General features: G+C 65.4%; 209 protein-coding genes and 1 riboswitch (2 of these 210 only partly in view). Of the genes, 99 read left to right on the forward strand and 110 right to left on the reverse strand.

The annotated features are described in order from the left end of the window. Window positions 1–371, forward strand: the 3' end of a protein-coding gene (locus HV793_RS08195) for a hypothetical protein (protein WP_175212967.1). It extends 982 nt beyond the left edge of the window; 371 of the gene's 1,353 nt are visible here — the last part of the coding sequence; the start codon falls outside the window, past its left edge; its stop codon occupies window positions 369–371. A gap of 60 nt (window positions 372–431) precedes the next feature. Here the strand turns inward: HV793_RS08195 and lysA are convergent, their stop codons facing one another. Continuing rightward, window positions 432–1,724, reverse strand: coding sequence for a diaminopimelate decarboxylase (lysA, locus tag HV793_RS08200; protein ID WP_054457194.1), 1,293 nt, complete (start codon window positions 1,722–1,724; stop codon window positions 432–434). Next, window positions 1,721–1,882 (reverse strand): LPS translocon maturation chaperone LptM, encoded by a 162-nt coding sequence (lptM, locus tag HV793_RS08205; RefSeq protein WP_225590469.1) that lies wholly within the window; start codon window positions 1,880–1,882, stop codon window positions 1,721–1,723. Before lptM ends, lysA begins: the two co-directional genes overlap by 4 nt. A gap of 54 nt (window positions 1,883–1,936) precedes the next feature. On the opposite strand from lptM, the gene cyaY reads away from it, so the two are divergent. Beyond that, on the forward strand, window positions 1,937–2,266 hold the full coding sequence (gene cyaY / locus HV793_RS08210; RefSeq protein WP_013396958.1) for an iron donor protein CyaY: 330 nt from the start codon (window positions 1,937–1,939) through the stop codon (window positions 2,264–2,266). Between the two features lie 60 nt (window positions 2,267–2,326). Here the strand turns inward: cyaY and HV793_RS08215 are convergent, their stop codons facing one another. After that, window positions 2,327–4,774 carry a penicillin-binding protein 1A gene (locus tag HV793_RS08215; RefSeq protein WP_054457191.1) on the reverse strand — a complete coding sequence of 816 codons (2,448 nt, stop codon included), beginning with the start codon at window positions 4,772–4,774 and terminating at the stop codon, window positions 2,327–2,329. 114 nt (window positions 4,775–4,888) lie between these two features. On the opposite strand from HV793_RS08215, the gene HV793_RS08220 reads away from it, so the two are divergent. Genes HV793_RS08220 through HV793_RS08230 form a run of 3 tightly spaced genes read left to right on the forward strand, consistent with a single transcriptional unit; the run spans window position 4,889 to window position 7,754 of the window. Next, window positions 4,889–5,530, forward strand: coding sequence for a shikimate kinase (locus HV793_RS08220; protein ID WP_054457189.1), 642 nt, complete (start codon window positions 4,889–4,891; stop codon window positions 5,528–5,530). After that, on the forward strand, window positions 5,527–6,603 hold the full coding sequence (gene aroB, locus HV793_RS08225; RefSeq protein WP_175212968.1) for a 3-dehydroquinate synthase: 1,077 nt from the start codon (window positions 5,527–5,529) through the stop codon (window positions 6,601–6,603). The genes HV793_RS08220 and aroB overlap by 4 nt, the downstream gene beginning before the upstream one ends. Window positions 6,604–6,626: 23 nt before the next feature. Continuing rightward, window positions 6,627–7,754 carry a deoxyguanosinetriphosphate triphosphohydrolase gene (locus tag HV793_RS08230; RefSeq protein ID WP_175181583.1) on the forward strand — a complete coding sequence of 376 codons (1,128 nt, stop codon included), beginning with the start codon at window positions 6,627–6,629 and terminating at the stop codon, window positions 7,752–7,754. Window positions 7,755–7,785: 31 nt separating this feature from the next. Here the strand turns inward: HV793_RS08230 and HV793_RS08235 are convergent, their stop codons facing one another. Both HV793_RS08235 and HV793_RS08240 read right to left on the reverse strand, forming a co-directional pair. Next, a complete protein-coding gene (locus tag HV793_RS08235; RefSeq protein WP_054457184.1) occupies window positions 7,786–8,979 on the reverse strand; it encodes a M20 aminoacylase family protein in 1,194 nt (397 codons plus the stop codon). Window positions 8,980–9,002: 23 nt separating this feature from the next. After that, window positions 9,003–10,004 (reverse strand): tripartite tricarboxylate transporter substrate binding protein, encoded by a 1,002-nt coding sequence (locus HV793_RS08240; RefSeq protein WP_175213168.1) that lies wholly within the window; start codon window positions 10,002–10,004, stop codon window positions 9,003–9,005. 127 nt (window positions 10,005–10,131) lie between these two features. Here HV793_RS08240 and HV793_RS08245 point away from each other — a divergent pair, with 127 nt between their 5' ends. Next, the gene (locus HV793_RS08245; protein ID WP_054457181.1) at window positions 10,132–11,034 is read left to right on the forward strand and encodes a LysR family transcriptional regulator; all 903 of its coding nucleotides are present in this window, start codon (window positions 10,132–10,134) and stop codon (window positions 11,032–11,034) included. Window positions 11,035–11,053: 19 nt separating this feature from the next. Here HV793_RS08245 and HV793_RS08250 read toward each other — a convergent pair whose 3' ends face one another. Both HV793_RS08250 and uvrA read right to left on the reverse strand, forming a co-directional pair. Continuing rightward, window positions 11,054–11,716 carry a glutathione S-transferase family protein gene (locus tag HV793_RS08250; protein WP_054457179.1) on the reverse strand — a complete coding sequence of 221 codons (663 nt, stop codon included), beginning with the start codon at window positions 11,714–11,716 and terminating at the stop codon, window positions 11,054–11,056. A 45-nt stretch (window positions 11,717–11,761) separates the two neighbouring features. After that, window positions 11,762–14,611: an excinuclease ABC subunit UvrA gene (gene uvrA / locus HV793_RS08255; RefSeq protein WP_175212969.1), complete on the reverse strand. Its 2,850-nt coding sequence runs from the start codon at window positions 14,609–14,611 to the stop codon at window positions 11,762–11,764. A gap of 181 nt (window positions 14,612–14,792) precedes the next feature. Here uvrA and HV793_RS08260 point away from each other — a divergent pair, with 181 nt between their 5' ends. The 5 genes from HV793_RS08260 (at window position 14,793) to HV793_RS08280 (ending at window position 18,594) form a co-directional block, all read left to right on the forward strand. Beyond that, on the forward strand, window positions 14,793–16,010 hold the full coding sequence (locus tag HV793_RS08260) for an MFS transporter (protein WP_054457175.1): 1,218 nt from the start codon (window positions 14,793–14,795) through the stop codon (window positions 16,008–16,010). Window positions 16,011–16,290: 280 nt separating this feature from the next. Further along, complete coding sequence (gene ssb, locus HV793_RS08265; RefSeq protein WP_119449719.1) at window positions 16,291–16,812, forward strand: single-stranded DNA-binding protein; 522 nt, start codon at window positions 16,291–16,293, stop codon at window positions 16,810–16,812. Between the two features lie 358 nt (window positions 16,813–17,170). Beyond that, entirely contained in the window at window positions 17,171–17,476 is a 306-nt protein-coding gene (locus tag HV793_RS08270; protein WP_042795957.1) for a DUF4148 domain-containing protein, read from the forward strand. Window positions 17,477–17,561: 85 nt separating this feature from the next. Beyond that, window positions 17,562–17,867, forward strand: a complete 306-nt coding sequence (locus HV793_RS08275) for a DUF4148 domain-containing protein (protein ID WP_054457161.1) — start codon at window positions 17,562–17,564, stop codon at window positions 17,865–17,867. A gap of 130 nt (window positions 17,868–17,997) precedes the next feature. Further along, window positions 17,998–18,594, forward strand: a complete 597-nt coding sequence (locus tag HV793_RS08280; protein WP_054457159.1) for a TetR/AcrR family transcriptional regulator — start codon at window positions 17,998–18,000, stop codon at window positions 18,592–18,594. 77 nt (window positions 18,595–18,671) lie between these two features. Here the strand turns inward: HV793_RS08280 and HV793_RS08285 are convergent, their stop codons facing one another. From HV793_RS08285 to HV793_RS08295, 3 genes are all read right to left on the reverse strand, one after another. Further along, window positions 18,672–19,532 carry a cysteine hydrolase family protein gene (locus HV793_RS08285; protein WP_054457305.1) on the reverse strand — a complete coding sequence of 287 codons (861 nt, stop codon included), beginning with the start codon at window positions 19,530–19,532 and terminating at the stop codon, window positions 18,672–18,674. Between the two features lie 249 nt (window positions 19,533–19,781). After that, window positions 19,782–20,399: a TetR/AcrR family transcriptional regulator gene (locus HV793_RS08290; RefSeq protein WP_175181581.1), complete on the reverse strand. Its 618-nt coding sequence runs from the start codon at window positions 20,397–20,399 to the stop codon at window positions 19,782–19,784. Window positions 20,400–20,515: 116 nt separating this feature from the next. Then, window positions 20,516–22,690: a malate synthase G gene (locus tag HV793_RS08295; protein WP_175160014.1), complete on the reverse strand. Its 2,175-nt coding sequence runs from the start codon at window positions 22,688–22,690 to the stop codon at window positions 20,516–20,518. A gap of 237 nt (window positions 22,691–22,927) precedes the next feature. On the opposite strand from HV793_RS08295, the gene glcC reads away from it, so the two are divergent. Continuing rightward, complete coding sequence (gene glcC, locus HV793_RS08300) at window positions 22,928–23,692, forward strand: transcriptional regulator GlcC (RefSeq protein ID WP_013396917.1); 765 nt, start codon at window positions 22,928–22,930, stop codon at window positions 23,690–23,692. A 46-nt stretch (window positions 23,693–23,738) separates the two neighbouring features. Here the strand turns inward: glcC and HV793_RS08305 are convergent, their stop codons facing one another. From HV793_RS08305 to HV793_RS08325, 5 genes are all read right to left on the reverse strand, one after another. Next, window positions 23,739–24,875 (reverse strand): saccharopine dehydrogenase family protein, encoded by a 1,137-nt coding sequence (locus tag HV793_RS08305; RefSeq protein ID WP_175212970.1) that lies wholly within the window; start codon window positions 24,873–24,875, stop codon window positions 23,739–23,741. Between the two features lie 202 nt (window positions 24,876–25,077). Continuing rightward, window positions 25,078–25,470 (reverse strand): DUF4148 domain-containing protein, encoded by a 393-nt coding sequence (locus HV793_RS08310; RefSeq protein ID WP_082401215.1) that lies wholly within the window; start codon window positions 25,468–25,470, stop codon window positions 25,078–25,080. 307 nt (window positions 25,471–25,777) lie between these two features. Then, window positions 25,778–26,182 (reverse strand): DUF1090 domain-containing protein, encoded by a 405-nt coding sequence (locus HV793_RS08315; RefSeq protein ID WP_054457151.1) that lies wholly within the window; start codon window positions 26,180–26,182, stop codon window positions 25,778–25,780. Between the two features lie 137 nt (window positions 26,183–26,319). Then, window positions 26,320–27,246 carry a 4-hydroxybenzoate octaprenyltransferase gene (gene ubiA, locus HV793_RS08320; RefSeq protein WP_054457303.1) on the reverse strand — a complete coding sequence of 309 codons (927 nt, stop codon included), beginning with the start codon at window positions 27,244–27,246 and terminating at the stop codon, window positions 26,320–26,322. Window positions 27,247–27,464: 218 nt separating this feature from the next. Further along, window positions 27,465–28,664 (reverse strand): aminotransferase-like domain-containing protein, encoded by a 1,200-nt coding sequence (locus tag HV793_RS08325; protein WP_119451792.1) that lies wholly within the window; start codon window positions 28,662–28,664, stop codon window positions 27,465–27,467. A 179-nt stretch (window positions 28,665–28,843) separates the two neighbouring features. On the opposite strand from HV793_RS08325, the gene HV793_RS08330 reads away from it, so the two are divergent. The 6 genes from HV793_RS08330 to HV793_RS08355 all read left to right on the forward strand — a co-directional run bounded on the left by HV793_RS08330 (window position 28,844) and on the right by HV793_RS08355 (window position 35,188). Further along, window positions 28,844–29,329, forward strand: coding sequence for a GAF domain-containing protein (locus tag HV793_RS08330; protein WP_054457149.1), 486 nt, complete (start codon window positions 28,844–28,846; stop codon window positions 29,327–29,329). 318 nt (window positions 29,330–29,647) lie between these two features. Next, window positions 29,648–30,544 carry a 4-hydroxy-tetrahydrodipicolinate synthase gene (gene dapA / locus HV793_RS08335; RefSeq protein WP_054457147.1) on the forward strand — a complete coding sequence of 299 codons (897 nt, stop codon included), beginning with the start codon at window positions 29,648–29,650 and terminating at the stop codon, window positions 30,542–30,544. A 123-nt stretch (window positions 30,545–30,667) separates the two neighbouring features. Next, entirely contained in the window at window positions 30,668–31,444 is a 777-nt protein-coding gene (locus HV793_RS08340; RefSeq protein ID WP_054457145.1) for a sterol desaturase family protein, read from the forward strand. Next, window positions 31,404–32,336 carry a fatty acid desaturase family protein gene (locus tag HV793_RS08345; RefSeq protein WP_244300608.1) on the forward strand — a complete coding sequence of 311 codons (933 nt, stop codon included), beginning with the start codon at window positions 31,404–31,406 and terminating at the stop codon, window positions 32,334–32,336. Before HV793_RS08340 ends, HV793_RS08345 begins: the two co-directional genes overlap by 41 nt. 33 nt (window positions 32,337–32,369) lie before the next feature. After that, window positions 32,370–34,292, forward strand: coding sequence for a StlD/DarB family beta-ketosynthase (locus tag HV793_RS08350; protein ID WP_054457141.1), 1,923 nt, complete (start codon window positions 32,370–32,372; stop codon window positions 34,290–34,292). Beyond that, window positions 34,292–35,188 carry a DUF6999 family protein gene (locus tag HV793_RS08355; RefSeq protein ID WP_054457139.1) on the forward strand — a complete coding sequence of 299 codons (897 nt, stop codon included), beginning with the start codon at window positions 34,292–34,294 and terminating at the stop codon, window positions 35,186–35,188. The genes HV793_RS08350 and HV793_RS08355 overlap by 1 nt, the downstream gene beginning before the upstream one ends. Before the next feature lie 4 nt (window positions 35,189–35,192). Here HV793_RS08355 and HV793_RS08360 read toward each other — a convergent pair whose 3' ends face one another. After that, window positions 35,193–36,065: a MurR/RpiR family transcriptional regulator gene (locus HV793_RS08360; protein ID WP_175212971.1), complete on the reverse strand. Its 873-nt coding sequence runs from the start codon at window positions 36,063–36,065 to the stop codon at window positions 35,193–35,195. 26 nt (window positions 36,066–36,091) lie between these two features. Then, window positions 36,092–37,423, reverse strand: coding sequence for an aspartate aminotransferase family protein (locus HV793_RS08365; RefSeq protein ID WP_175212972.1), 1,332 nt, complete (start codon window positions 37,421–37,423; stop codon window positions 36,092–36,094). Between the two features lie 121 nt (window positions 37,424–37,544). Here HV793_RS08365 and HV793_RS08370 point away from each other — a divergent pair, with 121 nt between their 5' ends. From HV793_RS08370 to HV793_RS08430, 13 genes are all read left to right on the forward strand, one after another. Then, on the forward strand, window positions 37,545–38,525 hold the full coding sequence (locus tag HV793_RS08370; RefSeq protein ID WP_054457135.1) for a Bug family tripartite tricarboxylate transporter substrate binding protein: 981 nt from the start codon (window positions 37,545–37,547) through the stop codon (window positions 38,523–38,525). A gap of 12 nt (window positions 38,526–38,537) precedes the next feature. Beyond that, window positions 38,538–40,034: a M81 family metallopeptidase gene (locus HV793_RS08375; protein WP_175212973.1), complete on the forward strand. Its 1,497-nt coding sequence runs from the start codon at window positions 38,538–38,540 to the stop codon at window positions 40,032–40,034. 160 nt (window positions 40,035–40,194) lie between these two features. Continuing rightward, window positions 40,195–41,478 (forward strand): putative Na+/H+ antiporter, encoded by a 1,284-nt coding sequence (locus HV793_RS08380; RefSeq protein WP_054457131.1) that lies wholly within the window; start codon window positions 40,195–40,197, stop codon window positions 41,476–41,478. Window positions 41,479–41,707: 229 nt separating this feature from the next. Next, complete coding sequence (locus HV793_RS08385) at window positions 41,708–42,016, forward strand: FmdB family zinc ribbon protein (RefSeq protein WP_175212974.1); 309 nt, start codon at window positions 41,708–41,710, stop codon at window positions 42,014–42,016. Window positions 42,017–42,032: 16 nt separating this feature from the next. Beyond that, on the forward strand, window positions 42,033–42,698 hold the full coding sequence (locus HV793_RS08390; RefSeq protein ID WP_054457127.1) for a DUF502 domain-containing protein: 666 nt from the start codon (window positions 42,033–42,035) through the stop codon (window positions 42,696–42,698). A gap of 40 nt (window positions 42,699–42,738) precedes the next feature. Further along, window positions 42,739–44,526 (forward strand): aspartate--tRNA ligase, encoded by a 1,788-nt coding sequence (gene aspS / locus HV793_RS08395; RefSeq protein WP_054457125.1) that lies wholly within the window; start codon window positions 42,739–42,741, stop codon window positions 44,524–44,526. Window positions 44,527–44,817: 291 nt separating this feature from the next. Next, a complete protein-coding gene (locus HV793_RS08400; RefSeq protein WP_054457124.1) occupies window positions 44,818–45,684 on the forward strand; it encodes an endonuclease/exonuclease/phosphatase family protein in 867 nt (288 codons plus the stop codon). Continuing rightward, the gene (gene clsB / locus HV793_RS08405; RefSeq protein ID WP_175212975.1) at window positions 45,681–46,892 is read left to right on the forward strand and encodes a cardiolipin synthase ClsB; all 1,212 of its coding nucleotides are present in this window, start codon (window positions 45,681–45,683) and stop codon (window positions 46,890–46,892) included. Before HV793_RS08400 ends, clsB begins: the two co-directional genes overlap by 4 nt. Window positions 46,893–46,981: 89 nt before the next feature. Then, complete coding sequence (locus HV793_RS08410; RefSeq protein WP_279636156.1) at window positions 46,982–47,719, forward strand: WbqC family protein; 738 nt, start codon at window positions 46,982–46,984, stop codon at window positions 47,717–47,719. Further along, window positions 47,716–48,657, forward strand: a complete 942-nt coding sequence (locus HV793_RS08415) for a glycosyltransferase family 2 protein (RefSeq protein WP_125471200.1) — start codon at window positions 47,716–47,718, stop codon at window positions 48,655–48,657. The genes HV793_RS08410 and HV793_RS08415 overlap by 4 nt, the downstream gene beginning before the upstream one ends. Continuing rightward, a complete protein-coding gene (locus HV793_RS08420) occupies window positions 48,623–49,249 on the forward strand; it encodes a class I SAM-dependent methyltransferase (protein ID WP_175212976.1) in 627 nt (208 codons plus the stop codon). The genes HV793_RS08415 and HV793_RS08420 overlap by 35 nt, the downstream gene beginning before the upstream one ends. A 1-nt stretch (window position 49,250) precedes the next feature. After that, a complete protein-coding gene (locus tag HV793_RS08425; RefSeq protein WP_125471199.1) occupies window positions 49,251–49,913 on the forward strand; it encodes an acetyltransferase in 663 nt (220 codons plus the stop codon). A 2-nt stretch (window positions 49,914–49,915) separates the two neighbouring features. After that, complete coding sequence (locus tag HV793_RS08430) at window positions 49,916–50,896, forward strand: glycoside hydrolase family protein (protein WP_125471198.1); 981 nt, start codon at window positions 49,916–49,918, stop codon at window positions 50,894–50,896. 1 nt (window position 50,897) lies between these two features. Here the strand turns inward: HV793_RS08430 and HV793_RS08435 are convergent, their stop codons facing one another. The 7 genes from HV793_RS08435 to HV793_RS08465 form a co-directional block, all read right to left on the reverse strand. After that, entirely contained in the window at window positions 50,898–52,493 is a 1,596-nt protein-coding gene (locus HV793_RS08435; RefSeq protein WP_175212977.1) for a hypothetical protein, read from the reverse strand. Beyond that, complete coding sequence (gene rffA / locus HV793_RS08440; protein WP_125471196.1) at window positions 52,493–53,623, reverse strand: dTDP-4-amino-4,6-dideoxygalactose transaminase; 1,131 nt, start codon at window positions 53,621–53,623, stop codon at window positions 52,493–52,495. Before rffA ends, HV793_RS08435 begins: the two co-directional genes overlap by 1 nt. A gap of 25 nt (window positions 53,624–53,648) precedes the next feature. Then, window positions 53,649–54,026 (reverse strand): DMT family transporter, encoded by a 378-nt coding sequence (locus HV793_RS08445; RefSeq protein WP_125471195.1) that lies wholly within the window; start codon window positions 54,024–54,026, stop codon window positions 53,649–53,651. Beyond that, a complete protein-coding gene (gene rfbA, locus HV793_RS08450) occupies window positions 54,023–54,904 on the reverse strand; it encodes a glucose-1-phosphate thymidylyltransferase RfbA (protein WP_125471194.1) in 882 nt (293 codons plus the stop codon). Before rfbA ends, HV793_RS08445 begins: the two co-directional genes overlap by 4 nt. 119 nt (window positions 54,905–55,023) lie before the next feature. Next, entirely contained in the window at window positions 55,024–55,896 is an 873-nt protein-coding gene (locus tag HV793_RS08455; protein ID WP_125471193.1) for a DMT family transporter, read from the reverse strand. Between the two features lie 22 nt (window positions 55,897–55,918). After that, a complete protein-coding gene (locus HV793_RS08460; protein ID WP_175213169.1) occupies window positions 55,919–57,271 on the reverse strand; it encodes an MFS transporter in 1,353 nt (450 codons plus the stop codon). A 96-nt stretch (window positions 57,272–57,367) separates the two neighbouring features. Beyond that, window positions 57,368–57,937: an SRPBCC family protein gene (locus tag HV793_RS08465; RefSeq protein WP_175212978.1), complete on the reverse strand. Its 570-nt coding sequence runs from the start codon at window positions 57,935–57,937 to the stop codon at window positions 57,368–57,370. Between the two features lie 174 nt (window positions 57,938–58,111). On the opposite strand from HV793_RS08465, the gene rfbB reads away from it, so the two are divergent. Beyond that, on the forward strand, window positions 58,112–59,176 hold the full coding sequence (gene rfbB / locus HV793_RS08470) for a dTDP-glucose 4,6-dehydratase (protein WP_125471190.1): 1,065 nt from the start codon (window positions 58,112–58,114) through the stop codon (window positions 59,174–59,176). 63 nt (window positions 59,177–59,239) lie between these two features. On the opposite strand, the gene HV793_RS08475 is transcribed toward rfbB, so the two are convergent. Then, complete coding sequence (locus tag HV793_RS08475; RefSeq protein WP_175212979.1) at window positions 59,240–60,922, reverse strand: hypothetical protein; 1,683 nt, start codon at window positions 60,920–60,922, stop codon at window positions 59,240–59,242. 205 nt (window positions 60,923–61,127) lie between these two features. Between HV793_RS08475 and HV793_RS08480 the strand changes: the two genes are divergently transcribed. Together HV793_RS08480 and HV793_RS08485 are read left to right on the forward strand one after the other, a co-directional pair. Beyond that, window positions 61,128–62,357 carry a glycosyltransferase family 4 protein gene (locus HV793_RS08480; RefSeq protein WP_125471188.1) on the forward strand — a complete coding sequence of 410 codons (1,230 nt, stop codon included), beginning with the start codon at window positions 61,128–61,130 and terminating at the stop codon, window positions 62,355–62,357. A 126-nt stretch (window positions 62,358–62,483) separates the two neighbouring features. Continuing rightward, window positions 62,484–63,044, forward strand: a complete 561-nt coding sequence (locus HV793_RS08485) for a sugar transferase (protein ID WP_125471205.1) — start codon at window positions 62,484–62,486, stop codon at window positions 63,042–63,044. Here the strand turns inward: HV793_RS08485 and HV793_RS08490 are convergent. The 9 genes from HV793_RS08490 to HV793_RS08530 form a co-directional block, all read right to left on the reverse strand. Next, window positions 63,036–64,379: a hypothetical protein gene (locus HV793_RS08490; RefSeq protein WP_175212980.1), complete on the reverse strand. Its 1,344-nt coding sequence runs from the start codon at window positions 64,377–64,379 to the stop codon at window positions 63,036–63,038. The two genes, HV793_RS08485 and HV793_RS08490, sit on opposite strands and share 9 nt — an antisense overlap. A gap of 373 nt (window positions 64,380–64,752) precedes the next feature. Continuing rightward, a complete protein-coding gene (locus HV793_RS08495) occupies window positions 64,753–66,513 on the reverse strand; it encodes a hypothetical protein (RefSeq protein ID WP_175212981.1) in 1,761 nt (586 codons plus the stop codon). A gap of 48 nt (window positions 66,514–66,561) precedes the next feature. After that, window positions 66,562–67,944 (reverse strand): MATE family efflux transporter, encoded by a 1,383-nt coding sequence (locus HV793_RS08500; protein ID WP_175212982.1) that lies wholly within the window; start codon window positions 67,942–67,944, stop codon window positions 66,562–66,564. 120 nt (window positions 67,945–68,064) lie between these two features. Beyond that, window positions 68,065–69,318, reverse strand: coding sequence for a glycosyltransferase (locus HV793_RS08505; RefSeq protein WP_175212983.1), 1,254 nt, complete (start codon window positions 69,316–69,318; stop codon window positions 68,065–68,067). 22 nt (window positions 69,319–69,340) lie between these two features. After that, entirely contained in the window at window positions 69,341–70,645 is a 1,305-nt protein-coding gene (locus tag HV793_RS08510) for an O-antigen ligase family protein (RefSeq protein ID WP_125471183.1), read from the reverse strand. Between the two features lie 121 nt (window positions 70,646–70,766). Beyond that, the gene (gene wecB, locus HV793_RS08515) at window positions 70,767–71,900 is read right to left on the reverse strand and encodes a non-hydrolyzing UDP-N-acetylglucosamine 2-epimerase (RefSeq protein WP_175212984.1); all 1,134 of its coding nucleotides are present in this window, start codon (window positions 71,898–71,900) and stop codon (window positions 70,767–70,769) included. A 9-nt stretch (window positions 71,901–71,909) separates the two neighbouring features. After that, window positions 71,910–73,016: a UDP-2-acetamido-2,6-beta-L-arabino-hexul-4-ose reductase gene (gene wbjC, locus HV793_RS08520; RefSeq protein ID WP_125471181.1), complete on the reverse strand. Its 1,107-nt coding sequence runs from the start codon at window positions 73,014–73,016 to the stop codon at window positions 71,910–71,912. After that, window positions 73,017–74,063 (reverse strand): polysaccharide biosynthesis protein, encoded by a 1,047-nt coding sequence (locus HV793_RS08525; RefSeq protein ID WP_125471180.1) that lies wholly within the window; start codon window positions 74,061–74,063, stop codon window positions 73,017–73,019. A gap of 44 nt (window positions 74,064–74,107) precedes the next feature. Next, a complete protein-coding gene (locus HV793_RS08530) occupies window positions 74,108–76,021 on the reverse strand; it encodes a polysaccharide biosynthesis protein (RefSeq protein WP_125471179.1) in 1,914 nt (637 codons plus the stop codon). 272 nt (window positions 76,022–76,293) lie between these two features. Here HV793_RS08530 and HV793_RS08535 point away from each other — a divergent pair, with 272 nt between their 5' ends. The 3 genes from HV793_RS08535 (at window position 76,294) to HV793_RS08545 (ending at window position 79,747) form a co-directional block, all read left to right on the forward strand. Further along, window positions 76,294–77,211: an NAD-dependent epimerase/dehydratase family protein gene (locus HV793_RS08535; RefSeq protein WP_175212985.1), complete on the forward strand. Its 918-nt coding sequence runs from the start codon at window positions 76,294–76,296 to the stop codon at window positions 77,209–77,211. Between the two features lie 192 nt (window positions 77,212–77,403). Then, the gene (gene waaC, locus HV793_RS08540; protein WP_175212986.1) at window positions 77,404–78,444 is read left to right on the forward strand and encodes a lipopolysaccharide heptosyltransferase I; all 1,041 of its coding nucleotides are present in this window, start codon (window positions 77,404–77,406) and stop codon (window positions 78,442–78,444) included. A gap of 1 nt (window position 78,445) precedes the next feature. After that, window positions 78,446–79,747: a 3-deoxy-D-manno-octulosonic acid transferase gene (locus HV793_RS08545; RefSeq protein WP_175212987.1), complete on the forward strand. Its 1,302-nt coding sequence runs from the start codon at window positions 78,446–78,448 to the stop codon at window positions 79,745–79,747. A gap of 36 nt (window positions 79,748–79,783) precedes the next feature. Here HV793_RS08545 and HV793_RS08550 read toward each other — a convergent pair whose 3' ends face one another. The 3 genes from HV793_RS08550 to HV793_RS08560 are packed head-to-tail and all read right to left on the reverse strand — an operon-like array spanning window position 79,784 to window position 81,625. Then, window positions 79,784–79,957 carry a hypothetical protein gene (locus tag HV793_RS08550; protein ID WP_175212988.1) on the reverse strand — a complete coding sequence of 58 codons (174 nt, stop codon included), beginning with the start codon at window positions 79,955–79,957 and terminating at the stop codon, window positions 79,784–79,786. A gap of 16 nt (window positions 79,958–79,973) precedes the next feature. Beyond that, a complete protein-coding gene (locus HV793_RS08555; RefSeq protein WP_054457085.1) occupies window positions 79,974–80,780 on the reverse strand; it encodes a type III pantothenate kinase in 807 nt (268 codons plus the stop codon). Beyond that, window positions 80,777–81,625, reverse strand: coding sequence for a biotin--[acetyl-CoA-carboxylase] ligase (locus HV793_RS08560; RefSeq protein ID WP_175212989.1), 849 nt, complete (start codon window positions 81,623–81,625; stop codon window positions 80,777–80,779). Before HV793_RS08560 ends, HV793_RS08555 begins: the two co-directional genes overlap by 4 nt. A 93-nt stretch (window positions 81,626–81,718) precedes the next feature. Here HV793_RS08560 and HV793_RS08565 point away from each other — a divergent pair, with 93 nt between their 5' ends. From HV793_RS08565 to HV793_RS08585, 5 genes are read left to right on the forward strand one after another with little or no spacing between them, the layout of a single operon-like run. Then, window positions 81,719–82,852, forward strand: coding sequence for an MlaE family ABC transporter permease (locus tag HV793_RS08565; protein WP_175212990.1), 1,134 nt, complete (start codon window positions 81,719–81,721; stop codon window positions 82,850–82,852). Continuing rightward, the gene (locus HV793_RS08570; RefSeq protein WP_054457079.1) at window positions 82,852–83,691 is read left to right on the forward strand and encodes an ABC transporter ATP-binding protein; all 840 of its coding nucleotides are present in this window, start codon (window positions 82,852–82,854) and stop codon (window positions 83,689–83,691) included. The genes HV793_RS08565 and HV793_RS08570 overlap by 1 nt, the downstream gene beginning before the upstream one ends. Next, window positions 83,678–84,634, forward strand: a complete 957-nt coding sequence (locus HV793_RS08575) for an MlaD family protein (protein WP_175212991.1) — start codon at window positions 83,678–83,680, stop codon at window positions 84,632–84,634. The genes HV793_RS08570 and HV793_RS08575 overlap by 14 nt, the downstream gene beginning before the upstream one ends. Continuing rightward, complete coding sequence (locus tag HV793_RS08580) at window positions 84,634–85,233, forward strand: ABC-type transport auxiliary lipoprotein family protein (RefSeq protein ID WP_054457293.1); 600 nt, start codon at window positions 84,634–84,636, stop codon at window positions 85,231–85,233. Before HV793_RS08575 ends, HV793_RS08580 begins: the two co-directional genes overlap by 1 nt. Before the next feature lie 33 nt (window positions 85,234–85,266). After that, window positions 85,267–85,920, forward strand: a complete 654-nt coding sequence (locus HV793_RS08585; protein WP_175212992.1) for an alpha/beta hydrolase — start codon at window positions 85,267–85,269, stop codon at window positions 85,918–85,920. Window positions 85,921–85,953: 33 nt separating this feature from the next. Here HV793_RS08585 and HV793_RS08590 read toward each other — a convergent pair whose 3' ends face one another. Beyond that, window positions 85,954–86,595, reverse strand: a complete 642-nt coding sequence (locus HV793_RS08590) for an HD domain-containing protein (RefSeq protein ID WP_175212993.1) — start codon at window positions 86,593–86,595, stop codon at window positions 85,954–85,956. A gap of 132 nt (window positions 86,596–86,727) precedes the next feature. Between HV793_RS08590 and HV793_RS08595 the strand changes: the two genes are divergently transcribed. From HV793_RS08595 to HV793_RS08620, 6 genes are all read left to right on the forward strand, one after another. Beyond that, complete coding sequence (locus HV793_RS08595) at window positions 86,728–87,693, forward strand: GlxA family transcriptional regulator (protein WP_125471171.1); 966 nt, start codon at window positions 86,728–86,730, stop codon at window positions 87,691–87,693. Between the two features lie 158 nt (window positions 87,694–87,851). Next, window positions 87,852–89,117 (forward strand): D-alanyl-D-alanine carboxypeptidase family protein, encoded by a 1,266-nt coding sequence (locus HV793_RS08600; protein ID WP_118933510.1) that lies wholly within the window; start codon window positions 87,852–87,854, stop codon window positions 89,115–89,117. Window positions 89,118–89,246: 129 nt separating this feature from the next. Next, window positions 89,247–90,113, forward strand: a complete 867-nt coding sequence (locus tag HV793_RS08605; protein WP_054457068.1) for a D-amino acid aminotransferase — start codon at window positions 89,247–89,249, stop codon at window positions 90,111–90,113. Window positions 90,114–90,283: 170 nt separating this feature from the next. After that, complete coding sequence (locus HV793_RS08610) at window positions 90,284–90,559, forward strand: YbeD family protein (RefSeq protein WP_054457066.1); 276 nt, start codon at window positions 90,284–90,286, stop codon at window positions 90,557–90,559. A gap of 18 nt (window positions 90,560–90,577) precedes the next feature. Then, a complete protein-coding gene (gene lipB / locus HV793_RS08615; RefSeq protein WP_054457064.1) occupies window positions 90,578–91,216 on the forward strand; it encodes a lipoyl(octanoyl) transferase LipB in 639 nt (212 codons plus the stop codon). After that, window positions 91,213–91,932, forward strand: a complete 720-nt coding sequence (locus HV793_RS08620) for a tetratricopeptide repeat protein (protein ID WP_125471169.1) — start codon at window positions 91,213–91,215, stop codon at window positions 91,930–91,932. Before lipB ends, HV793_RS08620 begins: the two co-directional genes overlap by 4 nt. 52 nt (window positions 91,933–91,984) lie before the next feature. Here the strand turns inward: HV793_RS08620 and HV793_RS08625 are convergent, their stop codons facing one another. Further along, window positions 91,985–92,797: a substrate-binding domain-containing protein gene (locus HV793_RS08625; RefSeq protein ID WP_054457060.1), complete on the reverse strand. Its 813-nt coding sequence runs from the start codon at window positions 92,795–92,797 to the stop codon at window positions 91,985–91,987. Between the two features lie 171 nt (window positions 92,798–92,968). Between HV793_RS08625 and lipA the strand changes: the two genes are divergently transcribed. Continuing rightward, a complete protein-coding gene (gene lipA / locus HV793_RS08630) occupies window positions 92,969–93,973 on the forward strand; it encodes a lipoyl synthase (RefSeq protein WP_054457058.1) in 1,005 nt (334 codons plus the stop codon). A 1-nt stretch (window position 93,974) separates the two neighbouring features. On the opposite strand, the gene rfbC is transcribed toward lipA, so the two are convergent. The 3 genes from rfbC to HV793_RS08645 all read right to left on the reverse strand — a co-directional run bounded on the left by rfbC (window position 93,975) and on the right by HV793_RS08645 (window position 96,037). Beyond that, a complete protein-coding gene (gene rfbC / locus HV793_RS08635) occupies window positions 93,975–94,517 on the reverse strand; it encodes a dTDP-4-dehydrorhamnose 3,5-epimerase (RefSeq protein WP_175212994.1) in 543 nt (180 codons plus the stop codon). Continuing rightward, window positions 94,514–95,416 carry a dTDP-4-dehydrorhamnose reductase gene (gene rfbD / locus HV793_RS08640; protein WP_125471166.1) on the reverse strand — a complete coding sequence of 301 codons (903 nt, stop codon included), beginning with the start codon at window positions 95,414–95,416 and terminating at the stop codon, window positions 94,514–94,516. Before rfbD ends, rfbC begins: the two co-directional genes overlap by 4 nt. 66 nt (window positions 95,417–95,482) lie before the next feature. Next, window positions 95,483–96,037 carry a cob(I)yrinic acid a,c-diamide adenosyltransferase gene (locus HV793_RS08645; RefSeq protein WP_054457048.1) on the reverse strand — a complete coding sequence of 185 codons (555 nt, stop codon included), beginning with the start codon at window positions 96,035–96,037 and terminating at the stop codon, window positions 95,483–95,485. A 201-nt stretch (window positions 96,038–96,238) separates the two neighbouring features. On the opposite strand from HV793_RS08645, the gene HV793_RS08650 reads away from it, so the two are divergent. After that, window positions 96,239–96,544: a copper-binding protein gene (locus tag HV793_RS08650; RefSeq protein ID WP_054457046.1), complete on the forward strand. Its 306-nt coding sequence runs from the start codon at window positions 96,239–96,241 to the stop codon at window positions 96,542–96,544. A 127-nt stretch (window positions 96,545–96,671) separates the two neighbouring features. Here HV793_RS08650 and hslU read toward each other — a convergent pair whose 3' ends face one another. From hslU to HV793_RS08675, 5 genes are all read right to left on the reverse strand, one after another. Next, window positions 96,672–98,006, reverse strand: coding sequence for an ATP-dependent protease ATPase subunit HslU (gene hslU, locus HV793_RS08655; protein ID WP_054457045.1), 1,335 nt, complete (start codon window positions 98,004–98,006; stop codon window positions 96,672–96,674). 73 nt (window positions 98,007–98,079) lie between these two features. Next, a complete protein-coding gene (gene hslV, locus HV793_RS08660; protein WP_013396837.1) occupies window positions 98,080–98,619 on the reverse strand; it encodes an ATP-dependent protease subunit HslV in 540 nt (179 codons plus the stop codon). A gap of 150 nt (window positions 98,620–98,769) precedes the next feature. Further along, a complete protein-coding gene (dksA, locus tag HV793_RS08665; RefSeq protein WP_006389752.1) occupies window positions 98,770–99,234 on the reverse strand; it encodes an RNA polymerase-binding protein DksA in 465 nt (154 codons plus the stop codon). 126 nt (window positions 99,235–99,360) lie between these two features. Then, a complete protein-coding gene (locus HV793_RS08670) occupies window positions 99,361–100,479 on the reverse strand; it encodes a CobW family GTP-binding protein (protein WP_054457043.1) in 1,119 nt (372 codons plus the stop codon). 386 nt (window positions 100,480–100,865) lie between these two features. Next, window positions 100,866–101,372: a Fur family transcriptional regulator gene (locus tag HV793_RS08675; protein WP_013396835.1), complete on the reverse strand. Its 507-nt coding sequence runs from the start codon at window positions 101,370–101,372 to the stop codon at window positions 100,866–100,868. Between the two features lie 163 nt (window positions 101,373–101,535). On the opposite strand from HV793_RS08675, the gene HV793_RS08680 reads away from it, so the two are divergent. The 6 genes from HV793_RS08680 to HV793_RS08705 are packed head-to-tail and all read left to right on the forward strand — an operon-like array spanning window position 101,536 to window position 105,948. Then, window positions 101,536–101,706 carry a hypothetical protein gene (locus HV793_RS08680; RefSeq protein ID WP_175164196.1) on the forward strand — a complete coding sequence of 57 codons (171 nt, stop codon included), beginning with the start codon at window positions 101,536–101,538 and terminating at the stop codon, window positions 101,704–101,706. Further along, window positions 101,703–102,422 (forward strand): metal ABC transporter ATP-binding protein, encoded by a 720-nt coding sequence (locus HV793_RS08685; RefSeq protein ID WP_119450151.1) that lies wholly within the window; start codon window positions 101,703–101,705, stop codon window positions 102,420–102,422. Before HV793_RS08680 ends, HV793_RS08685 begins: the two co-directional genes overlap by 4 nt. Further along, complete coding sequence (locus HV793_RS08690) at window positions 102,419–103,285, forward strand: metal ABC transporter permease (protein ID WP_054457039.1); 867 nt, start codon at window positions 102,419–102,421, stop codon at window positions 103,283–103,285. Before HV793_RS08685 ends, HV793_RS08690 begins: the two co-directional genes overlap by 4 nt. Window positions 103,286–103,307: 22 nt before the next feature. After that, window positions 103,308–104,297 carry a metal ABC transporter substrate-binding protein gene (locus HV793_RS08695; RefSeq protein WP_244958603.1) on the forward strand — a complete coding sequence of 330 codons (990 nt, stop codon included), beginning with the start codon at window positions 103,308–103,310 and terminating at the stop codon, window positions 104,295–104,297. Beyond that, window positions 104,258–104,941 (forward strand): DUF1007 family protein, encoded by a 684-nt coding sequence (locus HV793_RS08700; RefSeq protein ID WP_054457036.1) that lies wholly within the window; start codon window positions 104,258–104,260, stop codon window positions 104,939–104,941. The genes HV793_RS08695 and HV793_RS08700 overlap by 40 nt, the downstream gene beginning before the upstream one ends. Continuing rightward, complete coding sequence (locus tag HV793_RS08705) at window positions 104,941–105,948, forward strand: nickel/cobalt transporter (RefSeq protein ID WP_175212995.1); 1,008 nt, start codon at window positions 104,941–104,943, stop codon at window positions 105,946–105,948. The genes HV793_RS08700 and HV793_RS08705 overlap by 1 nt, the downstream gene beginning before the upstream one ends. Before the next feature lie 58 nt (window positions 105,949–106,006). On the opposite strand, the gene xerC is transcribed toward HV793_RS08705, so the two are convergent. Genes xerC through HV793_RS08730 form a run of 5 tightly spaced genes read right to left on the reverse strand, consistent with a single transcriptional unit; the run spans window position 106,007 to window position 110,428 of the window. Continuing rightward, window positions 106,007–107,002 carry a tyrosine recombinase XerC gene (gene xerC / locus HV793_RS08710; protein WP_054457032.1) on the reverse strand — a complete coding sequence of 332 codons (996 nt, stop codon included), beginning with the start codon at window positions 107,000–107,002 and terminating at the stop codon, window positions 106,007–106,009. Between the two features lie 20 nt (window positions 107,003–107,022). Continuing rightward, complete coding sequence (locus HV793_RS08715) at window positions 107,023–107,700, reverse strand: DUF484 family protein (protein WP_054457030.1); 678 nt, start codon at window positions 107,698–107,700, stop codon at window positions 107,023–107,025. Window positions 107,701–107,703: 3 nt separating this feature from the next. Continuing rightward, on the reverse strand, window positions 107,704–108,615 hold the full coding sequence (gene dapF / locus HV793_RS08720; protein WP_125471156.1) for a diaminopimelate epimerase: 912 nt from the start codon (window positions 108,613–108,615) through the stop codon (window positions 107,704–107,706). Between the two features lie 21 nt (window positions 108,616–108,636). Further along, entirely contained in the window at window positions 108,637–109,527 is an 891-nt protein-coding gene (locus HV793_RS08725) for a lysophospholipid acyltransferase family protein (protein WP_175212996.1), read from the reverse strand. A gap of 34 nt (window positions 109,528–109,561) precedes the next feature. After that, window positions 109,562–110,428: a lysophospholipid acyltransferase family protein gene (locus tag HV793_RS08730; protein WP_054457024.1), complete on the reverse strand. Its 867-nt coding sequence runs from the start codon at window positions 110,426–110,428 to the stop codon at window positions 109,562–109,564. A gap of 278 nt (window positions 110,429–110,706) precedes the next feature. On the opposite strand from HV793_RS08730, the gene metK reads away from it, so the two are divergent. Continuing rightward, a complete protein-coding gene (gene metK / locus HV793_RS08735; protein WP_059374170.1) occupies window positions 110,707–111,870 on the forward strand; it encodes a methionine adenosyltransferase in 1,164 nt (387 codons plus the stop codon). Window positions 111,871–111,940: 70 nt separating this feature from the next. On the opposite strand, the gene HV793_RS08740 is transcribed toward metK, so the two are convergent. Together HV793_RS08740 and HV793_RS08745 are read right to left on the reverse strand one after the other, a co-directional pair. After that, window positions 111,941–113,368 carry an amidase gene (locus tag HV793_RS08740; protein WP_054457019.1) on the reverse strand — a complete coding sequence of 476 codons (1,428 nt, stop codon included), beginning with the start codon at window positions 113,366–113,368 and terminating at the stop codon, window positions 111,941–111,943. Between the two features lie 79 nt (window positions 113,369–113,447). Then, window positions 113,448–114,764, reverse strand: a complete 1,317-nt coding sequence (locus tag HV793_RS08745) for an MFS transporter (protein ID WP_054457017.1) — start codon at window positions 114,762–114,764, stop codon at window positions 113,448–113,450. Between the two features lie 81 nt (window positions 114,765–114,845). Here HV793_RS08745 and HV793_RS08750 point away from each other — a divergent pair, with 81 nt between their 5' ends. Further along, window positions 114,846–115,850: an Lrp/AsnC family transcriptional regulator gene (locus tag HV793_RS08750; protein WP_175162358.1), complete on the forward strand. Its 1,005-nt coding sequence runs from the start codon at window positions 114,846–114,848 to the stop codon at window positions 115,848–115,850. A 39-nt stretch (window positions 115,851–115,889) separates the two neighbouring features. Here HV793_RS08750 and HV793_RS08755 read toward each other — a convergent pair whose 3' ends face one another. Next, the gene (locus tag HV793_RS08755; protein WP_054457013.1) at window positions 115,890–116,813 is read right to left on the reverse strand and encodes a LysR family transcriptional regulator; all 924 of its coding nucleotides are present in this window, start codon (window positions 116,811–116,813) and stop codon (window positions 115,890–115,892) included. A 125-nt stretch (window positions 116,814–116,938) separates the two neighbouring features. Here HV793_RS08755 and HV793_RS08760 point away from each other — a divergent pair, with 125 nt between their 5' ends. From HV793_RS08760 to metF, 9 genes are all read left to right on the forward strand, one after another. Beyond that, on the forward strand, window positions 116,939–117,919 hold the full coding sequence (locus HV793_RS08760; protein WP_054457011.1) for a Bug family tripartite tricarboxylate transporter substrate binding protein: 981 nt from the start codon (window positions 116,939–116,941) through the stop codon (window positions 117,917–117,919). A gap of 36 nt (window positions 117,920–117,955) precedes the next feature. Further along, a complete protein-coding gene (leuC, locus tag HV793_RS08765) occupies window positions 117,956–119,377 on the forward strand; it encodes a 3-isopropylmalate dehydratase large subunit (protein WP_175212997.1) in 1,422 nt (473 codons plus the stop codon). Next, window positions 119,374–120,021, forward strand: coding sequence for a 3-isopropylmalate dehydratase small subunit (gene leuD, locus HV793_RS08770; RefSeq protein ID WP_175212998.1), 648 nt, complete (start codon window positions 119,374–119,376; stop codon window positions 120,019–120,021). Before leuC ends, leuD begins: the two co-directional genes overlap by 4 nt. Then, on the forward strand, window positions 120,018–120,905 hold the full coding sequence (locus HV793_RS08775) for an alpha/beta fold hydrolase (protein WP_175212999.1): 888 nt from the start codon (window positions 120,018–120,020) through the stop codon (window positions 120,903–120,905). Before leuD ends, HV793_RS08775 begins: the two co-directional genes overlap by 4 nt. Before the next feature lie 111 nt (window positions 120,906–121,016). Continuing rightward, window positions 121,017–121,253, forward strand: coding sequence for a DUF1289 domain-containing protein (locus tag HV793_RS08780; protein ID WP_054457003.1), 237 nt, complete (start codon window positions 121,017–121,019; stop codon window positions 121,251–121,253). Window positions 121,254–121,331: 78 nt separating this feature from the next. Then, window positions 121,332–122,438: a glycosyltransferase family 4 protein gene (locus tag HV793_RS08785; protein WP_175213000.1), complete on the forward strand. Its 1,107-nt coding sequence runs from the start codon at window positions 121,332–121,334 to the stop codon at window positions 122,436–122,438. A 35-nt stretch (window positions 122,439–122,473) separates the two neighbouring features. Continuing rightward, a riboswitch (S-adenosyl-L-homocysteine riboswitch) is annotated at window positions 122,474–122,609 on the forward strand. Between the two features lie 100 nt (window positions 122,610–122,709). Then, window positions 122,710–124,128 carry an adenosylhomocysteinase gene (ahcY, locus tag HV793_RS08790; RefSeq protein ID WP_054457001.1) on the forward strand — a complete coding sequence of 473 codons (1,419 nt, stop codon included), beginning with the start codon at window positions 122,710–122,712 and terminating at the stop codon, window positions 124,126–124,128. A gap of 120 nt (window positions 124,129–124,248) precedes the next feature. Further along, on the forward strand, window positions 124,249–124,584 hold the full coding sequence (locus tag HV793_RS08795) for a phage holin family protein (protein ID WP_006389784.1): 336 nt from the start codon (window positions 124,249–124,251) through the stop codon (window positions 124,582–124,584). Then, window positions 124,584–125,432 carry a methylenetetrahydrofolate reductase [NAD(P)H] gene (gene metF, locus HV793_RS08800; protein WP_054456999.1) on the forward strand — a complete coding sequence of 283 codons (849 nt, stop codon included), beginning with the start codon at window positions 124,584–124,586 and terminating at the stop codon, window positions 125,430–125,432. The genes HV793_RS08795 and metF overlap by 1 nt, the downstream gene beginning before the upstream one ends. Before the next feature lie 68 nt (window positions 125,433–125,500). Here the strand turns inward: metF and HV793_RS08805 are convergent, their stop codons facing one another. The 12 genes from HV793_RS08805 to HV793_RS08860 form a co-directional block, all read right to left on the reverse strand. Further along, window positions 125,501–126,475: a Bug family tripartite tricarboxylate transporter substrate binding protein gene (locus HV793_RS08805; RefSeq protein WP_175213001.1), complete on the reverse strand. Its 975-nt coding sequence runs from the start codon at window positions 126,473–126,475 to the stop codon at window positions 125,501–125,503. 25 nt (window positions 126,476–126,500) lie between these two features. Further along, window positions 126,501–127,658 (reverse strand): CaiB/BaiF CoA transferase family protein, encoded by a 1,158-nt coding sequence (locus HV793_RS08810; RefSeq protein ID WP_175213002.1) that lies wholly within the window; start codon window positions 127,656–127,658, stop codon window positions 126,501–126,503. 2 nt (window positions 127,659–127,660) lie between these two features. Continuing rightward, window positions 127,661–128,515 (reverse strand): HpcH/HpaI aldolase/citrate lyase family protein, encoded by an 855-nt coding sequence (locus HV793_RS08815; protein WP_175213003.1) that lies wholly within the window; start codon window positions 128,513–128,515, stop codon window positions 127,661–127,663. Between the two features lie 26 nt (window positions 128,516–128,541). Further along, window positions 128,542–128,994, reverse strand: coding sequence for a MaoC family dehydratase (locus HV793_RS08820; RefSeq protein WP_054456992.1), 453 nt, complete (start codon window positions 128,992–128,994; stop codon window positions 128,542–128,544). A 301-nt stretch (window positions 128,995–129,295) separates the two neighbouring features. After that, window positions 129,296–130,063, reverse strand: a complete 768-nt coding sequence (locus tag HV793_RS08825; RefSeq protein ID WP_175213004.1) for an IclR family transcriptional regulator — start codon at window positions 130,061–130,063, stop codon at window positions 129,296–129,298. Between the two features lie 57 nt (window positions 130,064–130,120). Beyond that, window positions 130,121–131,119 carry a tripartite tricarboxylate transporter substrate-binding protein gene (locus tag HV793_RS08830; RefSeq protein WP_175213005.1) on the reverse strand — a complete coding sequence of 333 codons (999 nt, stop codon included), beginning with the start codon at window positions 131,117–131,119 and terminating at the stop codon, window positions 130,121–130,123. A gap of 131 nt (window positions 131,120–131,250) precedes the next feature. Beyond that, a complete protein-coding gene (locus tag HV793_RS08835) occupies window positions 131,251–132,045 on the reverse strand; it encodes a DUF3800 domain-containing protein (RefSeq protein ID WP_175213006.1) in 795 nt (264 codons plus the stop codon). Between the two features lie 347 nt (window positions 132,046–132,392). Next, on the reverse strand, window positions 132,393–133,256 hold the full coding sequence (locus tag HV793_RS08840) for a proteasome-type protease (RefSeq protein ID WP_175213007.1): 864 nt from the start codon (window positions 133,254–133,256) through the stop codon (window positions 132,393–132,395). 55 nt (window positions 133,257–133,311) lie between these two features. After that, window positions 133,312–134,115, reverse strand: a complete 804-nt coding sequence (locus HV793_RS08845) for a transglutaminase family protein (RefSeq protein WP_054456981.1) — start codon at window positions 134,113–134,115, stop codon at window positions 133,312–133,314. A 13-nt stretch (window positions 134,116–134,128) separates the two neighbouring features. Then, window positions 134,129–135,100: an alpha-E domain-containing protein gene (locus HV793_RS08850; protein ID WP_175162373.1), complete on the reverse strand. Its 972-nt coding sequence runs from the start codon at window positions 135,098–135,100 to the stop codon at window positions 134,129–134,131. A gap of 2 nt (window positions 135,101–135,102) precedes the next feature. Then, window positions 135,103–136,536: a circularly permuted type 2 ATP-grasp protein gene (locus HV793_RS08855; protein WP_119450165.1), complete on the reverse strand. Its 1,434-nt coding sequence runs from the start codon at window positions 136,534–136,536 to the stop codon at window positions 135,103–135,105. A 420-nt stretch (window positions 136,537–136,956) separates the two neighbouring features. Beyond that, window positions 136,957–137,631, reverse strand: coding sequence for a 5-formyltetrahydrofolate cyclo-ligase (locus tag HV793_RS08860; RefSeq protein WP_054456975.1), 675 nt, complete (start codon window positions 137,629–137,631; stop codon window positions 136,957–136,959). Window positions 137,632–137,746: 115 nt separating this feature from the next. Here HV793_RS08860 and HV793_RS08865 point away from each other — a divergent pair, with 115 nt between their 5' ends. Together HV793_RS08865 and HV793_RS08870 are read left to right on the forward strand one after the other, a co-directional pair. After that, a complete protein-coding gene (locus HV793_RS08865) occupies window positions 137,747–139,897 on the forward strand; it encodes a lytic transglycosylase domain-containing protein (RefSeq protein WP_119450166.1) in 2,151 nt (716 codons plus the stop codon). Continuing rightward, entirely contained in the window at window positions 139,894–140,994 is a 1,101-nt protein-coding gene (locus HV793_RS08870; protein WP_119450167.1) for a tRNA nucleotidyltransferase/poly(A) polymerase-related protein, read from the forward strand. Before HV793_RS08865 ends, HV793_RS08870 begins: the two co-directional genes overlap by 4 nt. Before the next feature lie 55 nt (window positions 140,995–141,049). On the opposite strand, the gene HV793_RS08875 is transcribed toward HV793_RS08870, so the two are convergent. From HV793_RS08875 to HV793_RS08885, 3 genes are all read right to left on the reverse strand, one after another. Further along, window positions 141,050–142,237 carry a class I SAM-dependent methyltransferase gene (locus tag HV793_RS08875; RefSeq protein WP_175213008.1) on the reverse strand — a complete coding sequence of 396 codons (1,188 nt, stop codon included), beginning with the start codon at window positions 142,235–142,237 and terminating at the stop codon, window positions 141,050–141,052. An 89-nt stretch (window positions 142,238–142,326) separates the two neighbouring features. Next, window positions 142,327–144,126 carry a DEAD/DEAH box helicase gene (locus HV793_RS08880; RefSeq protein ID WP_054456966.1) on the reverse strand — a complete coding sequence of 600 codons (1,800 nt, stop codon included), beginning with the start codon at window positions 144,124–144,126 and terminating at the stop codon, window positions 142,327–142,329. Window positions 144,127–144,403: 277 nt separating this feature from the next. Continuing rightward, window positions 144,404–145,165, reverse strand: coding sequence for a uracil-DNA glycosylase (locus tag HV793_RS08885; protein ID WP_175213009.1), 762 nt, complete (start codon window positions 145,163–145,165; stop codon window positions 144,404–144,406). Between the two features lie 290 nt (window positions 145,166–145,455). Between HV793_RS08885 and HV793_RS08890 the strand changes: the two genes are divergently transcribed. The 6 genes from HV793_RS08890 (at window position 145,456) to HV793_RS08915 (ending at window position 163,066) form a co-directional block, all read left to right on the forward strand. Next, on the forward strand, window positions 145,456–147,141 hold the full coding sequence (locus tag HV793_RS08890; protein ID WP_175213010.1) for a ShlB/FhaC/HecB family hemolysin secretion/activation protein: 1,686 nt from the start codon (window positions 145,456–145,458) through the stop codon (window positions 147,139–147,141). A gap of 90 nt (window positions 147,142–147,231) precedes the next feature. Continuing rightward, window positions 147,232–159,459, forward strand: a complete 12,228-nt coding sequence (locus tag HV793_RS08895) for a hemagglutinin repeat-containing protein (protein ID WP_175213011.1) — start codon at window positions 147,232–147,234, stop codon at window positions 159,457–159,459. Window positions 159,460–159,461: 2 nt separating this feature from the next. Further along, on the forward strand, window positions 159,462–160,055 hold the full coding sequence (locus tag HV793_RS08900) for an immunity 42 family protein (protein WP_175181663.1): 594 nt from the start codon (window positions 159,462–159,464) through the stop codon (window positions 160,053–160,055). A gap of 348 nt (window positions 160,056–160,403) precedes the next feature. Continuing rightward, window positions 160,404–161,699: a hemagglutinin repeat-containing protein gene (locus HV793_RS08905; protein WP_244958605.1), complete on the forward strand. Its 1,296-nt coding sequence runs from the start codon at window positions 160,404–160,406 to the stop codon at window positions 161,697–161,699. Beyond that, window positions 161,696–162,244, forward strand: a complete 549-nt coding sequence (locus HV793_RS08910) for an immunity 42 family protein (protein ID WP_217481766.1) — start codon at window positions 161,696–161,698, stop codon at window positions 162,242–162,244. Before HV793_RS08905 ends, HV793_RS08910 begins: the two co-directional genes overlap by 4 nt. A gap of 363 nt (window positions 162,245–162,607) precedes the next feature. Beyond that, on the forward strand, window positions 162,608–163,066 hold the full coding sequence (locus tag HV793_RS08915) for a hypothetical protein (RefSeq protein ID WP_175213013.1): 459 nt from the start codon (window positions 162,608–162,610) through the stop codon (window positions 163,064–163,066). Window positions 163,067–163,342: 276 nt separating this feature from the next. Here HV793_RS08915 and tenA read toward each other — a convergent pair whose 3' ends face one another. The 3 genes from tenA to nhaA form a co-directional block, all read right to left on the reverse strand. Further along, window positions 163,343–164,005, reverse strand: coding sequence for a thiaminase II (gene tenA / locus HV793_RS08920; protein WP_175213014.1), 663 nt, complete (start codon window positions 164,003–164,005; stop codon window positions 163,343–163,345). Between the two features lie 82 nt (window positions 164,006–164,087). Beyond that, a complete protein-coding gene (locus HV793_RS08925) occupies window positions 164,088–164,477 on the reverse strand; it encodes a DUF488 domain-containing protein (RefSeq protein ID WP_125471134.1) in 390 nt (129 codons plus the stop codon). Between the two features lie 34 nt (window positions 164,478–164,511). Then, on the reverse strand, window positions 164,512–165,762 hold the full coding sequence (gene nhaA, locus HV793_RS08930; RefSeq protein ID WP_217481767.1) for a Na+/H+ antiporter NhaA: 1,251 nt from the start codon (window positions 165,760–165,762) through the stop codon (window positions 164,512–164,514). A 229-nt stretch (window positions 165,763–165,991) separates the two neighbouring features. On the opposite strand from nhaA, the gene HV793_RS08935 reads away from it, so the two are divergent. Both HV793_RS08935 and HV793_RS08940 read left to right on the forward strand, forming a co-directional pair. Continuing rightward, window positions 165,992–166,369: a hypothetical protein gene (locus HV793_RS08935; protein WP_054456956.1), complete on the forward strand. Its 378-nt coding sequence runs from the start codon at window positions 165,992–165,994 to the stop codon at window positions 166,367–166,369. Between the two features lie 2 nt (window positions 166,370–166,371). Continuing rightward, on the forward strand, window positions 166,372–167,529 hold the full coding sequence (locus HV793_RS08940; RefSeq protein ID WP_175213015.1) for a glycosyltransferase family 4 protein: 1,158 nt from the start codon (window positions 166,372–166,374) through the stop codon (window positions 167,527–167,529). Window positions 167,530–167,542: 13 nt separating this feature from the next. On the opposite strand, the gene HV793_RS08945 is transcribed toward HV793_RS08940, so the two are convergent. From HV793_RS08945 to HV793_RS08960, 4 genes are all read right to left on the reverse strand, one after another. Further along, window positions 167,543–168,007: an HIT family protein gene (locus HV793_RS08945; protein WP_125471131.1), complete on the reverse strand. Its 465-nt coding sequence runs from the start codon at window positions 168,005–168,007 to the stop codon at window positions 167,543–167,545. Continuing rightward, entirely contained in the window at window positions 168,004–168,453 is a 450-nt protein-coding gene (locus HV793_RS08950) for a GNAT family N-acetyltransferase (protein ID WP_175213016.1), read from the reverse strand. Before HV793_RS08950 ends, HV793_RS08945 begins: the two co-directional genes overlap by 4 nt. Before the next feature lie 23 nt (window positions 168,454–168,476). Beyond that, window positions 168,477–169,943: a polyphosphate:AMP phosphotransferase gene (pap, locus tag HV793_RS08955; RefSeq protein ID WP_175213017.1), complete on the reverse strand. Its 1,467-nt coding sequence runs from the start codon at window positions 169,941–169,943 to the stop codon at window positions 168,477–168,479. Between the two features lie 84 nt (window positions 169,944–170,027). Beyond that, the gene (locus tag HV793_RS08960) at window positions 170,028–170,891 is read right to left on the reverse strand and encodes an MBL fold metallo-hydrolase (RefSeq protein ID WP_175213018.1); all 864 of its coding nucleotides are present in this window, start codon (window positions 170,889–170,891) and stop codon (window positions 170,028–170,030) included. A 123-nt stretch (window positions 170,892–171,014) separates the two neighbouring features. On the opposite strand from HV793_RS08960, the gene HV793_RS08965 reads away from it, so the two are divergent. The 5 genes from HV793_RS08965 to HV793_RS08985 are packed head-to-tail and all read left to right on the forward strand — an operon-like array spanning window position 171,015 to window position 174,297. After that, a complete protein-coding gene (locus HV793_RS08965) occupies window positions 171,015–171,359 on the forward strand; it encodes an ArsR/SmtB family transcription factor (RefSeq protein WP_054456945.1) in 345 nt (114 codons plus the stop codon). Continuing rightward, window positions 171,356–171,787 (forward strand): YeeE/YedE family protein, encoded by a 432-nt coding sequence (locus HV793_RS08970; RefSeq protein WP_054456943.1) that lies wholly within the window; start codon window positions 171,356–171,358, stop codon window positions 171,785–171,787. The genes HV793_RS08965 and HV793_RS08970 overlap by 4 nt, the downstream gene beginning before the upstream one ends. Window position 171,788: 1 nt before the next feature. Next, entirely contained in the window at window positions 171,789–172,208 is a 420-nt protein-coding gene (locus HV793_RS08975; protein WP_054456941.1) for a DUF6691 family protein, read from the forward strand. 18 nt (window positions 172,209–172,226) lie between these two features. Then, a complete protein-coding gene (locus tag HV793_RS08980) occupies window positions 172,227–173,462 on the forward strand; it encodes an NAD(P)/FAD-dependent oxidoreductase (protein ID WP_175213019.1) in 1,236 nt (411 codons plus the stop codon). 7 nt (window positions 173,463–173,469) lie between these two features. After that, window positions 173,470–174,297 (forward strand): sulfite exporter TauE/SafE family protein, encoded by an 828-nt coding sequence (locus tag HV793_RS08985; RefSeq protein ID WP_054456937.1) that lies wholly within the window; start codon window positions 173,470–173,472, stop codon window positions 174,295–174,297. An 18-nt stretch (window positions 174,298–174,315) separates the two neighbouring features. On the opposite strand, the gene HV793_RS08990 is transcribed toward HV793_RS08985, so the two are convergent. The 7 genes from HV793_RS08990 to HV793_RS09020 all read right to left on the reverse strand — a co-directional run bounded on the left by HV793_RS08990 (window position 174,316) and on the right by HV793_RS09020 (window position 182,895). Then, window positions 174,316–175,584, reverse strand: coding sequence for a phenylacetate--CoA ligase family protein (locus tag HV793_RS08990; RefSeq protein ID WP_175213020.1), 1,269 nt, complete (start codon window positions 175,582–175,584; stop codon window positions 174,316–174,318). Between the two features lie 28 nt (window positions 175,585–175,612). Beyond that, entirely contained in the window at window positions 175,613–176,455 is an 843-nt protein-coding gene (locus HV793_RS08995; RefSeq protein WP_175162418.1) for an ABC transporter ATP-binding protein, read from the reverse strand. Between the two features lie 60 nt (window positions 176,456–176,515). Continuing rightward, window positions 176,516–177,856: an ABC transporter substrate-binding protein gene (locus HV793_RS09000; RefSeq protein ID WP_175162420.1), complete on the reverse strand. Its 1,341-nt coding sequence runs from the start codon at window positions 177,854–177,856 to the stop codon at window positions 176,516–176,518. A 227-nt stretch (window positions 177,857–178,083) separates the two neighbouring features. Beyond that, window positions 178,084–179,148 carry a branched-chain amino acid ABC transporter permease gene (locus tag HV793_RS09005; RefSeq protein WP_054456932.1) on the reverse strand — a complete coding sequence of 355 codons (1,065 nt, stop codon included), beginning with the start codon at window positions 179,146–179,148 and terminating at the stop codon, window positions 178,084–178,086. Window positions 179,149–179,174: 26 nt separating this feature from the next. Next, window positions 179,175–180,104, reverse strand: a complete 930-nt coding sequence (locus HV793_RS09010) for a branched-chain amino acid ABC transporter permease (RefSeq protein WP_042796065.1) — start codon at window positions 180,102–180,104, stop codon at window positions 179,175–179,177. 11 nt (window positions 180,105–180,115) lie between these two features. Continuing rightward, complete coding sequence (locus tag HV793_RS09015) at window positions 180,116–180,913, reverse strand: ABC transporter ATP-binding protein (RefSeq protein ID WP_054456930.1); 798 nt, start codon at window positions 180,911–180,913, stop codon at window positions 180,116–180,118. Window positions 180,914–180,918: 5 nt separating this feature from the next. Then, entirely contained in the window at window positions 180,919–182,895 is a 1,977-nt protein-coding gene (locus HV793_RS09020; RefSeq protein WP_175181510.1) for an AMP-dependent synthetase/ligase, read from the reverse strand. Between the two features lie 169 nt (window positions 182,896–183,064). On the opposite strand from HV793_RS09020, the gene HV793_RS09025 reads away from it, so the two are divergent. From HV793_RS09025 to HV793_RS09035, 3 genes are all read left to right on the forward strand, one after another. After that, complete coding sequence (locus HV793_RS09025) at window positions 183,065–183,769, forward strand: Crp/Fnr family transcriptional regulator (RefSeq protein WP_054456926.1); 705 nt, start codon at window positions 183,065–183,067, stop codon at window positions 183,767–183,769. 64 nt (window positions 183,770–183,833) lie between these two features. After that, complete coding sequence (locus HV793_RS09030; RefSeq protein WP_054456924.1) at window positions 183,834–184,295, forward strand: MarR family winged helix-turn-helix transcriptional regulator; 462 nt, start codon at window positions 183,834–183,836, stop codon at window positions 184,293–184,295. A gap of 143 nt (window positions 184,296–184,438) precedes the next feature. Further along, on the forward strand, window positions 184,439–184,864 hold the full coding sequence (locus tag HV793_RS09035) for an organic hydroperoxide resistance protein (protein WP_175162424.1): 426 nt from the start codon (window positions 184,439–184,441) through the stop codon (window positions 184,862–184,864). 903 nt (window positions 184,865–185,767) lie between these two features. On the opposite strand, the gene HV793_RS09040 is transcribed toward HV793_RS09035, so the two are convergent. The 7 genes from HV793_RS09040 to HV793_RS09070 form a co-directional block, all read right to left on the reverse strand. Next, on the reverse strand, window positions 185,768–186,490 hold the full coding sequence (locus HV793_RS09040) for an ABC transporter ATP-binding protein (protein ID WP_013396767.1): 723 nt from the start codon (window positions 186,488–186,490) through the stop codon (window positions 185,768–185,770). Between the two features lie 18 nt (window positions 186,491–186,508). Further along, the gene (locus HV793_RS09045) at window positions 186,509–188,431 is read right to left on the reverse strand and encodes a branched-chain amino acid ABC transporter ATP-binding protein/permease (RefSeq protein WP_175213021.1); all 1,923 of its coding nucleotides are present in this window, start codon (window positions 188,429–188,431) and stop codon (window positions 186,509–186,511) included. Window positions 188,432–188,434: 3 nt separating this feature from the next. Continuing rightward, complete coding sequence (locus HV793_RS09050; protein ID WP_054456919.1) at window positions 188,435–189,307, reverse strand: branched-chain amino acid ABC transporter permease; 873 nt, start codon at window positions 189,305–189,307, stop codon at window positions 188,435–188,437. A 143-nt stretch (window positions 189,308–189,450) separates the two neighbouring features. Beyond that, window positions 189,451–190,614, reverse strand: coding sequence for an ABC transporter substrate-binding protein (locus HV793_RS09055; RefSeq protein ID WP_054456918.1), 1,164 nt, complete (start codon window positions 190,612–190,614; stop codon window positions 189,451–189,453). Window positions 190,615–190,944: 330 nt separating this feature from the next. Then, window positions 190,945–191,886 carry a LysR substrate-binding domain-containing protein gene (locus tag HV793_RS09060; RefSeq protein ID WP_054456916.1) on the reverse strand — a complete coding sequence of 314 codons (942 nt, stop codon included), beginning with the start codon at window positions 191,884–191,886 and terminating at the stop codon, window positions 190,945–190,947. A gap of 52 nt (window positions 191,887–191,938) precedes the next feature. Next, window positions 191,939–192,250 (reverse strand): antibiotic biosynthesis monooxygenase, encoded by a 312-nt coding sequence (locus HV793_RS09065; RefSeq protein WP_054456914.1) that lies wholly within the window; start codon window positions 192,248–192,250, stop codon window positions 191,939–191,941. Window positions 192,251–192,352: 102 nt separating this feature from the next. Then, a complete protein-coding gene (locus tag HV793_RS09070) occupies window positions 192,353–192,985 on the reverse strand; it encodes a LysE/ArgO family amino acid transporter (protein ID WP_054457287.1) in 633 nt (210 codons plus the stop codon). 145 nt (window positions 192,986–193,130) lie between these two features. Between HV793_RS09070 and HV793_RS09075 the strand changes: the two genes are divergently transcribed. Then, a complete protein-coding gene (locus HV793_RS09075; protein ID WP_054456912.1) occupies window positions 193,131–194,030 on the forward strand; it encodes a LysR family transcriptional regulator ArgP in 900 nt (299 codons plus the stop codon). Window positions 194,031–194,049: 19 nt separating this feature from the next. Continuing rightward, window positions 194,050–194,550 (forward strand): copper chaperone PCu(A)C, encoded by a 501-nt coding sequence (locus HV793_RS09080; RefSeq protein WP_119450180.1) that lies wholly within the window; start codon window positions 194,050–194,052, stop codon window positions 194,548–194,550. A gap of 233 nt (window positions 194,551–194,783) precedes the next feature. Here the strand turns inward: HV793_RS09080 and gdhA are convergent, their stop codons facing one another. Continuing rightward, on the reverse strand, window positions 194,784–196,130 hold the full coding sequence (gene gdhA / locus HV793_RS09085) for an NADP-specific glutamate dehydrogenase (RefSeq protein WP_054456908.1): 1,347 nt from the start codon (window positions 196,128–196,130) through the stop codon (window positions 194,784–194,786). 429 nt (window positions 196,131–196,559) lie between these two features. Next, window positions 196,560–197,171 (reverse strand): LysE family translocator, encoded by a 612-nt coding sequence (locus HV793_RS09090; protein WP_175213022.1) that lies wholly within the window; start codon window positions 197,169–197,171, stop codon window positions 196,560–196,562. A 110-nt stretch (window positions 197,172–197,281) separates the two neighbouring features. Between HV793_RS09090 and HV793_RS09095 the strand changes: the two genes are divergently transcribed. Beyond that, a complete protein-coding gene (locus HV793_RS09095; protein ID WP_175213023.1) occupies window positions 197,282–198,196 on the forward strand; it encodes a LysR substrate-binding domain-containing protein in 915 nt (304 codons plus the stop codon). Here the strand turns inward: HV793_RS09095 and HV793_RS09100 are convergent. Next, window positions 198,178–198,966 carry an exodeoxyribonuclease III gene (locus HV793_RS09100; RefSeq protein WP_054456902.1) on the reverse strand — a complete coding sequence of 263 codons (789 nt, stop codon included), beginning with the start codon at window positions 198,964–198,966 and terminating at the stop codon, window positions 198,178–198,180. The two genes, HV793_RS09095 and HV793_RS09100, sit on opposite strands and share 19 nt — an antisense overlap. Window positions 198,967–199,098: 132 nt before the next feature. On the opposite strand from HV793_RS09100, the gene pyrE reads away from it, so the two are divergent. Then, the gene (pyrE, locus tag HV793_RS09105; RefSeq protein ID WP_054456901.1) at window positions 199,099–199,782 is read left to right on the forward strand and encodes an orotate phosphoribosyltransferase; all 684 of its coding nucleotides are present in this window, start codon (window positions 199,099–199,101) and stop codon (window positions 199,780–199,782) included. A 48-nt stretch (window positions 199,783–199,830) separates the two neighbouring features. Here the strand turns inward: pyrE and HV793_RS09110 are convergent, their stop codons facing one another. The 5 genes from HV793_RS09110 to gatC form a co-directional block, all read right to left on the reverse strand. Beyond that, complete coding sequence (locus HV793_RS09110) at window positions 199,831–200,298, reverse strand: type II toxin-antitoxin system VapC family toxin (protein WP_175213024.1); 468 nt, start codon at window positions 200,296–200,298, stop codon at window positions 199,831–199,833. Continuing rightward, on the reverse strand, window positions 200,295–200,540 hold the full coding sequence (locus HV793_RS09115) for a type II toxin-antitoxin system Phd/YefM family antitoxin (protein WP_175213025.1): 246 nt from the start codon (window positions 200,538–200,540) through the stop codon (window positions 200,295–200,297). The genes HV793_RS09110 and HV793_RS09115 overlap by 4 nt, the downstream gene beginning before the upstream one ends. A gap of 128 nt (window positions 200,541–200,668) precedes the next feature. Beyond that, window positions 200,669–202,126, reverse strand: a complete 1,458-nt coding sequence (gatB, locus tag HV793_RS09120) for an Asp-tRNA(Asn)/Glu-tRNA(Gln) amidotransferase subunit GatB (RefSeq protein WP_175213026.1) — start codon at window positions 202,124–202,126, stop codon at window positions 200,669–200,671. Window positions 202,127–202,130: 4 nt separating this feature from the next. Next, entirely contained in the window at window positions 202,131–203,666 is a 1,536-nt protein-coding gene (gatA, locus tag HV793_RS09125; RefSeq protein ID WP_175162430.1) for an Asp-tRNA(Asn)/Glu-tRNA(Gln) amidotransferase subunit GatA, read from the reverse strand. Window positions 203,667–203,669: 3 nt separating this feature from the next. Further along, window positions 203,670–203,978 (reverse strand): Asp-tRNA(Asn)/Glu-tRNA(Gln) amidotransferase subunit GatC, encoded by a 309-nt coding sequence (gene gatC / locus HV793_RS09130; RefSeq protein ID WP_054456891.1) that lies wholly within the window; start codon window positions 203,976–203,978, stop codon window positions 203,670–203,672. Between the two features lie 227 nt (window positions 203,979–204,205). On the opposite strand from gatC, the gene HV793_RS09135 reads away from it, so the two are divergent. The 5 genes from HV793_RS09135 (at window position 204,206) to rodA (ending at window position 209,848) form a co-directional block, all read left to right on the forward strand. Next, window positions 204,206–205,249, forward strand: a complete 1,044-nt coding sequence (locus HV793_RS09135) for a rod shape-determining protein (RefSeq protein WP_006216320.1) — start codon at window positions 204,206–204,208, stop codon at window positions 205,247–205,249. Window positions 205,250–205,333: 84 nt separating this feature from the next. After that, window positions 205,334–206,218: a rod shape-determining protein MreC gene (mreC, locus tag HV793_RS09140; protein ID WP_042796087.1), complete on the forward strand. Its 885-nt coding sequence runs from the start codon at window positions 205,334–205,336 to the stop codon at window positions 206,216–206,218. Beyond that, window positions 206,205–206,771 (forward strand): rod shape-determining protein MreD, encoded by a 567-nt coding sequence (gene mreD / locus HV793_RS09145; protein ID WP_054456889.1) that lies wholly within the window; start codon window positions 206,205–206,207, stop codon window positions 206,769–206,771. The genes mreC and mreD overlap by 14 nt, the downstream gene beginning before the upstream one ends. A gap of 15 nt (window positions 206,772–206,786) precedes the next feature. Further along, a complete protein-coding gene (gene mrdA / locus HV793_RS09150) occupies window positions 206,787–208,712 on the forward strand; it encodes a penicillin-binding protein 2 (RefSeq protein ID WP_175213027.1) in 1,926 nt (641 codons plus the stop codon). Next, entirely contained in the window at window positions 208,712–209,848 is a 1,137-nt protein-coding gene (gene rodA / locus HV793_RS09155; protein ID WP_175213028.1) for a rod shape-determining protein RodA, read from the forward strand. The genes mrdA and rodA overlap by 1 nt, the downstream gene beginning before the upstream one ends. Window positions 209,849–210,780: 932 nt before the next feature. Here the strand turns inward: rodA and HV793_RS09160 are convergent. From HV793_RS09160 to argB, 5 genes are all read right to left on the reverse strand, one after another. After that, window positions 210,781–211,833: an Ldh family oxidoreductase gene (locus HV793_RS09160; RefSeq protein WP_054457780.1), complete on the reverse strand. Its 1,053-nt coding sequence runs from the start codon at window positions 211,831–211,833 to the stop codon at window positions 210,781–210,783. A 12-nt stretch (window positions 211,834–211,845) separates the two neighbouring features. Then, window positions 211,846–213,339: a DASS family sodium-coupled anion symporter gene (locus HV793_RS09165; RefSeq protein WP_054457779.1), complete on the reverse strand. Its 1,494-nt coding sequence runs from the start codon at window positions 213,337–213,339 to the stop codon at window positions 211,846–211,848. 314 nt (window positions 213,340–213,653) lie between these two features. Beyond that, the gene (slmA, locus tag HV793_RS09170; RefSeq protein WP_054457778.1) at window positions 213,654–214,229 is read right to left on the reverse strand and encodes a nucleoid occlusion factor SlmA; all 576 of its coding nucleotides are present in this window, start codon (window positions 214,227–214,229) and stop codon (window positions 213,654–213,656) included. Between the two features lie 56 nt (window positions 214,230–214,285). Then, complete coding sequence (locus HV793_RS09175; protein WP_054457777.1) at window positions 214,286–215,032, reverse strand: pyrimidine 5'-nucleotidase; 747 nt, start codon at window positions 215,030–215,032, stop codon at window positions 214,286–214,288. Further along, window positions 215,032–215,934, reverse strand: coding sequence for an acetylglutamate kinase (gene argB / locus HV793_RS09180; protein WP_013396740.1), 903 nt, complete (start codon window positions 215,932–215,934; stop codon window positions 215,032–215,034). The genes HV793_RS09175 and argB overlap by 1 nt, the downstream gene beginning before the upstream one ends. Window positions 215,935–216,199: 265 nt before the next feature. Between argB and HV793_RS09185 the strand changes: the two genes are divergently transcribed. Next, window positions 216,200–216,988, forward strand: coding sequence for a MetQ/NlpA family ABC transporter substrate-binding protein (locus HV793_RS09185; RefSeq protein WP_054457776.1), 789 nt, complete (start codon window positions 216,200–216,202; stop codon window positions 216,986–216,988). 133 nt (window positions 216,989–217,121) lie between these two features. Here the strand turns inward: HV793_RS09185 and HV793_RS09190 are convergent, their stop codons facing one another. The 4 genes from HV793_RS09190 to HV793_RS09205 form a co-directional block, all read right to left on the reverse strand. Continuing rightward, window positions 217,122–217,616, reverse strand: a complete 495-nt coding sequence (locus HV793_RS09190) for a peroxiredoxin family protein (RefSeq protein ID WP_054457775.1) — start codon at window positions 217,614–217,616, stop codon at window positions 217,122–217,124. Further along, window positions 217,613–218,353, reverse strand: coding sequence for a BON domain-containing protein (locus HV793_RS09195; protein WP_119450186.1), 741 nt, complete (start codon window positions 218,351–218,353; stop codon window positions 217,613–217,615). Before HV793_RS09195 ends, HV793_RS09190 begins: the two co-directional genes overlap by 4 nt. Further along, window positions 218,350–218,943, reverse strand: coding sequence for a phosphoheptose isomerase (locus HV793_RS09200; RefSeq protein ID WP_054457773.1), 594 nt, complete (start codon window positions 218,941–218,943; stop codon window positions 218,350–218,352). The genes HV793_RS09195 and HV793_RS09200 overlap by 4 nt, the downstream gene beginning before the upstream one ends. 87 nt (window positions 218,944–219,030) lie before the next feature. Beyond that, a complete protein-coding gene (locus tag HV793_RS09205) occupies window positions 219,031–219,513 on the reverse strand; it encodes a YraN family protein (protein ID WP_175213029.1) in 483 nt (160 codons plus the stop codon). 66 nt (window positions 219,514–219,579) lie between these two features. On the opposite strand from HV793_RS09205, the gene rsmI reads away from it, so the two are divergent. Together rsmI and HV793_RS09215 are read left to right on the forward strand one after the other, a co-directional pair. After that, the gene (rsmI, locus tag HV793_RS09210; protein WP_125471788.1) at window positions 219,580–220,515 is read left to right on the forward strand and encodes a 16S rRNA (cytidine(1402)-2'-O)-methyltransferase; all 936 of its coding nucleotides are present in this window, start codon (window positions 219,580–219,582) and stop codon (window positions 220,513–220,515) included. Between the two features lie 3 nt (window positions 220,516–220,518). Continuing rightward, on the forward strand, window positions 220,519–221,103 hold the full coding sequence (locus HV793_RS09215; protein WP_054457770.1) for a methylated-DNA--[protein]-cysteine S-methyltransferase: 585 nt from the start codon (window positions 220,519–220,521) through the stop codon (window positions 221,101–221,103). A 59-nt stretch (window positions 221,104–221,162) separates the two neighbouring features. Here the strand turns inward: HV793_RS09215 and HV793_RS09220 are convergent, their stop codons facing one another. Both HV793_RS09220 and rapZ read right to left on the reverse strand, forming a co-directional pair. Next, a complete protein-coding gene (locus HV793_RS09220) occupies window positions 221,163–222,125 on the reverse strand; it encodes a septal ring lytic transglycosylase RlpA family protein (RefSeq protein WP_054457769.1) in 963 nt (320 codons plus the stop codon). Then, complete coding sequence (rapZ, locus tag HV793_RS09225) at window positions 222,122–222,994, reverse strand: RNase adapter RapZ (RefSeq protein WP_054457793.1); 873 nt, start codon at window positions 222,992–222,994, stop codon at window positions 222,122–222,124. Before rapZ ends, HV793_RS09220 begins: the two co-directional genes overlap by 4 nt. A 184-nt stretch (window positions 222,995–223,178) precedes the next feature. On the opposite strand from rapZ, the gene HV793_RS09230 reads away from it, so the two are divergent. Further along, window positions 223,179–223,931, forward strand: a complete 753-nt coding sequence (locus HV793_RS09230) for a c-type cytochrome (protein ID WP_175213030.1) — start codon at window positions 223,179–223,181, stop codon at window positions 223,929–223,931. Window positions 223,932–223,943: 12 nt separating this feature from the next. Further along, window positions 223,944–225,048, forward strand: partial view of a c-type cytochrome gene (locus HV793_RS09235; protein WP_175213031.1) — the 5' portion only. 179 nt of this gene lie beyond the right edge of the window; 1,105 of the gene's 1,284 nt are visible here — the first part of the coding sequence; the start codon lies at window positions 223,944–223,946; the stop codon falls past the right edge of the window.

A 225,048-nucleotide genomic window follows, 5' to 3' on the forward strand; every position in this document is an offset into this window, starting at 1 on the left:
CCCCCGCCGCGGCCCTACCAGCCTCGCCGCCGCAGGCCGCAGCCACTGGCTCCACCATGCCGTCCGCCAGCCCGAAGCCAGATAGCGCCCCTGAGCCTGAAGCCGCGGCAGCCCCCGCCGCGTCAGAGCCCGCCGCGCCCGCGACGCCGCCGCCTCAGGCGGCGCCTGTCACGGTGCGCGTGGCCGTGCGTCCGTGGGGAGAGGTGGTGGTCAATGGCCGCTCGCGCGGCGTCAGCCCGCCGCTGCGCGAACTGTCCCTGCCGCCAGGCCGTTACCAGGTGACGGTGCGCAACGCATCAGCGGGCGATTACCGCATGACCCTGACAGTAGCGCCGGGCCGGCCGGCTTCCATCACGCATGAGTTCGAGTGAAATGAGCGGCATCGCGCCCATATGCGGCGTGCGGTCCGCGCCGCGGATGGCGGCAGCCCCTCAGGGCAGCGTGGATTCGCCCTTGAGCAGGTCGTCCAGCGTTTCGCGCTGGCGCACGACGTAGTACTTGTCACCGTCGACCATGGCTTCCGCCGCGCGGGGGCGGGCGTTGTAATTGCTGGCCATGGCCATGCTGTAGGCGCCCGCGGACTCCACCGCCAGCAGGTCGCCCTGTTGGAGAGCAAGCTTGCGCTGCCGGGCCAGCCAGTCGGCGCTTTCGCAGACCGGGCCGACGATGTCGTATAGGGTTTCGTCGCCCGCGCGCGGATGCACGGGGCGCACGCCGTGGAAGGCTTCGTATAGCGCGGGACGCAGCAGGTCGTTCATGGCGGCGTCGACGATGGCGAAGTTGCGCGCTTCCGAGTGCTTCAGGTACTGGACCCGCGTGAGCAGCACGCCGGCGTTGCCCACCAGCGAGCGGCCGGGCTCCAGCACCAGGTGCAGATGGCCGAAGCCGCGCGCGTTCAGGCGTTCGAAGACACGATCCAGCAAGGCCTGGGGCGAGGGCGGGATCTCATCCGTATAGCGGATGCCCAGGCCGCCGCCCAGGTCCAGATGGACGATCCGGATGCCGGCCTGATCCAGCTTTTCGATCAGGTCCAGCAGCTTTTCCAGCGCGTCGAAATAGGGACTGATGTCGGTGAGCTGCGAACCGATGTGGCAGTCCACGCCCACGATTTCCAGGGCCGGCAGCGACTGGGCCAGGCGGTAGACGTCCAGCGCCGATTCGATGGCGATGCCGAACTTGTTTTCCTTCAGGCCGGTGGAGATGTATGGATGCGTCTGCGCATCCACGTCCGGATTCACCCGCAGCGAAACGGGCGCGCGCAGACCCATGTCATGCGCGATTTCCGACAGCCGGCGCAGTTCGGCTTCGGACTCGACGTTGAAGCACTTGACCTTGGCGGCCAGCGCGGCGCGCATTTCCCAGGCCTGCTTGCCCACGCCGGAAAATACGATCCTGGACGGGTCCGCACCGGCCGCCAGGGCGCGCTTGAGCTCGCCGCCGGAAACGATGTCGAAGCCCGCGCCCAGGCGCGCGAATTCCTTCAGGACGGCCAGGTTGGAATTGGCCTTCATGCCGTAGCAGACCAGCACCGGATGCTGGCCGACGGCATTGCGGTAGGATTCCCAGGCAGCCTTGAGTGCGGCGCGCGAGTATACGTACAGCGGCGTGCCCAGCTTTTCGGCCAGGTGATCCAGCGGCACGTCCTCGGCGTACAGGACATTGTTGCGGAACTGGAAGTACGGATGACCGGCCAGTTCAGGCTGCGCGGGGAATCGGGGTGTCATGGAATGGACTGCACCGGCGGGATGGGCGTCGGTTGCGGCTGCGGCTGCGTGCGCGAGGGCGGCTTGCCGTCCGGCGTCGGCATGTACAAGGGGCCCTTATACCCGCAGGCGGCAACCATGCCGGTCGCCAGCAGCGTGGCTACAATGCGAAGGACCATGCGGCGAAATGCCAAGTGGAACACTGGGAACTCCTAAATCTTGCAGGCTCGATTATGACCGAAACCGAATTTCTTGCGTTGATCGACCAGGTGCTGAACAGCATCGAAAGCCAGGCCGATGACTGGGCGGCTTCGCTCGATGTCGACGTCGAAACCAGCCGCAGCGGCAATGTGCTGACGATGGTTTTCGAGGACAACACCCATGTGGTGGTGAACAGCCAGGCTGCCATGCAGGAGCTGTGGGTCGCGGCGCGCAGCGGCGGCTTTCACTACCGCTACGATGGCCAGCACTGGAACGATACCCGAGGCGGCCCGCAGTTGCCGGATGCCCTGTCGCAGATCTGTTCCGCGGCAGCCGGCGTACCCGTGACGATACGCCTGTAAAACGTCAGCTTCAGGCGAAAAAAAGGCCGGCCCCATAGGGCCGGCCTTGTCATTTGCGCGTCAGAACGGAATCTTCTGGGACCAGGGCGTGTTGCCTTGCGTACCTACGCCCGGCGCCACCTTGATCCGGGTTTCCTCGCTGGTGCTGCCGTTCAGGCCGTTGAGGAACTCACCCAGCGTGTCGGCCTCGGGCAAGCCCAGGCGCGCCACCGCTTGTCCGGGCGGGAATTCGGAGAAGTAGAACTCGCCGTTTTCGACCAGCAGGCCATCGGGGCGGGGACGCGGCTTCTCTTCGGGCACGCCCTTGAGGACCGTCTGCATGTAATCGACCCAGATCGGCATGGCGACGCCGCCGCCGGTTTCGCGCGAACCCAGGGACTTGGGCTGGTCAAAGCCCAGCCACGCGGTGGCGACCAGCGACGGGGTGTAGCCGGAGAACCAGGCGTCCACCGATTCGTTGGTGGTGCCGGTCTTGCCTGCGATGTCGTTGCGCTTGAGCAGGACGCGGGCGCGCGCTGCGGTGCCGTAGGTGGCCACGCCGCGCAGGATGTCGTCCATGACCCAGGCCGTGCGCGGATCGATGGCGCGGGCCGCGGCGTCGCCGGCCACGACCGGCTTGGACTGCATGATGACCTTGCCGCTGCTGTCGGTGACGCGGTCGATCAGGTAGGGCGTGACGCGGTAGCCGCCATTGGCGAACACCGAGAAGGCGCCGGCCAGCTGCAAGGGCGTGACCGAGCCCGCGCCCAGCGCCAGCGGCAACACGGCGGGCTGGCGGGCCTTGTCGAAGCCGAAGCGGGTCAGGTAGTCCTGCGCGTACTGCGGGCCGATGGCCTGCAGGATACGGATCGACACCATGTTCTTGGACTTGTACAGGCCCTGGCGCAGGGTCAGCATGGGTTCGTACTGGTTGCCGTAGTTCTTCGGGTTCCAGGCCTTGGAGCCGGTCTGCGCGGCCGTCAGTTCGAAGGGCTGGTCCGAGATCTGCGTGCCCGGGGTCAGGCCGCGTTCCAGCGAAGCGGCGTAGATGAAGGGCTTGATGTTCGAACCCGGCTGGCGCCAGGCTTGCGTCACCCGGTTGAAGTTGCCGCGGTAGAAGTCAAAGCCGCCGACCATGGCGCGGATGGCGCCATCTTGCGGCGACAGCGCCACGAAGGCCGCCTGCACCGAAGGCAGGTTGATGATTTCCCAGTTGTCGCCGAACTTGCGGATGTAGACCACGGAGCCGCGCTTGATGCGCTGCTCGGGCTTGGCCTTGTCGTTCAGCGCGCGCGCCACGACGCCCAGCACCTTCTTGTCGGTGACGGTGATGATCTCGCGCGAGCTGCGCGCCAGCTTCACTTCGGTGGGGCTGGCCGACAGCACCAGCGCCGTCAGCAGGTCACCGCTGTCGCTGAACTTGTCGAACACGCCGTCCAGGAATTCGTCCAGCGCCTGCGGGTTATTCTCGGTGCCCGGCGGCAGGTCGAGCTGTTCCTCGGGGCCGGGGTAGGGCGCGCGGCGCGTGTATTCCAGCACGCCTTCGCGCACGGCGCGGTAGGCCGCTTCCTGGTCCTTGGACTGCACGGTGGTGTAGATATTGATGCCGCGCGAATAGACGTTGTCCTGGTACACGTTGAACAACAGCTGGCGTGCCAGTTCCGCCACGTACTCGCCATGGATGGAATAGCCGCCGGCCGGCGTGCCTTCCGCGGACTTCATGACGATGGGCTGGGCCAGCGCCTGCTGGTATTCCGGTTCGGTCAGGTAGCCCAGCGAGTGCATGCGGCCCAGCACGTAGCGCTGGCGCAGCTCGGCGCGCGGGCGGTTGGCGATAGGGTTGAAACGCGAGGGCGCCTTGGGGATGCCGGCCAGCATGGCGGCTTCCGCAGGCGTGACTTCGGACAGGGGCTTGCCGAAGTAGGTGCGCGAGGCGGCCGCGAAACCATAGGCGCGGTGGCCCAGGTAGATCTGGTTCATGTAGAGCTCGAGGATCTGGTCCTTGGTGAGCTCCGACTCGATCTTGAAGGTCAGCAGCAGTTCATAGAACTTGCGCGAATAAGTCTTTTCCGACGACAGGTAGAAGTTGCGCGCCACCTGCATCGTGATGGTGCTGGCGCCCTGCGACTTCGACATGCTGACCAGGTTGGTCAGGCCGGCGCGCGCCACGCCCATCCAGTCGATCCCGCCGTGCTGGTAGAAGCGGTCGTCCTCGGCCGCCAGCACCGCGGACTTCATGACGTCCGGGATTTCGTTGAAGCGCAGCACGTTGCGGCGCTCTTCGCCGAATTCGCCGATCAGGACGCGGTCCGCCGTAAAGACGCGCAGCGGCACCCGGGGGCGGTAGTCCGTCATGGCGTTCAGGTCGGGCAGGTTGGGCCAGGCCAGCGCCAACGCCATCCCAGCCAGCAGCACGCCGCACAGGAACAGGCCGGCAAAGAAAATGCCGGTTTTTACGAAGAATCGCAGTATCGGGGAACCGCTCTTGGCGGGCTTGTCTTTCTTGGAGGAATTCTGGGGCTTGCTCATCGCGGCGATTTTACGGGTATCTCCGGGTCCGTCTTGGCACGGGGCACCGGTTTCTGTAACAAAATCGTTCAGTGTGGTAGGCGGGCAACTGGCGGCTGATGTGATAATGCCGTCATGAACTTTTCCGCTAACTCATGTCCGGAGGCTGACCCGGACCCGGCGTCCTCCTGCGAGACGCCCGAAAACCAGCCTTGCGCGATCGAGTGCACAGGCAAGGCCGCCACGCTGCCCCATGACCTGCCGGTTTTCCTGGTCGGGATGATGGGCGCGGGCAAGACCACCATAGGGCGTGGCCTGGCGCGTGCCCTGGGGCGCGAGTTTATGGACTTGGATCATGAGCTCGAGGCGCGTTGCGGCGTGCGGGTGCCGGTAATCTTCGAAATCGAGGGCGAAGCCGGTTTTCGTCGCCGGGAATCTGCCGCCTTGGAAGAGTGTACCCAACGGCGCAACATAATTCTTGCCACCGGCGGCGGCGCGATCCTGGCGCCGGAAAACCGTCAGCGCCTGCGCGAGCGCGGCATCGTGGTCTACCTGCGCGCCAGCGTGGACGAACTGTTCCGCCGCACCTGCCGCGACCGCAACCGTCCCCTGTTGGCCACGGCCGACCCGCGCGGCACGCTGCGCGACCTCATGACCCTGCGGGAACCCCTCTATAAGGAAGTAGCCGACCTGGTGGTGGAGACGGGCGCCATGCCCATACACACCCTGGTCAAGGCGCTGCTGCCGCAACTGCAAGCCTTCGAGAAGCGCATATGAACGTAGTACACGTGGACACCCCGGGCGGAGCCTACCCGATCCACATCGGCCCCGGCCGCCTGGACGCCCTGGACCAGTGCATCCCCGCCGACGCCACCGCGATCGCCGTGGTGACCAACCCGACCGTCGCCGCCCTGTACGGCGAGCGCGCCGAAGCCGCGCTGGCCCGGACCGGCAAGCGGGTGCTGCGCATCGAATTGCCCGACGGCGAGGCCTATAAGGACTGGCAGTCGCTGAACCTGATCTTCGACGCGCTGCTGGGCAACCGCCTGGACCGCCGCTGCGTGCTGGTGGCGCTGGGCGGCGGCGTCATCGGCGACATGACCGGTTTCGCGGCCGCGGTCTATATGCGCGGCGTGCGCTTCCTGCAGGTGCCCACGACGCTGCTGTCGCAGGTCGATTCGTCGGTGGGCGGCAAGACCGCCGTCAACCATCCGCTGGGCAAGAACATGATCGGCGCGTTCTACCAGCCGGTCGCAGTCGAAATAGACACCGACGTGCTGAACACGCTGCCGGCGCGCGAGGTGTCCGCGGGCCTGGCGGAAGTGATCAAGTACGGCCTGATCCTGGACCCGGAATTCTGGTCCTGGTGCGAGGACAATGCGCAGAAGCTGCGCGAACTGGACCCCGAGGCGGTCGCCTACGCCATCCGCCGCTCCTGCGAACTCAAGGCGCAAGTGGTGGGCAAGGACGAGCGCGAGTCGGGCCTGCGCGCCATCCTCAACCTGGGCCACACCTTCGGCCACGCCATCGAATCCGGCCTGGGCTACGGCGCCTGGCTGCATGGCGAAGCCGTCGGTTGCGGCATGGTGCAGGCTGCCGAGCTGTCGGCCGACGTCGCCGGCTTTGACCGTGCCGACGTGGAGCGCGTGCGCGCGCTGGTGGTCGCCATCGGCTGTCCCGTCGTGGCCCCCGACCTGGGCGCCGACCGCTGGCTGGACCTGATGCAGGTGGACAAGAAGACCGAAGGCGGCTCGATCCGCTACGTGCTCATGACCCGCATCGGCGAGGCCATGATGCGCGCGGCCCCCGACGACGCCGTGCGCGCCATGCTGGCCCGCACCACCCAATAGCCGTGATGGAGACGGTGTTGCAGATGAAAGAACTGGCTTCCTATGCATCCCACCCGTCTCAATCGCGCGGGCGGACCTATGCCGAGCCGCCACCGGAAAACCGGACGGAGTTCCAGCGCGACCGCGATCGCATCGTCCATTCCAGCGCCTTCCGGCGCCTGGAGTACAAGACCCAGGTCTTCGTGAACCACGAGGGCGACCTGTTCCGCACCCGCCTGACCCACAGCCTGGAAGTGGCCCAGATTGCGCGCACGCTGGCGCGCAGCCTGGGCCTGTCCGAAGACCTGACCGAAGCCATCTCGCTGGCGCACGACCTGGGCCACACGCCGTTCGGTCATGCGGGCCAGGATGAACTCAACGCCTGCATGCGCGAATTGGCGCCGGAGGCGGGCGGCTTCGAGCACAATCTGCAAAGCCTGCGGGTGGTGGACGAACTGGAAGAACGCTACGCGGACTTCAACGGCCTGAACCTGTGCTTCGAAACGCGCGAAGGCATCCTCAAGCATTGTTCGGCCGCGCATGCGCGGCAGCTGGGCGACGTGGGCCAGCGCTTCCTGGACCGCACCCAACCCTCGCTGGAGGCGCAGTTGGCCAACCTGGCGGACGAGGTCGCCTACAACAACCACGACATCGACGACGGCCTGCGCTCGGGCCTGATCACGCTGGAACAGCTGAAGGAAGTGTCGATCTTCGAGCGCCACCACGCCCACGTGCTGGAAAGCTATCCGGGGCTGGCTGCGCGTCGCGCGGTGGCCGAGACCATACGCCGCATGATCAATACGCTGATCGTCGACCTGACGCGGACCTCGTTGGCGCGCATCCGCGAGTTCGCGCCCGCCACTGCCGACGACGTGCGCCGCGCGCCGCCGCTGGCGACCTTTTCGCCCGAGATCCGGAGCGAGGCCGACGCGCTGAAGAAATTCCTGTTCGACAACCTGTACCGCCACTACCGCGTGTTGCGCATGACGACCAAGGCGCGGCGCATCGTGCGCGAGCTGTTCGCGGCTTTCCTGGACGATCCGCGGCTGTTGCCGCCCGACTATCGCCGGCCGGCTTTCAACGAGCAGGCCCGCGCCATCGCCGACTACATCGCGGGCATGACGGACCGCTACGCCATCCGCGAGCACAAGCGCCTGTTCGAGATGGCCTGAGGCCCGCGGGCCTCAGGCTTGCGCCGCGGCCTCAGCCCGCCAGATAGCGCTGCGTCAGCAGCACCCAGTAGGCCGCGCCCACGGGCAGGCTGTGGTCGTTGAAGTCATAGCCCGGGTTGTGCACCATGCAGGCCCCATGCCCGCTGTTGAAGCCTTCCGCCGAGCCATCGCCATTGCCCACCAGCAGGTAGGACCCTGGCACTTCCTCCAGCATGAAGGCGAAGTCCTCGCTGCCGGTCAGCGCGCGGGTCTGGAGTTCCACCTGGTCGGCGCCTACCAGTTCCACCGCCACCTGGCGCGCGAAATCGGTTTCTTCGCGGGTGTTGACCAGCACGGGATAACCGCGGCCGTAGTCGATGGTGGCGCGCACCTGATAGCTGGCCGCCTGGCTGTGGACCAGTTCCGTGATGCGGGCTTGCAGCGTGTCGCGCACGCCGCGGTCCAGCGCGCGCACGCTGAGTTTCAGCGTGGCGGTCTGGGGGATGACGTTGTTGGCTTTGCCCGCGTTGAATGCGCCGACCGTGATCACCGCCATGTGCAGGGGATCGATATTGCGGGCGACGATGCTTTGCAGGCCCAGCACGATGGCCGCGCCAGCCACCACCGGATCGGCGGCGCAATGCGGCATCGCGCCGTGCCCGCCCACGCCTTCCAGCACGATGGTGACGTTGTCGGACGAAGCCATCGCGGCGCCGTCGCGCAGCAGCAGGCGGCCTTGCGGATGGCCCGGCATGTTGTGCATGGCGAAGATGGCGTCGCAGGGATACTTGCTGAACAGTCCGTCTTCCATCATGCGCTTGGCGCCGCCCAGGCCTTCCTCGGCGGGCTGGAAGATCAGGTTGAGCGTGCCGTCGAAGTCGCCATGCCTGGCCAGGTGGTGCGCGGCCGCCAGCAGCATGGCGGTGTGGCCGTCGTGGCCGCAGGCGTGCATGACGCCTTCGTTGCAGCTGGCGTGTTCCAGGCCCGTCGCTTCCTGGATGGGCAGGGCGTCCATGTCGGCGCGCAGGCCCAGGCGCTTGCCGCCGCTGCCGCGGCGCAACTGCCCCACCACGCCGGTGCCGCCCAGCCCGCGTTCCACTTCATAGCCCCATTGCGTCAGGCACTGCGCCACCAGGTCGCTGGTGCGGAATTCCTGGAAGCCGAGTTCGGGGTGGCGGTGGATGTCGCGGCGGATCGAGACGAATTCGTCGGCCTGGGCGGTCATCGCCTGCAGGATGGGATGCATGTCGGAGAGGTCCTGGAATCGGGTCACTGGTTGCCTGCCAGTTTCACGTGGCTGGAGATTTCGCGGAAGCGCTCGGTCTCGGCGCGGTACATGGCGTCGGCCTGTTCCGCGCTCATGGGGGCGGAGACTTCGATGTTCTGGTGCGCCAGGCTGTCCTTCACCGCCGCATCCTGCATGGCGGCGTTGAGCGCTGCGTTCAGGCGCGCCACCACGTCTTGCGGCGTGTCGCGCTTGACGAAGTAGCCAGTCCAGGTGGTGAAGTTGAAGCCCTTGAGCAGTTGGCCTTCGTTGACCGACGGCACGGTCTTGAGCGCGGGCAACTGGCTGCGCTGCGGGTCCAGGCTGGCCAGCAGCTTGATGCGGCCCTGCTCGGCCAGCGCCACCTGCTGCTGCGACAGCGGCAGGATGGCCAGGTCCACCTGGCCGCCGCCGATGTCCTGCATCAACGGCGCGCCGCCCTTGTAGGGCACATGCATCATGTTGGCGCCGATGGTGCGCGCCATGTGTTCGCCCAGCACGTGGTACAGCGAACCCACACCCACGCTGCCGAACGTCAGCGGCTGGGTGGCCGAGCGCGAGCGCGCCAGCGTGACCAGCTCGTCGGCATTGTTGGCGGGCAGGTCGGCGCGCGCCACGATCACCAATGGGGCCATGCCGATCATCTGCACCAGGCGGAAATCCTCGCTCTTGAGCTTGACCGCGGGATTGGCAATGGGGGACAGGATCAGCTCGTTGGGCGAGCCCTGGAACAGGTAATAGCCGTCAGTCTTGGCGCCCAGCACCTTCTGCGCGCCCAGCGCGCCGCTCACGCCGCCCAGGTTCTCCACCAGCACGGGTTGGCCCAGTTGCTTGGAGACGGGCGGGGCCACCACGCGGGCGATGGAATCGGACGCGCCGCCGGCCGGGTAGGGCACCATCATCATGACGGGCCGGTCGGGATAGTCTGCGGCCCGGGCGCCCTGGGCCAGCAGCGCCGCGCCCAGCGCCAGCGCACAGCCGGCCAGGCGCAGGCCATTGGAAAGCATGCTCACGAAATTCCCCTTGGAATGATCTAGTCGTGATCCACATGCTAGGGACAGGCCTCGCTAGTTGTCTAACGAATTGTTATTCTGGAAGCTAGAAAAAAAACTCATACTTAATCGGGACCCGGGCATGAATCTCAAGCAGCTCGAACATCTGCTGGCCGTGGCCGAGGCGGGTTCCTTCAGCCGTGCGGCCGAACGCCTGTACCTGACCCAGTCGGCGCTCAGCCGCAGCATCCGCCTGCTGGAAGAAGACCTGGGCGCGCGCCTGCTGGACCGCATGGGCAAGCGCACCGAGCTGACACCGCTGGGCCTGACCGTCGCCGGCCGCGCGCGGCGCATCCTGTTCGAATCGGGCGAGCTGCGCCGCAGCGCGGAACTGCTGACCCAGGGCGACCGGGGCAGCATCAGCATCGGATTGGGTTCAGGGCCGGGCGTCATGCTCATGACGCCGCTGCTGGCGCACGTGGCGCAGCACTATCCGCAGTTGCGGCTGGACGTGATGCGCGGCTCGCCCGAGGCCCATCTGGCGCTGTTGCGCCAGCGGCGCCTGGACGCGCTGGTGGTCGATACGCGCGGCATCGTGCCGGCGGCCGACCTGCGCATCGAACCCATCTCGGAAATGCGCGCCGGATTCATCTGCCGCCGCGGCCATCCGCTGGCCCAGGCCGGGCGGCCGGCGCGCTTCGCGGAGGTTGCGGCCTATCCGCTGGCGTCCACGTTTCTTGCAGCGGATACCGTGCGCATCGTGGTCGACCATTTCGGCGTCGAGGCGGATCCGCAGACCGCGATGCGCCTGCGCTGCGATGAAATCGGCAGCGTGCTGGAAGCGGTGCGCGTGTCGGACGCGGTATTCCTGGGCATCGTGGGCGCGGCGCGGGTCGGCATCGCCGCGGGCGAGCTGACGGAACTGCCTACCGACCCGCCGCTGCGCAGCCACGCGCTGTTTGCAATGGTGACGCTGACGGGCCGCACCGAGGCGCCGGCGATGGCGCTGGTGCGTGAATTCGTGGCCCAGCGCCTGCGCGATTGAACGCGCCGATTGACGTGCTTCAGCGCTGCTTGCGGTAGGGCTCGTCCTCGGGCACGAAGGTGGCTTCCGCGAGCGCGTCGCGGGTCCATTCCTGCATGGCGGGCAGCGCCAGCACGGCGTCCATGTAGTCGCGCACCGGGCCGGACGCCGCGATGCCATAGGTCGTGAAGCGCGAGACCACCGGCGCGAAGAAGGCGTCGGCGATCGAGAACTCGCCGAACAGGAACGGCCCGCCCTGGCCGAATGCCGCGCGCGTGTCGCGCCAGATCGCTTGCAGGCGCTCGATGTCCTGTTGCGCGGCCGCAGGAAAGTCGATGCCGGGCAGGTGCGCTTCGACGTTCATGGGCAGCGCCTGGCGCATCGCGCCAAAGCCGCTGTGCATCTGCGCGGTGAGCGACCGCGCGCGGGCCCGGGCGCGCGCGTCCTGGGGCCACAGGCGGGCTTCGGGATGGCGTTCGGCCAGGTACTCGCAGATCGCCAGCGTGTCCCAGATCGCGAACTCGCCATCCAGCAGCACCGGAACCAGCCCCGCGGGCGACACCGCGCCCACGCGGCGCGAGAATTCCTCGGTGAAGAAGCCGAGCTTCTGCTCGGTAAAGGGTATGCCTGCGGCGCGCAAGGCGATCCACGGCCGCAGGGACCAGGACGAGTAGTTCTTGTTGCCGATGATCAAGGTGTACATGCCGCGATCCTTCCTAGCCGTTGATGTGATGATTCAGGCGCCGGTTCAGCGGCGCAGCAGCTTGCCCAGGTATTGTCCGGTGTGGCTGGCGGGTGTGCCGGCCACGTCTTCGGGCGTGCCCTGCGCCACCACGCGCCCGCCGCCGTCGCCGCCTTCGGGACCCATGTCGACCACCCAGTCCGCGGTCTTGATGACGTCCAGGTTGTGTTCGATGATCAGCACCGTGTTGCCGCTGTCGACCAGCTGGTTCAGCACCTGCAGCAGCAGCTCGATGTCGCGGAAATGCAGGCCCGTGGTGGGCTCGTCCAGGATGTAGAGCGTGCGGCCGGTGCTGCGCCGCGACAGTTCCTGCGACAGCTTCACGCGCTGCGCTTCGCCGCCCGACAGCGTGGTCGCGCTCTGGCCCAGCCGGATATACGACAGGCCCACGTCGATCAGCGTGTGCAGCTTGCGGGCGATGGCCGGCACGGACTCGAAGTATTCCAGCGCCTGCTCGACCGTCAGGTCCAGCACTTCGCTGATGTTGCGGCCGCGATAGCGGATTTCCAGCGTTTCGCGGTTGTAGCGCTTGCCGTGGCAGACGTCGCAAGGCACGTACATGTCGGGCAGGAAATGCATTTCGACCTTGACCACGCCGTCGCCCTGGCAGGCCTCGCAGCGCCCGCCCTTGACGTTGAAGCTGAAGCGCCCCGGGTCGTAGCCGCGGGTGCGCGCTTCCGGCACGCCCGCGAAGAGTTCGCGGATGGGCGTGAACAGGCCCGTGTAGGTCGCGGGGTTACTGCGCGGCGTGCGGCCGATAGGGCTCTGGTCCACGCTGATGATCTTGTCGAAGTTCTCCAGCCCCTGCATCGACACGTAGGGGGCGGGCTCGCTCTGCGCATGATGCAGCTGGCGCGACACGGCGACCGCCAGCGTGTCGTTGACCAGCGTGGACTTGCCCGAACCGGACACGCCGGTCACGCACACCAGCCGGCCCGCGGGGATGCGCAGGTCCACGTTCTTCAGGTTGTTGCCGCTGGCGCCCGTCAGGGTCAGCCAGGACAGTTCGTCGTTGACGGGGCGTCGCTTCGGGATGGCGATGGCGCGCGCGCCGCTCAGGTACTGGCCGGTCAGCGACTGGGGGTCGCGCTGCACGGTTTCCGGGTCGCCCTGCGCCACCACCTGGCCGCCGTGCTCGCCCGCGCCCGGTCCCATGTCCACGACCCAGTCGGCCATGCGGATCATGTCTTCGTCGTGCTCCACGACGATGACGCTATTGCCTAGGTCGCGCAGGTGCTGCAGGGTGCCGATGAGGCGGTCGTTGTCGCGCTGGTGCAGGCCGATGGAGGGCTCGTCCAGCACGTACATCACGCCGGTCAGGCCCGAGCCGATCTGGCTGGCCAGGCGGATGCGCTGCGCCTCGCCGCCCGAGATGGTATCGGCGCTGCGGTCCAGCGACAGATAGTTCAGGCCGACGTTGTTCAGGAAGCTCAGGCGCGCCTCGATCTCGCGCACGATGCGTTGCGCGATCTCCTGCTTGGCGCCCGTCAGGCTCAGGTCGCGGAACCAGGTAAGGCAGGTCGACAGCGGCATGGCCTCGACCTCGTAGATGGCCTGACCGTGGCGTTCGCCGCCGCGCGGATCCTGGCCGATCAGCACGTTGCGGGCCTCGGGCCGCAGGCGCGAGCCGCCGCAGTCCGGGCAGGTCTTGATGTTGCGGTACTTGCCGAGCTCTTCGCGCACGGTGGCCGAATCGGTTTCGCGCCAGCGGCGCTCCAGGTTCGGGATCACGCCTTCGAATGTATGGCGCTTGACCGTGCTGCGGCCTTTTTCGTTCAGGTAGAGGAACGAGATCTCTTCGTCGCCGGAGCCGTACAGCACCTTGTCGCGCAACGCCTCGGGCAGTTCCTCGAAGGGCGCTTCGATGTCGAATTCATAGTGCGCCGCCAGGCTGGTCAAGAGCGAATGCGTGAAGGCGTTGCGGCGGTCCCAGCCGCGGATGGCGCCGGCCGCCAGGCTCAGCTCCGGGAAGGCGACCACGCGCTTGGGGTCGAAGAAGCCGACCTGGCCGATGCCATCGCAACTGGGGCAGGCGCCCATGGGATTGTTGAAGCTGAACAGGCGCGGCTCCAGCTCGGGCAGGCTGTGGCTGCACACCGGGCAGGCGTAGCGGCTGGAGAAGACCTGTTCGCGGCCGCTGTCCATGTCCAGCGCCAGGGCGCGGCCCTCGGCCAGCTGCAACGCGGTCTCGAAGCTTTCCGCCAGGCGCTGCTTGCTTTCAGGCTTGATGCGCAGCCGGTCGATGACGACGTCGATGTCGTGCTTCTCGGTCTTCTTCAGCGGCGCCATGCCGTCGATTTCGGTCAGCTGGCCGTCCACGCGCAGACGCACGTAGCCCTGCGCCTGCAGGCTGGCGCATTCGTCCTCGAAACTGCCTTTCTTGCCGCGGGCTATGGGCGCCAGTACCGCCAGCCGGGTTTCGGGCGTCCAGGACAGCACCGCGTCCACCATCTGGCTGACGCTTTGCGCCTGTAATGGCAGGCCGTGGTCAGGGCAATAGGGCGTACCGACCCGCGCGTACAGGAGGCGCAGGTAGTCGTGGATCTCGGTGATGGTGCCGACGGTGGAGCGGGGGTTGTGGCCCGCGGCCTTCTGTTCGATGGAGATGGCCGGGGACAGGCCCTCGATCAGGTCCACGTCCGGCTTGTCCATCAGCTGCAGGAACTGGCGGGCGTAGGCGGACAGGCTTTCCACGTAGCGGCGTTGGCCTTCCGCGTACAGCGTGTCGAAGGCCAGCGACGATTTGCCCGAGCCGGACAAGCCGGTGACGACCACCAGCTTGTGGCGTGGCAGGTCGAGCGAGACGTTCTTGAGATTGTGGGTGCGCGCACCCCGAATGCGTATTGTCACGTCCATCGGGCTCTTTTAAGCGGTTTCAAAGGCCAACTTGGTACTATAGCGCGCCGAATCCCCCTGCGTTCGGGGCAGTACTCCAGCCTGGATAGACCCGGGGGGCGGCGCCGCACCGCCAGATCAGACCGTGGGCGTGTGACATCCACGCGCGCGGGCGAGTCCTAGTCATCGTTGAATTTTTCGCATGCAGGCAGATAAAAAACTGAAATTGACCCCGTCCGAACGCCGCGCCAGCGTGGCGCTGGCCGGACTGTTCGCCGCGCGGATGCTGGGGCTGTTCCTGTTGCTGCCCGTCTTCGCCGTGGCCGCCGCCGGCATGCCGGGCGGGGACGATCCGGCCCGCGTCGGCCTGGCGCTGGGCATGTATGGCCTGACCCAGGCCTTCATGCAGATTCCCTTCGGCCTGGCGTCCGACCGCTGGGGCCGGCGTCCCGTGGTGCTGTTCGGCCTGCTGCTGTTCGTGGCGGGCAGCATCGTCTGTGCACAGGCGTCCGACGTGTACTGGATCACCATCGGCCGCGCCATCCAGGGCGCCGGGGCGATTTCCGCGGCCGTCACCGCCTGGCTGGCGGACTCCACCCGCGACGAGGTCCGCACCCGGGCCATGGCCATGGTGGGCGGGTCGATCGGCCTGTCCTTCGCCGTGTCGCTGGTCCTGTCGCCCGTGCTGGTGGGCTGGTGGGGCCTGTCCGGCCTGTTCTGGACCATCGCCTGTCTGGGCGTGATCTGCCTGGCCGTGGCCGGCTGGGTGGTACCCGTGGTGCCGCTGACCCAGGCCCGCACCATGCAGGCCGCCCGGCCGCGCGAAGTCCTGACCCACAGCGACCTGCTGCGCCTGAATTTCGGCGTTTTTGTCCTGCACCTGATCCAGGTGGCGCTGTTTGTCGTGGTGCCCGCCCTGCTGGCGAAGGTGGGCGGCCTGGACGCGCGCGAGCTCTGGAAGGTCTATCTGCCGGTCATCCTGGTTTCCTTCGTGCTGATGGTGCCGGTGGTGTTCGTCGCCGAAAAGCGCCGCGCCCATCGCGGCGCCCTGCGCGCCGCCGTGGCCGGGCTGGTGCTGGTGTGCGCCTTGCTGCCCGCGGCCAGCCATGGTTTCTACACCCTGGCAGCCGCCCTGACGGGCTTCTTCGTGGCCTTCAATGTGTTGGAAGCCCTGCAACCGTCGCTGGTGTCGCGGGTCGCGCCGCAGGCCTACAAGGGCCTGGCGCTGGGCTTCTACAACACCGCCCAGGCCGCCGGCCTGTTCGCGGGTGGCGCGCTGGGCGGCTGGCTGGCCTCGCATTCCGGTTCCAGCGCCGTTTTCATCGCCGCCGCCGCCCTGTCGGCGATCTGGCTGGCGGTGACCTGGGCCCTGCGGCCGTTGCCCGAACCGGACCGCCAGGCATCGGCGCGGGCCGGCTGAAAAGTCGGGATCCCACCCCGAAAAGCGCCCAACAGACGCGAAAATTCCATGGCTGGGGTGGACGGCTTTGTCACATCCTGGTTTGGCGCGGCGGGCGCTTTTCGTCGATAATACGCATCAAATCAGGGCTTCACTCAGGGTTCAACCCGGCGTCGCCGGTCATCGTTGCGGTGACCGGCGTGTTTCATGAAGCCGGTCTTCAACATCATCGCTTTTATGTTGTTGCCGGCGCGTCCGCGGCAACGCACACGCAGGCTGTCAACAACAGAGGGACAACGGCATGGCATCGGTTAACAAAGTCATACTCGTGGGCAATCTGGGACGCGACCCGGAAGTCCGCTACAGCCCCGAAGGGGCGGCAATCTGCAATATGTCCATTGCCACCACCTCCACCTGGAAAGACAAGGCTTCGGGCGAACGCCGCGAAGAAACGGAATGGCACCGCGTAGTCATGTACAACCGCCTGGCTGAAATCGCCGGCGAGTACCTGAAGAAGGGCCGCTCGGTCTACATCGAAGGCCGCCTGAAGACGCGCAAGTGGCAAGACAAGGACACCGGCGCTGACCGCTACAGCACCGAAATCGTCGCCGACCAGATGCAGATGCTGGGCGGCCGCGAAGACGGCGGCGGCGGTGGCGCAAGCTTCGGCGGCGGTGGCGGCTACGACGACGCGCCTTCGCGCCCGCAGCAGCAGCGCGCCCCGGCCCAACGCCCGGCCCCGCAACAGCGCCCGGCTCCCGCCGCGGCTCCGGCCAGCAGCGGCGCTAATCTGGCGGATATGGACGACGATATTCCGTTCTAAGCCACAGCGCGGCATCAGACTTCAACAAGAACCCGGTAAATTCCTGATTTACCGGGTTTTTTGTTGCTCCTGGCGGTAGTGTGGGCCGACGCGTTCGAGAGGCCGACTCGCGGATGGGGCGCCATTCCGGCATAGGTGAGGCGAAGTCCCGGTGTTGCTTGAATTATTTTGTTTCACAAAACCCTCTTGCGCTATCTACCTAGTAGTAGATAAGATTCATCCATCGACGCAGCAAACCAAACACCCGCCGACGTCGAAACCAGAAATACAGTAGGACCGCTTTTTAATTTCCCTTTTTGTCTACCTATAAGTAGATAGTTTTTTGAACCGCTACGCAATCGTTATCTGGAGATCAACCATGAAGACCCTCGTATCCGCCCTGATCCTGTCCGCTTCCTTCATTGGCGCCGCCCAAGCCGGCGAGCTGGACTATCCGCCTGCCCTGAACACCGAAAGCACGGTGACCCGCGCCCAAGTGCAGCAAGAGCTGGCCCAGGCCCGCGCCAATGGCGAACTGGTGTCTGGCGAAGAAGGCTACGCCGCCACGATCTTTGCCGCCTCTGGCGACAAGAGCCGCGCCCAGGTCCAGAAGGAACTGGCCGCCGCCCGCGCCCAAGGCCTGACCGACAGCGCCGAACTGGCTTACCCGCCCGTGCAAGGCTGAGTTTTTTTTCCCTCGATGTCTATCTATAAGTAGATAGCTCCATCGAAACCCTGATGCAGCACCTGATCCTTACTGGAGATCAACCATGAAGACCCTCGTATCCGCCCTGATCCTGTCCGCTTCCTTCATCGGCGCCGCCCAAGCCGGCGAGCTGGACTATCCGCCTCCCCTGAACACCGAAAGCACGGTGACCCGCGCCCAGGTGCAGCAGGAACTGGCCGAAGCGCGCGCCAATGGCGAGCTGGTGTCGGGCGAAGAAGGCTACGCCGCCACGATGTTTGCCTCGGCCGGCGACAAGAGCCGCAAGCAAGTGCAGCAGGAATTGGCCGCCGCCCGCGCGCATGGCCTGACCGACAGCGGTGAGCTGGACTACCCGCCCGTGCAAGGCTGAGTTTCATGCTGGCACATGCGGATCCCGGGGGGCGGGATGATTCCCGGCCGGGGTCCGCAAGGGTTTTGGAGCAGTGGCAACGCTGCCGGAACCGATGACGAATCAACCTATTAGTAGGTAATATTCAGCCATGGACACTCCTACTTCCAACACCACTCGCGAACAGCTTCTGGCCCATGCCGAGAAGCTGATCCGCACGCGCGGATGCAACGGCTTCAGCTACCGCGACCTGGCTGAGCACGTGGGCGTAAAGACGTCCAGCATCCACTATTACTTTCCGGGCAAGGACGACTTGCTCTACGAGGCGGTCGAAGCCTACAGCGCGCGCGCGCTGGCCGCGATGCGCGGGATCGACACGTCGCTGCCGGCGCAAGCGCAGCTCGACCAATATCTGTCGATGATGGAATCGCGCGCCTGCGGGTCGGGCGAGCTCTGTCTGGCCGGCATGCTGGCGGCCGAGGTCAATTCGCTGCCCGAACGCGTGCGTGGCGCATTGCAAGGATTCTTCCGCGCGCACGAAGCCTGGTTGGCACGCGTGCTGGCCGAAGGCGCGGCGCAGGGCACGATGAAGTTCTCTGGCACGCCGGAGGCGGCTGGCCGCGCGGTGTTCGCCACGGTGCAAGGTTGCATACTGGTGGCGCGCCTGTTCCAACAGCCCGCGGCATTGTGCGAGGCCATCGGCGCGCTGTACGTGGAGTGCGACGGCAAGCACGGCGGCGCCGCCTGAGCGTTCCCGCTCCACGCAGCCCATCAACCACGGCCGCCATGCGCAAGCAGGCGGCCGTTGTGTTTTGCGCGGCGGGATCAGGCCGCGAGCAGCGCCCGCGCCATGTCGACGCTGGTGCGCGCCTGGATACCCAGGTCGCGCATGCGTTGCTGGAAGGTCGCCTGTGCGTCTTCGAAGCCCGCGACGGGGCTCATGCAGTCCGTCAGCAACACCAGGCGCGACAGGTCGCGGCCGGGCAGGTGTTCGGCCAGGTGTTCGACAGTGGCCTTGACGCAATGGCTGCCGGCCTGGCCGGCGATCAGGATGAGTTCGGCGCGGTCCAGCGAATCGAGCAGGCTGCGGTTGAGCTGGCTGCGCGGATCGTCGGCATCAGGGACTTCGGCCATCAGCGCGCTGTAGTGTTCGGTCCAGGGGTTCATGCCCTTGGGCACCTTGCGCACGATGAACTGGCGCTCGTCTTCCCAACGGCTGTAGGCCGCGCGCACGTCCGCATGCACGTTATGGCCCCAGGTGCCGATTTCGCAATGCAGCGGCCACACCATCAGCGTGTAGCGGCCGCGCGCCTCGAGTTCGTCCAGGTACGACAGGGTACGCGGCAGGTCGTCGTCGTGGCGCGGCCGGAAATCGCCCGCGCGCAGCTGTGCCGCCGTGATCTGCGTGTACGGCGCCACGGGCTGGCCGTCGCCGGTGGACCAGAAGGTCGGATGGGCGATGTCCAGGCGATGGTGCGAATCCAGCGTCACCGTGATCGAGGTAAGCGCGGGCGCGGTCGTGTCGATGAAGTGCGCGAGCCGCTGCATGTCGGCGTGGGCGCCGGCCACAGGCAGGGCGGGCGCGTGCGCGGCGCCCGTCACGGGATCCGTGGGCAGGTACGACTCGGGCAGGTCGCAGAAGTCATTCTGCGGATCGATGATCAGTAGATGATTGGAGCGCGGCATGACGACGTTCGGGACAGGCGAACTCGAAATATAGAACGGGATGGCCATGTCTTTCTAGAAAAGTACCAGATGCTCGGCGCGGTCTGGTAACTGCTTGAGCAGCTCGCGCCACTGCAGCCAGACGCTGCCCCCGGCTGAAACGGCGATCACTGCGATAACGATCCACATGTCAGGCTCCTGGAAAATTTCGCACGACCGTGCGAAATTGAAGTAAAGAATTGCCGGCACGGGCCGGCGCTGGAAATACGGCTACTCGAGGTACTTGAAACTGCGGTAGGTGGAAATCAATCGTTCATAGGCCGCCCGCACGCGCTGGGGAGCCTTGGGATCCCGCAGGAAGCGGGCATCGTGCATCAGCCCGATCATCAGGCTGTAGACCTCGAATACGAGCTGCTCGGGATCCGTGTCCGGCCTGACGTGGCCGGCTTCGAGCGCCTGGTTGACCGTGCGCAGCATGGCGCTGCGCCAGCGCCGTAGATTGCCCTCCAGCACCGAGCGCAGCGGGGATTCCACGTCGTCGTACTCAAATGCGCCGGCCACGTAGATGCAGCCCGTCAGCGTTTCGACATTGCTGGCGCGCTCGATCCAGAGCGAGACCAGGGCGTTGAGCCGGGGCAGGCCGCGGGGATGGGCCAGGGCCGGGGTGAACACGGCTTCAAGGAAGCGCCGGTCGTATTCGTCCAGCACCGCCTGCTGCAGGGCTTCCAGCGAGCCCACGCGCGAGAACACGCCGCTCTTGCTGATGCCCAGGCGCTTGGCCACCTGGCCGAGCGACAGGCTCTCCATGCCTTGCGCCGCGGCCATGTCCAGGGCCGCGTCCACAATGGCCGCGAAGGTCAGCTCGCTTTTCTCGGTTTTGGCAGTCATGCGGCAAATTTAGCACGACCGTGCGAAATTGGCCTCGCTTTTTTTCAGGGTCGCGCCCCGAAAAAAAAACCGGACAGCCAGGCTGTCCGGTCTTGTCGCGGCAAAGCGCGCCGGGATCAGGCCTGGTTGGCCTTGAACTCCAGGCGGTACTTGTGCAGCAGCGGCTCGGTGTAGCCGTTGGGCTGGGTCAGGCCTTCGAACACCAGCGCGCAGGCAGCCTTGAATGCCAGCGAGGTGTCGAAGTTGCCGGCCATCGGGCGGTAGAGCGTATCGCCCGCGTTTTGGCCGTCGACCACCTTGGCCATGCGCTTGAAGGTTTCCATGACCTGCTCGCGGTTGGTCACGCTGTGGCGCAGCCAGTTGGCGATGTGCTGGCTGGAGATGCGCAGCGTGGCGCGGTCTTCCATCAGGCCGACGTTGTGGATGTCCGGCACCTTGGAGCAGCCCACGCCCTGGTCGATCCAGCGCACCACGTAGCCCAGGATGCCCTGCACGTTGTTGTCGAGCTCCTGCTGGATGTCCTGCGCGGACCACTTGGACGGATCGCCGACCGGCACCGTCAGCAGGCCGCCCAGCAGGTCATCGCGCACGCTGTCGAGCTTGGTGCGTTCCAGCTCCTGCTGCACCGCCTGCACGTCGATCTGGTGGTAGTGCAACGCGTGCAGCGTGGCTGCGGTGGGCGAAGGCACCCAGGCGGTGTTGGCGCCGGCCTTGGGATGGGCGATCTTCTGTTCCAGCATGGCGGCCATCAGGTCCGGCATGGCCCACATGCCCTTGCCGATCTGGGCGCGGCCGCGCAGGCCGGCATCCAGGCCGACCAGCACGTTGTTGCGCTCGTAGGCGGTGATCCAGGCGGTGGACTTCATGTCGCCCTTGCGCAGCATCGGGCCGGCTTCCATGCTGGAGTGCATTTCGTCGCCGGTGCGGTCCAGGAAGCCGGTGTTGATGAAGGCCACGCGCGCGGCGGCGGCCTCGATGCACGCCTTGAGGTTGATGCTGGTGCGGCGCTCTTCGTCCATGATGCCCATTTTCAGGGTGTTGCGCGGCAGCTTGAGCAGGTCTTCGACGCGGTCGAACAGTTCGCTGGCGAAGGCGGCTTCGACGGGGCCGTGCATCTTCGGCTTCACGATGTAGACGGAACCGGTGCGCGAATTCAGCTTGTGCTTGCGGTCCTGCAGCGCGGCCAGGCTGGTGACCACGGCGTCCAGGATGCCTTCGGGGATTTCGCGGCCCTCGCGGTCCAGGATGGCCGGGTTGGTCATCAGGTGGCCGACGTTGCGCACGAACATGAGCGAACGGCCATGCAGGGTCAGCGGTGAACCGTCGGGACGCGTGTAGTCGCGGTCGGCGTTGAGCTTGCGGGTGAAGGTCTTGCCGCCCTTGGTGACCTCTTCGGTCAGGTCGCCCTTCATCAGGCCGAGCCAGTTGCGGTAGATATGGACCTTGTCCTCGGCATCCACGGCGGCGACGGAATCCTCGCAGTCCATGATGGTGGTGAGCGCGGCTTCCACCAGCACGTCCTTGACGCCTGCGGCGTCGGTGGCGCCGATGCTGTGGCTGCGGTCGATCTGGATTTCGAAGTGCAGGCCGTTGTTCTTGAGCAGGATGGCCGTAGGCGCGGAGGCCTCGCCCTGGTAGCCGGCCAATTGCGCGGGATTCTTCAGGCCGGTCGAGCCGTTGGCCAGCGCCACGCGCAGTTGACCGCTTTCCACGGTGTAGCCGCGGGCGTCGGCATGCGAGCCCTGGGCCAGCGGGGCGGCGGTGTCCAGGAAGGCGCGGGCGCGGGCGATGACGGCGGCGCCGCGTTCCGGGTTGTAGCCGCGGCCCGTGTCGCCGGGCGTGGCGGGGATGGCGTCGGTGCCGTAGAGCGCGTCGTACAGGCTGCCCCAGCGCGCGTTGGCGGCGTTCAGCGCGTAGCGCGAGTTGGACATGGGCACGACCAGCTGCGGGCCGGCCTGCTGCGAAATCTCGGTGTCGACGTTGTCGGTGGTGGCGCGCACACTGGCCGGCTGCGGCAGCAGGTAGCCGATGCCTTCCAGGAATTTGCGGTAGGCGGCCGGATCGGCGATGGGGCCGGGGTGGGCGCGGTGCCATGCGTCGAGCTCGGCCTGCAGGCGGTCGCGTTCGGCCAGCAACGCGCGGTTCTTCGGAGCCAGGTCGTCCACCAGGGCCGCGAAGCCTTGCCAGAAGCCTTCGGCATCCAAGCCGGTGCCGGGCAGGGCTTCCTGTTCGATGAATTGATTGAGATTGGCCGCCACTTGCAGGCCGTGATGCTGGATGCGTTGAGTCATGCGGTTCTCTAGCGGTAAGGGACTGGCCGACGCCGTGCGCCGGGCGTATCTGGTCTCGACATCATCGTTCGCGCCTGCCGCAATGTCCATATCAAAACCCGCTGGTCATACCAGTTTGTGCACTGCCGTATGGGCAAAGTCGTAATTTTTATGGTTTTATATCAGCTACTTACGGGGGTGTTATGCAAGAGGTCCGATCGGGGATGCGCTTGGTCATACCACTGGTGCGGAGAGTGCATGTACGCGGAAACTGAAGAAAAGCCTCGCCAGGTGGCGGACGAGGTTGCCGAACGGATCGAACGCCTGATCCTGGACGGCGTGCTGAAGGCCGGCCAGGCGCTGCCTTCCGAACGGCGTCTGACCGAGAAGCTGGGCGTGTCGCGCACGGCCCTACGCGAAGGGCTCAAGCTCTTGCGCGCGCGCGAGATCATCCACACCGCGCAAGGCAAGGGTTCGTATGTGGCGCACATATCCAAGGTGGATGCCGGTCCGCTGATGCACCTGTTCAATTCGCAGCCGCGCACGCTCTACGACCTGCTGGAAGTGCGTTCGCTGCTGGAAGCCGAGTCTGCCCGGCTGGCGGCCATACGCGGCACAGAGGCGGACTTCATCATGATCCGCCGCCGTTATGACGAAATGGTGGCGGCGCAGGGCACGGCCACCGACACGGCGACGCACGCGCATCTGGACCATGCTTTTCACCTGGCCATCTGCGAGGCTTCGCACAATCCGGTGCTGGTGCATACGTTGCAATCGCTGACGGACTTGCTGCTGGGCTCGGTCTTCGCCTGCGTCAACAACCTGTACCACCGCCAACCCGAGAAGCGCCAGATCGACCGGCAGCACACGCGGCTGTTCAACGCCGTGACGGCGCGCCAGCCGGAGCAGGCGCGCAAGGCGGCCGCGGACCACGTGGACAGCGTGCGCCAGAGCCTGGCCGATATCGAGCAGGAAGAGCAGCGCCTGGTGCGCGCGACGCTGCGGCTGGAAGGCTGGAGCTAGCGTCCTGCGCTCTCGCGGGGCAGGACGCATGAGGGCGCGTCGTGGTTCAGCGGTCGGCCATGGCGCCGCTGCCCGCCAGCGCCAGCGCCAGCGCCAGCGGCTTGCCCGCGTACACGCGGCCAAAGCGGTTGTTGATGAACGCATCCAGATCGATGGCTTCCTGCCCGACGAACCCGCGTTGCGGCAATGCGCCCTGCGCCACCAGATCCAGCGCGGCGCAGATGCCGGCGGCGGTGGACAGCTGGATCGCGCTCAGGCGATGGCCGTCGACGTCCGCGCCGAAGATGCGGATGGGGTAGGACTCCTCTTCCAGCCGGCCATGGCGGCGGCCCGATGCCGAAGCCTGGATCACGATTACGTCCTGTTCGGTCGTGGGAATGGCGGCTTCGAAAATTTCCTTGAGCAGGTCGCGGCGGTCCCGCAAGCGCAAGTCGTTGAGCAGCAATTTCATGATGCTGCAGTGGCCCGGGTAGCGCACCGATTTGTAGTCCACGTTGCGGGCGCGGCCGCGCAAGGTGGCGGGCAGGGTGCCCAGTCCGCCGGACGTGTTGAAGGCTTCGTACTCCACGCCGTCCAGCGCGAAGGTCTCGTAGCCTTCCAGCGCGGGCACGCTGGTCAGTTGGCCGTCGACGATGGCCTCGCAGGGATTGCAGTACTCGTTGATCAGTCCCTCGGTGCTCCAGGTCAGGTTGTAGCGCAGGCTGTTGGAGGGATAGCGCGGCAGGGCGCCCACGCGCATGCGCAGATCCAGCAGGGTATCGAAGCGGCGCGCCAGCGCGTTGCCGACCACGCCGATGAAACCCGGGGCCAGGCCGCATTGCGGCATCAGCACGCTGCGGGCGTCTTCCGCCAGCGCCTGGATGGCGTGCGTGCTGGCCACGTCTTCGGTCAGGTCGAAGTAGTGCACCCCCGCCTTGGCGCACAGGCCGGCCACCGCGGCGGCGCGGTGAAAGGGCAGCGCGTTGATGACCGCGTAACGCCCCTCGATGCATTGCGCCACGGAGTCGTCGCCGGAAATCTGACGGGTTTCACAACCCAGTTCGGCCACGATGCGCAGCCGTTCGGGATCCTGGTCGGCTACCAGTACCGAATAGCCGCCGCTGCGTTCCAGCATCAGGGCAATGGCGAAACCGATTTTTCCGGCGCCCAGAAGTACGACGGGCCGGGGAGAGGCGGTGGTCATGGTGCGGCTCCTGCATGGATGGGGGAGAGGGTGAGCTCATCCTATGCGCGGTCGCTGTCGATGTGTAGAGACTAAATAGTCGAATCGGCCATCGGTAACGTCAATTCGACTTAATTAAATATCGAAACGTCAAAAACAAAGCCCTCCGGTTTGGGGCCGGAGGGCTTTGGGGCGCTGCCTGGCCGGGGAGGCCAGGGGGGGATCAGCTGCCCAGGGGCGGGTAGTCCAGGTTGCCGAAGGTGACCAGGCCTTCCGACTTGGCCTGGGCCAGTTCGGTGCGGACTTCGGCGCGGGTCAGCGAGGTGGCTTGTTCAGCCGCGGCGACGGGCGGGTAGTCCAGGTTGCCGAAGGTCACTTCACCGGCGTTCTTGGCTTGTTGCAGTTCAGCTTGCACTTGCTGCGAGGTCAGGGTCGACTTCGGGGCGATGGCGGCGGGGTAGCCTTCTTCGCCGAAGGTGTATTGGCCCGAGGCCTTGGCTTGTTGCAGTTCGGCTTGGACCTGAGCGCGGGTCGGGCCCTGATCAGCCTCGGCGGCTTGGGCGCCGGCAGCCAGAACGGACATGGACAGCATCAAAGCGGTAGCAAGGGTTTTCATAGCAGACCTCCAATGTCTTGAGCTTGGGAGCCGAACCGCTGGCCTGATTGCCTGGGGTTCGCTTGCTGTGTCCCGATAAGATGCATTCTGGGCGCAAATCATCTCCGGATAAACCCTGATTCTCTGAAAACATCTTTCCAAAAAGAAGACTAATAGGTTTCCATTTCACCAAATGGCACCATGGGTGGTGGAATTTCCATTTGATGACACCATAGGAGGTAGTCCACCCGGTAGGGCGGAGGTCTGGCGGCGGGGGGAGTGGGGGGCGCAGCCCCGGAAAAGCCCGGGACCGGCAAGGAGGAGGGAATCAGCGGTTCAGTTCGACCAGCGCGGCGTTGTATTCCGCCTGGGCTTCGTCCAGTTTGCGCTGGGCTTTGTCGATCTTGTCCTGCTTGCCCTTGGCGCGGGCCTGCTTGAGCTCGCTTTCGCGCTCGGCGACCTTGTTCTGCTTCTCGCGCACGTCGGCTTCGCGCTGGGATTGCAGGCGGCTGTCGGTGCAATTCGCTTTGGCTTCGGCCAGGGCCTTGCGCAGGCCGGCTTCGCGGCGGGTATTGTTCTGCGCCTTGGCGGCGGCGATGTCGTTTTCGATTTCGCAGAACTTGGCGGCGCAGCCGCGCTGGGCCGAGCAATCGCTGGCGGCCTGGGCCGGAATGGCCACGAAGGCGGCGGCTGCAGCGGCCGTCAAGGCCAGGGATTTGAGCAATGAGGGCATGCGTGGTCTCCGTAATGCGTTGCGGAGGTTCCATCATGGGCCTTGCGCGCGATGCTCGCAATGCGCGGCATCAACGCAGCCTCAGCGCGGCGCGGACCCCGCCGATCGACCGGGTTCATTGCCGCGCCGGCAGGACGTCAGCGAATCAGCGTGCCGGCCAGTGCGGCGGCGACCAGCAGCGCGCCCAGCCAGAGGTTGGCGCGGAACAGCATGAAGTTGCGGTCGGGGCGCTGGATGTCGAAGACCTTCAACTGCCACGCCAGGTGCACGGCCACCGCCACCATGCCGACCTGATAGGCCCACGACAGGCCGATGGCGTAGCCGCCCCAGGCCCACAGCACGATGGTGGCCAGATAGAAGCCGCCGATCCAGAGCTTGCCCTGGTCGCCAAAGCGCATGGCGGTGGAATGCAGGCCCAGGCTGCGGTCGTCGCGCACGTCCACGTAGGCGTAGATGCTGTCGTAGCCCACCTGCCACAGCACGGCGCCCGCCCACATGGCGATGGCGGCCAGCGGCACGTGGTTCTGCGTGTCCGACCAGGCCATCAGCATGCCCCAGTTGAAGCAGATGCCCAGCACCACTTGCGGCCAGTAGGTGACACGCTTGCACAGCGGGTAGATGAAGACGAAAGGCAGCACGGCCACGGCCAGCCAGCGGCTCATTTCGTTCAGGAAGAACAGCAGCGACCCGCAGACCAGCAATTGCCCGAGCAGGAACCAGACCGCGTTCTTCATCGTCAGCTGGCCGCTGGTCAGAGGGCGGAAACGCGTGCGCTCGACGTGCTTGTCGAAGTTGCGGTCGCACATGTCGTTGACGGTGCAGCCGATGCCGCGCATCAGCAGGGCGCCCAGCGAAAACACGATCAGCCGCTGCAGGTCCGGCAGGCCGCCCGCGGCCTGGATCAGCGCCGCAATGGCCGGCAGCAGGGTCAGCCAGGTGCCGATCGGGCGGTCCAGGCGGCACAGGCGGGCATAGGGCCGCCAGGACTTGGGCAGCCAGCGTTCGACCCAGTCGGTGAAAACGATGTCGCTGAGGTCGACGGGAGATTGTTGGGGGGCGCTCACTGTCACGGCGAAACGGAATGGGAAAACCAAGAGCATAAAACAACGGCGGCCGGACATCGCGCCCGGCCGCCGTTCATGTCCTATCCCCCCCTTCGAGGCACCCGCGTCATATCGTCACTGTCGTGGCGAAAGCGGGGCCGCACGGATCCGGGCTCCGCCGGTCCGTAGCGGCGCCCCCCTGGGGGGGAAGCGCCACAGGCGCTTCGGGGGGGGACCTACTACACCTCGGCTTTTAGCAGCTTGCCGAGGATGGCGATGCCGCGGCGGATCTTGTCTTCCGGCACGGTGGCAAAGCTCAGGCGCAGCGTGTTGGTCTTGCCGGCGCCGCAATAGAACGGCGCGCCGGGCACGAACGCCACGTTTTGCGCGATGGCCTTTTCCAGCAGCTTGGTGCTGTCGATGTGCTCGGGCAACGTCAGCCAGATGAACATGCCGCCTTCCGGCTTGGTCCAGGTGACGGTGTCCGGGAATTCCTGCTTGATGGCATCCAGCATGCAGCTGCCCTGGGCGCGGTAGATCTCGCGGACGTTGGGCAGGTGCTCTTCCAGGAAGCCTTCCTTGACGATCTCGTACACGGCCATCTGCGTCAGCGTGGGCGTGTGCAGGTCGGTGGCCTGCTTGGCTTGCACCAGCTTGTTGATGAGCGGGCGTGCGGCGGCGATGTAGCCCAGGCGCAGGCCGGGGGCCAGCACCTTGGAGAACGTGCCCAGGCGCACGACGTTGGCGCCGTACTCGGCGGCCAGCGCGATCAGGCCCGGCTGCGGTTCGCCTGCGTAGCGCAGTTCGCCGTAGGGATCGTCCTCGACGATGGTCAGGTTCAGTTCCGCGGCGCGTTTGACCAGCGCGATGCGGCGTTCCAGGCTCAGCGTGCGGCCGGTGGGGTTCTGGAAGTTGGGCAGGGCGTACAGGAAGCGGGCGCCTTCGGCCAGTTCAGGCGTGATGGCTTCGGGGATCAGGCCGCCTTCGTCGGTGGGCACCGGCACGAAGTTGGGCTGGTACAGGCTGAACGATTGCAGCGCGCCCAGGTAACTGGGGTCTTCGACCAGCACCTTGCTGTCCTTGTCGATCAGCACCTTGCCCAGCAGGTCCAGCGCTTGCTGCGAACCCGACACGATCAGGATCTGGTCGGCGGCGACGCTGGCGCCGGCCTTGTTCAGGTCGTCAGCAACCCATTGGCGCAGCGGCGCAAAACCTTCGGTGGGGCCGTACTGCAGCGCGGCGCGACCGTTGGTGGACAGTACCTTGTCGAATGCCGCGCGAACTACCTCTACCGGGAAGCCGCCGGGCGCCGGCAGGCCGCCAGCGAACGAGATGACTTCGGGGCGCTCGGTTACCTTGAGGATTTCGCGGATGGCGGAGCTGGTGAGTTGCTGGGCGCGTTCCGAAAAGGAAAACGCAGGTTCGAGAGGCTTGTCCATGGAGTGCTTCTTGATCAAGAAGGGTAGGAAAATACGGGCGGTTGATCCCTTGGGGTGGCCCGGCGGAAAAAACATTCGGCAAAAAACTATTGTCCCACACGGCAGCGGCCCGGCCCCCTTAATGGCGCCAAGCCCTAAAATCACCTGCATCGATAACCGCCTGTACAGTTACATTTCCCATGTTCGAAGCCGCTCCCATCGTCGCCGATTCCAAGGCCGCCCTGTATGCCGGACTGGTCGCCCAGGCCCGCGCCCTGCTCGAAGGCGAGCATGACCGCATCGCCAATGCCGCCAACCTGAGCGCGCTGGCCTATCAGGCCCTGCCCGAACTGAACTGGGCGGGCTTCTATTTCTACGACGGCACGGAACTGGTGCTGGGCCCCTTCCAGGGCAAGCCGGCCTGCGTGCGCATCCCGCTGAACCGCGGCGTGTGCGGCGCGGCCGCCAGCCAGCGCCAGACCCAACTGGTGCCCGACGTGCATGCCTTTCCCGGCCACATCGCCTGCGATGCGGCCTCGCGTTCCGAGATCGTGGTGCCGCTGGTGCATCAGGGCCAGTTGATCGGCGTGTGGGACGTGGACAGCCCCGTGCCCGACCGCTTTGACGAAGACGACCGCCAGGGCATGGAAGCCCTGTGCGCGGTGTTCCTGGCCAGTCTGGGCTGAGACGCGGCGTTGACAGCGTTGCGGGCTCCCGGTAGATTCCCGCATCTGCGCTTGCAGACCACTGCATTCAATCCATACATGATTCATCAGGCCAACCAATCCGCTTTCCCGTTCCGCGCCCAGGGCGTGGTGCTGGTTTGCGCCGGCCTGAAATCCAAAAAACAGCCGCTCATCTGACCGGAGCATGCTGTTCCGTCAGATGGGCGACGGAACAGCGGCCTCCTGGCGGCGCTTGGCGCCGTCCGCGCATCCCCTGACATCCCGAGCACTTCTGTACGGTCCCCAACCACGGTCCGCTTACACCGAAGGAGTGTTCTCATGCAATCTCATCATCAATCTCCGATCCAGGGCGTCTGGGTGCCGCTGGTCACGCCGTTTGCCGGCGGCGCCGTGGATGGCGGGGCCTTGCGCCGGCTGGTGCGCCACTATGCCGCCGCGGGCGTGGACGGGCTGGTCGTGTGCGGCAGCACCGGCGAGGCCGCATCGCTGGATGACGCCGAGCAACTGGCGGTGCTGGACGCCGTGCTGACCGAAGCGGGTCGGCTGCCCGTCATCATGGGCCTGGCGGGCAACCACCACGGACACGTGATGCAGCGCCTGGCCGCCTTCGGCACGCGTCCGCTGGCCGGCATCCTGGCGCCCGCGCCGTATTACGTGCGGCCCGGCCAGGAAGGCGCCGCCGCCTATTTCCGCTGCCTGGCCGATGCCTCGCGCTTCCCCCTGGTGCTCTACGACATTCCCTACCGCACCGGCACGACGCTGGACACAGCGACCCTGCTGGCGCTGGCCGCGCACCCGAACATCGCGGCGATCAAGGACTGCGGCGGTTCGCTGGAAAAGACCATCGCGCTGATCGCCGACGGCAACATGCACGTGCTGGCAGGCGAGGACCTGCAGGCGCTGTCCGTGATGAGCCTGGGGGGTTCGGGCATGATCGCGGCCGCCGCGCATATCCGCCCCGATCTGTTCGTGGCCATGCATCAGGCGGTGAAGGCGCAGCAGCTGGACTTGGCCAGGAAGCTGTTCCACGCGCTGGTCCCCATCATCCAGCTGACGTTCGCCGAGCCCAATCCCGGCCCTCTGAAGGCGCAGCTGGGACGGCAGGGCCTGCTGAGCGAGGAGCTGCGCATGCCCATGCCGTCCGCCAGCGCGGGCTTGGCCGCGCGCATGGACGCCGCCGTGGCGGGGCTGAACCGGCAATATCCCTGCCAGTAGCCCGAACTTGGTGAGCAGTCCGCCAGCTTTGTGGCCTTCGGATTCATTTTGTAATAAATGTCCTACCGGGAAGCTGACGGATTGCTTATCATGCGCCCATTCTTCGGGTGAAACAGAACGTTCATGGCCCAAGCTTTTGTAGCCTTGTCCGCCTGGCAAGTCATGCTGGCGGGCCTGCTTTTCTTCGGCGGCATCTATCTGGTCTTCGGTGCGGCCACCTGGCTGCTGACGCACCACATCCTGCCGGCGCTGGGCATCGGACGCCCGCTGGATCCGCGTCCGCTGGCGCCGGGGCAACTGCGGCGCGAGTTCGCGCAATCCGGCCTGTCCATCCTGCTGTTCGGCACCGGAATGATTTTTCCGTGGGGCCTGTTGCAGCTGGGCTGGGCGCACCTGGATCCGGATGCCAGCTGGCAAAAGATCACTGTCGAAATCCTGGTGCTGGTGGCCTGGAACGACGTGCATTTCTGGATCAACCACCGCCTGCTGCACACCAAGCTGCTGCGCCGCTTCCACTTGCCGCATCACCGTTCGGTCGTGACCACGCCGTTCTCGACCTATAGCTTTCATCCCATCGAGGCGCTGATGCTGGGCAACGTGATCATGCTGCCCATGGTGCTGCATGACTTCAGCTTCTGGTCGCTGGCGTCGGTGCCGCTGTTCAGCCTGTTCTTCAACTGCATCGGCCACGCCAACTACGACTTCTTCCCCAATGTGTCCTACGCGCATTGGTTCGCCGCCAGCCGCCGCCATCATCTGCACCACGCCTGCTACAACGGCAATTACGGCTTCCAGTTCACCTTCATGGACCGCCTGTTCCGCACCCGCCTGAAGGCCGAGGCGGCGCAGTCCCAGCTGAATGCTTTCCGGCAGCGAGAATCGCTTGGCGGGCGCGCTTAAGCGGCAGCGCCGGCTGCCGTCGCTGCGCAACCGGCGCGACTGGCAAAGCCTGGCCTATCTGGGCGCATTGCCCGCGCTGGCGGCCTGGCAATGGGTGCACGGGTTCTGGTGGCCGCTGTACGGCCTGATGCTGTTCCTGACCCTGGGCGTGGGTGTCATCCACCACAACCACACGCATATCCGCATGTGGCGGGGGCGCTGGACCAACCGCGCCACCGATTTCTGGATCACACTGCTGCAGGGGCATCCGACCTTCGTGTTCTATCCGGCGCACGTGGCCAATCACCACCGCTACAAGCACGGCGCGCGCGATGTGGCGCGCACCTACCGCTTCGGTGGCGACACCAACCATCTGTGGGGCTACCTGATCCATCCCTTGCAGGCCGGCTGGGTGCTGTACCCGCTGTTCTTCGCCTGGCTGGGCCGCCTGCGCCGCCACTGGCCGGGCGCCTGGCGCTATTGCATGGCGCAGTACGGCGTGTGGCTGGGCCTGTGGGGCGGACTGCTGGCCGTGAATCCCATGAAAGCGCTGGTGTTCGTCATCGTGCCGCAGCTGCACGGCCTGCACTGGCTGCTGGCCACCAACTATCTGCAGCATGCCCATGCGGACGGCGGCCCCCGGGCCGTCGCGGGCCTGAACTATGCGCGCAATTTCGAAGGGCTGGTCAATCCGCTGCTCTTCAACATCGGCCTGCATACCGCGCACCACGAGCACCCGCGGGCGCACTGGTCCGAACTGGAGCGCCTGCATCGCGAGCAATACCGCAGCCGCGTGAATCCGGCGTTGAATGAGCCCGGGCTCACGCCCTACATGTTCCGCGTGTTCGTGCTGGGCGCCTTCCTGCCGCGCTTTCGCAGCCGTTCATGCATGGCGCCCGAGCACATCCGCTAGCGCCACACACCCTATATCCACCAGAGGCCTCTCATGCCCATCGCGTTTCATCGTGTCTATCTGGAAAGCGCCGGCTATTTCATGCCGGGCGAACCCGTGTCCAACGATGCCATGGACAGCTACATCGCGCCGCTGAACCGCATGTCCAGCCGCATCAAGAGCCGCATCCTGGCCGAGAACGGCATCAAGCAGCGCTACTACGCGATCGACCAGGAAGGCGCCACGGTGTTCAGCAACGCGCAACTGGCGGCCAACGCCATCCGCGATTGCCTGCGGCGCAACGACAGCGACCTGTCCGCCGTGTCGCTGCTGGCCAGCGGCTCGTCGGGCGGGGACGCGCTGATGCCGGGCTTCTCCAACATGATCCAGGGCGAGCTGGCCGCGCATCCGATGGAAACCCTGTCGGTGCACGGCATCTGCGCCGCGGGCGTATCGGCCATCCAGACGGCCGCGCAGGGCGTGGAGCTGGGCGGCCATGCCAGCGCCCTGGCCGTGGCCAGCGAGCTGCCGTCGCGGCTGTTCAAGCGTTCGCGCTTCGCGGCGCGCGGCTACGACGCCGACTTCGACGCGCATTTCCTGCGCTGGATGCTGTCCGACGGCGCGGGAGCGGTGCTGCTGGGCAATAGTGGCCGGCCCCTGCCGGGCGCTTCGCAGGGCGTGCGCCTGCGCTTGAAGTGGGTGCACCAGCGCTCGTTCTCGGGCGACTATCCGGTGTGCATGCAGCTGGGCCTTTCGGCCGACCGCGCTCGCGGCCATCTGGACTATCCGTCCTGGAACGAGGCCGAGGCCGACGGCGCGCTGTCGCTGCGCCAGGACATCCGCCTGCTGCCGCACCTGTTCGACATCGGCATCCATGAATACGCCAAGCTGGTGCGCGACGGCTGGGTGGATCCGGATCAGGTCGACCACTTCCTGTGCCACTACTCATCGGAGAAGTTCATTCCGGTGGTGGAAGACCTGATGGAGAAGGCCGGCCTGGTGATCCCGCGCGAGCGCTGGTTCAGCAACCTGGCGTGGCGCGGCAATACCGGCGCGGCGTCCATCCTGATCATGCTGGCGGAGTTCCTGGAAACGCGCGAAGTGAAACCGGGCGAGCAGATCTTCTGCTACATCCCGGAATCAGGCCGTTTCATGGCCGCCTACATGCTGCTGGAGGCCGAGGCCGTCCACGCCCCGCAGGTCGCCGCGGGCGCGCCGGCCGCGGCTGCGCCGCGCGAGGACGCGAACAGCGATGACGCTGCCGCCATCGCGCCGCCGCATGACCCGGACATGGCGCCCCAGGGCCTGGGCCAGCTGCTGACCGAATTGGCCGCGATCTGGCACGACTACCGCTCGCGCGTGTGGCGCACGCCGGTGGTGCGGCGCCTGCGCAACCGCCAATTCCAGACGGCCGACTATCTGAACTGGATGGAGAACTGGATTCCGCAGGTGCGCGAAGGCAGCAAGTGGATGCGCGAAGGCGCGGCCTCGCTGACCGAGCAATACGCGCCGCTTGCGGCGTTGATCGACACGCATGCGGGCGAGGAGCAGAACGACTTCCAGATCCTGTTCCAGGACTATCGCACCGCGGGCGGCGAGGTCGCCGACATTGACGCCCTGCGCCGCAATCCCGGCGGCGAAGCGCTCAACGCCTATCTGCACGGCCTGGCCGCCACGCGCGACCCCATCGGCCTGCTGGGCGCCATCTACATCATCGAAGGCACGGGCCAGCGCATCGTGCCGGCGCTGCTGCCGCTGCTCAAGGCCAGCCTGAAACTGCCGCCGGACGCCTTCCGCTTCCTGGAGTATCACGGCCACAACGACGAGCATCACCTGGCGCGCTGGCTGTCGGCGGTGGAACTGGCGCTGGATTGCGATGAGGACGGCCGCGCCGAGCAGCGCATCGTCGACACGGCGCGCCGCACGGCCGCGCTTTACCTGATGCAGTTCCACCACGTGATGGAAGGCGAGGCGTGATGAGCAAAGAACCCGAGTTCCTCGCCAAGCCGCACGATCCCGCCGATCCCAGCCCCTGGCTTGCGCTCTACCTGGACCGCAGCACGCCCTTGCCGGACAAGGTGAAGAAGGCCTGGCTGACGGATTCCAGCTGCGCTTCGCGCCAATACCTGCTGCCGTTCCTGCGGCCGTTGGCGCGCGCCTTCATCATCCTGATCCAGGTCATCAAGACCTTCCTGCCGCGCCGCTGGTCGCATTCGAAGCTGCTGCACCGCATCCTGGCGTGGGGCTTGAAGCGCTTCGTGTCGCCGGAGGCCAACTGGCTGATCCTGCGCCACTTCCACCTGGGCGCGCAGATTCTGTCGTTCATCGCCGCCAACTCGCCGGTGCCGGTCACGACCACGCCGCTGGAGCCGCGCGATATCGATGACCTGAAGGACGAACTCTTCGTCAAGCATGACCTGAACCTGTTCAACTTCGTCATCCGCCTGAACCAGGCGCTGCGCGATGCGGGCGTGGAAATGCATGCGCCGCAGCGGGTCGATTTTTCGATGATCCGTGATCCCGATCTGCGGCTCGAAGACATGCCGCAGGGCAAGCTGAATTTCCTGGACCTGCAAAGCGCCATCGAGCTTTTCACGCCGCTATATCAGCTGATGCTGACCGACAATGACTTCTGGCGCGCGGCCAATTCGCTGCAGCTGGACGAGACCATCGGCATCTATGCGGCCAAGCTGCTGGGCGCGCCGCAGCACCTGATCCTGGTCAACAACAACCATCCGCTGGTGCCGATGTCGACCCTGCGCGCGGGCTACCGGCTGGTGCTGCACGGGCTGTCCACCGAGATGCTGCACAGCCTGCTGATGGAAATGAAAGAGGCGCAGCAAGGCGGGGAGCCGCCCGCGCCGATCGCCTGAGTCCTTACCGCTTTTCGGCGTATACGCCGAAGCGTTGCAGCTGGGCTTCGCTGTTGCCGATTTCGCGCAGGCTCTCCTCGCCGCTGTGCGCCACCAGCATGGCGGCCAGCGTTTGCGCGATGGACAGCGCAGGCACCACCGAGGGGAACAGCGAGGGCGTGTCGTTGGCCACCAGCAGCAGCGCCTTGGCGCCCGGGGCGATCGGCGACACTGCGCTGTCCGTGACCGCCACCACGCCGGCGCCGCGCTCACGCGCGAATTCCACGGCCGTGACTGCCGCCTGCGCGTAAGGCGCCTGGCTGAAGGCGACCAGCGCGTCATCCGGTCCGATGCGGCGCAACTCATCGGCCAAGGTGCCGCCGACGCCGCTGAGCAAGGTCACCTTGTCCAGGAACATGCCGCAGGCATAGCTGAAGTGATAGGCGGCTGGATACAGGCTGCGCAGACCGATGACATAGATGCGGCGCGCGCCCGCCAGCAGGCCATGCGCGGCCTTCAGCGCGGGCAGGGCGGCGGGACCCAGGCTGCTGCCCAGGTTGCGCACTTCGGCGTCGAGGATGTCGGCGACCAGCCCCGCGTCTGCGTCGTGCTGCGGCCGCTTGCGCAGCGCGGTGGCGCGGCCCGCGAAGCTGGACCCGCCTTCGGCCAGCCAGTCGCGGTAGGGCTGGCGGAACCCTTCGTAGGTATCGAAACCCAGCTGCCGCGCCAGGCGTAGCATGACGCCGGCCTGCACGCCGGCATGGCCGGCCGCGGCGCGCATCGACTCCAGGGCGATGTCCTTGGGATGATCGATCGCATAGCGGGCCGCCTGCCGCAGCTTGGGCGGCAGGGCGGAAAACTGGGCTTCGATCAGTTTGTCGATGGCGGCTTTATCCATCTGCGCTCCGGGTAAGGTGCCGCGTATTATGGCGCATCGTCCGCCAGCGCCAGGTCGATGGCGCTGGCCAGCGCGTCCACCGCGAAGGCCAGTTCATCGGCCGTGCTGAGGTAGGGCGGCGCCAGCAGCACGTGGTCGCCAAGCTTGCCGTCTATGGTGCCGCCGCCCGGATAGCACAGCAGGCCCAGTTCGCGCGCCTGCGTCTTGATGCGCGCATGCAGGCGGCGCTGCGGCGCGAACGCGCGCAGGCTGCCGGGATCCTCGGCCAGCTCCACGCTCCAGAACAGGCCCCGGCCGCGGATGTCGGCGACGTGCGGGTGTCGTTCCAGGCGCGCTGCCAGCATGGCGCCGAATTGCGCGCCCATGTCGGCGACGCGCGCCACCAGCTTGTCGCGCAGCACGATGCGCTGCACTGCCAGCGCCGCGGCGCAAGCCACCGGATGGCCGACGTAGGTGTAGCCGTGCTGGAACGAGCCCGAGCCCGCGTTGATGGCGCCGATGACGCGGTCGTGCGCCAGCACGGCGCCGATAGGCACATAACCGCCGCCCAGACCCTTGGCCAGCGTCAGCAGATCCGGCACCACGCCTTCCTGCTCGAAGGCGTGATAACTGCCGGTGCGGCCCAGCCCGCACATGACCTCGTCCAGGATCAAGAGCACGCCATGGCGGTCGCATACCTGGCGGATCTTGCGAAAGTAGCCCGGTAGCGGCGCGACCGTTCCCGCAGTGGCGCCGACCACGGTTTCCGCGATGAACGCGGACACCGTGGTCGGACCCAGCCGCAGGATCTCTGCGTCCAGTTCCGCCGCCAGGCGGTCGGTGTATTGCTCGTCGCTTTCCCCGGCTTCGCGATAGTGCAGGGCAAAGCAGGGCGAGACGTGATGGCTTTCGATCAACACGGGCTGGTACAGCGCGCGGCGGCCGGCGTTGCCGCCCACCGACAAGGCCGCCAACGTGTTGCCGTGATAGCTCTGGCGCCGTGCGATGTAGCGGTAGCGCCCGGGCTCGCCGCGCTCGACGTGGTACTGGCGCGCCATCTTCAGGGCGGTCTCGACCGCTTCCGAACCGCCCGAAACGAAGTAGGCGTTGCCCAGGCCCGCCGGGCTGTTGGCCGCCAGGAGATCGGCCAGTTCTTCGGCGGCCGGGGTGGTGAAGAAGCTGGTGTGCGCGTACTCCAGCGCGTCTAGCTGCGCGACGGCCGCGGCGCGCACTTCGGGGTGAGCGTGTCCCAGGCACGAGACCGCCGCGCCGCCCGAGGCGTCGAAGTAGCGTCGGCCTTCCTGGTCGACGATGAAGCTGCCTTCGCCCTTGATGGCGATGGGCAGGGGGCTGGAGTTGCGATGGATGATGCGGCTCATGGCGTCGTGAGTGGTGTGGTTTGTCAAATAAAACACATGGTATATTTGTTGTGAAAATAAACCAAACGGTTTTATTGCCACGTAGGCCGTTGCATCGTCATCATTCGCTCAAGGGGGCGTCATGAAGTTTTCCCATCTGTTGCGTCGTTGGACTTTCGGGATTGCGGCGGCTGCCGCGTTGGGCGCGGCTGCTCCGGCCAGCGCCGCCTGGCCGGAGCAGCCGGTGCGCCTGGTGGTGCCGTTCGCCGCTGGCGGCACGACCGACTTGCTGGGCCGCCTGATGGCCGAAGGCCTCGGCGCGGAGCTCGGCCAGTCCGTGGTGGTGGTCAACAAGGCCGGCGCGGGCGGCAGCCTGGGCGCGTCCGAGGTGGCGCATGCACAGCCGGACGGCTACACCTTGCTGCTGGGCACGCCCGGCACGCAGATCATCAACGCCTACGTCTACAAGAAGATCGGCTACGACCCGGCCAAGGACTTCGCGCCGGTTGCCTACGTGGCGCAGGTGCCCAACGTGGTGCTGACGCATCCCGGCTCTGGCCTGAAGAACATGGATGACCTGCTGCGTACCGCGCGCGCCGAGCCCGGCCGCCTGAACTGGGGATCGCCCGGCGTGGGCAGCTCGGGCCATCTGGCGCTGGAGATGATCAAGCGCATGGGCAAGGTGGACATCCGCCATGTGCCGTACAAGGGCGCCAGCCAGGCCAACAATGACCTGCTGGGGGGCCAGATCGACCTGTCGGCCGACAACCTGCCCACCGCCTTGCCGCTGATCAAGGCGGGCAAGCTGGTGGCGCTGGGCGTGACCTCGGCCCAACCAGTGGCCGCCGCGCCGGGCGTGGCCGCCATTGCGCAGTCCGTGCCGGGATTCGAGCTGACCTCGTGGTTCGTGGTGATGGCGCCGGCCGGCACGCCGCAGCCCGTCATCGACAAACTGAACGCCGCCGCCCAGCGGGTGCTGGATGCGCCCGCCACGCGCGAACGGTTGGCCGCCTTGGCCGCGCAGCCCATGGGCGGCACGCCGCAAGCCTTGGCGCAGCATCTGCAGACGGAACGCGAGAAGTACCGCGTCCTGATCGAAGGCACCGACATCCGTCCGGAATAAGCGGGGAAAAGCATGGGCAAGCGCACGAAGAAAAGGCTGGCGGTGGCGCGCTTCTGGTACGAAGGCAACGCCTTCTGTCCGGCGCCCTGCACCATGGCGGATTTCGAACGACGCGAGTGGCGCAAGGGCGGCGACGCCCTGGCCGCCGCCGCCGGCACGGCCACCGAACTGGGCGAAGTGGCCGAGTTCGCCCGCGCGCATCCGGACTGGGAGGTCGTGGCCTTGCGCTGCGCGTCCGCTCTGCCTGGCGGGCCGATAGACGACGCCGTGCACCGTGCCTTTACCGAAGAGGTGCTGGCCGGACTGGCCGCGGACGAGGATGGCTGGGACGCCGTCTACCTGTCGCTGCATGGCGCCGCCATCACCGACCTGCGCCAGACACCCGATCTGGATTTCGTGCGGGCCGTGCGGGCCTTGTTGCCCGACGTGCCCCTGGGCGCGAGCTTCGACCTGCACGCCAACCTGGCCCCTGAGCTGGGCGGCCTGCTGGACTGCGCCAGCGGCTACAAGACCTATCCCCACATAGACATGCGCGAGGCGGCGAGCCGGGTGCTCGACATGTTGCTGCGCACGCAGGCCGGCACGCTGTCGCCGCGGGTGCTGGTGGCCAAGCCGGACCTGCTGTTGTCCAGCTTCAACATGCGCACCGATGCTGGGCCCATGCGCGAATTGCAGGATCTCGCGGCAGTCCAGTGCGGCGAGGGCGTGGTCGAAGTCTCGGTGTTTGGCGGCTTTCCGTATGCGGACACCGTCGATACCGGGGCATCGGTGCTGGTGGTGGCCGACATGACTCGCGATGCCGCCGGCGCGCGGGCGCAGGCCGTGGCCGAAACCATGAAGGCGGCGATGCGGCGTCTGGAGCCCGCGTTTGCGGTCACCTTGCCGACGCCGCAACAGGGATTGGCGCAAGCCGTGGAAGCGGCGCGCGCGGGCGGCCTGGTGGCCGTCACCGACCCGGGTGACAACCCCTTGTCGGGAGGCGTGTGCGACACGCCGGCGCTGTTCCGCGCCTTGCTGGATGCGTCGATCGACCTGCCTTGCGTGTTCGCCAGTTTCGCGGATCCGGAGGCAGTGCAGCGCGCGCACGAAGCGGGCTTGGGCGGCCACTGCGAACTGGAACTGGGCGGCCGCGTGAGCCGCGATTTCGGCGCGCCGGTGCGTGCGGCGTTCCGGGTCGAACGCTACACCGATGGCGAATTCAGCAATACGGGTCCGATGGAAACGGGCGTGCGCACGAGCTGCGGCCGCACCGCGCTGCTGTCGCTGCGCGACAGGCCCAATGTGCAGGTCATCGTCACCGAGCTGGTGGCGCCGGCCAACGATCCGGGCTTCTTCACCTTGCATGGCCTCGATCTCGATCAGGTGCGGCTGCTGTGCGTGAAGGCCAAGAACCACTTCCGAGCGGCCTTCCTGCCGCTGTGCGCTGCGATCATCGACGTCGACGCGCCCGGCCCCGCGGCGCTGGACCTGCGGCTGCTGCCGTTCCGGCATGCGCGCAGGACGCATTGACCAGCGCGCAATACCTGCGGGAATAGCGGCGCGGACATGCGCGCCTTGGTGTTGACCCTGCGTTACACGGCAAGGGCCTTGCGCTATATTGCGACCCTTGTCCCGCAGGCCCGCCGGGCGGCGTCCGCGCTGTCGTATCCCTCTTCCGGAAGTCGTTTACATGCCCCAGACACTTGAAGTCATCGCCACCCTCCTGTTCGCCGTGGCGGTTCTTCATACCTTCTCGGTTCCGTTCTTCGCGCGGCTCGCGCACCGTGGCGGACCGCATGCGGGCTTCTGGCATCTGTTCTCCGAAGTCGAGGCCGTGTTCGGCGTCTGGGCCTTCGTGCTGATCGTGGCGATGGCGGCGCTGGCCGGCCCCTCGCATGCCATCGAGTACATGGACACGCGCAACTTCACCGAGCCGCTGTTCGTCTTCGTGATCATGGTGGTGGCGGCCAGCCGGCCTATATTGGAACTGGTGGGGACGCTGGTGCGCCTGGTGGCGCGCGTGCTGCCGCTGCCGCGCGAACTCGCCACTTTCTTTGTCGTGATGTCGCTGGTGCCGTTGGGCGGCTCCTTCATCACCGAACCCGCCGCGATGACGCTGGCTGCCATTCTGTTGCGCGACGCCTATTTCCGCAGCAGCGGGCGCGCGGGCTTCAAATACCTGACGCTGGGCGTGCTGTTCGTCAACGTCTCCATCGGCGGCGTGCTGACTTCCTATGCCGCGCCGCCCGTGCTGATGGTGGCCTCCACCTTCGGCTGGGACTCCACCTTCATGGTGCAGCATTTCGGCTGGCGTGCCGCGATTGCCGTCTGCCTGAATGCGGCGCTGTTGACCTTCATCTGCCGCAAGGCGCTGCTGGAGCGGTCGGTGGGCACGGGCGGCGGCGTCGACGCGCCCGAAGGCGGCGATGCGCGCGGGCCAGTGCCGCTGCTGGTCATGCTGGTGCACCTGGTCTTCCTGGTCGCCGTGGTGCTCAGCGCGCATCATCCGGCCATCTTCCTGGGCCTGTTGATGATGTTCATCGGCTTTGCCGAAGCCTACAAGCGCCACCAGAGCCGCCTGATGATCAAGGAAGGCCTGATGGTCGGCTTCTTCCTGGCCGGGCTGGTGGTGCTGGGCGGCCTGCAGAAGTGGTGGCTGCAGGACCTGCTGGGCGGGCTTGAACCTTTCGTGCTGTTCTGGGGCGCTACCGCGCTCACCGCCATCACCGACAACGCCGCGCTGACCTACCTGGGTTCGCTGGTCGAAGGCACCAGCGAGGCCTGGCGCTACATGCTGGTGGCCGGCGCGGTCACGGGCGGCGGGCTGACGGTGATCGCCAATGCGCCCAACCCGGCTGGCTTCGCCATCCTGAAGAACCACTTCCCGGACGGCAGCATTTCGTCGGGGCGGCTGTTCCTGTCGGCCCTGGCGCCGACCCTGGTGGCGGCGGTCATGTTCCTGCTTCCTGTCTAGGGAGACGGCCCTCGGGATGCCCCTGAGGCGCCGCCCAAGGCGGGCCGCCGGGGCCGGACACCGGCCGTTCACGAAAAACCGCTAAAATTCAAGACTTTCCCGTATTTTTTCCGGCCTCGCCCACCCGCCGCTTCCGTTCGGAGCAGGTCTTGCGACCCGATCCGGCCCCGGACATTGCGTCCGGCGACAGCGGCTCTTGATATGCCGGGCCCGCGCCTGGGAGCCCTAGATGCCCATTTACGCTTACAAGTGCAGCGCCTGCGGCCATGCCAAAGACGTCTTGCAGAAGATTTCCGATGCGCCGCTTTCGGTTTGCCCCGAATGTGGCGAAAGCACGTTCTCCAAGCAGGTGACCGCGGCTGGGTTCCAGCTCAAGGGCTCCGGCTGGTATGTCACGGACTTCCGCGGCAACGGCAGCGGCGGTTCGGCCTCGGCCAGCACGCCGGCCCCGGCTGAAAGCGCCGCGCCCGCGCCCGCAGCCGCGCCCGCAGCTCCGGCCGCCCCGGCGACGCCTGCAGCCGGTAGCGCCGCCTCCTAGAGCACACGCGATGCGTATGCGCGTCATCAAGAAGTACTTCATCACCGGCCTGCTGATCTGGGTTCCCCTGGTCATCACGGTGTGGGTGCTGGGCTTGCTGGTCGCGACCCTCGAAGGGTTCGTGCCCGGCTTCCTGTCGTCCGAATCGCTGTTCGGCATCGACATCCCCGGCTTCCGCTTCGTCCTGGTCATCGTGGTGGTGCTTCTGACGGGCGTATTCGCCGCCAACCTGATCGGCCGCACCATGGTGGACCAGTGGGAAAACCTGCTGGGACGCATACCGCTGGTGCGTTCGATCTACAACTCGGTCAAGCAGGTCAGCGATACCGTGCTTGCTCCGAATGGTCAGGCGTTCCGCCGCGCGGTGCTGGTGCAGTATCCGCGCGCCGGCAGCTGGACCATCGCTTTCGTTACCGGCACGCCCAGCGGCGAAGTGGCCGACCGGCTTCCCGGCGATCACATCAGCGTGTACGTGCCGACCACGCCGAATCCCACGTCCGGCTTTTTCCTGATGGTTCCGCGCGCTGACGTCATGGATCTTCAGATGAGCGTGGACGCGGCATTGAAGTACATCGTTTCCATGGGCGTGGTCGCCCCGGTCCAGGCGGCGACGCCCGCGGACCGGCCGGCCGCGCCCGTCCCGGCTCCCGGCGTGCAAGACACGCCTCGCGCCGATTCGTAACCCTTACGCTATAACCAAGCACATAAACGGAGTCCCCCGCATGCGTACCTGCTACACCGGCCAGGTTTGCCGTGACCATCTCGGCCAGACCGTCACCCTGTACGGCTGGGTGAACCGCCGCCGCGACCACGGCGGGGTCATCTTCATCGACCTGCGCGACCGCGCGGGCCTGGCGCAGATCGTGTTCGATCCGGACAATGCCGCCTTCGCCACCGCGGAGCGCCTGCGCAACGAATTCTGCATCCGCGTCACCGGCCTGGTGCGCGAGCGTCCGGCGGGCACTGCCAACGCCGAGCTGGCTTCGGGCGAAATCGAAGTGCTCTGCAAGGAAGTCGAGATCCTGAACGCGTCGGTCACGCCGCCGTTCCAACTGGACGACGACAACCTCTCGGAAACGACGCGCCTCACGCACCGCGTGCTGGACCTGCGCCGTCCGCAGATGCAGCGCAACCTGATGCTGCGCTACCGCGTGTCCATCGAAGTGCGCAAGTTCCTGGACCAGCTGGGCTTCATCGACATCGAAACCCCGATGCTGACCAAGAGCACGCCCGAAGGCGCGCGCGACTACCTGGTGCCTTCGCGCGTCAACGCCGGCCACTTCTTCGCGCTGCCGCAATCGCCGCAGCTGTTCAAGCAGATGCTGATGGTGTCCGGTTTCGACCGCTACTACCAGATCACCAAGTGCTTCCGCGACGAAGACCTGCGCGCCGACCGCCAGCCCGAATTCACCCAGATCGACTGCGAAACCTCGTTCCTGAACGAGTTCGAGATCCGTGAAATCTTCGAGAACATGATTCGCCACGTGTTCAAGGTGGTGCAGGACGTCGATCTGCCGACGCCGTTCCCGATCATGACCTGGACCGAAGCCATGCGCCGCTACGGCTCGGACAAGCCGGACCTGCGCGTGAACCTCGAATTCACCGACATGACCGACGTCATGCGCGACGTGGACTTCAAGGTGTTCGCCGCCGCCGCCACGGCGCCCGGCAGCCGCGTGGTCGCCTTGCGCGTGCCGGGCGGCGCCGAGATGTCGCGCAGCGAGATCGACGGCTACACCCAGTTCGTCGGCATCTACGGCGCCAAGGGCCTGGCCTACATCAAGGTCAACGAAGTGGCCAAGGGCCGCGACGGCCTGCAATCGCCCATCGTCAAGAACCTGCATGACGCTGCCCTGGCCGAACTGGTCAAGCGCACCGGCGCGCAGGACGGCGACATCATTTTCTTCGGCGCTGACCGTGAAAAGGTCGTCAACGACGCCATCGGCGCGCTGCGCGTGAAGATCGGCCACAGCGAATTCGGCAAGAAGACCGGCCTGTCCACCGCCGGCTGGAAGCCGCTGTGGGTTGTCGACTTCCCGATGTTCGAATACGACGAGGAAGACGGCCGCTACACCGCCGCCCACCACCCCTTCACCAGCCCGAAGGACGGCCACGAGGACTTCCTGGAATCCGATCCCAGCAAGGCTTTCGCCAAGGCCTACGACATGGTGCTGAACGGTTGGGAAATCGGCGGCGGCTCGGTCCGTATCCACCGCGAGGAAGTGCAGAGCAAGGTGTTCCGCGCGCTCAAGATCGGCGCCGAGGAAGCCCGCGAGAAGTTCGGCTTCCTGCTCGACGCGCTGCAATACGGCGCGCCTCCGCATGGTGGCATCGCTTTCGGCCTGGATCGCATCGTCACGATGATGACTGGCGCCGAATCGATCCGCGACGTGATCGCCTTCCCGAAGACCCAGCGCGCCCAGTGTCTGCTGACGCAAGCGCCGTCCGAGGTCGACGAGAAGCAATTGCGCGAACTGCACATCCGTCTGCGCAACGTAGAAACGAAGTGATCCCCCCCGAAGCGCCGTAGGCGCTTCCCCCCAGGGGGGCGCCGCTACGGACCGGCGGAGCCGGATCCGTGCGGCCCGGCTTGGGGGGCGTTGTTTGCTTGCGGGGTTCGCGCCTCGATTGAGCAGTGAAAGTTGTTGTTCCTGGAGGGCAGGGGCGTGCGCCGCAAGCGCAGGAACTGTCTTCTGAATTGGAGTAATCTGGCAAACGCCGCCTGCTTGTGGGCGGTGCTGGCCGGGCTGCTTTTTTTGCTGCGGCCGGTGGTTCCCCAGTTTTGAAAGGCGCCATTTTCCATGTCGCTCATCCGCGTCGTCAGCTACAACATACATAAGGGCCGCTCGGCATTGGGCCGGCGCGACTCCCTGAACGAATTGCGTCTGGGCCTGTATGGCCTGCGTCCGGATCTGGTCTTCCTACAGGAAGTCCAGGGCCGCAATGAGCAGAAATCCCTGCTCGACGCTCAGCACGAATCGCTTGCCGCCGCCTTGCGGCTGGACGTGGCCTACGGCCGCAATGCCATCCGCCATGAGACGGACCACGGCAACGCGCTGTTGTCGCGTTTCCCTATCCTCGACCACGAAAACCAGGACATCTCCGACCATCGGCTGGAGCAGCGCGGACTGCTGCACGCGCGCATCGAACTCGACGGGCGCGCGGTGCATTGCTTCGTCGTGCACCTGGGCTTGTTCGCCGGCAGCCGCAGCCGCCAGATCCTGGCGCTGACCGAGCGCATCCGCCGCATGGTGCCGGACGGTGAGCCGATCCTCATCGCGGGTGATTTCAACGATTGGGGCGACCGTCTGGCGCCCCTGTTCGTGCAGCAGCTGGGCCTGTATGAAGTGTTCTCGCATGCCCCGCGCAGCCATGGCGGCGAATTGCCGCGCCTGCGCGACTCCGTCAAACGGCTGAGCAACGCGCTGCGCGGGCTGCCCAATAGCGGCGTGTCCGTCATGGAACGCACCAATCAACTCGGCATGGATGGCAATTCGCGCCTGTTGCTGCCGCCGCCCCGCACCTTCCCCGCGGTGTTCCCCTGGTTCCGTCTGGACCGCATCTACCAGCGCGGCTTTGCCGTGCGCAGCGCGCGCGTGCTGCGCGGCCGCGAATGGGCCAGGCTTTCCGATCATTCCCCCTTGCTGGCCGAGCTGGAACTGCCGTGAGGGCAGAGCAGTCCAAGCTGGACTGGACGGTGGGCAACGATATCCGGTTGCTCCAGAACGGCTCCGACTTCTTTCCGGCGCTGTGCGCGGCCATCGACGCCGCCCAGGTCAGCGTGCACCTGGAAACCTACATCTTCACCCCGGACCGCACCGGTTCCCAGGTGTTGGACTGCCTGGAGGCGGCCGTGCGGCGCGGAGTCAAGGTGCGCGTGGTGCTCGACGGCTTCGGCAGCGCTGAGTTCGTCGATCCCTTGCGTACGCGCCTGACCAACGCCGGCGCGCAGTGCCGCATCTTCCGTCCCGAGCCGCGCTGGTTCGCGCGCTACATTCCGTCGCGCAGCCGGCTGCGCCGCCTGCACCGCAAGGTCACTGTGGTCGACGGGCGCATCGCCTTCATCGGCGGCATCAACATCATCGACGACTACGATGACCGCGATCCGACGGACGGCATCACCGGGCCGCGCTTCGATTTCGCCGTGCAGGTGCAGGGGCCGCTGGTCACCGAGGCCGCCTATGCCCAGGAACTGCTGTGGGTGCGGCTGAACTGGGCGCGCCTGCGCCGTCATCCGCGCGACTGGAACCGCATGCGGCTGCTCAAGCCGCGCCACGCTTCCGTGGCGCCCCGTGGCGACCTGCGCGCCGCGCTGGTGCTGCGCGACAACCTGCGCTTTCGCCAGACCTTCGAGCGCGCCTACCTGTACGGCATCGCGCATGCGCGCCGCGACATCCTGATCGCCAACGCCTACTTCTTCCCCGGCCGCCAGTTCCGCCGTGCGCTGGCCAAGGCTGCGGCGCGCGGCGTGCGCGTGCGCCTCTTGCTGCAGGGCAAGATCGAGTACCGCATGCAGTACCACGCCACGCGCTCGCTGTACGACCAGCTGCTGCGCGACGGCATCGAGATCTACGAATACATGCCGAGCTACCTGCACGCCAAGGTGGCGGTCATCGACAACGTGGCGACGGTGGGCTCGTCCAATCTCGACCCCTTCAGCCTGCTGCTGGCGCGCGAAGCCAATGTGGTCGTGGACGACCAGCCATTCTCGTGGGACCTGCAGGAACGGCTGGAGACCGCCATCCGGGAAGGCGGGCGCTTCATCCGGCCACTGGAGTATCAGCGCCGGGGATGGCTGCGGCGCTGGGTCGACGCGGTGTCCTACACGTTGCTGCGCATAGGGGTGGCGCTGACGGGGACGTCGGACAAGTACTGACTGCAGAACTTGGGCGTTCCGCGCATTGTTTTTATGGTCCCGACAATTGAATACAATGATCGGCTGACTCCGGATGGATCTCCATTATTGTGAATAGTGCTCAGAAGCGCGTAGCCATCATTCAGTCGAATTACATTCCCTGGAAGGGCTATTTCGACATGATGGGCGCCGTGGATACATTCGTTTTCCTGGACGACGTGCAATCGACACGGCGCGATTGGCGCACACGCAACCGGATCAAGACGGCAAACGGCGAAGCCTGGCTGACGATTCCGGTTCACCACGACAGGGATCTGCGCATCTGCGAGGTAGAAGTGGCCGACAGGAAATGGGCCGCCAAGCATTGGCGCGCCCTGGAGCTGGCCTATGCCCGCGCGCCGTTCATGAACGAGCTCAGGCCCTGGCTCGCGGATTTGTATGACCGCGCTGGTAGCCAGGAGAACCTCTCCGCGATCAATCGGATGTTCATCGGCGAGATTTGCGCCTTTCTCGGCATCGACACCGAACTGAAGGCTTCCTATGAAGTCCTACCGTTCGAGGCGCTAGACCGGTTCGATCCGACTACCCGCCTGGCCGAACTGTGCCAGGCGGTAGGCGGCACGCACTACTTGTCCGGCCCCGCTGCCCAAGCCTATCTGGATGAGTCCATTTTCAATGAACGCGGCATCGGGGTGGAATGGATGTCGTATGCCGGGTATCCCGAATATCCCCAACTGCACGGCGAGTTTCGCCATGACGTGACCGTGCTGGACCTGCTTTTCATGAAGGGGCGCGATGCCGCGCGTTTCATTGCCCGTGACGTCGCCGCAGGCAAGGAGATCGCATGAAGCTGTCAGTGGTGGCGACCCTGTATCGCTCCGCTCCGTATATCCGCGAATTCCATCAGCGCGCCAGCGCCGCGGCGCAAGCCCTCACGGATGACTACGAAATCGTGCTAGTCAACGACGGCTCTCCCGACGAATCGCTGGAGATCGCGGAGGCGCTGGTGGCTGAGGATCCCAGAGTGGTGGTGGTGGATTTGTCCCGAAACTTCGGTCACCACAAAGCCATCATGACCGGGTTGACGCATGCCCGTGGCGAACGGGTATTTTTGATCGACGTTGATCTGGAGGAATCCCCCGAATGGCTGGAGAGTTTCGATCAGGCCATGCGTGAGGAAGGCGCCGACGTGGTGTATGGCGTGCAGGCGCGCCGCAAGGGTGGCCTGTTCGAGCGTTGGAGCGGCGTGCTGTACTACAAGGTCTTGAGGTGGCTGACTGGCTTCGCCCTGCCCGAAAACCTGATCACCGCGCGCCTCATGACGCGCCGCTATGTCGATGCGTTGCTGCAATTTCGTGAGCGCGAGGTGTTTTTGGCTGGCCTTTGGTACATCACCGGTTTTCGCCAAATCGCGCGCGTCGTCACCAAGCTCAGTACCAGTCCGACGAGCTATACGTTCAGGCAAAAGTTGTCGCTGTTGGTCAATTCAGTGACCTCGGTAAGCAATCGGCCGCTGATCTTCATTTTCTATGTCGGGGCGCTCATATCGGTTGTGGCACTCATTTACGGGGGCTATCTGGTCGCAAACTGGCTGCTGTTCTCCAACCCGCCCAGCGGCTGGACCTCGGTGATGATTTCGATCTGGCTGATGGGAGGCTTGGTGATCTCATTCATTGGGATCATCGGGATCTATCTTTCCAAGATCTTCACCGAAACCAAGCAGCGTCCCTACACTATCGTGAGAAAAATACATGGCCGAACGGAATCGAGACACATTGCTGAATGAGGTCGCCGATTACTATTCGGCGAAGCTCAAGGACCACGGCACCACCGCGAAGGGCGTGGACTGGAGCAGTGCAGACAGCCAGATCCTGCGCTTTGAGCAACTGTTGCGGATCCTGCGGGAGAATGAGGATTTTTCGCTCAACGACCTGGGCTGCGGCTATGGCGCGCTGCTGCACCACCTGCAGTCGAGTTATCCGCGGTTTTCATACATGGGCGTGGACGTCAGCGAGGCGATGATAGAGGCTGCAAGCCGCGATGCGCCTGCGCATGCCGCATTTCATCTGGGTTCGGAGCCTCCGTCCGTGGCAGATTACAGCGTGGCCAGCGGGATCTTCAACGTGCGCCTGAGCCAGTCGGAGTCTGATTGGGCGGCTTATATGCATGCAACGGTGGACGTGCTGGACCGCAGCAGCAGCAAGGGCTTCGCGTTCAATTGCCTTACGTCCTACTCGGATAGCGACAAGATGCGCCCGGACCTGCACTATGCCGATCCCTGCTACTGGTTTGATCTATGCAAGCGCAAGTATTCCCGTAGCGTCGCGCTCCTGCACGACTACGGACTCTATGAGTTCACCCTTCTGGTGAGAAAGTGACATGAAGCCCATCGTGATCTTCGGGGCAGGCGACATCGCCCAACTGGCGCATTTCTATTTCACGCGCGACGGCGGACGCGAAGTGGCCGCCTTCACCGTGGACCCTGCCTATTTGACGACGGACTCGTTCCAGGGCCGGCCGGTGGTAGCGTTTGACCAGGTGGCGCAAGCCTATCCTCCGGCGAGCCACGATATGTTCATCGCGCTGAGCTATGCCGGCATCAACCGGCTGAGGCGCGAGAAGTTCCTTGCGGCCAAGGCTTTGGGCTACACGCTGGCAAGTTATGTCAGTTCGCGCTGCACCTACCTCCCCGATGAGCCGCCCGGAGAGAACTGCTTCATCCTCGAAGACAATACAGTCCAGCCTTTCGTGAGCATCGGCGACAACGTGACGCTCTGGAGTGGCAACCACATCGGCCATCATTCGACCATCGGCGCCCATACGTTCATTGCGTCGCACGTGGTGGTTTCGGGCGGCGTGCGCATCGGCGAGAGCTGTTTCATTGGCGTGAATGCCACGCTGCGGGATCACATCAGCATTGGCGATCGATGCGTCATCGGAGCCGGGGCCGCGCTGTTTGCGGATGCGGACCCCGAGGGTGTCTACACGGCGGTGGCCGCCGAGCGTTCGCGGGTGCCTAGTTCGCGCCTGAAGAGAATCTGAGCATGGCGACGCATGGCGCCATCGTCTCCGGGCCGGCCGCACAGGTCTGGCGTCCGCTGGGCCAGGTGCTGGGGGCGCCTCTGGCCGTGGATTGGGCTGCAAGCCACGCCAGCTATCCCACGGCGGTGCCCTTGGAGGGCGGCCGGGTGCGGGTCTACTTTTCGCCGCGCGATGCCGCGGGGCGGTCTTGCCTGGCCAGCATCGAATTGTCGATCCAAGGCTCGAGTTGGCAGATCATCGAACCGGCCCGCGGACCGCTGTTGCAGGCAGGTAGCCGGGGCGCCTTCGATGCGGATGGCGTGACGGTAGGCTGCGTCGTGCCGCAGCCCGGTCGCTGGCTTGCGTACTACCTGGGATGGACGTTGGGTTTGCGGGTGCCGTTTACCAACTTTATCGGTCTGGCCGTCTCGCACGATGAGGGTCGCAGCTTCGTCAGGCATTCCATTGCTCCCGTCGTGGGGCGCAGCGAGGCGAATCCCTACAGCTTGGGCTATCCCTGGGTTCTGAAGGAAGGTGCGCAATGGACCATGTGGTTCGGAACCCATCTTGAATGGGGCAAAGAAGGCCTGGAAATGCAGCACGTGGTGAAGTCCGCCAATTCGAGAGACGGGCTAGCATGGCTGTCTTCGCCCGACGTCGAGGTCGGGCTGGCCGGGTCGCTGGACCCCCGGGAGTTCGCGGTTTCGCGGCCCTGCGTGGTCCCCTGGGGGCAGGGGCGGTTGATGTGGTACGCCAAACGCCATCCAGGCTATCGGCTTGGCTTCGCCTACGCGGGACCAGATGGCGTCTGGCGCCGGCACGATGACTGCGTGACCTTCGCTGGCGAGCCCGCAGCCTGGGAGGCGAGCGAGCGGACCTATCCCTGCGTGTTCCGGGTGGGGGACGATTGGTACATGCTGTATAACGGCGATGGCTACGGACGCACGGGCTTTGGCCTGGCCCGCCTGGAAAATCCGCAGGCCCTGCCCGCGATTCCGGCCTGACTCATCTGCACTGTTGCCGCGACAGGGTCAGCGGCCCGAAGTGCTGGACAGCCAAGGCTCGCAGTTGGCCATGGCGACGTTCGGCGCAGTAGGCGGCGAGCCGGGCGATGTACGCGTCATTGGCCAGTATCGGGATGCCTTCGGGGGATTGCAGGCGTTCCGGAAATCCCCGCCCTGTCAACTGCTCGGCGCGAGATACCGCGAAGGGCGCCAAGGTGAAGACGCCCAGCCCGTAAAACCGTTGGCCTTGTGCCGATGGCTGAATGCTCAGCACGCCGTACATGGCTTCAAACGGATAGTTCGCGCCCCAGATCGCGACCGTCTCTTGAGGGAAGCCCGCGAGAGCGGTGCGCAATTCCCGCGCTCCGGCGGCCATGGCGCTGGCCTGGGACAGCACGACGCCCAGGTTCAGCGCGCAGGCTGCTCCGATCGCTGCCGTCAGCAACGGCCCCGCGCGTTGCGCGGGTCGGGATGCCAGCAGCGGCGCCATCAGCAGGGTGGCGATCAGTGGATAGTAGACATGCAAGGTGCCGGGGCGTCCGGCCAGCCCCAGGCAGAATACGGCCAGGACGCAAAGCGCCCATGAAATGGCGGCGCGGCGGCTCCGGTATGCGATCGCCAAGAGCGCGGCGAGCGCAAGCAGCGGCACAAAATCGGAATACCAGAGCATTTGCACGCCGAGCAGCGCTTTAACCAGGGAGCCATTCTGGGCCGGTAACGGCCCTAAGTCCCGGAGCATGGCGTTGAGCTTGTCTGGATCCGCAATGTCCGCATCGACGAAGAACCAGTGCTTCAGCAGGTCCAGGTCGTTATGCGTATAACCGTAGCGCGCCAGGATGTCCGGACGCTGCTCCAGACTGTCGAGGGCGCCAAAGTCGGTGAAGGCGGCGCGCGGCAGATTGAGCGCATTGAATGAATCCCACTCGGCGCCTTCATAAGATAGCCTGTCAAACCAGGTTGCGCTGACGAGGATGGTGGCGAGCAGGACCAGCGCAAGCCGGCAGGGCCGGAGACCGGCAAGTGTGCGCCATGGCAGCAGAGGCAAGCCCACGATCAGCACGATGAGCGCTTCGTGGTTGCGTTCGAGAAAGCCGGCGAGGAACAGCGCGCACCCCGCCGCCAAGACTCGCCATGAGCGGTCGCGGGCATATAGGCACCAGCATGCGATGGCTGCCAGGCTGAGCAGACCTGCGTTGATCGTGAACTGCGGAAACAGGGCAGGGCGGACCAGGACAAGCGCGCAGACCAGCAGGCCGATCCAGAAGCTCGTCCCCAGACGCCACAGGGCGTACAGGAGGGTGCCGCTGGCGATGAGCAGCGAGGCCAGGCTTGCGATCGAGTAACCCAGCACGCCATGGACCGTGGGTATGGCTCGAACCAGATAGCCCCAAAGGATGTTGGAGAAGAACAGGTTCGGCGACCCGTGGTCAGCCAAGCCATAGCCATGCGCAACCATCGACATGGCGATATCGTCGTTGGTCATCCAGCGCGGGTCGGCATATTGGTACAGCAATGCCATCATCAGTACCGGGGCCAGCAGGGCTGCTGCCAGGGCCGGAATGCAACGCAGGCGCGCGGCGCCTAGCACGCCTTGCATCAGGCCTCGGCCAAGACGATGCGGATGACACGGTCCTGGTCCGATTCCGAGAGGTCGGCATACATCGGCAGTCGCAGCAGCGCGCGCGTAACGTGGTCAGTGACGGGCAAGGCTCCGCTGGCACGGGCATACTGCTTGCCAGCGGGCGAGTCGTGCAAGGACACGTAGTGGCTGGCCGCCTGGATGCCGGCTTGCGCCAGGGCCCGATGCATGCGCGTCTTTGCCTGCTCGTCGTTGAAGACCAGGTAGTAGATGTGTCCGTTGTGGGTCGCCGCATCAGGGATGAACGGCCGGCGCAGCTTGCCGGCGGCTTCGAGGCCGGCGAAAGCAGCGTGATAGCGCGACCAGGCGGCGACGCGGCGCGCGTTGATGCTGGCGCTGTGTTCAAACTGGGCCAGCAGGAAGGCGGCCGTCAAATCGCTGGGCAGGTACGAGGATCCGAGTTCCTGCCAGGTGTATTTGTCGACTTCGCCGCGCAGAAAGCGCGAGCGGTCCGTGCCTTTTTCGCGCGTCACTTCGGCGCGTTCCCCTTCTTGCTTCGAACGCGTCAGCAAGGCGCCGGCTTCCCCCGCCACGATGTTCTTGGTACCGTGGAAACTGAGAGTGCCGTAGTCGCCCAGTGTGCCCAGAGCCTGGCCGCGCCAGGTGGAGCCGAAGCCCTGCGCGGCATCTTCAATGATCTTCAGTCCGCGTTCGGCGGCGATGGCGCAGATGGCATCCATGTCGCAGCCCACGCCGGCGTAGTGCACCGGGACGACTGCGCGGGTACGAGGGGTAATAGCGGCGTCGATCCGGCTTTCATCCAGGTTGAGTGTGTCTTCGCGGATGTCTACGAATACCGGCACCGCGCCACGCAACGCGAACGCGTTGGCAGTGCTGACAAAGGTGAATGAAGGCATGATGACTTCATCACCCGGCCGCAAGCCACAAAGCAGGGCCGCCATTTCCAGCGCGCCCGTGCAGGAATGCGTCAGCAGCGCCTTGGCCGTGCCCAGGTTCTGTTCGAGCCAGGCATGGCATCGCCGGGTGTATGCGCCGTCGCCGGTCAGATGGCCGCTTTCGATCACCTGGGCAATGTATTGGAGTTCGAGGCCGGTGTTCGGGGGGCGGTTGAAGGGAATGGGTTCCATGGGCGCGGCGGATCGATGCGAGGGATCAGGGGTTCATGTTGCTGACGGTGAGGCCGACCATGATTATGGCGATGCCTGCCATACGCTGCCAGCCAAGGGCTTCGCCGAAAAGAAAATGGGCGCTCACCACGATAACAGGGTATATCAGGCTGGTCAGGGGATAGGCAATGTTCAAGGGCAGCTTCGTGCTCGCCAGCGTCCAGCACACGAACGAGATGCCGAAGCACATCATCGCGAAGACAGCCAACGGTGACAGCAAGGCATGGACCACGAACATCAGCTTGCCCCACAGATCCGCAGGCAAGGCGCCCATGCGGTTTATCTGCATGCGGAAAGCGAGTACTGAGGCCGCGGACGCCAGGATCATGGCGCCTAGCAGCAGGAAGGCGGCAAGTCGGCTCATCGTGTGTCGCGGACCAGTCGGCGCAGGTAGTCGGAATAGGCGTTGTTGCCATAGCCGTCGGCCAAGGCCAGCAGCGCGGCGGTATCGATCCAGTGCTGGCGCCAGGCGATCTCTTCCGGACAGGCGATTTTCATGCCTTGCCGACGTTCGACTGTTGCCACCAGGTTTGCGGCATCGAGCAGCCCGTCGGCGGTGCCGGTGTCCAGCCAGGCGAAGCCGCGGCCGAGCCGTTCGACATAGAGCTCGCCCAGTTCAAGGTAGATCCGGTTCAGGTCGGTGATCTCGATCTCGTTGCGTTGCGAAGGCTTGAGCGAACGGGCGAACTCGATGACCCGGTTGTCGTAGAAGTACAGCCCCGTCACGGCATGGTTCGATTTCGGAACGGCGGGCTTTTCCTCGATGCTGATGGCCTTGTCGTTCTTGTCGAATTCGACCACCCCGAAAGGCCGGGGGTCCAGCACGTCGTAACTGAACACCGTTGCACCTTGCGTGCGCCGGCTTGCGTGGCTGAGCGCGGTCGACAGACCGACCCCATAGAAGATGTTGTCGCCCAGGATCAACGAGACCTCGTCGCTGCCGATGAATTCTTCTCCAATCAGAAAGGCATCGGCCAGTCCACGGGGATGGTCCTGTTCCTCGTAGGAAAGATTCATGCCGATGGGCGAGCCGTCGCCCAGCAGCTCGCGAAAGCGCGGCAGGTCCTCGGGCGTGGAGATGATGAGCACGTCCCTGATGCCCGCCAGCATGAGCACGGACAAGGGGTAATACACCATGGGTTTGTCGAACACCGGCAACAGTTGCTTGCTGATGCTGCGCGTTATCGGATAGAGACGGGTGCCTCTGCCGCCTGCGAGAATAATGCCCTTCCGCACGGTCATGCTCCTGGTTGCAATGCGTTAGCCGGCATGGAGTCGGGAGAAAGCCGCGAGTGTTCGGAGGCGCCGGTCAAAGCGCAAAATTTTACCCCGATAAGGTACCTGGCGGCGCGCATCGCCTATTAGCGTCCGGCGCGAGGCAGCAGCCCCAACGCTAGGGCAGTGCCTGCGAGAATGATGGCGGCGCCAGCGAGGATTGAAGGCGTCAACGCTTCTCCTAGGAACCAGACGCCCCACAATAGTCCAAAAATGGGGACAAGAAACGTAACACTGACGGCACCGGTCGGCCCTACATTGGCGATCAGGCGAAAAAAAATGATGTAGGCCATTCCCGTGCAGACGACGGCTAGCACGGCGATTGCCAGCCAGGCTCGAAGGGAGACTGGCTGTTCGGGCCAAGCCAGGATGGCCAGAGGCAACAACAGCAGGGATGCTGCCAGCATGCTGCCGGTCGCGTTCACCAACGCGTCCACTCCGGTCAGATAACGTTTGGTCCAATTGGCGGCCAAACCGTAGAAGACTGGCGCGGAAATCGCGGCTAATACGGGTAGTCCGGAACCGCCGTCGCTGAAATCAAGTTTGTCCCATACCAGCACCACGATGCCCCCCACGCTGATAAGCAAGCCGAGAGCTCGCATGCGAGGTAGCCGGTCTTTCAGCCAGAGCCAGCCTATCACCGCGCCCCAGACAGGGGTTACGGCATTGGCGACAGACAGGAAGCCGGCGCCTAGAGATTGTGCGGCGTATGCAAACAGCAGGAAGGGCAGTGCCGCGTTGAATGCACCTACGACCAGGATTGCCCGCCAATGACGCGCTATTAGGGGCAGCCTGCCGCGCCATATGGCGGCAGGTAACAGAAAAAGGGCAGCAAGGCCCACCCGCAGCTCGATCAGCGCAATGGGCCCGAACTCGGGCACAGCTACGCGCATGAATAGAAAGGAGCCGCCCCAGACGGCCGCCAGCAGGAGCAGGTCCAACAGGTCGCGGTGACGCATGCTTGATTGTTCCCGTGAAGTGCTATTTCCGCGAACTGGCCAGGTTCCTCATTTTGATGCGATGGGCCAGCAAGGCGCAGGTCAGGGAGAGGACAATACACAGCACCAGACCCGCGCGCACTCCGTTTAGTACTGTGCTATGGGAAATGATGATGCCGACCACGGCAGTCCCCAGCGCGCTGCCGATGGCGCGCGTGGTCTGGACCAGGGCGGAGGCCACGCCCACGTCGCGCCGCTCGCTCAGCATCTGCATGAACAGAGTCAGGTTCGGAAGCAGGAAGCCCAGCGCACAGCCGTTGACAAAGAAGGCGGCCAGGATCCACCAGGCCGAGGTCCCCGGCGAGATCAGCAGCACCATCAGCGAACCAGCTGCCAGCAGGCAGCCGCCGAACACCATCAGGCGCTGCGGTTCGGTCTGCTTGGGGAACAGGCGGCCGTTGATGATGCTGCCCACCGAAATCGCGGCAACCAGCGGCGTGAGCAGCAGCCCAGCCTCGCTGGGGGTGTAGTTCAGTACCTGTTGCAAGAGCAGCGGGCTGTAGAAGATCAGCACGAACATGACCGCGCCCACCATCATCGCCGCCAGGTTCAGCAGGCGGGATTCCGCGCCGCCGAGCACGCGCAGCGGAAAGATGGGTGAGCTTACGCGCCGTTCCGTGGGAATCAGGATGGCGATAGCCGCCACACCCACCACCGCCAGGCCCAAGCCCAGCATGGGGTGGGCATGGTCGCCGCTGGCAAACGCCAGTTCCAGCGCGGCCAGCGGCGCGCCCACCGCCAGCACCAGCAGGATGGCGCCCAGCCAGTCGATCTTGCGGCTGCCGTCGTGGATGGGGCGGATGCGGGGAAAGTAGCGGGCCAGCAGGAAAAACGCGCCCGCGGCCGCGATCGGCGCAATGAAGAAGGCCGCGCGCCAGCCCAGCGCCTGCGTCGCGGCCCCGCCCAGAACCGGCCCGATGCCGCTGGCCATGGCGAACGCCGCTGACACCAGCGCCATCCAGCGCACCCGCTGCTTGGCATCGGGGAACAGGTCAGCCGGCGCGGCGAATGCGGTCGCGATCATCATCCCGCCGCCTATGCCCTGTAGCGACCGGAAAATGATCAGCTGCATCATGCTTTGCGACAGGCCACAGGCGATAGAGCCCAGTGCCACGATCAGCACCGACAGCAACATCAGGGGCTTGCGGCCAAACATGTCGCCCAGCCGCCCGAAAATCAGGATGGACGCCGCGGTGGCCAGCAGATAGCCCGTTCCCACCCAGGCGTACAGCGCCATGCCGTTCAGCGCCTCGGCCACGCGCGGCAGCGTGGTGCTGATGATGGTGGAGTCCAGCGCGGCCAGGACTACTGTCGCCGAAACCCCCGCCATGCCCATCAGCAGGTCGCGTCGTGTATGGGCGGGGGCGGCGGGGGGCGGTGATTCGGGCGGCGGCGTCATGCCGCAAAGCATATCACCCGCGCGTCAGGGATTTCACTTATAGAAGGTGTGATAACCCCAGAAAACCGCGATGACCAGCACCACCATGATCCAAGACCAACGCGAATTGGACAGTCCGCGCGGCTCTGGTTCGGGGGGAGGGGGCGGCGGCGCGAGGCGGGGCTGGGCGGCCATGTAGTCGATGAAGGTGGCGAAGAACTTCTGGATGATCTTGTCGCCGGCCTTGAGCAACATCCCCTCACCGTATTCCGCCAGCTTGCCGCCGGTCATGCAGGCGACGGTATAGGCGACCCGCGTGCCTTGGTCCTTGGTGCTGAGATTGATCTGCGCGGTTCCGATGGCCAGGCAGGCGGCGCGGCCCTTGCCTTCGAAGACCAGCGTGCAGCTGTTGTGCGGGTCGACGTCGGACATCAGGATTTCGCCATCGTAGTCCGTGTCGATGCCGGCAACCTTGGCGTGCAGTTTGACGGCGTACTCGGTCGGACTGAGTTGGGCGACCTCCACGCAGCCCGGAATACATCGCTGCAATACGGCGGGGTCGGTCAGAGCATCCCAAGTCTGGTGCTGGGTCGAAGGAATCCACTGGGCATCTGCAATGCGCATGGCTGTCTCCTTGCTTGGTACAGTCCCGTCTTCATTGTGGACCCAATCCGCGCAAAACGCCAATATCGGCCTGATTGGATCCGAAGTCTCCAATCGAACAGGCAGGATGCACGGAGTAAAATCATGGCCTCTCCACCGTCCTCGGCCGGTGCTCTTATTTTGCGCATATAGCCTATGACTATCCTCGTTACTGGAGGCGCCGGTTTCATCGGAGCCAATTTCGTCCTCGATTGGCTGGCGCGCAGCGACGAGTCCGTCGTCAATCTGGACAAGCTGACCTATGCGGGCAACCCACAGAGCCTCCAGGAGCTGGATGGCGATAAACGGCATGAATTGGTTGTTGGCGACATAGGCGATGTCTTGCTCGTCAACGATTTGTTGAAGCGCCATCGGCCGCGGGCGGTCATCAATCTGGCGGCGGAGTCTCACGTGGATCGTTCCATATATGGGCCGGAAGCGTTCATCCAGACCAATATCGTTGGCACGTTTCGGTTGCTGGAGGCGGTAAGGGCCTATTGGAGTGAACAGGATCCTGCGGCGCGCGCCAGTTTTCGTTTTCTGCACGTGTCGACGGACGAGGTCTATGGCTCATTGTCCGCGGATGGCGATGCGTTTACTGAAACGCACCGGTATGAACCCAACAGCCCATATTCGGCGAGCAAGGCTGCCAGCGACCATCTTGTGCGCGCGTATCACCATACCTATGGCTTGCCGTTACTGACGACGAATTGCTCCAACAACTATGGCCCCCTCCAGTTTCCGGAGAAGCTGATTCCCTTGGTGATCGCCAACGCCCTGGCCGGCAAGCCTTTGCCGTTGTATGGCGATGGCCTGCAAGTGAGGGACTGGCTGTACGTGAAGGACCATTGCAGTGGTTTGCGCCGAGTGTTGGAGGCAGGTCGCGTGGGTGAGACCTATAACATCGGCGGTTGGAACGAGCGTCCGAACCTGGACGTGGTTCAGGCAATCTGTAACTCGCTGGACGAGCTGCGGCCTCGGGCAGACGGCGTTTCATATAAGCAACAGATCGCGTTCGTCAAGGATCGGCCCGGCCATGACCGCCGTTATGCCATCGATGCATCGAAGATCAGCGATGAGCTGAATTGGCGCCCAGCGGAAACATTCGCCACTGGTCTGAGCAAGACCGTGCGGTGGTATCTCGACAATGGTGACTGGGTGGAGGACATCGTCAATGGCGCCTACCACCGGAATTGGGTGGACACACATTACTCCGAGTAGCTTTCCCGCGGACTGTCCGGCCCGAAGTGCTGTTCATCGGGCAGACCTTGGGGGGGCGCAGGATCAGTTTGCGGGTGGTATCGCAACGCAGCAGTACCCGCCCTTGCGGAGGACGTTAAGGCCGGAAAGCGCTGCCGGCAGGTAGTTGCACTGAGTGATTGCGCCTGGCGATCCGAGCGCCTGCAAAAAGCGTATGAGCTTATCGCCGGGCAGATCGCCGCCATATGCCAGTTCCGATACATAGAGCGCGTGTATCGGCCGACGCAGGTAGCTGAACGCATAGTAGGTCAAATGGTCCACGACTAGATGCGCCGCGCCGTCGCCGCGTATGCCGCATTGGTTCGTCAGCTCCCGGATGGTTTCGCGCCGCTTGTCGAAGTCCAGCGCGGGGACCGACAGCCATTGGTCGGGCACCGTGGCGGCGGGAGGATCGGAACGCTTCCACACTTCTGGTGCGAGGTGCGCGCTGAAGATCGACATGCTGGCCAGCGCGAACAACAAGCATGCGCAACGTGCAAATTGCAGGCCAGGCCACACCAACCATCTGGGCGCGTGGGCGGGCAAGGCGAGCAAGAGCATCATGAGGACTAGCGGCAAAACCTGTGCGGCGCCGTAGAAAAACCAATATTTGTAGAAAAACAGGTTGGCGCAAAGTCCCACGGCCAAGGCAGTGGCGAGTAACGCCCGCGGTGTCGCCATTTTCTGGCGCAGCCATGTTGCCGGCAGCCATAGCAAACTGGCGGCCAAAATGCCAAAAATGGCGACCTCGATCAGGAGTCGGATGATAGGGTTCATCCAAGTCGCCATGGGTGGCACAATCATGGGCGGCAGCCAACCCGATTGGAAGGTCGCGGCAAACATGACATGTTCCGCGATCTTGCCGGGCGCGCTCAACAGATTGCCGATTCCTTCCCGCAGGAAGGCCTCCGGGGCGTGGAACAGTAGCGAGGGATTCAGGAAGTTACCGGCCAGGGTGGCTTGTACTCCAGGCGCTTCCGGACAACTGGATAGCGTCGATCCCCAGCGGTATGTGGTGTAGGCGGCCCACAACACGAAGGTGATGAGCGGCCAGCGAATAGCCGAAGAACGGTGTCGGGTCACGAACCAGGCCGCGAGCAGCACCGCAGGAGTGAAGAAGATGCTCTTCGGATGTACAAAAAAGAAGGCGGAGGCTACGGGAAAGTACAGCATGGGCCATACCCATGAGATTTTTCCATCGTTCTGCTGGTTCGCGGTAGCCGTCATGCAGAAGAACATCAGGCCCAGGGTGATCCATTGTTCGGGTCGGGCCATCACCCAGAGGAAGGGAAGTATGCCCAGGGCGGGCAACACCATGAGCGCGGACAGCAGACTCAATGTGGCGCGTGCGTTGCGAGCGCTGCGCCGCGCCCAAAGGCCGAAGCAAGCCACTATCGCCAGAGCTGTGGCGACTCCCGCCAGCCGTAGGCCCAGGGGGGAAAGGTTGCCGTACAGAACGGAAAAAAATGCGGCGCCCGGGTAGAACGCCCAAGGCAGAGGGGAATTGAACACCGCCCGGCATTGAGGGAAGAAGGAGACCAGTACGCCATCAGGTTCGAAGAACCTGGCTTGGCCCCATTTGGTGACAACTTCATCCGAGTACAGGGGCAGGCCCGAACCCGCGATCAGAAGGGCGGCGAAGACGCCAAGAACCAGGAGGGAAAGCAGATCCCCCGCCGCGACCAGGCGGTCTGCAGGCCGAGGCGCCGTACTGTTATTGGCTATCATATGCGCGGAGGGAATGGAGTCACTGGCCTGGCGCGATTATACCGGCGAGGCGAGGGCGCTTCGCGCCTACATGCGTGGTGGCTTTCGCAGTACGATGCGTCCGCTGCGCAGAAGCTGAAAATGCCCCGAATTTTGTATCCTTGATGAACATCGACATGAATATTGGACGACCCGATTGCCCCATTTCCCTCGCGGGAGGTGCAGTTTGCGCACGTTGATTGTCAGTCAGTATTTTTGGCCGGAGGGTTTCCGGATCAATGAGATCAGCAGCACCTTGGCCGAGCGCGGGATGGAAATCGATGTTCTGACGGGGAAGCCGAACTATCCGGAAGGAAAGATCTATTCAGGGTACCGGATGTTCGGAGTGCAGCGTGAGCAGTTCCACAACGTGAATATCACGCGGGTGCCCTTGATTCCCCGCGGCAAGGGGGCGGTGCGCCTGACGCTGAATTACCTGTCGTTCATTTTTTCAGGGTTGTTGTTCGGGCCGTGGCTCATGCGCCGCAAGTCCTACGATGCGGTTTTCATCTGCGCCTTGTCGCCGTTGTTGCTGGCCATACCTGGCCTGTTGTTAGCGAAGCTCAAACGCGCGCCGGTGGTGATCTGGGTATTGGATCTTTGGCCGCAGAGCCTGTCGGCGACGGGCCATGTCAAGAACCGTTTCGTCTTGGGTGTAGTCGAGCGGATCGTGCGTTTCATTTATAGCCGGGCCGACTTGATACTTGTCCAGTCGGAAGCGTTTGTTGATCCGATACGCAAGCTCGCGCCGGGCAAACCCATTGAGTACTATCCCAATTCGGTCGACGACAGTTTTTCGCGGGTGCCTACGGAAGCGCCGCCCGACGTGCCGGGGCTGGACGGCGAATTTGTCGTCATGTTCGCGGGTAATATCGGCGCGGCGCAGGCTGTGGAAGTGATAGTCGCTGCCGCCGCGCTGTTGCGCGAGCATCAGGGCATCCAGTTCGTTGTTCTGGGGGGAGGCAGCCGCAGGGAGTGGATGCAGCAACAGGTGGCGGTGCTGGGCCTGGAGAACTTGCACTTGCCAGGCCGCTTTCCGGTGGAAACCATGCCTGCCTTCATGCAGCGTGCGTCGGCACTGCTGGTGACGCTGGCCGACCAGGAGATCTTCGCCGCTACCGTTCCCAACAAGGTGCAGGCCTATATGGCGTCGGGCAAGCCTATCCTGGCGTGCCTCAATGGCGAAGGCGGGCGGCTGGTGGAAAAGGCACAGGCAGGCATCGCGGTGCCCGCCGAGGATGCACAGGCTTTGGCTGCGGCCATCCGGCGCCTTGCCGATATGCCGCAAGAGGCGCGGGTGCGCATGGGTGAAAATGGGCGGCGCTACTACGAAGAGCATTTCAACCATGATCGGCTGGTGGATCAATTGGCCGAGGTGCTTGAAACGGTATCGCGTGAAAAGTCAAAATCGGCGTGAGCCCCAGCGTCTGATGCTGTCAGGCAGGGGACGCGACGGCCACACCTCTGTGGCGCCGAAACTTGAATGACAAAGGCGCTCGGGTACGACCGCACCCGGGCAATATCGAATCTGCTAGAGAAAATTGTGAAGAGAGTCTTTGATTTGTTGCTCAGCCTGTTTGCCGCACTTGTGCTGCTGATACCGGTGATTATTGTTGCGCTCTCGGTCAGGCTGACTTCGCCCGGCCCCGTGCTGTACTGGAGCGACCGGGTGGGCCGTAACAACCGAATTTTCAAGATGCCCAAATTCCGCAGCATGAAAGTGGATACGCCAGCCGTCGCGACACATTTGCTGCCCGATCCCGCAGCATGTTTGACTCCTGTCGGTGGCTTCTTGCGCAAAAGCAGCCTGGACGAACTGCCGCAGCTGTGGAGCATTATCGTCGGCGACATGAGTTTTGTCGGTCCGCGCCCAGCACTGTTCAATCAGGATGATCTGATCGCTCTGCGAACCGAGGCCGGCGTGGATGCGCTCACGCCCGGATTGACGGGATGGGCCCAGGTCAATGGCCGCGATGAATTGCCGATCCCCGACAAGGTCCGCCTCGATATCGAATACATGGAAAGGCAGTCCGTATCGTTCGATATCCGCATTCTCTGGATGACTTTCGTCAAGGTGCTGCGCCGGGACGGCGTTTCACATTGATTCGGGCAAGTCTCTTTTTTCCGAGCGTTTGTCCCTGAACATCCATCGCAAGATTGAGTAGATAACCACGGGAATCAAGGTCCAGATCAACCCGTGGTCATAAAAAATGGGCCCCTCGCCGGGCACCTGAGAAAAATGATATCCGGCAACGGCGCCCATGATGCCAAAGGCGCCCACGGTTGCGCTTGCGGTAATCGGCAGGCACGTGATCAGCGCCATGACTATGGACGCACAAACCATGGCGAAGAGTGCAATCGGCCACCCTCCAAGTGAGTAACCCGAGATGTGGACGGCTGCGGGTGCGGTGCCACGCCCTTCGAAGCCATCGCGGCCGAAGACCCGGGTATAGATGTAGGTGCTGGGGCGACAAGCCGGTCCCACACGGGCCTGAGCCAGTATGCCGCCGCACACGTAGCCTTCTTCAGTAAACACCTGGAAGTAGAAAGGGTACAGGATCGCCATGCGGGTCAAACCGGAGAATATCGTTTCCGGAGCTCGGGTGAAGGCCAGCTTGGGCGTGTCCAGAGCTTCGCTCAATGCCCCTTTGTCGGGGCGTCCTTCTGGCTGCGCCGGGGGAGTTGCCCGCTGGTGTGAGGATATTTCGGGAACATGCGGGTCACTGGAGGTGTCCGCATAGCGGAACACATGGCTGGAAATCAGCAGATAAGTCGCGAACAACGCCACGGTGCCGATTGCTGCCTTGAAATATGGCCGTCTTTGGCTATGAGCGAAAACAGTCAGGATAAGACCGGCCGCAAATACCAGAAAAGGCCATTTCATGTTTAGCAGGACCATGTACAGGGCGACGAGACCCGCCACGACTATGGTCGTAACCCTCCAGAACATTGTCGGCGAGCGTATCCATCGGATCTGCGCGTAAACGGCGAGAAATGGCAGTATGGACATCAGGACCGCCATAGTCCAGAAACGCATTCCACTCAGTATTTGAAATCGAATCTCGACAGACGATACGGCATCGGTGCCCGTGCCGTACAGTGAAAATGCCTTGGCCTGCCACAAATGGTAGCCCACATGAGCTAGCGCGAGACCGGTCACAACCAGATAGTCAATGCGGCGTATTTCGGGGATTCGGTCACAAAGTCGCTGTACCGGCATTTCCAGAAAGCGCCGTATCAGGATAACGATAATCGGCGTCATCAAAAATGGCAAAAATAATAGCAGCCAGTACAGTGGCGTAAAGAGAGTTGGAAAATCGTAAATGACCGCGTAGCTCGGGATTTTCTGCAGTTGGTGGCGACCGAACGGCGTGGCAAAAAGTATATTTCCAAGGACTACAGTAAGAAAAAACGCCGCCAAAAAAATAATCGGCGACATATTTCGGATAATCCAGGGTCGTAGCGTATTTTTTTTCAATCTCTAGTCCATGGCTTGCTTGCTATTTGCGGAGTATAGGCAAACGTCGCCCTGTCGCGTACTGTCCGTAAGTCCTAAACTGTAGCGAAGTGTTAGGGCAAGGATGCGCTTCTTGTTCGCCAAAGGCAAGTGGGCGTCAGGAGTAGAAGGCTGGGGTATGGTGCCGTGGGAGGGGGCAGTAGCGCGCGGAGCCGCGGCGTAGATGATATTTTTTGAGACGAGCGGCCGGATGGACCGGGTGCTCGAAGTCTCATGAATGCTTGGCTGCCCGCGGCCGTCGGGCAGCATCATTCTTTTGGTCCGCTTTTTTAGAGAAGTCTTCAGCCCGGAAGAGCTAAACCTTAGGGCGGGCGTACAGCGTGCGCCAGGCAATATAAATCGCCATCGGAATCAGAGTCCATACTAAGCCATGGTCATAGAACAATGGCCCTTCTCCCGGTACCTGAGAGAAATGATAGCCCGCGACTGCCCCCATGATGCCAAGGGCTCCGACCATGGCGCTGGCGCCAGTGGGTAGGCAAGTGATCAAACCGAGAATGACCGAGGCGCAAACCATGGCAAAAAGCGCGACCGGCCATCCTCCGAGGGAATAGCCAGAAATATGTACAGCAGTTGGTGCAGTGCCTCGACCTTCGAAGCCATCGAGTCCGAAGACTCGGGTGTAGATATATGTGCTGGGACGGCACACGGGGCCACGACGGGCTTGTTCGAGAATGCCGCCGCAGACGTTACCTTCCTCAGTGAAAATTTGATAGTAGAAGGGGTAGAGAATTGCCATCCGCGTGAGTCCGGAGAAAAGGATCTCTGGCGCGCGACGCAAGGCGGTTTTGGGTAAATCAATTGCTTCATTAAGAAGCTGGGTCCCGCTCTTTGTCGATGATTGCGGCTCTGGCGTGGAGGTTTGGACAGGCCCTACAGGAGTTTCAGTGGGCGACGTCTCGCTTTGTTCAGGCTGTATTGAGGCGTTGGCGTCAGGCTCGATCTCCTGGCGGGTCTGCGCGACCTGTTCCTGAGCGATCGGGGCCTCCTGTTGGGGCGCAGCCGCTTTTTTGGCGCTATCTCGGGAGATGGCGTTAGTTTTTGGCGGGAGAGTCTTATGGGAATGGCTGCCTACAGCGGGGGCTGCGTTAGCTTGAGTAGCAGCAACGGGCGTGGATACGGCAGGTTCCGGCTGAGGGTCGCTCTCGGGTTGAGCGCTGGTTTCGTTGACAGGCGCAAGCTCGGGCGAGTTCTCGCCAACCGTTGATGAATCGACTTCGGCCACAACCGTAGGCGGGACTGGATCGGCCAGTCGGAATACGTGGGTGGAAATTATCAAATAGGTGGCGAATAGGACCACCGTTCCGGCGGAAACCTTTATGTATGGATAGGTCTTGCTATATGCAAAAATGGTCAGGATGAGGGCTGCCGCGAATACGAGAAAAGGCCACTTCATATTCAGCAGAATCATGTATACCGAGACGATGCTGACAACGGTGATCGTGGCAAATACCCAAAAAATTCCGGAGCGGCGAATCCAACGAATCAGGGCATACACCGCCAGATACGGCAAGATAGACATCAGAACCGCCATGGTCCAGAAGCGAAGCCCCGAAAGAATCTGAAAGCGGATCTCGACTGACGAAACTGGATCGACACCCGTGCCATACAGCGAGAACGCATTCGCTTGCGACAGACTGTAACCTACATGGCAAAGAGCGATGACGGTGAAAACGGTGTAGTCGAGCGGTCGGATTTCCGGGATTTTCGCGCACCACCGGTGAATTGGCGATTCCAAGGTGCGCCGCACCAGAATGATAATGGGTGGCGCTATGAAAAATGGCAGTAACAAAAGCAGCCAGTAAAGCGGTGTGAAAATGGTCGGAAAATCATAGATCACCGCATAGTGCGGAATTCTCGCCAACTGTTCATGACCGAAATCCGTTGCGAACAACAAATTGCCCATGACGATTGTCAAAAAGAATGCCGCCAGGAAGATGATCGGCGCCATGTTCTTAATTATCCAGTGGTGCAGAACATCCGGCTTGGACCGGGAATTCAATGTTGGCTCTTGCACGACAGACGATGGCATTGTTTCAAGCGAAGTGGATTTCATGTTGCACGATATCTTCAATAGCAGGTCTTGATAAGCAACCCAACCAACTCAACTGTGGATGAGATTGGATCCTAATGACCGGTACAGCCTCAGTAGGCAGGCCATGAGCACTGCCGCGAGCGTGGCAAGCCAAGCGGCGGCCCATCCGGCTGCAGTCCAGTTTATCTGTCCGTTGTAGATGGACGGAGGAGCCAGGAAATGCATGGCCACCAGCACAATCAAGACGAAGACGATCATTCTATAGTTGATTGTGAATCGTATGGCGTTTGATCCGGTCAAAAGCGTCAAGAAAAAGTACAACAGCGTACTTGCGGCATATGAAATTGCAAAATAGTCGAGCGAGTGCGCGCTCGAAGAGTACATGTAGGCCAGAAAAGCGACGCTATTGCTGATAGCCGCCAGCACGACCAATTGCTTCAGATGCCCGAGTACCTCGAATTTCTTCTGGGAATAGAGCGCCAGGGTGCTTAACATGATACCTAGCCCAATGAGAACCGCCCGGAAAAATGATACGTGCTGCAGATCAGGCGAAAAGTGCGTCAATTGTATTTTTGCGAATGACGCATAGACGAATATCGCGAACAGAAACAACACGACCAGAAGCGTGGTCGAGAACCTGATCAACTGGGAAAGCTCCTCTTCCTTTTTCTCACGGAACAGCCGGAAAATCATGGAATGGGCGATCAGCATGATCGGCATGGAAATGAATCCTGAAATGCCGATCAAGAGGTCTTTCGTGAACGCATAGCCCGCCACCCCCGGCCCTTCCACGCGGCCAAGGAAGAAGCGGTCGGTGTAGCTGTTGACCAGCATCAGCGAAAACCAGATGAACATGGGGCCGCCATAGGCCAGCAGCTTGGAATTCTCAAGCGCAGGTTCCTTCGCCGCCAGGCGGCGCTGGCGCTTGCGCAATACACTGGTAAACCAGGTCCAGTGAATATACAGAAGCAGGGTAATGAGGCCGGCCAGGAACCCCGCGCCATAACCTGCGACGGACACTGCGAGCGAATGGGTGTTGGACAGAATCGCGTAGGCGGCGAAGAGCAATTGGGTAATGCTGAGGGTGATCGCGCTGATGACCTGACTGCGCATCCGTCGCTCCGGCTGGAATAGGGCGACGGCTACATAGAAGAGCCCTTGCGCAGCAGTCAGAAACAAGACGCTCGCGCTTAGCGCCCGATCATGAAACAGCGATAGAAAGATGCCGGAAGTGATCAGGGCCGTCAGCGAGGCCGAAACAATGGCTATCCGCAACACCTGCGTGACGAATGCCGCTTTCCCTTTGCGCAGGGGGAAGTAAAAGATGATCGCGCTGGCAATCCAGCTTGAAGCTATCTGCGCGCCGATCACGCCCGCGGCAATCGCGGCGGAATAAGTTACATAATCGTTGGGCGGAAAGTTCATGTACATGGCGACCATGTACACGATCATGGACAGAGCCGGGAAAACTTTCACTGCGAGGTATAGGAAGAGGCCCCGTATCATGCCAAAACTTTTTAATGAAAAGGAAGGGTCGATGGTTGTCGCGGCTCCCGCATCTCACGGGCGGTCCTACTGCTCCGAATCCTGAAAAATAGTTCGGACCAGTTTTTTTCCTTGTTGCAGGGCGGTCTTGTGCTGCCGACAGAAGGCGGCTGCGCCCTGCGCGGATAGCTGGGCGGCACTGTAATTCACGCCTGCGTTGCTTCGCAGGCATTCGGCCAAGCCTTCCGCGGTGACGTCATCCAGAACGAGCAGGTGTGCATAGTACTCCTGTGGGATGCCAGGTAGGCGGGAAGAGACCACGGGAACGCCCGTGGCCATGTATTCCAGCAGCTTGGATGGAAAGGAATATTGCAGATAGGCGTCGCCCGGGATGCGCGCGTTGACCAGAAAGCTGGCGTTGCGCGACAGCGCCTTGACGTCTTCAGGCGGAATGCTGCCCAGGTAGTGTATGTGGGGGTGTTCGCTCGCGGCCCGGCGCACGGCTGCGTTCATGGAGCCCGCCCCGCATAGGACCAGATGGACCTCGCCGCCCAGTTGCTTGACGGCCTCGATGAGAATGCCTACTCCATAGGGCTCAGCCAGGCCACCAGCGTAGAAGACAAAGCCCTTGGTCAGCCCGTATTTGTTCAGAATCTCGGCATCTTGCTGGTTCTGTGCTTCATCAGGCACATCGCTGGCCTCCGCCACGCCCTCCAGGACTGCCGTTCGTTTGCCGCTCCAGGGGGGGCGCGATTGGACCAGTTCGGAGGTGATTCCTATGATGCCCGTCGCCCGGTCGCTCAGGCTCAACACCAGCGATGTGTCGATCCGCTTCAGGAAATTGAACAGGCGGCTGCGTTTGACGCCGACATTCATGTACTGCGGCAGGTCGGGAACATAGATATAGAAGGGGATCCGGAACCACTTGGAGAGGACCGCCGCAGAAAGCACCAGAGGAGTGTGCAGTGAGTACACCAGGATGGCCGAGGGACGCTCACGCTTTTGGCGCAGGCACCGCCAGCCAGCCCTCAGGATGGAGATGGTGCGCGACATGTGGCTGAGAAAGGGCATGTTGATGTAGCCGACAGCCTGGGCTTGCTGTCCGTGGGCGTCGACGCCTTTGAATGCCTTCAGCAAGACGGTACGGTTGCGCGGAAAGATCCGCGCAGGGTATAGGCCAATCGTTTCGACCTCGACGTCGTTTTGCCGCAGACCGTCTACGATCCGTGATTCGAGCTTCCGCGCGGCGTACTGATGGTTCTTCTCCGCCTTGTCGTGTAGGTCGAAATACGCCTGGGGGCAAAAGAAACCCAGGTGCAGCAATCGCTTTTTTTCAGACACGATTTTTTTCCCGTTATCGCATTCAGGGTATGGATTTGTGCGCGGAATGCGCGGAGAAACCACCTGGCGCAGACATGGCCAGCAATAACGCGGTCAATGTCGCATAGAGGCCTATGGTGCGCATGCCCCGGAACATCAGTTCGGTGAGGCCGAATGCTGCAAACCCCAGGCAGACGACGAGCCCCATGGCGGTTGCGGACTTTCCGTCCGGGCTGCCTTGGCGTAAGCGTCTGAGGAAATAGGCGCTAGGCGCAAGATATATGGCAAGCAACGCTGCAAGCCCTGGCAGGCCGTAGTTGGCCATGGCATACAGCAGGTCGTTGTGAGGCTCGCCAAAGTTTGCCGCAACCGTCGGCGAAACCTTGCCGTGCGCGGCCTGTTCCTGCAATTTTTCAGGGAACAGGCTGCCGCTGCCATTGCCGGTAAGCGGAGCGGCGCGGAACATTCTCCAGGCTGCGGACCATAACTGAAGCCGCGTGCATATGGAGGTGTCAGCCAATTTGTCGTTGCGGCATTGAACGACTTCGTTGGCCGCCAGTTCTACGCGGCTGCGCAAATCGTGATTGGCGTAGAGGACAGCCGCGCAGCCAGCAATGACCGCGACGAATATGCCCGCCTTCAAGACCCAGCGTCGTTGCCCGGCCAGCGCGAGCGCCACCAGGGAAAAGACGGGGACCGCCAGCCAACCGCCGCGGGTCAACGTCAGCGCGAAGGCATAGATCGCCACACCGCCCGTGACAAGTTTTGCGGCGGCTTCAAGCCTGGGCCAGCGTGTGGTGCGCGATCCGAGCGCGAACAGCATGAGCACGCCCAGAAGCAAGGTCAGGTTGCCGTAGGAGACAGCGTTGTACTCCTCGGGCTCTGGACGCTCGCCAGTGATCCAGGCTAGATGGATGATGGTGATGCTGGCGACCCAGGCGGCTGCCGCGAGGCCCCACAACGTGAGTTTGAGCCTTTCGCGGTCGATTTGCGCCAGGCTGGCGACGATCAATGCTATCGCCCAGAACCGGAGGCCGCGTTCAAGATCCGACCCATGCAACCTCGCATCCAACAAGGCAGAACTGAGGAGCGGCGTCAGCGGAGCCAGCGCCAGCGATACAACCAGCGGCCAGTAGCTATGCCAGTACGGAGTGCGGGATGGTTCGGATTGGCGGGCCTCCAGGCACAGGCCGACTAGGCTGAAGACGCAGGCCGCGTAGAACGCAACGCTGCCCCCGCGGCTAGTGCTGACAGTCAGGACCGGCAGCAAGCCGATACAAAGCAGCAGGGCTACATCGCATGCGTTCTTGACTGCCCGGGGGGACTGAGGAGGCGTGGCGACGTCCATGGAAACAATCCTGGGGCAAATACTGATTGGTAGTGGCGTCGTGCTTGGAAGGACAAACTAACCAGGTGCCGGGGCATTCGGGGCAGGTTGCCCCGATGCCGTTTGCTCGCCAGCGGGTCGATCAGTATTTTTTCCACACGGTACGGTTCACGTAGTCCGTATAGCTATGGATGATCCGCACCACTTTTTCCGCCACGTTGGGCATGCTGTAGTCGGCCACCTGACGCAGGCTGCGCTCGGCTCCCCGGCCCTGCTTCTCCAGGATGGAGAGTCCTTGCAGCACACGGTCCAGCTCGAGGCCGACCATCATGACGGAAGCTTCCTCGAAGCCTTCAGGGCGTTCGTGGGCTTCGCGAATATTAAGCGCGGGAAAATTGAGAATGGAAGATTCTTCCGTGATGGTGCCGCTGTCGGAAAGCACCGCGCGGGCGTCTTTCTGCAGTTTGACATAATCGTGGAAGCCAAGAGGCTTGAGCAGACGCACCAGCGGATCAAACTGCAGCTGTTGCGCGTCAATACGCTTCTGTGTGCGCGGATGCGTGGAAACGATCACGGGCTTGCCGTAAGTCGTGGCCAGACCGTTGAAGATATCCGCGAGCTTGCGCAGATTGATCTCGGAATCGACGTTCTCTTCGCGGTGAGCGCTGATGACAAAGTACTCGCCCTCGGTCAGACCCAGCCGCGAGAGCGCATCCGAGGCGTTGATCGACGGTGCGTAGTGCGTCAGCACCTCGAACATCGGGCTGCCGGTCTTGATGACGCGGTCCGGAGGGCACCCTTCGGCCAGCAGATATTCGCGGGCAATGCTGCTGTAAGTGAGGTTGATGTCGGAAGTGTGGTCGACAATACGCCGGTTGGTTTCTTCCGGCACACGCTGATCGAAACAGCGGTTTCCGGCTTCCATGTGGAAAATGGGAATCTTGCGGCGCTTGGCAGGAATGGCGGCCAGGCAGCTATTGGTATCGCCCAAGATGAGGACGGCTTCGGGCTGCATTTCGGCCAGAACCTTGTCGACGGCAATGATGACGTTGCCGATGGTCTCGGCGGCGCTGCCCCCCGCTGCGTTGAGGAAATGGTCCGGGCGGCGGACGCCGAGATCACTGAAGAAGATCTCATTCAGTTCGTAGTCGTAGTTCTGGCCGGTATGGACGATGATGTGGTCACAGTGCTCGTCCAGCTTGGCCATGACGCGCGACAAGCGGATGATTTCGGGGCGCGTACCAAGGACGGTAACGACTTTAAGTTTCTTGGTCATCTTGGATAATTAAACTTTGTGGCCGATGGTGTCGGGATTCTGCCGGTCGAAGATCTCGTTCGCCCATAGCATGACGACCATGTCGCCCTCGCCGATATTGGTGATGTCGTGCGCCCAGCCCGGAATGGTCTCGACGATGGTGGGCTCGTCGCCGTTGGTGAGGATTTCGAACGTCTCGTCGGTGACGATATGGCGGAAACCGAAACGAGCCGAACCCTTGATGACCAGAAATTTCTCGGTCTTGGTGTGGTGGTAGTGGCCGCCGCGTGTGATGCCGGGGAGCGCAGTGAAAAACGAAAACTGGCCAGCGTCGGGCGTCTTCAGCATCTCGACGAAAACGCCGCGCTGGTCACCGTACTTGGGTACGGTGTACGCGAATTGCGCCGGCTCCAGATAGCTCATGTAGGTCGAATACAGGGCACGCGTGAACCCGGTACCCACGCGAGGCGTAATGAGCGTCTGGCGGCTTTCCTTGAAACCGCGGATCTCCTCGGCCATGTCGCCGACGGTGGTGGAATAGATCGGGTCGACTTCCACGTACCCGTTAAGGCCGGGCTCTTCGGCGAGCAAGGCGATGAGTGCCTTACAGACATCGTCCACGTACACCAGGCGCACCTTGGCCGCGGGATCATTGATGGTGATCGGCAGATTGTGCGCGATGTTATGGCAGAAGGTTGCCACTGCAGAGTTGTAGTTCGGGCGGCACCATTTGCCGAACACATTGGGAAGCCGGAACAGGCGCACCGACGAGCCAGTCTGGCGCCCATAGGCCAGCAGCGCTTCTTCGGCGGCCAGCTTGCTGGCGCCGTAGGGATTTTCCAGCTCAGCCTGGATCGATGAGGTGTAGGCGATCGGCAAGGGGCGCTGACGCTTGGCGGCGAAATCGATCAGCGACTGCGTCAATTCCAGGTTGATTTCCTTGAACTCGGCAGGATCCTTGGGACGATTCGAACCGGCCAGATGAAAGACATAATCCGCTTCCTGGACCATGGCTTCCAGTTGCGCCAGCGTATGCTCGCGCGTGAATGCGAGCACTTCGAAATCCTTGCGTTCACCCAGCAATACACGCAGGTTTTTGCCGACAAATCCGTTGGCGCCGGTGATAAGCAGCTTCATTTAACCCTCGACTTCGGGAATGTCGTTGCGCTCAACGGCCTGGATGAAATCGAGCTTGCGCAGCAAGGCCACCATGCCGGCCACGTCCAGGCGTTCAGTATTGTGCGAGTTGTAGTCCTCGTATTGCGAAATCTTCGGTTCGCCTTGTTCGACGAACTTGCCGTAATTGAGATCGCGCAGATCGGGCGGCACGCGGTAGTAACCGCCCAAGTCCTCGGCGGCAGCCATTTCTTCGCGGCTCAACAGCGTTTCATAGAGTTTCTCGCCATGCCGAGTACCGATGACGTTGATCGGATGCCCTGGCTTCTTGAGGATGGCGAGCAGGGCTTCGGCCAGGGTTTCGATCGTGGCGGCGGGGGCCTTCTGCACAAAGATATCGCCGTTCGTGCCATGCTCAAACGCATACAGCACCAGATCCACCGCATCTTCCAGCGTCATCATGAAGCGGGTCATGTCGGGATCGGTGATCGTGAACGGCGTGCCGGCGCGGAACTGGTCGAAGAAGAGGGGAATGACCGATCCGCGCGACGCCATGACGTTGCCATAGCGGGTTCCACAGATGACGGTGCCCTTGCCGTCTAGGTTGCGCGACTTGGCAACCATCACTTTTTCCATCATTGCCTTGGAGATGCCCATGGCATTGATCGGATAAACGGCCTTGTCGGTGCTCAAGCACACGACGCGGCTTACATTATTGACAATGGCTGCTTCGAGTACGTTCTCGGTGCCCAGAACGTTGGTCCGCACGGCCTCCATCGGGTGGAATTCGCACGAAGGGACTTGCTTGAGCGCTGCCGCATGAAAAATGAAATCGACGCCGCGAGTAGCGTTCAGGATGCTTGTGTAGTCGCGCACATCGCCGATGTAGAACTTCAACTTCGGATTGTTGAAGCGCTTCCGCATATCGTCCTGCTTTTTTTCGTCGCGACTGAAAATGCGGATTTCGCCGATATCGGAATTAATGAATTGCTTCAGAACGGCATTGCCGAAAGAACCCGTGCCTCCGGTTATTAGCAAGGTCTTGTCGCGGAAAGTTTTATTGCTCATGGCTTATATATACTAATTATGGCAGCGAGTTTGTCTAATTGAATTCAGGACGGAGTATATTCAATCACGAGCTTTTTGAGCATCGCCTTGGAGGCGATCTCATCACCGGTAGTGAAAGAATGTTCCATGCTTTCGAGTTCTTTCATCAATTCGTCATAAGGAATGCTATGTTCCTTCGACTGCATGATGCGAGGGTGTTGCGTAGGCGAGACATCTCCACCGATTAGGAGTTCTTCGTAGAGTTTCTCTCCGGGGCGTAGGCCCGTGATCCGGATTTCGATGTCGCCGTCGGGGAATTCCGGCGTACGGACGGTCAGGCCATGCAGTTGAATCATGCGTTTGGCCAGGTCGTATATCCGGACCGGTTCCCCCATGTCCAGGACGAAGACCGAGCCCGAGGCGCCCATGGCTCCTGCTTGGAGCACCAATTGTGCTGCTTCCGGGATGGTCATGAAGTAGCGGGTAATGTCCGAATGTGTCAATGTCACCGGTCCGCCGTTCTGGATCTGCCGATTGAACAGAGGGACGACACTGCCCGAGCTGCCCAGCACATTGCCGAACCGTACCATCGAGAAGCGGGTGCCGGTCTGGATGTCCGCCAGCGCCTGCAGCACCAATTCGGCCAGGCGCTTGGTTGCCCCCATGACATTGGTGGGCCGAACGGCCTTATCGGTGGAAATCAGCACGAAATCCTTGACGCCGGATTCGATGGCGGCACGGGCGAAGGACAGCGTTCCGAAGGCATTGGTGCGTATGCCCTCGCGGATATTGTGCTCGACCAGGGGAACATGCTTATAGGCAGCTGCGTGATAGATGGTCTCGACACCATACTTGCGCATGTGTTCTGCGCAATTCCGCTGATCACCCGCAGAACCCAGCAGCAACACGATTTCCACATTCTGCGCGTTGATCCCGGCGAGGTCCTGGCCGATGGAGTACAGAGCGGGTTCAGAGATTTCCAGCAAGACCAGGCGGCGGGGCTGCAGCGCCAGGATTTGGCGGCACAATTCGGAGCCGATGGAACCGCCTGCGCCGGACACCATGACCACATGCCCAGTTACATATCGGCCCAGCAGTGCGGGCAGCGGCGCCACGGCATCGCGGCCCAGCAGGTCTTCGATCTGAAGGTCGCGAGCTTTCAGCCCGCCGGCCTGATCGACCATTTCGTGCAGATTTGGCACAATCCGGACCCGGATACTGTGCTGCGAACCGATCTCCACCATGTTATTGATTTGTTCGCGCGAAGCCGTGGGCTTGGCAATCAAGATCTGACCGATATTGTGGCTTTCCACGAGTTCGCCTACGTCGCTCGTCGGGTAGGTGCGGAGGCCAGCGGCCATCAGACCGGTCTTATCGCGGTCGTCGTCGACCAGCGCGATCGGGCGGTAGTGCGAACTGTTGCGCAATGCTAGCGCCAATTGGCTGCCAGCCGGGCCTGCGCCATAGATAAGCACGCGCACGACGCTGTCCCGCGGGACATCACCAAGTCGGTGGCGCGGAAACAAGATCTTGATGGCCGCCAACCGTACGCCCAGCAGCAGCACCAGGGACACGACGCCGTAAATGGTCAACACGCCGCGCGAAAGCCCGGAGGACATCTGCAGAAAGAGGCTGCAGGCGGTGACCGTCATGATTGAAACCAGAACGCCACCTACAATGACAAGGGCTACGCGGTCTGTCATGTACCGCAGCACATATTGATACGTGCCGAATACGACGAGCGCGAAGATGCCGCTGGCGCACGCGGCAAATGACAGCAAAAGATAGTCTGGTGTCGTAAAAAATAGCTCGAAACGAAGCCATAATGCCAACTGGAATGCGCCAAACAGAATCAGCGCGTCCAGCGAAATGGCAAGGGCTCTTTTGGCCGATCTCGGAAGGTCAACGAGGGCTTGCCGAACTGCACCGATTGATGTACGCAAAGTCACACCGACTGATAGAGAGAGTTGGGGGTGCATGATTGTATCAACACGCCGTCGGGGTAGAGTAACCGCGCCCGCGCCCCAAGGCGGGCGTGGGCGCCGGCAACGGCTTGCACGACGTGGGCATCCGAGGTGCTGCAATATGCGGCGCTCGAGGGGATTAGGATGCGGAAACTAAATGGGGGCGCATCACTCGCTCCTGGACTTGCTGCCTGGCGGAGATCCGGCGACACGGTCCTGAAAGTTCGAATGTCTTGTTGGCAATGCGCGAGGCGTGCCTTTTTTGAACAACAACTTACGAAAATATGATGAGCAAAATATTAGTCACGGGCGGCACGGGATTTGTCGGGCAACGGGTGGTGCGGGATCTGTTGGCGCAAGGCCACTCGTTGCGGCTGTTGACACGCCGGCCTCTGAACGATGAGCGGGTCGAAGTGCGCAATATTCCGGATATGGAGGATGAGGCGGCGCTGCTGGAGGCCATGTCGGGGATGGAGGCTGTCTGCCATCTTGCGGGGCGAGCCCACGTGCTGGGCGCTCCGCCTGCCGACCACGAGCTTCTGTTTGAGCAGGTGAACGTGGAATGGACTTGCAGACTGGCCGACACCGCTTTTCGTTCCGGAGTGAAGCGCTTCGTGTTCGTCAGTTCTATTGGCGCGGTGGGAACGTCCAGCGAGGCGGGGGCTCCGTTGACCGAGCAGACGGAATGCCGCCCGACTACGCCTTACGGCAAGTCCAAATTGAAGGCGGAGCGGAAGCTGGCCGAGCTGGCGCAGCGCTACGGCGCCGAACTGGTGATCGTCCGGCCTCCGTTGGTTTACGGCAAGGGCGCGCCGGGCAATATGGCGCGGATGGCCCGTTGGGTTCGGGCCGGCGTGCCGCTGCCATTGCGTAACGTGCACAACCAACGCAGCTTGGTGCATGTGGATAACCTGTCGGCCGCGCTATTGGCTTGCTTGCAGCATGCTGATGCGCCTGGTCATGTATTTCATGTACGGGACCTGCAGGACTATTCGACGCCGGATATCTTGCGTGGCGTGGCCAAGGACGTCGGTCGGCCAGTGCGTTTGATTCCTTTCCCGTCTTTCATGTTGCGTATGTTGGCGCAGGCTGCCGGCCAACGTGGCGCCTATGAGCAGCTCACGGGGACCTTGCAGGTCGACGACGCTGCCATCCGCAAAACGCTGCAATTCATGCCTAGATCCTTGCCGTTCGAAGTTGTCTGAGCCGGCACGGAAATAGATATTCGGCATTTTTTCCAGGCGTTCCTACCTGGAGGGCGGCTCTTGGCCTGATGAAACGCGGCCGCATGACTGGTGCAGTTTGTTGTAAATTGCCGAAATTCTTCGCTGCGGATGCCGCCCTGCATCGGCGGATGATTTCGACTCCGCGTCATGCGGTCTTTTGTGCTTTTGTCAATGCCAACACGCATCCTCATTGTTCGCACTTCTTCACTAGGCGATCTGGTGCACATGCTGCCCGCCATATCCGACATCGCCCGGCATGTGCCGGACGCGGAGATCGACTGGATTGCAGAAGAAGCTTTTGCGGACATCCCGGCTTGGCATCCAGCAGTCAATGAAGTCATCAAGGTAGCCCATAGGCGCTGGCGCAAGGCCTGGTGGTCTACGCAGGTACGGGCCGAGCGCCGGGCGCTGAAGGAACGCCTGCGGTCCAAACAGTACGACATCGTCCTGGACATGCAGGCGCTCTTGAAATCCGCCTGGCTGGTGCGCCAGACCCGTGGCGTACGGCACGGGCTGGACTGGCGCTCGGCGCGCGAGCCGTTGGCGTCGCTGTTCTACAACGTGCGGCACAGGGTGGAATTCTGGCAGCCGGCGGTGATCCGCCAGCGCAAGCTGGCTGCCCTGACGTTCGGCTACCAATACGCCGGTGCGCCCGATTTCGGTCTGCAGGCTTTTGCGCGGCAGGCGACGCAGCCTGCGGCGGACCTGGTGCTGGAAGTCGGCAGCGAGGGTATGAACGTCGGCGAACTGCCGCGCTTGCACCATCTGGATACGGACCGCGGCTACGCCGTGATCATGCCGTCGGCCAGCCGCGACGACAAACTCTGGCCGGAAGAAGACTGGCGCGTCGTGTTCCGCCGCCTGCGCGAGGCCGGCTGCACCCTGAAATTGTTGGCGGGGAACGAGCAGGAGGCCGAGCGGGCCCGCTTGCTGATCGCCGGCATGGATGGGGCTGAGGTGATGCCCCGCATGGACCTGACGGCGGTGGCGCGTTTGCTGGCTGGGTCCCGCCTGATGGTGGGGCTGGACAGCGGTCTGACCCACCTGTCGGCCGCCCTGGGCCGTCCCACCATCGGCATTTACCGTGCCTCCACGCCGGTGCGCACGCCGCTGGTCGGTTCCAGCTACACCGCCAGCCTGGGCGACCGCGGGGCTTCGCCGTCGCGCGAGGCCGTGATGGCGGCGGTGGAGCAGGCCTTGGCCGCCCAGTGACATGAATCGCGGCGTTTACTCGCTGGCGCTCAGGGCTCTATCACCGCTGGTCTGGCTGTGGATGGGCCACCGCGCCCGGCGCGCGGGCGGACAATGGGAAATCTTCTCTTCTGAACGCTTCGGCCACGCCGCGCCTGCCACGGCTACAGCCGCTGCCGCGTCCTGGACCGCACCGGTCTGGGTGCATGCCGTCAGCCTGGGCGAGACGCGCGCCGCACAGCCTCTGCTGCAAGCCTTGCTGGACCGCGGCCTGCCGGTGTTGCTGACGCACATGACAGCCACCGGCCGGGCCGAGGGCGCACGCCAGTACGCGGATGCGATCGCCCGCGGCCAGTTGCGCCAGGCATGGCTGCCTTATGACTTTCCCGGCGCAACCCGCCGTTTCATGGCGGCGTATCGGCCGCGTTGCGGCCTGCTCATCGAACGCGAGATCTGGCCGAACCTGCTGGCGGCCGCGCGCGGCGCTGGCGTGCCCATGGCGTTGGTGAGCGCCCGGTTTTCGGCGTCGTCGCTGCGCCAGGCGGGCAGGATGGGCGGCGTGATGCGTGAAGCGCTGGGCGGGCTTGATTCGGTGCTGGCGCAGACCGCGGAGGACGCGGACCGGCTGGTGCAGGCAGGGGCGCCGCAGCCCGTCGTGACGGGCAATCTGAAATTCGATCTGGTCTTGCCGGCGCCGCAGGTTGCCGCTGGGCAAGCCTGGCGCGAACAGCTGGGCCGGCGTGTGGTGGCGGTGGCCAGCACGCGGGAGGGCGAGGATAGCGGTTTCATCGAGGCCATCAAGCGTCACGCCGCGATGCCGGGCGCGCCCTTGTTCCTGTTGATTCCGCGTCATCCGCAGCGCTTTGACGAGGCTGCGCGTCTGTTGTCGGAGGCCGGGCTGCCGTATGTCCGGCGTTCCGAAGGCGTAGCGCCGGGGCCGGGTACGGCGGTGCTGCTGGGCGACACGTTGGGCGAGATGGCGTTCCACTATGCCGCTTCGGATGTGGCGATCGTGGCGGGCAGTTTCGCGCCGCTGGGCGGGCAGAATCTGATCGAGGCCTGTGCGGCGGGCGTGCCGGTCATCGTCGGTCCGCACATCTTCAATTTCAAGCAGGCGGCGGAAGACGCCATCGCGGCGGGCGCGGTGCTGCGCGCGGCCGACGCCGGCCAGGCGGTGGAAGCGGCCATGGCATTGCTGACGGACGAACCGCGCCGCCAGCGCACGGCTGAGGCGGCGCTGGCATGGTTCCGCATGCATTCGGGAGCCACGGGGCGCACGCTGGACGCGCTGGCGCCTTGGTTGGAGGCAGGAAAGGGGGGCTAGCGCCCGGGTTCACCGGCGTATGCGCCGGACGGGGCTTCAGGGGGCGGCAGGCGGGATCTTGGGAACCAGGGTCACCGCGCCCGGATTCAGTTCCTGATTGAAGCGGCGCGGGTCGCGGCCTTCGTCCTCGGGACGCACGCCCAGCCAGCCCTGGCCCAGCGCATAAACCCCCAGATTCGCCAGCAGGAGGAGGATGAAGAGCACGCGCATGGCCGGGGTCTCCCGTTCAGGCTTGGTCGTCCAGGGTGGCGCGGGCGACCGCGGCCAGGCCGTCCAGGACGGGGTGATCCAGATAGATGGGCACGGGGGCCGCACCTTCGGTGCCGCCCGCGTCCGCCAGCAGGCGTTCGATTTCCTGATGCACTTCAGGCCAACCGCCGCCCGCCGCGTAGATCTGCGGCGTCTGGCCGTAGCGCTGGCGTCCCGCCAGCCATTGGCGCACGACGGCGCCGGCCTGCGCGGCGGCGATGCCGGAGGCAATGGCTTCGTGCGTGTCCGTGGGATAGGCCACGACCTGGCCGTTGGCGATGGGCAGGTTGGCGGTGCCGTGGGCCAGCGCGCTGCGCATCATGGCCGGGCCTGGCAGGATCAGGCCGCCGGCAAAGACGTTGTCGGGGCCGACGGTGTCGATGGTGGTGGCGGTGCCGAAGCTGGCCAGCACGAAGGGCGGGTGCGCGCCAGGCAGGCGCGACAGCACGCCCAGCAGTGAGGCCCAGCGGTCGGCGCCCAGCTGCGTGGGCGTCTTGTAGCTGTTGACCAACCCCAGCGTGGTTGCTTGCGACGGCGACCAGGTCACCGTGCAGCCATGTTTTTGCAGGATGGCGGCGATGGCCGCGCCGCGGGCCTCGCCGGCGACGTTCACGCCCAGCGCGCGCAAGGGGCGGCGCGGCAAGGCGGACAGCCAGCGGTCCAGGGCGTCCAGGTCCAGCCCGTCGAAGGCGACCGCCGCGGGTTCGCGCGGCGTGTCGGGGTTGCTGGCATCCAGCCAACCCACCTTGAGACGGCTGTTGCCGGAGTCGATGAGAATAATCATGCTTGGCGTCGAATCGAGATTTCACCGACCAGGATCGGTTGGGTGCCCTCGGGGGTTTGCACCAGCAGGCGGCCTTGTTCGTCCACGCCGCAGGCGGTGCCGCCTAGAAGAATAGCGCCCTTGTCCAGCACGTTGACCTTGCGGCCGGCCAAAGCGTCCACCTGGTCGAAACGCGGCCTGAAGGCGCCAAATCCTTCGCGCTCCAGGGTCTGGACCGCTTCCAGCCAGGCCATGGCGCTGGCGCAGACCAGGTCGGCGGCGGAGGCCTGGCGGGCGGCGGCTGCCTGCACCTGGCTCCAGTCGGCGATTTCGCGTTCCAGCGCGAGCGACAGCCGGGCGGCGTCGGTCAGGTTCACGCCCATGCCGATGACGACCGTATGGCCCGCCTCGCTGCCGCCGGGGTTGCGGGTGGTCTCGACCAGTACGCCTGCCAGCTTGGCGTCGTGCCACTGCACGTCGTTGGGCCACTTCATGCACAGCCCGGCGGCTTGCGGGCCGGCGACGGTGCGCAGAGCTTCGCAGGCGGCGATGCCGGCCAGCGGCGACAGGGCGGGCAGTTGCGCGGGCGGCAGGTGCACGTCGAAGGCACAGGAGAACATCAGCGTGGAGCCCGTGCGGTTCTGCCACGGACGGCCGGCGCGGCCGCGGCCGGTTTCCTGCAGGTGCGTGCCCAGCAGCCAGGGTTTGCCGCCGCTGCCTGCGCGAGCGCGGGCCAGGAGGTCGGCATTGGTCGATCCGGTGCTACCGATCCAGGAGATGTCCTGGAAGGCGGGCAGGCGCGTGCTGAGCGTGCGGGCCAGGGTTTCCGGCGCGGGCAGGTCGATGGGGCTGGCTTGAGCGGACATGGCGGCGATTGTAGGGCACGCGGCCCGCGCTCGCGGTCTGCCGGCGCCAGCGTTTATGATTGGCGATACATTTTGCATCGGTATTCTGTCTTCATGCCGCATTCCGCTTCGTCCGCACCTGCCGCCGCCGCGCCCTTCCGTTTCGAAGGAGGCGTGTGCCATGTGGCCGGCGACTGGAGCGTGCTGGCGCTGGCAGAGCCTGGAGAGGTCCAACGCCGCCGCGAGGCGCTGGCCTGCGCCACCGATGGCGGCGCGCGCTGGGACCTGCACGGCATCGGCCGGCTGGACACGATAGGCGCGCTGCTGATCTGGGAAGCCTGGGGCCACAGGCTGCCCGAGCGCGTGCGCTGGTCCGCCGGCCAGCAGGACGTTTTCAACGCGCTGGCCCTGAACAAGGGCGAGACCCCGGCCGCCGCGCCCAAGCGCGACCCATTGAGCTGGCTGCGTGCGATGGGCGAGGCGATCTTCCAGGCTATCGACAATGGCCGCGCCTTGCTCATCATGTTGGGGCAACTGGTCCTGGACCTGGGTGGCATGCTGCTGCGCCCGCGGCTGGGGCCGTGGCGCGAAATTTCGGCGCAGGTGTACCGCACCGGCGCTCAGGCGCTGGGCATCACGGCGCTGGTCGGGTTCCTGATTGGCGTGGTGCTGTCCTACCTGTCGGCGCAGCAGCTGCAGATGTTCGGCGCCGACCGTTTCATCGTGCGCCTGCTGGGCGTATCCATCGTGCGCGAACTGGGGCCGGTGCTGGCCGCCATCCTGGTGGCGGGCCGTTCGGGCTCGGCCATCACGGCGCAGATCGGCGTGATGCGGGTGACGCAGGAACTCGATGCGATGCAGGTCATGGGCATTTCGCATGGGCAACGCCTGATCCTGCCGCGAGTGGTGGCGCTGGCTGTGACCATGCCGTTATTGGTGCTGTGGACGGACGCCATGGCGCTGTTGGGCGGCATGCTCGCCGCGCAGATGCAGCTGGGCGTGTCGGCGCAATGGTTCCTGCAGTCGCTGCCGGACGCGATTTCGCTGACCAACTACTGGATCGGCATCCTCAAGGGCGTGACCTTCGGCATGCTGATCGCGCTGATCGCCTGCCATTTCGGGCTGCGCATCCAGCCCAACACGGAAAGCCTGGGTCGCGGCACCACCACATCGGTGGTCACCTCGATTACCGGCGTGATCCTGCTGGACGCGCTGTATGCCGTGATTTTCAGCTCGGTGGGCATCTGATGAACAGCGCCGCCCAGCACAAGCTTTTCACCGAGGATGGCGTTACGGTAGAACCCGTCATCACCGTGCGCGGGCTGCGCACGGCGTTTGGCGACCACGTGGTGCACGACAATTTGGACCTGACCGTCTTCCCCGGCGAGATCCTGGTGCTGGTGGGCGGCTCGGGCACGGGCAAGACGGTGCTGCTGCGGCAGATCATCGGGTTGGACCGGCCGGCCGCGGGCACGGTGCGGGTGCTGGGTCATTCGCTGTTCGAACTGACGGCGGCTGAACGCCGGCGGCTGTCCTATCGCTGGGGCATGCTGTTCCAGGCGGGGGCGTTGTTCTCCGCGCTGTCGGTGTTCGACAATGTGGCCTTGCCGCTGCGCGAACTGCGCACCGTGCCGGAAGACCTGGTGCGCGATGTCGTCATGTGCCGGCTGGCGATGGTGGGCCTGTCGGCGCGCGATGCCGACAAGCGGCCGTCGGACCTGTCCGGCGGCATGGTCAAGCGCGTGGCGCTGGCGCGTGCGCTGTCGCTGGATCCGGAGCTGCTGTTCCTGGACGAACCCACGGCTGGCCTGGACCCCCTGCGCTCCGATGAGTTCGTGGACCTGGTGCGCAGCCTGCACCGGCAATTGGGATTCACCGTCGTCATGGTGACGCACGACCTGGACACGCTGCTGGCGCTGGCCACGCGCGTCGCCGTGCTGGCGGACAAACGGGTGATCGTGTGCGACACGGTGCCGGAAGTATTGAAGGTCGATCACCCGTTCATTCACACGTTCTTCCTGGGCGAGCGCGGCCTGCGCGCGCTGGGGGATCTGGCGCCGAAGGGATTGCATCATGGAAAACCGTAGTCATGCGCTCATGGCCGGCATCTTCACGCTGGCCTTGCTGGCCGCAGCCGCCTTGGTGGCCATCTGGATCGGACGCGACCGGACTCAGCTGCAGCCATACGAAATCATCTCCGCGACCGCCGTCAGCGGCCTGAACCCGCAGTCCACGGTGCGCTATCAGGGCGTGCCGGTGGGCAAGGTGCAGTCCCTGGCCCTGAACCCGGACAAGCCCGGGCAGGTACGCATCCGCATCGGCGTGGCGCCCAACACGCCGATCACCGAGTCCACCTGGGCCGAACTGGGCGTGCAGGGCGTGACCGGCATTTCCAACGTGGAGCTGCGCGATGACGGCACCTCGATGAAGCGGCTGGCGTCGTCGGCCGCGCATCCGGCAGCCATTCCGCTGCGCCCCGGTTTTCTCGACCGCATCGAGCAGCGTGGCGGCAAGCTGATCTCCAACGTCGAGGAGGTCACCGAGCAGCTGCGGCGCGTGCTCAGCGAGCAGAACGTGCAAGCGCTCACCGCCAGCCTGCAGAACGCCAACGACATCACCCAGTCGCTCAGGGGGGCCAGCCAGGATCTGGCGCCTACGCTGGCCAAGCTCGGTCCCCTGATCGATTCGCTGGACAAGACCTCGCGCCAGGCCGACCGCGCCGCGCGGGAAGTCGGCGACCTGGCGGCGCAGGCCCGCCAGTCGCTGGCGCGCCTGAACGCGCCGGATGGTCCCCTGTCCGCCGCCACCAGCAGCCTCAACGACATCGCCCTGGCCGCCGCGCGGCTGGATGGCGAGACCCTGCCGGCCATCACCAGCATGGCCACCAACGTCAGCGCGGCCGCGCGCGGCGCCGCCGTTACTCTGCGCCGTGTGGACAACACGCCGCAATCGTTCCTGTTCGGCCCGGCGCCCCGCGAGCCCGGGCCCGGCGAGGCCGGTTTTGCAGGCTTCGGGAGATCGCCCAAATGATGAAGATGCGTAGCGCCGTTCTAATCCTGACGCTGGCCCTGGCCGGTTGCGGCATCGGCCGCGTGGCAGCCCCGCCTTCGGTATTCGACCTGGGCCTGGACTCCCGGCCCACGCCGGCCTTGCCCGCGCGCGCGCCGCTTGCGCTGGTCTTCCAGGCCGTGCCCAGCCTGTCCGACACGGGGGTGATCTGGCGCGTGGGAGACAGCGCCGCGCCCAAGGCCTATGCCAGTTACCGCTGGGCCTCGCCGCCGGCGGACCTGGTGCGTCAGCGTCTCACGGAGCGCCTGTCGCGCCAGGGGCCGGTGCTGGACGAGCGCGTCACCCTGCAGACGCCGCAATTGCAGGTGTCGTTGTCCCAGTTCGAACAGGTATTCGCGGCCGACGGCCAGTCCAGCGAAGGCCGCGTGCTGCTGCAGGCGGTCTTGCTCAGCGGCCGCAGCGTGGTGGGCCAGACGCGCATCGAGGCCCGCGCGCCCGCGCCCACGCAGGACGCGCAGGGCGGAGTCGCGGCATTGCGTCAGGCGACGGACGATGCCGCGGACCAATTGGCGCAGTGGCTTGCCACGACGCCCAAGCCCGCCGCCAGGCCGGGCGGTTAAGATCGCTGTTTTTCCCGCATCCTGAGTCACGCCATGTCCGCACGCACTGAAACCCACGCCTTCAACGGAGCCGCCGGCCGCATCGATTGCGCCGTGGACTGGCCCGCGGGTACGCCGCGAGGCTGGGCGCTGGTTCTGCATCCGCACCCGCTGCAGGGCGGCGCGCGCGAGAACAAGGTGGTCACGACCCTGTCGCGCGCCTGCGTGCAGCATGGCCTGGTCGCGGTGCGGCCCAATTTCCGCGGCGTCGGGCAGTCCGAGGGCGTCTTCGACAAATCCGTGGGCGAAACCCAGGACATGCTGGCGGTCGTGGCGCAGATGCGCGAGCTGCACCCGGAACTGGCCCGGGCGCCGTGGGTACTGGCTGGTTTTTCGTTCGGCACTGCCGTCGCCGCGCAGACCTATGCCGCCCTCGCCGAGCAGGGCGACACGGTACTGCCCTCCGCCCTGATGCTGATGGGCCCCGCCGTGAATCGCTTCCAGTCGCACGAAGTGCAGGTGCCGGACGATACGCTGATGGTGCACGGCGAGGAAGACGAAGTCGTGCCGCTGTCCGAAGCCATGGACTGGGCGCGCCCGCGTTCCATCCCCGTGGTGGTGGTGCCGGGCGCATCGCACTTCTTCCACGGCAAGCTCCTGGTGCTGCGCCAGCTGGTGCAGGCGCGGCTGAAGGTTGCGCTGGACTAAAACCGGGGGCGCCGCTCGCGCGGCGCAGCAGGTTCAGCCCGGCCAGCGCGAGCCGCGGATCACGCTGCAGAAATTGCCGGGCCTGAAGGCCGGTTCGTTGTCGGCGATGACATCGGCCTTGACGTTGCCGAAGGTGGTCTGCGGCTTGTGTTTGATGCCGTCGTAGAACGCCTGGATGATTTCTTCCTTGAAGCCTGGCCCGCGTGGATGCGCAGCGACCACGGCTTCGCGCTGGGTGTCGCTGTAGTCGCCGTAGGTCAGGCCCAGCACGTCCATTTCCACGCCCGCCGTCACCAGCGCGACCACCGGATGCATGAATTCGGGAATGCCGGGCGTCGTGTGCAGCGCAATGGCGGTCCACACCAGATCGATGTCTTGTTGGGCGATGCCGCGGCTGCCAAGGAAATCGCGCGCCGCGTTGGCGCCGTCCACTTCGAAGCGGCAGCAGTCGCTGCTGTGCTGATGCGTCAGGCCCATGTCGTGGAACATGCAGCCGCAATAGAGCAATTCCGGGTCGAACTTCAGTCCGCGCCGCTTGCCGGCAAGCGCGCCGAAGTAGTAGACACGGCTGGAGTGGTGGAACAGCAGCGGGGTGGCGGTGTCGCGCACCAATTCCGTGATTTCGCGGGCGAGCTTGCTGTCGGGAATCTGAATGCCGTCGATGACAGGGTTCATGGCGGGAGTCCTTGCGTGGGGTGGGGGTTCGATAAATTCTCCCGCCGCACTAGAATGGCTTCAATTGTCGTAATACGCCAGATCCAGCCAAAACACGCGATTTCCCGACGCCTGCCGTCCAGGCGCGATGCCATGACCAAGACCATAGCCATTCTTGCGCTGCCCGGCGTCCAGATGCTGGATGTCTCCGGCCCCCTGGACGTATTCGCCCAGGCCAATGCCGAACTTGGACGCGAGCTATATGCGCTGCGCGTGGTGGGCTATGAGGCCGGGCCCATCCGCTGTTCGTCGGGCGCGCGCCTGCTGCCCGACCTGGCGGTGGGCGATCCGATCGCGCGTCTCGATACCCTGTTGGTCGCCGGCACGCCGCAGGCCGCCAGCGCAATGCTCAGCAGTTCCGCCTTGCGCTGGCTGCGCGTGACGGCCCGGGGCGCCCGGCGCTATGGCTCCGTCTGCACTGGCGCGTTCATGCTGGCCGCAGCCGGCCTGCTGGATGGCCGGCGCGTGACGACCCATTGGAACGCGGCTGCGCAATTGCGCCTGGCCTATCCCAAGGTGACCGTCGAGGAAGACGCCCTGCATGTGCGCGACGGCAAGGTGCGCACTTCCGCCGGCGTCACGGCCGGACTGGATCTGGCGCTGTCGCTGGTGGAGGAGGATCTGGGCCGGGAGGTGGCTGCCAACGTGGCTGCGCAGTTGGTGATGTTCTTCAAGCGCCCCGGCGGACAACTGCAGTTCAGCCGCAAGGGGCAGGCCGGTCCGGTCGGGCGCTCGGCCCTGCAAGAAGTCCAGCGCTGGGTCGCCGGCAATCCCGGGCTGCCGTTGTCGGTGGACGCGCTGGCCGAGCACGCCGGCCTGAGTCCCCGGCATTTTGCGCGGCTGTTTCATGCCGAGGTCGGCGTCACGCCGGCCGCGTGGGTGGAGATGACGCGCATCGCTGCGGCCCGCGCGCTGCTGGAGGCGGGCGCCGCCACGCCCAAGCAGGCGGCCGCGCAATGCGGCTTTGCCAACGTCGACACCTTGCGCCGTGCCTTCGTCAAGCACGTGGGGGTTTCTCCGGCTGTCTACCGCCGGCATCATGGCGGTGGCCCGGATTGATCTGTGGCCACCACGTCCCGAGACCAGCAGGTTGCATCAAGTTGCATGTTTTAAATGCGCGGGAACCCCGGGCGGGCCGGACGGGTCTGATCGACTGCCTATAATTGTCAGCCACTTGCCCCGCGCCGGCGGGCGTCATTACTGGACCCACGTTGCCGATGAAGAATTTGCCTTACTCCGCTCACTCCCCCGTTGTCTTTACCCGCCGCCTGCTGTCAGGCGCGGTGCTGTCAGCCATGCTGGCGGCTTCGATGCCGGTCTGGGCGCAGCAGGCTCCCGCCGCGGCGCCCGCCGCAGCCGCCGGCGCCGCGGCCCCGGCGCCGAATGCTTCGGCGGTGGTGCCCGTGGGCGACGTCTCGGCCGTGCCGGCCCCCACGATCGCGGCCAAGGCCTGGATCGTGATGGACGTGAACAGCGGCCAGACCCTGGCCGCTTCCAACCCGGACATGAAGGTGGAACCGGCATCGCTCACCAAGATCATGACGGCCTATGTCGTGTTCAACGCGCTGGACGAAAAGCGCCTGACGCTGGAGCAGACCGTGCCGGTGTCCGAGCGCGCCTGGCGCACGGGCGGTTCGCGCATGTTCATCGAACCGCGCAAGCCGGTCACGGTCGACGAACTCAACCAGGGCATGATCGTGCAGTCCGGCAACGACGCCTCCGTCGCCCTGGCCGAGGCCGTGGGCGGCAGCGAGGCTTCTTTCGCTTCGCTGATGAACCAGGAAGCCGAACGCCTGGGCATGCGCAACACGCACTTCATGAACGCCACGGGTCTGCCCGATCCGCAGCACATGACGTCCACGCGCGATCTGGCGATCCTGTCGTCGCACCTGATCACCGATCATCCGGACCACTTCCACTACTACAAGCAGAAGAGCTACACCTACAACAAGATCACCCAGCCCAACCGCAACCGCCTGCTGTGGGCCGACCCGTCGGTGGACGGCATGAAGACCGGCCACACCGATTCGGCCGGCTATTGCCTGGTGTCGACCGCGGTACGCGGCGACCGCCGCATCCTGGTGGTCGTGGTGGGCACGGACAGCGAGGCCACGCGCGCCGAGGAAAGCCTGAAGCTTCTGAACTGGAGCTTCCAGAACTTCGATACCGTGAAGCTGTTCGACAAGAGCCAGCCCGGCATCGATGCGCGCGTCTGGGAAGGCACGGTTGAAAACGTCAAGCTGGGTCCGCCCAACCCCGTGTCGATTGCAGTGCCGCGCGGCAAGGCCGGCGACCTGAAGCCGGTGGCGCAGCGCACGGATCCGCTGATCGCCCCGCTGGCCAAGGGCCAGCAGGTCGGCACCCTGCAGTTCACGCTGGACGGCAAGGTGCTGCGCACCGAACCGCTGGTGGTGCAGGACGCGGTCGAACGCGCTGGCTTCTTCGGCCGCATGGTCGATACCGTCAAGCGCTGGTTCGAGTAATTCCGCCGCGCCGCGGGCGCTATCGCGGGTGTAAGCTAGCAACGGGCGTTTCGCATGAAACGCCCGTGCTCTATTCACGGGACGGACCGGACGGTTCGTCCCTCTCCATTTCATATTCAGGAGTGCCTCATGATTCCGGGCGTGCCGGGCGAAAGCCAGGTGTATCTCAACGGTGAGTTTCTGCGCGTGGACGAGGCCAAGGTCTCCGTCCTGGACCGCGGCTTCATTTTCGGCGATGGCATCTACGAAGTCGTCCCCGTGTACCAAGGCAATGCGTTCCGCATGGCCGAACACCTCAACCGCCTGGACCGCAGCCTGGCTGCCTTGCGGATCGCGCAGCCCTTCGACCGCGCGGGCTGGATCGACCTGATCCAGCAATTGCTGGCGCGCACCAACCTTGAAACCTGCATCGTCTACCTGCAGGTGACGCGTGGCGTGGCCAAGCGCGACCACCAGTTCCCCTCGACGCCCGTGGCTCCGACGGTTTTCGGCATGATCTCGGCGTGGGCGCCGCCGCCTGCCGCGCAGCGCGAACGCGGCTTGAGCGCCATCAGCATCCCGGACGAGCGCTGGCTGCATTGCGAGATCAAATCGGTGTCGTTGCTGGGCAACGTGCTGGCCAAGCAGCAGGCCGTCGATGCGCAGGTCGACGAAGTGGTGCAGTTCCGCGACGGCTATCTGACCGAAGGCTCGTCCACCAATATCTGGGTGGTCTCCGGCGGCAAGCTGCTGGCGCCGCCCAAGAACAACCTCATCCTGGAAGGCATCCGCTATGGCCTGATGGGCGAGCTGGCCGCCGAGGCCGGCATCCCGTTCGAGTCGCGCCCGATCTCGCGGCAAGAGGTGGAAGAGGCCGACGAGCTGATGCTGTCCTCGGCCACCAAGGAAGTGCTGGCCATCGTCTCGCTGGACGGCAAGCCGGTGGGCTCGGGCAAGCCCGGCCCTGTTTTTGCGCAATTGCGGGCGGGTTATGATGCCCGCATCGCCGCGCTCTAGGCCGGCGTTACCGGGCGGCTCCCGCGGGGCCGCCCCGGCGGCCTTGCCGGCTGGCGGTTTGCCCCCATATAAGCAGGATATGGCCGCCCCGTGGCAGGCACCCTCGGGTGCAGTATCGAGAGCAGTGGCCGCGCCCTGGGGGGCACCACCAAACAGGTAATAGGCACATCATGCAACATATCCCGCCCGAAGACTCCCTCATCGAATATCCCAGCGACTTTCCCATCAAGGTCATGGGCAAGCAGCATCCCGAATTCGCGCAGACGCTGACCGAAGTCGTGCTGCAGTTCGATCCCGAGTTCGACGCCGCCACGGTGGAAATGCGGCCCAGCAAGGGCGGCAACTACATGGGCCTGACCTTCACGGTGCGCGCGACCTCGCGCGAGCAGCTGGACGCGCTCTACCGCGCCCTGCACGGTCATCCGATGGTGTCCATCGTCCTCTAGCGCAAGAGCAGGACAGCTGTGATCAAGTGGCTCGCGCGGCCGGCCGACTACCTGTCGGTCTGGCACGACATGCAGGCGTACACCAATCTGCGCGGCGCCGATACGCCTGACGAGATCTGGCTCTGCGAACACGCGCCGGTCTACACCCTGGGGCAGGCAGGCCTGCCCCAGCACGTGCTCAATCCCGGCAACATTCCCATCGTCCATTGCGACCGCGGCGGGCAGGTGACCTACCACGGTCCTGGCCAGGTCATGGCCTATGCGCTGTTCGACCTGCGCCGCGCCGACATCTACGTCAAGGAATACGTCAATCTGCTGGAAGGCGCGGTCATCGACACGCTGGCCCAGATGGGCGTGGCCGACGCCTGCCGCAAGCCCGGCGCGCCGGGGGTCTACGTGCCCGATCCGGACGGGGGCGAGCTGGCCAAGATCGCGGCGCTGGGCATCAAGATCCGCAACGGCCGTGCCTACCATGGCGTGTCGTTGAACGTGCAGATGGACCTGACGCCGTTCCTGGGCATCAATCCCTGCGGCTATGCGGGCCTGCGCACCGTGGACATGGCGGCCTGTGGCGCGCGCCGCGAGCCCACCGAGACGGGCGAGGCGTTGGCGCGCAATCTGGCGCAGGCCTGGGACCGCGCAAGGAACAAGACATGAAGACCTTTAGCGCGGCCGACGTGGCCGCAACCACGCCAGAAGCACTAGCCCGCCTGCGCGAACAAGGGCCGGCCGAGGACTATGCGGCCTGGATCCGCGCGGCGGCCGAACTGGGGCTGATCGAAGCCCAGACCATCTACGGCCAGATGCTGCTGGACGGCGCGGGCGTGGAGCGCGATCCGGAACAGGGGCTGACGTGGTTCAAGCGCGCCGCCCATGCCGATCACCCCATGGCCATCAACATGGTGGGCCGCTGCTACGAGAACGGCTGGGGCGTGCCGCGTGACGACACGGTCGCGGCCTACTGGTTCCGCCTGGCCGCGGACAAGGGTCTGGACTGGGGCATGTACAACTATGCTCACATGCTGCGCAGCGGCCGCGGCAGCGTGGCGCAGGATCCCGCGGCGGCGCTGGCCCTTTACCAAAAGGCGGCGGACGCCGGCCACGTGAAGTCCATCGGCGTCGTCGGCCGCTTTTACGAGGCTGGCGAGGTGGTCGAGCAGGACATGGAACGCGCCTTCGACTGTTATCAACGCTGCGCCGAAGGCGGCGATTTCCGCGGCATGTTCCATCTGGGACGGCTGCTGTTGCTGCGCGGGCGGAAGCAGGACGCTGTGCAATGGCTGGTGCGTGTGCCTGAAACCGCCACGCCTGCGTTTCTGCAGGAAGCCAACACCATGCTGCAGGACAGCGGTTTTCCGGCGTTGTACGAGTAGGAGAGGTGTAGCGCGGCAGGGCAGAGGTAAGCACTCTCGCGCTTTACGCATCCTACGTGCTCAGTCTTTCTTCAAAAACCACTTCTACCGTAATCCGCTCGCCCGTGCCGCATTCGCCATCCAGGCGGTCCAGCAGCAACTGGCCGGCGCGCCGACCCAGGAGGGCGGCGTCGGCGCCCAGGGTGGTCAAGCCCTGCGCCCACTGCGCGGCGCTGCCGTCGTCCGAGTAGCCCAACACCGCCAGGTCCTGCGGCACGTGCAGGTCGCGGTTGTGGGCTTCCGAGACCGAGGCCGCGGCCAGCAGATCGCTCGTGCAGAACACCGCATCGAAGATCGTGTTGGTGGTCAGCAAGCGCAGGAAGGCCATGCGGCCGTCGTTCATGTGCTGCACTTCAGGCTGCACGATGTCCGCTGCCAGTTCCAATCCGAGTGCGGCTGCGCTGCTGATGAAGCCTTCGCGCCGGGCGCGTTCCCACGGGTTGTCGGCGCTGACGCAGGCGACGCGCGCATGGCGCTTGGCGGCCAGGTGCCGCGCCGCCATGCGGCCGGCTTCCGCGTTGTCGACCACCACGGCGCCGTCCAGCGGCTGTGCGGACAGGCTCCAGGTCTCCACGACGGGGATCTCCAGCGCCGCCAGGGCAGCGCGCAGGGCGGGATCGTCCAGCGGGCCGATGGCCAGGGCGGCGGCGGGGCGCAGCTCGCCCAGCAGGGGCTGTGACTGGGCCTCATGCCAGGGGCCGGCGGCCAGATAGTAGCCCGCAGGCAGCAGCAATCCGGCGCAGGCCTGGATGGCGCGGGCCGCGGGCGCCCAGTCCAGTCGGGGTGCGATCAGGGCGATGGGGCGGGGCGGGGGCAGGGAAGACATGGGCAAAACCGGCGGATTCGTCAGGCGTGACGATAACCCAGCCCGGCTGCGGCCAAGGAGGTTTGCCGCCCGGGGGACGGGACCCCGCGCGGCGGATCCGGGCGGCGGAGGGTAAAATGCCGTTTTTGTCTCAGACCCGGCGCGCGCTCGCGCCGGTCATGAAGGTGCTCCATGTCCACGCTCGCCGAGTCTCCTGTCCCCTCGAACGAATCCGCCGCTGCGCCCGCAGAAGCGGTCTACGATCCGACGCAAAAGCAGAAATCGCAGGCCAAGACCGCGCGCATCCCCATCAAGATCGTTCCGGCCGAGCGCCTGAAGAAGCCTGAATGGATCCGCGTGAAGGCCGCCGCGCCCGGCTCGCGCTTCTACGACATCAAGCGCATCCTGCGCGAGCACAACCTGCACACGGTGTGCGAGGAAGCGTCCTGCCCGAACATCGGTGAATGCTTCGGCAAGGGCACGGCCACGTTCATGATCATGGGCGACAAGTGCACCCGCCGCTGCCCCTTCTGTGATGTGGGCCACGGCCGCCCGGATCCACTGGACACCAACGAACCCCTGAACCTGGCGCGCACCATCGCCGCGATGAAGCTGTCCTATGTCGTGATCACCTCGGTGGACCGCGACGACCTGCGCGACGGCGGCGCCGGCCACTTCGTGGATTGCATCACGCACATCCGCGAACTGTCGCCCAGCACCCGCATCGAGGTGCTGGTGCCCGATTTCCGCGGCCGCCTGGACCGCGCGCTGACCATCCTGAACGCCGGTCCCCCGGACGTCATGAACCACAACCTGGAAACCGTGCCGCGCCTGTACAAGCAGGCACGCCCGGGCTCGGACTACATGCACTCGCTCAAGCTGCTGGCCGAGTTCAAGAAGCTGCACCCCGAAGTCCCCACCAAGTCCGGCCTGATGCTGGGCCTGGGCGAAACCGACGAGGAAATCCTGCAGGTGATGCGGGATATGCGCGAGCACAACGTGGACATGCTGACGATCGGGCAGTATCTGCAGCCGTCCGAACACCATCTGCCGGTGCTGCGGTACGTGCATCCGGATACTTTCGCCATGTTCGAGCGCGAGGCTTATGCGATGGGGTTCTCGCATGCGGCGGTGGGCGCGATGGTGCGGTCTTCATACCATGCGGATGAACAGGCCCACGCCGCTGGCGTGAACTGATTCAGCAGGCCGGCGCGTCGGCGAACGGCGCGCCGTTGCGGTCCTTCTCGGACAGCAGGGGCGGTTGCACGCAGGGCCAGGCAATTGCCAGCTGCGGATCGTTCCAACGTATGGAGCGTTCGTGCTGCGGCGCGTAATAGTCCGTGGTCTTGTACAGCACCTCGGCAAACTCGGACAGCGTCAGGAAGCCGTGGGCGAAGCCCTCCGGTATCCACACCTGGCGCCTGTTCTCCGCGCTGAGTAGCGTGCCCACCCATTTCCCGTATGTCGGCGAGCCGCGCCGCAGATCCACCGCTACGTCGAAGATCTCGCCCGCGCACACGCGCATGAGCTTGCCTTGGGGTTGTTCGATCTGATAATGCAGCCCGCGCAAGACGCCCCGCGCTGAGCGTGAATGATTGTCCTGCACGAAATTGCGCCGCAACCCCGTTGCCGCCTCGAACACTGCCTGGTTGAAGCTTTCGAAGAAAAAGCCACGTTCGTCGCCCAGTACTCTCGGTTCCAGGAGCAAGACGTCGGGAATGGCGAGCGGGGTGGCTTTCATCGGAATGCGGGGTTGCCGGATTGGCTGAGTTGGTCCAGGGTGCGATCTACCTGTTCGGTCCATGATGGCATAGGCAATTGCAGCGCGCGTGACAGTTTGGCGGTATCCAGCGTGGAGTTGCTCGGCCGCCGCGCGGCTGCGGGATAGTCCCGCGCCGCGATCGCATGGATCTGGTCCGGGACCAGCATCAGGCTGGCGCCGCGTGCGGCTGCGCCGGCAACGATGTATCTTGCATAGGCATGCCAGTCGGTCGAACCAGCGGCGGCCAGATGATAGGTCCCGGCGGGCAACTGCCCCGCGCAATGTTGCCGAATCGCCTGGGCGGTAATGTCGGCGACGAATTCGGCCGATGTGGGCGTGCCATGCTGGTCGGACACCACGTTCAGGCTTTGGCGTTCCAGCGCCAGGCGCAGCATGGAGTTCAGGAAATTCTTGCCATGCCACGAATGGACCCAGCCGATCCTGAATACCAGCGCATCGCAACCCGTGGCCTGGATGGCCTGCTCGCCCGCAAGTTTGGTGCTGCCGTATACGTTCAGCGGATTGGGCCTATCGGTTTCCGAGTAGGCCCGCTGTTGGGCGCCGTCGAACACATAGTCGGTCGAAAAATGGACCAGCAGGGCGCGGGCCGCCTGGGCGTGGCGGGCCAGCGTGGCAACTGCCAGCGCATTGACCTGTGCGGCGGTTTCCCGGTCGCTTTCGGCTGCATCCACTGCCGTGTAGGCGGCTGCATTGATGATCACATCGGGCCGGCAGAACGACAAGACCGCTAGCAGCGCATCCGGGTCGCGTAGATCCGCGCCGTCGCGGCCCAGCGCCACGACCTCTCCGAGAGGGAGCAGGGCGTGGTTCAGTTCCCGGCCGACCTGGCCGTCCTTGCCCAGCAATAAGATCTTCACGCGGCCTCTGCCAAGTTCCGTACCGTTCTCTAGCCCGGCCGCGCAGCGCGCGTCCCGGCCGCGAGACTACTTGCGCGCCTGGGCGCCCGCCCAGAACGTGTCTTTCTGTCCCGCATGCTGGTTTATACAACGCGCCAGCACGAACATCAGATCCGACAGCCGGTTCAGATACTGCCGCACGGGCGGGTTCACCGGTTCGACCCGGGCCAGCGCCACCACGGCGCGCTCGGCCCGGCGGCAGACCGTGCGCGCCATGTGCGCCTGCGCCGAACCGCGCGAACCGCCGGGCAGGATGAATTCGCGCAGAGGCGGCAGCGCCGCGTTGTAGTGGGCCAGGCGCGCGTCCAGGCGGGCGATGTGGTCGTCCGTGAGCGCGGTATGGCCAGGGATGCAGAGTTCCGCGCCCATGTCGAACAGGTCGTGCTGGATGGCCAGCAGATCCGCGGATATCTCGGCGGGCAGGTCTTCGGTCAGCAGTACGCCGATCACGCTGTTCAGTTCGTCGACGTCGCCGATGGCCGCGATGCGCGGGGCGTCTTTGGGCGTGCGTGATCCGTCCCCCAGGCCCGTGGTGCCGTCGTCTCCCGTGCGGGTGGCGATGACGGATAAGCGATTGGCCATGGGAGCTCCTGAAATGAGTGACGAAAGGTATGGGTTTTGCGTCCAGCCATGAAACATGGGGGGGCGCGTCGCGGGTTCCGCAATCAACTGTCAGAATTGTTGCGTCCGGGCGAGGGAACTGTTGCACAAGGGCGGTATCCTAGCACTGTGGAAAGCGGGGACGCCGGTTCCGTACTTTCCCTGCAATCGGAGGATATCTGCATGATTTTTGACCGCAAGTATGCAATACCCATGGCCGCCGCGGCAGCCGTGGCCGTCGTCACGCTGGCCGCGCCGCTGGCGTTCGCGCAGCAGGCCGATGCCAGCGGGGAAGTGCGGCGGGTGGACCCCGCGGGCGGCAAGGTCACGATCAAGCACGACGCCATCAAGGCGCTGGACCTGCCCGCGATGACGCTGGTCTATGAAGCGGATCCGGCGCTGCTGGCCAAGATCAAGGCGGGCGACAAGGTGCGCTTCACGGCGGTCCGCAAGGACGGCAAGTACATCGTGACGGCGATCAGCAACTAGCGTCGCCGGGATGGCGCCGCGCGCACGCCGGGCGGCGCAGCGGGCCTGCTGGTCAAAAGAAAACGCCGTGCGCAGCGCCAGGCTGCGGACGGCGTTTTGCTGGCGGCGCGCAAGGCGCGCCCGCGGTTTACAGCACGTAGCGCGCCAGATCCTGGCTGCTGGCGGCTTCGGCCAACTGCGCGTTGACGTAGGCGGCGTCGATCTTCACATGCTTGTCGCTGCTGGAGGTCGCGTCGAAGGACAGTTCGTCCAGCAGCTTCTCCATTACCGTATACAGGCGGCGGGCGCCGATGTTCTCGGTGGTTTCGTTGACCTCGTAGGCGAGCTCCGCCAGGCGGCGCACGCCTTCTTCCGTGAACTCCAGCTGCAGGTCCTCGGTGGCCATCAGCGCCGTGTACTGCTTGGTCAGCGAGGCGTCCGTGTCGGACAAGATGCGCACGAAGTCCTCGGCGGTCAGCGATTCCAGTTCGACGCGGATCGGGAAACGGCCCTGCAGTTCAGGGATCAGGTCCGAGGGGCGCGACAGGTGGAAGGCGCCGGACGCGATGAACAGGATGTGGTCGGTGCGGACCATGCCGTAGCGCGTGTTGACGGTGGTGCCTTCGACCAGCGGCAGCAGGTCGCGCTGCACGCCCTGGCGCGAGACGTCCGCGCCACCGGATTCCTGGCGGGCCGCGATCTTGTCGATTTCGTCCAGGAAGACGATGCCGTTCTGCTCGACGTTGTTGATCGCCACGGTGCGCAGGTCTTCTTCGTTGACGCGCTTGGCGGCTTCTTCGTCGACGATCAGCTTGAAGGCTTCGCGCACCTTCATCTTCTTGGGCTTCTTCTTGTCGCGGGCCATGCCGGCGAACATGCCGCGCAGCTGCTCGGCCATTTCTTCCATGCCGGGGGGCGTCATGACGTCCATTTGCGGCACGGCCTGGGCGACTTCGATTTCGATTTCCAGGTCATCGATCTTGCCTTCGCGCAGGCGCTTGCGGAAGGTCTGGCGGGCGCTGTTGTCTTCGCCGCGTTCCGGCTCGCCGGAGGCGCCGCGCGGGGGCGGCACCAGGGCGTCCAGGATGCGGTCTTCGGCGGCGTCTTCTGCCTGGGTGCGCACGCGGCGCATTTCCAGTTCGCGGGTCTGCTTGATCGAGTATTCGGTCAGGTCGCGGATGATGGTGTCGACGTCGCGGCCCACATAGCCCACTTCGGTGAACTTGGTGGCTTCGATCTTGATGAAGGGCGCGTTGGCCAGCTTGGCCAGGCGGCGCGCGATTTCGGTCTTGCCCACGCCGGTGGGGCCGATCATGAGGATGTTCTTGGGGTGGATCTCGTGGCGCAGGGGTTCGGCGACCTGCTGGCGGCGCCAGCGGTTGCGCAGCGCCACGGCCACGGCGCGCTTGGCGCGGTTCTGGCCGACGATGTACTTGTCGAGTTCGGAGACGATCTCTCCGGGCGTCATGTTGGATGCGGACATGAGGGCGGATCCTTGAAGCTAGGGCGGGCTGGGGTGGCGGCCGCGGCGCGACAGGCGCGCCGCGTGGCGGGCGTCAGTCGCCCAGCGTTTCGATGACGTGGTTCTGGTTGGTGTAGATGCAGAGGTCGCCGGCGATTTCCAGCGATTGCTTGACGACGGCTTCCGGCGAAAGCTCGGTGTTGCGCAGCAGCGCCAGCGCGGCCGACTGCGCATAGGCGCCGCCAGAGCCGATGGCCGCCAGGCCGTGTTCCGGCTCGAGCACGTCGCCGTTGCCAGTCAACACCAGCGTGTGCTCGGCGTCGGCCACGATCAGCATGGCTTCCAGGCGGCGCAGGACGCGGTCGGTGCGCCAGTCGCGGGTCAGTTCGACCGCGGCGCGCATCAGGTTGCCCTGGTGTTTTTCCAGCTTGGCCTCGAAGCGTTCCTGCAGGGTGAACGCGTCGGCGGTGGCGCCGGCAAAGCCGGCCAGAATCTTGTCGTGGTACAGGCGGCGGATCTTGCGGGCCGTGCCCTTGATGACGATGTTGCCCAGGGTGACCTGGCCATCGCCGCCCAGTGCGACGCGGTTGCCGCGGCGCACGCACACGATGGTGGTGGCGTGAAATTGTTCCATGCGTTCCTTCCTATGAAGGGATTAGCTGGGGGCGGTTCTGGGGAAATCAAGGCGGGACGGTTGCGTCCCCTTTGCGTGCCGGCCCAAGAAAAAAAGGCCATGCTGGAAACCAGCATAGCCTTTCAGCGTAGGGCTTGAATACGGGACGGATCAGTCGCCGTAGAGCTTCTGGCGCATCTCGCGGCGTTCCTGCGCTTCGAGCGACAGGGTGGCCGTGGGGCGGGCCAAGAGGCGCGGGATGCCGATGGGTTCGCCGGTTTCCTCACACCAGCCGTATTCGCCGCTGTCGATGCGGGCGATGGACTGTTGCACCTTCTTCAGCAGCTTGCGCTCGCGGTCGCGGGTGCGCAGCTCCAGGGCGTGTTCTTCCTCGATCGTGGCGCGGTCGGCGGGATCGGGCACGAACTGCGTTTCGCGCAGGTGCTCGGTGGTTTCGCCGGCGTTGGCCAGGATGTCCTGCTCGAGTTGTTTGAGCCGTTCCTTGAAGAAAGCCAGCTGGCGTTCGTTCATATAGTCGGACTCGGGCATGGCCAGCAATTCCTTCTCGCTGGGCAGATCAATCGCCGTATCGCTCGTCGACTTGCTTGATTTCTTGGTTGCTGCCTTGGTAGCCATGAAAACACTCCACTATGAATCGATCCTGGCGCGGGCGTTCATTCCCGGTCCGTATTACTTGTTGCCTACGCTATTCGTACCTCACAGTACTGCCTTCGTCGCATCACGTCACGTCAGGAAGGGGGATTACCCCGCCAGGCACTGCTCCAAGCCCCGGGTGAAAATCTCCTGGGGCAGCTTACGACCGATGAAAACCATCTTGGTGGACGGTTTTTCGGCTGCGGTCCACGGCTTGCCGGGTTCGGCGCCCATCATCATGTGCACACCCTGGAACAACATGCGGCGGTTGATGCCCTTCATGTACAGGATGCCCTTGTAGCGCATCAGGTCGGGACCATAGACCTGCACCACGCCGCCCAGGAATTCCTCAAGGCGCGCGGGATCGAACGGCTTGTTGGAACGGAACACGAACGCGCCGATTTCGTCGTCGTGCTGGTGGTGGTGATGATGGTGGGCATGATTGCAATGCGCCCCGCAGTCGCCTTCGTGATCATGGTCATGATCGTGGCCATGGTCATGCCCATGGTCGTGATCGTGGCCGTGGTCATGGGCGGCGTCGGGGTGTTCATCGGCCAGGAAATCCGGGTCGATGTCCAGAATGGAATTCAGGTTGAAGCCGCTGATGTCGATGATGGACTTCAGGTCGACTTCGCCGAAGTTGACCGGCGTGATCGGCGCGCGCGGGTTCATGTGAACCAGGCGGTGGCGCAGCGCTTCGTAGTCGACTTCGTTGACCAGGTCGCGCTTGGAGATCAGGATGCGGTCGGCGAAACCGACTTGCTTCTGGGCTTCGGGCTGGGCGTCAAGGGTGGCCATGCCGTGCTTGGCGTCGACCACCGTGACCACCGCGTCCAGGCGGTAGTACTCGGCAATGTCGTCATCCATGAAGAACGTCTGGCAGACGGGGCCGGGGTTGGCCATGCCGGTCGTTTCGATGATGACGCGTTCGAAAGACAGTTCGCCGGCTTCGCGCTTGGCGCGCAGTTCGCCCAGCGTGCGCATCAGGTCGCCGCGCACCGTGCAGCAGACGCAACCGTTGGACAGCTCGATGATTTCTTCGTCGCGGTCCTGCACCAGCAGGTCGTTGTCGATGCTTTCCGGCCCGAACTCGTTTTCGATGACCGCCACGCGGCGGCCATGGTATTCGGTCAGGATGCGTTTGAGCAGGGTGGTCTTGCCCGCACCGAGAAAGCCGGTGAGGATGGTGACGGGAACCATTTTGTCCAAACTGCGCGGGGTGTTCATGGCGAAGCTGCTAGCGTGAAGTCAAGGCGTTAAACAGGAACTCTCGGCGGGGATCGCAACCCTGTTTGCAACGCCGTCTTGCGACGTTTCGACGGGGTTTCCCAGTCTTTGCCGGAGGGTGTTTGCCGCAGGCTGCGTGGGCCGCCTGCAGCGGCCGGACGCAGGATTACAGCACAGTCGGGGGCAGGGGGCAAACCCAGGGTCAACCCTGGGGCCGTAGCCATCCAGATGGCGTCCGTACGCCGTCAAGTATCGGGCGATACCACTATTTGGGGGCGGTTTGCCCGATTTCAAGAGCGCGATGCGCGCATCCGGATGAAACGGCCTGTACGGGCTTGCTGCCGATGGCGGAGAACCGCGGGCGGGCTGCCCGCCAGCACTAGTTCTTAATGATGGTGGTGGCCGTGGCCGGCGTCCGCGGCGGGCTGCTTCTGCTGGCATTGGGGGCACAGCGCGCGGATTTCGGTTTCGTGGGTGGCCAGGGCATAGCCGGTCTGGGCGACGCGTTCGGCCAGTTGGCGGCTCATGGCGGGGTCGGACACTTCCGCGACTGCGCCGCAGCCCGTACAGACGACCAGCAGGTCGTGGGGCGCGCCGCCCGCGTCGTGGCAGGCGCTCCAGGCGTTGACGGCGTCCAGGCGGTGGATCAGGCCCTCGTCCATCAGGAAGTCCAGGGCGCGGTACACGGTCGGGGGCGCGGCGCCCGGATGCACGGCGCGCATTGCATCCAGCAATTCATAGGCCTTCAGGCTGCGGCCATGGCGCAGCAGCAGTTCCAGCACCTTGCGGCGGATGGGGGTGAGGCGGCGCCCGCGCTGCTCGCACAGCGCTTCGGCGACGCTGAGCTGGGCGCCGACGGTATCGCTGCGAGGGGTGCGGGGCGGTGCGGACATGGCTGGCTTTATCTCTATGGAAAACGCGCGCGATGCGCGCGAGATGCCTGGAAGGTAGCAGAAAACATCCAGATGCGGGCGAACGCCGTGGAATCAAGCCGTTTAGTTATGATATAACATAATAAAACTGGCTGTAGCCGCTATTTGCCTCCGCATTCTTTCCATGTCCCATTTCACGCTTTTGCCCCGGCGGCCCGGCGCCGCGCCGCGGCAAACACTCCCGCCGCGTTCCGCCTTCCTGGTCTCCGCCTGGCGCCGCATGGCCGCGGCCGTGGTCGCCGCGGCAGCCTTGTGGGCCTTGACCGGTTGGGCGCTGGATTGGTGGGTGCGATGAACGCGCCGGTCACCATCGAGCTGGACGACGCGTCCTTCGGTTGGCATGGGCACGCCGCGCTCAAATCGGTGTCGGGGCGTTTCGCCGCGGGCGGCATGACCGCCGTAGTGGGTCCCAACGGAGCGGGAAAGTCCACGCTGATCAAGGGCATCATGGGTGTGCTGCGTCCCATGGCCGGCAGCGTGCGCATCAGCGGCGCGGGCCGTTCGGAACTGGCCTGGCTGCCCCAGGCCGCGGAGCTGGACCGTTCGTTCCCGGTGTCGGTGCTGGACCTGGTGGCAATGGGCGCCTGGCGCCGAGTGGGGGGATGGCGCAGATATGCGAACCAGGAGCTCGAGCGCTGCATGGACGCGCTGGAGACCGTGGGCATGGCCGACGCGGCCGGACGCGGCGTGGACGCGCTGTCGGGCGGGCAGATGCAGCGTGCGCTGTTCGCGAGGATGCTGGTGCAGGACGCGCCCGTGCTGCTGCTGGATGAACCCTTCGCCGCCGTGGACAGCCACACGGCGGACGACCTGATGGCCCTGCTTTGCGGCCTGCATGGCCAGGGCCGCACCGTGATTGCGGTGCTGCATGACCTGGATCTGGTGCGTGACCATTTCCCCGAGTGCCTGCTGCTGTCCGGTTCGGTGGTGGCCTGGGGAGACACCGAGCACACGCTGAACGACGCGCATCTGAAGCGGGCGCGGCAGTGGTTGGCGGAGGTCCGCGCATGAGCCTGGCGCAATGGGTGGCGTCGCCCTTCCTGGATTACGGTTTCATGCGACGCGCGCTGGCCGGCGCCTGCGCCCTGTCGCTGGGCGCGGCGCCGCTGGGCGTGTTCCTGGTGCTGCGGCGCATGAGCCTGATGGGCGATGCCATGTCGCATGCCATCCTGCCAGGCGTGGCGGCGGGCTTTCTGCTGGCCGGACTGTCGCTGGGCGCAATGATGCTGGGCGGCATCGTCACGGGGCTGGCCGTGGCGTTGCTGGCGGGATTGGTGGCGCGCATGACGCCGCTGCGCGAGGACGCCAGCTTTGCCGCGTTCTATTTGATATCGCTGGGGCTGGGCGTGCTGCTGGTGTCCCTGCGCGGCTCCAATATGGATCTGCTGCACGTGTTGTTCGGCACGGTGCTGGGGCTGGACGACGCGGCATTGCTGCTGGTGACGGCCACGGCCAGCGTGACCCTCCTGGCGTTGGCCGCGATCTACCGGCTGCTGGTGGCCGAATGCCTGGACCCGGGTTTCCTGCGCGCCAGCGGCGGCGGCGGAGGCTGGGTCCACATGGCTTTCCTGGTGCTGGTGGTGGTGAACCTGGTGGCGGGCTTTCAGGTGCTGGGCACGTTGATGGTGGTCGGCATCATGATGCTGCCGGCCGCCGCCGCGCGCTTCTGGGTCCGTTCTGCCGCCCGCCAGATCCCGCTGGCTGCGGGACTGGGCGTGACAGCCTCGACGACCGGTCTGCTCATTTCGTACCACTTCAATGTGCCGGCCTCGCCCGCGATCATCCTGGCGGCCGGCGCCTTTTATCTGTTTTCCATCGTGGGCGGCCCGCAAGGCGGGCTGCTGCCGGCGCGACGCCGCATGCGCCGCGCCTGACTCATCCAATAGGAGATACGCCATGCGTTTCCATTCCCTGGCGCGCCGCCGCGCGCTGCTCGCCACGGCCGGCCTGTGCCTGTCGGCGCTGTTCGGAACCGCGCAGGCCGCCGAACCGTTGAAGGCCGTGGCCAGCTTTTCCATCCTGGGCGACATCGTGCGGGAAGTGGGCGGCGCCGACGTCAGCGTGGCCACGCTGGTGGGGCCCGATGGCGACGCGCACGAATATGAGCCGACGCCGGGCGATGCGAAGAAGCTGGCTGCCGCGCGCGTGCTGTTCGTCAACGGCCTGGATTTCGAGACCTGGATGCCGCGCCTGGCGAAGGCGTCGGGTTTTGCCGGCGCTACCGTGGTCGCGTCCCAGGGCGTGAAGACGCGCACGTTCGCGGGCGGCGGGCATGATGATGGGCACGACCACGACCACGACCACGACCACGACCACGACCACGACCATGGCCATGATCATGGTCATCACCATCACGGCGGCGCCGATCCGCACGCATGGCAGAACCTGGCCAATGGCGTCATCTACGCCCGCAATGTGGCCGAAGGGTTGGCTGCCGCCGATCCCGCGCATGCCGACGCCTATCGCCAGCGCGCGCAAGCCTATATCGCGCGCCTGCAGGCGCTGGACGCGCAGGTCCGCAAGACCTTTGCCGCGATTCCGGCCGAGCGCCGCAAGATCGTGACTTCCCATGACGCCTTCGGTTATTTCGGCGATGCCTACGGCGTGGCGTTCATTCCCGTGATGGGCGTGTCGACGGATGCGGAACCCGCCGCAGGCGACGTGGCCCGCATCATCGAACAGGTCAAGCGCGAGCGTGTGCCTGCGGTATTCGTGGAGAACATCAGCAGCCCCAAGCTGGTCCAACAGATCTCCCGCGAAACCGGGGCCAAGGTGGGTGGTACGCTTTATTCCGACGCCCTGTCCAAGCCCGGACAGCCCGGCGCCACCTACCTGGAAATGTTTGAATGGAACGCACGTCAGCTCGCCGCGGCCATGCAGCCCTGACCGCGGCGGCGATGCTGCTGGCGGCAGGCGCCGCCAGCGCGCACCCGCATATGTGGATCGATGCCCGCGCGGCGATCGATATCGATGGACAGCAGCGCATCACGGCGGTGCGGCAGGTCTGGCTGTTTGACGAGATGTTCGGCGCCTACGCCACGCAGGGATTGAAGAAGGGCAAGGACGGTTCGCTGTCGCCCGAGATCCTGCAGGGCATGGCGCGGGACTGGATGCAGGCGTTGGGCGAACCGATCTCGCACTACTTCACCCGCGTCACCGTGGACGGCAAGACCTTGGCTTTCGCGGCCCCGCAAGATGCGCGCGTCGACTGGAACCCAAAGACCACGCGGCTGACGCTGTCCTTCACTTTGCCGCTGGCCACGCCAGTGGCGCCGGACGCAGGCGGCGCGCAGGTGGACATCTACGATCCCACCTATTTCGTGGCCTACGCCTTCGATGAGAGCGGCGCGGTATCGCTGGGCGGACAGGGCGCCAAGACCTGCACGTCCGCCTACCGCAAGCCCAAGGAACTGGATTGGAAAACCATGCAGCAATTGGCCGCGATCCCGGCCGACCCGGACGCCTTGCCGGACGAGCTTTTTGCGATCACCAAGGGGCTGACGCACCGCATCGAGGTGCGTTGCGGGTAATGCTCGCACTGCTGGCCGTGCTGCTGCTGGGCGGCGCGGGTGCGGCCGCGGCCCAGGGCGCGCATCCCTTCGGCGTGCCGGAGAGCGGGGCGGGCGCGGGCGGGCCGGGTTGGCTGGCCGGCTTCTTTGGTCAGGTATCGGTCTGGCAAAGCCATTTCTACCGCCAGCTGACGGGCGCGGTGCGCGCCTGGCAGGCCGAAGGCGGCGCGGCCTGGGCCTTGATCGGCCTGTCCTTTGCCTATGGCGTATTCCATGCCCTGGGGCCGGGACATGGCAAGGCCGTGATCTCTTCCTACGTGCTGGCCAACCGCCAGACCGCGCGCAACGGCGCGCTGCTGGCGCTGGCGTCCGCGCTGATCCAGGCGTTGGTGGCGATTGCGCTGGTGGCGGTGCTGGCGCTGATCTTCAACGCCACCGCGGCCACGATGAACAACGCGACGCGCTGGCTGGAACTCGGCTCCTATGCGCTGGTGACCTTGTTGGGCATGTGGCTGGTGTGGGTCAAGGCGGTTCGTCCGCTGTTGCGGACCCGTGCTGGACGGGCGTCTACGGGGTCGATGCCAGAGCACGGCCATGGGCATGGACATGAGCACACTCACCATCATCACCACGATCACGATCACGATTGCGGCTGCGGCCACGCACATGTGCCCGCGCCAGCGCAGGTGTCTGGCCCGTTGAACTGGCGTCGCGCGGCAACGGCGATTCTGGCCGTGGGCTTGCGCCCGTGCAGCGGCGCGTTGATCGTGCTGGTGTTCGCGCTGGCGCAGGGCTTTTTTCTGGCCGGCGTGGCCTCGGCCCTGGCGATGGGCCTGGGTACCGGACTGACGGTGGCGGCGCTGGCGTGCCTGGCGGTTGCGGCCGGGGGCGCGGCCACGCGCGTCGGCAGCCGGCTGTCCAGTGTTGGCGCGGCGCGCCTGCGCTATGGCGTGGAAGCGCTGGCGGCACTGGCGGTGCTGTTGCTGGGGGTGATGCTGCTGGGCGGCGTGATCGCGGGAGGCGGCTAGGGAACGGTCGCGCGAATTTGCGTAGCTGTTTCACCAGAATGCGTCGGACCCGACGCGTTCAGGATTTGCGTCCGGCCCGAGGATGCGCCTGGTCGTAGGCGCGGGCCAGGTGCTGGAAATCCAGCCGCGTATAGATCTGCGTGGTGGAGATGTTGGCGTGGCCCAGCATTTCCTGCACCGCGCGCAGGTCCTGCGCGGATTGCAGCACATGGCTGGCGAAGCTGTGGCGCAGCACGTGCGGGTGCACGTGCGTGGGCACGCCGGCCTGCTGCGCGATGCGCGCGAGCTGCAGCTGCACCACGCGCGGCGAGATGCGCCGACCGCGCGCGCCCAGGAACAACGCGGCTGCGTCCTCGGGCTGCGCCGTGAAGGGCGTGAGCTGCGGGCGCGCCGCGATCCATTTGCGCAGGGCGGCCAGAGCCGCCTGGCCCACCGGCACCGAGCGGCGCTTGCCGCCCTTGCCCAGCACGATGACCTCGGCCTCTTCCAGGCTCAGCCAGCCGCGCGATTCGTAATTGCCGGAGCGTTCATAGCGCAGGTCCAGCCCGACCAGCTCCGACAGCCGCAGGCCGCTGGAATAGAGCAGTTCGAACATGGCCTGGTCGCGCAGCGCCGCGGGTTCGTTCGCCACTTGCGCGGGCGCGCGGTCCAGCAAGGCCTGGGTCTGCTCCACGGACAGGGCCTTGGGCAGGCCGCGCGGCGCCTTGGGGGCGCGCACGCCGGCCACCGGATTGCCGGCCAGCTCGATGGCCGGGGCCCACCATTGATAGAAGCCACGCCAGGCCGCCAGCGTGCGCGCCAGGCTGCGGGGCCCGCGGCCCTGGGCATGCAGGCGCGCCACGAACTGGCGGATGTGGCCGTTGCCGATCTTGTCCAGCGGCAGCTTGGCCTGCTCGGCAAGTTCGCGCAGGAAATGCAGTTCGCGGCGATAGCCGTCCAGTGTGTGGGGCGAGTAGCGCCGGTTGGTTTCCAGATGGCGCAGCCAGGCGCTCATGGCGTCCGGCAGGGGAGTATCGGGCGGGGCCGCGTCTTGCGCTTGCGTGGCTGTCGGCATGGCGTCCGCCCGTGTCACCGCTAGGCCTTGGGCGAGGCCGGATTCAGGCGATGCAGCGCCGCGGAAGCCAGCTGGCCGATGGATTCCAGGAAGGTCGTGCCCATTTCAGGCGTGAAGCGCTCGGCGTCGTCCGAACCCAGCACCAGCAGGCCGACGGCGGGGCCGTCCGCTTCCAGGCGTAGCGGCACCAGCGCCAGCGACTTGGGCTTGGCATCCAGCCAGCCGGCCGCTTCGAATTCGGTGTCGGTGCCGCAGTACGGCGTCTTCAGGCTGTCGGTAAAGGTGCGTACGTCCTGCGTGACGGGTTCGCCGTAGCCGGTTGCGGGCAGTTCCGACAGGTCCCACAGGCGCAGCGCCACATGGTTCAGCTCGAACTGTTCGGCCAGCCCCAGGGCGATTTCGCCTGGTACATGCTGCGGATCGCATTCGGACAGCAGGCGGCAGCACCACTTGGCCACATGGGTGCCGATGCTTTCGTTGGCGGTGGCGTTGCGCACGAGTTCGTTCAGGCGCCATTCGAGTTCGCGGTTGCGCTCGCGCAGCGTCAGGATCTGGCGTTCGCCCAGCGAAATGGCGCGCGAGCCATGCGGATGCGGCACCTGCAACGTGGCGAAGACGTCAGCGTGATCGTCGAAGAAGCCGGGGTTCTCTTGCAGGAAATCAGCGACGTCCTGAGCGGTAATAGCGGTATCAGTCATGGCTTATCGGTTCAGCCCCATGGAGAAGACGAGCTTGTCGATATCGACCTGCCCCGTGAAGACGGACTCGGCAGGGCCGGTCATGCGCAATTGCTCGCCGTTCCAGGCGACGGTCAGCACGCCGCCGCGCGCTTGCACGCGCACCGGCGAGTCCAGCAGGCCGCGGCGGATGCCGGCCGCGACGGCGGCGCAGGCGCCCGTGCCGCAGGCCAGGGTTTCGCCGGCGCCGCGTTCGAACACGCGCAGGCGGATGTTGTTGCGATCCACGATTTGCATGAAGCCGGCGTTGACGCGGCGCGGGAAGCGCGGATGGGTTTCGATCAGGGGACCGAGAACGGACACGGGCGCGGTGTCGACGTCGTCCACCACCTGCACGGCGTGCGGATTGGAAATCGCCACGGCGGACAGCGCGACGGTGCGCGGCAGGCCGGCGGGCGCGTCCAGTTCCAGTTCCCACAGCGTGTCCTGGCCTTCGACCCGCGAGGCGAGGCCAGCGGTGTCGAACGGCAGCGCGGCGGGCTCGAAGCGCGTGCTGCCCATGTCGACGGTGACCTGCTCGTCGTCGCCCTGATCCAGCACCAGGATGCCGGTGGCGATTTCGGCGCGCAGCGGGTTGCGGTCGGACAGGCCCTGCTCGTGCACGAAGCGCACGAAGCAGCGCGCGCCATTGCCGCAGTGCTCGACCTCGCTGCCGTCGGAATTGAAAATGCGGTAACGGAAATCGGCATCGGGCCGGGTCGCGCGTTCGACCAGGAGGATCTGGTCGGCGCCGATGCCGAAATGCCGGTCGCCCAAGGCGCGGGCGCGCTCGGGCGTCATTTCGATGGTCTGGCGGACCCCGTCGAGCACGACGAAATCGTTGCCCGCGCCATGCATTTTGGTGAAGTTCCAGTTCATCACTGGATTATCGCCCATATTGGGGCGCGAGCTGCGGACTCAGTAGAGTTTGGGTTCGCCCGGCGGACGGGTCTTGAAGCGGCGATGGACCCAGTAGTACTGGCTGGGGCAGCGGCGCACCCAGGATTCCAGCTCGCGGTTCAGGCGCGCGGTGGCGTCTTCCAGCGATTCGGTCCCGGGGAAGTCGGCCAGCGGCGGCAGCACTTCGACGTGGTAGCGGCCGGTATCCGGGTTCCAGAAGTCCAGGATGGGCAGCACGGCGGCATCCCATTTCTTGGTCAGCTGGGCGGTGGCGAGCAACGTCGCCGCAGGCACGCCGAAGAACGGCGCGAAGATGGCGCCCTGGCGGCCGAAGTCCATGTCCGGCAGGTAGTAGACGGGGCGGGGCTCACGCAGGTGGCGGATCAGGTCGCGCACGCCGTCCTTGCGGCTGACCAGAAAGACCTCGTTGAAGCGCTTGCGGCCGGCGGCCACGATGGCGTCGACCTGGGGGTCGCTTTGGGGCGTGTACATGGTGGCGGCGCTGGGCACCTCCATGGTGAGCCGCGTCGCGGCCGCGTCCAGCCCGATGAAATGGGGCGCCAGCAGGATGACCGGGCGGCCCTGCGCGGTCAGCGCGTTGATGCGGTCCGCGCCAGTTTGCGTAACCATGTCTTTGATGGCTTCGGGCGTGCCGTACCAGAGCACGCCGCGGTCGACGATGGATTGCGCCAGCGCGCGGAAATGGTCCGCGACCCACTGTTCGCGCACGTGTTCCGGCTGGTCGGGAAAGCACAGTTCCAAATTGCGGCGCACGATGCGGGCGCGCGACTTGGCCAGCCGCGGGGCCAGCCAGCCGAGGGTTGCGCCGATGCGCTGCCGGGTCGACGGCTTGATGCGGCCGAACCATTTCAACAGGGATGTCAGCGCGCGCGTTTTGAAATCAGTCATGGTCGGTAATAGGGAGCGGACAGGGCGCGGCGGTTCAGCTTGCCGGAGTAGCAGCGTCGGCGGCGGGAGCCGGCGGCGCGCCGCGCGGCGTCTTGTAGCGGTTGTAGCTCCAGAGGTATTGCTCCGGGCAGCGGCGGATCAGCGTTTCCATGGCGGCGTTGAGCAGCGCGGCCTGCTCGGCGGCGTCGGCGGGCAGCGGCTCGGGCACGCGCACATAGTGGATGCGCCAGCCCCGGCCTCCCGGCAGTCGTTCGCCTGCGGTCAGGATGATGGGCACGCCCGTCTGCGTGGCCAGCTTGCCGGGGAGCGTCATGGTGTAGGCCATGCGCCCGAAGAACGGCGCCCAGACGCCGTCGCCCACGCTGGGCGCCTGGTCGGGCAGCATGCCGACGGATTCGCCGCGGCGCAGGGCGCGCACGAATTCGCGCACTCCCTGCATGGTGGCCGGCACGGCGTTGACGGCCGAGGTGTTGCGCGCGGTTTCCAGCAGCGGGGCCAGGACGTCCTTGCGCGGCGGCCGGAACATGACGGTCATGGGCATCTGGCGGGCCAGGTAGCGCGCGGTGATCTCGAAGCAGCCCAGATGCGGCGTCAGGAACAGGATGCCGCGGTTCTCGGCGCGGGCCGCGCTGACCACGTCGTTGTCGTCCGAGATCACCTGGGCCAGGCTTTGTTCATTGCGGAACCAGACCCGCGGGCTCTCCAGGATCATGGCGCCGATTTCGCCCGCCGCGCGTCGCGCGAAGGCCGGATCGGGGTAGCCGGCCTGGGCCGCGTTGGCCTGCAGCCGCCGGCGATACTTGCCCGGCCAGGCGTAGATCGCACGCCCGGCCAGCCGCCCCACGGCATGCGCGACGGAAAGGGGCAGGGCGGCGAATGATCTGAACAGGAAGAGCAGCATGCGGCAGAAAAATGGGACGGACAGAAAGTGCGCCTGGGTCTGGGGCTATATGCATACGTCCCCCAGCTTTGGCGGCAGAACCGCATTTTCGCTTAAAATAGCGCAGTCGCCGAGTTAACCGACAACTTGCGGGGCGACGGCAAGGGTACAGCGCTTTGCGCGCCTCTTGCCAAATCCGCTAAAGCGTCGCGCCCAGATTTGCGTATGTCTTGCGGTCAGGGGTGCAACGCGCCTCGTGAACCTATGCGCCGGCAACGCCGGCCACCAAGGACGCATCTGTGGCCAACAACGACTTTCTCTTTACTTCCGAATCCGTCTCCGAAGGGCACCCCGACAAGGTTGCCGACCAGATCTCCGACTCGATCCTGGACGCGATCTTCACGCAGGACCCGAATGCGCGCGTCGCAGCCGAGACCCTCTGCAACACTGGTCTGGTAGTGCTGGCTGGCGAAATCACCACCACCGCCAACGTCGACTACATCCAGGTCGCGCGCGACACGATCCGCCGCATCGGCTACGACAACACCGAATACGGCATCGACTACAAGGGCTGCGCGGTGCTGGTCGCCTACGACAAGCAGTCGCCGGATATCGCCCAGGGCGTGGACCGCAGCTCCGAGGACTACCTGAACCAGGGCGCGGGCGACCAGGGCCTGATGTTCGGCTATGCCTGCGACGAAACCCCCGACCTGATGCCGGCCCCGATCTGGTACGCGCACCGCCTGGTGCAGCGCCAGAGCGAACTGCGCAAGGACGGCCGTCTGCCGTGGCTGCGTCCCGACGCCAAGTCGCAGGTGACGTTCCGCTACATCGACGGCCGCCCGGCTGAAGTCGACACCGTTGTGCTGTCGACCCAGCACGCGCCCGAGGTCTCGCAAGAGACCATCCGCGAAGCGGTGATCGAAGACATCATCAAGCCCAGCTTCCCCGAAGGCCTGATCACGCCGCAAACGAAGTTCCTGGTCAACCCGACCGGCCGCTTCGTCATCGGCGGTCCGCAAGGCGATTGCGGCCTGACCGGCCGCAAGATCATCGTCGACACCTACGGCGGCGCATGCCCGCACGGCGGCGGCGCGTTCTCGGGCAAGGATCCTTCCAAGGTCGACCGCTCGGCCGCCTACGCCGCCCGCTACGTGGCCAAGAACATCGTGGCCGCCGGCCTGGCGCGCCAGTGCCAGGTGCAGGTCAGCTACGCCATCGGCGTGGCCGAGCCCATCAACATCACCGTCTACACGGAAGGCACGGGCGTCATCCCCGACGACCAGATCGCCAAGCTGGTGCGCGAGCACTTCGATCTGCGTCCGAAGGGCATCGTCAACATGCTGGATCTGCTGCGCCCGATCTACGCCAAGACCGCGGCCTATGGCCACTTCGGCCGTTCCGAGCCGGAATTCTCGTGGGAAGCCACGGACAAGGTGCAGGCGCTGAAGAAGAGCGCGTAACCTTCCTGGCGCTTGAATAAGAAAAGCCCCCGCGAAAAAACGCGGGGGCTTTTTCATTGCGGCAGGGACCTTACAGTCCCCAGGCCGACAGGTCGGGCCGGCGCAGCTTAGGCGCCAGCACCGGCTCCAGCGCCGCGGCGCAATCCAGCATTGCCGCGTCGCCGCCTGCCGGCGCCAGCAACTGCACCGCCATGGGCATGCCTTCGGCATCGAAGCCCACGGGCAGCGAGATGGCGGCCGCGCCCAGGAAGTTGGCGGGACGCAGCAGCTTGCCCAGTCCGGCGTGGCGCGTATCGTCGGCGTCCAGCGCTTGCGCGGCCTGGTCGCAGGCGGGCATCAGCAGGGCGTCCAGGCCTTGCATCGCTTGCGCGAACGCGGCCATGTCGGCGGCGCGGCGTTGCAGCGCGGCTTCGTAGTCGGCCTGCGCGATGCGGCCGCCGGCCGCGATGCGCTTGCGCACCACTTCCCACAGCGGCGTGGCCGGGTCTTCGGCCAGCGCGCCGTAATAGCGGTAGGCCTCATAGGCCAGCACCAGCGAGTTGTCGTCGGCCATGCGGGCAAAGGACAGGGCCGCGGGCGGATGCCAGGGCGTGGGCGTGTAGCCGGCCCGCGCCAGGTTTTCCTCGGCTTCGCGCCAGGCCCGCAGGCCGGCGTCGGCCAAGGAAGCGGGCCAGGCGTCGGGCGCCAGTACCGCCACCGGACCGGGGGCGCGCGCGGCGGGCTGGCGCAAGGCGGCGATGGCGCTTGCGGGAAATTCCAGCGTGGCCGCGTCGCCGATGTCGGGGCCGGCCAGCAGTCGGGTGAGCAGCCGGGCATCCGCCACCGTGCGTGTGATCGGACCCAGCACGTCCAGCGTGTCCGACAAGGGCAGACAGCCGGCGCGGCTGATCACGCCGGTGGACGGCTTGTAGCCCACCAGGCCATTCAGAGCCGCCGGCGCGCGCACCGAGCCGCCGGTGTCGCCACCCAGCGCCAGCGGCGCCAGGCCCGCGGCCACGGCCACGCCGGCGCCGCTGGACGAGCCGCCCGGCGCGCGCGCCGTCTGCGCGTCCCAAGGGTTGCGCGCCGTGCCTTGGGTGGGGTTCTGGCCCGACAGGCCAAAGGCGAACTCGGTCATGCGGGTCTTGCCCAGCACCACCATGCCTTGGGCGGCCAGCTTGTGCAGCGGCACCGCCGTTTCACCGCTGATCCGGCCTTGCAAGGCAAGCGAACCCAGGCTGGCGCTGACGCCGTCCCATTGCACGCTGTCCTTCACCGCCACGGGCACGCCGTGCAGGGGACCCAGCACAATGCCCGCGGCCAGCAGGCGGTCGGCGGCGTCGGCCTGGGCCAGCGCGCGCTCGGCCGTGACTTCACTGTAGGCAGCCAGCGCGGGGGCGCGCTCGATGCGGTCCAGGAAGTGGGTGGTGACCTGGCGCGAACTCAGTTCGCGCCGGCGGATGGCGCCGGCCAGGGCCTGGGCGTCTTGGAAGTGCAGGGCGGTGTCTAGTGCTGGCATGGGTCTCATCGGAAAAGAAAAAGCTTTCCGGTCCCGCGGGAACCGGAAAGCGCTATTGCGTGACGTTCGTTCTCTCTGCTTACTTCAGGCTCTGGCCCTTGGTTTCCGGCATGCGGATGAAGGTGATCAGGGTGATCACGGCGCCCGCCAGCACGTAGTAGAAGAACCAGCGCTCCATGCCCTTGCTTTGCAGCCAGGTCAGCAGGTAGGGCGTGGTGCCGCCTAGCAGGGCCACGACCAGGTTGTACGGCGTGCCGATGCCGACGGCGCGCACGCTGGTGGGGAACTGTTCCGACATGATGGCCGGCGCGATCGAGGTGTACATGGCGTACAGCACCAGGCCGAACAGCTCCACCGCCAGGATCGAACCGAACGACGGGCCCAGCGTGGTCATCAGCGGATAGAAGAACACCAGGTAGCCGGCGGCGAAGAAGATCAGCTGCGGCTTGCGGCCGATGCGGTCGGACAGGATGCCGAACAGCGGCTGCACCAGCATGAACACGATCAGCGCGACGGTGTTGGCGGCGAACGCGGTCTTTGGGTCGGCATGCACCTGGCGGATGGCGTAGGTGGGCACGTAGGCCACGAAGATGTAGAACGCGAACGTGGTCAGGATGGAGAAGCCCACGATGCGCAGCACTTCACGCGGATGGTCGCGCAGCAGCGTGCGCAGCGGCTGCTTTTCGACGCCAGCCTTCTTGGCGTGCGAGAACGCTTCGGTCTCCGGGATCGAGCGGCGGATCCACATGCCGGCCAGGCCGCCCAGCGCGCCCAGGAAGAACGGAATGCGCCAGCCCCAGGCGGCCATCTCGACCTTGGTCAAGGTCGAGGTCAGCACCCAGCCGATGGCCGAGGCGGCCAGGATGCCCACGGCGGCGCTGAAGAACACGAAGCTGGAATAGAAGCCGCGCTTGTTGGGCGGCGCCATTTCCGCCAGGAAGGTCGTGGCCGAGGCATACTCTCCGCCCAGCGACAGGCCTTGCAAGAGGCGCGCAGCGGTCAGCAGCAACGGAGCGGCCAGGCCGATGGAGGCGTAGGTGGGGGTGACGGCGATGATCAGCGAGCCGCCGGCCATCATCAGGATGGTCAGGCCCAGCGCGGCCTTGCGGCCGTAGCGGTCGGAGAAGATGCCCAGCAGCCAGCCGCCCACCGGGCGCATGAAGAAGCCCACGGCGAAAATGCCGAAGGTCGCCAGCAGGGCCGTGGTTTCATTGCCTTCGGGGAAGAACTGGCTGGAGAAGAAGATGGCGAAGGACGCGTAGATGGTCCAGTCGAACCATTCGACGGCATTGCCTACACTACCGGCCAGAATGGTGCGCGAGCGGGAAACGGGCGCGGTGCCGGCCGAGGCGGCTGCCCCCTGCGGCTTGCGCAGGGGCGCTGAAGTGCTGCTCATGAAAACCTCAAATAAGAATTTATTTTTGGTCAAAAAGACCGTTTAATTTTATGTTTTTATCAATGCGCGAACGTTAATTTAATGAATATGGACACGTCAAGTAAGGGTAAGCCCCTAGCTCCGGGGCTGGACGACACCGATCTCGCCTGTCTCATCGCGCTGCAGGCGGACCCGCGCGCGTCCTGGCGCGAGCTGGGAGCCGCCACCGGCATTCCCGAGCGCACTGTCGCGCGCCGCATCAAGCGCCTGATGGATGCCGATGCCCTGCGTGTCATCGCGGAACCCGATCCCCTGGCCACCGGCCGCGGCGTGGTGCTGCACGCCTGGGTGCGCTGCCGGTCGGGCCGTGTGCCCGAGGTGGCCGATCAGCTGGCGCGGCTGGACCTGAGCCAGCTGGTGGTCACGCTGGCCGGTTCGGCCGACCTGATGGCCGAGCTGACGCTGGCGGACGCGGCCGACATGCCGGACGTGGTCACGCGTGTGCTGCCGTCCATCGACGGGGTGGAGCACGTGGAGGCGCGGCTGGTGTTGCGGCCGTTCCGGCGCGCCGGCCAGTGGCGCATCCAGGCCCTGCCCGATGCGGCGGCGGCCGAGTCCGCCATGGCGCAGCCGCCCGCGGCGTTGACGGACGCCGAGCAGCGCATGGTGGCCTGGCTGATGCGTGATGGCCGCGCCAGCCTGGCCGAACTGGCCGAGCAGGCTGGCGTCAGTGAACCCACCGCGCAGCGTCTCTTGCACAACATGGTGGAGCGCCGCGCGCTGAGTTTCCGTGTGGAAGTGGAGCCGGCGCTGGTCGGCTTTCCGGTGGAGGCGGTTATCTCCGTGCAAGTGCGCCCTCAAGCCGTGGACGCGCTGGCCGCGCATCTGGCGCTGGATCCCAACACCCGCTGCCTGTTCGGCACCAGCGGCGCGTCGCAGCTGTTCTGGCACGTGCTGTGCCGCGACAGCCTGCACTTGTGGGACGTGGTGACGCGCCGCCTGGGCGAGCTGGATGGCGTGTTGAACAGCGAAGTCGGCGTGGTGATGCGGGCGCACAAGCGCTGCGGCATCGTGCGCGCCGGCGCGCGGCTGGGGGTGGACGCGTAGCGTTGCGTCCCCGTCAGTGCGGAATATGACGCGGCGTGTTCACCAGACCGCGTCGTCCGAACCCGGCGCGCGCAGATGCCGGGCGAAGCGCTGCGACAGGAACTCCACGAAAGCGATCGTCTTGGCCGGCAGGTTCAGGCGTTCGGGATACAGCGCGTGGATGTCCGCGGGCGGCGTGCGCCAGTCGGCCAGCACCGCGCGCAGGCGGCCGGCGCGCAGGTGCTCGGCCGTTTCCCATTCCGAACGCATGACGATGCCGTGACCGTCCAGCGCCCATTCCAGGGCGCTTTGCCCGTCGTTGGAACTGAGCGGACCGCGCACTTTCACGGTCTCCGCGCGCTGGCCCGATTCCAGCCGCCAGGTGCCGTAGGCCACGTCGTTCTCGCGCACCACGATGCAGCGGTGGCGTTGCAGGTCGCCCGGCGCGCGCGGCTCGCCATGGATTTCGAGGTAGCGCGGCGACGCGCACAGCAGCCGCCGATTGGAGGCGATCTTGCGCGCGGTCAGGCGCGCATCGGGCAGGTCGCCAAAGCGCACCGCCACGTCGAAGCCTTCCTCGATCAGGTTCAGCGGCCTGTCGGTCAGCCGCATCTGCACTTCCACTTCCGGGTACTGGCGGGCGAAGTCCGACACGGCGGGCACGATGTGGGCGCGGCCGAAGCCGAACGTGGCGTTCAGCCGCAGCAGCCCTTGGGGACGGGCGCGGGCGCTCGATACGGAACGTTCCAGCGCCTCCAGGTCCGTCAGGATGCGTGCGCCCTCGGCCAGATAAAGCTCACCTTCCTGCGTGACGCTGACCCGGCGGGTGGTGCGGTTCAGCAACCGCACGCCCAGGCGCTGCTCCAGCTTGGCCAGGCGCGTGCTGACCGCGGGCGGCGTCAGGCCCAGTTCGCGGGCGGTGGCGGACAGATTGCCGTGCTTCACTACCAGTGAGAAGAAGGCGAGATCGGAGAGGGCGTCCATGCGCTTATTTATAAACTGAATTTAATAAAGCTTTATCTGGATAAGCAATTATAAGAAGAAGACCCGCTTATACACTGGCCTCACCACTAAAGAGCCGCCTGCGCGGCCAACCGAGGAGACCAGGAATGAAGATCAACAAAGCGGCCGGCGTTCTATGCGCGGCCATTGCCGCATCCTGTTGGACCCAACCGGCCGCCGCCGCCGACGCCTTTCCCCAGCGCGCCGTGACGCTCATCGTGCCGTTCGCGCCCGGCGGCAGCGTGGATATCGCCGCGCGACTGATTTCGGACGCCTGGGGCCGCGCCCTGGGGCAGAGTGTCGTGGTGGAGAATCGCGCTGGCGCTTCCGGCAACATCGGCATGGCCGCAGTGGCGCGCGCGGAGCCCAACGGCTACACGCTGGCCGTCAACACCATGTCGCTGGCGATCAACCCGGCGCTGTTCCAGAACATGCCGTTCGACACGGCCAAGGACCTGCGTTCGGTCGGCACGATAGGAACGTCGCAGCACGTGCTGACGGTGACCAACCAGTTGCCCGTGGCCAATGTGAGCGAGCTGCTGGCCTATGTGCGCGCGCGGCCCGCCAACGACCTGAGCTTCGGTTCGGCAGGCACGGGCAGCACCTTCCACATGGCCGCGGAACTGTTCAAGTCGGTGTCCAAGACCCAGATCCTGCACGTGCCCTACAAGGGCGGCGGCCCGGCCATGGTGGACACCATCAGCGGCCAGGTGCAGATGAGCTTTCCGGTGCTGTCCGCAGCCAAGCCACAGGTCGACGGCAAGAAGCTCAAGGCGTTGGGCGTGACCGGCACCACGCGTTCGCCGCTCTTGCCCGACGTGCCCACCATCGCCGAGTCCGGGCTGCCCGGCTACGAGTTCAACACCTGGTTCGTGATCAGCGCGCCCGCGGGCACGCCGCAAGCCGTGATCGACACGCTGAACGCCAAGCTCGAACAAGCCCTGCGTTCGCCGGAGCTTGCGCAGCGCATGGGCCGCGAGGGCTTCGATCCGCTGATTTCCTCGCCCGCCAAGACGGACGCCATGGTAGCCGCCGAGATGACGCGCTGGGCCGGCATCGTCAAGGACGCCGGCATCCAGGCCAACTGACCGGGCCGCAAGACCCAACTACGAAGGACGCAAGACATGCCCGGCAAGACGCTGTACGACAAACTGGTGGCCAGCCATGAGGTGGCCCGGATCGACGACGAGCACATCCTGCTCTACGTCGACCTGCACATCATGAACGAATACACCAGCCCGCAGGCCTTCAGCGGCCTGGCCGCGCGCGGGCGCGGCGTACTGCGCCCCGGACAGCAGATGGCGGTGGTGGACCACATCATCCCCACGCATCCGGTGCCGGCGGCACTGCGCGTGATCGCCGACGACGCTTCGTCGCGCCAGGCGCTGAACCTCAAGCGCAATTGCGACGAGCAGGGCATCGCGCTGTTCGACACCACCGATCCGCTGCAAGGCATCGAACACGTGATCGCGCCCGAACATGGCATGGTGCTGCCGGGCATGGTGGTGCTGTGCGGTGACAGCCACACCACCACCTATGGCGCGCTGGGCGCGCTGGGCTTCGGCATCGGCACGTCCGAGGTCGAACACATATTGGCCACGCAGACGTTGGCGTACCGCGTGGCGCGCAACATGCGCATCCGCGTCGATGGCGCGCTGCCGGCCGGCGTCACCGCCAAGGACCTGGTGATCTGCGTCGTGCACCGCATCGGCGCGCAAGGCGCGCGCGGCCATGCGGTGGAGTTCTGCGGCGAGGCCATCGCCGCGCTGTCCGCCGAGGCCCGCATGACCTTGTGCAACATGACGGTGGAAGCCGGCGCCCGTGCCGCGCTGATCGCGCCGGACGCCACCACCGAGGCCTACGTCGCCGCGCATGCGCCCGAACTTCAAGGCGAGACGCTGGCCCAGGCCCGCGCCTATTGGGCCACGCTGCGCTCGGACGGGGACGCCGTGTTCGATACCGAGCACGTGCTGGATGCCGCCGCGATCGCGCCCTTCGTCACCTGGGGCACCAGCCCGGACCAGGCCATGCCGGTGGATGGCGTGGTGCCGGACCCGCAGGCCGAGCCCGACGCGCTGGCCCGCCTGGCGCTGGAGAAGGCCATGGACTACATCGGCCTGACGCCGGGTACGCCGATAGCCGGCGTGCCGATAGACCGCGTGTTCATCGGCTCCTGCACCAACGGACGCATCGAGGATCTGCGCGCGGCGGCAGCCGTGGTGCGCGGCCGCAAGGTGGCCGCCGGCGTGCGGGCCATGGTGGTGCCCGGATCGGGTGCGGTGCGCGCACAGGCCGAGGCCGAAGGCATTGCGGCGCAATTGATCGAGGCCGGCTTCGAATGGCGCCAGCCTGGCTGTTCCATGTGCCTGGCCATGAACGACGACGTGCTCAGCCCGGGCGAGCGCTGCGCCTCCACCACCAACCGCAATTTCGAAGGCCGGCAGGGGCGCGCGGGCCGCACGCACCTGATGTCTCCGGCGATGGCCGCCGCCGCCGCGCTGGCTGGCCGCATTGTCGACGTCCGCGTCTGGGAGCAACACGCATGACCGCAACCATCGAGGGCGTTGCCGCGCCGCTGCCTTTTTCCAATCTGGACACCGACCAGATCATGCCCAAGCAGTTTCTGCGCATCATCGACAAGGCAGGGCTGGACCGCGGCCTGCTGCATGACCTGCGCTTTGATGCGGGCGGCGCGCTCAGGCCCGATTTCGTGCTGAACCAGCCCGCCTATGCCGGCGCGTCCATTGTGGTGGCGGGGCCGAATTTCGGCTGCGGCTCCAGCCGCGAGCATGCGGTGTGGGGCTTGCAGCAGTTCGGCATCCGCGCGGTGATCGCACCCAGCTTCGGCGAGATCTTCTACTTCAATGCTGTAAACAACGGCCTGCTGCTGATCAGCCTGGCGCCGGCCGAGATCGACGCCTTGCTCGCCAGGGTGTCCAATACGGCCACCAACCGCGTCAGCATCGATGTGGCGGCAGGGAGCGTCACCGCCATGGACGGCTGGACAGCGGCGTTCACGCTGCCAGAACGTCACCGCCGCATGTACGTGCAGGGGCAGGACATGGTGGGCGCCTCATTGCAGCAGCTGGACGAGGTGGAACGTTTCGAGGCCGGGCATTGGGCGCGGCACCCCTGGATGAAAGACCTGGCGCGCCGCGTGCGCGACCGCCTGGACCGAGAGGCCATATGACCGCATTCTTCGACCTGCCCGTGCGCCGCATCGCGGCCAACGGCATCGAGATCGCAGCCCGCGTCGACGGCGCTGGCCCGCCGTTGCTGTTGCTGCACGGCCATCCCCAGACCCACGCCATCTGGCATCGCGTCTGGCCGGAACTGACGCGCCACCGCACTTGCGTGGCGGCGGACCTGCGCGGCTACGGCGATAGCGACAAGCCTGCCGCAGCGCCGGGCCATTCTGCCCATTCCAAGCGCGAGATGGCGGCCGACATGATCGAGCTGATGCGCGCCCTGGGCCACGAGCGCTTCGAGGTGCTGGCGCACGACCGCGGCGCGCGCGTGGCGCACCGGCTGGCGCTGGACCATCCTGCCGCCGTCAGCCGCATGATGCTGCTGGACATCGCGCCCACGCTGGACATGTACGAAGGCACCACGCGCGCCTTCGCCCAGGCCTATTTCCACTGGTTCTGGCTGATCCAGCCGGCGCCGCTGCCCGAAACCATGATCCAGCGCGACCCGGTGTTCTACCTGCGTTCCGTGATGGGCGGACGGCCTGGCGGGCTGGCGCACTTTTCCGCCGAGGCCATGGCCGAGTACGAACGCGCGGCGCAATTGCCCGGCTGGGCCACGGGCATCTGCGAGGACTACCGCGCTTCCGCCACGCTGGACCTGGAGCACGACCGCGCCGGCCGGGAGGCCGGCGAACGCCTGCGCATGCCACTGCGTGCGCTGTGGGGCGAGCGCGGCGCGGTCGGCCGGAACTTCGACGTGCTGGCGCTGTGGCGCGCGATCGCCGACGAGGTGTCCGGAGGCCCGTTGCCGGGCGCGCACTATCTTGCGGAAGAGTGCCCGGACGCGCTGCTGGCGCAGGCCGGAGAGTTCTTCGGCTGGCGCTAGCGGCAGGGCTCGGCCCGCATGTAGCACCCCGCGCGCGGACAGGCATTCAAGTCCGGGCGGGGCATAGGGCCTTCTAAAAGGGGACGCACTGCCGGTGTTAACCTACGCCCGATGAATCAGCACCACGTCGACCTCTCCAAACTCCCCGACGCCGAAGACGCGCAACGCGCCTTCAAGGCTTCGGATTCGCCCTGCGTGGCCGTCTGCTCCACGCTGTTTGACGACATCTGCCGCGGCTGCGGCCGCACCGCCATGGAAGTCGCCAACTGGGTGTTCATGACGGAAGAGGAAAAGCGCGAAGTCTGGGTGCGCATCACGGCGCAAGGGTATCCCCGCCGCAACAACTAGCCGGCGGCCGCGCAGGCCGTCTTGGGCATGTCACATGGCGCGGGCTAAATCGCGCTATTGCCCACTTCCGGCTCCATCATGCGCATCGTCCTGGTCACGGATGCCTGGCATCCGCAAGTCAATGGCGTCGTCCGCACCTGGACGACCATGCAGCAGATCCTCGGAGAATGGGGCCACGAGCTGATCGTGGTGAACCCGCAGGGCAGCCGTACCGTGCCGGCGCCTTCGGAGCCCGACCTGCGGCTGTGTCTGCAGCCCGGCCGGCAATTGCGCCGCATCCTGGGCGACCTCGTGCCCGACGCCCTGCATATCGCCACCGAAGGTCCGCTGGGACTGGCCGCCCGCCGCATGGCGCTGGCGCGGGGCTGGCGCTTCACGACTTCGTTCCACACCATGTTCCCGGACTACCTGCAGGCGCGCATGGGCATCCCGGCGGCCTTGCCCTGGCGCTATCTGCGCTGGTTTCACCGGCCCTCGCAGCGGGTGCTGGTGCCGACGCCCACGGTGCGCGACGTGCTGGCGCGGCGCGGCCTCGCCAACCTGCAGATCTGGTCGCGCGGGGTGGACCCGCGCAAGTTCCTGCCGGGGGCGGGCGAGGCCTTCCCGGACCTGCCCCGTCCCGTATTCCTGAGCGTGGGCCGCGTGGCGCGCGAGAAGAATCTGGACGCCTTCCTGTCGCTGGACCTGCCGGGCAGCAAGGTAGTAGTGGGGGCGGGGCCGGATGAGGCGCGGCTGAAGAAGCGCTTTCCCGACGCGATTTTCCTGGGCATGCGGCAAGACGAAGCGCTGCCGGCGCTCTACGGGTCGGCCGACGCCTTTGTCTTCCCCAGCCTGACGGACACCTTCGGTCTGGTCATGCTGGAGGCCATGGCCTGCGGCACGCCGGTGGCCGCTTTCCGCAGCGAAGCGCCGCTGGCGGTGGTGACCCAGGGCGTCACCGGTTTCCTGGACGAAGACCTGGCCCATGCCTGCCGCTCGGCCCTGTCGCTGGACCGCCATGCGGTGCGCGAACATGCCCTGACGCGCAGCTGGGACTCGGTGGCCGCGACCCTGCTGGCTGCACTGGTGCCGCTGGATGGGAGCGCCCGCGGCGCGGAACATGCCGAGGCGTCGTGCGTCCTTGAAGGGGCCATGCTTGCGCGGCGGCCGGGTGGCGAAATGCCCGCCAGGGAGCCAGGGGTTTGATCCCTGGCGCACGGTTCCCGGGTACAATGCCCGGCAATCCTGAGGAGCGTTGCGACGACCCTGCGGTTCCCGCCAGCCGGCACGGCAAGCGGAGCCAGGCTCGCCAGGCTCAGGAATCCTTGTTCAAGCGGCGCGCCTTGCGCGGCGCTACAGCAACGGCGCTCACCTTTGTCGCATATGGCGGGAAAGGCGAGCACTCGACCTTCGTGGTGCCTTCGCGTTGTCCGGCCATATCCTGCGCCGTTCGTATTTCACGTGGAGCCTACACACCATGAACGCTGTGACCGATAAATCCTTCTCCGACTACCTCGTCGCCGACATGTCGCTGGCCGGCTGGGGCCGCCGCGAACTCGCCATCGCCGAAACCGAAATGCCCGGCCTGATGGCCATCCGCGAGGAATTCGCCGCCAAGCAGCCGCTCAAGGGCGCGCGCATCGCCGGCAGCCTGCACATGACCATCCAGACCGGCGTGCTGATCGAAACGCTGGTGGCCCTGGGCGCCGAAGTGCGCTGGGCCTCGTGCAACATCTTCTCCACGCAGGACCACGCCGCCGCCGCCATCGCCGCGTCGGGCACCCCGGTCTTCGCCGTCAAGGGCGAAACGCTGGAAGAGTACTGGCAGTACACCCACAAGATCTTCGAATGGCCCAATGGCGAAAACGCCAACATGATCCTGGACGACGGCGGCGACGCCACCTTGATGCTGCACCTGGGCACCAAGGCCGAGAAGGACATCTCGGTGCTGGCCAACCCGGGCAGCGACGAAGAGCGCATCCTGTTCGCCGCCATCAAGGAAACCCTCAAGCGCGATCCCAAGTGGTATTCGACCCGCCTGGCCCTGATCAAGGGCGTGACGGAAGAAACCACCACCGGCGTGCATCGCCTGTACCAGATGTCGCAAAAGGGCGAGCTGGCCTTTGCCGCCATCAACGTCAACGACTCGGTCACCAAGTCCAAGTTCGACAACCTGTACGGCTGCCGTGAATCGCTGGTCGACGGCATCAAGCGCGCCACCGACGTAATGGTCGCCGGCAAGGTTGCCGTCGTGGCCGGCTACGGCGACGTGGGCAAGGGCTGCGCCCAGGCGCTGGTCGCGCTGCGCGCCCAGGTCTGGGTCACCGAAGTCGATCCGATCTGCGCCCTGCAGGCTGCCATGGAAGGCTTCAAGGTCGTGACCATGGAAGAAGCCGCCGCGCACGGCGACATCTTCGTCACCGCCACCGGCAACTACCACGTCATCACGCGTGAGCACATGAACGCCATGAAGGACCAGGCCATCGTGTGCAACATCGGCCACTTCGACAACGAAATCGACGTCGCCAGCCTGGCCGACTGCAAGTGGGAAGAGATCAAGCCGCAAGTCGACCACGTCATCTTCCCGGACGGCAAGCGCATCATCCTGCTGGCCCAGGGCCGCCTGGTGAACCTGGGTTGCGCCACCGGCCACCCGTCGTTCGTGATGTCGTCGTCGTTCGCCAACCAGACCATCGCCCAGATCGAGCTGTTCACGCGCAACGAAGCCTACCAGTCGGGTCAGGTCTACGTGCTGCCCAAGCACCTGGACGAGAAGGTCGCCCGCCTGCACCTGAAGAAGCTGGGCGTGAAGCTCACGACGCTGCGCCAGGATCAGGCCGACTACATCAACGTGCCGGTCGAAGGCCCCTACAAGCCCGAGCACTACCGCTATTGATGGTTGTAGCAAAATAGGAAAGTGCCGCGCCATGCCGGCGCGGGCTTTCCGGTCCGCAGGACCCCTGTCGCGTACGTATCGCCGCGGCAGGGCCGGCGGGCTCACAACAGGAGATCGAACATGGCATTGATACTCGTCTGGATCCTGAACGCGGTGGCCCTGCTGGCCGTGGCCTACCTGCTGCCCGGCATCACCGTGGCCAGCTTCGGATCGGCGCTCATCGCCGCGCTGGTGCTGGGCCTGGTGAACATGCTGGTCAAACCGGTGCTGGTGCTGCTGACACTGCCCATCACGATCGTCACTCTCGGTCTCTTCCTCATCGTCATCAACGCCTTGTTGTTCTGGTTCGTCGGCTCCGTGCTGAAGGGCTTCCAGGTCAACGGGTTCTGGTGGGCCGTGGGCGGTGCGATCCTGTACAGCATCATCTCTGGCCTGCTCACGAAGCTGATCCCCTAATGTCTGACTCGACTACTCCCGCTTTCAGTCTGGAATTCTTCCCTCCGCGCGATCTGGCCGGCCAGGAGCGGCTGGTGCGCGCGGCCAAGCAGATGCTGGCCATCCAGCCCAAGTACGTCAGCGTGACCTTCGGCGCGGGCGGCTCCACCCGCGCCGGCACGGCGGACGCCGTGCGCACGCTGCGCAACCTGGGCTGCGAGGCGGCGCCGCACCTGTCGTGCGTCGGCGCCACGCGCCAGGATCTGCGGGACATCCTCCAGGCCTACAAGAACGAGGGCGTGCGGCGCGTGGTGGCCCTGCGCGGCGACCTGCCCTCGGGCATGGGCGGCGATGCGGGCGAACTGCGCTACGCCAACGAGCTGGTGTCGTTCATCCGCGAGGAAACGGGCGACTGGTTCCACATCGAAGTGGCGGCCTATCCCGAAATGCATCCCCAGGCGGCCAATCCCTCCGCCGACCTGAACCATTTCGTGAACAAGGTGAAAGCCGGCGCCGACGCCGCGATCACGCAGTACTTCTTCAACGCCGACGCCTACTTCGACTTCGTCGACCGGGCCCAGGCCAAGGGCGTGAACGTGCCCATCGTGCCGGGCATCATGCCCATCACGAACCACACGCAGCTGCTGCGCTTCTCGGAAATGTGCGGCGCGGAAGTGCCGCGCTGGATCCGCCTGCGCCTGGCCGAGTTCGGCGACGACAAGGCCTCCATCCGCGCCTTCGGCGTGGACGTGGTGACCGAACTGTGCCAGACGTTGCTGGACAACGGCGCGCCGGGCCTGCATTTCTACACCTTGAACCACGCGGAAGCGCCGCTGGCGGTGTGGAAGGAACTGTCCGTGCAGGCGTAACAGGCTGCACCCGCCAGAAAGGCCAAGCCCACCCGCGAGGGTGGGCTTTTCTTTGGGCAGCCCGCTGCTTACTCGGGTTGGATTCCCGCCTGCCGGATCTGCTGACCCCAGGCGTCGTACTGGCCGCGCACGAATTGCTGCAAGGGATCGCCGGTAGCCAGATCGGGCTCCATGCCCATGGCGCGCAGCTTCTCCTGGATCGCGGGTTGCTGCATCGTGGCCGTCAGTTGCTCGGACCACCACTTCGCGGCCTCGGGCGCCAGGCCGCCGGGGCCGGCCACGCCGATCCAGCCGGTCAGGTCCAGGCTGCCCATGCCCAGTTCCTGGGCGGTGGGCACGGAGGGCAGGATGGTCGAGCGCTTGTTGGAAACCAGGGCCACGGCGTTCAGGTTCTTGGCGCGGATCTGCGGCAGCACGGCCCCCAGGTCGGCCGCCACGAAATCGATGCGCCCGCCCAGCAGATCGGTGATGGCTGCCGGTTGGCCCTTATAGGGCACGGCCAGCACCTCGGCGCCCGCTGCGCGGCTGAACGCCGCCGCGACCACCTGGCCCGTGCCCGAGCCATAGCCGCTGGTCACCGAATTCGGCTTTTCCTTGGCTGCCGCCACCAGTTGGCGCGCGTCGCCATGCTGGCCGGCGGCGCGCGTGACGATGACCACGTCGAAGCGCACCACACGCCCGACCTGGGTGAAGTCCTTCATGGCGTCATAGCGCTGGAAGGCCTTGGACAGGTAGGGGCCGGACGAGCTGGTGGCGCTGGAACTCGGCATCATGGTGTAGCCGTCGGGCGCGGCCCGCGCCACCGTGTCCACGCCCAGCACGCCCAGCGCGCCGGGCTTGTTCTCGACGATGATCTGCGCGCCGGTGCGGGCGCGGATATCGTCCACCACCACGCGCGAGACGTTGTCGATGGTGCTGCCAGCGGGAAAGCCGACCACGAAATGGATGGGCTTGTCCGCCTGCGGATAGCCGGGGGCTGCGCCTGTCAGGGACGGCAGGCACAGCGCGGCGGCGATCAGGGCCGATCGGATGTTGTTTTTCATGTCTGTCTCCTCGTGCTTTGGAACCTTAGGACGTTCGGCCGGCCTGGGCTTCCGCCAGGATCTCGGCTGTGTGTTCGCCCAGGCCGGGCGGATGCCGCCGGATCTCTGCCGGCGTGCGGCTGAAGCGGACGGGCAGGCCCGCCTGGATCAGGCGCCCTTCGGTGGGGTGCTCGGATTCATGCCAGAAGCCGGTGGCCCGCAAGTGCGGGTCGGCCAGCAGTTCCTCGAAGCCGTTGACCGGCGCATAGGGGATGTCGGCGGTCGCCAGCAGTTCGATCCATTGCGCGGTGGTGCGCTTGCCCAGCACGCCTTCGACGTAGCTGTACAGCTCGGGAAAATGCTTGCTGCGGCTGTTGAGCGTCAGGTAGCGCGGGTCCTGCGCCATCTCGGGGTTGCCAGCCAGCGCAAAGAAGCGCTGCCATTGCGGCGTGGTGTAAGGCACCACGCTCATGTAGCCGTCCTGCGTGCGGAACGGGCGGCGGTACTCATTGAGCAGGCGTGTGTAGCCCGCCGGCCCTTCGGGCGGCACGAAGGTCAGCCCGGCCAGATGTTCCGGCGCCAGGAAGGCCACCATGCATTCGAACATCGGCACTTCCACGGCCTGGCCGCCCGCGCCGCGCTCGCGCGCCAGCAGGGCGCTGGTCACGGCGTTGGCCACGTACAGCGCGACCACCTTGTCGGCGACCACGGAATTGACGTAGCGCGGCGCCTCGGCGCCTGCGCCGCCTTGCAGCCAGGCCATGCCGGACGCGGCCTGGATGGTGTCATCGATGGCGGCGCGTCCCGCATAGGGGCCTTGCTCCGAATAGCCATAGCAGGCGCAATAGACCAGCCCGGGAAAGCGGGGCTGCAGCGTCGCGTAATCCAGACCCAGGCGGCGCATCGCCGGGGCGCGCATGTTGGAGATGAAAACGTCGGCGCCGCCGATCAGTGCGTCCAGCTGCGCGCGGCCTTCAGGGGTCTTGGCATCGATCACCGCGCTGCGCTTATTGCGGTTCAGGTTCAGATGGGTATGGCTCATGGCGGCATGGCGCTGGGGGGTGACGTGGCGGAACACGTCGCCCTCAGCGGATTCGACCTTGATCACATCGGCGCCCATGTCGCCCAGCATCTGGGTGGCCATGGGTCCCATGCCGACGCTGGTCATGTCGATGACGCGTATGCCGTGCAATGGTCCGGGCATGGTCAGTCCTCCCCCAGCAGGCGACGAGCCAGGCGCAGGTGCGGGCGGTCGATCATCTTGCCGTCCAGCCGCAAGGTGCCCGCGCCCGGGTTGGCGGCGAAGGCGGCAATGACCGCGCGGGCCCATTGCAATTGGCCGTCGTCCGGGCTCAGCGCCGCGTTGACCGCGGCTACGTGGCGCGGATGGATGGCCATCTTGCCGACGAAGCCGTCGCGAAAGGCTTCGCCGGCCTCGGCTGCCAGAACCTCGGGCGCGTCCAGGTCGACGCAGACCGTGTCGATGGCTCGCACGCCGGCCGCGGCGGCCGACATCAGGCACAGCGAGCGCGCCAGACGGAAGGGCTCCGTGTAGCGGCCCGCCTCGCGGTTGCGCAGCGCGCCGACGTCGGCGGCCAGGTCTTCCGCGCCCCAGGACAGGCCCCACAGCCGCGGCGTGGCGTCGCGGTAGTCGTGCAGGCTGAACAGGGACTGCGCAGTCTCGGTGACGATGGCGAGGATGCGTGTGACGCCAGGGGCCGTGCCGGCCGTGGCCTCGAAGGCGTCAAGATAGTGCGACAGGTGCAGGAGACCATCGCGGCCGGCGCACTTGGGCAGCACGATGCCGTAGGGGGCGGCGGGCATCACGGCGGCCAGATCGGCCAGGGCGTCGCCGCCGTCCAGCGCGTTGATGCGCACCCATAGTTGTTTGCCTGCCGCGCCGCGTTCCAGCATGGCGCGGACTTCCTTGCGCGCAGCAGGCTTCTGGTCCGGGGCGACGGAGTCTTCCAGGTCCAGGATCAGGGCATCGGCGGCGCTGGCGGCCGCGTGATCGAACTTGCGCCCGGAATCGCCGGGCACGAACAGCAGGGAGCGGGTCATCGTGGTCCTCCTGGACGGCGGCAAGCTCAGGCCGGACGCTTGCGCATCAAGGCCGAACGCTTGCACGTGGCCACGACTTCGTCGCGATGATTCAGCGCGGTGTGCTCGAACTCGACGATGCCCGCGTTGGGGCGCGATTTGCTCTCGCGCACCGACAGCACGCGGGTGTGCACATGCAAGGTGTCGCCAGCGAAAACCGGCTTGGGGAAGTTCACGTCGGTCATGCCCAGATTGGCCACGGTGGTGCCCAAGGTGGTGTCGTTGACCGTCATGCCGATCAGCAGGCCCAGCGTGAACAGGCTGTTGACCAGGGGCTTGCCGAACTCCGTCTGCGCGGCGAAATGCGCGTCCAGATGCAGCGGCTGCACGTTCATCGTCAGGGAACTGAACAGCACGTTGTCCATTTCGGTCAGGGTGCGGGTCCAGGCATGCTCGAACGCCTGCCCGGGCGAAAACTGTTCGTAATAAAGGCCAGCCATGTTCTTTCCTTCATGTAGAGAGCGCCGGGGTATTGGCCCGGAATTCGAGCGGCCGCTACCGGTAATCCCGATCCGCGTTCTTACTCTTGAACAAAAGTTTATATTCATGAACGAAGGCGGGCAATGGTTTTGCCTAGTCGTAAACCCGCAGGAGCCTGCGCAGCCGCAGAGGACGCAGGCGCGCGCCGCCAGCGCGGGTGACGCGGCGGAAAGCAGGAAGGGGAGGTAAAGGCGCGGCCGCCAGGCGCCTCTCGGGGCAGCCAGGCGGCCGGAGCGGCGGAAGCCCTTTTAGGGGCTGGCCTTAGTAGGCAGTCACGGCGGGCGCCGGGCTGTCCAGGCGTTGCGTGAGTTCGCGGCCGGCGGCAAGCAAGGTCTGGCCGATGAGGTCGGCGCGGGAGGCGGAACGGTCCAGCGGAGCGCCCACGACCAGCGCCAGCACGGCGCCGTACAACACCAGCGGCGCGGCAACCGACAGGGTATCGGCCTGATGCTCCGCCAGATTGACGTGCCAGCCGCGCCGGACTTCGGAATCGATCAGCTGCAGCAGTTGCTTGTGGGTCTTGACCGTCTTGGTGGTATAGCGGTCCAGGGGCAGGCGCGCGACCAGCGCCTCGCGTTCGGCAGGCGGCATGGCGCCCAGCAGGGCACGCCCGGAGGCCGATGCATGCAGCGGTTTTTGCTGGCCGACCCTGGCCGTGAAGCGCACGATGCGTTCGGGCTCGGCCACGTCCAGGTAGACCACCTGGTCGCCCGACCGTTGCGCCAGGATCAGGGTCTCGTCCAATTCGTCGCGCAGCGCCTCCAGCGTGGGCCGGATGCGTGTGGTCAGCTGGTCATGCTCGGCCACCGTGCGGGCCTCGTTCAGCCAGCGGCGAGTGAGGTAATAACGGCCCGCAGTCTGATGCGCGTAGCCGTCGCCTTCCAGCGTGTCCAGCAAGGCCAGGCAGCTGGACTTGGGGATGCCCAGTCCGGCCGAAAGCTGCGACAGCGTGGCCGGCGCCCGCGTCGCGGCGAAGAATTGCAGGATGTCCAGGACGCGCCTGGCGCTTTTTACGTCGTTCGTACTCATGCACGCGAATATATATTCATGAACGGGCAGCAGCAACCGCCGCCGCCCGCCGCGCCATCAGTCGGCGTACACCCCCGCCTTGCGGATGATGCCGCCCCATTTGTCGACCTCGGATTGCAGCCAGGTCTGCAGGCCCTGCGGCGTCTGCTTGGATTCCGGCACGATCTCGGCGCCCAGTTCCGCCATCTTCTGCGTGAAGGCAGGATCCTTCAGCGCGGCGCGCAGGGCCTCGTTGAACTTCGCGACGGCTTCTGGCGGCGTGCCCTTGGGCGCGTAGACGCCATGCCACACCTTGACCTCGAAGCCCTTCAGGCCGTTCTCCTGCAGGGTCGGCGCATCAGGCAGCGTCTTGATGCGCTCCAGCGTGGTGACGCCGTACAGCTTCACGCGGTCGGCCTTGATCTGCGGAATGGTCTGGGTGGTCTGATCGCACAGCACGTCCACCTGGCCGCCCAGCAGCGCGGTCATCGCCGGCGCCGTGCCGGCATAGGGCACGGTGGTGAACTGCACGCCCAGCGATTCCTGCAGCAACATGCCGCAGAGCTGCGACACCGCGCCCAGCCCGGCGTTGGCCAGGTTGATCTTGTTGCCGTTTTCCTTGGCGTACTTGATGAAGTCCTTCATGCCGTCCGCGGGCAGGTCCTTGCGGCCCAGCAGCGTCATGGGCACGTCGGCCACCTGGCCGACATAGGCGAAGTCCGTCAGCGGGTTGAATGACAGCTTGCGGTACAGCGCCGGCGCGGTGGCCATGCCGTTGTGGTGAATCAGGAAGGTGTAGCCATCGGGCGCGGCGCGCGCCACGTGCTGGGACGCCAGCGTGCCGCCCGCACCGGTGCGGTTCTCGATGATGATGCTTTGGCCCAGCGTCTTGGACATGGACGCGCCCAGACTGCGCGCCACGACATCGGTCGGCCCGCCCGCTGCGAACGGCACGACCAGCGAAATGGGATGGTTGGGATAGGCGCCTTGCGCGCCGGCGGTGCCAGAAACCAGGCAGGACAGGGCCAGCATGGGCCATGCTGCACGCTTGAGGGCGCGCGCGTAGAGAGGGGGCATGTCTCGCTCCTTGTGGTGTTGTCGGGGCCCCCAAGGCAAAGCATGACGGCCGGACACCAGTGTGGCGCGACAGCGCCCGGATGAGAATTCGCGGTTCCGCAAGCCGGGTTTCGGCTGCTGGAAAGGAGGGTTTACGCGGAAGGCGATATGAGCGGGGGATTTTCCTGCTCTTCCTGCGAACCGAGTCCGCTGCACGGGAGGGCTGCGGCTTGCACGCGGTCATGAAAGTAACGGTGAAAAATCTCCCAGCCCCTGTACTGCGCGGACGCCACCTGGAAGGCGCACAGCCGGCCCACCAAGCTGCAGATCCAGTCAGCACATTGAAGGGTCTGGAACAGGTGGCTCTCACCTTGAATCAGCGGCTCGACCAGCGTTCTGCATCGGTCGGTGGCATCTTCGAACATCGCCAGCGTGCAGGCTTCGACATTCATTTCGCGCCATCGGCTGCCCGCCTGTTGCTCGTCGATCAAAAGCATGAAGGTGGCCTGCCTTGCCGAGAAAAAGCGATCCGCGCGCCGGACTATGCGTAGCAATTGCTGCTTGAAGATCTCCGCGGGTTGATGCGATGCCGCGTCTGTTGTCTTTTGCTCGCCGCTGTAAATCACGTGTCCGCCAATCTGTCTGATCCGGTTAAGCAAACGCCCCGTTGCGGTCCGCAACTGCTGGTACTTTTCAACATTCCGGACGGTATAGAGTTGCGCGCCCTTCTTTTCCCAGCGGTACGCAGGTTGGTCTTGCCGTTCCAGTTCGAACTTCAATAGATGGCATTTCAGTTTGTAGAAGTAGATGGCGAATTCGCGCACGGATTCAACAGGCAGGACCAACCCCCCGAAGCCGAACACCGGGCTTGTCCGGTGCTTGTCGTGATCACGAGAGACGAATGGGCCAATGTGGCCGAACTCGTCCAGATACATGACGTAATGCATGACGTAACCCTTTGTCCGACACGTGGCTTGCATACGAATCGAAGCAGTGTAGGGCGCGGGAGACGGCTGGCTTTCCTTCAGTGAATGGAAAGATCGCACCCAAATTCAAAATGGCAACGATTCATGCCGCACAAAAACACGAAAGCCCGCAGCAATGAATTGCGCGGGCCTCGGAAGGTGGGCATATGGCGTGCATATACGTTGAAGAAACTGTAAAGCAGATTCCGGTCGTGCTGCAAGGGATCAAGGCGTCCGGAACACATAAATGCGCGCGGAAGCCTGCGGTATCAGACGGAGTCCCGGGTTCTGGCCTGGGAGGCTTGGCATGTTCCTGCCGGAAACCGCCCCTAGTTCGCCTGATCCTTCCCCGGATCTTCCGCCAACACCTGCGGCGCCGGATAGTTCGACACGGGCGCATCCACCGGCTCTGCGCGCAGCGGCTGGTGCACGCGGCTGGGAGGGACCAGCGAATCGGGCGAGTCGGGATTGGTCCACAGCGGGTCCGGGATCTCGGCGAAGACCTGGCGCAGGCGTTCGCCCCAGGTGCCGCGGATCATGCGGAAGTACTCGTTGTGCTCGTCGATGCTGGCGAAATGCGTGACGCGCAGCGAGTGCGTGTCGTAGACCAGCAGGTCCAGCGGCAGGCCCACCGAGATATTGGAGCGCAGCGTGGAGTCCATGGAGATCAGGGCGCACTTGGCCGCTTCGTCCAGCGAGGTGTCGGGACGCAGCACGCGGTCCAGGATGGGCTTGCCGTATTTGGCTTCGCCGATCTGGAAGTACGGGCATTCCTGGCCGGCTTCGATGAAGTTGCCGGCCGAATACACCTGGAACAGGCGGCAGCGTTCGGCGCCGATCTGGCCGCCGAAGATCAGGTTGACGTTGAAGTCCACGCCCTGCTCGCGCAGGGCCGGGGCTTCGTGGTGATAGACCGACCGCACCGCGGCGCCGACGCGGCGGGTGGCCTCGAACATGTCGGGCGCGTTCCAGACGGTTTCGCCGCCTTCGTCGTGCTGGCGCGCCAGCGCGTTCAGCACCGCCTGGCTGACCGCCAGGTTGCCCGAACTCATCAGCACCATGACGCGGTCGCCCGGGCGCTCGAACACGGTCATTTTGCGGAAGACGCTGATCTGGTCGACTCCGGCGTTGGTGCGGGAGTCGGCCAGGAATACCAGGCCGGAATCAAGGCGGGCTGCGACGCAGTAGGTCATGATCAGAATTAGGGAAAACCACGCCGCATTGTATTGCGGCGCGGCTGGCGGGATGTTACTGCTGGGCGCTGGTCTGGACCTGCACGCTGACCTCCATGGATTCCTGGCCGCCGCCGCTGCGCACGCCGCGCACCGGCGAAGCCGAGTCGTAGTCCCGCGCCACCGCCAGCCGGCAATGGCAGTCCGAGGCGAACTGGCGGTTGGTGATGTCCACGCTGGTCCAGCCCACGTCGGGCAGCCAGACGTCGGCCCAGGCGTGGCTGGCGGCGTGTTCGGCGGTGGTGTACAGGTAGCCGCTGACGTAGCGCGCGGGCACGCCCAGGCCGCGCACGCAGGCCAGGAAGAGGTGGGCATGGTCCTGGCAGACGCCGTGGCCCATGGCCAGCACCTGGTTGGCGGCGGTGGTGACATCGGTGGTGCCGGGCTCGTAGGCGACGCGGTCGCTGACCGCGGTCGCCAGGGCCAGCACGTCGTCCGGCGTATGCAGACCGCCCGGCAGCGCGTCGCGCACGAAGGCCATGACGGTGTCGTCGGCCTGGGTCAGCGGCGTCTGTACGCAATAGGCGTGCACCGGCAGGCGGCTGTCCTCGCTGCCCAGCAGGCCGCGTTCCAGCGGCGCCACCAGCACCTGCCCGACCACGCGCAACTCGATGTCGGTGTGCGGCTGGTTGAGCGTCAGCGTGTGCGTGATGTTGCCGTAGGCATCTACCTGCTTGTCCAGCTCGCCGGGCGCTTCGATGTGCCAGCGCAGCACGCGCTGGTGTTCGTCGTCGCGCGGGGTCAGCCGCAAGGTCTGGATGCTGTAGGTGACCGGGGCGGTATAGCGGTAGTGAGTGACGTGGGTGATGATCTGTTTCATTCTGCTCTCCTGCCTAGGCCGACAGCGGCACCAGGAAGTCCTGGCTGATCCGGTTGCCCAGATCGTTGATGCGGTCGAGGAAGTGCTCCAGGTACTGGTGCAGGCCGCTGTCCAGGATGTCCTCGACGCGGCCGTATTGCAGTTCTGCGCACAGCATGCCGGCGCGCCTCTCGGTTTCGGTCGAGCGTTGGTTGGAGACGCGCGCCAGGTCGTCGGCCACCGCGCGCATCGAAGCGAGCAGCGATCGCGGCATGTCGCCGTGCAGGATCAGTAGCTCGGCCACGCGGTCGGGCGTGATGACGTCGCGGTACACCTTGCGGTAAATCTCCAGCCCCGATACAGAGCTGAGCAGCGCCGACCAGCGGTAGAACTCGCTTTGCAGCGCCGCCGCGCCGGCGCCCTCGGTTCGGCTATCGTGGCCGTTGGACCCGCGTTCATGGAACTTCACGTCCAGCATGCGCGCGGTGTTGTCGGCGCGTTCCAGATGCATGCCGATGCGCAGGAAGTACAGGGCCTCGTCCTCCAGCATGGTGCCGATGGTGACGCCGCGCGCCAGATGCGAACGGAACTTGACCCATTCGAAGAACTCGCCCGGATTGCGCTCCAGCAAGCCCGTGTGCAGGTGCTTGAGCAGTTCCAGCCAGGTGGTGTTGTAGGTTTCCCAGACCTCGGTGGTGAGGCTGCCGCGCACGGCGCGCGCGTTCTCGCGGGCGGCGCGCATGCAGGAATAGATGGACGAGGGATTCTCGGGATCGCGCACCATGTACTGCAGCACGTCGTGCGGCGAGATGGACGCGTACTTGCTCTGATACAGGCCTTGCAGCTCGGAGATGCGCAGCACGCCCAGCCACGAGCCTTCGCGCCGCTGCGCGTCCTGCGGCAGCAGCGACATCTGCAGGTTCACATCCAGCATGCGGGCGGTGTTTTCGGCGCGCTCGGTGTAGCGGCACATCCAGAACAGATTGTCAGCGGTTCGGCTCAGCATGTTCAGTCCTCCTCCAGCACCCAGGTGTCCTTGGTGCCGCCGCCCTGGCTGCTGTTGACCACCAGCGAGCCCTCGGTCAGCGCCACGCGGCACAGGCCGCCCGGCACGGTGCGGATGTCCTTGCCGCACAGCACATAGGGGCGCAGGTCCACGTGACGCGGCGCCACGCCCGATTCCACGTAGGTCGGCACGGTGGACAGCGCCAGCGTGGGCTGCGCGATGTAGTTGGCGGGGTTGGCGCGCACGCGGTCCTTGAAGGCCTCGACCTCGGCGCGCGAGGCCGACGGCCCCACCAGCATGCCGTAGCCGCCCGAGCCATGGACTTCCTTCACCACCAGTTCGTGCATGTGGGCCAGCACGTGCGACAGTTCGTCCGGCCGGTTGCAGCGCCAGGTGGGGACGTTGGACAGTATCGGCTCCTCGCCCAGATAGAAGCGGATCATGTCCGGCACGTAGAGATAGGTGGACTTGTCGTCGGCGATGCCGGTGCCGATGGCATTGGCCAGCGTTACGCGTCCGGCTCGGTACACCGACAGCAGACCCGGCACGCCCAGCGCGGAGTCGGCGCGGAATGACAGCGGATCGAGGAAGTCGTCGTCCAGGCGGCGGTAGATCACGTCGACCTTGCGCGGCCCCTGCGTGGTGCGCATGTAGACGGTGTTCTGTTCGACGAACAGGTCCTGGCCTTCGACGAGTTCCACGCCCATCTGCTGCGCCAGGAAGGCGTGTTCGAAGTAGGCCGAGTTGTACATGCCGGGCGTCAGCACCACCACGGTGGGATCGTCGCCGCCATGCGGCGCGACTTCGCGCAGGTTGTCCAGCAGCAGGTCCGGGTAGTGCGCCACCGGTTCCACCTTGATGCGGCTGAAGGCGTCGGGCATCAGCCGCATCGACATCTTGCGGTTCTCCAGCATGTAGGACACGCCGGATGGCACCCGCAGATTGTCTTCCAGCACATAGAACTCGCCCGCGCCGGCGCGCACGATATCCACCCCGGCGATGTGGCAGTAGATGTCCTCGGCCACGTCCACGTCCTGCATCTCGGGACGGTATTGGGCGTTCAGGAACACCTGCTCGGCGGGCACCACGTCCGCGCGCACGATGTCGTGCCCGTGATAGATGTCGTGGATGAACATATTGAGCGCGCGCACCCGCTGCTTCAGGCCGGCTTCCAGCAGACGCCATTCGGCGGCGGGGATGACGCGCGGGATCAGGTCGAAGGGGATCAGGCGTTCGGTGCCGGCCGCGTCGCCCGCCACCGAAAACGTGATGCCGACCCGGCGAAAGCTCAGGTCCGCTTCCAGGCGGCGCGCGGCCATGGCCTGCGCGGACTGCTCGTCATGCCAGCGCTCGAAAGCCTGGTAGTGGGAGCGTATGCCGCCGGCGCTGTCGCGCATTTCGTCATAGGCGGCGGGACGGGATGATCTGTCCTTCATGGCTCCTCCGGTACAGGTGCTGGCAGCCGGCTCGCGCACGGCCGCCGTCCGGCCAATGTCCGGCCGGTTGCAATGGATTAAGCAACCCGCATGCCAGCCTGGCCGGCACGCGCGGGGGGCGCCCCTGAGGACCAATATCCTCCGAAGGGCGTTGCGGCGCCATCGCCGCGGCGGCTGAGGCCAGGGGATGGCGTGGGCGCCAGGCGCGGATTGGCCGGGGCTGGCGGGTGGATCGGGGTCAGCGGGGCTGGCGCGGAAATGCTTGGCCAGGGGAACGGGTGGGGCGGCGCTGCCGAAGAAAGCGCACGGAAGTGCGCGGGCGCTGCGTGCTGCGGCCGGGGTCTGGGCTAGGCCCGGCAGCAGTCCCTATGATAGGTCGTGCACCGTATTGGTGCAAACTGGTGGAGCAGAACTGGTGCGTCAGTTCATGCGGAAGCTGTGCAGCGTGGTGCCGCTGGTGCCGCCTTGTTCCAGCGGCGCCTGGGGCACCCAGCCGTCCTGGGTCAGTACCGCGTCCAGCGGGAAGTCGTGGGCGGCGGGTTCATAACCGGCGTCCAGTTCGCCGCAGCTCCAGGCGATGCCGATGGCGATGAACGGGTGGCCGCGGTCGCGCAGCGCGGCCAGGGTGCGGTCGTAATAGCCGCCGCCATAGCCCAGGCGGTCGCCCTGTTCGGTGTAGCCCAGGGTGGGGACCAGCACCACGTCGGGCAGCAGTTCGGCGCCGGCGACGGGTTCCTGGATGCCGTAGGGGCCGGCACGCAATTCGGCATCCGGCGTCCAGGGCAGGAAGGCCAGCGGGGCATTGCGTTCGCGCACCACGGGCAGGGCCACGGTCACGCCGTTTTCGACCCATTGTTCTAGCAGCGGGCGCAGGTCCGGTTCGTCGGCCATGGGCCAGAAGGCGGCCACGGTAGCGGGCGCGGGGCGGCCCGCGCGCACGGCCTCATCGCGCGCCACATTCAGCCAGGTGAACAGGCGCGCGCGCATGAGCAGGCCGCCGCGGCTACGCTGGTCTTCCGGCAGTTCGGCGCGCAGTTTCCGCAATCGCGCGCGTAGCGGTACTGCGGTATCCTCTGGAGTATTTTGCGTAGTCATGCGGTGGCTGTAAGAGGGATGGACAAATGATGGCGAATGTGCGGACGCATGCGGACGAACAGGTGGATTGCCGGCATGCTGGCGTACGGCAAGGCCAGTGTATGAGGGACAGGGCATGACACAGACTCTGCAACCCGGACGGTATCAGAAAACCGCGCGGAAATCCGGGTCCGCCGCCGCCACCGAGGCCGCTCCCGGCCTGCGCCGCTGGCTGCCGCTTCTGGCGCTGTTCACCGCGGCCTGTGCTCCGGTGGACGCGCAGCAGCGCAGCGCGTCGGTCAACACCCAGCCCCAGCCTCAGCCAGCCGTTCAGGCCGCGCAACCCGCCATTTCCGTGCCGCCCGCGGTGCTGGCCGGCCTGCCGCCGACTTCCCAGACGCCCGCGCTGGCCGCCGTGGTTGCCGCGCGCGAAGCCATGAACCGCAAGCAGTGGTCCGTGCTGGGCGCGCTGGTGCCGCAGGCCAAGCCGGATCCGCTGGGCATGTACCCCGAATACTGGCTGCTGCGCTACCAATTGTGGACGCCTCCCGCCACCGGCCGGCCCACCGCCGACCTGCAGAAGTTCATCAGCGGCAATTCCGACGCCTATCTGGCCGATCGCCTGCGCGGCGACTGGCTGCTGGCCGCGGCCCGCAGCGGAGACTTCGAAACCGTGCGCAAGCTCGCGCCCGTGAAGAACAGCAATGCGCAGATCGAGTGCGCCATCCTCGATGCCAAGCACATGACCGGGCAGCGCGCCACGGCGGCGCAGGCCGCGGCCGTGTTCGCGCCGGGCGGCGCCTGCTGGGCGCTGTACGACCAGCTGGTCGCCGACGGCATCATGGGTTGGGAGCAATTGGAACCCCAGCTGCGCGACGCCATCGAAGCCAACAAGACCGCGGACGCGCGCAAGTTCGCGCAGTACATGTTCGAGCCGGGCGACCTGAAAACCTATGACCAGCTCATGAAGGACCCCATGAAGTGGCTGACGCGCCAGAGCCGTCAACCCGTGGGCCGCAACGAGAAGGAACTGGTGACGATCGCCTTGGCGCGCCTGGCGCGTTCCGACGTCAGTGTGGCGGATTCCTACCTGCGCCGCGAATGGGGCAAGTCTGGGGACTGGTCCAAGTCCATGGCCAAGTCGAACCTGGCCTGGGTCCGCGGCCAGTACGCGCTGGTCGCCGCGCTGAATCTCGACAGCCGCGCCGACGACTGGTACCACGAGGCCGGCCACATCCGCATGACGGAATACAACGCCGCCTGGAAGGTGCGCGCCGCCTTGCGCCAGCCCAAGATCGACTGGAAATGGGTCATGGAATCCATCGACCAGATGCCCGCCTCGCAGCAGGCCGATTCGTCCTGGATCTACTGGAAGGCCCGCGGCCAGGCCGCGCGCGGCAACAAGGAACAGGCCGCCACCGCCTACGCCAGCATCGCCGACCGCTTCGACTTCTACGGCCAGCTGGCCGCCGAGGAACTGGGCCGCCGCATCACCGTGCCGCCGCGCCCCGCGCCCATCAGCGACCAGGAAATCACCGAGGCCCGCGCCAACCCCGGCCTGCGCCGGGCGATCCAGCTCTTCCGCCTGGGCTGGCGCGCCGAAGCCGTGCCGGAATGGAACTTCACGCTGCGCGGCATGAGCGACCGCCAGCTGATGGCCGCCGCCGAACTGGCGCGCGCCGAGAACATCTACGACCGCGTGGTCAACACCTCCGACCGCACGGAAAAAGAGTTCGACTTCAGCCAGCGCTTCATCGCGCCCTTCGAAGGCCGCGTCACCGCCAAGGCCAACGCCATCGCGCTGGATCCGGCCTGGGTCTATGGCCTGATCCGCCAGGAATCGCGCTTCATCATGGACGCGCGTTCTCACGTCGGCGCGTCCGGCCTGATGCAGCTGATGCCGGCCACGGCCAAGTGGGTCGCGGGCAAGATCGGCATGAGCAACTTCACGCCCGACAGCGTCAACGACTTCGACACCAACACCGAACTCGGCACCAACTATCTGAACATGGTGCTGCGTGACCTGAACGGTTCGCAGATGCTGGCCAGCGCAGGCTATAACGCCGGCCCGCGCCGTCCGCACAACTGGCGCTCGACCTTCACGCATCCAGTGGAAGGCGCGATCTTTGCCGAGACCATCCCGTTCAACGAGACGCGCACCTACGTCAAGAACGTGATGTCCAACTCGGTGTATTACGCCGCCATGTTCACCGGCCAGCCCCAGTCCCTGAAGGAACGCCTGGGCAACATCGTGCCGCTGGGCGCGGAAAGCACCTCGATCCCATGACGCGGGATCCGGCCACGGACGGCCTGCAGGTCTATATCGTGGGCGGAGCGGTGCGCGATGCGCTGCTCGGCCTGCCCCCCGGCGACCACGACTGGGTCGTGGTTGGCGCCACACCCGAGGACATGGCTCGCCGCGGTTTCGTGCCCGTGGGCGGCGATTTCCCCGTGTTCCTGCATCCGCGCAGCAAAGAGGAATACGCGCTGGCGCGCACCGAGCGCAAGTCGGGGCGGGGCTACAAGGGCTTCACGTTCTATACGGGCGCCGACGTCACGCTGGAAGAGGATCTGCGCCGCCGCGACCTGACCGTCAACGCCATCGCGCAGAAGCAGGACGGCGAGCTGGTTGATCCCCTGGGCGGGGCCGCCGACGTGCGCGACCGCATCTTCCGCCACGTTGGCGAGGCCTTCGAAGAGGATCCGGTACGCATTCTGCGGCTGGCCCGGTTCGCGGCGCGCTTTGCCGATTTTTCCGTGGCGCCCGAGACCCTGGCGCTGTGCCGCCGCATGGTCGAGGCCGGCGAGGCCGACGCGCTGGTGGCAGAACGGGTCTGGAAGGAATTGTCGCGCGGCCTGATGGCGGCGGCGCCGTCGCGCATGCTGGGCATCCTGCAGCAATGCGGCGCGCTGGCGCGCGTGATGCCCGAGCTGCAAGGGGTGGAACAGACCGCGGCCGACGTGGATCGCGCGGCCGCGCAGGGCCTGTCGCTGCCGGGCCGCTATGCCTTGCTGTGCCGGCTGACGCCTGAACGCGACGCCATGGGCCGCCGCCTGCGCGTGCCCACGGAATGCAACGATTACGCGCGGCTATTGCCGGAAGTGTTGGCGGGGCTGGACGCGGTGGAGCAAGGCGCCGATCCCGCGGATGCGCAACTGGCGCTGATGGAGCGCGCCGATGCGCTGCGCAAGCCGGAACGCTTTCTGGATCTGCTGGATGCGGCGGCCGTGCTGCGCTCCGTGGACCGAGCGGCCTGGCAATCGCGCGTGGCAATCGTGCGCGGCGTGGACGCCGGAGCTATCGCCAAAGCTTGCGCCGGAGAGCCGGCGCGCATCAAGGAGCAGGTGCGCGCCGCGCGCCTGGAGCGCCTGCGGGCGCAGTGATTCCGCTATGGATCTGAAAACGTGGCGGCCATGCCTATGATGCCGCCACGCGTTCCTACAGCTTGCCCAACCGGTCGCCGCGCGAGAACCCTGCCAGCGGTTCGGTGATGCCGCGTCCCACCGCCAACACCTTGAACAGTTCGCCCATCTCCGATTCGGACAAGAGCTTCTGCACGGGCGCCACGGCTTGCGCGTATTGCTGCACGTCGCTCGGATCCAGTTGCGCCAACAGATCCATCAGCCCCGCATTCATCAGGAAGCGGGCCTGCGAGGTATAGCCCAGGACGTGCATGCCGGCCTCGAGCGCGGCATCCGCCATGGCGGTGAAATCGACGTGCGCGGTGATGTCCTGCAGGCCCGGCGCGGTGAACGGATCGCCGTGGGCGTGATGGCGCAGGTGGCACATGAGCGTGCCGCCGGCGCGCTGCGGATGGTAGTACTCGCTGCGCGGAAAGCCGTAGTCCAGCAGCAGCGCCGCGCCGCGTTCCAGCCAGCCGCCCATGGCGGCGATCCAGGCTTCGCCTTGCAGGTTGATCTCGGACACGTAACCGGGCAGGGCCGGCATGCGGGCGGCGACAGCGGCGGCTAGCGCCGGCGGCGCCGGGCGGTCTTCCCAGACGAAGCCTTGCGCGGCGTCCACCGCCACGCCGCGCTCCAGCACCTCGCCCGTATCGCTCCAGCGGAAGATCGACACCGGCATCGCGTCCAGCACTTCGTTGGCCAGCACGCAGCCGGCAAAGCGCTGGGGCAGCGCGTCCAGCCATTGCACGCGCTCGCCGAATGCCGCCAGCCTTTCAGCCTGGCGGGCGCGCAGGTCGGCCGACACTTCCAGGATCAGGTAGCGGGTTTGATCCAGGCCCATCGCATCCAGTTCGCGCAGCACGCCTTCGGCCAGGGCGCCGGTGCCGGCGCCGAATTCCAGCACGGCGTCGGTCTGCGTCTGGCGCAGCACCTGGGCGGCCTGGCGGGCCAGCGTGCGGGCGAACAGCGGCGTCAGCTGGGGCGCGGTGACGAAGTCGCCGGCAGGCGTGCGGACGTCGCCGTCGGCCTCGGCCAGCTTGACGTTGCCGGCCGCGTAATAGCCCAGCCCGGGCGCGTATAGAGCCTGCGCCATCCAGTGGTCGAACGACAGCCAGCCGCCATGGGCGGCGATGGTGGCGCGCAGATGCGCGGCAGCGGCTGCGCTGTGTTCCTCGGCGGCGGGAGTAAGGGCGGGCAGGTTGGCGGGGGCGGATCGTTGCATGGTCGGGCGGTGCGTGGACAAGCGGACATTTTCCCAAAAAACAAACCCCGCGACAGGCGCGGGGTTTGTGTTGGACTCAAGCGGGCGGATTAGCCGCGGCGGTCAGCCGACTTGCCGAAGCGCTTGGCGGGGCCGCCGGGGCGCTTGTCGAACGAGGGCTTGCCACGGAAACCGCCTTCCGGACGGTCGCCGCCGCGGAAGCCGCCTTCACGCTGCGGACGGTCACCGAAGCTGGGACGGTCGCCAAAGCTCGGGCGGTCGCCAAAGCTGGCGCGGTCGTTGTAGCTGGGGCGCGAATCGCGGTCGCCGCCACGGAAACCGCCTTCACGCGGGCCGCGCTCGCTGAACGGGCGAGCATCGCGCTGGGGGCGGTCGCCATAGCTGGGACGGTCGCCGAAGCTGGGACGCGAATCGCGGTCGCCGCCGCGGAAGCCGCCTTCGCGCTGCGGACGGTCACCGAAGGGGCGGTTGCCCTGGTAGCCGCCTTCACGCTGCGGACGGTCGCCGAAGCTCGGACGATCGCTGAAGGAACGGGCCGGGCGGTCGCCGAACGGGCGATTGCCTTGGTAGCCGCCTTCGCGCGGGCCGCCCTCGCGGTTGCCTTGATAACCGCCTTCACGCGGCTTGAACTCGCCACGCGGGCCGCCGAAGGAACGGCCTTCGCGGTTGCCCTGGTAGCCGCCGCCGGGACGCTTGCCGAACGGCTTGCCGCCACGCGGGCCGGCGCCGCCAGCCGAGGGGCGCGGGGTGCGCTTGGGTTCCAGGCCGGCGATCACTTCGGGGGTGATCGATTGGCCGATGTAGTGCTCGATGCGGCGGACCTTATGGCGCTCGGAATGCGTTGCCAGCGTGAAGGCCAGGCCGCTGCGGCCGGCACGGCCGGTACGGCCGATACGGTGCACGTAGTCTTCGGCTTGCATCGGCAGGTCGAAGTTGACGGCGTGGCTGATGCCTTGCACGTCGATGCCGCGGGCAGCCACGTCGGTGGCGACCAGGATGCGCAGTTGGCCGCGCTGCAGTTGCGACAGCGTGCGGGTGCGTTGGCGCTGGTTCATGTCGCCGTGCAGGGCGGCGGCGGCAAAGCCTTGGTCGGCCAGGCGGTCGGCCAGATCGTCGGCGCCGCGCTTGGTCGACGTGAAGACGATGGCCTGGTCCAGCGAGGCGTCGCGCAGCACGTGGTCCAGCAGCTGCATCTTGTGGCTGGCATCGTCCGCGTACAGCAGGCTTTGCGTGATGTTGGTGTGCTTTTCCTTGGCGCCGGCGATCTCGATGCGCTGCGGCTCGCGCATCATGCGCGAGGCCAGCTTGGCGACGGTGCCGTCCAGCGTGGCCGAGAACAGCAGCGTCTGGCGGCCTTCCGGCAGGCGGCTGACGATGGTCTCGATATCTTCGATGAAGCCCATGTCCAGCATGCGGTCGGCTTCGTCCAGCACCAGCGTGTGCACGGTGTTCAGCTTGACGCGGCCCGAGTTCAGGTGGTCGATCAGGCGGCCGGGGGTGGCGACCAGCACGTCCACGCGGCGCGACAGCGCCTTGAGCTGCGCGCCGTAAGGCATGCCGCCCACGACGGTGGCGGTGCGCAGGTCGGCCAGCTTGCGGCCGTAGGTGGCGGTGGCGTCAGTGACTTGCAGGGCCAGTTCGCGGGTCGGGGTCAGCACCAGCACTTGCACGCCGACGCCCTTGTTGGCGGGCATCTGGGCGATGCGGTGCAGGGCCGGCAGCATGAAGGCCGCGGTCTTGCCGCTACCCGTCTGCGAGGACACCATCAGGTCGTGGCCAGCCAGCGCTTGCGGAATGGCCGAAGCTTGGACGGGAGTGGGGGAGGTGAAGCCAGCGTCTTGAATGGCCGACAACAGAGCGGGCGCAAGACCCAGGTTTTCGAAAGACATTACTTTCCCTTGCCGCAATCAATGCGACGCAGTGCTTGGTCGGGCCAGGGGATTAGGCGGCCGGATCCAGGCGACGGTTGATGGAGCATCGTGCCGACCGAATCAACCGTGCGCGTGGCGCGTTCTCGTGTACTGAGTGGAACGCAGGGCGAAAGGAAAGGAGGTCAGGAATCGATGATGTTCGGCATGGGGCCGGGGCTGTGTCACCCGGCAGACTGCGAAAATTTCCGCTAAATCAAGGCGGTAAATGCCGAACTCGTTTTGTGCAGTGCGGCGATCATAACCCGAATTCGCCCTGCATGGGAATTATTTTTTTGTCCAGCTCCCAATCAATAGGGTTTTTCCCTTGGTTGGTCAGCCACTGATTGGTGGCCAGGAAGTGGCCGCAGCCCAGGAAGGGTACTGGGGGCCTTCTGGCGGACAGGGGAGAGGGGTGGTTGGACATCAGGACCAGGTGGCCGCTGTTGTCCGGGAGCAACGCCCGCTTGGCCTGGGCATGCGCGCCCCACAGCATGAAAACCTTGGGCGACGGGTCGCGCGCGACCAGCGAGATCAACGCGTCCGTCACCGTTTCCCAACCGCGCTTGGCATGCGAGGCCGGCTGGCCGTCTTCCACGGTCAACGCGGTGTTCAGCAGCAGCACGCCCTGTTCCGCCCAAACGCTCAGGTCGTTGCCGGCCGGCACGCGGGTGCCCGGAAACTCCTGGGCGATTTCGTTGAAGATGTTGCGCAGGCTGGGCGGCCGCTTGCAGTCGTCCGGCACCGAGAAGGCCAGCCCCTGGGCCTGGCCCGGCCCGTGATAGGGATCCTGCCCCAGGATCACCACGCGCACGTCCGACGGCTCCAGGCCGTGCAGGGCGCGGAAAGGCGTGGCCGGATAGACCACCGCGCCTTCTTCCAGGCGCTTGTCCACATGGGCGATTACGCCGGCCAGCGCGTCGGCCACGGCGCGCGTCTCGAAAGCGACTTTCCAGGCGGAGGAGAGCTGCGCGGCCTGAGTGGCCAGGGAGGAGTGGAGTAGGCGGTTGTCCTGGTGCATGGGCGCAATTGTGGCACAGCCTTCCGAGGACGCCGGGCGGGGCATTGAGGGCCGAAAAAGCGCTCTTCTACTGTCAACTATCAGAATTTTCTGGTGCGGAACGGCCTGCCATTCGCTTAACTTGCGACAAATCTTGCTGACCAGAATTCGTGCATTGCGCCAAACAACCAGAACCGCGCATTTGCACGTAGTCCCTCCCAAATGAAAACGAACAGACCTTTGCAGGTAGGCGCAATCGCTGCATCCGCGGGCGGTTTCATTAAGAAAAATTCAGAAGCAATGGCTTTCATATGAAGCTGATCGCAGTGGCCTTGCTGGCGGTGTTCGCATCCCCCTTGGCAGCCCAACCCATACTGCCCGCGGCCGCTGACCGCGCCACCGAGATCCAGCGCCGCCAGGAACAGGAGCTCGAGGCGCAGCGCGCGCGCGCCGCGCAACGTCCCGACGTCCTGTCCGCGCCCGAGGCGCCGGCCGCGGGGGAAGGGCCGCTGGTCTTTCCCGAGGAAAGCCGGTGCTTCGTGCTGCGCAAAGTGCAATGGGACTCCCCCGAACCGCCGTCGGCGCTGCGCCGCGCGGCCGAGTCCGCCATCGGCCCCTGCCTGGGCGGACAGGGTTTGAAGAAGTTGCAGGAGCATTTGCACGCGCTGCTCATCGCTCAAGGATTGATCACCGCGCGCGTACTGGTGCCGGAGCAATCCTTGGCCGCAGGCGAGTTGCAGTTGCGTTACGTGCCAGGCCGCATTTCGGCAGTCCAGAGCGAGGGCGCCGCGGGCTGGTGGCGCACGGCGCTGCCGACCGGCCCGGGCGGCGAACTGAATCAGCGCGATCTGGACCAGGCCTTGGAAAACATCCGGCGGCTTGGCGGCCAGGCCGATGCCACCATAGACGTGGAGCCAGGTCCGAGCGTCGGCGACTCCGACATCCTCATCAAGCCCGGCAGCGGCAAGCGCTGGCATGCCTATCTGGGCGGTGACAACGGCGGCATGGAGTCCACCGGCAAGGAACAGATCAACGCCGGCCTCACGCTGGATTCTCCGCTGTTCCTGTACGACCAGTTGTCGGTTTCATGGAACAGCAACGCCGCGCTGCGCCGCAATGATGCCGGAACGCGCGCGGCCTCCATGAACTACAGCATTCCCTTCGGGTACTGGACGCTGTTCGCCGGCGCCAGCCGTTCGCGCTATCGCCAGACCGTGGCGGGTCTGGACGAGCCGGTCATCTACGGCGGCACCACCAAGCAGATCGAGGCGGGCGTGTCCGTGGTGCCTTATCGGGCTGGCGCCTACAAGGGCACGGTGACGCTGAAATTCCTGCGCAAGCGCGTCAACAGCACCATCAACGACGTCGATATCGACGTGCAGCGACGCGACATCGCTGGCTATGAGTTCGGTTATGGGCATCGCCAGTACATCGGCCCCGCCGCGCTGGACGTGGGTGGCGGCGTGCGCGGAACGCTGCCGCAGTTCTCCGACCGTCCCGGCTACATCTACGGCGATCCCGACTGGAACGGGCGCAGCACCCTGCTCACGGCCAACGCCGGACTGCATCTGCCGTTCAAGGTGGCGGGCCAGCAAGTGGCGTATCAGGCCAATTGGCAGATCCAGCACGCCAAGACCGCGGTGGTGCCGGCGGACTACTTCACCATCGGCAACCGCTACGCCGTGCGCGGCTTCGATGGCGAGATGACGCTGGCCGCCGAAGACGGCTGGACGTTGCGCCAAGACCTGTCGCTGAACCTCGGCGATCTGGGTCAGCAGCTCTACACCGGGTTTGACGTCGGACGGGTCGGAGGCCCGTCGGCGGAGTACCTGTCCGGCCGCACGCTGATCGGCGCGGTGACGGGCATGCGCGGCCGGATCGCCCTGCCCGGCCTGAGCGCGAGTTACGACCTGTCGGCGGGTTGGCCCTTGAAGAGACCAGAAAGCCTGAAGACCCAGAGCACCGTACTGGCTGCGTCACTGATGTTCGAGTTTTAGCGTCAAGCGCGGCCGGGCCACGCCCGCGCTTCGCTCCTTGCGCCGCGAGTCCCGCAGCGCGCCACAAGAACCGACTACCGAGTGTGCCTCATGTCCAAATTCCGTTCCGCCATCGTGTGGCTCGTGCTGTACACCCAGGTCTGGACGCCGGTCCTGGCGCAGACGCTACCTATCTCAGTGGACCGGAATGCTCCGGGCCAACGGCCAGTGGTGGGCGTGACCAACGGGGTGCCGGTAGTGAACATCGCGCCGCCTTCCGCGGGCGGGGTGTCGAACAACAAGTTCACGGACTTCAACGTCGGCCGCTCCGGCGTGGTGTTGAACAACAGCGGCGGGGCCAGCCAGACGCAACTGGCGGGCCAGGTCGCGGGCAACCCCATGCTGGGCAACCAGCGCGCGACGACCATCCTGAATCAGGTCACTGCCCCCAATCCGTCGCAGCTGGCCGGCGCGCTTGAAGTGGCGGGCAACCGGGCCAATGTCATCGTCGCCAACCCGGCCGGCATCACCTGCAACGGCTGCGGCTTCCTGAACGCGGACCGCGCCACGCTCACCACCGGCAAGCCCGCTGTCGGGCCGGACGGCAGCATCGGTCTGGACGTCGCGAGCGGCAAGATCCGGGTCGAAGGCGACGGCCTGCTCGGCGGGAACGTCGGCCAGGTGGACCTGATGGCGCGCACATTGGAGATCAACGCGGGTATCTGGGCGCAGCGCCTGAACGTAACGGCGGGTGCATCGCGGGTGGATTACGGCTCTGGCGCGGTGTCGGCTCGCGAAGGCGAGGGCGCCGCGCCTGCGGTGGCGCTGGACACGGCGGCACTGGGCGGCATGTACGCCAACAGCATACGGCTGATCGGCACGGAAGCCGGCGTGGGCGTGAACGTGGGCGGCAATCTCGTGGCGCTTACGGGTGATCTGGAGGTGAGCGCCGCCGGGGACCTGCGCATCACTCCCAGCGGCACGGTGCAGGCCGCGAAGAACTTGCAGATGGCGGCGGGCCGCGATCTTGAAGTCGCAGGCGCGGCGCAGGCGTCGGGCACGGTGGCTTTGCGCGCAGGCGGGCAAGCCGCGGTTCGCGGGGCGGTGAGCGCGGGCGGGGAACTGGCGGTCAACGCCCTGGGCGACGTGACCGTGGGGGCGCAGGGCAGCCTGCAGACCCAGGACGCGCTGCGTGTGGTCGCAGGGCGAGACCTGGCCTTATCGGGCTCTCTGCTGATGGGCGATCAGGATTTGAGTGCGCAGGCTGGCCGTCATGTGCGCGCCGGCATCACGACCGTGGTGCCGGATCCGATGCCGCCCGTTACCGGCGGTTCGGATTCGGGCGGCGGCACGGCAACGGACGCCGGTTCAGGTACAGGTTCGGGATCAGGTCAGGATGGCAATCCGCCGCCCGCGAAATCTGGCGAGACGGCAGCGGGCGATGGCTCCGCGGGCCTGGTGTCGGCCAAGGGGACGGTGGCGCTACAGGCCGCACGAGACATCCAATTGCCGGGCCGCGTCGTCGCATCGCGCGAGTTGCAGGTCCAGGCCGGCGGCGAGCTTTCATCCGCTGCGGGCGCGAAGTTGCAGTCGGGCAAGTCGATGAGCCTGCGCGCGGGCGAAGACGTAAGCCTGGCAGGATCGGCGTTGACGGATGGCGCATTGTCCATCGACAGCGCGCGCGGCCTGAAGGTGGACGGCAGTGCGCTGGCCTACGGCGGCACGCTGCAGATGCGCAGTGGCGGCGATATCCAGCTGGGCGCCGCCAGCAAGACGCAGGGACGCGTCGTCGACGCCGTGGCGTCGCGCGACCTGCGGGCCGGCGGAACCATGGCGGCGGCGGGCGACGTCCGCCTGCAAGCCGGCCGCGATACGGCCGTCTCCGCGGCCATCGGCGCCGATGGCGACCTGACGCTGGAAGCGCGGGGCGGCATGCAGGTGAGCGGGCAATTGGCCAGCACCGGCAAGGCACGGCTGCAAGCAGGCGGCGACGCGGCGCTGACGGGTAGCGTGCGCAGCAATGGCGACCTCGACGTCCGGGCGGACGGCAAGCTGTCGCTAGATGGTACGGCCGGCGCCACGGCTGGCGCGCTGAGGCTGGCATCGGCCGGCGACCTGAGCATCGGCGCGGGCGGCGTGGCGCAGGCGGGCGGCCTGGCGGACCTGCGCACGGGCGCTGCGTTCCGGTCGGCGGGCGAGGTGTCATCGGTGCAGGCGTTGACGGTGGCGGCCGCAGGCGATGCCGCCGTCGATGGCAAGCTGCTTGCCGGAGGTCCGCTGTCGGTGGATAGCATCGGCAAGCTCGTCGCGGGCGCGGGTTCCATCCTGCAATCCGAAGGCGCGATGCAGTTGCGGGCGGGACGCGAACTGACGCTCGCCGGGGTTGCTGAAACCAATGCGGGATTGGCGTTTCAGGCGGGTCAGGGCATGCGCATCGACGGCAACGCTCTGGCGTATGGCGGTACCTTGTCGCTTGCCGCCGGCGGCGATCTGTTGCTGGGGGCTGCCAGCCGTACCCAGGGCGTAGGCATCGCAGCACGAGCCGACGGCGACCTGACCGCAGCCGGCGCCATGGGTTCACGCGCAGACATCGCATTGACCGCCGGCCGCGACATATCGCTTGCCGGCAAAGGTTCGACGGCCGGGAACCTGGATCTGCGGGCCGCGCGCGACTTGCGAGGCAATACGCAGGCGCAGTGGGAAGTCGAGGGCGGCGTGGCGGGGCAAGCCGGTCAGGATCTGGCGCTCGCGGGCGCATTGCAAAGCAATGGCGGCATTGAATTGATCGCCGCGCGCCACGCAACCGTGGATGGCACGTTGACCGCCGCCACGGGCGCTTTGCGCTTGGCAGCAGGGAGCGACCTGGCGATCGGCGCGCAAGGCCGCGTGGCGGCCAAGGGGCGTGTGGAAGCCCTGGCGGGCGGCGATCTGCTGGTCTCCGGCGCCTTGAGTTCCCTGGATGAATTGTCCGCGCAGGCGGTGCGCAATGCCACGGTGAGCGGCAAGCTGTATGCCGCGGGTCCGCTGGATCTGCGTGCGCGCGCCGATCTCGCCCTCAGCCAAGGCGGGCATGTGCAGAGCGACCGGACGCTGCGCCTGAACGCAGGCCAGGACCTCACATTGGCCGGCACGACGTTGACCGATGGCGGCATGACGCTGGAAGCCGTGCGCGATTTGCGCGTGACTGGTGATGCGTTGGCTTTCGGCGATCGCTTGCGCGCATCCGCCGGGCGGGACTTGTCGCTGGGCGCTGCCAGCAGATTGCAGGGCAAAGGCGTGAGCCTGGACGCGACCCGCGACGCGCGGGCCGACGGCACGCTGGTGTCCACGGCCGATGCGGCGCTGACGGCCGGCGGCGATGTCGCGGCCCAAGGCACGATCAGCGCAGACGGCAGGTTGGACCTTACCGCTGGCGGGACGGCGCAAATCGCCGCGACGGGTCGGATCGAGTCGGCTGATGTCGCGCGTTTGAGCGCCGGCGGCGACGTAATCATGACGGGCGAGCTGCGCGGCAATCAAGGCGTGAGCCTGCAAGCCGCAGGCGACCTGAAGCTGGATGGCGTGGCCGCCTCGGCCCAGGGCGAACTCGCATTGCGCGCCGGGCGGGATATGGCTTTGGGCGCCGGCAGCCAGGCGCTGGCTGGCGGCGCATTGAGCGCACTGGCGGGCGCCTCCCTGACGGCTGCCGGCATTGTGTCATCGCTGGCCGATGTGGCGCTGGACGCGGCCGCGGACCTGACGCTCAAGGGCCAGACCTTGGCTGTGGGCGATCTGCGATTGCGCACGGACGGGACGCTGGCTTCGACCTCGGACGCGCGCATACAGGCCGACGGCTCGGTGGTCGCGGACGCGGCCACGGCCGCGCTTGCCGGCCAGTGGATCGCCGGCCGCAGCGCAGATCTGCGCACCCGCGGGGACTTGAAGGTCGACGGTTCCGTCCTGGCGCGCGACGGCGCGCTCTCTGCTGTCAGCGGCGGCGATCTCGCGCTGGGCGTGGCGGGCGCGTTGCAGGCAGGCGGGCTGTTGGAGGCGCAGTCCGGCGGCAAGCTGATTCTTGACGGGACCCTCTCCGGCGAGAAGGATATCCGCCTGACGGCCACGACGGATGCGCTGTTGAACGGCAAGACGATCGCCAACGGCCTGTTGAACGTCACGGCTGGCGGAGATCTGCGCGTGGGCAAGGACGGGCTGGCGCAAGGCAGCCGCAGCCTGATGCTCGACGCGGGACAGGATCTGCATATCGCGGGCACCGCCGGCACGGCAGACGGCGCGGGCAGCGGCGGCACGCTGCGTGCACAAGCGGGCCGGGATCTCTTTGTGACCGGCGTGGTGACCGGCGGCACACCAGCCAGCCTCGCGGCGCGCAGGCATATCGGCATCGATGGCACCGTCACCGCGCTGTCTGGCGGATTGACCGCCGACGCCGGAGGCGATCTTAAAGTCGCTGCCGGCGGCCGCATGCAGGCCGCCACGGACCTGTCCCTGCTCGCAGCGGGAGATGTCGGCACCGACGGCACGCTGGCTGCCGGCGGCGCGCTGATGCTGCAAGCCGGGGGCGACGCCAGGTTGGGTGGCGTGGTGGCCGCGTTGGGCGAGATCGCCACGTCCAAGGCTGGCGACATGTCCGTGTTGGCGGGGCGTGACCTGATCGTCAAACAGGGCGCCCAGGTGCAGGCAGCAGGCGCCTTGAACGCGCTCGCGGGCCGCGACCTCTTTGTCGCTGGCGCTTTGGCGTCGGTGCGCGACCTGGCCTTGGCGGCTGCACGCGATGCGCGAGTGGAAGGGTCCGTTGCCAGCGATGCCAATCTGACCATGACGGGCCGGAATATCGTAGTGGGCGCGAACGGTCTGGTGCAGGCCGCAAACAAGCTCGCCGCGACGGCGGACGAACTCCTGGACGTGGCGGGCCGCATGCTGGCCGGCCGCGAACAGGCCCTGACCGCGGGTGACCGCGTCAAGATTGATGGCACAGTCGCGGCGCTGCAAGGCGACCTGTCGCTGCAGGCCGCGCGCGGCGATCTGACGCTCGGCGCCGGTTCGCAGGTGCAGGCGGGCGGCGTCCTGGTTGCCGCTGCGGGCGGCACGTTGCAGACGTTGGGGTCGGCTTCCGCCGGCCGCGGTCTGACGCTGCGCGCGGCCAAGGACGCGCTGCTCGGCGGCATCATCGCCACGCAGGCGGGCGCGCTGTCCGCCAGTGCGGCGGGCGACTTGCGGATCGCCGCCGACGGCCGCCTGCAATCCGCGGCCGCACTGATCCTGGACGCAGGCGGGAAGCTCGCCAATGCGGGCGTGGCCGTGGCGGCCACGAATGCCACCCTGACCGCAGGTTTCTCGCTCGCCAACACCGGCGCGGTGCTGGCCGGCGGCGATCTCGACGTTCGCACCCAAGGCCTGCTGGACAATGCCGGCAGGCTGGCTGCGGGCGTGGGCGCGGATGGCGTGCTCAATCAGCCAGGCAGCTTGCGTTTGACGGCAGGCTCCATTCAGCATGCCGGCGCCAGTCTCGCCGGCAAGGACATGACGCTGACGGCCACGGACTCGGGCGCGGCGGCGGGCGATATGTCGCTCGCGGGCGGTACGCTGTCGGCCAACAATCTGATGACGCTGTCGGCCAAGGGCGATATCGACACCGCCGGCGCAACCCTTCATGGCGGCGGCCTGGACTTGTCCGCCGCCAACTTGCGCAACGCAGGCGGCAAGATCACCTCCGCCGGCGATGCCCGCATCGATCTGGGTGCGGGCGGGACGCTGGACAACACCGGCGGCCTGATCGCGGCCGCGGGCAACGCGCGCATCAATGCGGGTACGCTGGACAACCGCGATGGCACGGTGGCGGGCGGCGACCTGAACGTCACCGTCGCGGACACGCTCAACAACCAGCGCGGACTGATCCAGGCCGATCGGACGCTGACGCTGTTGGCGTCCCGCCTGGATAACCGCGACACGCTGAATGGCACCGGCACGTCCGCGCGCGGCGTGTTGGGCAAGATCGTGAGCATCGTGGCCGACGGGGTGGACAACCGGGGCGGCGCCGTCAACGCGGGCGAGAGCCTCGCCATCAAGACCAGGGAGGTCGACAACACCGCCGGCGAAGTGGTCTCGCAGGGCGACGCGCGCATCGAGACCGACACGCTGAAAAACGTGCAGGGCAAGGTGTTGGCCGGCAAGAGCCTGGCCGTCATCGTCAAAACCCTGGAAGGTCTGGGGGTGGTGGAGTCCGCCGGCGATCTTTCCTTCGAATATGCCGGCGCGCTGAACCAGAGCGGCGACATCATCGCGGGCCGCGACCTGAACCTGGCGGTGGGTGGCGCCATGGACAACAGCGCCCGGCTCAGCGCCGGCCGCGACCTGAACATCAAGGCCGACTCGTTGCACAACCAGGCCACGGGCGAACTGCTGGCGGGGCGCAACAACAACCTCAACGTCACCAATGGTCTGACCAACGAGGGCTTGATAGACGGCGGCGTCACCAACATCAGGGCCGGCAGCCTGAACAACCTGGGCCGCATATTCGGCGACGCCATTTCCATCGGCGCGGGTACGCTGGTCAACGACGTGGGGGCGGGCGGCGGGGCCGTGATCGCCTCGCGCGGCGATCTGGATCTGGGCGCCACCAACCTCGTGAACCGCGAGCATGCGCTGATCTACGCGGCGAAAGACCTGCGCATCGGCGGCGCGCTGGACGCCATTGGCCGCGCCGTCGGCCAGGCCGTGTCGTTGATCAACGCATCGGCCACCATCGAAGCCGCCGGCGATGCCCGCATTTCGGCCGCATCGCTGATCAACCGGAACGATCACTACGCCAACGAAACCGTGGTGGTGTCGTCCAAGCCCAAGGTGTACTTCACGCCAGAAGGCACGACGGACATGTACGACGCCGAAACCAACTGGCTGTGCGACGAAGTCACGCCCATGTGCAGCAAGGATCCGGCGTGGCTGAATGACGATCCCGAACGCAAGCTGTTGTTGCCGTCGACCAAGTACCCGGCGGATCGCTACGGCCCTCCGTTCGATTATGTGCCGCGCACCAAAGGCAAGGCGGGCCGGGATGTGCCCATTCCGCCGGCCTATGCCAAGGCCTACGACGTCTGCTCCGGCGGCGATAACGGCGGCGACTGCACGCAAGTGCCCGAAAAGTTCAAGTATGCCAACGATGCGCGCGTATGGGCGGTCTTCGGCGTGACTCCGCCCGCGGGCGATATGCCCGTTTGGCGGGAACCGGATCGTCCCTGCAGGACGAGTGCCGAATGCACGGCGGAAAGCGAACGCCGCAAGGCTCACGACGAGGCCTATGCCGCCTACAAGGCCCGGCATTTGGAACTGGACGCGCGCATCCACGAGTTCAACGCCGACCACGCCAATCGGTTGGTGGGCGATTTCACCTACTACCAGGTGACCGAAACCGTCACCGAATCGCGCACGACCTCCACCGATCCCGCCCGCATCCTGTCGGGCGGCAATATGACGCTGACCGGCGCCGTCACCAACAACAAGAGTCAGATCGCGGCGGGCGGCGCGTTGTCGATATCCGGACCGGAAATCAACAACATCGGCGCCGGCGGCACGCGCACCATCACCCGCAACGGCACGGCAACCGTGACGCAGGAGCGCCGCCGGGACCGCAAGGAATACTCCACTCCCTACACCGTCACGCTGGCCGCCCAGCCCATCGAATTGCCCATCGCCACAGCGGGCGGCAATGTGCAGGTCGGCCTGAGCGGCAAGACGCCCGGTTCTACGGCGATCGGCAAGCCGGGCGCGGTTCAGGTCGCCAGCCTCGACCTCCCGGGCGGCAAGGCCGTCCGCACCGTATCCAATCCGGCCAGCATTCCCGACAGCCAACTGTTCACCATCAACGGCCGGCCGGACGCGCAGTACATCGTGTCCACCGATCCGCGTTTCACGGGCCAACGCCCCTACGTCTCCAGCGACTATCTGTTCGACCTGCTGCGCCAGCCCGGCGCGTTGCCGGGAACCTCGATCGACAATACGGCAGGCGCGGGCGCTGGCCTGACGGGAGATCGCAAGCAGGGGGACAACCCGTCTGGCGGCGTCAACGCCAATACAGGCGCCGATGGCCATGTGTCCGGCGGTTCCTCGGGGACCGGGGTTGCCGCCGGCGGCGCGCTGACCGGGTCCCGGCTGGGCGGTTGGGCCGCGCTGATTCCGCCGGGCGCCAAGTTCCTCACGCCCTCGGGCCAACCCAGGCGCCTGGGCGACGGCTTCTATGAACAGAAGGCGGTGTCCGACCAGATTCTGGCCACCACCGGCCAGCGCTTCCTGGAGAACTACAGCGACAACGACGCGCAGTACAAGGCCTTGCTCGCGGCTGGCGCCAAGTTCGCGCTGGACAATGGCGTCAAGCTTGGCTCCGCGCTCACCGAGGCCCAACAGCGTCAGCTCACCACCGACCTGGTCTGGCTGGTGGAGCAGACCGTCACCCTGCCCGACGGCAGCACCGAGACCGTGCTGGTGCCGCAGGTCTACCTGGTGGTGCGCGAAGGCGACCTCAAGGGCGACGGCACGCTCATGGCCGGGCGCGATGTGAAAATCGCCGCCGAAGGCAAAGTCACCAATAGCGGCACCATCGGTTCGCGGCAAGCCACCGTCGTCACCGCCGGCAACATCGTCAACCAAGCTGGCGGCACCATTCAGGGCGGCAGCGTCAATCTCGCCGCGCGGGAAGACCTGGCCAACATCGCGTCCCTGATCAAAGGCGACAAGGTCGCCCTGACCGCCGGGCGCGACATCGCGCTGACCTCGACCGCCGGTTCCGAAAACCACGGCAGCACCTGGGGCACGCACCTCACCGGCGTGGCGCGGGTAGAGGCGGGCACCCTCGACATGCAGGCCGGCCGCGACCTGACGCTGACCGCCGCGCAGGTCATGGTCAAGGACGACGCGCGTCTGCAAGCCGGTCGCGACATCACGCTGGCCACGCTGACGGAAAGCCATGGCGAAAGCATGGCGCTCAACCGGCGCAATCGTCATGACCTGAGCACCAGCAAGGAAATCGGCTCCGTCATCGACGCCGGCAGCAACCTGACCCTGATCGCAGGCCAGGATGTCAACGCTCGTGCGGCCGATGTCACCGCCGGCAAGCAGTTGGCGGTCGCGGCGGGGCGCGACATCAACCTGACCGCGGGCGTGGAGACGGGCTCTGCGCGCGACGAGGTCCACTACAAGACCAAGGGCTTCCTGTCCTCCAAGACCACCCACACCATCAAGTCGGGCGACTGGACGCAGGCGCAGGGCTCGACCTTCACCGGCGATACCGCCGTGCTGATGGCCGGAAGGGATTTGAACGTCATCGGCTCCAACGTCGGCGCGCAGAAGAACCTGGTCATGAACGCCGAGCGCGACGTGAACATCCTGCCCGGCGTCAACACCACGGACAGCTATGACTACAAGAAAGTCACCAAGTCCGGCCTCGGCGCGACGGGCGGCCTGAGCTACGGTAAACGCCAGCAGACAGACTCGCTCGATGGCAAGAAAGTCTTCCACACGGCCAGCACCGTGGGCAGCGTCGAAGGCGACGTGCTCATCAACGCCGGCAAGACCCTGAACATCGTGGGCAGCAACGTGGTCGCACCCAAGGGCGACGTGACCCTGATCGGCCAGCAGGTCAACATCGCCGCCGCCCAGGACTCCGCCCGTGAAAGAGAGTTTCACGAGGTCAAGCAAAGCGGCCTCAGCATCAACGCCAAGAACCCCTTGCTTGATGCCATGCAAACCGCGAACCGCATGGGCAACGCCGCCGGCAAGACCGACAACAAGATCATGAAGGCCCTGGCCTTGGTGACCACGGGCGTGGCGGCGGTCAACACCTACGACGAAGTGATGAAGGACCCGCAGAGCGCGGGCGGCGTGACGCTGAGCCTGGACATCGGCAGCAGCAAGAGCCAGACCATCACCAACCGCAACACGACGTCCTCGGTCGGCTCCAACATCGCGGCAGGCAACGACCTCACCGTCATCGCCAAGGGCGCAGGCGCCGATTCGGACATCACGGTCACGGGTTCGCGGCTGTCCGCCGGGAACAACGCCTTGCTCAAGGCGGACGGCGACATCCTGCTGCAAGCCGCGCGCGACACCTACGAACAGCACACCCAGAACAAGAGTTCGGGCGCCAGCGTAGGCGTGGGCGTGACGGCGGGCAGCAACGGCGTCGGCTTCGTGGCGACTGCCGGGGCCAACGCCTCGCGCGGCCGCAGCGATGGCAAGGACACCACCTGGACCAACACTGAACTGACCGCGGGCAATGTCCTCGCACTGCAATCGGGCGGCGACACCTCCTTGATCGGCGCGACGGGCCGCGCCGATCAGATCATCGCCGACGTCGGACGGGACCTGCGCATCGAGAGTCTGCAGGACGTCAGCACCTACGACTCCAAGCAGCAGGGTGGCGGGGTGCAGGGCAGCCTGTGCTACGGCTATTGCAAGAGTTCGGTGTCGGGCAACGTCTCGCAGACCCGGATGAAGAGCGACTACAAGTCGGTGGAGGAGCAGTCCGGGCTGATGGCGGGCGACGGCGGCTTCGTGGTGGACGTCAAGCGCAACACCACGCTGATAGGCGGCGTCATCTCCAGCAGCGACCAGGCCGTGGCGGATGGTCTGAACCTGCTGAAGACAGGCACGCTGGTGGCCGAAGACGTGAAGAACGTGGCGCGCTACAAGGCCGACCGGATTTCTGTAAGCGGCGGCAGCAACGGGGCGGGGACGCCGGTGGCGCTTGGAGCCTTCGGCGAAAACGACTCCAAAACGCTCAGCGGCATCAGCGGCGGGACGGTGGAGATCCGGGACGTTGCGGGGCAGCAGGCGCTGACGGGCAAGACGGCAACTGAGACCATCGCGTTGTTGAACCGCGATACGAGCGACACGTTGAATTCGTTGAATCCGATCTTCGATAAAGATCAGATCGAGGCGGGTTTCGACATCGTGGAGGAAATGGGGAAACAGGCGGGGCAGTTCTTCGAGAATCGAGCGGCAAAGGCGAAGGCGCTTGAAGAGGCCTTGAAGAATGAACCCGAGGGTCCGCGCAGGGATGAGCTGAAAGCGCAATACGAAGACGCCAAGAAATGGGAAGCGGGTGGCGACAATCGTCGTTGGTTCACTGCAATAGCCGGCGCGGTGAGCGGCAACGTTACGGGCGCTGTCACCGAAATGGTGCAGGCGGTAGCGGTCAACTATCTGCAAGGGTTGGCGGCCACCGAAGTCAAAAAGTTCATATCCAATCTGGGCGATGGACCGCAAGCGGAAGCGGCGCGCGCCGCGCTGCATGCGATCGTGGGCTGCGCCGGGGCGGCGGCTAAAGGCAGCGACTGCGGCGCGGGAGCGTTGGGGGCTGGAGCCGGGTCGGTGTTGAATGCTCTGCTGGGCGAGACGTCAAAGCTCAATCCTGAAGAGAAGGAGCAACGTAGCAACCTGATCCAGTCGCTGGTGGCCGGTATGTCCAAGGTGGCTGGCGTCGACGGCGCGGAAGCGGTGTTCGCGGCGAACAACGAGACGACGAATAACCGTCTTGCTGTCGATGAACATCAGTCTCGCTTGGCCGAGATGGAGGCGTGCGGAACCACGAAGTGCCGGGACGAGGTAACGGCAAAGTACAGAGAGATATCGACGCAGCGGGGTCGCGAACTCCAGGAATGCGGGGTCGACTGCGTTGAGATAGCGCATGAGCTCACGCAACGTCTGGCCGAATCCACCCAGCGTCAAGGAGAGCTGGTAGAGAAATCTAGAAGCGCTCAGGGTCTAAGCACTGCCGAATTAGAAGAGCTCGAAATCCTCCGTTTCGGGATGCCCTTGCTCGTGGCTGATCGCTTTACCGCCATCAAAAGAGGCATGGAGCGTGGAAGTGAGGAAGCGAAGCAGCTGTTTTGGGAAAGCCTGGCCGAGGAAGGGATACAGGGTGCGGCGGCCGGTGCTGGAGCGATAGGCGGGAGAGCGGCGAAGGGAGGAAAGGATGGTTCTACTGCCGAGTCGGGCAAGGGGGGCGGTAAAGGAAGCCCGCTGCCTGTGCCGGAGCCTGTGCCTTTGCCGAATGGGTTGGTATATAAATCGAGCGCCAAGCATACTCGAGGACTGCAGGGGAATAGACAGGATGCGGGATTAGAGCCGAGAAACTCGCTGGGTTTGTTTGAATCCTCCATCTCTCCGGAAAAGGGTGGAAAACATAAATATGCCCAGGATGAAAACGGCAATGTGCATCGTTTTTCGGATGGCAATGATGGGACATGGCATTGGTCGGGAAGTACCGAAGATTCAAAAAATTCGTTAACAAAATCTGAAATTCCTATTGACGTTAAACGCAAATTTGGTCTCTCTGGAAAGTGGAGGTGAATATGGTTTTTGGTGATCCCTACAGATTCGCAATTCTCATGGAATACATTCCGGAATGGAGTGATTCGACATTTCGGAATGGGCTATTTCATTTTTTTATAGACGGAGAGATGTTTCCGGAAAAAATAGCAACAGCCACATTGGGCGTTGATGTGGGTTTTCTGGATGCTGAAAATTCATTGGTTTCGTTTCCCGAGAATCGTGAGATTTTTGAGGCGAAAGCAGAGATTGCTTTCAACTATATGTTGGGCTTGATTTCTCCGGAATTGGTGGATGAGGATGCTGATATTCCGGATGATTTCGAAAATTCCTATTTATATCGAGCCGCCACTGAAAATATTTTTGATGCAGGCTGCCACGTATTTTGCGTTGCATATGGTGATGAGGCACGGATAATCGGGGCGAAGATAAGGCAGTCTGTAAAGAATGATGAGACTGGGCGATGGAGCTGGGTCGCGGTTCCGAAAATTGAATATAAAGAAATATATCTAGAAAAAATTGAGATTGAGAAAATCGTCAAAGACGCTGTGAATTATTACGAGACAAATTTTCCATTTAATCTTGAGGAATATATGAAAAATAGGGGTTTAAAATAATTTGGCTTTCAAGATAAAAGTCGTCCTTTTTTGGTCGGACGCTCGAGAAAGTAGACAGTACTCGGATTTTAAAAAAGTGCCAGGGCGAATTTTCTTGGTTGAAGGGTGAATGGACTCTGAAGTCTTCAAAAATCGGCGATGCGTTTGTCAATTCATCAGTCGCTTTTCCAAATGAAAGAATGTGAAATCGCAATTCAATGAAGTTGGTCTTTAAAAAAATGAAAAGCTAGGCGCCACTGTCGACCTCACCGGCTGCGAGGTCAAGAAGGCCCTGGCCTTGGTGACCACGGGCCTGGCCGGGTCAACACCTACGACGGAGTGATGGCGAACCCGCAGAGCGCGGGCGGCATGACGCTGAGCATCGACTACGGCAGCAGCAAGAGCCAGACCATCACCAACCGCAACACGACGTCCTCGGTCGGCTCCAACATCGCGGCAGGCAACGACCTCACCGTCATCGCCAAGGGCGCAGGCGCCGATTCGGACATCACGGTCACGGGTTCGCGGCTGTCCGCCGGGAACAACGCCTTGCTCAAGGCGGACGGCGACATCCTGCTGCAAGCCGCGCGCGACACCTACGAACAGCACACCCAGAACAAGAGTTCGGGCGCCAGCGTAGGCGTGGGCGTGACGGCGGGCAGCAACGGCGTCGGCTTCGTGGCGACTGCCGGGGCCAACGCCTCGCGCGGCCGCAGCGATGGCAAGGACACCACCTGGACCAACACTGAACTGACCGCGGGCAATGTCCTCGCACTGCAATCGGGCGGCGACACCTCCTTGATCGGCGCGACGGGCCGCGCCGATCAGATCATCGCCGACGTCGGACGGGACCTGCGCATCGAGAGTCTGCAGGACGTCAGCACCTACGACTCCAAGCAGCAGGGTGGCGGGGTGCAGGGCAGCCTGTGCTACGGCTATTGCAAGAGTTCGGTGTCGGGCAACGTCTCGCAGACCCGGATGAAGAGCGACTACAAGTCGGTGGAGGAGCAGTCCGGGCTGATGGCGGGCGACGGCGGCTTCGTGGTGGACGTCAAGCGCAACACCACGCTGATAGGCGGCGTCATCTCCAGCAGCGACCAGGCCGTGGCGGATGGTTTGAACCTGCTGAAGACAGGCACGCTGGTGGCCGAAGACGTGAAGAACGTGGCGCGCTACAAGGCCGACCGGATCTCCCTGAGCGGCGGCAGCGGCGGGGCGGGGACGCCGGTGGCGCTTGGAGCCTTCGGCGAAAACGACTCCAAAACGCTCAGCGGCATCAGTGGCGGCACGGTGGAGATTCGGGACGTCGCGGGGCAGCAGGCGCTGACGGGCAAGACGGCGGTCGAGACCATCGCGTTGCTGAACCGCGATACGAGCGACACGTTGAATTCGTTGAATCCGATCGTCGATAAGGGGAACAGGCCGAATGCCGGATTAGAGCCGAGAAACTCGCTGGGTTTGTTTGAATCTTCCGTTTCCCCTGAAGAGGGTGGGAAGCATAGATATGCCAAGGATGAAAACGGAAATGTGCATCGGTTTTCGGACGGCAATGATGGAAAATGGCACTGGACGGGGAGTACCGCAGATAGAGATAACTCGTTGAACAAGAGCGCTATTCCTATCGATGTGAAACGAAAACTTGGTTTATCCGGAAAGTGGGGGTGAATGTGATTTTTGGTGATACATACAAATTTGCGATCCTTATGGAGCATATACCTGTTTGGGGTTCGAACTATCGGAATGGACTGTTTTATTTTTTTATCGGCGGAGAGATGTTTCCTGAAGAAATGCATACAGCCACTTTAGACGTGGATGTGTGTATGTTAGACGCTAAAAACGCACTGGTCTCTTTTCCTGAAAATCGCGAATTATTTGAGGCAGACGCAAAGGTTGCTTTCAATCATATGCTGGGATTGATTTCCCCAGAGCTAGTAGACGAGGACGCCGATGTTCCGGATGATTTTAATTCGTCCTATTTATATCAAGCAGCTACCCAAAACATCTACGATGCAGGATGTCATGTTTTTTGCGTTGCTTATGGCGATGAGGTGCGAATTATAGGCGCGAAAATAAGCCAATTTTTGAGAGATGCGACAGGAAGAGGCTACTGGTCGGCAGTTCCTAATATTAAATATTGGGATGTGTATATAAATAAGAGTGAGGTTGAAAAGATAATATCTGATGCCGTAAATCACTACAAAAAAATTTGAAAATAGAGTGTTGCGTTGTTCTTTAGTGCCCAGGTGGCCTCGTTAATTTTTCCAGGCATAGGCATGCCTTTTGGCGAAAGGTATCTGTGAGGGAGGCCAGGTGTCAGTCCGATTTTTCAATCAAGTTTCGGCCAGAGGCAGGGGCCAGGGTGGGGGGAAAATCTAGTCTTTCTGGAAAGCGAAGATGAAAGCGGTTTTGGTGATTCGTATAGGTTGGGATTCTCTGGAACATATCCCTGTTTGAAGTTGCTCCTTAAAAGAGCGCGATTGAAAGAGCAAGAGTCAGAGTATCGCCAATCGCATGAAGGCATCCTTCGTCGATGCCACCGAAAAAAAATCTAGAAATCTGAGTTGGATAAAAGAATGAGCTTCAGCATGGATTTTTCCCATGAGGTACTGACGAGGTTTGACGAGGAGGGGTTGCTCGGAGAGATAGAAATCAATGGGTACAAGGAAAATTTCTTTTCTCCAGTGAGATTCTGGTCTCGCATGGATTATCTGAAGAGTTGGAAGAAATCACTGGACCAGGGGTTGCAAAGTCATGGGCATGCGGCTCTGGCAACCTCTATGTATGATCCGAATTCATCCAATTTCGTATTTTGCTGGGTAATTTATATTGAAAGTGAGCAGGCCTACATTCAAAATCATGTGATATTTTTGAATGAGTTGTCTGTTCCATTTGTTCCGGAAGATATAAATCTACATATTTATCCGAGGGAGGAAATCAGTGAGGATGGGATGAAGATTTCTCAGTGGAGCGTTGATACTGCCTCGGTTGCGCAGTTTTCTGAAATGTTGGGGAAGTGGATTTCAGAAAATTAAACAGTCCATCTGAAACGACACAAGAAAGATGCCGCGCCACCCGTCATGAAACTGGGCGTAATCCGGACGATAGGGTGAGGGTGTTTTAAACAGTGAGAGCTGGCGTATTACCCACTGCTGTAAGACTTCATCGGCCGGATCCAACTCTCCAGCAGCAATTGGGCGATGGCGGATGCATCCAACCCGCTGAAACAAAAACGCCAGGCATCAATAGCCTGGCGCTCAAGTGTGCCGCCAACACCTGGCGGCGGCGACTCCGAAATCGCTACCCTCGATTCAAACCGGCCACCCATCCTGCCGATACGCCGAATCCCAGAACATCCATTCCAGCTGCGCGGCACGCGTATACGCCGCGTGCATCTGCTCCAACGTTTCGGCGGACGCCTTTTCGGCGATGCGGTCGACCGTGGTGATGACCCGGCGCACCAGGGCGTGGAAGTCCTCGCAGGCATAGGCCTCGATCCAGGCGGAGTAAGGATTAGGCTGCGCCGCGCGCGCATGGATCTCGCGGCCGATTTCGGCGTAGATCCAGAAGCACGGCAGCAGAGCCGCCAGCGCTACCGGGTACGGCGCGCTCCAGGCGGTGGCGATCAGGTAGCTGGTGTAGTGGTGGCAGGCCGGCGTGAGCGGCGTGGCTTCGAAGGTGGCGTCATCGATGCCGAACTGCTTCAGGAAGCCCGCGTGCAGGGTGCGTTCGGCCACCACCGCGCCTTTGGCGGCGTCAGCAAATTGCACCACGCCGTCGGCGTCGTCGGCCTTGGCCGAAGCGATGGCCAGCGCGCGCCCGAATGCGACCAGGTAGTGCGCGTCCTGGATCATGTAGTGCTTGAACGCGTTCTCGTCGAGCTGGCCGCTGGCCAGTTCGCGGTTGAACGGCATGTCGCGCGTGGTTTCATAGAGTGCGGCGTTGCGCGCCCAGGCGTCGGAGCTGAAAGACATGGGATTCCTCAAGACAGACTGTCGGCGCGCGGCTGCGCGCCGGTCGATAAAAGCGGGCTAGGGTATCAAAGCATGCGGGGCGTCAGGCCTTGCGCTTGCGGTGATGCCGGACATAGTCCTGCAGGACCTCGCGCAGCACGATGGCCTGGTTGTGTTCGGTGTTGCGGGCGCCGTAGAGCAGGGTCAGCGGACGGTCGCCCGCCGCGTCCAGCAGGGCGGCCATGCGCGCCTGCTGTTCGGGTTCCGCCAGTTCGGCCTGGTAGCGTTGGCGGAATTCTTCCCAGCGTTCTTCGATGTGGCTGAACCATTTGCATAACTCCAGGGTGGGCGCGATGTCGCGGGCCCATTCGTCCAGGTGCAGATCCGCCTTGCGCAGGCCGCGCGGCCACATGCGGTCCACCAGCGCCCGGTAGCTGCCTTCCGGACCCAAGCCTTCATAGACGCGTTGCACGGCGATGGCGGACGGTTTCATGGCGGCTCCAGGGCGGGTGGCGGATCCCGCTACTTTAGCGCCCGCCGTCCGCTTTCAACCCGGGATCAAGGTTTTCCGCGGCGCCAGCGCGCGTGCCGCAGGCGCGCAGCACCAGGAAGCCGACCACGGCGGACGCCAGCGAGCCCGTCAGCACGCCGATCTTGGTGGCGTCGATGGCGGCGGGATCGCTGAACGCCAGGGCGCCGATGAACAGGCTCATGGTGAAGCCGATGCCGCACAGCAGCGACACGCCGTACAGCTGCATGTAGCTGGCGTGGCGCGGCAGGGTGGCAATGCCGCTCTTGATGGCCAACCAGGCAAAGCCGAACACGCCCAGCTGTTTGCCCAGGAACAGGCCCAGCGCCACGCCCAGGGGTACGGGCGCCGCCAGGCTGCCCAGGCCCATGCCGGCGAACGACACGCCGGCGTTGGCGAAGCCGAAAACCGGCACGATCAGCAGAGCGACCGGTTTGTGCAGCGCATGTTCCAGCGTATGCAGGGGCGAGTGCGCGCCGGGATGGCCCTGGTTTTGCGGGCGCAGCGGAATAGTCAGCGCCAGCGCCACGCCGGCCAGCGTGGCATGCACGCCGGACTTCAGGACGAAGTACCAGAGCACGGCGCCGATCAGCAGGTAGGGCGTCAGGCGTAGCACGCCAGCGCGGTTCAGGCAGAACAGGCAGACCAGCAGGGCGCCCGCCATGCTCAGCGCGAACACGTTGAGTTCGGCGGTATAGAACAAGGCGATGATGACGATGGCGCCCAGGTCGTCCAGGATGGCCAGCGCCGTCAGGAAGATCTTCAACGAGGTCGGCACGCGGCTGCCCAGCAGCGCCAGGATGCCCAGCGCAAAGGCGATGTCGGTCGCGGCCGGAATGGCCCACCCGCGCAGAGTGTCGGGGCTGCCAACGTTGATCAGCACGTAGATCAGGGCGGGCAAGGCCATGCCGCCCAGGGCGGCTATGCCGGGCAGCACGATGCGAGCGGCGCCGCGCAGTTGGCCGTCCAGGACTTCACGCTTGATCTCAAGCCCGACCAGCAGGAAGAACACCGCCATCAGGCCGTCGTTGATCCAGTGCAGTACGGTTTCCTTGAGCACGACAGGCCCCGCCTGGAAGCCGAGCTTGGTCTCCAGCACGCTGAAATAGACGGGTGCGGCCGGGCTGTTGGCGACCACCAGCGCGACCAGCGCGGCCAGCATCAGGACATAGCCGCCCAGCGCCTCGGAACGGAGGAACGATTGCAGGAACGAGACCGGCTTTTGGGGAGGGACGGCCTGGAAACTCATGCAGTACCGCCCTTGCTTACGTTTTGATAAGATGCGCGTTTCATTCCTGAATTTTACCTGAATTCATCTTTCGGGATTCCTCTACGTCGTCGAACATCTTTCAATTATTCGAAAAAACAGCTTATCAGCGTCGAATTGTTGGCGTTGCTTGTCCGGCGACCAAACCCTTTCCCTCGAATCCCGACCAGTCCGTGGCCAGCAACGCCGCCTGGCGACTCTTGCTAGCCAAATGCCATTACGCCCTCTTACGGTATTGACCTACACGCCCGCCAAGCCCGGCGCCGCGAGCCGCCTGGTGGATGTTGGCGAAGCGCTCACGGCGCCTGCGGCCCAGAGTCCCCATGGCGTCTATCAGACCCGGCAACTGATCCCCAGCACACGCCTGTTGGGCTGGGCGCGGGCCGGTGCGCGCTTCGATCTGTCCCGCACCGGTTCCGTGCGCGTCTGGTCCGATGGCCGGCTGCACGCCGCCGAATGCCCGCGCGACTGCGCCAGCGCGGGCGCGGCGGCCCTGGAGCAGGAAGACATCGCCTACCTGGAAGCCTACCTGCTATCGCAGGGCCGTTGCTGGAGCGACGCGGACGCCTCGCAAGGCGGCCAGTCCTGATCATGCCGAATTCCATCGAATCCCTCCAGGGCCGGCCGGACCCCGAAGCGCGCCTGCGCATCCTGCACACGGAAGCGGCCACCTCGTTCGGCGGCCAGGAGTTCTGCATCTACAAGGAAATGATAGCCATGCGCGAGCGCGGCCACCATCTGGAAGCGGTCTGCCAGCCGGAGGCGGAACTCGGCACGCGCTTGCGCGAGGCCGGCTTCACCGTGCACCTCATTCCCATGGATGGCCCGCTCAACTTCGTGCGCGGCGTCGCGTTCGTGCGCCGGCTGCTGCGCCGCGGGCGCTTTGACGTGGTCAATACGCATAGCCGCCGCGATACGGTCCTGGGTGCGTTTGCGGCGCGCCTGGCGGGCACGCCTCTCATCGTGCGCACGCGCCATCTGGCCAAGCCCATCAATTCCCTCTACGCCTATACGTGGCTGGCGCATCGCGTCATCGCCGTCAGCCGTTACGTGCGTGGCCAGTTGCTGGACGGCGGCGCGCGGCCGGAGGCCATCGCCACCATCCATTCACCCGTGGTGCTGCCTCAGGTGCACGGCGGCGTCTGCGTCAGGCGCGAGCTTGGCCTGCCGGAGGATGCGCTGGTGGTCGGCTGCGTGGCCGTCATGAGGGCGGACAAAGGGCATTGCGACCTGATCGACGCTTTTCGCCGTATCGCCGCCACGTTTCCGCAGGCGCATCTGGTGCTGGTGGGCGAGGGCCAGCCCATGGCGAGGCAGTTGCAGGCGCAGGTGGAGGCATTGGGCCTGGCGCACCGCGTGCATTTCACCGGCCGGCGCGACGACATCGGCAATGTCCTGACAGCCTTCGACGTGTTTGCGCTGCCGACGCTGCGCGAGGCGCTGGGCACTGTCTTCATCGAGGCCGCGGCCATGGGGGTGCCGGTCATCGGCACCGACGTGGGCGGCGTGCCGGAAACCATGCAGGCGGGCGTGACTGGCCTGTTGGTGCCGCCCGGCGATCCTGCGGCGCTGGCGGGAGCGCTGGAAAGCCTGCTGGCCGATCCGGCGCTGCGCCGCCGCATGGGCGATGCGGGCCGCGAGCTGATCCGCGGGCAAGGCCTGTTTTCCGCCGAGCGCACAGCCGGCCTGGTTGAACAGGCTTACGCCGGCTGGCTGGCGGAACTGCGGGGGCCTGCGCGCGCTGCCTGAGGCGGGCGGCGGCTCAGTGCCAGAGCAGGGCGTTCATGGCCTCGACCAGCCGGTCGCGGTAACGCGGCAGCAGCGCCTGCACGCGCGCCTGACGTTCCTTCCATTCGGCGGATTCCGCGCCGGCGGCGATGCGCGGCGGCGCCCAGATCGGGTCGGGGAAATGGCGGTCGCCGCGCCAGCGCGGGATTACGTGCCAGTGCAGGTGCGGCACCATGTTGCCCAGCGAGGCCAGGTTGATCTTGTCCGGTCCCAGGACCGATTGCTGCGCTTCTTCCACCACATACACGGCCCGCATCAGCAGATCGCGGCCGTGCGTGGACAGGCTGGTCATCTCGGCCAGGTGACCGTTCCAGATTACCCGCGTGAAGCCGGGATAGTCGGCGTCATCGACCTCGATGATGCGCAGGTGCGGGCCGCGCCACAGCAGCGTGCCGCCGTCTTCCTGGCACAGCGGACAGTTGGGGTCGCGTGCGCTCACGGCATCACCTTGCGGTACTGGATGAAGCCCGAGCGGTCGGCGATGCGGTCGTAGAGCTGGATGGCGGTGGCGTTGGTTTCATGCGTCAGCCAGTACACGCGCGAGCAGTTGGCGGCGGCAGCCTGCGCGTACACGTGTTCGATCAGCTTGCGGCCGGCGCCGGTGCCGCGCACGTCCGGATCCACGTACAGGTCTTGCAGATAGCAGTAGTCGCCCGCGGTCCAGGTGGAGCGGTGGAAGATCCAGTGCACCATGCCGATGGCCCGGCCGCTTTCGTACGCCAGCGCCGCATGCATGGGTTCGGCGGGGTCCAGGAAGCGCGCCCAGGTGTTGCGCGTGACCGCGTCGTCGATGTTGACGCGATAGAACTCCTGGTAGCCCTTCCATAGCGGCAGCCAGGCTTCGAAGTCGGCGGCGACGATGGGACGGATTTCTGCGGTACTCATGGCTTGCGGCCTCCAGGCGGGATTCAGAGTTGGTCTTCCATGGCTTCGACGATGTGTCGCAGCACTTGCAATCGAGCGTAGCGCTTGTCGTTGGCCGACACCAGATGCCACGGCGCATGCGCGAGGTCGGTGCGCGCCAGCATTTCGTTGGCGGCATCCGCGTAGTCCTTCCATTTGTCGCGATTGCGCCAGTCGTCGGGTGTGATCTTGAAGTTCTTGAAGGGCGAGTTCTCGCGCTCCTTGAAGCGCTCCAGCTGCACGTCCGGCGTCACCGCCAGCCAGAACTTCAGCACCAGCGCGCCGCTGGCGGCCAACTGCCCCTCGAAGTCGTTGATCTCGGCGTAGGCGCGGCGCCAATTGGCGGGCGCGGTCAGCTTTTCGACGCGCTCGACCAGCACGCGGCCGTACCAGGAGCGGTCGAAGATGGCGATGCGGCCATGGCGCGGCACGTGGCGCCAGAAGCGCCACAGATAGGGCCGGGCCAGCTCTTCGCTGGTGGGGGCGGATATGGGCGTGATGTCGAACTGCCGCGCATCCAGCGCATGCGTGACGCGCCGGATCGCGCCGCCCTTGCCGGCCGCGTCCTGCCCTTCGAACACCAGCACCAGCGAACGCTCCTGGAATTTCTTTGAACGCGCGGCGCGCGCCAGCCGGCCTTGCAGCAGGCCCAGTTCGGATTCGTAGTCGTCCTTGTCGGTCTTGGCGTCGTAGTCCAGTTCGCCCAGGCGGTCGACGACGCGCGTGGTCCTGGCATGCGCCACGAAGGCGGCCGGAATGCGCGGCACGCCGCGCTGGCGCATGGCGGCCAACACGGCTTCGGCGGTGCGCGCGGCGCGCATGTCTTCGTCCGCGCTGGGGATCACGACCCAGGGGGCGTGGCCGCAGTCCGTGCGGTTCAGCACCAACTGGCCGGCGTTGCGGATGCGGTCGTACTTTTTGTAGACCTTCAGGTCTATCGGGCTGACCTGCCAGGAGGTTTCCGGGCTGGCCAGCAGGCGCTCGGCCCGCTCTTTCTGTGCCTTGGCCGACAAATGGAACCAGAGCTTGACGATCTGCACTCCCTCGGCGGCGAGCATGGCCTCGAAGTGGCGGATCGCGGCGGCCTGCGCCTCGATGCTGTTCTGGTCGGGCTTCTTGCGCGTGGCCTCATACAGCAGCGATGCGTACCAGGAGCCGAACACGATGCCGGTGCTGCCCTTGGGCGGCAGGTCGTTCCAGTAGCGCCAGAACGGCGGACGCTCCAGCGCGGCGCCTTCGCGCGGGCCGTAGGCCAGCGTCTTGATGTGGCGCGGATCCATCCATTCGTTCAGCAGGTTGACGGTGGCGCCCTTGCCGGCGCCGTCTATGCCCGCGATGACCACCAGCAGCGTCTTGTCCGCTTTCTGCAGGCGCTGGTACTGCGCGTTCAGCAGCGCGACGCGCAGCTTCGCCTCCAATGGCTTGAACTCTTCCTTGGACAGGCTGGGGTCGGCTTCGGCTTCTGCAAACATGGGGGATCCGTCTGATCGGCAATTCTGCGATCGGACGATCTTGCGGGATAAGCCCCGGGCGCGCAAGCCCGGCGCGCGGCTCGGTCAGAGCGCGTCGACGGGGATCTTCAGGTAGCGCACGCCGTTGTCCTCGGGCGGCGGGAAATGGCCGGCGCGGATGTTCACCTGGATGGCGGGCAGGATCAGGGTGGGCATGGAGAGCGTAGCGTCGCGCCGCGTGCGCATGGCCACGAAGTCCTCTTCGGCGACGCCGTCGCGCACGTGGATGTTGGCGCGGCGCTGTTCGGCTACCGTGGTCTGCCAGGAGGCGTCGCGCCCGGCCGGCGGGTAGTCGTGGCACATGTACAGCCGCGTCTCGGCGGGCAGGCCCAGCAGGCGCTGGATGGAACGGTACAGCTGATGGGCGTCGCCGCCGGGGAAGTCACAGCGCGCCGTGCCCACGTCCGGCATGAACAGCGTGTCGCCGACGAAGGCCGCGTCCCCGATCAGGTAGGCCATGTCAGCCGGCGTGTGGCCAGGCACGTGGATGGCCTGCGCCGTCAGCGCGCCGATGCGGAAGGTTTCGCCGTCCTTGAACAGATGGCCGAATTGCGAGCCGTCCAGCTGGAACTCCGGCTCCAGGTTGAAGATCTTTTTGAACACGCCCTGCACGGTCTGGATGCTTTGGCCGATGGCAATGACGCCGCCAAGCTGTCGCTGCAAGTAGGGCGCGGCCGACAGATGGTCGGCATGGGCATGGGTTTCCAGCAGCCATTCGGCCTTCAGGCCATGCTGGCGTACGTAATCCGCCACCCGGTCGGCGCTGGCGGTGCTGCTGCGGCCGGACTTGGGGTCGTAGTCCAGCACCGAGTCGATGATGGCGCAGGCGCCGCCCGGCGCGGGCTCATGCACGACGTAGGTGACGGTGGCGGTGACGGGATCGAAAAAGGCCTGGATCTGGGGAGACATGGACGCTCGCATCGCAGCGAGTCGCTGCACGATGAAACACTATATATATTTCAATAATATTGTTGGATATTATATTGGTCAATATAATGATCAAACTCCATCTAGCCGATTGATACGCATCAAATGAATGACGCCCTGACCGAGTGCGAGGTCGCCGCCTTGCGCGAATCCGCCTCCCAGGCCTGCGCGCTCCTCAAGGCGCTGGCCAACGAAGACCGCCTGCTGCTGCTGTGCCAGCTGGTCCAGAACGAACGCAATGTGAGCGAACTCGAATCGCTCACCGGCATCCGCCAGCCCACCTTGTCCCAGCAACTGGGCGTGCTGCGCGACGAAGGCCTGGTCGCGACCCGGCGCGAGGGCAAGTACGTCTACTACCAGATGGCCAGTTTCGAGGTCAGCCAGGTGATGAAGACGCTTTCCAGTTTGTACTGCGGCCGGACCATGGAGTCACTGGAGTCGCTCAAATGAACATGGACTGGTCCGCCTTCACGCCTTGGTCCGCTGGCGCGGGCGGCCTGCTCATCGGCGCCGCAGCCGTGCTGCTGATGGCCGGGGCGGGGCGGATCGCGGGCATCAGCGGCATCCTGGGCGGCCTGCTGCCGCCCGAGCGCGGCGGCATGTGGCGGCTGGCCTTTCTGTTGGGCGTGTTCGCTGCGCCCTGGCTGTATCGCCTGGGCAGCGCCTTGCCGCCCATCGTGGTCGAAGCCGGCACGACGCGCCTGATCGTGGCGGGTCTGCTGGTGGGGATCGGCACCCGCTATGCCTCGGGTTGCACCAGCGGCCACGGCGTCTGCGGCGTGTCGCGCGGATCGCGCCGGTCGCTCACCGCCACCGCCTTGTTCATGGCCGCGGGTTTTGCCGTGGTCTACGTCACCCGCCATCTGGGGGGACTTTGACATGGTGGCATTGATCGCATTCGGGTCGGGCCTGGTGTTCGGGCTGGGCCTCATCATTTCCGGCATGGCCAATCCGGCCAAGGTGCTGGGCTTTCTGGACCTGGCCGGCGCCTGGGATCCGTCACTGGCCTTCGTGATGGGTGGCGCCGTGCTGGTCACGGCGGCGGGCTTCGCGCTCTTGCGGCGGCGTCGTGCCAGCTTGTCGGGCGAGCCGCTGCGCTGGCCCACGGCTACGCGCGTGGACGTGCGACTGGCCGTGGGCAGCCTGGCGTTCGGCGCGGGCTGGGGCCTGGCGGGCTTCTGCCCAGGACCCGCGCTGGTGGCCGCATCCGCCGGCGTGTCCGAAGCGCTGATCTTCGTGGCCGCCATGGTTGCCGGCATGGCGATATTTTCAGTCCTGGAAAAATTCAAAAGCCGGTAAACCGGCGAGGAGACAAGCATGCCGACAGCAGAGGCGCAGCGCAATTTCGATGTGGTGGTGGTGGGCGGCGGATCGGCGGGCATAGGCGTCACCGCCAGTCTGCTGCGTCGCCGCCCGGACCTGCGCATCGGCGTCATCGAACCCAGCGACAAGCACTACTACCAGCCGGCCTGGACGCTGGTGGGCGGCGGCGCTTTCGACATCGCCAAGACCGTGCGCCCGACCCGCGACGTCATGCCCAGGCGCGCCACCTGGCTGCAGGCGGCAGCGGCGGGCTTCGAACCCGAGGCCAACCGCGTGCTGCTGTCCGACGGCCGGGCGGTGAGCTACCAGCAACTGATCGTCTGCCCCGGCCTGCGCCTGGCGTGGGACAAGGTCGAGGGCCTGGCCGACACGCTGGGCAAGAACGGCGTCAGCTCCAACTACCGCTATGACCTGGCGCCCTATACCTGGGAACTGGTGCGCGGGTTGAAGGGCGGGCGGGCGCTGTTCACGCAGCCGGCCATGCCCATCAAATGCGCCGGCGCGCCGCAAAAGGCCATGTACCTGGCCTGCGACCACTGGAAGCGCACCGGCGTGCTGGACCGCATCGACGTGGAGTTCGACCTGGCGGGCGCGGCGCTGTTCGGCGTGCCGACGTTCGTTCCGCCGCTGATGCGCTATGTCGAAAGCTATGGCATCGCGCTGGCCTTCAACTCGGCGCTGGTGGCGGTGGACGGCGCGGCGCGCAAGGCCTGGTTCGATCTCAAGAACGCCGACGGCGCGGTGACGCGCGTGGAGAAATCCTTCGACATGCTGCATGCGGTGCCGCCGCAGGTGCCGCATGACTTCCTGAAGAACAGCCCGCTGGCGGACGCCGCCGGCTGGTGCGAAGTGGACCCGTCCACGCTGTTGCACGTGCGCCATGGCAACGTGTTCGGGCTGGGCGACGGCATCTGCACCAGCAACGCCAAGACCGCCGCGGCTGCGCGCAAACAGATCGTCACGGTGGCGGAAAATCTGCTGGCGCTGCGCGAAGGCCATGCCATGCCCGTCAAGTACGACGGCTATGGCTCCTGCCCGCTGACGGTGGAGCGCGGACGCATCGTGCTGGCCGAGTTCGGCTACGGCGGCAAACTCCTGCCCACCTTCCCGCTGGACCCGACCGTGCCGCGCAAGAGCGCCTGGTTCCTCAAGGCGACGCTGCTGCCCTGGATCTACTGGAACGGCATGCTAAAGGGCCGCGAATGGCTGGCCCGCCCGTTGGGCAACTGAGCGTCTCATGATCGATACGGTATTGGCCGTCAGTGCGGCGCTGGGGGCGTGCGTCGGCCTGATACTCGGGCTGACCGGCGCGGGCGGGGCCATCATGGCGGTGCCTCTGCTGGTCTTCGGCCTGCATTTGCAGGTGTCGCAGGCCGCGCCCATCGCCTTGCTGGCGGTGGGGTTGTCGGCCGCGTTGGGCGCGGTGCTGGGCTTGCGCAAAGGGCAGGTGCGCTATCGCGCAGCGGGCTTCATGGCGGCCACCGGCATCCTGGTGTCGCCGTTGGGCTTGTGGGCGGCGCGGCGTCTGCCCAATGCGCCGTTGGCCATCATCTTTGCCGGCGTGCTGGGCATGGTGGCCTGGCGCATGTGGAACCAGGGCAACAAGCCCGCGGCGGCGCAGGCCGCGCCGCGCACGCCGCCCTGCCAGCTCAATGCCAGCACTGGCCGGCTGCGCTGGACCGCGCCCTGCGCGCGCGCCTTGACGGGGGCGGGGTTGATCGCCGGTTTCCTCTCCGGCCTCCTGGGCGTGGGGGGCGGCTTCGTCATCGTGCCCGCGCTGCGGCGCGCCACGGACCTCAGCATGCAGGCCATCGTCGGCACCTCGCTGGCAGTGATCGCGTTGGTGTCGGCCAGCGGCGTCGTGGCCGCGGCGGCGGGCGGGCATCTGGACTGGCGCATCGCCGCGCCTTTTACCGCGGCGGCGGTGCTGGGCATGCTGGGAGGGCGCAAGGTGGCCGACCGGTTTCCCCCGCGCCGTCTGCAGCAGAGTTTCGCGCTATTCGCGGGCCTGGTGGCCGTGGCGATGCTGATGAAGGGTGTGCTGGCGCTGCTCGCGGCCGCATGAGGCCGCGAGCCGTCGCGCTTACTCGTAGGTGCGGATATCGTCGATGACCTTGCCATCGTTGGGCAGGCCATCCGCATCCACCCACTCCACGTCGCTGCGCAGCTTGGTCACGTCGCGCACCGATTCGGCGATGCGCTTGCCGAGCTCTTCGCTGCGCACCCGCGATTCCACTTTGAGCACCATGCGGTCGGAACCCGTGCTGCCGCTGATCACCAGCCGCGCGCGCAGGATCTCGGGATGGCGGCGCGCCACGTCGGCTACCTGCGACGGATGGACGAACATGCCGCGCACCTTGGTGGTCTGGTCCGCACGGCCCATCCAGCCTTTGATGCGGGTGTTGGTGCGCCCGCAGGGAGAGATGCCGGGCATGACGGCGGACAGGTCGCCGGTGCCGAAGCGCACCAGCGGATAGTCCGGGTTCAAGGTGGTGACCACGACCTCGCCGACTTCGCCGTCGGGCACGGGTTCGCCGGTGCCGGGGCGCACGATCTCGACGATGATGTCCTCGCCCAGCACCAGGCCTTCACGCGCCGGCGTTTCAAACGCGACCATACCCAGGTCGGCGCTGCCGTAGGCCTGGTAGCCGTCGATACCGCGCGCGGCCAGCCAGTCGCGCAGGGATGGGGGGAATGCTTCGCCGGACACCAGCGCGCGGCGCAGCGAATCCAGCTTCACACCCAGTTCGTCGGCCTTTTCAAGAATGATCTTGAGGAAGCTGGGCGTGCCGGTATAGCCGGTGGGCGCCAGATCCTGGATCGCGCGCACCTGCTGTTCCGTCTGGCCGGTGCCGCCGGGAAACACGGTGCAGCCCACGGCATGCGCCGCGGTTTCCATCATGGAGCCCGCGGGTGTGAAGTGATAGGAAAAGCAGTTGTAGGCCAGCTCGCCGGCGCGAAATCCGGCCGCGTGCAGGGCGCGGGCAAAGCGCCAATAATCGCTGCGCGCGCTCTCCGGCTCATAGATGGGGCCGGGAGACGCGAACACCCGCATCGCCTCGCCCCAACCGATGGCGGAGAAGCCGCCGAAGGCTTTCTGCGGTCCGGCAGGCGCGGCCGCGTCGGCGCGGCTGTGCTGCTGGCGTTCCAGCAGTTCGTGCTTGCGCAGCACCGGCAGGGTCGCCAGCGCCGCGCGCGACGTGATGGTGGCGGGGTCGATGCCGCGCAGCTGCTCGGCGATGGCGGGCGCACGCGCAATGGCCCGCGCGATCGCGCCGGGCAGGGCGGCCATCAGCTCGCGCTCGCGTTGCTCGGGCGCTCTGGTTTCGAGAATATCGAAAAACTGGGACATGGGATCACACCCTCTCGTATGCCAGGAATCACGCCAGCCAGCGCTTGCGCCGGCGGTAGAACTTGTTGTCGCGGAAACTCTTGCGTTCGCCGCTGGAGATGCCCAGATAGAACTCTTTCACGTCCTCGTTCTGGGCCAGGTCGGCCGCCGCGCCATCCATCATCACGCGGCCGTTTTCCAGGATGTAGCCGTAGTCGGCGTAGCGCAGCGCAATGTTGGTGTTCTGCTCGGCCAAGAGGAAGCTGACGCGCTCGCGCTGGTTCAGGTCGCGCACGATCTCGAAGATCTCCTCGACGATCTGCGGCGCCAGCCCCATGGAGGGCTCGTCCAGCAAGATCATGTTCGGGTTGGCCATCAGCGCGCGGCCGATGGCAGTCATCTGCTGTTCGCCGCCCGAGGTGTAGCCGGACTGGCTGGCGCGGCGCTGCTTCAGGCGGGGGAAATACTGGTAGACGCGGTCCAGCGCCGCCGCGGTATCGGCGCGGCTCATGCTGCGCGTGTAGGCGCCGGTCAGCAGGTTTTCCTCGATGGTCAGGTGGGCAAAGCAATGCCGGCCTTCCATCACCTGCACCACTCCGCGCTTGACCAATTCCGCCGGCGACAGCTTTTCGATGCGCTGGTTGCGGTACTGGATATGGCCCTTGGTGACGTCGCCGCGCTCGCCCTTGAGCAGGTTCGAAATGGCGCGCAAGGTGGTGGTCTTGCCCGCGCCGTTAGCGCCCAGCAAGGCCACGATCTTGCCTTCCGGCACTTGCAGGGAAACGCCCTTGAGCACCAGGATCACGTGGTTGTAGATCACCTCGATGCCGTTCACGTCGAGCAGCACCTTGGGGGTGTCTGCGGGTACTGCGGAAGTCGTTGCAGCGGTCATGGCTGTTCCTGCGGCTTGGTGGCCGCCGGCCCCTTATGCGGGACCGGCGGCCGGTTCACATCAGTTCTCGCAAGTGCGGGGCGTGATGTTCTTTTCTTTCGCGTATTTCGCTGCGCTTTCCTTAACCATCGGATCCAGGATGGTCTTGTCGGCCTGATACCAGTCGGAGACCACCTTGAACTTCGCGCCGTCCCACTGCACGATGCGGGCCCAGTCGTCGCCCTTGTGGTTGCTGCACGAGGTCTTGACCGGACGCATGATCTGGCCGAAGCCCAGCTTGTCCAGCTTTTCCTGCGTCAGGTTCAGGTTCTCGAAGCCCCAGCGGACCTGCTCTGGCGTCAGCGCCTTGCCCTTGCCGAACTTCTCCTGCGCGGTGCGGATCGCTTCCACCTGCAGCATCGAGATCATCATGCCGCGGGTGTGGGCGATGGTGCCCAGCGTGGTCTTGCCGGTCTTGTCCGAACCCTGGCCCTTGTCGTAGACGAATTTCTTCAGGTCGTCGTAGACCTTGTCGTGCTCGGCGCCGCTGTTGTGGATGGTGATGGCGTTGTAGCCCTTGGCGACATCGCCCAGGTCCTTCACGTCGCCTTCAGAGCCGGCCCACCAGATGGCGTACATCTTGTCGCGCGGATAGCCGCTGGCCTGGGCTTCGCGGATGGCGGTCGGCGTCATGATGCCGGCGCTCCACAGCAGCACGTAGTTGGGGCGCGCCTGGCGGATCTGCAGCCAGGTGGACTTCTGTTCCACGCCGGGAGCGGTCACGGGATAGAGCACCAGCTCGAAGCCTTCCTTGGCCGCGCGCTTCTGCAGCAGGGGGATCGGCTCCTTGCCATACGGCGAGTCGTGGTAGACCAGGGCGATCTTCTTGCCCTTGAGCTTGTCCATGCCGCCTTCTTTCTTGGCGATGTCCTGGATCATCACGTCGGCCGCGGTCCAGTAGGTGCCCAGCAGCGGGAAGTTCCACTCGAACACGCTGCCATCGACCGACTGCGACAGGCCGTAGCCCATCGTTTCGACCGGGACCTTGTCGACCATGGCCTTGTCGCTGACGGCGAAGGTGATGCCGGTGGACTGGGTGTCGAAGCCCGATGCGCCGGTGCCCTTGCCCTTCAGGCGCTCGTAGCATTCCACGCCGCGGTCGGTGGCATAGGCGGTTTCGCATTCCTCGTACGTGATCTTGACGCCGTTGACGCCGCCATCGCGTTCGTTGACCAGCTTCAGATAGTCCAGCTTGCCGTCGGCCCAGGGAATGCCCAGGGGCGCGAAGGACCCGGTGCGATACACCAGCAACGGAACGAACTGCTCTTCCGCCGCCATTGCCGGCGTGGCCACGGCGCCTGCGGCGCCGGCTGCGGCCATCAAAGCTGCCGCCAACTTCAGGTTAAGACGCTTCATCTCCATTTACCTCCTGCGTGGTGTTTGGGTCAGTAAACCCTGGGACACCGGGATTGGCCCGGTCTTGAGCCGGGTATTCAGGATGCCGGTTGCAGCGCTCATGCCGCTACTGCCGACGGTGATCAAAACTTAGGCCACTCCATCCGGGCCGCGGCGGATCCGGCTTTGCCGGTCCCCAGCGGCGCCCCCTTGAGGGGGAAGCGCCGAAGGCGCTTCGGGGGTGGGTCTTATCCTTAATGCGGGAAGGGCCAGATGCGCAACTTCTCCTTGCCGATGCTCCACAGCCTGGCCAGCCCGTGCGGTTCGGCGATCAGGAAGAACACGATCAGCGCGCCGAACACCATGTGTTCGATGTGCGCGGCCGTGTCCACCGACAGCGGGATGCCCAGCGCATGCGGGATGTTGGACAGCGCCACCGGCACCAGCACGATGAAGGCCGCGCCGAAGAAGCTGCCGATGATCGAACCCAGCCCGCCGATGATGACCATGAACAGCAGCTGGAACGAACGCGTCAGGTCGAACGCCAGCGGTTCCCAGGACCCCAGGTGGATGTAGCCCCACAAGGCCCCGGCCACGCCGACGATGAACGAGCTGACCGCGAAGGCCGTGAGCTTGGCGTACATCGGGCGGATGCCGATGACGGAGGCCGCCACGTCCATGTCGCGGATCGCCATCCACTGCCGGCCGATGGCGCCGCGTACCAGGTTCTTGGCAAGCAGGCTGAAGATGACGACCAGGATCAGCACGAACAGGTACTTCTCCAGCGCGCTCTGCACCGGCAGGCCGAAGGCGGTCAGCGGCGGCACCGAGACGTTGCCGGACGACGAGTAGTTGGTGAAGAAGGGGATGCGCAGGAACGCCCAGTCCACGAAGAATTGCGCGGCCAGCGTCGCCACCGCCAGGTACAGGCCGCGGATGCGCAGGCTGGGTATGCCGAAGATCACGCCCACGATGGTGGCGAAGAAGCCGCCCAGCAGGATCTGGATGACCAGCGGCATGCCGGGAAAGCGCACGCCGAAGTTCCAGGCTGCATAGGCGCCCACCGCCATGAAGGCGCCCGTGCCCAGCGAGATCTGGCCGCAATAGCCCACCAGGATGTTCAGGCCCACGGCGGCCAGCGCCAGGATCAGGAACGGGATCAGGATGGCGCGCAGCAGGTAGTCGCTGGCCATGGCCGGGATGGCGATGAACGCCACCGCCAGCAGCAGCCAGATGAAGATGCGGTCCTGGCGGATCGGAAAGATCTGCTGGTCAGCGCGATAGCTGGTCTTGAATTGGCCGTTTTCGCGATAGAACATGTTTTTATCCTAGAGGGCCTGTGGGCTCAGACACGGTCGATGATCTTCTCGCCGAACAGCCCTTGCGGACGGAACAGCAGGAACACCAGCGCCAGCACATAGGCGAACCAGATTTCGATACCGCCGCCTACCAGCGACCCCAGATAGACCTCGGACAGCTTTTCGCCCACGCCGATGATCAGGCCGCCCAGGATGGCGCCCGGCACCGAAGTCAGGCCGCCCAGGATCACCACCGGCAGCGCCCGCAGCGCCGCGGTGGACAGCGTGAACTGCACGCCGAATTTCGAGCCCCAGATGATCCCGGCCACCAGCGCCACCAGCCCCGCCACGCTCCAGACGATCACCCAGATGCGGTTCAGCGGAATGCCGATGGACTGCGCGGCCTGGTGGTCGTCGGCCACCGCGCGCAGGGCGCGGCCGGTCGAGGTGTACTGGAAGAACAGGGCCAGCGCGGCCACCAGCAGGGCGGCGATCACCGCTGCCGTCAGGTCTTCCAGGTTGATCAGCAGCCCTCCCTCGAAGACCGAGTCCAGGATCATCAGGGGATCCTTGGGCATGCCGACGTTGATGGAGTACACCGAGCTGCCGAAGGTGATCTGGCCCAGGCCGTCCAGGAAGTAGCTGATGCCCAGCGTGGCCATCAGCAAGGTGGTGGCCTCCTGGTTGACCAGGTGGCGCAGCACGAAGCGTTCGATGGCGACCGCCAGCAGGAACATCACGATGGCGCTGACGATGAAGGCCAGCACATTGGCCAGGATCATGTTGTCAAAGCCGAACCAGCGCGGCAGCCACTCCGAGAAGCGGGCCATGGACAGCGCGGCGACCAGCACCATTGCGCCCTGCGCGAAGTTGAAGACGCCGGATGCCTTGAAGATCAGCACGAAGCCCAGGCCGATCAGCGCGTACAGCATGCCGCTCATCAGGCCGCCGAGTAAGGTCTCTAGAAAAAATCCCATGTCTGTCCGCCTTAGTGCGATACGCCGAGGTAAGCTCGGATCACGTCTTCGTTGGCACGGACCTCGTCCGGCTTGCCGTCGCCGATCTTCTTGCCGTAGTCCAGCACCACGACGCGGTCCGAGATGTCCATGACCACGCCCATGTCGTGCTCGATCAGCACGATGGTGGTGCCGAACTCGTCGTTCACATCCAGGATGAAGCGGCTCATGTCCTGCTTCTCTTCGATGTTCATGCCGGCCATGGGTTCGTCCAACAGCAGCAGGCGCGGCTCCATCGCCAGCGCGCGGCCCAGGTCCACGCGCTTTTGCAGGCCGTAGGGCAGGCGGCCCACGGGCGTCTTGCGGTAGGCCTGAATTTCCAGGAAGTCGACAATGTTCTCGACGAACTCGCGGTGCTTGATTTCTTCGCGCTCGGCCGGGCCCAGGCGGAAGGCCTGGGCCAGCAGTCCGCACTTCATGCGCAGGTTGCGGCCGGTCATGATGTTGTCCAGCACGCTCATGCCCTTGAACAGGGCCAGGTTCTGGAACGTGCGCGCGATGCCCATTTCAGCGGCGCGGCGCGGATTCATGCGCGAGAAGCGCTCGCCGCGGAATTCGATGCCGCCTTGCTGCGGTGTGTAGACGCCGTTGATGACGTTGAGCATCGAGCTCTTGCCGGCGCCGTTGGGGCCGATGATGGCGCGGATCTCGTGTTCGCGCACGTTGAACGAAATGTCCGTCAGCGCTTTCACGCCGCCGAAGGACAGCGAGATGTTCTGCATGTCCAGCATGACGTCGCCAATACGCTGGTCGCGGTCGTTGTTGCTCATGATCTCTACGCGGCCTTGGCGGTGATGGCGGGGAAGGTCTTGACCGGGCGGATCTTCAGGTCCGCCGAGATCTTGCCGGTGCGTCCGTCTTCGAATTTCACTTCGGTCTCGATGAACTGCGATTGCTTGCCGCCAAAGAGCGCGTCAATCAGCACGCCATACTTCTGCGCGATGAAGGCGCGGCGCACCTTGCGCGTGCGGGTCAGTTCGTCGTCGTCCGGATCCAGTTCCTTGTGCAGGATGAGGAAACGGCTGATCTGCGAGGCCGACAGCTTGGGATCGGTGGCCAGGTCGGCGTTGACCTGCTCCACGCATTCGGCGATCAGCTGGTAGACCTCGTCCTTGGAAGCCAGGTCGGTGTAGCCGGCATAGGGCATGCCGCGGCGCTCGGCCCAGTTGCCCACGGCTTCCAGGTCGATGTTGATGAAGGCGCACACGTCGTCGCGGTTGGCGCCGAAGGCGACCGCTTCCTTGATGTGCTGGAAGAACTTGAGCTTGTTCTCGATGTACTTGGGCGCGAACAGGGCGCCATTGGCAAGCTTGCCCACGTCCTTGGCGCGGTCGATGATCTTCAGCTGGCCGTCGGTGTCCAGATAGCCCGCGTCGCCCGTATGGAACCAGCCGTCGGCGCTGCGCGCTTCGGCGGTGGCTTCGGGGTTGCGGTAGTACTCCTTGAAGAGCCCGGGGCTCTTGACCAGGATCTCGCCGTTGTCGGCCACGCGGATCTCCACGCCCTCGACGGGCGGGCCTACCGTGTCGTCGCGCACCTGGCCGTCGGGCTGCACGCAGACGAAGACCGAGGTTTCGGTGGAGCCGTAGAGCTGCTTGAGGTTGATGCCGATGGAGCGGTAGAACACGAACAGGTCGGGGCCGATGGCCTCGCCCGCGGTGTAGGCCACGCGCACGCGGCTCATGCCCAGCGCATTGCGCAGCGGACCGTAGATCATCATGTTGCCCAGCGCGTAGCGCAGGCGGTCCCAGGCGCCGACCTGCTCGCCGTCCAGGATCCTGGCGCCCACGCGGCGGGCGAGCTTCATGCAGGCCGCGAACAGCTTGCGCTTGATCAGCCCCGCGTCTTCCATGCGGATCATCACATGCGTCAGCAGGCCTTCCAGCACGCGCGGCGGCGCGAAGTAATAGGTGGGGCCGATGTCGCGCATGTCGATTGACACGGTGTCGGGCGATTCAGGATGGTTCACGGTAAAGCCCGTGACCAGCAGTTGCGTGTACGAGAACATGTTCTGGCCGATCCAGGCGGGCGGCAGATAGGCCAGCACGTCTTCCTGGTCGGTCAGCTTTTCCATATCGGACACGGCGCGCGCACGGTCGATCAGCGCATGGTGCGTGAGCACCACGCCCTTGGGCTTGCCCGTGGTGCCGGAGGTATAGAACATGGCGGCCGGGTCATGCGGCTGCACGGCGGCGACGGCCTGCTCGAAGAAGCCGGGATGCTGCTTGGCGTATTCGCGGCCCAGCTCTTCCAGCTGTTCATACGAGCGCAGCATCGGGTCGGTGTAATGCCGCAGGCCGCGCGGATCGTCGTACACCACATGCTTGAGCGCGGGGCATTGCTCGTGGACTTCGAGCATCTTGTCGACCTGTTCCTGGTCTTCGACGATGGCCACGCTGATCTCGGCGTCCTGCAGCACGTAGACCATTTCCTGCGCCACGGCATCCTGGTAGAGCGGCACCGGTATCGCGCCCAGCGACTGCGCAGCCATCATGGCCATGTACAGGCGCGGACGGTTTTCACCGATCACGGCCACGTGCATGCCGGGTTTGATGCCCAATGCAGCCAAGCCATGCGCAACGTGCCGGACATGCTCCGCCACGTCGGACCACGTTAGGGTTTGCCAGATCCCCAGATCCTTTTCGCGTATGGCGGGCCGCGACCCGCGAACGCTGGCATGCGTGAACAGCAGCGCCGGAAAGGTATCCAGCGCCGCCGGCATCTGTGCAGATGCGGGCGGTGTATGTGCCACGATGTCTCCTCCGGTTTGGGCGCATCGGGCCGGGAGTCCGCGAGAGCGGTGGCGGCGATGAGGCGCTTGACCAGTTGGTTTTAGATTTACGGCAGGAGTTAAGGTATAAGGTTGGGTTGCTACCAACTGTCACCATCGCGACATTCAAGGAACTTTTAGGGTATTCCCGATGCAGCTATCCGACTCCCTGCAACTCGCCGCCGCCTGGTTTCGTGTGCTCAGCCGCGATCAGCAAGAGCGCGTCGAGAGGGACCTTACCGTGCAGCAGGTGGTTGCCGGGTCGATCATAGAGCGCAAAGGTGAACTCGCCCAGGCTTGGATAGGGGTGCTGGCGGGGCTGGTGAAGGTTTCGGTGGGTAACGCCGAAGGCAAGGTGGCGTCGCTGACCGGCGTGCCTGCCGGCGGCTGGATCGGCGAGGGCTCGCTGCTCAAGCGCGAGATCCGCAAGTACGACATCGTTGCTCTGCGGGATTCGGTGGTCGCGCGCCTGCCGGCCGCTACCTTCGATTGGCTGCTGGATAACAGCATCCCGTTCAACCGCTATCTGCTCCACCAATTGAACGAGCGCGTGGCGCAGTTCATCGGCAAGGCGGAGTACGACCGTTTGCTGGATCCGGATGCGCGCGTGGCCCGCTGCCTGGCCGAACTCTTCAACCCTTTGCTGTATCCCGGCATGGGCATGCGCCTGGCGATTACCCAGGAAGAAGTCGGCTATCTGGCCCGGGTGTCGCGCCAGCGCGCCAACCAGGCGCTGCGCAAGCTGGAAGAGGCGGGCTTGCTGAATGTGGAATACGGCGCGGTCAGGGTGCTGGACCTGGACGGCTTGAAACAATACGGGTCGGACCGCGCCGCGGCCGAGGGCGAGCCGGCCTAGGCGCTGGCCGCTCTTGTCCAAAATAGTTGTTGACGATAGATCGCGCGCTATTTAATATTGCGCAATGAAATCCAGATCCAAAGCCAAGGCCGCATTCAACCCGCTGCTGCTGGACAGCCAGCTGTGCTTCGCCCTGTACTCGACCTCGCTGGCGATGAACAAGGTGTACCGCAAGCTGCTGCGCGGTCTGGACCTGACCTATCCGCAGTACCTGGTGATGCTGGTGCTGTGGGAAGGCGACGAGATTACAGTGACGGATATCGGCGAGCGCCTGTTCCTGGATTCGGCCACGCTGACGCCGCTGCTGAAGCGCCTGGAAGCGGCAGGCCTGGTAACGCGCAAGCGCGCCGTGGAAGACGAGCGCCAGGTGATCGTCGGACTGACCCGCCAGGGCCGCGAACTGCGCGCGCAAGCCGAGGCCGTGCCGCACTCGATCGCGGGCGCCGCGCAGTGTTCGCTGGAAGAGGCGCAAGGTATGATGAAAACGCTGCATGCGCTGCGGGAGAAGCTCAGCGCAAGTCTTTGAAGCGGCGGGCCAGGCCCGCTATTGTTAGATCAAATAAATAGTGCGCTATTTAATATTGCACTATTTAAATAGTAAGGGTCGCGGCGGGATGTTCCCGCCAGGCCTGGCAGTCCAACCTCCACTTCCCTACAAGGAAACGCATCATGTCTATCGAAAAAGTGCTGTACCGCGCCCATGCGCACGTCACCGGCGGCCGTGAAGGCACGGGCGCCACGGACGACGGCAACCTGAACGTCAAGCTGACCACGCCGAAGGAACTGGGCGGCGCGGGCGCGGCCGGCACCAATCCGGAACAACTGTTCGCCGTGGGCTACTCGGCCTGCTTCATGGGCGCCATGAAATTCGTCGCCGGCCGCGACAAGATCGCCATGCCGGCGAATGCGACGATCGACGGTGCTGTCGGCATCGGTCCTATTCCTACGGGGTTCGGGATTGAAGTCGAATTGAAGATTTCGTTGCCGGGGATGGAGCGGGCTGAGGCGGAGAAGCTGGTCGCTGCGGCGCATATCGTTTGCCCTTACTCGAATGCTACGCGGGGCAATATTGATGTGACGTTGACGATTGTTTGATCGTTGATGGGGTGTTGATGTTCTGTTGGCGGGCGGCCTTGTTCTTAGGCCGCCCGTCGTCGCGTGCGGCGTGGCGGCTCGCGCCCACGATTGCGGTCCGGAGCGTTCGCTCCGGACTGCCCCTTCGTCATCCTCGTCCTCGCCTTCGGCGACTCCTTCGGATTCCCTCGGGCGCATCGAGGTTGCGAGCCGCCACGCCGCACGCGACGACGGGCTACTGTCGTCTTGGGTTGCTGCGCTGTTAGATCTGTGGTCAGTATCGAGTCTTGTGCTGCCCGTCGTTTATGGCCGCGCGGGCGGCCATAAACGACATACGTGATTTTTGAAATTTCGATAGTGCTCGCTGTCGCGAATGTGAACTGTTGCTTTCTGATGGCATCACCGTCCAGGGGGTGGGGCGGTGATGGGCGGCGCGCGATGGGCAGTGGCTTGCGTATGCAGAGTGTCTCGCGCGCTGCCCATCCGGCACCGGAGTTGAAATGCAGATGCTGAGCTTGGCTTAGTTGAGCAGAGCAGAGCAGACGTGATGCCGCCCGCAACCACTGCGCGCAGCGCCATCACGTGACGCAAGACACCGCGTAAGCCCCAAAAGGCCGCCCGCGCGGCCGGCCTGGGGCGGGCCCCGCAAGACCCGCCACCACACCCCGATGCGGAAAAAAACGCCAAGCACACCACCCGCCCCAGCGCCCGTGAAGATTCAAACAGCACAGCCTGCCGCGTCGGGGACTCGCGCTGCGCGGGGCGTCGATAAGCCCGAGGGAATCGGAAGGCAGCCGCCGTAGGCGGCAACGACGATGACGAAGGGGAAGCCCGGAGCGAAGGCTCCGGGCCGCAATCGTTGCCCCGCGCAGCGCGATTCGCCGACGTGGCAGGCGTCAAAAGAACGCCAACAACGCCATCCCTCTAATGCGACCCACCCAAGTAAGCCGCCACAACAGCCGGATCATGCTTCAACTTATCCGCACTCCCATGCACCGAGATCCGCCCGTTCTCCAACACATACCCATAATCCGCCACATTCAATGCAGCAGCAGCAAACTGCTCCACCAGCAGCATCGTCACCCCTTCATCCTTGAGCCGCGCAATGATCCGGAACACTTCTTCCACCAGGATCGGCGCCAGCCCCATTGAAGGCTCGTCCAGCAACACCAGTTCCGGATTCAGCATCACCGCTCTAGCCATGGCCAGCATCTGCTGTTCGCCGCCCGACAAGGTGCCGGCCAGCTGATCGCGCCGTTCCTTCAGGCGCGGAAACAGATCCATGGCCCGGCCCAGGTCGGACTGCACGTCGCCCTTGGGACGGCTGCCTGTCAGGCGCGGGAAAGCGCCCAGCAGCAGGTTGTCGGTGACCGACAGCGTTGGAAATACTCGCCGGCCCTCGGGCGAATGCGCCAGGCCTAGCCGCGCGATGCGGTGAGACTCCAGGCCGTCGATGCGCTTGCCGCTCAGCGTGACCTCGCCCGCGGTGGGGCGGATCATGCCGGACAGCGCCCGCATCGTGGTGGTCTTGCCGGCGCCGTTGGAGCCGATCAGCGTCACCACCTTGGCCTTAGGCACTTCCATGCTGATGCCGTGCAGCACCTTCACCTTGCCGTAGCCCGCTTCCAGATTCTTGATCGATAGCATCTTGTTGTCCCCTTGGCGTCAGGCGGGCGCGCCGCCCAGATACGCCTCGATGACCTTGGCGTTGCTTTGCACTTCGTTGGGCAGGCCCTCGGCGATCTTCTGGCCGAAGTCCAGCACCGACACGGTGTCGCACACCCCCATCACCACGTCCATGTGGTGTTCGATGAGGATCAGCGTGATGCCGTGGTCGCGCACCTTGCGGATGATGGCCAGCAGTTCGACGATGTCGGGCGCGGTCAGGCCGGCCGCGGGTTCGTCCAGCAGCAGGAGTTGCGGATCCAGGGCCAGCGCGCGGGCGATTTCCAGCAGGCGTTGCTTGCCGTAGGGCAGGTTGCGCGCTTCCTCGCTGGCCAGGGATTCCAGGCCCACGAATTCCAGCAGCGCCATGGCGCGGGCGCGGGCGCCCTGTTCCTCGCCTTTCCACTTGGACGTGCGCAGCGCGATGCCGGCCAGCCCAGTGGTGAAGGTGTGGTGCAGGCCGACCAGCACGTTTTCCAGCGCGGTCATTTCGCCGAAGAGCTGCACGTTCTGGAAGGTGCGCGCAATGCCGGTTTCAGCGATGTCGGCCGGCGTCATGCCGACCAGCGACTTGCCCGAGAATTCCACGGCGCCGGAAGTCGGCACGTAGATGCCCGTCAGCACGTTCATCATGGTGCTCTTGCCGGAGCCGTTGGGACCGATCAGGCCATGGATGGTGCCGCGCTTGACGGTCAGGTCGACCTGGTTCAGCGCCTTCAGGCCGCCGAACTGCATCAGCACGCCCTTGGCTGCCAGCAGCGTGTCGCCCTTGCCCCTGGCCGCATCGGGCACGGCGTCCTGGGCTTTCACCAAGTCCGACTTGACCGAGAGCGCGGCGCGGCGATTGGAGAAGAACAGGTTGCGCACGAAGCCCACGATGCCGTCGGGCAGGTAGTACACGACGAACAGGATCATGGCGCCGAAGATCGTCAGGCGCCAGTCGGTGACCGCTTCCAGCCAGTACGAGAACACCGCCAGCAGGATGGTGCCGACGACCGGCACGACGACGCGGCGCGGTTCGGTGCGGCCCTTGGATATTGCGATGGCGCTGCCGACGGTGACCAGGATGGCCACGGCCAGCGCGATCAGCCTGAAGGTCGAGATGTCATCCAGCATCTTGGGCAGCAGCACGATGATGGACGCGCCCAGCAGCGCGCCCGTGCGGCTCTTGCGCCCGCCCATGATGATGGCCAGCAGGAACAGGATGGTCAGTTCGAAGTTGTAGGTGTTGGGCGAGATGTACTGTTCGGAATACGAGTACAGCGCGCCGGCCAGGCCGGCGAAGCCGGCGCTGATGACGAAGGCGAACACCTTGTGCCGGTAGACCGACACGCCCATGCAGTCGGACGCGATGGGGCTGTCCCGCAGGGCCTCGAACGAGCGGCCCAGGTGCGACTTCAGGATGCGGTGCACCACGATCAGCGACAGCACCAGCAGCGCCGCGACCAGCCAGAAGTACTCGCTCTTGGTCAGCACATGTCCGGCGATGGCGGGCTTGGAGATCTTGATGCCCAGGGGGCCTTCGGTGAGGAAGGTCATTTCGTTGATCAGGATCTGGATGATGGTGCCAAACGCCAGCGTCACCATGGCCAGGTACGGCCCCGTGACGCGCAGCGCCGGCAGCGCCAGCACCGCGCCGAAGGCGGCCGCGATCAGGATGGCCGCGGGCAGGATCACCCAGATGGGCATCTGCAGATGGAAGAACAGCACGCCCGCCACATACGAGCCGATGCCGAACAGGCCGGCGTGGCCCAGCGACACCTGGCCGGTATAGCCCACCACGATATCGAGCCCGAACAGCAGGATCGAATAGATCATGATGGTTTCGATGAGGTGCAGGTAGTACGTGTTGGTCACGCCCAGCGGCACGGCGGCCAGGCAGGCCACGGCCACGATGGATAGCAAAAGGTGCAAGGGTTTCATCGCTTACACCTTCTTGATCGCGGTCTTGCCGAACAGGCCGGCGGGCTTGAAGGTCAGTACGAGCAGCAGCAACACCAATCCCGGCACGTCTTTGTACCCCGTCGAAAGATAGAAACCGGTGGTCGTTTCGGCGATCCCCAGGATCAGCCCGCCCACCACCACGCCCATGCCGCTGGACAGGCCGCCGATGATGGCGACCGCGAAGGCTTTGAGGCCCAGCACCGCGCCCATGGTGGCGCCGGTCAGGGTCAGGGGCGCGACCAGCACGCCCGCGAACGCGGCAGTCAGCGAGGACAGCGCGTAGGAAAACGTGATCACCATGCCCGTGTTGATTCCCATCAGGCCAGCGGCGTCGCGGTCGTTGGACGTGGCGACGAAGGCCTTGCCGTAGATGGATTTGCGGTTGAAGACTTCCACCAGCAGCATCATCGCCAGGGCGCCGAACACCACCAGCAGCTCCATGGGCAGCACGTTGGCGCCCAGCACCTGGATGGGCGCTTCCGGCAGCGGCGAGGGGAAGCGCAGGTCGTCGCGGCCCCAGATGTTCTCGGCGACGTTCTTGAAGATGATGCCCAGCGCGATGGTGGCCATGATCCAGCCGAACTCCGAGCGGGTCTTGATGGCGGGCCTGACGCCCACGCGCTCGACCAGCGCGCCTTGCGCGAATCCGAAGATGCAGACGATGGGTATCATCACCCAGTAGTTCACGCCCAGGCCGACCAGTGTCAGGCCGACCAGCGCGCCCAGCATCAGGGCTTCGCCCTGGCCGAAGTTCAGGGTGCCCGACGTGGCGAACGTGAGCTGGTATCCGAACGCGATGACGGCATAGATCATGCCCAGCGCGATACCGCTATAGATGAGCTGTAGAAGAATCATGGTGTGTGTCGTGTAGCGCTGTGGTTCCGTCCCAACCCCCTTGGGCAGAACGCGGTTTTCAGGCGGCGGCAAGCCCGCGCCCTGGGCGACAGGGCGCGGCTGGCGGCGGCCGGGCAGCCGCCGCCGGGATGCGCTGCGGGACCTTAGTTGGCCTTGACGACGCGGCCGCCCTTGACCTCGCCGATGACCACTTCCTTGACGGTGATCGCGTCGTGGTTGTCTGCGCTGAAGGGCTTGTTGTAGGTCATGACCACGCCCTCGACGGGCGTCTGCAGGTTTTCGAGGGCCTCGCGGACCTTCGGGCCGTCGGTGGAGTTGGCCTGCTTGAAGGCCGCGGCCAGCAGATAGATGGAGTCATAGCCCTGGGCGGCCGACACCGGGGAATCGATGCGGTTGTTCTTAGGCTTGAACTTGGCCAGGTAGGCGTCGATGAAGGCCTTGCGCTTGGGCGTGTCCGGGTCCTGGATGAAGGTCTGCGGCATGCGCGCGCCTTCGCCGTTGGCGCCGGAGTTGTCGATGTAGTTGGCCATGGACAGGGTCCAGCTGCCGATGATCGGCACCTTCCAGCCCAGCTTGGTCATGCCGTTGGCGACCTGGGCCAGTTCGGGGCCGATGCCGTAGGTCAGCACGGCTTCGGCGCCGGCGGCCTTGGCCTTCAGCAGCTGGGCCGTCATGTCGACGTCCTTGATGTTGAACTTCTCCACGGCCACGGGCTTGATGCCCTTGGCGTCCAGGGCCTTTTCCAGGTCCTCGCGGCCGAGCTGGCCGTAGTTGGTGGAGTCGGCCAGGATCGCGACCTTCTTGAAGCCGCGGCGGGTCACCGCCTCTTCGACGATCATCGGGGCCTGGATGCTGTCATGCGCCGCGTTGCGGAACACGTAGTTGTTCGGGTATTCCGGCGCCTTGAACTGGTGCGTGATCACGCTGCCCGTGGCCACGTTGTTGAACACGGGGATCTTGGCGTCCTGGTAGAAGCGCTGGGAGGCCAGGGCCACGCCCGTGTTGATGTAGCCGACGGTGGCGGCGACCTGTTCCTTGTTGATCAGCTCTTGGGCGATCTGTACGCCGCGCTCGTTCTTGGCTTCGTCGTCGCGTTCGACGGCGACCAGCTGGCGTCCCATGACGCCGCCGTTCTTGTTGATTTCTTCAATGGCCAGGCGCACGCCGTCGCGCATGCTGACGCCCATGGAGGACGAGCCGCCGGTGTAGGGGCCGGCCACGCCGATCTTGATGGGGTCGGCGGCGTGGGACGCGGCCGTTGCGGCAAGTGCAAGGGTTCCTGCTAGCAGCTTCAAACGAAAATCCATTGATGTCTCCGTTGTAATTGGTAGAACTGCGTGGAAAACCGTGTGCCGGCGCCAGACGGCGAAAATCGTTGCTGCGGCGCTCTCCTGTGTGGCGTGTCGTGACTGTCTGCCTAATCACTTACGCGAAACTGACCCGGCGGGGTTTTTCCGCGTAAATACCTAGTACGGACGCACGAGGGTTCCTGTCATGCGCCATGGCGCTGCCTGCTGTGGGGAAGGGAATGGAAGGCGGCGTGCCGTGGCGGGCATGGGCGGGACATTGCATTGGCGGCATCCTAGCCAGCGCGGCGGCGGGCTGCGCGGAATTTCATTCCGCCCCGGCCTGGAAATTTATTCCTTACCGGCCCGCAGGCCTTGCGGCCATTGAGAAACCTGTTTGCACACGTCATCCAGCCATAGGGAAAACGCTTGGACCGCTCTGCCCGGCGGGCGCGAGGTTTCGGTGCACAGGTAATACTGGCATTCGCCGGGAATTTCGATGTCCAGGACGCGCACCAGCTTGCCCTCGTCCAGCCATTCCGCCGCCAGCGCGCGCCGCGTGAGCGCCAGGCCCTGGCCGGCGCGCGCGGCTGCCAACATGATGCCCAGGTCCACCAGCCACACCCCGCGCGCGGGCTCGGGCCAGTCCAGCCCGGCGGCGGCCAGCCAGGGCCGCCACGGTTCCATCGGGCAGCGCAGCAGTTGCGCCCGGGCCAGGTCGGCGGGCCGCTCGAAGGGGCCGTGCCGGTCGCGGTATTCGGGCGCGCAGACCGCGAACACCGGATCCGCCGTCAACTGGTGCGCGTTCAGGCCGGGATATTTTCCGCTGCCGAAGCGCACCCAGACGTCGGCATTGGGCGGCATGATGTCCAGGTAGGGGATGGACAGCATGATTTCCAGCTCCACCTCGGGATGCGCGGCGGTGAAGCCGGGCAGGGCGGGGATCAGCACCTGGCGGGCGAACGTGGGGGTGGAGACGACGCGCAGCGGTTCGAGCTTGGGTTCGCCGCGCTTGTGCAGGGAGGCGTCGGACAGCAGGTCCAGCGCGGTGCGGACCTGGTCCAGGTACTCGCGTCCGGCCGAGCTCAGCGTGGCGCCGCGGCTGCTGCGGATGAAGAGTGTGACGTCCAGCATGGCCTCGAGCGCGGCGATGCGCTTGCCGATGGCGCTGGCAGTGACGAAGAGTTCCTCGCTGGCGCGTTCGAAGGAGCCCAGGCGGGCGGCTGCCTCGAAGGCCTGGATGGCTGCCAGGGGGGGCAGGCGCACATCTTTGGAAGGGCTGGGACCGCGCATGATCGTCTGGCGGGCCGGTGTTGCGCCCGACGAAAGATTGGCTACCGGGCGATTATAAGGACGGCGGCGCCAGCCCTGCGCCGTAGCGCCGGAGCACCTGGGAGATTTCCACGCGATAGCCGTCCAGCCAGCGCGCTTGTGCGGCCTTGGCCTGCTGGTGCGCAGGGTGGCGGATGAGTTGTTCCAACGCTTCCAGCGATTCCCAGTAGTAGACGTTGGAGATCAGGCCGCGCGCGGTGTCTGCCCAGCTCTCTTCGCCCAGATAGCCCGGAATGGCGCGCGCGGCAGCGGCGATGGCTTGATCCAGGCGGTGGAAATCATCGTCGAACTGCTTGGTGGCGAAGATGAAGGTGGAGCTGTACATGTGGGACTCCGGACGCGGCGGGTGCGGCAAGCAGGAAAACCGGCCGCCGGGAGGTCCGGGCGGCCGATCGGGGGAACTGCTGGAAGCGTAGCTTAAACGCGTCTACACGCCCTTCAGCGCCAGGCTGACCGCCAGCGCGGCCATGACCACGGCGATGATGCCGTCCAGCACGCGCCAGGCCGACGCGCTGGCGAAGAACGGGGCGAACAGGCGGGAGCCGATGCCGAGCACGGCGAGCCACAGCAGGCTGGCGGTGAAGGCGCCGGCGGCGAATGCCATGCGCGCTTCCTCGAAGCCGTGCGCCAGCGAGCCGACCACCACCATGTCGAGCCAGAAATGCGGATTCAGCAACGAAAAGCCCAGCGCGCCCAGCATGGCGGCGCGGCGCGATGGCACCACGTCGCGGGCGGCGGCCAGGCCGCCGGTGGCGGTCCAGGCGCGGCGCGCCGATTGCAATGCGTACCAGGACAGGAAGGCCACGCCGAACCACAGCACGGCGGTTGTCAGCCAGGGGAACCAGGCGGTGAGCGCCTGCAGGCCGGACACGCTGGCGAAGATGAAGACGGCGTCTATCAGCGCGCAGATGGCGACCACGCTCAAGAGGTGGGCGCGCATCAGCCCCTGTCGCAAGATGAACGCGCTTTGCGCGCCCACGACCGCGAAGAGGCCCAGCCCGGTGGCCGTACCGCTGGCCCAGGCAGTGAAGAAGAGGGGGGATGACAACGTGGCGAACATGACCTGCACCTGTGCTGCTACGCCTGTGGCGGCGTTTGGATGACAACGCGGGGCGCTATGGCGCTCCGGTAATAAGGCATTTTCGCTTGCAGTGAATATGAAATAAAGCTAATTTTCCTTCACTATCTTAAGTAAAACTAATCTCATGAAAATCGATCACGGCAACCTGCGCGCCCTGGCCGCGGTAGTGCGGGAAGGCAGTTTCGAGCGGGCGGCGCTGTCGCTCAGCGTCACGCCATCCGCGGTGTCGCAGCGGATCAAGGCGCTGGAGGACCGCATGGGCCGCCTGCTGGTCCAGCGCACCGTGCCGGCGGTGGCGACGGCGGACGGCCAGGTGCTGGTGCGGCTGGCCGAGCAGACGGCGCTGCTGGAGCATGACGCGCTCGACCGCCTGGGCGTGGCGGACGACGATGTGCCGTATGCCAGCATCCCGGTCGCGGTCAATCATGACAGCCTGGAGACCTGGTTCGTCGACGCTGCCGTAGAGTTTTCGGCGCGCACGCGCGCCACGCTGGACATGCAGTCCGAAGATCAGGACCACACCGCGGCGCTGCTGCGCAACGGTTCGGTGCTGGGCGCGGTGACCGCCCTGGCCGAGCCGGTCCAGGGCTGCCGCATCCATGCGCTGGGCAGCATGCGCTACGTGGCCACCTGCACGCCGGAATTCCACAAGCGCTATTTTTCGCAGGGCGTCAACGCCCAGACGCTGGCGCAGGCGCCGGTGCTGGTGTTCAACCGCAAGGACGCGCTGCAGGCGCGCTTCGCGCACAAGATCGCCGATCCTGCGCCCTGGCAGCCGCCGGTCTGGTGGGTGCCTTCTACCCGCGCGTTCGTCCAGGCCACGCTGGGCGGCCTGGGCTGGACCATGAATCCGCTGCCCTTGGTGCAGGAACACCTTGATGCAGGTCAGCTGATGCTGCTTCGAGGCCGCGCCTGGGAGGATGTGCCGCTGTATTGGCAGCATTGGCGGGTAAACTCCGAAGCGATGGAAGCCCTGACGGATTCGGTCCTGTCAGCTGCCCGCAGCCTGGTCAGGCGGCGTTAACCCACTAGGAGAACAACCCATGAACATCCGCAAGTTCGCTGTCATCGCCGCACTGGGCCTGTGCACGGCCGGCTCGGCCTGGGCGAAGGACTACAAGGTTGGCCAGATCGAGGTCGACGACCTCTGGGTGCGCGCATCGGCGCCCGGCCAGTCCAATGGCGCGGGGTATATGGACATCGACAACGACGCCAAGGCTGCTGACCGCCTGCTGTCGGTGTCGTCCGACGCGGCGGAACGCGTCGAACTGCACACGGTGCAAACCGAGAACGGCGTCTCGAAGATGCGTCAGGTGGAAGGCGGCATCGCGTTGCCGGCGGACACCGAGGTCAAGCTCAGCCCGGGCGGCTACCACGTCATGTTCATCAAGCTGAAGGCCCCGTTCGCCGAAGGCGGCACGGTCCCGGCCACGCTGAAGTTCGAAAAAGCCGGCGAAGTCGCCGTGCAATTCAAGGTCAAGCCGGCCTCGCACAACCCCGGCATGAACCACGGCAGCATGAACCACGGCACGATGAAGCATTAAGCGCCAGGCGCTGCACGCGCCTGACGGCGCGGGTGTAGTCGCATGAAAGACTAAGCCGGCCCAGGGGCCGGCTCGGGCAGATCCTCGCTATTGGGGCAGGTCCGTCGTCAGACCAGAGGCAGACCCGCCCGCATCAAGCCGGTCTCCCCCAATCGGGGCCGCGCGGAGCCGGGCTCCGCCGGTCCGCAGCGGCGCCCCCCTGGGGGGGAAGCGCGCAGCGCTTCGGGGGGGGATTAATACAAGCCTTGCTGACGCATCGCGTCAGCCACCTTCACGAAGCCGGCAATGTTGGCGCCATCCAGATAGTTCACGTATTCGCGCTCGCTATGGCCGTGGCGCACGCAGTTCTCGTGGATGTCGCGCATGATGGCGTGCAGGCGCGCGTCGACTTCCTCACGCGTCCAGGACAGGCGGGCCGAATTCTGGGCCATTTCCAGGCCGGACACGGCCACGCCGCCGGCGTTGCTGGCCTTGCCCGGGGCGTACAGCACGCGGGCGGCGATGAAGGCCTTGGCGGCTTCCAGCGTGGCCGGCATGTTGGCGCCTTCGGCGACGCACAGCACGCCGTTCTTGATCAGCGTTTGCGCATCGGCCAATTCCAGTTCGTTCTGGGTGGCGCAGGGCAGGGCCACGTCCACCGGCACGTGCCACGGACGCTTGCCGGACTCATAGGTCAGGCCGAATTGGCGGGCATAGGTGTCCAGGCGGCCGCGCAAGTCGTTCTTGATGTGCATCAGCGCCACCAGCTTCTCGTGCGTGAAGCCGGCTTCGTCCACCACGGTGCCGTTGGAGTCGGAAACGGTCACGACCTTGGCGCCGAGCGCCATGGCTTTTTCGATTGCGTACTGGGCGACGTTGCCCGAGCCCGACACGGACACGCGCAGGCCGTCGAAGGACTTGCCCACGCGCTTGAGCATTTCTTCAGCGAAGTACACGGTGCCGTAGCCGGTGGCTTCGGGGCGGATCAGGCTGCCGCCGAAGGTCAGGCCCTTGCCGGTGAACACGCTGGCGGTGGAGTTGGACAGCTTTTTCATCATGCCGGCCATGAAGCCGACTTCGCGCGCGCCCACGCCGATGTCGCCGGCCGGCACGTCAGTGTCCGGACCCAGGTGGCGGTACAGCTCGATCATCAGAGCCTGGCAGAAGCGCATGACTTCGGCGTCGGACTTGCCCTTGGGATCGAAGTCGGAGCCGCCCTTGCCGCCGCCCATGGGCAGCGTGGTGAGCGAGTTCTTCAGGGTCTGCTCGAAGGCCAGGAACTTCAGGATGGACAGGTTCACCGAGGGGTGAAAGCGCATGCCGCCCTTGAAGGGGCCGATGGCCGAGCTGTGCTGGATGCGGAAAGCGCGGTTGACCTGGGCCTGGCCGCGGTCATCGGTCCAGCACACGCGGAACTGGATCACGCGTTCCGGTTCCACCAGACGCTCGAGTACGGCATGCTCGGCGTAGTGGGGGTGCTTCTCGATGAAAGGCCAGAGACTCAGCATCACCTCCTGGACGGCTTGCATGAACTCAGGCTGCTGCGGGTCGCGCGCGGCGACGCCACGCAGGAAGTCGTCCAGACTCTGCACTTTCAACATGATCTCCTTGGGGGTGCTTCGAATAGGTGCGGACTGCGCCGGATTGGGGCGCGAAAATTCTTTTTGGTGCACGGCTGCACCTGTATGGTGCGGGAATTGTAGGGGCAAAATGTTGCCCTGCGCAAAGCCGAAAAATAGTGCCATCACCTTGATATCAAAGCACTTTTTCTTTTATTTTAATAGGGACGTATTGATGGCTGGATTTGGGTGAATGACGCGTTCATGAGGGGGATTTGAGCAGAAATGCTTGAATTCCCTAGGGAAATAAATATGTCCCCGTTTATTTTCACCAAGAAGTATTGCGCCCTTGCGACTTCCGCAGAGGAAAGGAACGCTGGTCTGAGGCATGTTTGGGCTGGCACGAAGGGTGTTGCCTGCTTAATGCGTCCCCGTTATTTATTTGAGCGAAATCATTCCCCGGGGGCAGGATTACAACTGCGCGGCAGCCAGCCCCGCGCCCAAGGCCATCAAGACCGCTCCCACCACCCGATCGGCCGCAAGCTGATGATCCAGCAGCATCCGCCGCAGGAAAGGCGAGGACACCGACCACGCCACCACGCCGAACCAGATCCAGTGCGCCAGCGACATGAACAGGCCATAGCCGAACTGCCACGACAACGGCGTGCCGGGCGACACGACCTGGGTATAGGTGCTGACCACGAACAGCGTGGTCTTGGGATTGAGCGCGTTGGTCAGAAAGCCGCTGTATAGCGCCTGCCAACCCGAGATCGGCGGGCGGGCCGACAAGTCGCGGCTGACCTGGGTGCGGTTGAAGAAAGTCTTCCAGCCCATGTAGACCAGGTAGCAGGCGCCCGCGAGTTTGATGCCCTGCAGCACGGGCTGCGCGTAATGGGCCAGCAGGCTGACACCGAACATCGTATAGAACACGTGCACCTGCACGCCCAGCGCGATGCCCAGCGCGCAGATCAGGCCGGTGCGGCGGCCGAACAGATAACTGTTGCGCGTGACCATGGCGAAGTCCGGCCCGGGGCTGATGACGGCAAGAATGGTGATGAGGGCGACGGCGATCAGTTCGGTCATGGCAATAGGGCGGCAGGTTGCGAAATGGAGCCGGCATTGTGGGACGCTGGCGCGCGCCGGAAAAACGATTTCTAATGCCGCTTATCCGTGAGAAAAAATCACCTTTCGCCATGAAACTGCCACCGCTCAATACGTTGCGGGTGTTCGATGCCGCGGCCCGTCATCAGGCTTTCGGCAAGGCGGCCGAAGCGTTGCACGTGACGCATGGCGCCGTCAGCCGGCAGATCCGGCTGCTCGAGGATGCGCTGGGCGTGGCGCTGTTCGAGCGCCGCAATCGAGCTGTTTTCCTGACCGATGCCGGCAGGCAGCTGTTCGAGGTGACGAGCGCGCTGTTCGAGCAGCTGACAACTGGCCTGGCCAAGCTGCGCCAGCCGGCGGCGGACGCGCCGCTGGTGCTGTCCTGCGAGCCCACCATCGCCATGATGTGGTTGATCCCGCGGCTGCCGGACTTCCAGCACGCCCATCCCGGCGTGCAGGTGCATCTGTACGCTGCGGGCGGACCGGTCGATTTCGGCGCCCAGGGTGTGGACGTAGCCCTGCGCCGCAATGACTTCGATTGGGACCCGGCCCTGTATGCCGAGCATGTCTGCGAGGAGTGGACGGGACCGGTGTGCCGGCCGGGATTGGCCGGCGCCGCGGACGCGGATCCGGCTGAAGCGGATTGGGGCGGGGCGCCAGCGCTCAGCAGCGCGACGCGTCCGCTAGCCTGGCGGCAATGGTCGCGGGCAGCGGGCATGAAACCCCCGCGCCGGACCGGGCCGGCCTACGAGCATTTCTATCTGAGTTTGCAGGCCGCCGCCGCCGGTTTGGGGGTGGCGATAGGTTCGGCGCTGATGGCGTGCGACGCCTTGCGCGACCGCCGGCTGCAGGCGCCTTGCGGCTTTGCCCGTGACGGTTCGGCCTATGTACTGCTGTCGCCGCGGTCTTGTTCAGAAGATCCGCGGGCGGCAGCGTTTCTGGAATGGTTGCGCCGGGAAGCCGCCGCAACGCTAGGGGAAGCGGCGGGTCAGAGCGTGGCGTCGTAGTCGATCGTCAGGGGAGCGTGGTCCGAGAAACGCTCGTCCTTGTAGATGGCCACATTGCGGGCGCGGGCGGCGATGCCCGGCGTGGCGATCTGGTAGTCGATGCGCCACCCCACGTTCTTGGCCCAGGCCTGGCCGCGGTTGCTCCACCAGGTGTATTGGTCCGGGCGGTCATCGATGGTGCGGAACACGTCGACGAAGCCGCGCTTGTCGAACACGTCGGTCAGCCAGGCGCGCTCTTCGGGCAGGAAGCCCGAGTTCTTCATGTTGCCCTTCCAGTTCTTCAGGTCGATTTCCTTGTGCGCGATGTTCCAGTCGCCGCAGATGATGAACTCGCGGCCCGTGGTTTTGTGTTCGTGCATCAGGGCGTCGATCCAGGGGCCGAAGCGGTCCAGGAAGCGGTACTTGGCCTGCTGGCGCTCGTCGCCGCTGGAGCCCGAGGGCAGGTAGGCGCTGATGACCGACAGGTTCTTCCAGTCAGCGCGGATGATGCGGCCTTCGGGATCGAATTCCTCGCATTCCAGGCCGGCGTTCACCCGCTCGGCCGCGTCGCGCAGATAGATGCCCACGCCGCTATAGCCCTTCTTCACGGCATGGTGGAAGTGGCCGGTATAGCCGGGCGGGTGGCGCAGGTCGTCGGTCAGGTCTTCGTCGGATATCTTGATTTCCTGAAGGCACAGCACGTCGGCGGCGTGCTTTTCCATCCAGGGTTGCAGGCCCTTGCGGAAGGCGGACCGGATACCGTTGAGATTGATCGACGTGATGCGCAGCAAAGCGAAACTCCTGTTGAGCGGCCGCCAGGGCCGGGGCAATGGCAGCAATTTAACCGACTCCGCGCCGCCGCCCGGGAATAGCCCCGACAGCGGATAAAATGCTGGCGTTTGCCATCTACCGGACCTTTACGCATGCCCGCCGCCCAATCTTCCGCCACCGCCCTGGATTTCGTCCGCTTCGCCCTGAACGAGGGCGTGCTGCGTTTCGGCAGCTTCAAGGTCAAATCGGGTCGGATCAGTCCCTATTTCTTCAATGCGGGCCTGTTCAATAGCGGACGCTCGGTCGGCAAGCTGGCGCAGTTCTACGCCCAGGCGCTGCTGGATTCGGGCGTGGAATTCGACATGCTGTTCGGTCCGGCCTACAAGGGCATCCCGCTGTCCACGGCTACCGCCGTGGCGCTGGCCGGCCACCCGGACATGAAGGGCGGCGACGTGCCTTTCGCGTACAACCGCAAGGAAGCCAAGGACCACGGCGAGGGCGGCACCCTGGTCGGCGCGCCGCTCAAGGGCAAAGTCGTCATCATTGACGACGTGATCACCGCGGGCACCTCGGTGCGCGAATCGGTCGAGATCATCCGCGCGGCCGGTGCCGAGCCTGCCGCCGTGCTGATCGCCATGGACCGCATGGAACGCGCGGGTCCGGACGACGCGCTGTCGGCGCATTCTGCCGTGCAGGACGTGGCCAAGACTTACGGCATGCCGGTGGTGTCGATTGCGTCGCTGGCGGACATTCTGGCCTTGCTGCAGGATGATGCGTCGTTCGCCGAACACCGTGAGGCGGTGTTGGCTTATCGGACGAAGTACGGGGTGAAGTAAACCTCGTCCTTGGCGAGTAGAAAGGGGCGGCCAGGTGCTGCCCTTTTTTTAACCGTAGCTTGCCGCTGGCTCGGCGACGCCGTGGGGTTGGCCAAAGACGGCAACACCGCTCGCCCGGGCGGCATCCGCCAGCTTGCGATCAAAGGTGGCCAGATAGCCGTTGGTTCTTTGGGCCAGTTCGAGATAGCTGGCATCGTAGACGGTCAAGCCGTGCGTTCGAGCCAGCAGATAGCTGCGGGCCACGCTGGAAGATGGGGCGGCCGGATCCGGAATTATGGGCAGGCGTTCGAGTAGCTGTCTGAACGAGAACAGCTGACCCGCCGACGCCCGTTGGCTACGTTCGGCGCGCAACATGCCGTTCGCGACCTCCGTGTGCCAGATGAGGGGCACCGTGTTTTCAGATTCGTGGGCCGTTTCCAGCAGATGCCGGGCCATCAGCGCTTCGTGGGCGTCCGCGCGGTCGACCAGCCACGCCAGCGCAAGCGAGGCGTCCGGTATCAAGTGGATCGGATTCATTCCCGGCCCTCTTCGACCCAGGAACGGATGACTTCGTGGGGGACGGCCGGTGCTGGCTTGAAGCTTTTCATTGCCTCAAGCGCATCATGGGCATCCAGCGACGTGCTGGGTAGGACCGGGGTCAACCTGGCGCAGAACACGCCGTCCAGTGAAATGATGAAATGCTGGCCTTCGCGGACCGCCTGCAGGTGGTCGGAAAAGCAGTGCAGTAGTTCGCTGGTGCTGATTTCCAGGTAGTTCATGTCCAAGCCTCCGGGCAAAAGTCGACCAGATCATTCTTGGATAAACGAAGGGCCACGGCAATATGCCGCGGCCCTTCGTTTCGTCTGATACGTCAGGAATGCGCCCGTTGCCGGGGCGTCCTGCGCGGTCAGCTATCCAGCTTCTGCTTCAACAGATCATTCACCTGCTGCGGATTCGCCTTGCCGCGGGCGGCCTTCATGATCTGGCCCACCAGCGAATTGAACGCCTTCTGCTTGCCGGCCCGGTACTCTTCCACGATGGCCGGGTTGGCGGCCAGCACCTCGTCGATCATGGCGCCGATGGCGCCGGTGTCGCTGATCTGCTTGAGCCCGCGCGCCTCGATGATGGCGTCAGGCTGACCGCCGTTCTCGCCGGCCCACATGGCGCCGAAGACTTCGCGGGCGATCTTGTTGGAGATGGTGCCGTCGATGATGCGGCCGATCAGGGCGGCCAGCGCCGGCGCCTGGACCGGAGAGTCGGCGATGCTCTTTTCGTCCTTGTTCAGGGCGGCGGAGACTTCGCCCATGACCCAGTTGGCGGCCAGCTTGGCCTGGCCGGCCGGCAGCGCGTTCGCCACCGCCAGGAAGTAGGCGGCCAGGTCGCGGCTGACGGTCAGCTGGGCGGCGTCGTAGGCGGGCAGGCCGTACTCGGATTCGAAACGGGCGCGCTGGGCGGCCGGCAGTTCGGGCATGGCGGCGCGGACCTCGTCGACCCAGGCGCTGGAGATCACCAGCGTGGGCAGGTCGGGGTCGGGGAAGTAGCGGTAGTCGTGCGCGTCTTCCTTGCTGCGCATGCTGCGCGTTTCGTCGCGGTCGGCATCGTACAGACGGGTTTCCTGGACCACCGTGCCGCCATCCTCGATCAGCTCGATCTGGCGCCGCGCTTCATAGACGATGGCGCGTTCCAGGAAGCGGAACGAGTTGACGTTCTTGATCTCGGTGCGGGTGCCGAATTCCTTCTGGCCCACGGGACGCACGGACACGTTGGCGTCGCAGCGGAACGAACCTTCCTGCATGTTGCCGTCGCAAATGCCCAGCCACACGACCAGGCTGTGCAGGGCGCGGGCGTAGGCCACGGCCTCGGCGGCCGAGCGCATTTCGGGTTCCGTCACGATTTCCAGGAGCGGCGTGCCGGCGCGGTTCAGGTCGATGCCGCTGCCGGGGGCGCCGTTGGCCAGGCTGAAGTCGTCGTGCAGGGACTTGCCCGCGTCTTCTTCCAAGTGGGCGCGCGTCAGATTGACGGTTTTCTCTTCCTCGCCGACGAAGAAGGACAGCGAGCCGCCCACCACCACCGGCAGCTCGTATTGGCTGATCTGGTAGCCCTTGGGCAGGTCGGGGTAGAAGTAGTTCTTGCGCGCGAACACCGAGCGCGGCGCGATGGTGGCGCCCACGGCCAGACCGAAGCGGATGGCGCGTTCGGCGGCGCCGCGGTTCATGACCGGCAGGCTGCCCGGCAGCGCCAGGTCGACCACGTTGGCGTGGGTGTTGGGCGCGGCGCCGAATTCGGTGCTGCTACCCGAAAAAATCTTGGAGTCCGTGGAAAGCTGGGTGTGCGTTTCCAGGCCGATGACGATTTCCCAGTTCATGTTCTCAGCCTTGCTGGACCGGGGCACGCGTGTGCCAGTCCGTCACTTGTTGGTAGCGGTCGGCGATGGCCAGCAGGCGGCCTTCGTCGAAATAGTTGCCGATGATCTGGAGACCCACCGGGCGCTGGTTGCCAGCGCCACCGAAGCCGCAGGGGATCGACATCGCAGGCAGGCCGGCCAGGCTCACGCCCAGCGTGTAGACGTCGGCCAGCCAGTCGGCCGTGGGATCGTCGCGGTTGTCGCCGATGTTCTTGGCCACCGTGGGCGTCACCGGCCCCATGATCACGTCGCATTGGTCGGCGTAGGCGCGCTGGAAGTCTTGCGCGATCATGCGGCGCAGGCGCTGCGCCTGCAGGTAGTAGGCGTCGTAGTAGCCGTGGGACAGCACGTAGGTGCCGATCAGGATGCGGCGCTTGACCTCGTCGCCGAAGCCTTCGGCGCGCGAGCGGCTGATCATTTCGTTCAGGTCGCCGTACTGGGCGGCGCGGTGGCCGTAGCGCACGCCGTCGTAGCGCGCGAGGTTGCTGGACGCTTCGGCGGGGGCGATGACGTAGTAGGCGGGAATGGCGAGTTCGGTGCGCGGCAGCGACACCGGCACGCGCACGGCGCCCAGGGCTTCGAACTGGACCAGCGCGGCCTCGACCGCGGCGGCCACGTCGGGCGCCAGGCCGGCGCCGAAGTACTCGGCGGGCACGCCGATGCGCAGGCCCTTCAACGGCTGGCTGCCGGCGGCGTCGAAACGGCCCTGGGCCGCCTCGAAGTCGCGCCGGACGCGGCCGGGCGCGTTGGCGGCGGCGTCGCATTTTTCCAGGCTGGTGGCGTCGCGCGGATCGAAGCCGCTGATGACGTCCAGCAGTTCGAGCAGGTCCCGGGCGCTTTCGGCCAGCGGGCCGGCCTGGTCCAGGCTGGAGCCGAAGGCCACCATGCCAAAGCGGGATACGGTGCCGTAGGTGGGCTTGATGCCGCTGACGCCGCACAGGGCGGCGGGCTGGCGCACCGAGCCGCCGGTGTCGGTGCCGGTAGCGGCCGCCACCAGGCGGGCGGCCACGGCGGCGGCCGAGCCGCCCGAGGAGCCGCCGGGCACGGCAGCGTGGTCCCAGGGGTTCTTGACCGCGCCGTAGGCGGAGTTCTCGTTGCCGGAACCCATGGCGAATTCGTCGCAGTTCAGCTTGCCGAGCGACACGGCGCCCGCTTCGCCCAGGCGTTCGACGACAGTGGCGTCGAACGGGCTGACGTAGCCTTCGAGCATCTTGCTGCCGGCGGTGGTGCGCCAGCCGCGGGTGACGAAGGCGTCCTTGTGGGCGATCGGGATGCCCGCCAGCGGGCCGGCCGAGCCGGACGCCAGCGCGGCGTCGGCGGCGCGAGCCTGGGCCAGCGTCAATTCGGCGTCAATATGTAAAAAGCAATTCAGGCCGCTGGCCGCTTCAGCGGCCGCCAGGCCGCTTTGGGCGAGCTCGACGGCGCTGATCTGGCGTTGCGCAAGGGCCGCGCGCAGGGCGGCGATCCCCTTGAATTGGGTGTGCAGAGCGGGTTTCGTCATGACTTAATCCAGGACCTTGGGAACCAGGAACAGGCCTTCCTGGGCGTCGGGGGCGTTGGCCAGCAGCTCCTCGCGGCGGGCCTCCGAGCTGGGTTCGGTCACGACATCTTCACGCAGGCGCAGCACGATGTCCTCATGGGCGGACAGCGGGTGAGCCAGGGGTTCGACCCCCTGGGTATCGACGGACTGGAGCCGTTCGATCAGGTGGAGGATGCCGTTGAGTTCGGCCTGCGCGACGGTGCGCTGGTCGGGGGTCAGTTCGATTCTGGCCAGCCGGGCAATGCGGGCCACATCTGTGTCATTGAGCGCCATGGGGGATTGCAAATCGATAAGCGAAGGCCGAGGGGCGGGACAGGGCAGTATGCATACGCCGAACCCGTTACAAAGCTTGAATAGCCTGCATTTATGCGCTATTTCCGGGGAAATTATAAGTTATGATTCACGGTTTAATCGCCGTGATGACAGGCGGACCCGTTGTTTTACGGGCCCTACGCCCCGCGGCATGTACCTCATTCCCCCCAGAATTTAGCTGAGCTCCCATGTTCGGATTCCTGCGCAGTTATTTTTCCAGCGATATGGCGATCGACCTCGGTACCGCCAACACGCTGATCTACGTCCGCGGCAAGGGCATCGTGCTCGATGAACCGTCCGTGGTCGCAATCCGTCATGAAGGCGGTCCCCACGGCAAGAAGATCATTCAAGCCGTCGGCCATGAAGCCAAGCAGATGCTTGGCCGCGTTCCCGGCAATATAGAAGCCATCCGGCCCATGAAGGACGGCGTCATTGCCGACTTCACGGTCACCGAGCAGATGCTCAAGCAGTTCATCCGCATGGTGCACCCCCGCAACATGCTGGCGCCCAGCCCGCGCATCATCGTTTGCGTGCCCTGCGGCTCCACCCAGGTCGAACGTCGCGCCATCCGTGAATCGGCCCTGGGCGCGGGCGCGTCCCATGTCTTCCTGATCGAAGAACCCATGGCCGCGGCCATCGGCGCCGGCCTTGCCGTGTCCGACGCCAGCGGCTCCATGGTGGTCGACATCGGCGGCGGCACCACGGAAGTGGCGGTCATCTCGCTGGGCGGCATGGTCTACAAGGGCTCCGTGCGCGTGGGCGGCGACAAGTTCGACGAAGCCATCGTCAACTACATCCGCCGCAACTACGGCATGCTGATCGGCGAACCCACCGCCGAACTGATCAAGAAGGAAATCGGCTCGGCGTTCCCGGGATCCGAAGTCCGCGAGATCGAGGTCAAGGGCCGCAACCTGGCCGAAGGCGTGCCGCGCAGCTTCACGGTCTCGTCCAACGAGATCCTGGAATCGCTGACCGACCCGCTGAACCAGATCGTCTCGGCAGTGAAGATCGCGCTGGAACAGACCCCGCCCGAGCTGGGCGCCGACATCACCGACAAGGGCATCGCCCTGACCGGCGGCGGCGCGCTGCTGCGCGACCTGGACCGCCTGCTGCAGGAAGAGACCGGCCTGCCCGTCGTGGTCGCGGACGATCCGCTGACCTGCGTCGTGCGCGGTTGCGGCGAGGCGCTGGAACACCTTGAGAAACTGGGCGCCATCTTCATCAACGACTAATTTTGCCCGCCAGCCCGGAGCCCCGCTTTTTCACGGCTCCGGCCGCTGCCGGAGCGACGGACGCGGGCGTCCGGGCTGATATTCATGCAACGACAAGGGACTCCTCCCCTATTCAGGCGCGGCCCACCTGCGGAGGTGCGGCTGGTCGTTCTGGTCGTCCTTGCGTTGGCCCTGATCGTCATGGATTCGCAATGGCGCATGCTGGAACCGGCGCGCCGCGCAATGTCCGTCGCGCTGTATCCCTTCCAACGCGCCGTCATGGCGCCGCGAGACCTCGTCCAGCAAGTGAACGAATGGGTCAACGCGGCCAATCTCATCCGTAGCGAAAACGAAGCCTTGCAGCGCCAGCGCATCGAGCTGGCCCAGGTGACCACGCATGGCGCCCAGCTGGCTGCCGAGAACTCGCAGTTGCGCCGGCTGCTCGGGGTGACCGATACCGTGGCGCAATCCGCGGTGGTGGTCGAGGTCATGTATGAACCCACCAACGCATTCACGCAGCGCCTGGTGTTCAACAAGGGCAGCAAGGCGGGGCTGGCCCCGGGCATGCCGGTGATCGACGAAGGCGGCGTGGTCGGGCAGATCGTGCGCGTCACGCCCATGACCGCCGAGGCGGCGCTGGTCACCGACGAACAGGTCTCCATCCCCGTGCAGCTGCTGCGCAACGGCCTGCGCCTGATTGCGTTCGGCGGCAACTCGCCCGGCAAGATGGAAGTTCGTTACCTTGCCGCCAACGCCGACATCAAGGAAGGCGATACCATCGTCACCAGCGGCGTCGGCGGGCTGTTCCCGGCAGGCCTGCCTGTGGCCAAGGTGACCTCGGTCGAACGCGACACCGCCTCCGGCTTCGCGCGCGCCGTATGCGAACCGCTGGCCCATCCCGAACGCTACCGCCACTTCCTGGTCTTGCAGGTCGATGTGGAGCGCGCCGAGTCCAACCGTCAGGAGGTCGATTCCGGTGGATCGGACTAATCAATCCTCGGGGCAGGCCGCGCGCCGCCTCGGCACCCCCAGCAACGTGCAGCCCGACCGGCTCTCCGGCCCGGCGCACGGCTTGTTCGTCTGGGCCACGGTGCTGGTGGCGTGGCTGGTGTCGCTGCTGCCCTGGCGCCTGTGGCAGGGCGCGCCCGACATCCTGCTGCTGATCATCGCCTTCTGGTGCGTGCATGAGCCGCGCCGCGTCGGCTTGTTCACCGCCTTCTTCTTTGGGCTGCTGATGGACGTGCACGACGCCGGCCTTTTGGGCGAGCACGCGCTGTCGTACACGCTGGTCGCCTACGGCGCGGTGGTGCTGCACCGCCGGCTGCAGCGCTTCGACCTCTGGAGCCAGGCCATGCACATGCTGCCTGTGTTCTTCATTGCCCGCTTCGTGACCCAGATCATCCACGCATGGCTGGCCGGCAAATGGCCGGGTTGGGACTGGGGCATCAGCGTGCTCCTGACCACCGCCTTGTGGCCGCTGGCGGGCTGGGTTCTGCACTTGCCGCAGCGCGGTGTCGACGACGCTGAATCCTCCTCCGCCTGACGGCGGCGCCGCGTCATGTTCGAATTCAAGAAAACCGGCCAGCAGCAGAAGCAGCGTTTCCGCCTGCGCGCCTGGGTGGGCGGGCTGTTCGCGCTGGCCTGCTTCGGCGTGCTGATCGGCCGCTTCTGGTACCTGCAGGTCGACCGCTACGAGGGCCTGTCCGAGCGCGCCGACCGCAACCGCATCGCGGTCGTGCCCATCCCGCCGCGACGCGGCGAGATCCTGGACCGCAATGGCGAGGTGCTGGCGCGCAACTACCGCACCTATACGCTGGAGGTCGTGCCGGCACAGGCAGGGAACCTCAGCGCGCTGTTCGAACGCCTGACCGAAGTCGTGTACATCAGCCCGGCCGACCAGCGCCGCTTCAAGCGCCGCGCCGCCGAGTCCAGCCGCTACGCCAGCCTGCAGCTGCGCAATAACCTCAACGAAACCGAAGCCGCCTGGTTCGCCGCGCATTCGTTCCAGTTCCCGGGCGTGGAGCTGCGCGCGCGCTGGGTGCGCGAGTATCCGCAGGGCGTGTCGGCGGCCCACGTGGTCGGCTACATCGGCCGCATCGCCGAAGGCGATATCGAAGAACTGGACCGCGCCGGCCAGCTGGGCAACTATCGCGGCACCGACGTCATCGGCAAGAAGGGCATCGAAAAGACCTGGGAGGAGCAGCTGCACGGCCGCACCGGGCTGGAAGAAGTCGAAGTCACCGCAGGCGGACGCCCCATGCGCACGCTGCGCCGGATCGACCCGGTGCCGGGCTCCGACATCATGCTGTCCATCGACCTGGGGCTGCAGAAGGTGGCCGAAGCCGCATTCGAGGGGCAGCGCGGGGCGCTGGTCGCCATCGACCCCGATACCGGCGAGGTACTGGCCTTTGTCTCGCAGCCTTCCTACGACCCGAACCTGTTCGTGGACGGTATCGACGTGGACAATTGGCGCATGCTGAACGAATCGCCGGACCATCCCCTTATCAACCGGCCGCTGTACGGCACCTATCCCATCGGTTCCACCTACAAGCCCTTTGTGGGCCTGGCCGCGCTGGAACTGGGCAAGCGCCGCGCCACCGATCGCATCTCCGACCCCGGCTATTACGAATTCGGCGGCCAGAAATTCCGCAACGCCGGCGGCGCGGCCTATGGCATGACCGACATGCACAAGGCGATCGTGGTGTCGTCCGACACCTATTTCTATTCGCTGGGTCCGGAAATCGGCGTGAACGCGCTGCATGATTTCGCCAAGCAGTTCGGCTTCGGCCAGATCACCGGCATCGACCTGGAAGGCGAAAAGCGCGGCGTGCTGCCTTCGACCGACTGGAAACGCTCGGCCTACAAGGACAAGGACCGCCAGCGCTGGTACGCGGGCGAAACGATTTCGGTGGCGGTGGGTCAGGGCTACAACGCATTCACGCTGTTGCAGCTGGCGCAGGGCACGTCCACCCTGGCCAACAACGGCCTGTACCGCCGCCCGCACCTGGTGCACGCGGTGCGCGATCCGCGCAGCGGCGTGGCCAAGGCCACCGAGTCCGCGCCCGACTACCGCATTCCCCTCAAGCAGGCCAACGTGGATGTGATCAAGAACGCCATGGCGGATGTGGTGCGCGCCGGTACGGCGCGGCGCGCGTTCGCCAATACGGCTTACCAGGCGGCCGGCAAGACCGGCACCGCGCAGGTGTTCAGCCTGCGCGGCGGCCATTACCGCGCCAGCGCCATTGACGAACGTCTGCGCGACCACGCCTTGTTCATGGGCTTCGCGCCGCTTGAGCATCCGCGCATCGCGGTGGCGCTGATCGTCGAGAACGCAGGCTGGGGCGCGAGCGTCGCCGCGCCGGTCGCGCGCAAGGTGTTCGACTATTGGCTGGCCAAGGACCGTCAGGACAAGATCGTGCGGCCCGACCGCGCCGACCCGCTGGCCTCGGTCGAGGAAATCGCTTCCGACGTGGTGCGCCGATAATGAAACGCCTGGGCCTTATCCTGCTACGTGTGTTCACGGCCTTCGATTGGCCGCTGCTGGCGATCCTGCTGATGTTCGCCGCGCTGGGCATGACGGTCATGCATTCCGCGGTGGGCGGCACGGACTGGCGCTTCGCCGAACAGTCGCGCAATTTCATCATCGCCTTCTTTGCCATGTGGACCATGGCCCTGATTCCGCCGAAGTGGCTGATGAAGCTGGCCTTGCCCTTCTACGTGGTGGGGGTGGTGCTGCTGTTGGGCGTGGAGTTCTTCGGCGAAACCAGCAAGGGCGCGACGCGCTGGCTGAACCTGGGCGTGACCCGCATCCAGCCTTCCGAGATGATGAAGATCGCCGTGCCCATGATGCTGGCCTGGTATTTCCAGCGTCACGAAGGCGCCGTGCGCATCCGCGACTTCCTGGCCGCCGCCGCCATGCTGGCCGCGCCTTTCGGCCTGATCGTGCTGCAGCCCGACCTGGGCACGGCGCTGCTGGTGTTCGGCGCCGGCTTTTTCGTGATCTATTTCGCGGGCCTGTCGTTCAAGTTGCTGGTGCCGGTCATGCTGGCGGGCATCATCGGCATAGGCACGCTGATCTACTACGAAGACCAGTTATGCGAGCCCGATGTGGACTGGGTGGTGCTGCACGACTACCAGAAGCACCGGGTGTGCACGCTGCTCAACCCCAGTTCCGATCCGCTGGGCAAGGGCTTCCATACGATCCAGTCGATGATCGCGGTGGGCTCGGGCGGGGTATACGGCAAGGGCTACATGAAGGGCACGCAGACGCACCTGGACTTCATCCCCGAACGCACCACCGACTTCATCTTCGCGGTGTACGCGGAAGAATTCGGACTCTACGGCGGCATCGCCATGCTGGTGCTGTATGGGCTGATGATGGCGCGAGGACTGACGATCGCGTCACGGGCATCGTCGCAGTTCGGCAGGTTGCTGGTCGGGGCGCTGACGATGATGCTGTTCATCTATGTATTCGTGAACGTGGGGATGGTGACGGGGATTCTGCCTGTGGTGGGGGTGCCGTTGCCGTTCATGAGCTATGGGGGGACGGCTTTGTTCACCATGGGGATTGCGTTTGGGATCATGATGAGTGTTAGTCGGCATCGGTCGGTTAAGACTTGATCTTTTTGGCGGCTGCGCGTTCTTCGTAGGTCGCCCGTAGGCGCGGGCGGCGTGGCGGCTCGCGCCCACGATTGCGGTCCGGAGCGTTCGCTCCGGACTTCCCCATCCTCATCACCGCCTGCGGCGGTTCCTTCGGATTCCGTCGGGCGCATCGAGGTTGCGAGCCGCCACGCCGCCCGCGCCTACGGGCTACGTACGTCTTGGGTCGCTGCGCTGCTAGATCCGTGATCGGTGACGAGTCTTGCGTTGCCCGTAGCTTACGGCCGCGCGGGCGGCCGTAAGCTACATACGTGGTTTTGGGCGTCGTGGCGATGGTCGCTTGCGCGTTTGCGGAGCGTGGTTTGCTAGTGGCCGCTCATCATCGGGGTGGGGCGGTGATGGGTGGTGCGCGGCAGGCAGCGGCTTGCGCTTGAGGATTTTCTCGCGCGCACCACCCATCCGGCACCGTGGCTTAGCGGTCGGTGATGATCAACGGCCTGGTGACGTTCGGTGATGAGCAGCACCCTTGAGGCGTTAACGCTGATGGGTGTCTCACACGCGCGCAGCGTCATTCTCAACCGTAAGACACCGCGGAAGCCTCGGAAGGCCGCCCGGGCGGCCGGCCCGAGGCGAGCCCCGCAAGATCCACCGCCATACCCCACCCGTTGCTAGAAAGCCAAGCACACAGCTCGCCCCAGCTGAGGCCGAATTGCAGTTGAACGAGCCCGTCGCGTCGGCGGCCCGCCATGCGCGGGGCGTCGATAAGCCCGACGGAATCCGAAGGAACCGCCGCAGGCGGTGACGAGGATGAGGATGGGGCAGTCCGGAGCGAAGGCTCCGGACCGCAATCGTTGCCCCGCGCATGGCGGGCCGCCGATGCGACGGGCGTCTTAAGAACCCAAAACGCCCGAAAGCAAGCAAATAAACGTTACCCGCAAGAACCGCCTACAACCTCAAGCAGGCAACGCCTCAGGCACCCCAAGGTCGACCGCCAGCTTGGTAAGACCATCCCAGATCCGGCTATCAAACGTCAGCGCGTCCTCGTTAAGCGCCCGGTTGCGAGCTTCGTACTCGCCCGGATACTGCACGCCTTCGACGCCCGGTTGCGGCTTGCAGGCGTGCAGGTAGTCGATGAACGCACCCACCTCCATCGACCGCCAATCCGTATTGAAGTCCACCTGCGGATCCAGCAGCAGCGCGAACATGTTGTTCGTGGCCACGCCGGTGCGTGGATGCTGCGGCTGGATCGTGCCGCCGCCAGACAGCACGCCGGCCAACAGTTCGGCCACCAGACCCAGGGCATAGCCCTTGTGGCCGCCGAACGGCAGCAGCGCGCCGGGCGGGTCGGTGAACAGCGCGTTGGGATCCGTGGTCGGATTGCCCTGGGCGTCGATCAGCGAGCCCGCGGGCGCTTCCTCGCCCTTGGCGGCCAGCACCCGCGCCTTGTTGACGGCGATCGAGCTGGTGGCCATGTCCACCAGGAACGGCGGACGGCCGCCCGGCAGCGGGCCGGCGAAGCACAGCGGGTTGGTGGTCAGGCAGGCCTGCGCGCCGCCGAAAGGCGCCACGGTCGGCGAGCGGTTGATCACGTTGGTGAAAGCCAGCAGGATCAGGCCCTTGGCCGCCACCATTTCCCCGTAGTGGCCCATGCGGCCCAGGTGATGGCTGTGACGCAGGGTCAGGATGCACTGGCCGTGCTCCTGCGTGCGCTCGATGGCCTTCTCGATGACGACCTTGCCGACATACTGGCCCAGCCCGTGGTGGCCGTCGTAGGCCAGCATTGCGCCGCGGTCGTTGACCAGTTCGGGCCGGCCGTCGGCCTGGGCCAGGCCCTCGGACAGCACGCGCCGGTAGTTCGTCAGGATGGACAGGCCGTGGCTGGTGTAGCCCACCCGGTCGGACTCGACCAGGTGCTCGGCCACGTCGCGGGCGATGTCCTCGGGCACGCCTTGGGCCATCAGCACGCGGCGGCCGTATTCATTGGCTTGGGCGATCGAAATCTTCATGGCGCGCCCTCCTTACAGCCAGCCCAGCCAGCGCCAGTAGGTCATGCCCATCAGCAGCATCAGCAGGTAGCCGACGATGGTGACGATGATGCCGACCTTGGCGAACTGCTTGGCGTTGAAGGTCTCCGTTCCCAGGCACACCATGTTCTGCGGCGCGTTGATGGGCAGGATGAAACCGTAGCTGACGACAAAGCCCAGCAGCATGGTCATGCCCAGGCGGCTGAATTCGCCCGGCAGCGTGGCCAGCACCGAGATCAGGATCGGCAGCATGGCCGAGGTCAGCGCGGTGGCGCTGGCGAAACCCAGGTGGATGACAATGAGGAAGGCGGCCAGGATCGCGAAGATCGCCAGCGGTCCGAGGTGGTCCAGTCCGGTGTGCGCCACGACCTGGTTGCCCAGCCATTGGCCAGCCTGGGTCGTCAGCAGGGCGGTGCCCAGGCTGATACCGACGCCGAACACGATCACGGTGCCCCATGGGATGCGCGATTGCACGTCTTTCCACGTCATCACGCCAAAGCGCGGCAGCAGCAGCAGGACCAGGCCGAAGTAGGTGGTGGAAGTGGTGTCGAACTTGTGCAGCTTGCCTTCGGTCGACCAGAACAGCAGCAGCATCAGCGACACGGCCATCAGGCGTTTTTGCGCGCCGGTCATGGGGCCCAGTTCAAGCAGCGACTTCTCGACGGCTTCCTTGCCTCCCGCGATGCTGTCGCTTTCCGGCGGCAGCAGCTTGAGCACGATGATGATCAGCACGGCCGACATGATCAGCGACCAGGGGGCGCCAGCGATCAGCCAGTCCGACCATGCCACGCGTTCGCCCAGCATCTTTTCCATGAAGCCGACGGTCAGCAGGTTCTGCGCGGCGGCGGTCTGGATGCCGACGTTCCAGATGCTGGTGGCCTGCGCCACGATGATCATGATGCCGGCGGCGATGTTGGAACGCTTGTCCACGCCGAAGGCTGCGATGACGCCCATCATGATGGGCACCACGGCCGCGCTGCGCGCGGTGGCGCTGGGCACCACGAGGCTCAGCACGATGGTCACGGCGATACATCCGATCAGGATGCGGCGCGTGCTGGTGCCCACCTTGGCCAGCGTCACCAGGGCGATGCGCCGGTCCAGCCCGGTGAAGGTCATGGCGGCCGCAATGAACAAGGCGCCGGTGACCAGCGCCAGCGCCGAGTTCGCGAAGCCGGTCAGCGCCATGCTGATCGCGGCCGAGGTGCCATAAACCACTTGCGGGTCTTTGATTGTCGGAGCCGTGCCCAGCAGGAAGGCCATCAGCGTCGTGATCATGATCGCGCTGGCTTCGTAGGACACGGCTTCGGTAATCCAGACCACCACTGCGAATGCCAGGATGGCGAGCATCCGGTGACCCGCGACGGGCAGGTCGGCGGGCAAAGGCATCATCAGCACGCCGATCATCACTAGGACGCCGGCGATGAGTCCGATTGGAATTTTGGTTTTCTTTGGGGCTTGCGAGGCAGGGACGGCGGCTTGCGCGGTCATATCCATCTCCGGTTGAGGTCAAACTGCCGACACACCGCCCCGCGAGCAACGGGATAGGTCAAATCGGTGTGTCGACGCTACAGCATGATCGTGACGGCATTGCGGAAAACCCGTATTGATACTGATCAAGCCTGTGGAGATTTGGGCTTGTGGAAAACCTCTGACGGGCATTATGCTCGTCGCCCCGCGCCGCCGGCAAGCGGAGATTGTTGCATGGAACAATGCAAATGGGCGGAAATAGAGACGGATGGAAAATTAATTAGATCGTTTCACGATACTAATTCGCGCCAGAGCCGGCAGGCAGCCCCGGCCGCTCAGCCCAGCGCCAGGCGCAGCTGCTCGTCCAGATGCAGCGTGGGCGCGATACGCCAGCCGCTTTGCGCGTAACGCAGCCAGCGGCCCAGCACCAGATGCGTCAGCAGGCTGGCATGCGCCGCGACATTGGCCTGCGGCGGCAGGCCGCCATCGGTGACCGCGATGCGCAGCGATTGCTTCAACGACGCCTCGATGCGGTCGTTGATGTGGTTGATGCGTTCCTGCAGGCGGTTGTCTTCCGTGACCAGCGCATCGCCGGTCAGCACGCGCGTCATGCCCTTGTTGCGTTCCGAGAAGGTCAGCAGCATGGAGACGGTCTGGTGGGCCTGGGTCAGGCCTTGGGGCTCGGCGATGGCGATCTGGTTCACCAGCGTGAAGATGCTGGTTTCGATGAATTCGATCAGCCCTTCGAACATCTGCGCCTTGCTGGCGAAGTGCCGGTACAACGCGGCTTCAGAGACTTCCAGGCGCGCGGCGAGGGCCGCCGTGGTGATGCGGGAGGCGTGCGGCTGCTCCAGCATCTCGGCCAGGGTTTGCAGAATCTGGGTCTTGCGCTCGCCGGGTTTGCTCGCCATGGAAGGGTCTGCTCTCGCGCAGGCTTGACGGTGAAGGGGAGGGGAGGAGCGCGCCGCTATCCCCGCAAGGGGCGTCGGCGTAACAGCAAATCACTGACGGAGTTTACCCGCAAGTCGACATAGGCCGGCCGCTGCGAACGGCCGCGGGCGAACGGCGTGCCGGGGTGATACACGTGCACCGTGCGCAGCCCTGCCTGGCGCGCGCCGCGCAGATTGGCCAAGGTGTCTTCCACCAGCACCGCGTTGCGCGCCTGCACGCCTTCGCGGGCCAGCACGTGGCGCAGCAGAGTGGGCGAAGGCTTGGGCCGGAACTCGCCGTGCAGCCGCATGTGCTCGATGGCCCAGAGGCTGTCGAACTGGCGCAGGATGCCCAGGCGCGCGAGCACCGCACGCGCATAGTGCAGCGGCGCGTTGGTCAGCAGCACCTTGCGGCCCGGCAGTCGGCTCAGCTTGTAGGCCAGCGCCTTTTCCGCGCGCACCAGGGGGCCGACGTCGAAGTCATGGCTGCGGTGCAGGAAATCATGGGGGTCCACGCCGTGATGGCGCACCATGCCTATCATGGTGGCGCCGTAGCGTTTCCAGTACTGCGAGCGCAGGTGGTTGGCAGTGTCGATGTCGACGTTCAGCGCCTCGACCACGGCCATGGTCATGCCGTGGTCGATCTTCGGGAAGATGGCGTGCGAGGTGTCGTGGAGCGTGTTGTCCAGGTCGAACAGCCACAGGCGTTCGGAATCGCCCGTGGCCGCGCGGCGCGAGCGGCGCACGCGCACCGCCGGCCGCAACAGGTAACGCTGTGCCCGCATCAGTGCGAGCTGATCATCGTGCCCACGCCCTGGTCGGTCAGGATTTCCAGCAGCAGGCAGTGCGGCACGCGGCCGTCGACGATGTGCACGGAGTTCACGCCGTTCTTGGCGGCGTCCAGCGCGGACGAGATCTTGGGCAGCATGCCGCCGGAGATCGTGCCGTCGGCGAAAAGTTCGTCGATGGTCTGGGCCGACAGGCTGCGCAAGAGCTTGCCGCCCTTGTCCAGCACCCCCGGGGTGTTGGTCAGCATCAGCAGCTTTTCAGCGCCCAGCACTTCCGCCATCTTGCCGGCGACGACGTCGGCGTTGATGTTGTAGGCCGTGCCGTCCTCGCCATAGCCGATGGGCGAGATGACGGGGATGAACTGGTCGTCCTGCAGCGCCTTGACCACGGCCGGCTCGACCATGGTGATGTCGCCGACGAAACCGATGTCGATGGGTTCGGACGGATTGTCCTTGTTGGCCATCAGCTTCTTCTGGGCCTGGATCAGTCCGCCGTCCTTGCCGGTCAGGCCCACGGCCTTGCCGCCGACCTCGTTGATCATCATGACGATGTCCTGCTGGACCTGGCCGCCCAGCACCCATTCGACCACTTCCATGGTTTCGGCGTCGGTGACGCGCATGCCCTGGATGAAGGTGCCTTGCTTGCCGATGCGGCGCAGCGCGTCGTCGATCTGCGGACCGCCGCCGTGCACCACCACCGGATTCAGACCCACCAGCTTCAGCAGCACGACATCATGCGCGAAGCTGCGCTGCAGACGTTCTTCCGTCATGGCGTTGCCGCCGTACTTGACCACGATGGTCTTGCCGTGAAATCGTCGGATATACGGCAGTGCTTCAGACAGCACAGCGGCTTTGACAGCAGGAGACGAAACGGCAGCAGGGTCGGGGGTGTCGGTCATGGCAGCTAAGTCGGCAAATATACGTATGAGTGGTTAGAAAAAATGCCTGCACAAAAACGCGTTCGGGACGCGGTAGCGCAAGCATACGACGGATTGTAGTACCCACAGGTTTCTTATGCTTTAAACCCATGTTCATATGCCCGACAAATAACCGGCATTCAGGTAAATTGGGGGCGATTTCGCAACGGCCGGCCCCGCAAAAGGGGGCCGGGCCACACCGGCAGGGGCATCGGCCCCGATTTTTTACCCATAAAAGAGGCAACACATGCGTTTGAACTTTGTCCGGTCCGCTCTGGCGGCGTCGGTGTTCCTGGTGGCGGCGAACGCCGCCCATGCCGAAAAAGTGGTGGTGGGCGCGACCCAGGTCCCCCATGCCGAGATCCTGGAAGTGGTGAAGCCGCAACTGGCCAAGGAAGGCGTGGAGCTCGACATCAAGGTGTTCAGCGACTACGTGCAGCCCAACCTGCAACTGGCGGATAAGCAGCTGGATGCCAACTTCTTCCAGCACAAGCCCTATCTGGATTCCTTCAACAAGGACCGCAAGGCCACGCTGGTGCCGGTGGCGCTGGTGCACGTCGAGCCCTTCGGCGGCTATTCCAAGAAGATCAAGAGCCTGTCCGAGCTCAAGGACGGCGCGACCGTCGCGATCCCGAACGATCCCTCCAACGGCGGCCGCGCGCTGGTGTTGCTGCAGAAGCAGGGCGTGATCAAGCTGAAGGATCCGTCCAACATCCTGGCGACGGCCGCGGACGTGGTCGAGAACCCCAAGAAGCTGAAGTTCCGCGAACTGGAAGCCGCCATGCTGCCGCGCTCGCTGGACGACGTGGACCTGGCGCTGATCAACACCAACTACGCGCTGGAGGCCGGCCTTGTCCCGACCAAGGACGCCCTCTTCATCGAAGGCTCGGATTCGCCCTACGCCAACATCCTGGTGACCCGCGCGGACAACAAGGACGCGCCCGGCATCAAGAAGCTGGTGCAGGCCCTGCACACGCCCGAGGTGAAGAAGTTCATCCAGGACAAGTACAAGGGCGCCGTGGTTCCGGCGTTCTGATTCCGGCCCGCCGTGGCCTGATCTGGAAACCGCCCATCGGGCGGTTTTTCTTTTGGGCGCCGTCGCGAAGGGGCCGGTTGCCGGGCGAAAAAAAACCGCCCTGTCGGGGCGGTCCTTTGTGGGGCTGGGGCGCTCAGCCTGCCGCAAGGGCCTTTTCCACGGTGGCATGGAATTCCGCCACGTCGTATTCGCCCAGGTAGCGCTTGATGATGCGGCCTTGCTTGTCGATCAGGAAGGCCGTGGGCGTGAGGCGGATGTCGCCGAAGGCCCGGGCAATGTCGCCCTTGGTGTCCAGGGCCACCGGGAAGGGCAGCTTGCGCGTTTCGGCGAAGTTCAGCACGAAGTTGGGCGGGTCGTAGTTCATGGCGACCGCGACCGCCTGGTAGCCCTTGGCGGCGTACTCGTTGTAGGCCGAGATCGTTTCCGGCATCTGCTTCACACAGGTCACGCAGCTGGTGGCCCAGAACTTGACCAGCACGACCTTGCCGCGCAGATCCTGCATCGAGAAGGTCTTGCCTTCCAGCGTGGTGAAGGTGACGTCGGGCGCGGTCTGGGCGGGGCGCATGACGAACCAGGCGCCGATGCCGACCGCCACCAGGACGGCCAACGCGATGATGGCTTTCTTCATTTGATGGGCATGGCCTCTACGCCGCTGCTGGTGCCGGCCGCGTTATCGCTGCTTGCGCCGGCGCCGCTTTCGATGGGCGCTTTGGTTTCCGTGGAAGTGTTGGACTTTGAACCGGTATTCGACAGCCGGATGGCTTCCTCGCGGCTGATCGTCTCGAACAGTTTAACCACCTTGGCCACGCCGCCGACGTCGGCGGTGGCGTTGGCGGCATATTCGCCTTCGGCCTGCGTCACCTTGCCCATCAGGTAGACCACGCTGTGGTCGGTGGTGACCGCGATGGTGCCGGACGGCACGTACTTGGTGTTGAGCAGGGCGGTCTTGACCTTGGAGGTCAGCCAGGTGTCGTTGGAGCGCGTGCCGAACGAGGCGATGGGGCCGACGTTCAACTGGTTGATGACCTGTTTGACGTTTTCCACGCCCTGGGCGATGGCGGTGGCCTGGTTCTTGGCTTCTTCGGTGGGCACGTCACCGGTCAGCAGCAGGTGGCCGCCGTAGGCCATGGCATTGACGCGGGCGGTGTCGCCCAGCTTCTGCGAGATCTGGCTCTGCGCCTTGAACGCCATGTTCTGGTCTTCGAGCTGGATGCCGGAGGTGCGGCGGTCCGTCACGACGACCGCGGTGGTGGCGGCCGCGCCGCCCACGATCAGGGGCGCGCAGGCCGACAGCGAGAGCGCGGCGGTGGAGAGCGCCGCGGCGAGCATCAACGGGCGGACTGCGGTACGGACGTCAGAAATCATTCGGTGTCTCCAAGCAGAAGAGCGTCAATGCCGTCGCACAGCGCGTGCAGCAGCAGAATATGGACTTCCTGGATGCGCATCGTGCGATCGCTGGGAACACATAGATGGACGTCCATCGGCGTAATGAGTTCCCCCATCACGCCACCGCCCTTGCCGGTCAGGGCAAGCACGTGCATTTCGCGGGCGCTGGCGGCTTCCATGGCGCGCACCACGTTGGGGGAATTGCCGCTGGTGGATATGGCTACCAGCACGTCGCCGGCCTGGCCGAAGGCGTTGACCTGGCGTTCGAAGATCTCGTCGAAGCCGTAATCGTTGCCCACCGCGGTGAGGATCGAGGTGTCGGTGTTGAGGGCGATGCCGGCCAGGGGCAGGCGTTCGCGTTCGAAGCGGCCCACCAGTTCGGCGATGAAATGTTGCGCATCGGCGGCCGAGCCGCCATTGCCGCAAGCCAGAATCTTGCCGTTGTTTGCCAGGGCGCCGAACAGCACGTCCACCGCCACTGCCAGCGGCTCGGCCAGGACGTTCATGCTTTGTTCGCACGCAGCCATGGCGTCGCGAAAGTGCGACGTCATACGAGAGGTCATATCCATGGGCGCGATTATCTCACGGGGCCGAGGCGTGGTTCTGTCCAGGCGTAACGACTGTTAGGCAGGTCGTTACCGGGGGAGGGGCGGACTTCAGGCCTGCCAGAATGCGCCGCGCAGCCACTGGGGATCGCCGGCGTCGAAGACGACCGCGTCAAAGCGCGCCGCCGGCAGTCTGCCGCGCCAGTGGCGCCGGGCCAGCTCCGGCAGCCAGTGGGCCGCGGCGCGGGACAGCCGGGCCTGCTTGTCCGGCCCGATGCTGGCCGCGGCGCCACCGTAGCGGCTGGGCCCACGCGATCGGACCTCGACGAACACCAGCGTGTCGCCGTCGCGCATGGCCAGGTCGATCTCGCCGGCGCGGGTCTGCAGATTGCGCGCCAGCAGGACCAGGCCGCGCGACTGCAGCAGGCGCAAGGCGGCGTCCTCGTGGTGGTCGCCCTTGCGTTGGGCGGGCGAGCGCCGTGGCGGCGGACGATCCGCGGGCGCTGCGCGGGTGGAACGGCGCCGGCGCCTGGCGGCGCGGCGGCGGGCCGCCAGGGCCAGTTCGCAGGCCAGTCGCAAGGTGTCGTCCGTCATGGGTGCTCCGGAAGTGGCGGGCATAGGCGGCTACACTGACATGGTTTCCCGTGTCTGTAGGCTGCAATGAATCAAAATGTCTCACCTCCCCCTGCCGGAGATGCCTGGTCCCGCGTTTCTGAACGCGTGGCGGGGCAGCATTGGCCTGCCTCGACGCTGTATGTCGTGGCCACGCCGATCGGCAACCTGGGCGACCTGGGGCTGCGCGCCTGGCACGCTTTGCAGCGGGCCGACGTGATCGCCGCCGAAGACACGCGCGCCAGCCGCGCCCTGCTGGACGCCTGGGGCGTGGGCACGCCGCTCATGGCCGCCCACCGCCACAATGAAGCCGCCGCGGCCCAGGCCATCTGCGAACGGTTGGCCCAGGGCCAGCGCGTGGCGCTGGTATCGGACGCCGGCGCACCCGCCGTCAGCGATCCGGGCGCACGCATCGTGCGTGCCGTGCGTGAAGCCGGCTTCGGCGTGGTGCCGGTACCCGGTCCCAGTGCGGTCATCGCCGCGCTGATGGGTAGCGGCGTCACCACCGACGAAAACCCGGGCTATGCCTTTGCCGGATTTCCGCCGCCCAAGGCGGCAGCGCGCCAGCGCTGGCTGCGCACCTGGTGCGCCTTGCCCGCGCCGATCGTCATGTTCGAATCGCCGCATCGGCTCGCGGCTACGCTGGCCGACCTGCTGGAAGTGTGCGGTCCGGACCGGCTCCTGACCGTGGCGCGCGAACTGACCAAGCGCTTCGAAGAGATCGCGACCTTCCCGATGGGCGAGGGCGCAGCCTGGCTGGCCGCGGATACGCACCGCGAGCAGGGTGAATTCGTGCTGATCGCGCACGCGCCCGCTGAACAGGAAGCGGATGAAGAAGCCGATCCGCGCACCGATGCGCTGCTGGACGCCTTGCTGGAGTCGCTGTCGCTGCGCGATGCCGCGCGCGTGGCCGCCAAGGTTTCCGGCCTGCCGCGGGACGTGCTGTACAACCGGGCGCTGGCCCGCAAGAAATCGGCGGAGTAAGGCATGGTGTATTCGACTATCGTGTCCAACAAGCCCGCGGATCCCGACGAACGCCTGGTCTATCGCGACATTCCTACGCCGCTGGGCGACATGCGCCTGGTCGCCAGTCCCAAGGGCCTGCGCGGCGCCTGGTTCACCGACCAGGAACTGCTGCCCGCGGCGGATGGCTGGATTCTCACGGACTCGGATCCCATCCTGGAGCAGGCGCGCTGCGAACTGGAAGAATGGTTCGCGGGCCAGCGCCGCGTCTTCGACGTGGCGCTGGACCCCGTCGGCACCACTTTCCAGCACCAGGTCTGGCATGCCCTGTGCGATCTGGAGTTCGGCGTGCTGGCCAGCTACGGCGATCTGGCGCGCACCGTGGGGCGGCCCAAGGGCGCGCAGGCGGTCGGCGGCGCCGTCGGGCGCAATCCGATCAGCATCATCATTCCCTGCCATCGTGTGATTGGGGCCGACACCTCGCTGACCGGCTTCGGCGGCGGCCTGCCGCGCAAGCAGGCCTTGCTGGCGCATGAAGGCAATCGCTACCGCAGCCGCAGCGCTAGCGCGCGCCGCGTGTGCGACGGGCAGGCCGAACTGCCTTGGTAGGCGGGCAGCCTCGATAGGTCTTGAGGCTGACTTTTGAGGCTTGCTACTGCCAAGGCTTGCTACTGCGAGGCGATGCTGGGCAGGATGCCGATGCGGTCCGACACGATCTGCACGGCGTCCAAGGCGCTCTGCCGGTCGGGGTAGGGGCCGATCTTGACCCGATAGAGGTTATTTGACTGCTCGACCGACGCGGGCGGCGCGCCTGCGGCGCCCAGCTGCGTGTTGATGCGGCTGACCAGCGATTGCGCGTTGGCCGGCTGGCTGAACGCGCCCACTTGCAGGTAGACGCTGCCGATGCCGCCTGCGGCCGGCTGGCGCACCGGCGCTGAACCGGGTGCGGGCCCGGGCAGGGGTTCAGCCGCCAGCGCCACCGGCACGGCGGCGATGGGCGCGGCCACTGGCGAGGAGCCCGTCGCCGATGCGGGTTCGGGTGCGGCCGTGGCGGGCGCGCCTTGCGAGGCCAGCCGCCGGATCTCGTCCTGGGGGATGGCTTCCACGATCACCTGGCCGCTGCCGGGGCCGATGATGCCCAGCTTGTACGCCGCGACATAGGACAGGTCCATGATGCGGTCGCTGTGGAACGGGCCGCGGTCGTTCACCCGCACGATGATGGTCTTGCCGTTGACCATGCTGGTGACGCGGGCGTAGCTGGGCAGCGGCAGCGTGGTGTGGGCGGCCGTCATGGCGTACATGTCGTAGGACTCGCCGATGGACGTGGAATTGCCGTGGAACTTCTTGCCATACCACGAGGCGGTGCCGCGCTTTTTGTAGGGCTGGCCGCTGGTGTCCGGCACGTAGCGCTGGCCGAACACCACATACGGCCGGTTCGCGCCGCTGGCGTAGGGTTCGATCCTGGGCACCGCGTCGGGCACCTGGTCCAGGTTCGAGGGCGGATTCGCGTCCGGCCCGTCGTCCTTGTAATACCCGCCGCCCTTCTTGCGTCCGCCGGTGGAAGAACAGCCAGCCACGGCAATGGCCAGCAGCAGCATCACGAACAGGCGGGTCGGGCGGGACAGGGTCATGCGGATTCGTCAGGCAGTTGGGTGCGATGGCGCACCAGCAGCGGGTCGTGGTCGGCAAAGCGCAGCGCCAGCTGTTCGACCACATAGACCGAACGGTGCTGGCCGCCGGTGCAGCCGATGGCGACCGTGAGGTAATTGCGGGTGTCTTGCGTGTATTGCGGCAGCCAGCGGTTCAGGAAACCGGCGATGTCGTCGATCATCTGCCCCACCAGGTCAAAGCCCGCCAGCCAGGCGGCCACGGGCTCGTCGCGGCCGGTCAGCGGCCGCAGGTCGCGGTCGTAGTAGGGATTGGGCAGGCAGCGCACGTCGAACACCAGGTCCGCGTCGCGCGGCACGCCGCGCTTGTAGGCAAAGGATTCGAAGGTCAGCACCAGCGGCGCGCGGTCGGCCTTGATCAGGTCGCGGATCCAGACTCGCAACTGGCCCGGCGTCAGGTCCGAGGTGTCGATGACGTGTTCCTGCTCGCGCAGCGGCGCGAGCAGTTCGCGTTCCAGGGCGATGCACTCGGACAGCGTCGGGGTCTTGCCGCCATGCTGCAGACGGTCGGTCAGCGGGTGGCGGCGGCGCGATTCGGAATAGCGCTGCACCAGCGTTTCCGTGCTGGCGTCCAGGAAGACCACGCGCAGGCTGGTGCCCATGGCGCGCAGCGCGGTGACTACGTCGGGCAATTCGGCCAGTTCGCCGGGGGAGCGGACGTCGATGGCGACGGCTACGCGCTCCATGCCGTCATCCCGGGCGTTGGCGATGAACTCGGTCAGGAACCGCACCGGCAGGTTGTCGACGCAGGTATAGCTTGCGTCCTCAAGCATGCGCAGGGCGACGGACTTGCCTGAGCCTGAGATGCCGGTGACGAGGACGACTTTCAACATGGACATGATTGTGGCACGCTTTTCGAGGACGATGCCGGCGGGATGACATCTGATATGGCCGTAAACTGCCAATCTGCGCCTGTACCGCTTTGGTCCCCCTGGCGTAAGCTGGGGGCCGGATACTCGACAGATTCACATACGCGCCCCGCCGTCATGCGTTTCGGGGGAATGGAATTCGACCTAGATGTTAGCCTTCATTTCCTTTCGTAGTGTTTCACTGCCGCGTTTTTGGGCAATTTCCCTATTTGGGGTGGCTGCCGCCTTCCTCGCAGCGCCCGCGCCGGCCCAGCCCGCGCCCCAGGAAATCCTGCGTCCGGACACCATGGACGCCCGGGCTGCCGCCTGTACGGCCTGTCATGGCGCGCAGGGCAAGGCCGGCGCCGATGGCTACTATCCGCGCCTGGCCGGCAAGCCGCAGGAGTACCTGTACCACCAGTTGCTCAATTTCCGCGACGACCGGCGTCAGTACCGGCCCATGACGCACCTGTTGACCGGGCTGCCCGACGACTACCTGCGCGAGATCGCCGCGTATTTCTCTTCGCAGCATGTGCCGTATCCGGCGCCGACCCGCGCCGATGTCTCCGCCGCCACGCTGGAAGCCGGGCGCAAGCTGGCCCTGGATGGCGACGCGGCGCGCGGCCTGCCCGCCTGTGCCGCCTGTCACGGCGCCGCCCTGGGCGGCGTGCTGCCCGCCATTCCCGGCTTGCTTGGGCTGCCGCGCGACTACATCGGTTCGCAGATCGGCAGCTGGAAGAACGGCCTGCGCCGGGCGGCCGAGCCGGACTGCATGGCCGACATCTCCAACAAACTCACTCCCCAGGACATCGGCGCGCTGGCCGCGTGGCTGTCCTCGCAACCCGTCGTGGAACCCTACGCGCCAGAGGCCGCGGGTTCGATACGCCTGCCCGCGGAATGCGGCAGCCAGGCGCAACGGTAAGGGAGAGGCCGGATGTCGATCATGAAGAAAGTCCTGTCCCTCCTGTTGCTGCTCGCGGTCGTCGCCCTCGGCGGCCTCTACTGGTTCGGTACGCGCGACGACGCCAGCACCGGTCCCGCCGCGGCCGCGGCCGATACCGCGACGCTGGTGGAGCGCGGCCGCTACCTTGCGCTTGCCGGCAATTGCATGGCCTGCCACACCAGCCGCGGCGGCAAGGCGCTGGCGGGCGGCACGCCCATCCCCACGCCGTTCGGTACGGTCTACGGCCCGAACCTCACGCCCGACGAAGAAACCGGCATAGGCGCGTGGACCGCGGATGATTTCTGGCAGGCGCTGCACAACGGCAAATCGCGCGACGGCACGTTGCTGTATCCCGCTTTCCCCTACACCGAATACACGCGCGTGACGCGCGCCGATTCCGACGCGTTGTACGCCTATCTGCGTACCGTGGCGCCCGTGGACCAGCCCAACCGGCCGCCCGAGATGGAATTCCCCTATGACCAGCGGGCGCTGCTGGCCGCCTGGCGCGCGCTGTACTTCAAGCCGGGCGTGCAGGAGGCCGACGCGGGGCAATCGGTGCAGTGGAACCGCGGCCGCTATCTGGTCGAAGGGCTGGGGCATTGCGCCGCCTGCCATACGCCGCGCAACAGCCTGGGGGCGCTGCGTTCGGCCGACCCATTGGCCGGCGGCGTGATTCCGGTGCTGGATTGGTACGCTCCGCCGCTCACCAACGACATGGAAACCGGCATGGGCAGGTGGTCCGCCGAAGACATCGCGGCCTTGCTCAAGACTGGCATTTCCAAGCATTCCAGCGCCAGCGGGCCCATGGCCGAAGTGGTGCTGGGCAGCACACAGCACCTGACCGACGCTGACGCGCTGGCCATCGGCGTCTACATCAAATCCCTGCCCGCCACGGCGGCCTCAACGGAACGCACGCGGACGGCTGTCGCGCCGGCGGCCATGGAGCTGGGCGGCAAGATCTACCGCCAGCAATGTGTCCAATGCCATCAATCCGCGGGCGAAGGCAGCGGCACGGCGTGGCCCGCGCTGGCCGGCAATCCGACCGTGACGGCGCCGTCGCCCGTCAACGCGATCCGCATGGTGCTGGATGGCGGCT

It is taken from the genome of Achromobacter aegrifaciens (assembly GCF_902859965.1).
Classification (GTDB): Bacteria; Pseudomonadota; Gammaproteobacteria; order Burkholderiales; family Burkholderiaceae_B; genus Achromobacter; species Achromobacter aegrifaciens.

Bases quoted from the DNA above. Each gene is read 5' to 3' on its own strand.
- lysA (WP_054457194.1), bottom strand. From the start codon at position 1,724: ATGACACCCCGATTCCCCGCGCAGCCTGAACTGGCCGGTCATCCGTAC.
- lptM (WP_225590469.1), bottom strand. From the start codon at position 1,882: ATGGTCCTTCGCATTGTAGCCACGCTGCTGGCGACCGGCATGGTTGCC.
- cyaY (WP_013396958.1), top strand. From the start codon at position 1,937: ATGACCGAAACCGAATTTCTTGCGTTGATCGACCAGGTGCTGAACAGC.
- HV793_RS08215 (WP_054457191.1), bottom strand. From the start codon at position 4,774: ATGAGCAAGCCCCAGAATTCCTCCAAGAAAGACAAGCCCGCCAAGAGC.
- HV793_RS08220 (WP_054457189.1), top strand. From the start codon at position 4,889: ATGAACTTTTCCGCTAACTCATGTCCGGAGGCTGACCCGGACCCGGCG.
- aroB (WP_175212968.1), top strand. From the start codon at position 5,527: ATGAACGTAGTACACGTGGACACCCCGGGCGGAGCCTACCCGATCCAC.
- HV793_RS08230 (WP_175181583.1), top strand. From the start codon at position 6,627: ATGAAAGAACTGGCTTCCTATGCATCCCACCCGTCTCAATCGCGCGGG.
- HV793_RS08235 (WP_054457184.1), bottom strand. From the start codon at position 8,979: ATGCATCCCATCCTGCAGGCGATGACCGCCCAGGCCGACGAATTCGTC.
- HV793_RS08240 (WP_175213168.1), bottom strand. From the start codon at position 10,004: ATGCTTTCCAATGGCCTGCGCCTGGCCGGCTGTGCGCTGGCGCTGGGC.
- HV793_RS08245 (WP_054457181.1), top strand. From the start codon at position 10,132: ATGAATCTCAAGCAGCTCGAACATCTGCTGGCCGTGGCCGAGGCGGGT.
- HV793_RS08250 (WP_054457179.1), bottom strand. From the start codon at position 11,716: ATGTACACCTTGATCATCGGCAACAAGAACTACTCGTCCTGGTCCCTG.
- uvrA (WP_175212969.1), bottom strand. From the start codon at position 14,611: ATGGACGTGACAATACGCATTCGGGGTGCGCGCACCCACAATCTCAAG.
- HV793_RS08260 (WP_054457175.1), top strand. From the start codon at position 14,793: ATGCAGGCAGATAAAAAACTGAAATTGACCCCGTCCGAACGCCGCGCC.
- ssb (WP_119449719.1), top strand. From the start codon at position 16,291: ATGGCATCGGTTAACAAAGTCATACTCGTGGGCAATCTGGGACGCGAC.
- HV793_RS08270 (WP_042795957.1), top strand. From the start codon at position 17,171: ATGAAGACCCTCGTATCCGCCCTGATCCTGTCCGCTTCCTTCATTGGC.
- HV793_RS08275 (WP_054457161.1), top strand. From the start codon at position 17,562: ATGAAGACCCTCGTATCCGCCCTGATCCTGTCCGCTTCCTTCATCGGC.
- HV793_RS08280 (WP_054457159.1), top strand. From the start codon at position 17,998: ATGGACACTCCTACTTCCAACACCACTCGCGAACAGCTTCTGGCCCAT.
- HV793_RS08285 (WP_054457305.1), bottom strand. From the start codon at position 19,532: ATGCCGCGCTCCAATCATCTACTGATCATCGATCCGCAGAATGACTTC.
- HV793_RS08290 (WP_175181581.1), bottom strand. From the start codon at position 20,399: ATGACTGCCAAAACCGAGAAAAGCGAGCTGACCTTCGCGGCCATTGTG.
- HV793_RS08295 (WP_175160014.1), bottom strand. From the start codon at position 22,690: ATGACTCAACGCATCCAGCATCACGGCCTGCAAGTGGCGGCCAATCTC.
- glcC (WP_013396917.1), top strand. From the start codon at position 22,928: ATGTACGCGGAAACTGAAGAAAAGCCTCGCCAGGTGGCGGACGAGGTT.
- HV793_RS08305 (WP_175212970.1), bottom strand. From the start codon at position 24,875: ATGACCACCGCCTCTCCCCGGCCCGTCGTACTTCTGGGCGCCGGAAAA.
- HV793_RS08310 (WP_082401215.1), bottom strand. From the start codon at position 25,470: ATGAAAACCCTTGCTACCGCTTTGATGCTGTCCATGTCCGTTCTGGCT.
- HV793_RS08315 (WP_054457151.1), bottom strand. From the start codon at position 26,182: ATGCCCTCATTGCTCAAATCCCTGGCCTTGACGGCCGCTGCAGCCGCC.
- HV793_RS08325 (WP_119451792.1), bottom strand. From the start codon at position 28,664: ATGGACAAGCCTCTCGAACCTGCGTTTTCCTTTTCGGAACGCGCCCAG.
- HV793_RS08330 (WP_054457149.1), top strand. From the start codon at position 28,844: ATGTTCGAAGCCGCTCCCATCGTCGCCGATTCCAAGGCCGCCCTGTAT.
- dapA (WP_054457147.1), top strand. From the start codon at position 29,648: ATGCAATCTCATCATCAATCTCCGATCCAGGGCGTCTGGGTGCCGCTG.
- HV793_RS08340 (WP_054457145.1), top strand. From the start codon at position 30,668: ATGGCCCAAGCTTTTGTAGCCTTGTCCGCCTGGCAAGTCATGCTGGCG.
- HV793_RS08345 (WP_244300608.1), top strand. From the start codon at position 31,404: ATGCTTTCCGGCAGCGAGAATCGCTTGGCGGGCGCGCTTAAGCGGCAG.
- HV793_RS08350 (WP_054457141.1), top strand. From the start codon at position 32,370: ATGCCCATCGCGTTTCATCGTGTCTATCTGGAAAGCGCCGGCTATTTC.
- HV793_RS08355 (WP_054457139.1), top strand. From the start codon at position 34,292: ATGAGCAAAGAACCCGAGTTCCTCGCCAAGCCGCACGATCCCGCCGAT.
- HV793_RS08360 (WP_175212971.1), bottom strand. From the start codon at position 36,065: ATGGATAAAGCCGCCATCGACAAACTGATCGAAGCCCAGTTTTCCGCC.
- HV793_RS08365 (WP_175212972.1), bottom strand. From the start codon at position 37,423: ATGAGCCGCATCATCCATCGCAACTCCAGCCCCCTGCCCATCGCCATC.
- HV793_RS08370 (WP_054457135.1), top strand. From the start codon at position 37,545: ATGAAGTTTTCCCATCTGTTGCGTCGTTGGACTTTCGGGATTGCGGCG.
- HV793_RS08375 (WP_175212973.1), top strand. From the start codon at position 38,538: ATGGGCAAGCGCACGAAGAAAAGGCTGGCGGTGGCGCGCTTCTGGTAC.
- HV793_RS08380 (WP_054457131.1), top strand. From the start codon at position 40,195: ATGCCCCAGACACTTGAAGTCATCGCCACCCTCCTGTTCGCCGTGGCG.
- HV793_RS08385 (WP_175212974.1), top strand. From the start codon at position 41,708: ATGCCCATTTACGCTTACAAGTGCAGCGCCTGCGGCCATGCCAAAGAC.
- HV793_RS08390 (WP_054457127.1), top strand. From the start codon at position 42,033: ATGCGCGTCATCAAGAAGTACTTCATCACCGGCCTGCTGATCTGGGTT.
- aspS (WP_054457125.1), top strand. From the start codon at position 42,739: ATGCGTACCTGCTACACCGGCCAGGTTTGCCGTGACCATCTCGGCCAG.
- HV793_RS08400 (WP_054457124.1), top strand. From the start codon at position 44,818: ATGTCGCTCATCCGCGTCGTCAGCTACAACATACATAAGGGCCGCTCG.
- HV793_RS08415 (WP_125471200.1), top strand. From the start codon at position 47,716: ATGAAGCTGTCAGTGGTGGCGACCCTGTATCGCTCCGCTCCGTATATC.
- HV793_RS08420 (WP_175212976.1), top strand. From the start codon at position 48,623: ATGGCCGAACGGAATCGAGACACATTGCTGAATGAGGTCGCCGATTAC.
- HV793_RS08425 (WP_125471199.1), top strand. From the start codon at position 49,251: ATGAAGCCCATCGTGATCTTCGGGGCAGGCGACATCGCCCAACTGGCG.
- HV793_RS08430 (WP_125471198.1), top strand. From the start codon at position 49,916: ATGGCGACGCATGGCGCCATCGTCTCCGGGCCGGCCGCACAGGTCTGG.
- HV793_RS08435 (WP_175212977.1), bottom strand. From the start codon at position 52,493: ATGCAAGGCGTGCTAGGCGCCGCGCGCCTGCGTTGCATTCCGGCCCTG.
- rffA (WP_125471196.1), bottom strand. From the start codon at position 53,623: ATGGAACCCATTCCCTTCAACCGCCCCCCGAACACCGGCCTCGAACTC.
- HV793_RS08445 (WP_125471195.1), bottom strand. From the start codon at position 54,026: ATGAGCCGACTTGCCGCCTTCCTGCTGCTAGGCGCCATGATCCTGGCG.
- rfbA (WP_125471194.1), bottom strand. From the start codon at position 54,904: ATGACCGTGCGGAAGGGCATTATTCTCGCAGGCGGCAGAGGCACCCGT.
- HV793_RS08455 (WP_125471193.1), bottom strand. From the start codon at position 55,896: ATGCGTCACCGCGACCTGTTGGACCTGCTCCTGCTGGCGGCCGTCTGG.
- HV793_RS08460 (WP_175213169.1), bottom strand. From the start codon at position 57,271: ATGGGCATGGCGGGGGTTTCGGCGACAGTAGTCCTGGCCGCGCTGGAC.
- HV793_RS08465 (WP_175212978.1), bottom strand. From the start codon at position 57,937: ATGCGCATTGCAGATGCCCAGTGGATTCCTTCGACCCAGCACCAGACT.
- rfbB (WP_125471190.1), top strand. From the start codon at position 58,112: ATGACTATCCTCGTTACTGGAGGCGCCGGTTTCATCGGAGCCAATTTC.
- HV793_RS08475 (WP_175212979.1), bottom strand. From the start codon at position 60,922: ATGATAGCCAATAACAGTACGGCGCCTCGGCCTGCAGACCGCCTGGTC.
- HV793_RS08490 (WP_175212980.1), bottom strand. From the start codon at position 64,379: ATGTCGCCGATTATTTTTTTGGCGGCGTTTTTTCTTACTGTAGTCCTT.
- HV793_RS08495 (WP_175212981.1), bottom strand. From the start codon at position 66,513: ATGAAATCCACTTCGCTTGAAACAATGCCATCGTCTGTCGTGCAAGAG.
- HV793_RS08500 (WP_175212982.1), bottom strand. From the start codon at position 67,944: ATGATCGTGTACATGGTCGCCATGTACATGAACTTTCCGCCCAACGAT.
- HV793_RS08510 (WP_125471183.1), bottom strand. From the start codon at position 70,645: ATGGACGTCGCCACGCCTCCTCAGTCCCCCCGGGCAGTCAAGAACGCA.
- wecB (WP_175212984.1), bottom strand. From the start codon at position 71,900: ATGACCAAGAAACTTAAAGTCGTTACCGTCCTTGGTACGCGCCCCGAA.
- wbjC (WP_125471181.1), bottom strand. From the start codon at position 73,016: ATGAAGCTGCTTATCACCGGCGCCAACGGATTTGTCGGCAAAAACCTG.
- HV793_RS08525 (WP_125471180.1), bottom strand. From the start codon at position 74,063: ATGAGCAATAAAACTTTCCGCGACAAGACCTTGCTAATAACCGGAGGC.
- HV793_RS08530 (WP_125471179.1), bottom strand. From the start codon at position 76,021: ATGCACCCCCAACTCTCTCTATCAGTCGGTGTGACTTTGCGTACATCA.
- HV793_RS08535 (WP_175212985.1), top strand. From the start codon at position 76,294: ATGAGCAAAATATTAGTCACGGGCGGCACGGGATTTGTCGGGCAACGG.
- waaC (WP_175212986.1), top strand. From the start codon at position 77,404: ATGCCAACACGCATCCTCATTGTTCGCACTTCTTCACTAGGCGATCTG.
- HV793_RS08545 (WP_175212987.1), top strand. From the start codon at position 78,446: ATGAATCGCGGCGTTTACTCGCTGGCGCTCAGGGCTCTATCACCGCTG.
- HV793_RS08550 (WP_175212988.1), bottom strand. From the start codon at position 79,957: ATGCGCGTGCTCTTCATCCTCCTCCTGCTGGCGAATCTGGGGGTTTAT.
- HV793_RS08555 (WP_054457085.1), bottom strand. From the start codon at position 80,780: ATGATTATTCTCATCGACTCCGGCAACAGCCGTCTCAAGGTGGGTTGG.
- HV793_RS08560 (WP_175212989.1), bottom strand. From the start codon at position 81,625: ATGTCCGCTCAAGCCAGCCCCATCGACCTGCCCGCGCCGGAAACCCTG.
- HV793_RS08565 (WP_175212990.1), top strand. From the start codon at position 81,719: ATGCCGCATTCCGCTTCGTCCGCACCTGCCGCCGCCGCGCCCTTCCGT.
- HV793_RS08570 (WP_054457079.1), top strand. From the start codon at position 82,852: ATGAACAGCGCCGCCCAGCACAAGCTTTTCACCGAGGATGGCGTTACG.
- HV793_RS08575 (WP_175212991.1), top strand. From the start codon at position 83,678: ATGGAAAACCGTAGTCATGCGCTCATGGCCGGCATCTTCACGCTGGCC.
- HV793_RS08580 (WP_054457293.1), top strand. From the start codon at position 84,634: ATGAAGATGCGTAGCGCCGTTCTAATCCTGACGCTGGCCCTGGCCGGT.
- HV793_RS08585 (WP_175212992.1), top strand. From the start codon at position 85,267: ATGTCCGCACGCACTGAAACCCACGCCTTCAACGGAGCCGCCGGCCGC.
- HV793_RS08590 (WP_175212993.1), bottom strand. From the start codon at position 86,595: ATGAACCCTGTCATCGACGGCATTCAGATTCCCGACAGCAAGCTCGCC.
- HV793_RS08595 (WP_125471171.1), top strand. From the start codon at position 86,728: ATGACCAAGACCATAGCCATTCTTGCGCTGCCCGGCGTCCAGATGCTG.
- HV793_RS08600 (WP_118933510.1), top strand. From the start codon at position 87,852: ATGAAGAATTTGCCTTACTCCGCTCACTCCCCCGTTGTCTTTACCCGC.
- HV793_RS08605 (WP_054457068.1), top strand. From the start codon at position 89,247: ATGATTCCGGGCGTGCCGGGCGAAAGCCAGGTGTATCTCAACGGTGAG.
- HV793_RS08610 (WP_054457066.1), top strand. From the start codon at position 90,284: ATGCAACATATCCCGCCCGAAGACTCCCTCATCGAATATCCCAGCGAC.
- HV793_RS08620 (WP_125471169.1), top strand. From the start codon at position 91,213: ATGAAGACCTTTAGCGCGGCCGACGTGGCCGCAACCACGCCAGAAGCA.
- HV793_RS08625 (WP_054457060.1), bottom strand. From the start codon at position 92,797: ATGTCTTCCCTGCCCCCGCCCCGCCCCATCGCCCTGATCGCACCCCGA.
- lipA (WP_054457058.1), top strand. From the start codon at position 92,969: ATGTCCACGCTCGCCGAGTCTCCTGTCCCCTCGAACGAATCCGCCGCT.
- rfbC (WP_175212994.1), bottom strand. From the start codon at position 94,517: ATGAAAGCCACCCCGCTCGCCATTCCCGACGTCTTGCTCCTGGAACCG.
- HV793_RS08645 (WP_054457048.1), bottom strand. From the start codon at position 96,037: ATGGCCAATCGCTTATCCGTCATCGCCACCCGCACGGGAGACGACGGC.
- HV793_RS08650 (WP_054457046.1), top strand. From the start codon at position 96,239: ATGATTTTTGACCGCAAGTATGCAATACCCATGGCCGCCGCGGCAGCC.
- hslU (WP_054457045.1), bottom strand. From the start codon at position 98,006: ATGTCCGCATCCAACATGACGCCCGGAGAGATCGTCTCCGAACTCGAC.
- hslV (WP_013396837.1), bottom strand. From the start codon at position 98,619: ATGGAACAATTTCACGCCACCACCATCGTGTGCGTGCGCCGCGGCAAC.
- dksA (WP_006389752.1), bottom strand. From the start codon at position 99,234: ATGGCTACCAAGGCAGCAACCAAGAAATCAAGCAAGTCGACGAGCGAT.
- HV793_RS08670 (WP_054457043.1), bottom strand. From the start codon at position 100,479: ATGAACACCCCGCGCAGTTTGGACAAAATGGTTCCCGTCACCATCCTC.
- HV793_RS08675 (WP_013396835.1), bottom strand. From the start codon at position 101,372: ATGTCCGCACCGCCCCGCACCCCTCGCAGCGATACCGTCGGCGCCCAG.
- HV793_RS08680 (WP_175164196.1), top strand. From the start codon at position 101,536: ATGTCCCATTTCACGCTTTTGCCCCGGCGGCCCGGCGCCGCGCCGCGG.
- HV793_RS08685 (WP_119450151.1), top strand. From the start codon at position 101,703: ATGAACGCGCCGGTCACCATCGAGCTGGACGACGCGTCCTTCGGTTGG.
- HV793_RS08690 (WP_054457039.1), top strand. From the start codon at position 102,419: ATGAGCCTGGCGCAATGGGTGGCGTCGCCCTTCCTGGATTACGGTTTC.
- HV793_RS08695 (WP_244958603.1), top strand. From the start codon at position 103,308: ATGCGTTTCCATTCCCTGGCGCGCCGCCGCGCGCTGCTCGCCACGGCC.
- HV793_RS08700 (WP_054457036.1), top strand. From the start codon at position 104,258: ATGGAACGCACGTCAGCTCGCCGCGGCCATGCAGCCCTGACCGCGGCG.
- HV793_RS08705 (WP_175212995.1), top strand. From the start codon at position 104,941: ATGCTCGCACTGCTGGCCGTGCTGCTGCTGGGCGGCGCGGGTGCGGCC.
- xerC (WP_054457032.1), bottom strand. From the start codon at position 107,002: ATGCCGACAGCCACGCAAGCGCAAGACGCGGCCCCGCCCGATACTCCC.
- HV793_RS08715 (WP_054457030.1), bottom strand. From the start codon at position 107,700: ATGACTGATACCGCTATTACCGCTCAGGACGTCGCTGATTTCCTGCAA.
- dapF (WP_125471156.1), bottom strand. From the start codon at position 108,615: ATGGGCGATAATCCAGTGATGAACTGGAACTTCACCAAAATGCATGGC.
- HV793_RS08725 (WP_175212996.1), bottom strand. From the start codon at position 109,527: ATGACTGATTTCAAAACGCGCGCGCTGACATCCCTGTTGAAATGGTTC.
- HV793_RS08730 (WP_054457024.1), bottom strand. From the start codon at position 110,428: ATGCTGCTCTTCCTGTTCAGATCATTCGCCGCCCTGCCCCTTTCCGTC.
- HV793_RS08740 (WP_054457019.1), bottom strand. From the start codon at position 113,368: ATGCCAGCACTAGACACCGCCCTGCACTTCCAAGACGCCCAGGCCCTG.
- HV793_RS08745 (WP_054457017.1), bottom strand. From the start codon at position 114,764: ATGAGCAGCACTTCAGCGCCCCTGCGCAAGCCGCAGGGGGCAGCCGCC.
- HV793_RS08750 (WP_175162358.1), top strand. From the start codon at position 114,846: ATGAATATGGACACGTCAAGTAAGGGTAAGCCCCTAGCTCCGGGGCTG.
- HV793_RS08755 (WP_054457013.1), bottom strand. From the start codon at position 116,813: ATGGACGCCCTCTCCGATCTCGCCTTCTTCTCACTGGTAGTGAAGCAC.
- HV793_RS08760 (WP_054457011.1), top strand. From the start codon at position 116,939: ATGAAGATCAACAAAGCGGCCGGCGTTCTATGCGCGGCCATTGCCGCA.
- leuC (WP_175212997.1), top strand. From the start codon at position 117,956: ATGCCCGGCAAGACGCTGTACGACAAACTGGTGGCCAGCCATGAGGTG.
- leuD (WP_175212998.1), top strand. From the start codon at position 119,374: ATGACCGCAACCATCGAGGGCGTTGCCGCGCCGCTGCCTTTTTCCAAT.
- HV793_RS08775 (WP_175212999.1), top strand. From the start codon at position 120,018: ATGACCGCATTCTTCGACCTGCCCGTGCGCCGCATCGCGGCCAACGGC.
- HV793_RS08780 (WP_054457003.1), top strand. From the start codon at position 121,017: ATGAATCAGCACCACGTCGACCTCTCCAAACTCCCCGACGCCGAAGAC.
- HV793_RS08785 (WP_175213000.1), top strand. From the start codon at position 121,332: ATGCGCATCGTCCTGGTCACGGATGCCTGGCATCCGCAAGTCAATGGC.
- ahcY (WP_054457001.1), top strand. From the start codon at position 122,710: ATGAACGCTGTGACCGATAAATCCTTCTCCGACTACCTCGTCGCCGAC.
- HV793_RS08795 (WP_006389784.1), top strand. From the start codon at position 124,249: ATGGCATTGATACTCGTCTGGATCCTGAACGCGGTGGCCCTGCTGGCC.
- metF (WP_054456999.1), top strand. From the start codon at position 124,584: ATGTCTGACTCGACTACTCCCGCTTTCAGTCTGGAATTCTTCCCTCCG.
- HV793_RS08805 (WP_175213001.1), bottom strand. From the start codon at position 126,475: ATGAAAAACAACATCCGATCGGCCCTGATCGCCGCCGCGCTGTGCCTG.
- HV793_RS08810 (WP_175213002.1), bottom strand. From the start codon at position 127,658: ATGCCCGGACCATTGCACGGCATACGCGTCATCGACATGACCAGCGTC.
- HV793_RS08815 (WP_175213003.1), bottom strand. From the start codon at position 128,515: ATGACCCGCTCCCTGCTGTTCGTGCCCGGCGATTCCGGGCGCAAGTTC.
- HV793_RS08820 (WP_054456992.1), bottom strand. From the start codon at position 128,994: ATGGCTGGCCTTTATTACGAACAGTTTTCGCCCGGGCAGGCGTTCGAG.
- HV793_RS08825 (WP_175213004.1), bottom strand. From the start codon at position 130,063: ATGAGTACGAACGACGTAAAAAGCGCCAGGCGCGTCCTGGACATCCTG.
- HV793_RS08830 (WP_175213005.1), bottom strand. From the start codon at position 131,119: ATGCCCCCTCTCTACGCGCGCGCCCTCAAGCGTGCAGCATGGCCCATG.
- HV793_RS08835 (WP_175213006.1), bottom strand. From the start codon at position 132,045: ATGCATTACGTCATGTATCTGGACGAGTTCGGCCACATTGGCCCATTC.
- HV793_RS08840 (WP_175213007.1), bottom strand. From the start codon at position 133,256: ATGACCTACTGCGTCGCAGCCCGCCTTGATTCCGGCCTGGTATTCCTG.
- HV793_RS08845 (WP_054456981.1), bottom strand. From the start codon at position 134,115: ATGAAACAGATCATCACCCACGTCACTCACTACCGCTATACCGCCCCG.
- HV793_RS08850 (WP_175162373.1), bottom strand. From the start codon at position 135,100: ATGCTGAGCCGAACCGCTGACAATCTGTTCTGGATGTGCCGCTACACC.
- HV793_RS08855 (WP_119450165.1), bottom strand. From the start codon at position 136,536: ATGAAGGACAGATCATCCCGTCCCGCCGCCTATGACGAAATGCGCGAC.
- HV793_RS08860 (WP_054456975.1), bottom strand. From the start codon at position 137,631: ATGACTACGCAAAATACTCCAGAGGATACCGCAGTACCGCTACGCGCG.
- HV793_RS08865 (WP_119450166.1), top strand. From the start codon at position 137,747: ATGACACAGACTCTGCAACCCGGACGGTATCAGAAAACCGCGCGGAAA.
- HV793_RS08870 (WP_119450167.1), top strand. From the start codon at position 139,894: ATGACGCGGGATCCGGCCACGGACGGCCTGCAGGTCTATATCGTGGGC.
- HV793_RS08875 (WP_175213008.1), bottom strand. From the start codon at position 142,237: ATGCAACGATCCGCCCCCGCCAACCTGCCCGCCCTTACTCCCGCCGCC.
- HV793_RS08880 (WP_054456966.1), bottom strand. From the start codon at position 144,126: ATGTCTTTCGAAAACCTGGGTCTTGCGCCCGCTCTGTTGTCGGCCATT.
- HV793_RS08885 (WP_175213009.1), bottom strand. From the start codon at position 145,165: ATGCACCAGGACAACCGCCTACTCCACTCCTCCCTGGCCACTCAGGCC.
- HV793_RS08890 (WP_175213010.1), top strand. From the start codon at position 145,456: ATGAAGCTGATCGCAGTGGCCTTGCTGGCGGTGTTCGCATCCCCCTTG.
- HV793_RS08895 (WP_175213011.1), top strand. From the start codon at position 147,232: ATGTCCAAATTCCGTTCCGCCATCGTGTGGCTCGTGCTGTACACCCAG.
- HV793_RS08900 (WP_175181663.1), top strand. From the start codon at position 159,462: ATGGTTTTTGGTGATCCCTACAGATTCGCAATTCTCATGGAATACATT.
- HV793_RS08905 (WP_244958605.1), top strand. From the start codon at position 160,404: ATGACGCTGAGCATCGACTACGGCAGCAGCAAGAGCCAGACCATCACC.
- HV793_RS08915 (WP_175213013.1), top strand. From the start codon at position 162,608: ATGAGCTTCAGCATGGATTTTTCCCATGAGGTACTGACGAGGTTTGAC.
- tenA (WP_175213014.1), bottom strand. From the start codon at position 164,005: ATGTCTTTCAGCTCCGACGCCTGGGCGCGCAACGCCGCACTCTATGAA.
- HV793_RS08925 (WP_125471134.1), bottom strand. From the start codon at position 164,477: ATGAAACCGTCCGCCATCGCCGTGCAACGCGTCTATGAAGGCTTGGGT.
- nhaA (WP_217481767.1), bottom strand. From the start codon at position 165,762: ATGAGTTTCCAGGCCGTCCCTCCCCAAAAGCCGGTCTCGTTCCTGCAA.
- HV793_RS08935 (WP_054456956.1), top strand. From the start codon at position 165,992: ATGCCATTACGCCCTCTTACGGTATTGACCTACACGCCCGCCAAGCCC.
- HV793_RS08940 (WP_175213015.1), top strand. From the start codon at position 166,372: ATGCCGAATTCCATCGAATCCCTCCAGGGCCGGCCGGACCCCGAAGCG.
- HV793_RS08950 (WP_175213016.1), bottom strand. From the start codon at position 168,453: ATGAGTACCGCAGAAATCCGTCCCATCGTCGCCGCCGACTTCGAAGCC.
- pap (WP_175213017.1), bottom strand. From the start codon at position 169,943: ATGTTTGCAGAAGCCGAAGCCGACCCCAGCCTGTCCAAGGAAGAGTTC.
- HV793_RS08960 (WP_175213018.1), bottom strand. From the start codon at position 170,891: ATGTCTCCCCAGATCCAGGCCTTTTTCGATCCCGTCACCGCCACCGTC.
- HV793_RS08965 (WP_054456945.1), top strand. From the start codon at position 171,015: ATGAATGACGCCCTGACCGAGTGCGAGGTCGCCGCCTTGCGCGAATCC.
- HV793_RS08970 (WP_054456943.1), top strand. From the start codon at position 171,356: ATGAACATGGACTGGTCCGCCTTCACGCCTTGGTCCGCTGGCGCGGGC.
- HV793_RS08975 (WP_054456941.1), top strand. From the start codon at position 171,789: ATGGTGGCATTGATCGCATTCGGGTCGGGCCTGGTGTTCGGGCTGGGC.
- HV793_RS08980 (WP_175213019.1), top strand. From the start codon at position 172,227: ATGCCGACAGCAGAGGCGCAGCGCAATTTCGATGTGGTGGTGGTGGGC.
- HV793_RS08985 (WP_054456937.1), top strand. From the start codon at position 173,470: ATGATCGATACGGTATTGGCCGTCAGTGCGGCGCTGGGGGCGTGCGTC.
- HV793_RS08990 (WP_175213020.1), bottom strand. From the start codon at position 175,584: ATGTCCCAGTTTTTCGATATTCTCGAAACCAGAGCGCCCGAGCAACGC.
- HV793_RS08995 (WP_175162418.1), bottom strand. From the start codon at position 176,455: ATGACCGCTGCAACGACTTCCGCAGTACCCGCAGACACCCCCAAGGTG.
- HV793_RS09000 (WP_175162420.1), bottom strand. From the start codon at position 177,856: ATGGAGATGAAGCGTCTTAACCTGAAGTTGGCGGCAGCTTTGATGGCC.
- HV793_RS09005 (WP_054456932.1), bottom strand. From the start codon at position 179,148: ATGTTCTATCGCGAAAACGGCCAATTCAAGACCAGCTATCGCGCTGAC.
- HV793_RS09010 (WP_042796065.1), bottom strand. From the start codon at position 180,104: ATGGGATTTTTTCTAGAGACCTTACTCGGCGGCCTGATGAGCGGCATG.
- HV793_RS09015 (WP_054456930.1), bottom strand. From the start codon at position 180,913: ATGAGCAACAACGACCGCGACCAGCGTATTGGCGACGTCATGCTGGAC.
- HV793_RS09025 (WP_054456926.1), top strand. From the start codon at position 183,065: ATGCAGCTATCCGACTCCCTGCAACTCGCCGCCGCCTGGTTTCGTGTG.
- HV793_RS09030 (WP_054456924.1), top strand. From the start codon at position 183,834: ATGAAATCCAGATCCAAAGCCAAGGCCGCATTCAACCCGCTGCTGCTG.
- HV793_RS09035 (WP_175162424.1), top strand. From the start codon at position 184,439: ATGTCTATCGAAAAAGTGCTGTACCGCGCCCATGCGCACGTCACCGGC.
- HV793_RS09040 (WP_013396767.1), bottom strand. From the start codon at position 186,490: ATGCTATCGATCAAGAATCTGGAAGCGGGCTACGGCAAGGTGAAGGTG.
- HV793_RS09045 (WP_175213021.1), bottom strand. From the start codon at position 188,431: ATGAAACCCTTGCACCTTTTGCTATCCATCGTGGCCGTGGCCTGCCTG.
- HV793_RS09050 (WP_054456919.1), bottom strand. From the start codon at position 189,307: ATGATTCTTCTACAGCTCATCTATAGCGGTATCGCGCTGGGCATGATC.
- HV793_RS09055 (WP_054456918.1), bottom strand. From the start codon at position 190,614: ATGGATTTTCGTTTGAAGCTGCTAGCAGGAACCCTTGCACTTGCCGCA.
- HV793_RS09060 (WP_054456916.1), bottom strand. From the start codon at position 191,886: ATGCGCGGTCCCAGCCCTTCCAAAGATGTGCGCCTGCCCCCCCTGGCA.
- HV793_RS09065 (WP_054456914.1), bottom strand. From the start codon at position 192,250: ATGTACAGCTCCACCTTCATCTTCGCCACCAAGCAGTTCGACGATGAT.
- HV793_RS09070 (WP_054457287.1), bottom strand. From the start codon at position 192,985: ATGTTCGCCACGTTGTCATCCCCCCTCTTCTTCACTGCCTGGGCCAGC.
- HV793_RS09075 (WP_054456912.1), top strand. From the start codon at position 193,131: ATGAAAATCGATCACGGCAACCTGCGCGCCCTGGCCGCGGTAGTGCGG.
- HV793_RS09080 (WP_119450180.1), top strand. From the start codon at position 194,050: ATGAACATCCGCAAGTTCGCTGTCATCGCCGCACTGGGCCTGTGCACG.
- gdhA (WP_054456908.1), bottom strand. From the start codon at position 196,130: ATGTTGAAAGTGCAGAGTCTGGACGACTTCCTGCGTGGCGTCGCCGCG.
- HV793_RS09090 (WP_175213022.1), bottom strand. From the start codon at position 197,171: ATGACCGAACTGATCGCCGTCGCCCTCATCACCATTCTTGCCGTCATC.
- HV793_RS09095 (WP_175213023.1), top strand. From the start codon at position 197,282: ATGAAACTGCCACCGCTCAATACGTTGCGGGTGTTCGATGCCGCGGCC.
- pyrE (WP_054456901.1), top strand. From the start codon at position 199,099: ATGCCCGCCGCCCAATCTTCCGCCACCGCCCTGGATTTCGTCCGCTTC.
- HV793_RS09110 (WP_175213024.1), bottom strand. From the start codon at position 200,298: ATGAATCCGATCCACTTGATACCGGACGCCTCGCTTGCGCTGGCGTGG.
- HV793_RS09115 (WP_175213025.1), bottom strand. From the start codon at position 200,540: ATGAACTACCTGGAAATCAGCACCAGCGAACTACTGCACTGCTTTTCC.
- gatB (WP_175213026.1), bottom strand. From the start codon at position 202,126: ATGAACTGGGAAATCGTCATCGGCCTGGAAACGCACACCCAGCTTTCC.
- gatA (WP_175162430.1), bottom strand. From the start codon at position 203,666: ATGACGAAACCCGCTCTGCACACCCAATTCAAGGGGATCGCCGCCCTG.
- gatC (WP_054456891.1), bottom strand. From the start codon at position 203,978: ATGGCGCTCAATGACACAGATGTGGCCCGCATTGCCCGGCTGGCCAGA.
- HV793_RS09135 (WP_006216320.1), top strand. From the start codon at position 204,206: ATGTTCGGATTCCTGCGCAGTTATTTTTCCAGCGATATGGCGATCGAC.
- mreC (WP_042796087.1), top strand. From the start codon at position 205,334: ATGCAACGACAAGGGACTCCTCCCCTATTCAGGCGCGGCCCACCTGCG.
- mrdA (WP_175213027.1), top strand. From the start codon at position 206,787: ATGTTCGAATTCAAGAAAACCGGCCAGCAGCAGAAGCAGCGTTTCCGC.
- rodA (WP_175213028.1), top strand. From the start codon at position 208,712: ATGAAACGCCTGGGCCTTATCCTGCTACGTGTGTTCACGGCCTTCGAT.
- HV793_RS09160 (WP_054457780.1), bottom strand. From the start codon at position 211,833: ATGAAGATTTCGATCGCCCAAGCCAATGAATACGGCCGCCGCGTGCTG.
- HV793_RS09165 (WP_054457779.1), bottom strand. From the start codon at position 213,339: ATGACCGCGCAAGCCGCCGTCCCTGCCTCGCAAGCCCCAAAGAAAACC.
- slmA (WP_054457778.1), bottom strand. From the start codon at position 214,229: ATGGCGAGCAAACCCGGCGAGCGCAAGACCCAGATTCTGCAAACCCTG.
- HV793_RS09175 (WP_054457777.1), bottom strand. From the start codon at position 215,032: ATGCGGGCACAGCGTTACCTGTTGCGGCCGGCGGTGCGCGTGCGCCGC.
- argB (WP_013396740.1), bottom strand. From the start codon at position 215,934: ATGACCGACACCCCCGACCCTGCTGCCGTTTCGTCTCCTGCTGTCAAA.
- HV793_RS09185 (WP_054457776.1), top strand. From the start codon at position 216,200: ATGCGTTTGAACTTTGTCCGGTCCGCTCTGGCGGCGTCGGTGTTCCTG.
- HV793_RS09190 (WP_054457775.1), bottom strand. From the start codon at position 217,616: ATGAAGAAAGCCATCATCGCGTTGGCCGTCCTGGTGGCGGTCGGCATC.
- HV793_RS09195 (WP_119450186.1), bottom strand. From the start codon at position 218,353: ATGATTTCTGACGTCCGTACCGCAGTCCGCCCGTTGATGCTCGCCGCG.
- HV793_RS09200 (WP_054457773.1), bottom strand. From the start codon at position 218,943: ATGGATATGACCTCTCGTATGACGTCGCACTTTCGCGACGCCATGGCT.
- HV793_RS09205 (WP_175213029.1), bottom strand. From the start codon at position 219,513: ATGACGGACGACACCTTGCGACTGGCCTGCGAACTGGCCCTGGCGGCC.
- rsmI (WP_125471788.1), top strand. From the start codon at position 219,580: ATGAATCAAAATGTCTCACCTCCCCCTGCCGGAGATGCCTGGTCCCGC.
- HV793_RS09215 (WP_054457770.1), top strand. From the start codon at position 220,519: ATGGTGTATTCGACTATCGTGTCCAACAAGCCCGCGGATCCCGACGAA.
- HV793_RS09220 (WP_054457769.1), bottom strand. From the start codon at position 222,125: ATGACCCTGTCCCGCCCGACCCGCCTGTTCGTGATGCTGCTGCTGGCC.
- rapZ (WP_054457793.1), bottom strand. From the start codon at position 222,994: ATGTTGAAAGTCGTCCTCGTCACCGGCATCTCAGGCTCAGGCAAGTCC.
- HV793_RS09230 (WP_175213030.1), top strand. From the start codon at position 223,179: ATGTTAGCCTTCATTTCCTTTCGTAGTGTTTCACTGCCGCGTTTTTGG.